General features: G+C 37.2%; 208 protein-coding genes, 2 tRNA genes, 5 pseudogenes and 1 riboswitch (1 of these 216 cut by a window edge). Of the genes and pseudogenes, 120 read left to right on the top strand and 95 right to left on the bottom strand.

The features are described from left to right. From mcrC to IPP61_10005, 7 genes are all read left to right on the top strand, one after another. A protein-coding gene (gene mcrC, locus IPP61_10035; protein ID MBL0325503.1) for a 5-methylcytosine-specific restriction endonuclease system specificity protein McrC crosses the window boundary here: on the top strand, positions 1-113 show its 3' end. 916 nt of this gene lie to the left of the window's left edge; the window shows 113 of its 1,029 coding nt (coding positions 917-1,029); its start codon lies off the left edge, out of view; the stop codon is at positions 111-113. A 112-nt stretch (positions 114-225) separates the two neighbouring features. Continuing rightward, a complete protein-coding gene (locus IPP61_10030; protein MBL0325502.1) occupies positions 226-3,003 on the top strand; it encodes a class I SAM-dependent DNA methyltransferase in 2,778 nt (925 codons plus the stop codon). Next, positions 3,000-3,932: a hypothetical protein gene (locus IPP61_10025; protein MBL0325501.1), complete on the top strand. Its 933-nt coding sequence runs from the start codon at positions 3,000-3,002 to the stop codon at positions 3,930-3,932. Before IPP61_10030 ends, IPP61_10025 begins: the two co-directional genes overlap by 4 nt. A gap of 5 nt (positions 3,933-3,937) precedes the next feature. Then, positions 3,938-5,062, top strand: coding sequence for a DNA-binding protein (locus IPP61_10020; protein MBL0325500.1), 1,125 nt, complete (start codon positions 3,938-3,940; stop codon positions 5,060-5,062). After that, the gene (locus tag IPP61_10015) at positions 5,059-5,490 is read left to right on the top strand and encodes a type II toxin-antitoxin system death-on-curing family toxin (protein MBL0325499.1); all 432 of its coding nucleotides are present in this window, start codon (positions 5,059-5,061) and stop codon (positions 5,488-5,490) included. The genes IPP61_10020 and IPP61_10015 overlap by 4 nt, the downstream gene beginning before the upstream one ends. An 8-nt stretch (positions 5,491-5,498) precedes the next feature. Continuing rightward, the gene (locus IPP61_10010; protein MBL0325498.1) at positions 5,499-7,625 is read left to right on the top strand and encodes a DEAD/DEAH box helicase family protein; all 2,127 of its coding nucleotides are present in this window, start codon (positions 5,499-5,501) and stop codon (positions 7,623-7,625) included. Continuing rightward, positions 7,618-8,820 carry a GIY-YIG nuclease family protein gene (locus IPP61_10005; GenBank protein ID MBL0325497.1) on the top strand — a complete coding sequence of 401 codons (1,203 nt, stop codon included), beginning with the start codon at positions 7,618-7,620 and terminating at the stop codon, positions 8,818-8,820. The genes IPP61_10010 and IPP61_10005 overlap by 8 nt, the downstream gene beginning before the upstream one ends. A 73-nt stretch (positions 8,821-8,893) precedes the next feature. Here the strand turns inward: IPP61_10005 and IPP61_10000 are convergent, their stop codons facing one another. From IPP61_10000 to IPP61_09990, 3 genes are all read right to left on the bottom strand, one after another. Beyond that, positions 8,894-9,229, bottom strand: a complete 336-nt coding sequence (locus IPP61_10000) for a hypothetical protein (protein MBL0325496.1) — start codon at positions 9,227-9,229, stop codon at positions 8,894-8,896. Positions 9,230-9,239: 10 nt separating this feature from the next. Further along, on the bottom strand, positions 9,240-9,983 hold the full coding sequence (locus IPP61_09995; protein MBL0325495.1) for a hypothetical protein: 744 nt from the start codon (positions 9,981-9,983) through the stop codon (positions 9,240-9,242). Between the two features lie 74 nt (positions 9,984-10,057). After that, complete coding sequence (locus IPP61_09990) at positions 10,058-10,867, bottom strand: hypothetical protein (GenBank protein ID MBL0325494.1); 810 nt, start codon at positions 10,865-10,867, stop codon at positions 10,058-10,060. 391 nt (positions 10,868-11,258) lie between these two features. On the opposite strand from IPP61_09990, the gene IPP61_09985 reads away from it, so the two are divergent. Together IPP61_09985 and IPP61_09980 are read left to right on the top strand one after the other, a co-directional pair. Then, on the top strand, positions 11,259-11,567 hold the full coding sequence (locus tag IPP61_09985) for a helix-turn-helix domain-containing protein (GenBank protein ID MBL0325493.1): 309 nt from the start codon (positions 11,259-11,261) through the stop codon (positions 11,565-11,567). A gap of 5 nt (positions 11,568-11,572) precedes the next feature. Continuing rightward, positions 11,573-12,468, top strand: a pseudogene (locus tag IPP61_09980) (DDE-type integrase/transposase/recombinase). Here IPP61_09980 and IPP61_09975 read toward each other — a convergent pair. Further along, positions 12,430-12,777 carry a hypothetical protein gene (locus IPP61_09975; GenBank protein MBL0325492.1) on the bottom strand — a complete coding sequence of 116 codons (348 nt, stop codon included), beginning with the start codon at positions 12,775-12,777 and terminating at the stop codon, positions 12,430-12,432. The pseudogene IPP61_09980 and the gene IPP61_09975 overlap by 39 nt on opposite strands. 347 nt (positions 12,778-13,124) lie before the next feature. On the opposite strand from IPP61_09975, the gene IPP61_09970 reads away from it, so the two are divergent. After that, a complete protein-coding gene (locus IPP61_09970) occupies positions 13,125-17,081 on the top strand; it encodes a T9SS type A sorting domain-containing protein (GenBank protein ID MBL0325491.1) in 3,957 nt (1,318 codons plus the stop codon). Positions 17,082-17,851: 770 nt separating this feature from the next. Here the strand turns inward: IPP61_09970 and IPP61_09965 are convergent. Together IPP61_09965 and IPP61_09960 are read right to left on the bottom strand one after the other, a co-directional pair. Further along, the gene (locus IPP61_09965) at positions 17,852-18,157 is read right to left on the bottom strand and encodes a hypothetical protein (protein ID MBL0325490.1); all 306 of its coding nucleotides are present in this window, start codon (positions 18,155-18,157) and stop codon (positions 17,852-17,854) included. After that, the gene (locus IPP61_09960; protein MBL0325489.1) at positions 18,158-18,448 is read right to left on the bottom strand and encodes a hypothetical protein; all 291 of its coding nucleotides are present in this window, start codon (positions 18,446-18,448) and stop codon (positions 18,158-18,160) included. Between the two features lie 593 nt (positions 18,449-19,041). Between IPP61_09960 and IPP61_09955 the strand changes: the two genes are divergently transcribed. Continuing rightward, positions 19,042-19,233 (top strand): hypothetical protein, encoded by a 192-nt coding sequence (locus IPP61_09955; GenBank protein ID MBL0325488.1) that lies wholly within the window; start codon positions 19,042-19,044, stop codon positions 19,231-19,233. A 118-nt stretch (positions 19,234-19,351) separates the two neighbouring features. Here IPP61_09955 and IPP61_09950 read toward each other — a convergent pair whose 3' ends face one another. Continuing rightward, on the bottom strand, positions 19,352-20,167 hold the full coding sequence (locus IPP61_09950) for a hypothetical protein (protein MBL0325487.1): 816 nt from the start codon (positions 20,165-20,167) through the stop codon (positions 19,352-19,354). Positions 20,168-20,878: 711 nt separating this feature from the next. Beyond that, on the bottom strand, positions 20,879-21,112 hold the full coding sequence (locus IPP61_09945; protein MBL0325486.1) for a hypothetical protein: 234 nt from the start codon (positions 21,110-21,112) through the stop codon (positions 20,879-20,881). A 386-nt stretch (positions 21,113-21,498) separates the two neighbouring features. Between IPP61_09945 and IPP61_09940 the strand changes: the two genes are divergently transcribed. From IPP61_09940 to IPP61_09920, 5 genes are all read left to right on the top strand, one after another. Continuing rightward, entirely contained in the window at positions 21,499-21,942 is a 444-nt protein-coding gene (locus tag IPP61_09940) for a peptidylprolyl isomerase (protein ID MBL0325485.1), read from the top strand. A 446-nt stretch (positions 21,943-22,388) separates the two neighbouring features. Continuing rightward, positions 22,389-23,207, top strand: a complete 819-nt coding sequence (locus IPP61_09935) for a 1-acyl-sn-glycerol-3-phosphate acyltransferase (protein ID MBL0325484.1) — start codon at positions 22,389-22,391, stop codon at positions 23,205-23,207. A 12-nt stretch (positions 23,208-23,219) separates the two neighbouring features. Beyond that, positions 23,220-24,179 (top strand): GNAT family N-acetyltransferase, encoded by a 960-nt coding sequence (locus IPP61_09930; protein ID MBL0325483.1) that lies wholly within the window; start codon positions 23,220-23,222, stop codon positions 24,177-24,179. Positions 24,180-24,571: 392 nt separating this feature from the next. Further along, positions 24,572-25,330 carry a hypothetical protein gene (locus tag IPP61_09925; protein MBL0325482.1) on the top strand — a complete coding sequence of 253 codons (759 nt, stop codon included), beginning with the start codon at positions 24,572-24,574 and terminating at the stop codon, positions 25,328-25,330. A gap of 13 nt (positions 25,331-25,343) precedes the next feature. Next, positions 25,344-28,181, top strand: a complete 2,838-nt coding sequence (locus tag IPP61_09920) for a hypothetical protein (GenBank protein ID MBL0325481.1) — start codon at positions 25,344-25,346, stop codon at positions 28,179-28,181. A gap of 61 nt (positions 28,182-28,242) precedes the next feature. Here the strand turns inward: IPP61_09920 and lpdA are convergent, their stop codons facing one another. Next, the gene (gene lpdA / locus IPP61_09915; GenBank protein ID MBL0325480.1) at positions 28,243-29,634 is read right to left on the bottom strand and encodes a dihydrolipoyl dehydrogenase; all 1,392 of its coding nucleotides are present in this window, start codon (positions 29,632-29,634) and stop codon (positions 28,243-28,245) included. 490 nt (positions 29,635-30,124) lie between these two features. Then, the gene (locus IPP61_09910) at positions 30,125-31,045 is read right to left on the bottom strand and encodes an RluA family pseudouridine synthase (protein MBL0325479.1); all 921 of its coding nucleotides are present in this window, start codon (positions 31,043-31,045) and stop codon (positions 30,125-30,127) included. Between the two features lie 378 nt (positions 31,046-31,423). Here IPP61_09910 and IPP61_09905 point away from each other — a divergent pair, with 378 nt between their 5' ends. Further along, the gene (locus IPP61_09905; GenBank protein ID MBL0325478.1) at positions 31,424-33,670 is read left to right on the top strand and encodes a glycoside hydrolase family 3 C-terminal domain-containing protein; all 2,247 of its coding nucleotides are present in this window, start codon (positions 31,424-31,426) and stop codon (positions 33,668-33,670) included. A 347-nt stretch (positions 33,671-34,017) separates the two neighbouring features. Beyond that, positions 34,018-34,488: a transcription elongation factor GreA gene (greA, locus tag IPP61_09900; protein MBL0325477.1), complete on the top strand. Its 471-nt coding sequence runs from the start codon at positions 34,018-34,020 to the stop codon at positions 34,486-34,488. An 80-nt stretch (positions 34,489-34,568) separates the two neighbouring features. Here the strand turns inward: greA and IPP61_09895 are convergent, their stop codons facing one another. Further along, positions 34,569-37,427 (bottom strand): gliding motility-associated C-terminal domain-containing protein, encoded by a 2,859-nt coding sequence (locus IPP61_09895; protein MBL0325476.1) that lies wholly within the window; start codon positions 37,425-37,427, stop codon positions 34,569-34,571. A gap of 357 nt (positions 37,428-37,784) precedes the next feature. Here IPP61_09895 and IPP61_09890 point away from each other — a divergent pair, with 357 nt between their 5' ends. After that, positions 37,785-38,984, top strand: coding sequence for a pyridoxal phosphate-dependent aminotransferase (locus IPP61_09890; GenBank protein MBL0325475.1), 1,200 nt, complete (start codon positions 37,785-37,787; stop codon positions 38,982-38,984). Between the two features lie 80 nt (positions 38,985-39,064). Here IPP61_09890 and IPP61_09885 read toward each other — a convergent pair whose 3' ends face one another. Together IPP61_09885 and IPP61_09880 are read right to left on the bottom strand one after the other, a co-directional pair. After that, on the bottom strand, positions 39,065-39,199 hold the full coding sequence (locus IPP61_09885; GenBank protein MBL0325474.1) for an AraC family transcriptional regulator: 135 nt from the start codon (positions 39,197-39,199) through the stop codon (positions 39,065-39,067). Continuing rightward, positions 39,181-39,579 carry a helix-turn-helix transcriptional regulator gene (locus IPP61_09880; protein MBL0325473.1) on the bottom strand — a complete coding sequence of 133 codons (399 nt, stop codon included), beginning with the start codon at positions 39,577-39,579 and terminating at the stop codon, positions 39,181-39,183. The genes IPP61_09885 and IPP61_09880 overlap by 19 nt, the downstream gene beginning before the upstream one ends. 155 nt (positions 39,580-39,734) lie before the next feature. Here IPP61_09880 and IPP61_09875 point away from each other — a divergent pair, with 155 nt between their 5' ends. From IPP61_09875 to IPP61_09865, 3 genes are read left to right on the top strand one after another with little or no spacing between them, the layout of a single operon-like run. Then, complete coding sequence (locus IPP61_09875) at positions 39,735-41,282, top strand: DUF1800 domain-containing protein (GenBank protein ID MBL0325472.1); 1,548 nt, start codon at positions 39,735-39,737, stop codon at positions 41,280-41,282. A 1-nt stretch (position 41,283) separates the two neighbouring features. Beyond that, a complete protein-coding gene (locus IPP61_09870) occupies positions 41,284-42,912 on the top strand; it encodes a DUF1501 domain-containing protein (GenBank protein ID MBL0325471.1) in 1,629 nt (542 codons plus the stop codon). Between the two features lie 42 nt (positions 42,913-42,954). Next, the gene (locus IPP61_09865; protein ID MBL0325470.1) at positions 42,955-43,629 is read left to right on the top strand and encodes a hypothetical protein; all 675 of its coding nucleotides are present in this window, start codon (positions 42,955-42,957) and stop codon (positions 43,627-43,629) included. Here the strand turns inward: IPP61_09865 and IPP61_09860 are convergent, their stop codons facing one another. Next, entirely contained in the window at positions 43,630-44,826 is a 1,197-nt protein-coding gene (locus tag IPP61_09860; GenBank protein MBL0325469.1) for an anhydro-N-acetylmuramic acid kinase, read from the bottom strand. It abuts the gene before it with no gap. Between the two features lie 57 nt (positions 44,827-44,883). Then, positions 44,884-46,206: a (Fe-S)-binding protein gene (locus tag IPP61_09855; GenBank protein ID MBL0325468.1), complete on the bottom strand. Its 1,323-nt coding sequence runs from the start codon at positions 46,204-46,206 to the stop codon at positions 44,884-44,886. A 172-nt stretch (positions 46,207-46,378) separates the two neighbouring features. Here IPP61_09855 and IPP61_09850 point away from each other — a divergent pair. Continuing rightward, a tRNA-Phe gene (locus tag IPP61_09850) sits at positions 46,379-46,451 on the top strand. Between the two features lie 218 nt (positions 46,452-46,669). On the opposite strand, the gene IPP61_09845 is transcribed toward IPP61_09850, so the two are convergent. The 3 genes from IPP61_09845 to IPP61_09835 form a co-directional block, all read right to left on the bottom strand. After that, positions 46,670-47,224 carry a DUF4468 domain-containing protein gene (locus IPP61_09845; protein ID MBL0325467.1) on the bottom strand — a complete coding sequence of 185 codons (555 nt, stop codon included), beginning with the start codon at positions 47,222-47,224 and terminating at the stop codon, positions 46,670-46,672. 295 nt (positions 47,225-47,519) lie between these two features. Then, entirely contained in the window at positions 47,520-49,559 is a 2,040-nt protein-coding gene (locus IPP61_09840; protein ID MBL0325466.1) for a glycoside hydrolase family 65 protein, read from the bottom strand. Between the two features lie 311 nt (positions 49,560-49,870). Next, positions 49,871-50,179, bottom strand: a complete 309-nt coding sequence (locus IPP61_09835) for a hypothetical protein (GenBank protein ID MBL0325465.1) — start codon at positions 50,177-50,179, stop codon at positions 49,871-49,873. A 960-nt stretch (positions 50,180-51,139) separates the two neighbouring features. Here IPP61_09835 and IPP61_09830 point away from each other — a divergent pair. Beyond that, positions 51,140-51,340 (top strand): hypothetical protein, encoded by a 201-nt coding sequence (locus IPP61_09830; protein ID MBL0325464.1) that lies wholly within the window; start codon positions 51,140-51,142, stop codon positions 51,338-51,340. Between the two features lie 374 nt (positions 51,341-51,714). Here IPP61_09830 and IPP61_09825 read toward each other — a convergent pair whose 3' ends face one another. Both IPP61_09825 and IPP61_09820 read right to left on the bottom strand, forming a co-directional pair. After that, positions 51,715-52,473, bottom strand: coding sequence for a DDE-type integrase/transposase/recombinase (locus tag IPP61_09825; GenBank protein ID MBL0325463.1), 759 nt, complete (start codon positions 52,471-52,473; stop codon positions 51,715-51,717). A gap of 144 nt (positions 52,474-52,617) precedes the next feature. After that, a complete protein-coding gene (locus IPP61_09820; GenBank protein MBL0325462.1) occupies positions 52,618-52,926 on the bottom strand; it encodes a helix-turn-helix domain-containing protein in 309 nt (102 codons plus the stop codon). A 353-nt stretch (positions 52,927-53,279) separates the two neighbouring features. Here IPP61_09820 and IPP61_09815 point away from each other — a divergent pair, with 353 nt between their 5' ends. Beyond that, the gene (locus tag IPP61_09815) at positions 53,280-53,492 is read left to right on the top strand and encodes a type II toxin-antitoxin system HicB family antitoxin (GenBank protein ID MBL0325461.1); all 213 of its coding nucleotides are present in this window, start codon (positions 53,280-53,282) and stop codon (positions 53,490-53,492) included. Continuing rightward, a complete protein-coding gene (locus tag IPP61_09810) occupies positions 53,485-53,697 on the top strand; it encodes a type II toxin-antitoxin system HicA family toxin (GenBank protein ID MBL0325460.1) in 213 nt (70 codons plus the stop codon). Before IPP61_09815 ends, IPP61_09810 begins: the two co-directional genes overlap by 8 nt. Before the next feature lie 162 nt (positions 53,698-53,859). On the opposite strand, the gene IPP61_09805 is transcribed toward IPP61_09810, so the two are convergent. Then, positions 53,860-54,849 (bottom strand): nucleotidyl transferase AbiEii/AbiGii toxin family protein, encoded by a 990-nt coding sequence (locus IPP61_09805; GenBank protein MBL0325459.1) that lies wholly within the window; start codon positions 54,847-54,849, stop codon positions 53,860-53,862. Continuing rightward, on the bottom strand, positions 54,846-55,571 hold the full coding sequence (locus IPP61_09800) for a hypothetical protein (protein MBL0325458.1): 726 nt from the start codon (positions 55,569-55,571) through the stop codon (positions 54,846-54,848). The genes IPP61_09805 and IPP61_09800 overlap by 4 nt, the downstream gene beginning before the upstream one ends. Before the next feature lie 551 nt (positions 55,572-56,122). Between IPP61_09800 and IPP61_09795 the strand changes: the two genes are divergently transcribed. The 9 genes from IPP61_09795 (at position 56,123) to IPP61_09755 (ending at position 63,798) form a co-directional block, all read left to right on the top strand. After that, entirely contained in the window at positions 56,123-56,296 is a 174-nt protein-coding gene (locus IPP61_09795) for a hypothetical protein (protein ID MBL0325457.1), read from the top strand. 369 nt (positions 56,297-56,665) lie between these two features. Further along, a complete protein-coding gene (locus tag IPP61_09790) occupies positions 56,666-56,998 on the top strand; it encodes a hypothetical protein (GenBank protein MBL0325456.1) in 333 nt (110 codons plus the stop codon). Between the two features lie 374 nt (positions 56,999-57,372). After that, positions 57,373-57,867, top strand: a complete 495-nt coding sequence (locus IPP61_09785; GenBank protein MBL0325455.1) for a hypothetical protein — start codon at positions 57,373-57,375, stop codon at positions 57,865-57,867. Positions 57,868-58,295: 428 nt separating this feature from the next. Further along, positions 58,296-58,898, top strand: a complete 603-nt coding sequence (locus IPP61_09780; GenBank protein MBL0325454.1) for a hypothetical protein — start codon at positions 58,296-58,298, stop codon at positions 58,896-58,898. A 342-nt stretch (positions 58,899-59,240) separates the two neighbouring features. Next, on the top strand, positions 59,241-59,960 hold the full coding sequence (locus IPP61_09775) for a hypothetical protein (GenBank protein ID MBL0325453.1): 720 nt from the start codon (positions 59,241-59,243) through the stop codon (positions 59,958-59,960). A gap of 426 nt (positions 59,961-60,386) precedes the next feature. Beyond that, positions 60,387-60,581, top strand: coding sequence for a hypothetical protein (locus tag IPP61_09770; protein ID MBL0325452.1), 195 nt, complete (start codon positions 60,387-60,389; stop codon positions 60,579-60,581). Positions 60,582-60,757: 176 nt separating this feature from the next. Further along, complete coding sequence (locus tag IPP61_09765; GenBank protein ID MBL0325451.1) at positions 60,758-61,609, top strand: hypothetical protein; 852 nt, start codon at positions 60,758-60,760, stop codon at positions 61,607-61,609. A gap of 85 nt (positions 61,610-61,694) precedes the next feature. Beyond that, positions 61,695-61,979 (top strand): hypothetical protein, encoded by a 285-nt coding sequence (locus IPP61_09760; protein ID MBL0325450.1) that lies wholly within the window; start codon positions 61,695-61,697, stop codon positions 61,977-61,979. A 634-nt stretch (positions 61,980-62,613) separates the two neighbouring features. After that, complete coding sequence (locus IPP61_09755; protein ID MBL0325449.1) at positions 62,614-63,798, top strand: MFS transporter; 1,185 nt, start codon at positions 62,614-62,616, stop codon at positions 63,796-63,798. Between the two features lie 10 nt (positions 63,799-63,808). On the opposite strand, the gene IPP61_09750 is transcribed toward IPP61_09755, so the two are convergent. The 3 genes from IPP61_09750 to IPP61_09740 all read right to left on the bottom strand — a co-directional run bounded on the left by IPP61_09750 (position 63,809) and on the right by IPP61_09740 (position 66,458). Next, positions 63,809-64,333, bottom strand: coding sequence for a hypothetical protein (locus IPP61_09750; protein MBL0325448.1), 525 nt, complete (start codon positions 64,331-64,333; stop codon positions 63,809-63,811). 337 nt (positions 64,334-64,670) lie between these two features. Then, the gene (locus tag IPP61_09745; protein MBL0325447.1) at positions 64,671-65,888 is read right to left on the bottom strand and encodes a hypothetical protein; all 1,218 of its coding nucleotides are present in this window, start codon (positions 65,886-65,888) and stop codon (positions 64,671-64,673) included. A 6-nt stretch (positions 65,889-65,894) separates the two neighbouring features. Next, positions 65,895-66,458 (bottom strand): sigma-70 family RNA polymerase sigma factor, encoded by a 564-nt coding sequence (locus IPP61_09740; protein ID MBL0325446.1) that lies wholly within the window; start codon positions 66,456-66,458, stop codon positions 65,895-65,897. A 157-nt stretch (positions 66,459-66,615) separates the two neighbouring features. Between IPP61_09740 and IPP61_09735 the strand changes: the two genes are divergently transcribed. From IPP61_09735 to IPP61_09715, 5 genes are all read left to right on the top strand, one after another. Continuing rightward, complete coding sequence (locus IPP61_09735; protein MBL0325445.1) at positions 66,616-67,032, top strand: Rieske 2Fe-2S domain-containing protein; 417 nt, start codon at positions 66,616-66,618, stop codon at positions 67,030-67,032. A 46-nt stretch (positions 67,033-67,078) separates the two neighbouring features. Beyond that, positions 67,079-67,987 carry a hypothetical protein gene (locus IPP61_09730; protein ID MBL0325444.1) on the top strand — a complete coding sequence of 303 codons (909 nt, stop codon included), beginning with the start codon at positions 67,079-67,081 and terminating at the stop codon, positions 67,985-67,987. Between the two features lie 27 nt (positions 67,988-68,014). Continuing rightward, the gene (locus IPP61_09725) at positions 68,015-68,560 is read left to right on the top strand and encodes a YceI family protein (protein ID MBL0325443.1); all 546 of its coding nucleotides are present in this window, start codon (positions 68,015-68,017) and stop codon (positions 68,558-68,560) included. A gap of 4 nt (positions 68,561-68,564) precedes the next feature. Beyond that, positions 68,565-69,284 (top strand): hypothetical protein, encoded by a 720-nt coding sequence (locus IPP61_09720; protein MBL0325442.1) that lies wholly within the window; start codon positions 68,565-68,567, stop codon positions 69,282-69,284. Positions 69,285-69,446: 162 nt separating this feature from the next. After that, positions 69,447-70,214 carry a hypothetical protein gene (locus tag IPP61_09715; GenBank protein ID MBL0325441.1) on the top strand — a complete coding sequence of 256 codons (768 nt, stop codon included), beginning with the start codon at positions 69,447-69,449 and terminating at the stop codon, positions 70,212-70,214. Positions 70,215-70,279: 65 nt separating this feature from the next. On the opposite strand, the gene IPP61_09710 is transcribed toward IPP61_09715, so the two are convergent. After that, on the bottom strand, positions 70,280-71,014 hold the full coding sequence (locus IPP61_09710) for a hypothetical protein (protein MBL0325440.1): 735 nt from the start codon (positions 71,012-71,014) through the stop codon (positions 70,280-70,282). A gap of 267 nt (positions 71,015-71,281) precedes the next feature. On the opposite strand from IPP61_09710, the gene IPP61_09705 reads away from it, so the two are divergent. The 3 genes from IPP61_09705 (at position 71,282) to IPP61_09695 (ending at position 74,958) form a co-directional block, all read left to right on the top strand. Beyond that, positions 71,282-71,791: a hypothetical protein gene (locus IPP61_09705; GenBank protein MBL0325439.1), complete on the top strand. Its 510-nt coding sequence runs from the start codon at positions 71,282-71,284 to the stop codon at positions 71,789-71,791. A 148-nt stretch (positions 71,792-71,939) separates the two neighbouring features. Then, positions 71,940-74,147: a carbohydrate binding family 9 domain-containing protein gene (locus IPP61_09700; GenBank protein MBL0325438.1), complete on the top strand. Its 2,208-nt coding sequence runs from the start codon at positions 71,940-71,942 to the stop codon at positions 74,145-74,147. Between the two features lie 31 nt (positions 74,148-74,178). Then, positions 74,179-74,958 (top strand): hypothetical protein, encoded by a 780-nt coding sequence (locus IPP61_09695; protein MBL0325437.1) that lies wholly within the window; start codon positions 74,179-74,181, stop codon positions 74,956-74,958. Positions 74,959-74,998: 40 nt separating this feature from the next. Here the strand turns inward: IPP61_09695 and IPP61_09690 are convergent, their stop codons facing one another. Continuing rightward, positions 74,999-75,538 (bottom strand): hypothetical protein, encoded by a 540-nt coding sequence (locus tag IPP61_09690; protein MBL0325436.1) that lies wholly within the window; start codon positions 75,536-75,538, stop codon positions 74,999-75,001. 176 nt (positions 75,539-75,714) lie between these two features. On the opposite strand from IPP61_09690, the gene IPP61_09685 reads away from it, so the two are divergent. Then, entirely contained in the window at positions 75,715-76,428 is a 714-nt protein-coding gene (locus IPP61_09685) for a hypothetical protein (GenBank protein ID MBL0325435.1), read from the top strand. Here IPP61_09685 and menD read toward each other — a convergent pair. Then, on the bottom strand, positions 76,418-78,133 hold the full coding sequence (gene menD, locus IPP61_09680; protein MBL0325434.1) for a 2-succinyl-5-enolpyruvyl-6-hydroxy-3-cyclohexene-1-carboxylic-acid synthase: 1,716 nt from the start codon (positions 78,131-78,133) through the stop codon (positions 76,418-76,420). The genes IPP61_09685 and menD overlap by 11 nt on opposite strands. A gap of 192 nt (positions 78,134-78,325) precedes the next feature. Here menD and IPP61_09675 point away from each other — a divergent pair, with 192 nt between their 5' ends. Next, positions 78,326-79,753: a peptidase S41 gene (locus IPP61_09675; protein MBL0325433.1), complete on the top strand. Its 1,428-nt coding sequence runs from the start codon at positions 78,326-78,328 to the stop codon at positions 79,751-79,753. 141 nt (positions 79,754-79,894) lie between these two features. Here the strand turns inward: IPP61_09675 and tnpA (IPP61_09670) are convergent. After that, a pseudogene (gene tnpA / locus IPP61_09670) lies at positions 79,895-80,328 on the bottom strand (IS200/IS605 family transposase). 180 nt (positions 80,329-80,508) lie between these two features. On the opposite strand from tnpA (IPP61_09670), the gene IPP61_09665 reads away from it, so the two are divergent. The 4 genes from IPP61_09665 (at position 80,509) to IPP61_09650 (ending at position 85,089) form a co-directional block, all read left to right on the top strand. Beyond that, complete coding sequence (locus tag IPP61_09665) at positions 80,509-81,576, top strand: branched-chain amino acid aminotransferase (GenBank protein MBL0325432.1); 1,068 nt, start codon at positions 80,509-80,511, stop codon at positions 81,574-81,576. Positions 81,577-81,764: 188 nt separating this feature from the next. Continuing rightward, positions 81,765-82,247 carry a thioredoxin family protein gene (locus IPP61_09660; protein MBL0325431.1) on the top strand — a complete coding sequence of 161 codons (483 nt, stop codon included), beginning with the start codon at positions 81,765-81,767 and terminating at the stop codon, positions 82,245-82,247. A 135-nt stretch (positions 82,248-82,382) separates the two neighbouring features. Beyond that, positions 82,383-83,402 carry a uroporphyrinogen decarboxylase gene (gene hemE / locus IPP61_09655; GenBank protein MBL0325430.1) on the top strand — a complete coding sequence of 340 codons (1,020 nt, stop codon included), beginning with the start codon at positions 82,383-82,385 and terminating at the stop codon, positions 83,400-83,402. A gap of 73 nt (positions 83,403-83,475) precedes the next feature. Continuing rightward, complete coding sequence (locus tag IPP61_09650) at positions 83,476-85,089, top strand: OmpA family protein (GenBank protein MBL0325429.1); 1,614 nt, start codon at positions 83,476-83,478, stop codon at positions 85,087-85,089. Between the two features lie 9 nt (positions 85,090-85,098). On the opposite strand, the gene IPP61_09645 is transcribed toward IPP61_09650, so the two are convergent. Then, positions 85,099-85,830, bottom strand: coding sequence for a hypothetical protein (locus tag IPP61_09645; protein ID MBL0325428.1), 732 nt, complete (start codon positions 85,828-85,830; stop codon positions 85,099-85,101). A gap of 488 nt (positions 85,831-86,318) precedes the next feature. Here IPP61_09645 and IPP61_09640 point away from each other — a divergent pair, with 488 nt between their 5' ends. The 4 genes from IPP61_09640 to IPP61_09625 are packed head-to-tail and all read left to right on the top strand — an operon-like array spanning position 86,319 to position 89,381. Beyond that, the gene (locus tag IPP61_09640) at positions 86,319-87,029 is read left to right on the top strand and encodes a hypothetical protein (GenBank protein ID MBL0325427.1); all 711 of its coding nucleotides are present in this window, start codon (positions 86,319-86,321) and stop codon (positions 87,027-87,029) included. Between the two features lie 24 nt (positions 87,030-87,053). Next, the gene (locus tag IPP61_09635) at positions 87,054-87,473 is read left to right on the top strand and encodes a hypothetical protein (GenBank protein ID MBL0325426.1); all 420 of its coding nucleotides are present in this window, start codon (positions 87,054-87,056) and stop codon (positions 87,471-87,473) included. Positions 87,474-87,524: 51 nt separating this feature from the next. Beyond that, positions 87,525-88,580, top strand: coding sequence for a histidine kinase (locus IPP61_09630; protein MBL0325425.1), 1,056 nt, complete (start codon positions 87,525-87,527; stop codon positions 88,578-88,580). A 54-nt stretch (positions 88,581-88,634) separates the two neighbouring features. Next, positions 88,635-89,381 carry a LytTR family transcriptional regulator DNA-binding domain-containing protein gene (locus IPP61_09625; protein MBL0325424.1) on the top strand — a complete coding sequence of 249 codons (747 nt, stop codon included), beginning with the start codon at positions 88,635-88,637 and terminating at the stop codon, positions 89,379-89,381. A 4-nt stretch (positions 89,382-89,385) separates the two neighbouring features. Here IPP61_09625 and IPP61_09620 read toward each other — a convergent pair whose 3' ends face one another. After that, a complete protein-coding gene (locus IPP61_09620; GenBank protein MBL0325423.1) occupies positions 89,386-91,602 on the bottom strand; it encodes an FUSC family protein in 2,217 nt (738 codons plus the stop codon). Positions 91,603-92,039: 437 nt separating this feature from the next. Between IPP61_09620 and IPP61_09615 the strand changes: the two genes are divergently transcribed. From IPP61_09615 to IPP61_09575, 9 genes are all read left to right on the top strand, one after another. Beyond that, positions 92,040-94,607 carry a TonB-dependent receptor gene (locus IPP61_09615; GenBank protein MBL0325422.1) on the top strand — a complete coding sequence of 856 codons (2,568 nt, stop codon included), beginning with the start codon at positions 92,040-92,042 and terminating at the stop codon, positions 94,605-94,607. Positions 94,608-94,734: 127 nt separating this feature from the next. Beyond that, complete coding sequence (locus tag IPP61_09610) at positions 94,735-95,190, top strand: isoprenylcysteine carboxylmethyltransferase family protein (protein MBL0325421.1); 456 nt, start codon at positions 94,735-94,737, stop codon at positions 95,188-95,190. Positions 95,191-95,193: 3 nt separating this feature from the next. Further along, positions 95,194-95,694, top strand: a complete 501-nt coding sequence (locus tag IPP61_09605) for a DinB family protein (GenBank protein MBL0325420.1) — start codon at positions 95,194-95,196, stop codon at positions 95,692-95,694. 70 nt (positions 95,695-95,764) lie between these two features. After that, positions 95,765-96,304: an alpha/beta hydrolase gene (locus IPP61_09600; GenBank protein ID MBL0325419.1), complete on the top strand. Its 540-nt coding sequence runs from the start codon at positions 95,765-95,767 to the stop codon at positions 96,302-96,304. A 12-nt stretch (positions 96,305-96,316) separates the two neighbouring features. Beyond that, positions 96,317-96,952: a peroxiredoxin gene (locus IPP61_09595; GenBank protein ID MBL0325418.1), complete on the top strand. Its 636-nt coding sequence runs from the start codon at positions 96,317-96,319 to the stop codon at positions 96,950-96,952. A gap of 6 nt (positions 96,953-96,958) precedes the next feature. After that, on the top strand, positions 96,959-97,594 hold the full coding sequence (locus IPP61_09590) for a redoxin domain-containing protein (protein ID MBL0325417.1): 636 nt from the start codon (positions 96,959-96,961) through the stop codon (positions 97,592-97,594). A 53-nt stretch (positions 97,595-97,647) separates the two neighbouring features. Next, the gene (locus IPP61_09585) at positions 97,648-98,511 is read left to right on the top strand and encodes an aldo/keto reductase (GenBank protein MBL0325416.1); all 864 of its coding nucleotides are present in this window, start codon (positions 97,648-97,650) and stop codon (positions 98,509-98,511) included. A 68-nt stretch (positions 98,512-98,579) separates the two neighbouring features. Next, positions 98,580-99,470, top strand: a complete 891-nt coding sequence (locus IPP61_09580) for a sulfite exporter TauE/SafE family protein (protein MBL0325415.1) — start codon at positions 98,580-98,582, stop codon at positions 99,468-99,470. 288 nt (positions 99,471-99,758) lie between these two features. Then, complete coding sequence (locus tag IPP61_09575; protein MBL0325414.1) at positions 99,759-100,844, top strand: LptF/LptG family permease; 1,086 nt, start codon at positions 99,759-99,761, stop codon at positions 100,842-100,844. 5 nt (positions 100,845-100,849) lie between these two features. Here the strand turns inward: IPP61_09575 and IPP61_09570 are convergent, their stop codons facing one another. Then, entirely contained in the window at positions 100,850-102,046 is a 1,197-nt protein-coding gene (locus IPP61_09570) for a glycosyltransferase (protein MBL0325413.1), read from the bottom strand. A gap of 249 nt (positions 102,047-102,295) precedes the next feature. On the opposite strand from IPP61_09570, the gene tgt reads away from it, so the two are divergent. The 4 genes from tgt to IPP61_09550 all read left to right on the top strand — a co-directional run bounded on the left by tgt (position 102,296) and on the right by IPP61_09550 (position 104,595). After that, entirely contained in the window at positions 102,296-103,426 is a 1,131-nt protein-coding gene (gene tgt / locus IPP61_09565) for a tRNA guanosine(34) transglycosylase Tgt (GenBank protein MBL0325412.1), read from the top strand. A gap of 64 nt (positions 103,427-103,490) precedes the next feature. Next, complete coding sequence (locus tag IPP61_09560) at positions 103,491-103,733, top strand: hypothetical protein (GenBank protein MBL0325411.1); 243 nt, start codon at positions 103,491-103,493, stop codon at positions 103,731-103,733. Further along, positions 103,715-104,026 (top strand): type II toxin-antitoxin system RelE/ParE family toxin, encoded by a 312-nt coding sequence (locus tag IPP61_09555; protein ID MBL0325410.1) that lies wholly within the window; start codon positions 103,715-103,717, stop codon positions 104,024-104,026. Before IPP61_09560 ends, IPP61_09555 begins: the two co-directional genes overlap by 19 nt. A 176-nt stretch (positions 104,027-104,202) precedes the next feature. Beyond that, entirely contained in the window at positions 104,203-104,595 is a 393-nt protein-coding gene (locus IPP61_09550) for a hypothetical protein (protein ID MBL0325409.1), read from the top strand. 107 nt (positions 104,596-104,702) lie between these two features. Here the strand turns inward: IPP61_09550 and IPP61_09545 are convergent, their stop codons facing one another. From IPP61_09545 to IPP61_09490, 12 genes and pseudogenes are all read right to left on the bottom strand, one after another. After that, positions 104,703-105,701, bottom strand: coding sequence for a T9SS type A sorting domain-containing protein (locus IPP61_09545; GenBank protein ID MBL0325408.1), 999 nt, complete (start codon positions 105,699-105,701; stop codon positions 104,703-104,705). A 203-nt stretch (positions 105,702-105,904) separates the two neighbouring features. Further along, a complete protein-coding gene (locus tag IPP61_09540; protein ID MBL0325407.1) occupies positions 105,905-107,098 on the bottom strand; it encodes an NAD(P)/FAD-dependent oxidoreductase in 1,194 nt (397 codons plus the stop codon). 236 nt (positions 107,099-107,334) lie between these two features. Then, entirely contained in the window at positions 107,335-108,225 is an 891-nt protein-coding gene (locus tag IPP61_09535; GenBank protein MBL0325406.1) for a helix-turn-helix domain-containing protein, read from the bottom strand. An 11-nt stretch (positions 108,226-108,236) separates the two neighbouring features. Further along, a complete protein-coding gene (locus IPP61_09530) occupies positions 108,237-108,656 on the bottom strand; it encodes a DsrE family protein (protein ID MBL0325405.1) in 420 nt (139 codons plus the stop codon). Between the two features lie 27 nt (positions 108,657-108,683). Beyond that, entirely contained in the window at positions 108,684-109,706 is a 1,023-nt protein-coding gene (locus tag IPP61_09525) for a c-type cytochrome (protein MBL0325404.1), read from the bottom strand. A 3-nt stretch (positions 109,707-109,709) separates the two neighbouring features. Next, a complete protein-coding gene (locus IPP61_09520) occupies positions 109,710-111,395 on the bottom strand; it encodes a bifunctional metallophosphatase/5'-nucleotidase (GenBank protein MBL0325403.1) in 1,686 nt (561 codons plus the stop codon). Between the two features lie 7 nt (positions 111,396-111,402). Next, positions 111,403-111,882, bottom strand: coding sequence for a YeeE/YedE family protein (locus IPP61_09515; GenBank protein MBL0325402.1), 480 nt, complete (start codon positions 111,880-111,882; stop codon positions 111,403-111,405). Between the two features lie 8 nt (positions 111,883-111,890). Beyond that, positions 111,891-112,460 (bottom strand): YeeE/YedE family protein, encoded by a 570-nt coding sequence (locus tag IPP61_09510; GenBank protein ID MBL0325401.1) that lies wholly within the window; start codon positions 112,458-112,460, stop codon positions 111,891-111,893. Positions 112,461-112,552: 92 nt separating this feature from the next. Continuing rightward, the gene (locus IPP61_09505; protein MBL0325400.1) at positions 112,553-113,974 is read right to left on the bottom strand and encodes an MBL fold metallo-hydrolase; all 1,422 of its coding nucleotides are present in this window, start codon (positions 113,972-113,974) and stop codon (positions 112,553-112,555) included. Positions 113,975-114,009: 35 nt separating this feature from the next. After that, positions 114,010-114,810 (bottom strand): sulfite exporter TauE/SafE family protein, encoded by an 801-nt coding sequence (locus tag IPP61_09500; GenBank protein MBL0325399.1) that lies wholly within the window; start codon positions 114,808-114,810, stop codon positions 114,010-114,012. 115 nt (positions 114,811-114,925) lie between these two features. After that, positions 114,926-115,198: a winged helix-turn-helix transcriptional regulator gene (locus IPP61_09495; protein ID MBL0325398.1), complete on the bottom strand. Its 273-nt coding sequence runs from the start codon at positions 115,196-115,198 to the stop codon at positions 114,926-114,928. A gap of 407 nt (positions 115,199-115,605) precedes the next feature. Further along, positions 115,606-116,723, bottom strand: a pseudogene (locus IPP61_09490) (PepSY domain-containing protein). Between the two features lie 37 nt (positions 116,724-116,760). On the opposite strand from IPP61_09490, the gene IPP61_09485 reads away from it, so the two are divergent. Both IPP61_09485 and IPP61_09480 read left to right on the top strand, forming a co-directional pair. Then, the gene (locus IPP61_09485) at positions 116,761-116,982 is read left to right on the top strand and encodes a hypothetical protein (protein MBL0325397.1); all 222 of its coding nucleotides are present in this window, start codon (positions 116,761-116,763) and stop codon (positions 116,980-116,982) included. Beyond that, the gene (locus IPP61_09480) at positions 116,972-117,391 is read left to right on the top strand and encodes a putative toxin-antitoxin system toxin component, PIN family (GenBank protein MBL0325396.1); all 420 of its coding nucleotides are present in this window, start codon (positions 116,972-116,974) and stop codon (positions 117,389-117,391) included. The genes IPP61_09485 and IPP61_09480 overlap by 11 nt, the downstream gene beginning before the upstream one ends. On the opposite strand, the gene IPP61_09475 is transcribed toward IPP61_09480, so the two are convergent. Both IPP61_09475 and IPP61_09470 read right to left on the bottom strand, forming a co-directional pair. Next, the gene (locus tag IPP61_09475; GenBank protein MBL0325395.1) at positions 117,379-119,715 is read right to left on the bottom strand and encodes a TonB-dependent receptor; all 2,337 of its coding nucleotides are present in this window, start codon (positions 119,713-119,715) and stop codon (positions 117,379-117,381) included. The two genes, IPP61_09480 and IPP61_09475, sit on opposite strands and share 13 nt — an antisense overlap. Positions 119,716-119,783: 68 nt before the next feature. After that, complete coding sequence (locus tag IPP61_09470) at positions 119,784-122,210, bottom strand: TonB-dependent receptor (protein MBL0325394.1); 2,427 nt, start codon at positions 122,208-122,210, stop codon at positions 119,784-119,786. A 507-nt stretch (positions 122,211-122,717) separates the two neighbouring features. Further along, a riboswitch (cobalamin riboswitch) is annotated at positions 122,718-122,924 on the top strand. A 50-nt stretch (positions 122,925-122,974) separates the two neighbouring features. Here IPP61_09470 and IPP61_09465 point away from each other — a divergent pair. The 6 genes from IPP61_09465 to IPP61_09440 all read left to right on the top strand — a co-directional run bounded on the left by IPP61_09465 (position 122,975) and on the right by IPP61_09440 (position 131,676). After that, complete coding sequence (locus IPP61_09465) at positions 122,975-124,918, top strand: TonB-dependent receptor (protein ID MBL0325393.1); 1,944 nt, start codon at positions 122,975-122,977, stop codon at positions 124,916-124,918. An 8-nt stretch (positions 124,919-124,926) separates the two neighbouring features. Beyond that, positions 124,927-126,024 carry a DUF5074 domain-containing protein gene (locus tag IPP61_09460; protein MBL0325392.1) on the top strand — a complete coding sequence of 366 codons (1,098 nt, stop codon included), beginning with the start codon at positions 124,927-124,929 and terminating at the stop codon, positions 126,022-126,024. A gap of 60 nt (positions 126,025-126,084) precedes the next feature. Next, positions 126,085-126,309: a cysteine-rich CWC family protein gene (locus IPP61_09455; protein MBL0325391.1), complete on the top strand. Its 225-nt coding sequence runs from the start codon at positions 126,085-126,087 to the stop codon at positions 126,307-126,309. Positions 126,310-126,999: 690 nt separating this feature from the next. Further along, a complete protein-coding gene (locus IPP61_09450) occupies positions 127,000-128,640 on the top strand; it encodes a TldD/PmbA family protein (GenBank protein MBL0325390.1) in 1,641 nt (546 codons plus the stop codon). A 179-nt stretch (positions 128,641-128,819) separates the two neighbouring features. Next, positions 128,820-130,157 (top strand): TldD/PmbA family protein, encoded by a 1,338-nt coding sequence (locus tag IPP61_09445; protein MBL0325389.1) that lies wholly within the window; start codon positions 128,820-128,822, stop codon positions 130,155-130,157. A gap of 154 nt (positions 130,158-130,311) precedes the next feature. Beyond that, the gene (locus IPP61_09440) at positions 130,312-131,676 is read left to right on the top strand and encodes a PDZ domain-containing protein (GenBank protein MBL0325388.1); all 1,365 of its coding nucleotides are present in this window, start codon (positions 130,312-130,314) and stop codon (positions 131,674-131,676) included. A gap of 3 nt (positions 131,677-131,679) precedes the next feature. Here the strand turns inward: IPP61_09440 and IPP61_09435 are convergent, their stop codons facing one another. Then, complete coding sequence (locus IPP61_09435; GenBank protein ID MBL0325387.1) at positions 131,680-132,474, bottom strand: SUMF1/EgtB/PvdO family nonheme iron enzyme; 795 nt, start codon at positions 132,472-132,474, stop codon at positions 131,680-131,682. Positions 132,475-132,588: 114 nt separating this feature from the next. Here IPP61_09435 and IPP61_09430 point away from each other — a divergent pair, with 114 nt between their 5' ends. From IPP61_09430 to IPP61_09420, 3 genes are all read left to right on the top strand, one after another. Next, positions 132,589-133,191, top strand: a complete 603-nt coding sequence (locus tag IPP61_09430) for an OmpH family outer membrane protein (GenBank protein MBL0325386.1) — start codon at positions 132,589-132,591, stop codon at positions 133,189-133,191. Between the two features lie 124 nt (positions 133,192-133,315). After that, a complete protein-coding gene (locus tag IPP61_09425) occupies positions 133,316-138,094 on the top strand; it encodes a translocation/assembly module TamB domain-containing protein (protein ID MBL0325385.1) in 4,779 nt (1,592 codons plus the stop codon). Further along, complete coding sequence (locus IPP61_09420) at positions 138,091-140,391, top strand: BamA/TamA family outer membrane protein (protein ID MBL0325384.1); 2,301 nt, start codon at positions 138,091-138,093, stop codon at positions 140,389-140,391. Before IPP61_09425 ends, IPP61_09420 begins: the two co-directional genes overlap by 4 nt. Here the strand turns inward: IPP61_09420 and IPP61_09415 are convergent. The 6 genes and pseudogenes from IPP61_09415 to IPP61_09390 all read right to left on the bottom strand — a co-directional run bounded on the left by IPP61_09415 (position 140,388) and on the right by IPP61_09390 (position 144,604). Continuing rightward, positions 140,388-140,732 (bottom strand): hypothetical protein, encoded by a 345-nt coding sequence (locus tag IPP61_09415; protein MBL0325383.1) that lies wholly within the window; start codon positions 140,730-140,732, stop codon positions 140,388-140,390. The two genes, IPP61_09420 and IPP61_09415, sit on opposite strands and share 4 nt — an antisense overlap. Positions 140,733-140,779: 47 nt before the next feature. Then, positions 140,780-141,136: a hypothetical protein gene (locus tag IPP61_09410; protein MBL0325382.1), complete on the bottom strand. Its 357-nt coding sequence runs from the start codon at positions 141,134-141,136 to the stop codon at positions 140,780-140,782. 51 nt (positions 141,137-141,187) lie between these two features. Then, entirely contained in the window at positions 141,188-141,868 is a 681-nt protein-coding gene (locus IPP61_09405) for a hypothetical protein (GenBank protein MBL0325381.1), read from the bottom strand. A gap of 2 nt (positions 141,869-141,870) precedes the next feature. Then, a pseudogene (gene rsmG / locus IPP61_09400) lies at positions 141,871-142,499 on the bottom strand (16S rRNA (guanine(527)-N(7))-methyltransferase RsmG). Between the two features lie 405 nt (positions 142,500-142,904). Beyond that, the gene (locus IPP61_09395) at positions 142,905-143,978 is read right to left on the bottom strand and encodes a hypothetical protein (protein ID MBL0325380.1); all 1,074 of its coding nucleotides are present in this window, start codon (positions 143,976-143,978) and stop codon (positions 142,905-142,907) included. Next, positions 143,975-144,604: an ABC transporter ATP-binding protein gene (locus tag IPP61_09390; GenBank protein MBL0325379.1), complete on the bottom strand. Its 630-nt coding sequence runs from the start codon at positions 144,602-144,604 to the stop codon at positions 143,975-143,977. Before IPP61_09390 ends, IPP61_09395 begins: the two co-directional genes overlap by 4 nt. 114 nt (positions 144,605-144,718) lie before the next feature. Between IPP61_09390 and IPP61_09385 the strand changes: the two genes are divergently transcribed. Beyond that, complete coding sequence (locus IPP61_09385; protein MBL0325378.1) at positions 144,719-145,000, top strand: DUF1255 family protein; 282 nt, start codon at positions 144,719-144,721, stop codon at positions 144,998-145,000. Positions 145,001-145,036: 36 nt separating this feature from the next. Here the strand turns inward: IPP61_09385 and IPP61_09380 are convergent, their stop codons facing one another. From IPP61_09380 to ilvD, 12 genes and pseudogenes are all read right to left on the bottom strand, one after another. After that, positions 145,037-145,591, bottom strand: coding sequence for a DUF4256 domain-containing protein (locus IPP61_09380; GenBank protein MBL0325377.1), 555 nt, complete (start codon positions 145,589-145,591; stop codon positions 145,037-145,039). Between the two features lie 20 nt (positions 145,592-145,611). Then, complete coding sequence (locus IPP61_09375; protein MBL0325376.1) at positions 145,612-146,190, bottom strand: YdeI/OmpD-associated family protein; 579 nt, start codon at positions 146,188-146,190, stop codon at positions 145,612-145,614. A gap of 52 nt (positions 146,191-146,242) precedes the next feature. Continuing rightward, positions 146,243-146,614, bottom strand: coding sequence for a DoxX family protein (locus IPP61_09370; GenBank protein MBL0325375.1), 372 nt, complete (start codon positions 146,612-146,614; stop codon positions 146,243-146,245). 231 nt (positions 146,615-146,845) lie between these two features. Further along, the gene (locus IPP61_09365) at positions 146,846-147,307 is read right to left on the bottom strand and encodes an SRPBCC domain-containing protein (protein ID MBL0325374.1); all 462 of its coding nucleotides are present in this window, start codon (positions 147,305-147,307) and stop codon (positions 146,846-146,848) included. 51 nt (positions 147,308-147,358) lie between these two features. Then, entirely contained in the window at positions 147,359-147,673 is a 315-nt protein-coding gene (locus IPP61_09360; protein ID MBL0325373.1) for a winged helix-turn-helix transcriptional regulator, read from the bottom strand. Between the two features lie 76 nt (positions 147,674-147,749). Next, positions 147,750-148,078, bottom strand: a pseudogene (locus IPP61_09355) (type II toxin-antitoxin system RelE/ParE family toxin). Further along, positions 148,068-148,277: a hypothetical protein gene (locus IPP61_09350; GenBank protein ID MBL0325372.1), complete on the bottom strand. Its 210-nt coding sequence runs from the start codon at positions 148,275-148,277 to the stop codon at positions 148,068-148,070. Before IPP61_09350 ends, IPP61_09355 begins: the two are co-directional and overlap by 11 nt. A 65-nt stretch (positions 148,278-148,342) precedes the next feature. Further along, the gene (locus IPP61_09345) at positions 148,343-149,740 is read right to left on the bottom strand and encodes an aldehyde dehydrogenase family protein (protein ID MBL0325371.1); all 1,398 of its coding nucleotides are present in this window, start codon (positions 149,738-149,740) and stop codon (positions 148,343-148,345) included. A 262-nt stretch (positions 149,741-150,002) separates the two neighbouring features. Beyond that, the gene (gene ilvC / locus IPP61_09340; GenBank protein MBL0325370.1) at positions 150,003-151,046 is read right to left on the bottom strand and encodes a ketol-acid reductoisomerase; all 1,044 of its coding nucleotides are present in this window, start codon (positions 151,044-151,046) and stop codon (positions 150,003-150,005) included. A gap of 97 nt (positions 151,047-151,143) precedes the next feature. Beyond that, the gene (ilvN, locus tag IPP61_09335; GenBank protein ID MBL0325369.1) at positions 151,144-151,680 is read right to left on the bottom strand and encodes an acetolactate synthase small subunit; all 537 of its coding nucleotides are present in this window, start codon (positions 151,678-151,680) and stop codon (positions 151,144-151,146) included. Between the two features lie 55 nt (positions 151,681-151,735). Then, positions 151,736-153,478, bottom strand: coding sequence for a biosynthetic-type acetolactate synthase large subunit (ilvB, locus tag IPP61_09330; protein MBL0325368.1), 1,743 nt, complete (start codon positions 153,476-153,478; stop codon positions 151,736-151,738). A 36-nt stretch (positions 153,479-153,514) separates the two neighbouring features. Further along, a complete protein-coding gene (gene ilvD, locus IPP61_09325) occupies positions 153,515-155,200 on the bottom strand; it encodes a dihydroxy-acid dehydratase (protein MBL0325367.1) in 1,686 nt (561 codons plus the stop codon). Between the two features lie 438 nt (positions 155,201-155,638). Between ilvD and IPP61_09320 the strand changes: the two genes are divergently transcribed. Continuing rightward, positions 155,639-157,261, top strand: a complete 1,623-nt coding sequence (locus tag IPP61_09320) for an FMN-binding glutamate synthase family protein (GenBank protein MBL0325366.1) — start codon at positions 155,639-155,641, stop codon at positions 157,259-157,261. A 316-nt stretch (positions 157,262-157,577) separates the two neighbouring features. Here the strand turns inward: IPP61_09320 and IPP61_09315 are convergent, their stop codons facing one another. From IPP61_09315 to IPP61_09275, 9 genes are all read right to left on the bottom strand, one after another. Next, positions 157,578-157,817 (bottom strand): hypothetical protein, encoded by a 240-nt coding sequence (locus IPP61_09315; GenBank protein MBL0325365.1) that lies wholly within the window; start codon positions 157,815-157,817, stop codon positions 157,578-157,580. A gap of 59 nt (positions 157,818-157,876) precedes the next feature. Continuing rightward, a complete protein-coding gene (locus tag IPP61_09310; GenBank protein ID MBL0325364.1) occupies positions 157,877-158,980 on the bottom strand; it encodes a WG repeat-containing protein in 1,104 nt (367 codons plus the stop codon). A gap of 66 nt (positions 158,981-159,046) precedes the next feature. Next, entirely contained in the window at positions 159,047-161,455 is a 2,409-nt protein-coding gene (locus IPP61_09305; GenBank protein MBL0325363.1) for an outer membrane beta-barrel protein, read from the bottom strand. Between the two features lie 108 nt (positions 161,456-161,563). Beyond that, positions 161,564-161,923 carry a type II toxin-antitoxin system PemK/MazF family toxin gene (locus IPP61_09300; GenBank protein ID MBL0325362.1) on the bottom strand — a complete coding sequence of 120 codons (360 nt, stop codon included), beginning with the start codon at positions 161,921-161,923 and terminating at the stop codon, positions 161,564-161,566. Continuing rightward, on the bottom strand, positions 161,916-162,134 hold the full coding sequence (locus IPP61_09295) for a hypothetical protein (GenBank protein MBL0325361.1): 219 nt from the start codon (positions 162,132-162,134) through the stop codon (positions 161,916-161,918). Before IPP61_09295 ends, IPP61_09300 begins: the two co-directional genes overlap by 8 nt. Positions 162,135-162,234: 100 nt before the next feature. Next, entirely contained in the window at positions 162,235-163,383 is a 1,149-nt protein-coding gene (locus tag IPP61_09290; GenBank protein MBL0325360.1) for an adenylyltransferase/cytidyltransferase family protein, read from the bottom strand. Positions 163,384-163,484: 101 nt separating this feature from the next. Then, a complete protein-coding gene (locus IPP61_09285) occupies positions 163,485-164,684 on the bottom strand; it encodes an argininosuccinate synthase (GenBank protein ID MBL0325359.1) in 1,200 nt (399 codons plus the stop codon). A 95-nt stretch (positions 164,685-164,779) separates the two neighbouring features. Next, positions 164,780-165,109, bottom strand: a complete 330-nt coding sequence (locus IPP61_09280) for a hypothetical protein (protein MBL0325358.1) — start codon at positions 165,107-165,109, stop codon at positions 164,780-164,782. A 149-nt stretch (positions 165,110-165,258) separates the two neighbouring features. Further along, positions 165,259-166,062 carry a M48 family metalloprotease gene (locus IPP61_09275; protein MBL0325357.1) on the bottom strand — a complete coding sequence of 268 codons (804 nt, stop codon included), beginning with the start codon at positions 166,060-166,062 and terminating at the stop codon, positions 165,259-165,261. A 178-nt stretch (positions 166,063-166,240) separates the two neighbouring features. Here IPP61_09275 and IPP61_09270 point away from each other — a divergent pair, with 178 nt between their 5' ends. Next, positions 166,241-167,227: a ribonucleotide-diphosphate reductase subunit beta gene (locus tag IPP61_09270; protein MBL0325356.1), complete on the top strand. Its 987-nt coding sequence runs from the start codon at positions 166,241-166,243 to the stop codon at positions 167,225-167,227. 58 nt (positions 167,228-167,285) lie between these two features. On the opposite strand, the gene udk is transcribed toward IPP61_09270, so the two are convergent. Beyond that, complete coding sequence (gene udk / locus IPP61_09265) at positions 167,286-167,906, bottom strand: uridine kinase (protein MBL0325355.1); 621 nt, start codon at positions 167,904-167,906, stop codon at positions 167,286-167,288. A gap of 194 nt (positions 167,907-168,100) precedes the next feature. Between udk and IPP61_09260 the strand changes: the two genes are divergently transcribed. The 8 genes from IPP61_09260 (at position 168,101) to fabD (ending at position 176,207) form a co-directional block, all read left to right on the top strand. Beyond that, entirely contained in the window at positions 168,101-168,901 is an 801-nt protein-coding gene (locus tag IPP61_09260; GenBank protein ID MBL0325354.1) for a hypothetical protein, read from the top strand. A 110-nt stretch (positions 168,902-169,011) separates the two neighbouring features. Beyond that, positions 169,012-169,082, top strand: a tRNA-Gln gene (locus tag IPP61_09255). Between the two features lie 120 nt (positions 169,083-169,202). After that, positions 169,203-170,684: a DUF4301 family protein gene (locus IPP61_09250; GenBank protein MBL0325353.1), complete on the top strand. Its 1,482-nt coding sequence runs from the start codon at positions 169,203-169,205 to the stop codon at positions 170,682-170,684. A 171-nt stretch (positions 170,685-170,855) separates the two neighbouring features. After that, entirely contained in the window at positions 170,856-173,306 is a 2,451-nt protein-coding gene (locus IPP61_09245) for a penicillin acylase family protein (GenBank protein MBL0325352.1), read from the top strand. A 1-nt stretch (position 173,307) separates the two neighbouring features. Continuing rightward, positions 173,308-173,670: a hypothetical protein gene (locus IPP61_09240; protein ID MBL0325351.1), complete on the top strand. Its 363-nt coding sequence runs from the start codon at positions 173,308-173,310 to the stop codon at positions 173,668-173,670. A 97-nt stretch (positions 173,671-173,767) separates the two neighbouring features. Next, entirely contained in the window at positions 173,768-174,532 is a 765-nt protein-coding gene (locus IPP61_09235) for a Fic family protein (protein MBL0325350.1), read from the top strand. Positions 174,533-174,610: 78 nt separating this feature from the next. Next, positions 174,611-175,207 (top strand): OmpH family outer membrane protein, encoded by a 597-nt coding sequence (locus IPP61_09230; GenBank protein ID MBL0325349.1) that lies wholly within the window; start codon positions 174,611-174,613, stop codon positions 175,205-175,207. A 115-nt stretch (positions 175,208-175,322) separates the two neighbouring features. After that, positions 175,323-176,207: an ACP S-malonyltransferase gene (fabD, locus tag IPP61_09225; protein ID MBL0325348.1), complete on the top strand. Its 885-nt coding sequence runs from the start codon at positions 175,323-175,325 to the stop codon at positions 176,205-176,207. A gap of 350 nt (positions 176,208-176,557) precedes the next feature. Here the strand turns inward: fabD and tnpA (IPP61_09220) are convergent, their stop codons facing one another. From tnpA (IPP61_09220) to IPP61_09205, 4 genes are all read right to left on the bottom strand, one after another. Further along, positions 176,558-177,001 carry an IS200/IS605 family transposase gene (gene tnpA, locus IPP61_09220; GenBank protein MBL0325347.1) on the bottom strand — a complete coding sequence of 148 codons (444 nt, stop codon included), beginning with the start codon at positions 176,999-177,001 and terminating at the stop codon, positions 176,558-176,560. Between the two features lie 610 nt (positions 177,002-177,611). Then, positions 177,612-179,105 carry an alpha-amylase gene (locus tag IPP61_09215; GenBank protein ID MBL0325346.1) on the bottom strand — a complete coding sequence of 498 codons (1,494 nt, stop codon included), beginning with the start codon at positions 179,103-179,105 and terminating at the stop codon, positions 177,612-177,614. Positions 179,106-179,154: 49 nt separating this feature from the next. Then, positions 179,155-180,369, bottom strand: coding sequence for a dipeptidase (locus IPP61_09210; GenBank protein MBL0325345.1), 1,215 nt, complete (start codon positions 180,367-180,369; stop codon positions 179,155-179,157). Between the two features lie 160 nt (positions 180,370-180,529). Next, positions 180,530-181,042, bottom strand: coding sequence for a hypothetical protein (locus IPP61_09205; protein ID MBL0325344.1), 513 nt, complete (start codon positions 181,040-181,042; stop codon positions 180,530-180,532). A 55-nt stretch (positions 181,043-181,097) separates the two neighbouring features. On the opposite strand from IPP61_09205, the gene IPP61_09200 reads away from it, so the two are divergent. From IPP61_09200 to IPP61_09185, 4 genes are all read left to right on the top strand, one after another. Then, positions 181,098-182,153 carry an acyl transferase gene (locus IPP61_09200; protein ID MBL0325343.1) on the top strand — a complete coding sequence of 352 codons (1,056 nt, stop codon included), beginning with the start codon at positions 181,098-181,100 and terminating at the stop codon, positions 182,151-182,153. A 205-nt stretch (positions 182,154-182,358) separates the two neighbouring features. Beyond that, positions 182,359-182,820: a peroxiredoxin gene (locus IPP61_09195; GenBank protein MBL0325342.1), complete on the top strand. Its 462-nt coding sequence runs from the start codon at positions 182,359-182,361 to the stop codon at positions 182,818-182,820. A gap of 56 nt (positions 182,821-182,876) precedes the next feature. Then, positions 182,877-184,121, top strand: coding sequence for a metallophosphoesterase (locus IPP61_09190; GenBank protein MBL0325341.1), 1,245 nt, complete (start codon positions 182,877-182,879; stop codon positions 184,119-184,121). Positions 184,122-184,157: 36 nt separating this feature from the next. Then, a complete protein-coding gene (locus tag IPP61_09185) occupies positions 184,158-185,525 on the top strand; it encodes an MATE family efflux transporter (protein ID MBL0325340.1) in 1,368 nt (455 codons plus the stop codon). On the opposite strand, the gene IPP61_09180 is transcribed toward IPP61_09185, so the two are convergent. The 3 genes from IPP61_09180 to ypdA all read right to left on the bottom strand — a co-directional run bounded on the left by IPP61_09180 (position 185,526) and on the right by ypdA (position 189,421). Beyond that, on the bottom strand, positions 185,526-186,344 hold the full coding sequence (locus tag IPP61_09180; protein ID MBL0325339.1) for a mechanosensitive ion channel family protein: 819 nt from the start codon (positions 186,342-186,344) through the stop codon (positions 185,526-185,528). 81 nt (positions 186,345-186,425) lie between these two features. Next, a complete protein-coding gene (typA, locus tag IPP61_09175) occupies positions 186,426-188,234 on the bottom strand; it encodes a translational GTPase TypA (protein ID MBL0325338.1) in 1,809 nt (602 codons plus the stop codon). Positions 188,235-188,452: 218 nt separating this feature from the next. Next, positions 188,453-189,421 carry a YpdA family putative bacillithiol disulfide reductase gene (ypdA, locus tag IPP61_09170; protein MBL0325337.1) on the bottom strand — a complete coding sequence of 323 codons (969 nt, stop codon included), beginning with the start codon at positions 189,419-189,421 and terminating at the stop codon, positions 188,453-188,455. A 101-nt stretch (positions 189,422-189,522) separates the two neighbouring features. Here ypdA and IPP61_09165 point away from each other — a divergent pair, with 101 nt between their 5' ends. From IPP61_09165 to IPP61_09130, 8 genes are all read left to right on the top strand, one after another. After that, a complete protein-coding gene (locus tag IPP61_09165) occupies positions 189,523-190,026 on the top strand; it encodes a GNAT family N-acetyltransferase (protein MBL0325336.1) in 504 nt (167 codons plus the stop codon). A 45-nt stretch (positions 190,027-190,071) separates the two neighbouring features. Next, the gene (locus IPP61_09160) at positions 190,072-190,296 is read left to right on the top strand and encodes a DUF433 domain-containing protein (GenBank protein MBL0325335.1); all 225 of its coding nucleotides are present in this window, start codon (positions 190,072-190,074) and stop codon (positions 190,294-190,296) included. After that, complete coding sequence (locus IPP61_09155; protein MBL0325334.1) at positions 190,293-190,646, top strand: DUF5615 family PIN-like protein; 354 nt, start codon at positions 190,293-190,295, stop codon at positions 190,644-190,646. The genes IPP61_09160 and IPP61_09155 overlap by 4 nt, the downstream gene beginning before the upstream one ends. A gap of 107 nt (positions 190,647-190,753) precedes the next feature. Next, positions 190,754-191,488, top strand: a complete 735-nt coding sequence (locus IPP61_09150) for an ABC transporter ATP-binding protein (protein ID MBL0325333.1) — start codon at positions 190,754-190,756, stop codon at positions 191,486-191,488. 60 nt (positions 191,489-191,548) lie between these two features. Further along, a complete protein-coding gene (locus tag IPP61_09145; protein MBL0325332.1) occupies positions 191,549-192,043 on the top strand; it encodes a DUF2911 domain-containing protein in 495 nt (164 codons plus the stop codon). 196 nt (positions 192,044-192,239) lie between these two features. Then, the gene (locus tag IPP61_09140; protein MBL0325331.1) at positions 192,240-192,815 is read left to right on the top strand and encodes an RNA polymerase sigma factor; all 576 of its coding nucleotides are present in this window, start codon (positions 192,240-192,242) and stop codon (positions 192,813-192,815) included. Next, positions 192,757-194,259, top strand: coding sequence for a hypothetical protein (locus tag IPP61_09135; protein MBL0325330.1), 1,503 nt, complete (start codon positions 192,757-192,759; stop codon positions 194,257-194,259). The genes IPP61_09140 and IPP61_09135 overlap by 59 nt, the downstream gene beginning before the upstream one ends. A gap of 202 nt (positions 194,260-194,461) precedes the next feature. Then, a complete protein-coding gene (locus tag IPP61_09130) occupies positions 194,462-195,736 on the top strand; it encodes a C1 family peptidase (protein MBL0325329.1) in 1,275 nt (424 codons plus the stop codon). 140 nt (positions 195,737-195,876) lie between these two features. Here IPP61_09130 and IPP61_09125 read toward each other — a convergent pair whose 3' ends face one another. Together IPP61_09125 and IPP61_09120 are read right to left on the bottom strand one after the other, a co-directional pair. Further along, positions 195,877-196,677, bottom strand: a complete 801-nt coding sequence (locus tag IPP61_09125) for a phytanoyl-CoA dioxygenase family protein (GenBank protein MBL0325328.1) — start codon at positions 196,675-196,677, stop codon at positions 195,877-195,879. Between the two features lie 66 nt (positions 196,678-196,743). Then, on the bottom strand, positions 196,744-197,991 hold the full coding sequence (locus IPP61_09120) for a cystathionine gamma-synthase family protein (protein MBL0325327.1): 1,248 nt from the start codon (positions 197,989-197,991) through the stop codon (positions 196,744-196,746). 232 nt (positions 197,992-198,223) lie between these two features. On the opposite strand from IPP61_09120, the gene IPP61_09115 reads away from it, so the two are divergent. Then, positions 198,224-198,904: a metal-dependent hydrolase gene (locus IPP61_09115; GenBank protein MBL0325326.1), complete on the top strand. Its 681-nt coding sequence runs from the start codon at positions 198,224-198,226 to the stop codon at positions 198,902-198,904. A gap of 72 nt (positions 198,905-198,976) precedes the next feature. On the opposite strand, the gene IPP61_09110 is transcribed toward IPP61_09115, so the two are convergent. Then, entirely contained in the window at positions 198,977-201,556 is a 2,580-nt protein-coding gene (locus tag IPP61_09110) for a zinc-dependent metalloprotease (protein ID MBL0325325.1), read from the bottom strand. A 350-nt stretch (positions 201,557-201,906) separates the two neighbouring features. Here IPP61_09110 and IPP61_09105 point away from each other — a divergent pair, with 350 nt between their 5' ends. Continuing rightward, positions 201,907-203,979, top strand: a complete 2,073-nt coding sequence (locus IPP61_09105) for a hypothetical protein (GenBank protein MBL0325324.1) — start codon at positions 201,907-201,909, stop codon at positions 203,977-203,979. A 67-nt stretch (positions 203,980-204,046) separates the two neighbouring features. Here the strand turns inward: IPP61_09105 and IPP61_09100 are convergent, their stop codons facing one another. The 4 genes from IPP61_09100 to IPP61_09085 all read right to left on the bottom strand — a co-directional run bounded on the left by IPP61_09100 (position 204,047) and on the right by IPP61_09085 (position 208,374). Beyond that, positions 204,047-204,523, bottom strand: coding sequence for a hydrogenase maturation protease (locus tag IPP61_09100; GenBank protein ID MBL0325323.1), 477 nt, complete (start codon positions 204,521-204,523; stop codon positions 204,047-204,049). A 121-nt stretch (positions 204,524-204,644) separates the two neighbouring features. Then, entirely contained in the window at positions 204,645-205,433 is a 789-nt protein-coding gene (cybH, locus tag IPP61_09095) for a Ni/Fe-hydrogenase, b-type cytochrome subunit (protein ID MBL0325322.1), read from the bottom strand. Positions 205,434-205,478: 45 nt separating this feature from the next. Continuing rightward, positions 205,479-207,203 carry a nickel-dependent hydrogenase large subunit gene (locus tag IPP61_09090; GenBank protein ID MBL0325321.1) on the bottom strand — a complete coding sequence of 575 codons (1,725 nt, stop codon included), beginning with the start codon at positions 207,201-207,203 and terminating at the stop codon, positions 205,479-205,481. A 49-nt stretch (positions 207,204-207,252) separates the two neighbouring features. Further along, positions 207,253-208,374: a hydrogenase small subunit gene (locus IPP61_09085; protein ID MBL0325320.1), complete on the bottom strand. Its 1,122-nt coding sequence runs from the start codon at positions 208,372-208,374 to the stop codon at positions 207,253-207,255. A gap of 175 nt (positions 208,375-208,549) precedes the next feature. Between IPP61_09085 and IPP61_09080 the strand changes: the two genes are divergently transcribed. The 8 genes from IPP61_09080 (at position 208,550) to IPP61_09045 (ending at position 215,566) form a co-directional block, all read left to right on the top strand. Next, entirely contained in the window at positions 208,550-208,756 is a 207-nt protein-coding gene (locus tag IPP61_09080) for a hypothetical protein (protein MBL0325319.1), read from the top strand. 1 nt (position 208,757) lies between these two features. Further along, positions 208,758-209,099, top strand: a complete 342-nt coding sequence (gene hypA, locus IPP61_09075; protein ID MBL0325318.1) for a hydrogenase maturation nickel metallochaperone HypA — start codon at positions 208,758-208,760, stop codon at positions 209,097-209,099. A 135-nt stretch (positions 209,100-209,234) separates the two neighbouring features. Continuing rightward, positions 209,235-209,969: a hydrogenase nickel incorporation protein HypB gene (gene hypB, locus IPP61_09070; protein ID MBL0325317.1), complete on the top strand. Its 735-nt coding sequence runs from the start codon at positions 209,235-209,237 to the stop codon at positions 209,967-209,969. Between the two features lie 8 nt (positions 209,970-209,977). Beyond that, on the top strand, positions 209,978-212,290 hold the full coding sequence (gene hypF, locus IPP61_09065; GenBank protein ID MBL0325316.1) for a carbamoyltransferase HypF: 2,313 nt from the start codon (positions 209,978-209,980) through the stop codon (positions 212,288-212,290). A 21-nt stretch (positions 212,291-212,311) separates the two neighbouring features. Then, a complete protein-coding gene (locus IPP61_09060; GenBank protein MBL0325315.1) occupies positions 212,312-212,560 on the top strand; it encodes a HypC/HybG/HupF family hydrogenase formation chaperone in 249 nt (82 codons plus the stop codon). Between the two features lie 105 nt (positions 212,561-212,665). Then, complete coding sequence (hypD, locus tag IPP61_09055; protein ID MBL0325314.1) at positions 212,666-213,754, top strand: hydrogenase formation protein HypD; 1,089 nt, start codon at positions 212,666-212,668, stop codon at positions 213,752-213,754. 60 nt (positions 213,755-213,814) lie between these two features. Further along, on the top strand, positions 213,815-214,831 hold the full coding sequence (gene hypE / locus IPP61_09050) for a hydrogenase expression/formation protein HypE (GenBank protein MBL0325313.1): 1,017 nt from the start codon (positions 213,815-213,817) through the stop codon (positions 214,829-214,831). Between the two features lie 15 nt (positions 214,832-214,846). Beyond that, the gene (locus IPP61_09045; protein MBL0325312.1) at positions 214,847-215,566 is read left to right on the top strand and encodes a PepSY domain-containing protein; all 720 of its coding nucleotides are present in this window, start codon (positions 214,847-214,849) and stop codon (positions 215,564-215,566) included. A 55-nt stretch (positions 215,567-215,621) separates the two neighbouring features. Here IPP61_09045 and IPP61_09040 read toward each other — a convergent pair whose 3' ends face one another. The 5 genes from IPP61_09040 to IPP61_09020 are packed head-to-tail and all read right to left on the bottom strand — an operon-like array spanning position 215,622 to position 220,848. Beyond that, positions 215,622-216,950: a DUF58 domain-containing protein gene (locus IPP61_09040; protein MBL0325311.1), complete on the bottom strand. Its 1,329-nt coding sequence runs from the start codon at positions 216,948-216,950 to the stop codon at positions 215,622-215,624. After that, positions 216,947-217,924, bottom strand: a complete 978-nt coding sequence (locus IPP61_09035) for a MoxR family ATPase (protein ID MBL0325310.1) — start codon at positions 217,922-217,924, stop codon at positions 216,947-216,949. The genes IPP61_09040 and IPP61_09035 overlap by 4 nt, the downstream gene beginning before the upstream one ends. Beyond that, the gene (locus IPP61_09030; protein MBL0325309.1) at positions 217,893-219,170 is read right to left on the bottom strand and encodes a hypothetical protein; all 1,278 of its coding nucleotides are present in this window, start codon (positions 219,168-219,170) and stop codon (positions 217,893-217,895) included. Before IPP61_09030 ends, IPP61_09035 begins: the two co-directional genes overlap by 32 nt. Further along, positions 219,167-219,856, bottom strand: coding sequence for a hypothetical protein (locus IPP61_09025; protein MBL0325308.1), 690 nt, complete (start codon positions 219,854-219,856; stop codon positions 219,167-219,169). Before IPP61_09025 ends, IPP61_09030 begins: the two co-directional genes overlap by 4 nt. Beyond that, a complete protein-coding gene (locus tag IPP61_09020) occupies positions 219,853-220,848 on the bottom strand; it encodes a stage II sporulation protein M (GenBank protein ID MBL0325307.1) in 996 nt (331 codons plus the stop codon). The genes IPP61_09025 and IPP61_09020 overlap by 4 nt, the downstream gene beginning before the upstream one ends. 104 nt (positions 220,849-220,952) lie before the next feature. Here IPP61_09020 and IPP61_09015 point away from each other — a divergent pair, with 104 nt between their 5' ends. The 3 genes from IPP61_09015 to IPP61_09005 all read left to right on the top strand — a co-directional run bounded on the left by IPP61_09015 (position 220,953) and on the right by IPP61_09005 (position 222,629). Next, positions 220,953-221,720: an RDD family protein gene (locus tag IPP61_09015; protein MBL0325306.1), complete on the top strand. Its 768-nt coding sequence runs from the start codon at positions 220,953-220,955 to the stop codon at positions 221,718-221,720. A gap of 18 nt (positions 221,721-221,738) precedes the next feature. Next, positions 221,739-222,137 (top strand): DUF805 domain-containing protein, encoded by a 399-nt coding sequence (locus IPP61_09010; protein MBL0325305.1) that lies wholly within the window; start codon positions 221,739-221,741, stop codon positions 222,135-222,137. Positions 222,138-222,218: 81 nt separating this feature from the next. Then, the gene (locus IPP61_09005; GenBank protein ID MBL0325304.1) at positions 222,219-222,629 is read left to right on the top strand and encodes a DUF805 domain-containing protein; all 411 of its coding nucleotides are present in this window, start codon (positions 222,219-222,221) and stop codon (positions 222,627-222,629) included. Between the two features lie 73 nt (positions 222,630-222,702). Here IPP61_09005 and IPP61_09000 read toward each other — a convergent pair whose 3' ends face one another. Then, on the bottom strand, positions 222,703-223,218 hold the full coding sequence (locus tag IPP61_09000) for a peptidylprolyl isomerase (GenBank protein MBL0325303.1): 516 nt from the start codon (positions 223,216-223,218) through the stop codon (positions 222,703-222,705). Positions 223,219-223,349: 131 nt separating this feature from the next. Here IPP61_09000 and IPP61_08995 point away from each other — a divergent pair, with 131 nt between their 5' ends. From IPP61_08995 to IPP61_08965, 7 genes are all read left to right on the top strand, one after another. Further along, positions 223,350-225,548: a carbohydrate binding family 9 domain-containing protein gene (locus tag IPP61_08995; GenBank protein MBL0325302.1), complete on the top strand. Its 2,199-nt coding sequence runs from the start codon at positions 223,350-223,352 to the stop codon at positions 225,546-225,548. A 39-nt stretch (positions 225,549-225,587) separates the two neighbouring features. Next, on the top strand, positions 225,588-226,853 hold the full coding sequence (locus IPP61_08990; protein MBL0325301.1) for an aminotransferase class V-fold PLP-dependent enzyme: 1,266 nt from the start codon (positions 225,588-225,590) through the stop codon (positions 226,851-226,853). 603 nt (positions 226,854-227,456) lie between these two features. After that, positions 227,457-227,930, top strand: coding sequence for a hypothetical protein (locus IPP61_08985; protein MBL0325300.1), 474 nt, complete (start codon positions 227,457-227,459; stop codon positions 227,928-227,930). Beyond that, positions 227,920-228,717: a polyphosphate polymerase domain-containing protein gene (locus IPP61_08980; protein MBL0325299.1), complete on the top strand. Its 798-nt coding sequence runs from the start codon at positions 227,920-227,922 to the stop codon at positions 228,715-228,717. The genes IPP61_08985 and IPP61_08980 overlap by 11 nt, the downstream gene beginning before the upstream one ends. After that, a complete protein-coding gene (locus IPP61_08975; protein ID MBL0325298.1) occupies positions 228,689-229,303 on the top strand; it encodes a DUF4956 domain-containing protein in 615 nt (204 codons plus the stop codon). The genes IPP61_08980 and IPP61_08975 overlap by 29 nt, the downstream gene beginning before the upstream one ends. 19 nt (positions 229,304-229,322) lie before the next feature. After that, positions 229,323-229,964 (top strand): DUF2490 domain-containing protein, encoded by a 642-nt coding sequence (locus tag IPP61_08970; GenBank protein MBL0325297.1) that lies wholly within the window; start codon positions 229,323-229,325, stop codon positions 229,962-229,964. A 387-nt stretch (positions 229,965-230,351) separates the two neighbouring features. Next, complete coding sequence (locus tag IPP61_08965; protein ID MBL0325296.1) at positions 230,352-230,666, top strand: LytTR family transcriptional regulator; 315 nt, start codon at positions 230,352-230,354, stop codon at positions 230,664-230,666. The last annotated feature ends 20 nt before the right edge of the window (positions 230,667-230,686 follow it).

Genomic DNA, 230,686 nt, shown 5'->3' with positions numbered 1-230,686 from the left:
ATTATCAAGATGCCGAAATGTGGTATCAGGAACATAAAATTAGAATCAGTTTTGTGAATTTGAATCAAGATTGGAGGTTAATAAAAGATAGTTTATTAAAATTACTAAAATAATGGTTTTCAAGATGTTTCATTTTCATATTATCATTCCTTAAAATAATATTTAAAATCAATATATTTGTTTATCAAATTGTTCAACTTCTAAAAAAATAGCCCTTTTCCCTCAATGAGCATTACACAAATACAAGAAAACATTCAAACCTTAATAGCCAACATCCAGGAAGAAACCTTCATCTATAATTTATTATTGGCCTACGATACTCCCAAGAGTACGATTAAACGCCTGCAAGCCGATGGAGGGTTAAATCTTTCCAAAAACTCGAATGAAATACTTTGGAAAAATAAATTGTGGTTTAAGCATTTAGAGAGTGAGTACCTTTATTCTGCTTTTGAACAAATCAAAACCAACGAGACCGGCCTCAAACACAAACCAAGGTTCGTAATTTGCACTGATTACAAAACTTTTATAGCACTCGATACCAAAACAACTGATACACTAAATATTCCTATCGAAGAACTTTCGAGGCATTTCGATTTCTTTCTGCCTTGGGCAGGCATGGAAAAAGCACAGGCAATTTACGAAAACCCTGCAGATGTAAAAGCGGCCGAACGCATGGCCAGGCTTTACGACGAAATCAAAAAAGACAATATTACTACCACCAAAGAGGAAGTACACAATCTCAACGTGTTTTTGAGCCGTTTGCTTTTTTGTTTTTTTGCTGAGGATACAGGCATTTTTGAAACCGCACAGTTTACCAATGCCATCAAAAACCACACGCAAACCGATGGCAGCGACCTAAACACCTATTTGGATACGCTCTTTGAGGTGATGAACACACCTTTAGAAAAACGCAGGTCAGTGAGCGGAGCCGAACTGCCGCAGTTCTTAAACAACTTCCCTTATGTAAACGGCGGATTATTCCGAAACCGACATTTTGCCCCCACATTTAACCGTAAAAGCCGTGAAGCAGTATTGGCCAATGGGGAATTGCAATGGAAAGACATAAACCCCGATATATTTGGCTCTATGATACAGGCGGTTATTACGCCTGAGCATCGTGGGGGTATGGGTATGCACTACACTTCGGTGCCTAATATTATGAAGGTCATAGAGCCGCTTTTTCTTACAGAGTTGTACGAAGTATTTGAATCAACTCTTTCATCCCACTCAGGGGCTGACAAAACCAAAAAGCTAAAAGAATTACTCAAACGTATAAGAAACATAAAGGTTTTTGACCCAGCTTGTGGGAGTGGTAATTTTCTAATAATTGCCTACAAAGAGCTACGAAAACTGGAAATGGCCATATTTAAAGAACTGGACAAGCTACAAGGCAAGCTAGGCTCTGGCACTTTTGACTTTGGTGAAAGTTCTTTTTCAGAAATAAGCCTCAAAAACTTTTATGGCATTGAGCTAGACGACTTTGCCCACGAAGTGGCCACGCTAAGCCTTTGGCTGGCCGAACACCAAATGAACCAGTTATTTTTTCAAGAATTTGGCCGTACACGCCCAGCTCTGCCACTTATGGAAACAGGAAATATTGTACATGGAAATGCATGTAGATTAGATTGGGAAAAAGTTTGTCCAAAGATTGAAGGCGATGAGATATATATATTGGGAAATCCACCGTTTCTAGGTACTAGAAACCAAAATTCAGTTCAAAAGGACGATTTAGTAATTGCTTTAAGTACAATAGAGAATTATAAGTCACTAGATTATATAGCATGTTGGTTTTTTAAAGCCTCAAACTATATTCTAAATTTTAATTCACAATTTGCTTTTGTTTCAACTAACTCTATTTCCCAAGGAGATCAAGTTTCAATTTTTTGGAAACCAATTTTATTTAAACTAAATCTAGAAATTTCATTTGCTTATCAGTCATTCGTTTGGTCAAATAGTGCAAAACAAAATGCTGGAGTTACAGTAATAATAACAGGAATTAGAAATATTAATTCGAAGCCTAAAATAATATTTAATAAAAACATTCGAAAATCAGTATTTAATATAAACCCATATCTTGTTGAAGGTCATAATTTATTTATTGGGAGAATAAGTTCCTCAATAAGTAAGCTACCCAAAATGATAAAAGGTAGTATTCCAGCTGATGGGGGATTTTTAATCTTAAGTGAAGAGGAAGCATTAATTTTAAAGAGTAAACTAGAAAGTGCCTCTTTAGATCCCTCAATTATAAAAAGATTTATCGGTGCTCAGGAAGTAATTGATAATTTACTAAGATACTGCATTTATATAGATGATTTAAATTTACCCGAATATTTAGAAATTGATTGGATCAAAAAAAGATTGGATGGGGTAAAAAAAATGCGTGCTGAAAGTACAAAAAAAGCAACTCAACTTTTATCTACATCACCGAATAGGTTTGCAGAAGATAGATATTTTAATCAAGAATGCTTGCTTGTACCAGTTGTTACATCGGAAAGAAGGACTTATGTACCTATAGTATTTATGGAAAAAGGTCCAGTTATTTATGCCTCGGCCCAAGCTATCTATCAGCCTCGACCCTATATTTTTTCCATAGTAACATCTCGCATTCATAATGTTTGGGTTAAAGCCTTAGCTGGAAGATTAAGGACTGACATTCGTTATTCGTCAGCTCTTTGCTACAATACCTTCCCCTTCCCATCCATCACTTTAGCCCAAAAGCAGGAATTAGAAAAAAATGTGTTTAGAATATTGGAAGAAAGAGAGGCCCACAGCGAGAAAACCCTTGCTCAGCTATACGACCCCGAAAAAATGCCTGAAGGCCTAAGAGAAGCTCACCTCCAAAACGACCTAGCGATAGAACGCTGCTATCGTGAAAAACCCTTTGAATCAGACGAAGAAAGGCTGGAATACCTTTTCAAACTTTATGAAAAGATGATAGAGGAAGAAAAGAATAAGGGGACGTTATTTGAAGGTGCAAAGAAAACTAAAAAGAAGAAGGGATGAAACACTGGAAAACAATCATAGGAATCTTTATTGGCTTAACCATTTTTGGTTTATTCCTGCCTTTTATTATTACTCAAATTTCTATAGGTTTAGATTTAGGTCGAGCTGATGCCAACGAGATTGGTGATACCATTGGCGGAATATTAGGACCTTACTTTAGTTTTATTGGGTCTGTTTTACTGGCCTATACTATTTATTTGCAGATTGAGTACAGAGTAGCGGATAAGAAAAAAGGTTTTGACAATCTGATTTTTGATGGATGTATGGATTCTCTAAGCAGAGTAGAAGAAAAAATTCATGAATTGAATTTCATACATCCTGAAGAGAAAAGTTCAATTTTAACTGGTGGCTTGCACCACAAAGAAATACTAGAAAGAAAAAAGAAAGAATCTTCAATTAAATGCGACGAAATATATAATGGCTTGACTAGCCATATGATATTGTTTAATGAAAATAACATTAGCGAAAAAGGCTATCATAGAATCCTAATAAACAAAATTGATAATCTAATATCAATATTTGGGAAGCACGAATTAGATATCTGGAATAATCCAAAGAGAGCCGACCAAAAAAGTCCTATGTTTTTCAGACTTGCATCGTTAACAAAGTTTGATTATGTTAAGAATATTATTCATGAGATTATTATTCTCAAATCAACTTATCAGACAATTCATGACTCTAATTTCCAAAAAGAAGAGGTGCAACAATTAAATGAAACCCTCACTTGGTTAAGTAGTTTTGAAGATGACTTAAGAAATTACTTCAAGCTAAAAGGCGAACTTCCATTTGTTCTAGATTTTGGTGATGGTCCAATTTTGAATGATGATAACAGAGAAACCTACAATTCTATAAAGGCTGAAATGAAAGTTATTGAGGATAAGTATGTTTTAAGTGATGAGATTGATGGTCTAGAAAGTACTAGTAATTAATAGAAATGAAAAAGGATTTAACAACATCGGCGATAGACCGCCAAAACATATTAAACAATCCTGTTGCTTTAGATACTATTCAGAAGCAACTAGGTATTACAGGCATGTTGTATGATAATGAATACAGGTTTACAACTGCACAAATTGCAGATTATTTTGAGGTAAGTACTAAAACAATTAAACGACAAGTAGATTCTTTTAATGATGAACTTACAGCTAATGGATATACAGTTCTTAAAGGACAGAAACTAAAGGAGTTTAAAAGTCTATTTAGTCATTTGTTATATAACGATATAGATGATGATGCTTCACAGAGGGACATTGATGTCCCTCTGTCAATAGAAGATACTGATAATAAGGACGTAACTAATGATAAAACTATTAATACTAATAAGAAAGCACTAAGTAGATTAAAAGCACTTGCAGTATTTAACTTTAGAGCATTGCTTAATATTGGTATGCTTCTAACAGAGAGTGAGAAAGCAAAAGCTATTAGAAGTAGGATGTTAGATATAGTAATAGATAGTTTAAATCAAAAACTTGGTGGTACAACTAAATATATAAACCAAAGAGATGAAGAGTTTTTGGTGGCTATAACTAGAGAACCTGAATACAGGAAGGAGTTTACGAGTGCATTAGGCAGGTACTTAAACATGGGCAATGAGAAGTACAAATATTTCACAGATGAGATATACAAATTAATATTTCATGAAAACGCATCAGAATATCGGACAATACTAAAATTAGAAGCTAATGAAAATGCCAGAAGTACCATGTATGCTGAGGTTCTTAAGTTAATAGCATCCTTCGAAATCGGTATTGCAGACGAACTTAAAGATAAATATAGTGATTTAGGTAGGCAGTTAGAGCCGTCTGAATTAAAAGAACTAATAATTAATTTTGCAAGTAAACGTCATTGGCGACCTCTTTTGGAGGATGCACGTGTAAAAATGGCAAGCAGAGATTATGGTCTTAGAGATGTGATCCATGAGCGGTTAACCCCATATATCAAAAGTTTAACGTCAGATGATTTTCAAAAATTCGTTGGTGAAAATAGCCAAGATTTAATAGAGCGAGTACTAGAAAACCCCGCATTATTAGAGGTATTTAAAAGATTAAAAGATAGATGAAAGACTTTTTTTATTTTGATACTGCACATGCAATAGAGGTTCATGATGAAATCATCAAAAACTCAGGAGGTAGCTTAGGTATTCTTAATGCTGGCCTATTGGATAGTACCTTGGACCATATTCAGAATGAATTATATTATCCTAATATTGAGGAAAAGGTAACTCATTTATTTTTTTCTATAAATAAAAATCATTGCTTCAGTGATGGCAACAAGCGTGCTTCAATAGTATTGTCAGCCTATTTTTTAGAATTAAACGGTTATTCCGAAAAGGTCGATAAGTTTATTCTAAGAATGGAGGACAATGCTGTGCATGTTGCAGATAATAGAATCGATAGAGAGCTTCTTTACGAAATAATAAAATCAATTATACATGAGGATGATTTTTCTGAAGAATTAAAATTAAGAATTTTCAATGTCTTATCATAAATAAAACTATGCCAGATATAGTCCATGTAACCTACGCCCAAACAGGCCAAAGCTCCAATACTAATCAGTATGGAATGCGAGAAATGCAACAAAAAGCCTATGAAGCTCGTGAGGCTCAATATTTACTCTTAAAAGCCCCACCAGCATCGGGCAAAAGCAGAGCATTGATGTATATAGCCTTAGATAAACTAACCAATCAAGACATAAAAAAAGTGATTGTGGCGGTGCCTGAAAGATCCATCGGCGGATCTTTTGGAAATACCAAACTTAAGGAAGCTGGTTTTTTTGCCGATTGGGAGTTAAATGATAATTTTAATTTATGTACTCCGGGAAGCGATGACTCGAAAAGCAAAAAGCAGTCTTTTAAGAATTTTCTGGATAATGACGAAAAAATTCTAGTATGCACCCATTCAACACTCAGATATGCAGTTGAAGAAATAGAGGAAGAAAAATTCAATAATGTTTTACTTGCCATTGACGAATTTCATCATGTTTCTGCCGATGTAGAGAGTCGCTTAGGAGAACAACTTCGTAATATCATTACAAAATCTTCTGCCCATATTGTGGCCATGACAGGCTCCTATTTCAGAGGCGATGCTGTGCCAATTCTTAGACCTGAAGATGAAGCCAAATTTGTAAAAGTAACATACAATTACTACGAACAACTAAATGGTTACAAATACCTCAAATCTTTGGGTATTGGTTATCATTTCTATCAAGGAAAATACACCTCTGCAATAATGGAAATTTTAGATACCAACAAAAAGACCATTCTGCATATCCCGAATGTAAATTCAGGCGAATCAACCAAAGATAAATATAAAGAAGTAGGGATCATTATTGATAGTATAGGCGACATTGAAAAAACAGATTCTGAAACAGGGGTCATTTATGTTAAAAGAAAAGGAGATGGGAAAATTTTAAAGGTTGCCGACCTGGTAAATGATAATGCCACTGACCGAAATAAAATCCAAAATTATCTCCGTGAAATGAAGTCTATTGACGATATGGATTTGATAATCGCCTTGGGTACGGCAAAAGAAGGATTTGATTGGCCTTATTGCGAGCATGCTCTTACAGTGGGATACAGAGGCTCATTAACAGAAATTATACAGATAATTGGTCGATGTACCAGAGACAGTGAAAATAAAACACATGCTCAATTTACCAATTTGATCGCCCAGCCCGATGCTGCCGACGATGAAGTTAAGACATCAGTAAACAACATGTTAAAAGCCATTACTGCATCTTTATTAATGGAACAGGTAATGGCACCCAACTTCAAGTTTAAAACTAAAGTTTCGGATGATGACAAGTCAAATCCAGGAGAAATAAAAGTTAGGGGTTTTAGAACTCCAACTTCTAAAAGGGTTAAGGATATAGTAGAATCTGATTTAAATGACCTCAAAGCAACAATTCTGCAAGACGCATCAATGCTAAGGGCATTACCCGGCACAATTGACCCCGAGGTGATAAACAAAGTATTGATACCCAAAATAATAAAAGAAAAATATCCTGAATTAGACGAAAATCAAGTTGAGGAAGTAAGGCAATATGTAGTGCTTGACTCGGTAGTAAAAAATAACCTTTTAATTGATGTCAATGAATTAAAATCGGCCATCCAAAAAGACGAAAGTATTCTTAAAGCCATCAGTGAGAATCTACCTAAAAATCAAATTGACAATCAACTTATTCCAAAGGTTATCAAAACAATATATCCTGATTTAACCGATGATGAAGCTAATTCTTTCAGCAAAATGGTGATTGCTTTACCCAAAAATACGGATGGAGTGCCACCTGCTGACAAGCGTTTTATCAGAATGGCTGGAAGTTTTATTGATATAGATGAACTGCATATTGACTTAATCGATAGTGTAAATCCATTCCAAAAAGCTTATGAGATCCTTTCTAAGGACGTTACTCCAAAAGTTTTAAAAGTGATACAGGATGCTATTGAAGTTACAAGAATTACTATGGATTTTGAGGAAGCAAGAATTTTGTGGCCCAAAATCATAGCTTTCCAATCACAGAATAACAGACCTCCAAATATCACTTCGCAAGACCCTTTGGAGCGTAGAATGGCCGAGTGTATCATTTATCTAAAAGAAGAGAAAAGAAAGCAAGCCAATGGATAAAAAGAGCATACTAGATGATATTTTCTCAAATGACCCTTTTGGTTTATTAGATATAAAGCCCAAAGTTTCTCAATCCAGAAATGAAGAGGAGCGACTGATTTCTTCTTTCGAAGAAATTAATTCCTTTTATGAAAAAGAACAAAGAGAGCCTCAGGAATCTCAAAATATGCAGGAGAGAACCTTATTTTCACGATTATCTGCATTACGGAAAAACCATTCCAAGACCTTAGCTTTAAAGCCTTATGATAGATTTGGCTTACTGAATATTTTACCTCAGAAAGAATACAATTCTTTGGATGATTTATTGCAAGATGATTTGTTAGGTTTATTAAGCGATGATTCAGAAGGGCTATTTGATTTAAAACATGTTAATTACAATGAAGATAGAGCGAGTGCCGAATTTGTAGCAAGGAGAAAGCCCTGTAAAGATTTTGAACAATTTGAGCCTATACTACAAGCAGTACAAAAAGACCTCTCATTGGGTAAAAGAAAACTGGTTAATTTCAATCAGGATAATCTTCGGGTAGGAGCATTTTATGTTCATAATGGTATTTTGTTTTATCTCAAAGAAATTAACATCACCCAGAAAGAACATTATAAACCCGATGGTACCAGAGTCAGAGAAGACGGTCGAACACGGTGTATTTTCGAAAACGGCACTGAATCAAACATGCTAAAGCGTTCTGTTGAGAAAATCTTATATGCAAATGGAAAAGTAGTAACCGAAAATTCTGATGATGTTGCGACCAGCTTATCGAATCAAGGAAATGAAATAAATGAAAATGACCAGGCTTTTGGGTACATATATGTTTTACGTTCAAAAAGTACGGACCCGGCAATAAAAAATTTAAAAGACCTCTATAAAATTGGTTATTCGAGTGTAGAAATATCTGATCGCCTAAAAAATGCATCAAAAGAACCAACCTACCTTATGGCAGAAGTAAAGCTAGTTATGAGTTTCAAATGCTATAACATGAATCCTCAAAAACTTGAGATGCTTTTACATAATTTCTTTGGTTCTGCATGCTTGGACATTGACATCTTCGACGAAAAAGGCCAGAGACACACCCCAAGAGAGTGGTTTATCGCACCTTTGAATATTATTGAGGAGGCGGTGGAGTTGGTGTTGAATGGAAAGATAATAAATTATAAATATGAGCCTTTAGATCGTAAAATTTCACAGAATTATTATTAAGTATAGAATTTTGATCTATTAATCAATTTTACTTATGTGGTTTCAAAATATACTTTAATAAATCATTTTTTTCTTAATTTTTATTTAACACAAAAATTTTTTCAAAATCGAGAGCATCAAACTTAAAAAATTCACCAATTTGTCGAATATTTAAATCAGTGCTTTTTTCAAAATTTTCTTTATTATAGTTATTATCTATTTTTGTCAAAGTAAGTTTAACCGTTTCATTATATTTTTTTAATACCGGAATAACCTCCGATTTATTAGAGTTTGCATTTAGCTTAATAATTTCTGTTTTAAAATTATCAAATTTATCAATTTCAAAAGGGTTCTCTTTCAAATAATTGTCATTCAATAAATCAACTTTTAATATTATAGATGTAATGTATTCGTAGATTTTTTTTTCCAATTTTTTACAATTAAAATGCTATTCCAAAATATTCTATATCATAAATTTCCCAATTACCCATTGAATTTTTCACCAGGTAATAATATTGGGGATAATAATTGGGTGTCATATAACCCCCTGCTGGTTCACTTCCATTATTTTTATACCATCTCAAATACCAATATTCTGATGTTTCTACTTTAATTGTATCATTCGTAATTTTTAAGACTTTGATATTATCAATATGATGTTTATTCAGTGCTTTTTCATATTTATTTAATGAAAGGCCATCTTTTTTATGTTGTTTTAAGGATGCAATAAGTCTTTTTCTAATTGGTGCATTTTTGGAAAAGCTTTTTTCAAACCAGGAAGTGTCAATTGAAGGTAAATTGTAATATGCTTGAATTTCATATTCTCCCTCATTTTTAATTAATTGCTGAATTTTAGCACCTTTAGTATCAATGAAAAAATATAAAGAACTAAAAAATATAAAAATAGCTGTAAGACTTCCAAAAATCCTTATCCCCCTATCCTTTGACCAAAAATCATTTAAAAAATCCTTAAATTTATTGGATCCTTGAGCTCTATTTAATTCCTTAATTGTACCTAAACTTACAAATCCCCAAATTACAACATCAGAATAATCCAAACCTTTTCTAGTTTTAGAGGTTTCATCATAATACTTCTCAATGATTATTTTTAATCTTTCAAAGGACTTAAGCTGACTTTCAAATCCAATGTAGGCCCAAAGATATAATAAAATGAATGGTGTCAAACAAATAAAAATTGAGGTTCCTACTATTATAAATTTACCCCCTGTAACATTAATTTCCCAATTGAAAGTTATTGCTAAAAAAAAAGATATAAAAAAAATGTTGAAATGATAATGAGCCCCTTTATTGGTGTAGGCCACCTTAAAATCTTTAAAATTTGCAATGTAATTATTTTATATAATCTTTCACCAATATATTTCCTTACGGTTAACAGTTTAGGGTGCTTTTGTAGTCTCTTCTTCGTCCTCGAATTTAATTTATATCTTTTTAAATTTCCTTTTTTCCCTCTATATCTTCTAAAGAACAATATAAAAATATAAGTTAAAGAAAATAAATTCAAGAAAATTAAACCCGTAAATACTAAGCTGTCAAAGTTTAATATTTTATCATGGCTATCGAGAAATGTGGTATATATACTACTGTTTTCATCATCGATTCCAGATAATAACAATACTATAAAAGTATACATAATAACAAATTCAAAAATTGGATGAAATTTTGCCTTTGTTACCTCTTCAATTAATTTATTATTGACAGTAATTTTTATTTGATTATTTTCTTTATCAGCTAAAGTAACATTTTGTTTTTTCAACAACAACGTATAGTAATTTACTTTATCAACAATTTTTTCAATTGCCTTGACAAATGGGGGATATTCTAAGTCGCTTTTAAAACCCTCATTGTTTTTTCCTTCAATATAGACATTGGAAATTACAATCGATATTTCATCGAGGATTTTTGTACCTAGTAATAAAGATATTATTCTTTTCCTGATAGGCCCAATAATATTCCTTAAAATTGTACTGAATACTATTAAAACACCAAATAGAATTTCGAATAATGAATTAAAGCTGTTTAATTGAAAACCATCAAATTGATTTAGCATTAATAATAAGTATTACACAGAAGTAGAGTTTTGGATTAAAAATTTAAACCGATCATTAAGGACTCTTGTCCTAACAGGGTCATTAAAATTTACTAACGCTTTATGGAGGTCTTCCTCAATTACCTCTCTATATCCAGTTCCATCGAATGTTGCAAAATATCGGATTAAACCTAAATTACTATTATCATTTAAATTAAAAACTTTTACGATTTCAGGGTTACTTTTAAGCATATTGATTAAATCATTTTCTTTTATTTCTCCATAAAAAATAATATTTAGCTTAACTTTCCTTTGTATAAATTCTGATAAATAACTTTCTAATTCAGAATATCCTAATAGGTCGATAAAAACTTGGACACAAAACTAAGTTAACAATTAATTAGATTTGTGTATGTCAAAACATCAAAAAACATGGTCATCAGATGAGAAGGAGAAAATAGTTCTTCATTCTATCCAGCATGGCGTTAGTAAAACATCAAGGGAGTTTGGGGTTTCTACAGTGAGTATTTACAGTTGGAAAGAGAAGTTTGAGCAACTGGGTAAAAATGGTTTGCAATCAGGAGCAATGACCGACTCTGAGCGAGAACTTAAATTATTGCGTCGTGAAAACGAAGCTCTGAAAAGGATTGTGGCCGAGAAAGAATTAGCCATTCAGATTAAAGATTCCCTTTTAAAAAAAAGCCAGTCAATAAAGAAATGAAGATCATGGTTGTTGATGAATTTCTGGAGCAAGGCAAACCCAAAAACATAGTATTAAAACATGTTGGACTGTCGAGAAGTAGCTATTATTACACTTCTACCGGCACAAAAGCCGGGAAAAAAGCATCTCGAGTTGTTTATGACATAGACGACAACCGACATGATTTAGACTATGTTTTACAAGAAGTTAAGACACTTTTAGAAGGTGAGTTTGTTGATTATGGCTATTATAAAACTTATCGCTATTTAAACCAGGAAAAGGGTTTAAAGATTGGTGCATATAGAACCTATAATCTTATGAAGGAGCATAATTTATTGAAGTTTCAACGTAATAAGACCAAAAGAACAAGCAGAAATTGGGTAAAAGAACTCGTGCCAAATGTACAAAGTGAATTTAGTTTCTTGGAATTTGATATTAAGTATGTTTATGTACAAGGAACTCATTCAAATGCACAAGTATTGACTATTTTAGATGTTTATTCAAGGTGGCAACTGGCTCAATATATCGCAAATTCTATTAAATCCGAAGACGTAATAAATCTCTTTGAACAGGTTTTTCAGACCTATCCTATGCCAAAACAATTCATCGTCAGAAATGATAATGGATCGCAATTTGAAGCAACAATCGTTCAGGAATATTTAAGAAAAAGGGTGTAAATCAGGAATTTACCAAGCCTGCTACCCCCGAGCAAAACGCACATATTGAGGCGTATCACTCTATAATGGAAAGTGCTGTATGTCAAAGACTTGAGTTTGAAAATTTAGAAGATTTCAAACAAATAATGACAAGGTGGAAGAAATTTTATAACTTCGAGAGAATTCATGGTGGATTAGGATACAAGTCACCTAAAAAATTCCTGGAATCAATAGGTGTCAAAATTGACCCAAAATGGGTAATGTAAATTAATTATCGTGTCCAAGTAATTGCGTTTAAGACAATATTCTGGATCAGATTTTAATAAGGCTTTTGTAAAAATATTAACTTCAGTATTTGCCAGAGCAAAAATATGTTTAAATATTATAATAGCTTTTTTTAGAAAATCATTACCGATGATAGCATAAAGCTTCTTTTGAGCATAATAATTTACAACATCCTCATATTTTTCTAAATCTAGATTTAAACTATTAGATACACTAGTTACATGTGATAGTATAGTTTTTGCGTCAACAGGTTTTTTTAATGTTAACAAATTTGATTTTATTTTGCCCATAGATTTTTTTATTACTATCTGATTCTTAATCAAATGACGTGCTAAATTATTACAAAATTTCAAAAAATAGTTATTTTTTGAAAAAAAATTGAATTGTTTTTTATTGTTAAATTAAAATTTTATTAAACGGTACCACATATTTTAAATATTTAAATCTATTAAATCATGATTTATTTATAAAAAGCAGTTTTATAAAACATAATTAATAAGTTACATCCCATTATTTAAATGAATTTGTTTAAAATTCAATGTAATTATAAAAAAACAACATAATTTTAACTAAATAATCTTTAGTTTAAACTTTTGAATCTCTTAATAATATTTCCCAAATTTTTATAATTAACTAAATGAAAAAAATAATAAAACTCCACAATCTTTACATAGGCCTAAAATTTGTAGTGATTGCAGTTCTTTTTTCTTCCTATTCAAATGGTTTCTCTCAATCCATTAATTGTGGTATAGACGATAGCATTATTTCTGATGACATTAAGCAATTAATGATTATTTCTTCAAAAGGTACTACAGAAAGTAAAGGAAAATTGAAAGCAGATGACCTTTTACTCTGTAATTTAGGTATTGAAATAGATTCTCATACTTACAAAGAGTTTGGCAATGACACGCTTGCTATAACTTTGGCTGTTCTCAAAATGGTTAATAATGCAAATGAGATTACTGAAAAAGAACTAAATATTAAGCTTCATGCCGCTTCAATTAATATTTGGAAAGATGAAAGCCTTGATCCTTTTCACGGAGTTTCAAATATTTTTATTTCTTTGTCTAAATTAAATAGTATATATCCAAATCGTGATTATAATATTAGAGGTTTTGATATCCTGGTTTATTTACCAACTAAGACTCTTGAAGGAGCAGGTGGTCTTGCAAGTGGTATTGGCAGTAAAGAGTGCGTTTCACCATTGGGTGACATAGGCACATTAGTTCATGAACTTGGCCATAATTTTGGCTCCGTTCATACTCAAAATTGTAATTGGCCTGGTGGTCCGCTAGATTATTGTTATCAGATGGAGGGGAATTGTTATGAAAATGCTTTAGAGGTTAAACAAGGAACCGTAATGAGTTATTGTCCAAAAGGCAATATTTTTACATTTCATCCATTATGCAAATCAGTAATAAACAATTACACATTAAAAGTTTTAAAAAAAATTACATCAATCCCGGAAAAAATATTTCTTCCAAATGAAGTAACAAATAATAAAAACAAATTCCTCTTCAGCTCAAGTACACTTGCTCAAAATTACATTTATGAAATATCTTCTGACAAGAATTTTCAGAATATCCTTGATAAAGATACAACCCTAATTAATTATATAAATCTTAATGCTACACAAAGAAACCAGGAATATTATATTAGAGTAAAGTCGATAAATTATCTGGGAGAATCTAGTTGGTCTAATATTTTGCTCTTGAAAAACTCCAATACATATTTGCAAGTTCCAAAAGTTTTCAAACCCCTGGATGGTGCGAAAGGAATTGATATTTCAAAGAGTATTCGATTTGAATTAGGCTATATTGAAGGAGTTTCTAGTTACGAAATTCAAATTACTAGCTATCAAGAATCAGAATTTTTAAATGCTCTCACATTTTCTTACAATAACGACAAACCAATAGAAATTAATTCTCAGAGCTTAAATCGCTTTAACGACGAAGTCTTGATTTGGAGAGCTCGATCCATAGGGGATAAAAGCATAAGTGATTGGTCTGAAATCAAAAAAATTATACCAAAATTTAGAAATTCACCGATTAAGGTATCTTTCTTTGATACCAATAACGCCCCAACAAACTTCCTTTTGTTTACATCAAAATATTCCAAGGAAGAGATTCGGCTCACAATTTCAGAAAATATCGATTTTTCAGCCCCAATCGTTTTAGTATCAAAAAGAAATTTAGATATTACAATAAATGGAGCTACTTCTTTTTTAATAGATAGTTTGAAAAGCAATACTTCCTATTTTCTTAAAGTTGACTTTATAAATTCTTTGCTATTTCCAAACAAAAATTTACCGAATGGTATAATTGCATCCTATTCATTTTCTTTTAAAACTACTAGCTCTGAAGATAAAACATTTAATACTTTGATTCATCAAGACAATTTTAAAGAACTTGGTGTAAACATAAAAGAACTAGTTTTAAGTAAAGGATTGCTTTATTTTATTTCAGAAAATAGCCTCATTAATTTAAATACACAAAACCTTTCATTGAAAAAAATTAATCGCCAAAATTCTAATGGAGATTTTGGCTCTACTCAATTCTTTAATTTTTTACGAGTTGATGATTATGGGAATATTTGTAAAATTGTTGAATTGGCAAAAATTTATCAATACTCAGGAATTTTCCCTAAACCTGTTTATACACTTAGAAAATATGAGCCTGGCTCTCTAAGTTTAATATCCTCTGAAGAATTTTTTCCTGACTTTCCGGCCTATACTATTAAAGATATTGAACCTAACAATAATCTACTTAATGATGGAAATAAAATCTATAAAATCACAAATGGTAATCTCTTACCCGTTACCAATATTCCCATTAAATCCAATATTTTATATTCGAAAGGTAAGATTGTATGGTTTTCATTTCCTATCCCAGAAAGCTCAATTACTGGATTAATAGAATATGATTTTAATAGTAACAGTTTTAAAACAATAATCTCACCTTCTACAAGTCCTGGTATATCAATTTCAAATTTTAAAATTGATTCAAAAGGTAATTATTGGGCAGTAGTATCAGGGAAAGGTTTAGGGAAGTTTGATGGTATAAGCTGGTCATTTTTTAACAATTTAAATTCTCCCTTAAGCCAAACAATTAAAGGATTTGAAATAAACAAGAATGATGATATTTTTGTGCTAGATTTATCTTCAAATAATTTCGAAAGGGTTCATAAATTCTCTAAGAATTCATGGTCCTTATTGTTAAATAACCTGCCTTTTTATTCATTTTTAAAAATTGATGAGCAAGACAACTTATGGTTTAATATAAATCTTTCAACACTTCTGAAAATTGATAAATGTTTTTTAATTACTCAACCCAATATTTCTACTAAATCAAATTTAGTAGAAATTGGACAAAATATTTTATTAAAGGCTGAAGGTTGCGAGAATGTATCCTGGAAATGGAAAAGCGAATTGGAAAGTGGGCAAAAAAATATTTTTGGGAGCAATTTATTTGATTTTACAATAAATAGTAGTACTTCTTTTTCTGCAAGTTGCATTTCTAATGGTTGTTTTGGCCCTGAATCATTAATTCAAATTGGCATATTGCCAAGTATAAAATTAGGTAATGCCTTGCCAAATAGTGTTTGTTTAAAAGATGAGCTCGTGTTATCACCAAAAATAGAAGGAAATTTCAATATGGAAAATCGCTTTTATGTCAAATTAAAATTAGACGATAAAACTCTTTTGTTCCCAATTGAAAAAAAGCCGAATGGATCCTGGGTTATGAAAATTGGGGCAGCTATATTAAACGGAAAATATTCTCTTTCAATCTTTAGTTCTTCCCCAACTATAAACTCAGAAGACTCAATAAGTGTCTACTTATCAAATGCTCCTATTTCCAAAATTATTGGCAATAACACAATATGCGGGAATAATTTTAACAATTTATCAGCTGTAGTTGAAAAAGGCACAAAACCATTTAAATTTCTTTGGTATAAAGATTCTATAATTTTTGAAAATTCAAATAATTCTACTTTAACAGTTAATTCAGCAGGAACTTATAAATTAAATGTAATCGACGCCCTTAATTGTAGTTCAATAAGTAATGAATTTAATATTACTCATTTTGATTACCCTCCCTTGCCATTTATTAAAAAAAGTATTGGATTTATACTTTTAAATACCCCCGATACATTACAAATATCTACAAATCCACAATATCAAATTGAATGGGAAAAAGATGGGGACGTTATTCTTGGTGAAAATTCGAATAAAATTATTGTTGATAAGCCTGGTTTTTATCAAGCAGTTATTAACAACAATGGCTGTAAAACATATAGCAGTAATATTTATATTGATGTAGTTTTAGGGGCTGAACTAGATAATTTTAACATTGAATTTTTCGTATTTCCAAATCCATCTAATGATTTTATTTTCGTTGAATTGACTTCTAAAGATAATATCAATGGAAATTTGTTTTTAGTTAGCTCGAATGGAAATATTTTAAAACATTTTATTATTAAAGACGAATCTTCCTTTTCAAAGAATGTCATTATTGAAAATTTATCTCCAGGAGTCTATTATCTCAACTTTTCAAATGATAAATTCTCTAAATCTTTTAGAATTGTAAAAAAATAAACTTTTAAAGACAAGAGACTAATTAAATCAAATATCTAATATTAACCTATTAGTTTATTATTTAAAAAAATGGTAGATTAAGCTTTTATGTCGCTTATGTCTTTCCTACCCCTCCCCAGCCCATCGTTGTTTTTTCTTGCATACTTTTTGCCCCCAGCCGCACACATAGCACATTGTTTTCTTCGTTCCTCAGAAAAACAAAGAGCTATTCCAGCCGCACAGCAAAAAGACATTCTGCTTAAATAGTTATATTCTGCCAAGAAGATATGCCAGAAAAAACAACCCAAAGCTACTTAAACATAATAGAGTATTATATAACCAGCCGTAGGTTCCGCTATCGCTCCAGGGTCGAGCCCCTGTTTATATAATTCTATTATGTTAAGTAGCCGCACGGCCAACGCACAAAACCTTGCTACGTAAAGAGTAGGCCACAATTCCCCACCACCCTTTTAGCGGTGCAGCCTATAAGTAAAGCATAAATTCTTTCCATCCATGTGTCTTAGGAAAGTTCATTCATTGCACGTCATAATATTTAGCAATAACAGGAATCAAGCCCACGTCAGCCATTCCGTTCCATTCATTTCACTATCCTAAGCCATCGCACAGCATCAGTAGCTCATGGATTTGGCTCTCCCACCCTTCCGCACATCCCGGAATAAATCCATGAGCCACACATGCTTTTTCCAGCCACACCTTTTTTATAGGTATGCTTTCCTTATAGTCTGGGTCTACCTTGCCCCCATTGCATTGTACCTGTTTCGATTTTAAATTTATGGATATCTGCCACTGGTTGAAAGAAGAAAATTATAAACATCATAATGTGGCTTTTGAAGAAAATGTTTCATAATCCATTCACACACATCAGTATTGCCTTCAGCAAACTTTGCTTCCATCGTGTCGGAATAAAAAACGATTCTACAGTCTGCCTTATAGCCTTCTTTAGTTTGTCCTATTACCTTGATCTCACTTAAAGCCGGATTTCGTTTATTGTTTTTTGAAAAAACTTCAACCGTTATTTTTCGATGCACAAGTTTTTCCTCAATAGCACTTTTTAGTTTAATTAATACTTTATCCATTTATTCTTTCACACCGAAATCGACAATTGTATCAAGTCTCTGGAATAAAAATTCAAGCAGCTTTTTTAGATGAATTTCACAGCCTTTTTTAGCTTCGCTTGTCGTTTTGTACTCACAATCAAAAGATTGAAAAATTGATATTGAGCTTTTAAAACTCGCAATAAATGGCTTTTCAGAATTATTCTGGTTGATCTTGTTATTCCAATTCGGCTGAATGGAATAAGTAATAAATGGTAAGCTCAATATGGCATAGTTATTCCCTTCCATCCATATCAATGATAAATCCTTCATTTTCATAGCCCGAAATTAGTCTTGTTTATTTCGCATCCCTTGCCAATAATTTAAGCAACTTGATAATTGCTAAAAAAGTAAGTATCGACTTTTGTTGGAGGAATAATTATTCTCAAAAAAAGAAATAGCAAAGGTAAAGCGTCAAAATAGTGCAGTAAAGGTCAAGCCCTACGGGTTTTGATAAAAAAATCTCCACTACGCCAATCCGTGGTAGTATTTTTTTCTCAAAAACCTTGACAGCCCCATTTTGCCACTTTTTGAGGAGCATGTCTTTTTTTTCTTTTCTGTTTTCGAAAAAAAATATTAAAAGGTTGGTTTTGTTTCAAAAAGCCAATCATTTGCTCATATCAACCGCCAGAGGCCTCCAAATCCCGACTTCAACCTTATCCTCCAAAAATCTGAAAATGATAAATCCTGTGCGTAAAAAATTCATATGCTAAGTTAGTTTGGCGGCCAAACGCACAAGCCAGCACAAAAAAAATAAAAAAGACTACGGCATAAACACACCCAGCCGCACAAGGCCATCATTTATTCCGTTTCCTTTTGTATTTTTTTATCCGCCAAACTCTGAGAGGCATATAAATTTTTTACTTATGTCACAGTTTTCATCATCTTCAGCTTCAGAGTTTTTACCGCTTTCACCCTATGCATTCCAGCGTTTTGTTTCCAGGGCTTTCTTTATCCAGTCTCCCCGGCGTGGCGTCAGGGTTTTCAGGTTACCGGGTGGCTCTTACCTTTGGGTCCATTCTACAGGTCAGCGTTTCCTTTCAGCATTGCCCTTTTAGGGGCAGTGCATTCATTTTAACAGATATTTGATAGATGAGTCCACTATAAAGGATAGATATAGTATAAAAAAAATAGACCCCCTCGAAACGAAGGAGTCTATCCAAATATATTTAATACTTACAATGTTGAATTATATGCAGCTACCAATTGAAGCGAATGGCCACTATTTAGTAAATAATACTCATTATTAACTTTTTGGTAAAACTCAATACCAATGGCATTTAAAACGGTTGAGGAATCACTTATACCAACAAGTCCAGGGATATTAGTATCCAAAGAAATATTTCCTGTAGGTTGTTTGATATCCAAATAATCACTGTAGGTAATTGCACCTTTTTCATTGTTAGCGGGGTCTACTGATTCATAATTTCCAGATTGTTGATTATAGGCAAAGTCCGAAACGATTGCCAGAGCATTAATAAGCCTGAAATGAGTAGTACCGGCAGGTGCATTAACCATATTAGCAGGAATAAAGTCTGCAAAAGCTAAATTTGAGCCACTTCTATCCGTTTCGGGAGTAAGTGTAAAGGGAGCTGAAAGAATCCTTACCAGAGACTTATTTTTGTTAAAATCTAGCCCTGTTAGATATTGAGATTGTTGTGAAATAAGAATGGCCCGCTGCCCTCTTGCTTCTGATCCATCTTCAAGGTTAATCTTTTTCATGATTCCCGTAAGACGGCCTGTAAGTTGCGGGTCAGACATTTGTTTCATTAATGCAGAAAAACCCACTCTAATGGACTTCCCTGCCATTGCACAAGCTGTAAATTCTGACATATTTTCTCTAGTCCTTGCGAACTCGGGTGCTGTGAGAACTTGATCGCCAGTTGGTCCACCTTTAAGACCTGCAAAATAGCCTGAATTTCCTTTAATTTTGAAATGTCGTATATCACCGATAGTTCCGACATATTTAACGTGACCTGATTGCCTTGCCATGATACTATATTGTTTTAGTTTAAAATTATATGTAAATATAGTATCAAAAATTGGAATAAAAAAATATAACTATTTGATATTCAATATTTTACGATTTGTCTTTTATGCTACTTTGTGTTGTTTTGAATTACTTAAATCTTAATTATTTATCATTTTATATTTCTTTTGAATTGATTTAGTTATTTTTGTTAGGCCTAAAAATATTTGAAAAAGTGAAAGTTTTTTTTAGATACCTATTAGGTGACCTCAGATTTAAAGGGTTTACAAGACATTAAAAATCAATAAGTTACTGAAATGGTTCGAGTCCCGTCCGGACCGCCAAAAAGCTCTCAGAAATGAGGGCTTTTTTTGTTTATATTCAATTGTAAATTTAGAAAATAAATCGCGGATGAGCCCCGCCGGGTTGCCGTACCACCGTCCCGCCAAAAAGCTCTCAGAAATGAGGGCTTTTTTTGTTTATATTCATATGTAAATTTTGAAAATAAATCGCGATTGAGCCCCGCCGGGTTGCCGTATCACAGTCCCGCCAAAAAGATCTCAGAAACGAGGGCTTTTTTTGTTTATATTCATTTGTAAATTTTGAAAATAAATCGCGGATAAGCCCCGCCGGGTTGCCGTATCACCGTCCCGCCAAAAATTACTTAGAAATAGGGGCTTTTTTGTATTATTTGAATTCCTATAATTTTTCGGTTTAAACATTTTTTAAAGTTTTTATCTTACTATTTCAAAAACCCCCGTTTTTTCCTTTAAACCATCTTTGTTGAAATAAATTTTATATAAATATACACCAGTTGCCAAACTACTTTCTTTTAAACTTATTTCCAAAGACTTTTTAGATGATAATACATTATTAACATCTGAAACCTTATGTGTTTTTATTAAAACATTCCACCAATCGTAAATTTTTATTTCCTTCCTAGTACCAATAATACAATCCAAAAACATTGTTTATATCCTCTACTTCATACCTTGTTGAAAGTAAGGGACATATTTCAATATTTGATACTTTCAAAGGCTTTGTTATATAATTATTGCCAATAAAAACTTCAAAATGAGCTGAAATTGAATCATTTGGACATCCTGTTGATTGAAATTTTGCATAATAATTGCCTGTATTTGTTACCGAAAATGTGGAGTCAACAAACATTAATGCATTTGTGAAGGTATTTTACCATTTTTCAATTGCAAAAGAAATATCCACATAGCCCACTATCACAATTTCCATATACTTTGAATTTATTCCATAGTTATAGCATAAGTGTTAAGGACAAAATTTATTTACTGAATTACCCGTCAGGAATATTATTTTTGCAAAAAATTAATATTAATACATGAGAAAAGCAGAAATGATAACCGATAAGGGTACGATGTTGATTGAGTTTTATGATACCGACGCCCCTATTGCAGTTCAAAATTTTATTGATCTATCCAATAAAGGGTTTTATGATGGGCTTACTTTCCACAGGGTTATTCCAAATTTTGTGGTGCAGGGTGGAGATCCTGATGGTACAGGTGGAGGTGGTCCCGGTTATACTATTCCTTGTGAGCTGACCGGCGAATTGCAGTATCACGACAGGGGCGTACTTTCTATGGCCCACAGAGGAAGGAATACAGGTGGTTCTCAGTTTTTTATCTGCCACAACCGCCAGGGCACACAACATCTGGACCGCAACCATACTTGTTTCGGAAAAGTTATTGAAGGGCAGGATGTAATCGACCAACTCCGTCAGGGTGATAAGATTCAAAAGATTACGGTGATTGAGGAGGTTGCCTGATTATTTAGATTTTTTCAACCAAGCTATCTCTTTTTTTGGGATAGCTTTTTTTATGTTCTAAAATATTTTATTAAAAACGATTGGGGTAAACTTTTATATTTCAAAAAATTTATAATCGGCTTTTTGAAATAATCCTATGTACCACAACAAAGCTTAATAAAAACATTCTTAATTTTGTGAATGAAACAATGGGACCCAAAGAAAATTTCTGTAATAGTGCAGATATTCAAAAAAACAAATTCTAATTCTCTTAAAAAAGTATTCTTTGAGAACTAACATTTATCAATTTTAGAAATCGTAATCTCTAAAATAATTTAGTTTTTACGAAAAAATTCGAAAAAATAATATTTGTAAATTTTGTTTCATTTTTAAAATCATGCACTCGTTGTAAAATTCATGACTCATTTTTCTCTAAAAATAACAATAAAGTGAATTAGTTTGACTTTATGGAAGACCAAAAATTTATTATTATACGTGATGTAATTGGCCGTAAAAACCCTAAGCTTTTAAAATGGATGCCGGGGTTTTTATTAAGATATATTGAGCGGATAGTACATGAAGATGACATCAACGCTGTGATGAAAAACATAGGTCATCTTGAAGGCCTGGACTTTGTTGATGCCCTAATCACACAGGAATTAAAAGTAAATGTAGAACTGAAAGGAGCTGAAAACATTCCTCTTACCGGTGGTATTGTTTTTGCTTCAAATCATCCATTAGGAGGATTAGACGGAGTGGCATTTATGCATGCCCTTGGTAAGTACCGTAAAGACCTAAAGTTTCTGGTGAATGATATCCTGATGAACATAAAAAACCTTTGGCCGCTATTTATTCCTATCAATAAACACGGAGGTCAGGCAAGAGAAGCAATGCGTGCGATAGACGAAACCTATGCCAGTGACCAGGCAATGCTGGTTTTTCCGGCAGGTCTTGTTTCACGAAAACGTAAAAACGGAGTTATAAAAGATCTGGAGTGGAAGAAAAGTTTTATATCCAAAGCCAAAAAACACAAAAAAGATATTATTCCTGTTTTCATAGAAGGGCGAAATTCAGACTTTTTTTATAATTTAGCGAGATTTCGTAAAAACATAGGAATCGGAGCCAACATTGAAATGTTTTATCTGGCAGATGAGATGTTTGCACAAAGAGGAAAAAAAGTAACCATTGTAATAGGAAAACCAATTCCCTATACTCATTTTGATAGTTCGAGGACGGAACAAGAGTGGGCCGAAAAAGTAAAAGAGATTGTTTATGCCATGGCATAATAAAAAATATTTATGCAGAAAATATTAGAACCGATAGAAAGAGACGTGCTTAAAAAGGAGATAAATGAAACCACGTTTCTGAGATATACAAATTATGGTAATATTGAAGTTCACCTGGTAAATCACCACAGACAGCCCAATACCATTCAGGAAATAGGACGTTTGCGTGAGCTTACCTTCAGAGCGGCGGGCGGTGGTACCGGTCTGGCCGTAGATATTGATGAAAATGACACTTGCGATGATGCTTATGACCAGCTTATAACCTGGGATCCTGAAGAAGAAGAAATAGTGGCCGGTTACAGGCTAATCAGAGGTGGCGATGTGAGTTTAAATGCTCACGGAGTGCATAATTTATCTACTTCTCACTATTTTCATTTCTCTGAAAAATTTAAAAACGAATACCTGCCCCTTACCATTGAATTAGGCAGATCATTTGTGCAGCCCAAATTTCAACCGGGTAAAGATAACCGCAAAGGTCTTTTTTCATTGGATAACCTCTGGGATGGTTTGGGGGCAATCGTGGTTTTGAATCCTGACATCAAATACTTGTTTGGAAAAGTAACCATGTATCCGCATTATAATAAAGAAGCCCGGGATCTTTTGCTGTATTTTATGAATCATTATTTCCCAGACACCGAAAAACTGGTGTGGCCCATAAAGCCCCTGGGTTATTTTGGAGATGTTTCAGCTTTAGATGGAATATTTGAAGGTCTTACTTACAAAGATGGATACAAAATTCTGAATTCCAGAGTAAGGGCTCTGGGCGAAAACATTCCTCCGCTCATTAACACATATATGGGATTGTCCTCAACCATGAAATCATTTGGGACGGCTCTCAATGATGAATTTGGAGAGGTAGAAGAGACTGGCATTTTGATTACTATTGACGATATATTCCAAAGTAAAAAGGACCGGCATATTACTTCATTTGAAAGAGACAGACATTACGGTAAAAGAAGACAAGCAGAGTAAGAAACTCTGCTTTTTTTTAATATTAAACTTATAAGAGCATAATATTTGCCGGGGAATATTATTTTCCCACATAAAATAAAACCATAATTCAAATAATTAAGCATTAACAAAACCAAAGTATATCAGATTTTGATAGACAAAAGCTTTCTCACCTTTGAGGAAGTTATCAGATTATCTAAAATTAGAAAACTATTTGTTTTATACACACGCAATTCAATCTTATTTTCGATAATAAAATAGATTTAATTCGATTGTATTGAGACCGAACTTGTTTAATTTAAAACATATTGAATTACTAAATTTTACAGTTAATTTTAGTTTTTATTACAACTAATTTTCGAAATTAATAATCAAGAATAAAGATAAAACTTTCCACGGTCAACCCTGTTTCTATGAGATACATTTGCTTATTTTTTATTTTTCTTGGCGATCCGGCATTTAGTCAGAAAATCTATGAAAACAATGAGCCGTTTTCCATTAGAATGTCCAATATTATTTCCACAGGAGACTTCGATTTTTTTGGAATAGTAACCAATCCCGTTACTTTAAAGAAAAATCAATTGGCTGCTGATTTTACCGCAAACTCAACGGGACATTTAAATCTTGCCTATGGTTTAAGAGATAATCTTGAATTAAATGCCGAAGGGGTGATTGATGGTGCTATATTCAAAACACAATTTGTGGGCTTTACCCTTACCAATCCATCTCCTAAAAGTTTGACAGCAGGTATTAGCGGGCATTTGGGTTACGATTGGAAAAAAGAGCAATGGGCTTCTTCTATGAATATCGGAATCCAATATTCCAGGGATAAATTCTTAATTGGTGGTACTGTCTTTGCCAACTTGGGGAAAAATAAAGTTCTGGACCAAGTCAAGGTAAATTCTTTTAACTTATTCCTGAGTTATAAACTACGAAAAAGAATTTATCTGAGCTATTGGGGTATTTTTCCTCCAAGGTCAAAGTTTTACGATTACCCATATTATTCTCCTATTTATTTTCCTAATTCTAATTCCTTTTTTGTTGATGTGTTATTTAAAAGGAGTAAACTATCCCCGGGTATTTTAATTCAATACAACCGAATAAATATTTTTTATAGTAAAAATGAATTCAGTCCATGCATCAGATACAGCTATTTAATCAAAAGAAAATAAAATCCCATTGATAATGAAATACTTATATTTGTTTTTTGCTGTTATATTTTTCCAAAAAAATGGTTTTTCACAAAAGCAATTGAGCCATTTTGTGTACCCTGTCGATACAATTACAAGTTTTAATAATTCCTATAGTTTTCCTGAGAATGAGGATGCCGTATTTCTTAACAATTATTCAGGAGCTTATATAATTGCTGAAGGACAGACAAGTTTTGAGCCTGTAAAAATAGCTGACGCTTTGATTGCCAAAGAGTTTGTTTTTTTTGAAAAAACTAAAAAAGGTCAGGGCTTCCTCGTTGTAAAGGATCCTTACGGCAACTACCATGTGGGGGGAGGAGATATCTTCAAACCGAGTTTTTTCTTTCAAATTTCTGGTCAGGTAAGTTATAAGCCTATTTTTAAGGTTGTTGAAGGAAATATTCTTTTTACCGATGAGAACAAACTTTATAGTGCTGATATTGAAGGAAATATAAAAACTTTGGCTGAAATGCCTTTGATAAAATCATTTGCCTTTGATGGTAAAAATCTGGCTCTTATTAACCTGACCAGTTTCCTGTATAATGACGCAAAAGTTGATTTGAATAAGGTTTGGCAGAATGATCATACTCAAATTGAATTGCTATTATATAAGAGTTATTTGTACGCTTATAACAACTACAATTTTTGGGTAATTGAAAAAAAGAATAGTAAAATTACAAATAAGAGTATTACGAGTGGCCTGACAATAGTAATTAATATTAGAAATGATAGTCTGATTGTAGGCTCTGCGGGTTATGTAGGAGGTTGGAGCTACCATGTTGAAGGGCCTAAATACACAAAGATTTCGGAACCCAGCTCAAAGCTGTCGGAAATTGTTAAAAATTGGGAGGGGGATTCGTTGAAAGTGAATAGTTTTTGCAAAAATGTTCTCTATGCAGGATGCGTAGATCAATACATTAAACTGGTTGATTTAAGAAAGAGTGATTCAACAATACTTAACATTAAATTGACTATTTATTCAGGTGGATCAGGAATCAAATCATTTATTTCTGGAATAAAATACTTGGGAAGCAAGGATAATCATTACTTGTTTTTATTCCAAAGTACATTTGGAGAAAAAAGATTAATAATTTATGATAGATTGAATTTTAAAATAACATCTCACAAGATTGCCAGGTTTTTGGATAATAAAATGTTGATTTATGAAACAAATGACTTTAATCTAAATCAATTAACTTTTCAAACTACGAAAACTCAACCTTTTTCTTCACTTCCATCAAAAGCAAAATCCTTTTTTACTCAGGAATCTATTTTGTTTAAAATCGGACAGAAAAACTTTGTATATAATTCTTCAAAAGGCAGCTTTAATTTATATGAAAATTTTGTAGATAATCCTTTATCTCAACAATTTATTCCTGGAAATTATGAGATGGGAGCAAATGTTTTTTTGAATGACACTGTTTATAATATCCCGACACAATATAAATATTCAACTAAATTTTATACATGTTATTTAGCGAAAACTAATACACCTTATTACATCAATTATCAAAGCGATTCGGTTAAATTTTTTGATTTAAAAACCCAGAATAGTTTTTTTATTTATTTAAAAGAAGTTTCCACTGGATATTTAAGTTTTATACACACCGATAGTGTTTTGTATGTATATTCTTTCGGAGGATTATATTATTTAAAAGATCAGAAATTAATCCTAATTAAGGAAGGTATAAACAATACCTCCCGTTTGGTTTTCAGGAATAAATTACTTGTAAATTATAAGCAAAATGAAAAGTACCATTTGGCTTTAGTGGATGGTGAAAATTTCACAGATTTAAAAATTTTCGAAGAACAAATCCAAGGATATCAAATATATAACAATACACTTTATATTATTCAAGTTAAAGGCAGGTACTGGAAATATGATGGAAAAGAAATTTCAATAATTCCTGGTTTCTCAAATGATTATTGGAATTATGAAATCAATTTTGCAAATAAAAATTTATATGTATTTGTTAGTAATAATATTTCGAATGGTGAAATTTACACCAATCTAAAACCTAATCAGTCTATAGCAAATGTACCTTCGCAAATTTTCAATCCTTCTTCAATTATTGAATTGGGTTCATCTTTGTACTTTCCGGCTTATGTAAAAAGCCTAATTCCTATCACCTCGGATAATTCGAATACTCCCAGGTTTTTAATAAAGTTTGATATTGAAAGTAAAAAGTTTTTCTATCTAAAATCAACATTACTATTTGATGTAAAAAGGCTTGAATTGCTGGATGAAAGGCTTAGGATTATTGGTGATAATTACCCATATAACCAAATATTAATCGACAAAGACGGTCCGTCTCATTTAACCGAAGGGTTTACCAAAATCTATGATTCACAGGTTAAGGATAATCGCATTTTTGTTTTCGGAAGTTATCAAAATCAGCCTCCTCAGTTGTATGAATTGAATTCATCAAAACCTTTTGATTATGAATGGGTAGAAATAAAAGATGAACCAATGGTTTCCAACCCCGAAGAACCAACGGACTTTGGGAAAGTAATCGTTTACCCCAATCCTGTCATCAATGACTTTGACATAAAATATCAAAATGTACCCGGGATATACCATATCGCCATATTTAACGAGGCAGGACAAGAGATGTATTTTCAACATGCCGGCGATATTATTGACCAATACGAAAAAACTTACTTTTCCTCAGCCTATTTGTTTTTAGAAAAGTCGCCAAGACAAAATATTACAGATATTATTAAAGCAGAGATTCTTAGTTATCCTCCCGGGATTTATTACCTGACATTATACTTTGATACCTATCAATGGAAAAAACATTCTACAGTGAGAATATTAAAAGTTGGAAAATAAACGCATAAAAAAACCCGAAAGCCTTCACTTTCGGGGTTTTTTCTTATAAATAATTACTCTCTTACAAATGTATTACCTCACCATAAGCAGCAGCGGCGGCTTCCATAATGGCTTCTGACATGGTTGGGTGTGGGTGTACCGACTTCACGATTTCCATACCGGTCGTTTCGAGGTTACGGGCTACTACAGCCTCGGCAATCATCTCGGTTACGTTGGTACCGATCATGTGGCAGCCCAGCCATTCGCCATATTTGGCATCAAAAATCACTTTCACAAAACCCTCAGGAGCTCCGGCAGCTTTGGCTTTACCCGATGCCGTAAACGGAAACTTACCCACTTTGATTTCGTATCCGGCCTCTTTGGCTGCTTTTTCGGTATAACCTACTGAAGCAATTTCAGGCGTGCAATAAGTACAACCCGGGATATTGTTGTAGTTTAATGGCTGAGGATGATGTCCTGCTATTTTCTCTACACAGATAATCCCCTCAGCTGAAGCCACGTGAGCCAAAGCCTGGCCGGGTACTACGTCACCAATGGCGAAATAACCTGGTACGTTGGTTTGGTAATATTTGTCCACCAAAATCTTGCCTCTGTCAGTAGCGATACCCACATCTTCCAAACCAATGTTCTCGATATTGGCGGTGATTCCGGCTGCAGAAAGTACTACATCAGACTCAATGGTAATCTCACCCGATGGAGTTTTTACAGTACTCACACATCCTTTTCCTGAAATATCAACCTTCTCAACACTAGAGTTTACATGGACCTCTACACCAAGTTTTTTATAATGTTTAGCCAGTTCTTTGGAGATATCCTCATCTTCAACCGGTACGATGTTAGGCATAAATTCCACAATGGTCACTTTGGTACCCATACTGGCATATACATAAGCAAACTCCACTCCGATGGCTCCCGAACCAATCACAACCATGCTTTTGGGCTGTGTAGCAAGACTCATCGCTTTGCGGTAATCAATCACTTTTTCGCCATCGATTGGCACATTGGGTAGCTGGCGAGCCCTTGCTCCGGTTGCAATAATTATATTTTTTCCTTCAACGGTGCTTTTGCTGCCGTCTTTGGCGGTTACTTCCACTTTTTTACCGGGAATTACTTTTCCGTAGCCGTCGATGATGTCGATTTTGTTTTTCTTCATCAAAAACTGAACGCCTTTGCTCATACCATCAGCTACACCTCTTGAGCGGGCGATAACTGCTGAGAAATCGGCAGAGGCCTCACCTACAGTGATACCGTAGTCTTTGGCATGTTGAATATATTGAAACACTTGTGCTGACTTAAGCAGAGCTTTGGTAGGAATACACCCCCAGTTGAGGCAGATCCCGCCTAGATTTTCTTTCTCTATCACGGCTACTTTCAAACCAAGCTGCGAGGCTCTGATAGCCGTTACATAGCCACCTGGGCCACTTCCGAGAATTACCACATCATACTGTGCCATAAGAAATTTGATTTTTTGAATAATTTGGCTGCAAATTTAGTGAATAAAATCGAAAGCAATATTGTGACTGATATTTTTGGATCTTTTATAAGCAAAAAGTAAAATTTTTAGGCGGGAAAGTACAAGTGAATTATGGCTTTTCCCTGAATATCCGAAATATACAGGGAAAAGTATCTTCTAAAATATTGATAAATCAAGAACCTATTTATTTACTAAACCTAGAAGATTGGAATAAAATCTTTCAATAATCTTTCCTGTTTTTCTTTTCAAGCTTTTCCTGCTTTTTCTCTTTTGCAGTTTTAGCCGGTTCTTTTTTGGCCTCTTTTTTGGTGTCTTTTGATTTTGCCATGATATTTTAAGTTTTAATGATACAGTTTTCTCTGGTTCTTTTACAAGAGTTTTCAGCCTTGTAAATCAACGAATGCAAGTTAAAAATATTTATGCAATTTCGGTAATTTCAAAAAAAATAGTGCTAAACGGCCGTTGCAATTCAAAACAACCCCAAAAACACTTTCGGTATCTCAGTTTCAAAACGCATGGCTTCTTTGGTTATAGGATGAGTGAATGATAGCACCCAAGCATGAAGACCCAGACGTTTTATGGGATTGGTGGTGGCTCCGTATTTGGCATCACCAATAACCGGATGACCCAGGTCCTGCATATGTACCCTAATCTGGTTCTTGCGGCCGGTTTCCAGGTTTACTTTTAGCAAACTATGACTTTTTGAAGCCTTGAAAGTTTCATAGTGCGTAACTGCCATTTGACCTTTTTCAGGATTTTTGGTCGAATACACTATCAAAGCTTTACTTTCTACCAAATAGGATATAATTGTCCCATTGGGTTCTTTTGGGTTTCCCTCAACCACCGCCAGATAGGTACGTTCCAGAATATTTTCATTCCAGTTTTCCTGCAGGACCTTTTGTATTTTTTCGCTTTTGGCATACATCATGATGCCCGAGGTGTCTTTGTCGAGGCGATGGACTATAAAAATGCGGTTGGCAGGGTCAGCTTTTTTCACATATTCGCTCAAAACACTATAGGCAGTGTTTTCTTTTTGTTTTTCGGTAGCCATAGAAAGCACCCCTGCTTCTTTTTCTATTACAATCAAATATTGGTCTTCAAATACTATTTTCAAACCTCTCAACCGCTGTTCTTCGGGTGGTTTTTCCCAACGTATCTCAACCTTTTGACCGGTTTTTATAGGCTGGTTAAACTGACTGATGACTTTATTTTCTACAAAAACATGCTTATCCCGTAGCAACACTTTTACATCGTTCCGACTTTTATGGGGCATTTTTTCCAGCAAAAAAATCAAAAGTTCGGCATCTTTTTCAACTTCGAGTTTGAGGTCGGCGGGTTTGCCTTTTTTCTTTTGTGAAAACTTCACTTTATAATCTTTCGTTTGCCTCATTAAAAACCTGGTTTCGTGCCAAAAGTCTGAATTGCCTCTTTTTTAAATTCAAGATTCAAACCTACAAATTTTTATTATCCCATTTTCCTGCTTTCGCTTTTTTTATCTTTTAATAATTTAAATGTTTTGTTGTAATTCCCTTAAAAATCCTTCAGATTCATAAATATTTTTTTGAATTCAAAAACTTAAAAGGCAGCAGTTTAAATGCCTCAATAAAATGCAATCTGAAATTTCCCAATTCCCATTATTGACCAATTTCATTCTGTATTATGAGTATTTGCTTTAAGTTTTTTCCATAAAAATCCTTACTTTGGTGTGAATTTGGGGTTATAGGTTACCAAATTTTGAAAATTCAATCTTTAAATATATTCTTAATTTATGAAAAAAATACTTCTGATAGTATCGGCAATGGCTGTTTCGGGACTAAGCTTTGGTCAAAAAGCCATTTATAAAGACGCCAGTGCACCGGTACAGCAAAGGATCCGGGATTTGATTTCGAAAATGACTCTCGACGAAAAAGTAGGTCAGCTCAACCAGGTTAACGGTGGCGTATTAACCGGTCCGGCAGTAGCCAATGACCCCGGGCAACAAGGCAAAGTGAAGCTTTTGAAAGAGGGCAAAGTAGGCTCATTTCTTAATGTAGTAGGGGCAGCTCAGACCAAAGAAGTGCAACGTATCGCTGTGGAAGAATCTCGTCTGGGTATTCCGGTGTTGTTTGGATTTGATATTATTCACGGTGCCAAAACCATTTTTCCTATACCATTGGCCGAAGCCAGTGCCTGGGATACTGAGGGGGCATTTAAAGCAGCCGAAATAGCCGCCAAAGAAGCCTCGAGCATGGGATTGCACTGGACTTTCGCTCCTATGATGGATGTGTCACGTGACCCGCGTTGGGGCCGTGTGATGGAGGGCTCGGGCGAAGACCCTTACCTACAGGCTCAATTGGCCGCTGCCAGAGTGAAAGGTTTTCAAGGCAACTTTGACGAAAATCATGTGCTGGCTACTATCAAGCACTTTGCGATATACGGTGCATCAGAAGCCGGCAGGGAATACAACACCGTTGACGTAAGCCGCTATGCCGCATGGAATTATTATTTACCACCGTATAAAGCAGCCGTAGAAGCAGGGGCAGCAACGGTGATGAACAGCTTCAACCTATTCGAAGGTGAGCCGGCATCGGGCAACAATTATCTGGTAAATGATGTGCTTCGTGGCAAGTGGGGTTTTAAGGGTATGATTGTGTCAGACTGGGCTTCTTTTGGTGAAATGATGGCCCATGGCTATGCAGCCAATGAAACCGAAGCCGCCATAATGGCCCTCAAAGCGGGCTCAGATATGGACATGGAATCAGGTGTAATGCGAAATACTTTGGCTCAGTCGGTTAAAGATGGCAAAGTGCCGGAAGCATTGCTTGATGCTGCCGTAGCCAGAGTTTTGGAACTGAAATTTAGGTTGGGACTATTTGATAATCCTTACAAATACCACGATGAAGTCAAAGAAAAAGCCAGTTTATTGACTGCAGAAAACCTTGCAGCAGCCAGAAAAGCCGCCGCAAACAGTATGACTTTGCTGAAAAACACAGATAATCTCCTTCCGCTTAAATCACCAAAAAGTATTTTGGTTTTAGGGCATTTGGCTGAAAGTCAAAACGATGTTCTGGATTTCTGGAAAGGTTTGGGAGATCATAAAAATACGGTAACCGTGCTGGAAGGATTGAAAGCCAAATATCCGGGAGCAACGATCACTTTTGTGAAAGGTGTAAATCGGGACGGAAAGCTGGAAACCGGTGCTGAGGCTCAAATAAAAGCAGCAGCAAAAAAAGCCGATGTGATAGTGGCAACTATAGGTCTTTATGGAGATTTGGCAGGGGAAGCCCGCTCATTGGGTAACCCTGAGCCATCAAAAGGTCAAATGGATATGCTGGCAGCTGCAAAACTCACCAATAAGCCTTTGGTGGTGCTGGTGCAGGCAGGTCGCCCGATGATTATCACCGAATTGATGGCCAAATACAATACCATTCTTTATACCTGGATTGGCGGCACACAGCATGGAAATGCCGTGGCTGACATTTTGAGTGGCGAAGTAAACCCGAGCTCTAAAACCGTTATGTCGTTCCCGGTGTCGGTGGGTCAGATTCCGGTTTATTATAACCATTACAACAGTGGTCGCCCTCATAAAGATGGCAACGAAGGCCCGGGTGATTTTTGGGTTTCAAGATATCGCGATACCCCTAACGAGCCTCTGATTCCGTTTGGGTATGGTTTGAGCTATTCAAAATTTGAATACAGCGACCTTAGCATTTCGAAACCTGAATTCAACCAAAACGAAAGTGTGACCGTAAGCGTAAAAGTAAAAAACAGCTCAAATGTTGATGGTACCGAGATTGTGCAGCTTTACATCAGAGACCTTGTGGCTCAGCCGGTTAGACCAGTAAAAGAACTGAAAGATTTCAAACGGGTAGCCATAAAAGCCGGAGAAACCGCTAGGGTTACTTTTGAGCTTCCTGCCACCAAACTCAGCTTTTATGATGCCGATGGCAACACTTTACTCCAAAAAGGCGACTTCAAAATCATGGTGGGTCCCAACTCCCGAGACCTGAGTGAAGTGAAGCTGGTGTTGAAGTGAGTTTGATTTTGCTTTTAATAATACTCTCCTGTTTCAATTCTTCTTTTAACAGGAGAGTTTTTTGTTCTAAATGCCAAAAAACATATCAATAAATTGAAATCTTTCTGAATGATAATTTCTTAGCTATCAAATTATTTCTTGACAAATTTCTAAAATCTATTATCTTTGTGCCTCATTTGAAAGGAATGCAAAAAAAGACTAATACATTTTCAAGCAAAACGTAACGTAGTTTCTGATATTTACAATAATCAGGAACGGTCGATTTTCGCCGTTCTTTTTTTTTCTACCCAGCCTGAGAGGGCGGGTGTTTTTTTTTAGTACTAAACATATTTAAACAAATACTAACCATGTCATTTCAATATTATACACAGGAAGGATATGATAATTTGAAAAACAAACTCCACGACCTCAAAACCAAAGGCCGTAGAGAAATATCACAAGCCATAGCCGAAGCTAAGGACAAAGGTGACTTGTCTGAAAACGCCGAATATGATGCAGCTAAAGATGCTCAGGGACTGATGGAAGGCGAGATATCGAAACTTGAAGTTTTGATGGCCAATGCCAGAATTCTCGATGAGTCAACCATTGATACTTCGAAGGTTTCGCTGATGAATAAAGTAAAAATCAAAAACGTGAAAAACGGTGCTTTGATGACTTACACCCTGGTGGCCGAAGAAGAAGCCGACCTGAAACAAGGAAAAATTTCAATCAATTCGCCGTTTGCCAAAGGTTTACTGGGAAAAGAAGTTGGCGATAAGGCTCAGATTCAGGCTCCTGCCGGAATGGTGGAGGTTGAAGTCGTTGAAATATCGATGTAAATAAATTTTGAGTACCGGGTTGCGAGTACCAGGTACCCTAAAAATATTAAAAAGAGGAGCTTTAGGGCTCCTCTTTTGATTTATCTTAGAAGAGATATATATCCTTTAAAGGTTTTGATGCTACCTTCCCGGCTTAATTTCTCAAATTTTACTGTAATCAGGTAATAATAAACACCTGTGGGTAAAAGCTTCCCGTTTGAATCCCGTCCGTCCCAGTCGAGACTTGATTCACTACCGGTGGCAACTTTTAAGCCCGTAGAAGCAAAAATATCATAAGAGATGGTATTGATAAATGCCGGGCAATTCATGGGGCTAAAAGTGTCATTCTTGCCATCGCCATTGGGTGAAAATACATTTGGAAAACTGATGTCCTCACAATTGTCAAAACAAATTTTATTACTCATGGTACTTTCACCACCCAGATTGCTTTTTGCTGAAATATAATAACAGCCGGCAAATCCATCTTTTGAATTACGTTTATGATTGAAAGTTGTACCCAATGCGGCGTCCTGAACAGCAATCAAGCGGGGTTCTTCGTCTTCATATCTCGAATAAAAAATACTGTATGAAATCACATCCTGCCGACATTCCCCGGTACCTGTTGAGGCCGGAGCATTCCAGGAGATTTTGTTGACAAATACATCATTGTTACAAAAATCCTCAGCGGTAAGTCCCTCACAACCTGAGCCTGAGCCATTTGGAGTTCCGACGAGGTCAGGCTTACATGGAGGAGTATTGTCAGCTGGGCTACCACAAGCAATCTGAGAGGCATTTTGGAGTAGTCCTAAAAGCGGAAGTTCTTCGTATAGGCCCCGGGTTATCACGTAGTAACAATAATTTTCTTTATTTTGAATTTCAACCGAAATATCCCCATCATCTGTTTCGGTATCTTTACCTTCATCGATATATGTGAAAGAAGAAATTCCTCCTACTTCCAGCTTTTTAATCAAATTAAAAGAACCAGCTTTTTGTTTATCTTCTCTATAAATCAAATGAACCTGATTGTCGTTTTTCCAGGGCACATTGGCTTCCCATTTAAGTTTGAGTTTTTTATCTTCCGGACTCACATCGAGTCTAACTGAAGTAGCCTGAGGCGATGTGCTGTATAGTTTTTCTGATTCTGTATAAAACTCTACTTTGTAGCGATAAATATTGTCTTTGGTATTTAGACCCTTGTCCACAAAAAGAGTATCAACGGAGCCATCAAATGCAGTCACCTGAGTGTGAACCAATTCAAAGCTTTCACCCCCTAATCCTATGGTTCTCAGAAGTTTATAAGCATAAGGCCCTTTGTCGATTTTTGAATCAAAATCAATAGGTTTGGTCCAGTTGATAGTAATTTCGCCTGTTTGAGGATCGGTTTTGTCAATAGAAACTTTGGTAATTACATTCATACCTTTTTTAATTTCGCTACCCACACAAAACTCTATCGATGGCGAGCTTTGCATTTTCACAAAACTATTAACCGGTATTTCTGTAACCAATCTGTAACTATAAATTGCACCTTTTTCGGTACTGAGATCGGTATAAGTTGTGTCTGAAGTATTTACCGAAGTCAACAAGGTGTATCCCCAATCAGCAGGCATACCTGCAATACATTCACCAGGGTTTAAACCGCTGCAACCATTTTTTCTATAAACCAAAATTTTTCCCTCTGTCTTACATCCTGTCACTGCTTTCCAGGTGAGTTTTACGCCTGTTTCCTGTTCAGTAGCAACCAGGTCTTTCGGAGTAGGTGGCAACACGGTGATTTTCATGGTTTTAATATCAACCAAAGACGTGCTAAAACGCCCTGGTGAATCTTCCACTTTAAATAGTACATCGTATGGTTGATCACGCACATGAAGACAGTTGGTATTCCAGGCAAAAGTACCTGTTACGAGTTTATTGGCAGGTGTTGATTTAAAAGTCGCAGCTTCGGGCTCTATAAACTTTATTGGCAATCCACTGGCATCAAGATTATAAACTCCGCCTGAACTGGTAAGCTTTAATGACTGGTCGTCCTGATCTTTACCTTTCACCTCAAATTCTGCTCTTTTCCCTGCTTCCACACATACTTCATCGGGTACTTCCAGAAGTGGTCTTTTGTTGGTAGATTCCACCACAATAATCTGCATATCTCTTACTATCTCCCCTATTTTCAAATAGTTACCACTTGGGGCTTTCCTCCATTCTTCGATGATAAAAGCCACATTGTATTGCCCTATTTCCCTTGGAGCATCCCATATTAAGTCACCTGTGCGGGGGTCAATCCTGAAAGTAGCCGGACCACTACCTGCCTCATTAAGAATCGGAGCCGGACCTACGGTACTTGGGTCAAGATAACCCTCAATAAATTCTCCGACACCGGTATCGGTGCCCTTGTCTCGTTTGGGAGTTGTAAGCCTGTAAGATAAGCTATCGCCATCAATGTCAAAGGCCCCCGGATTATGAATAAATTTGGAGCCTAATGAGGCGGAGTCTATAGGAATATTTAGTAAAACCGGAGTACTGTTAAGTCCAAAACTCGGGTTAATATTTATGGAGGTTTGTACAAAAAAACTGATGTTTTCAGACGGTTGAGGCAAGTTTATTGTCCGTTCGTTTCGGTTTACGATTCCACAACTGATCGTGTATTGCCCAGGTGCCGGAAAAGTAATTGTAGTATCATAAACATTGCACATTGTGGCAGGATTTATCAGGAATTTCTTTTTTCGGCTTACTTTATAAATCTCCGGTTTGGTAGTCGAAAAACCAAAATTGAAAGTAACGGTTTCCTGTCCATCGTTGGCGGGCTTACCATTGATTTGGTCAGTATAGGTGGTAAGGGTGATTTTGTAGGTGAGCTGGCTAGAAGAAACCCTCGTGGCGGTTATTTCTCCCGCACGCAGGTGTGTGGCCCAGGATACCAAAGGTGCCAAAATAGCCAAAACCAATATTAAGAGTAGTTTTTTGTTCATAAAATTTTCCTTCTGGTTTTCCATATACTTTAATACGTAGAAAACTTTCAAATAGTAAGATTTCAAAAATAGCCATTTGCTTTTATTTAACGACTCCTGAAGTGAATTATTCTTTTCTTTATTTCTAAATCCAATATCTTTTGTCTAAAAAAATAGTACTATTCAGTTAAAAAAATCAATTAATGAAAACCATTCTCTCCATTTTCAAAGAAAAAAAATGGATTTAGGAAAATTTAGAATCCGTAAAATCCAAATTTTTATAAGGCAATTCCCACAATAACACTTAATTTTGCACCCGAATTTGGAAAGATTGCCTTTCCGGTACGTTTTTGGGGAAACATTAAATATAACAAAATCATGAGTACAAATTTGCTTGCCGACAGAATCAATAATCTGGAAGAATCTGCAACTCTGGCAATGTCAAAAAAATCAAGAGAGCTGGCTGCTCTGGGACACAAAGTGATAAACCTTTCAATTGGTGAGCCTGATTTTAAAACACCAAAGCACATTTGCGATGCCGCAAAAGATGCCATTGATGCCGGTTTTCATGCTTATACACCAGTTGCGGGTATTCCTGAGCTGCGTAAAGTAATAGCCGAAAAATTTAAGAGAGACAATAATATAGATTGGAAACCTGAAAACATTATCGTTTCGACCGGAGCCAAACATTCTTTGGCCAATGCTCTGGCCGTGATGGTTAATCCCGGAGAGGAAGTTATCATTTTTGCTCCGTATTGGGTTTCATACAGTGAAATGGTGAAATTGGCTGAAGGAAAATCAGTGGTATTGGAAGGTGCTTTTGAAAATGATTTTAAAGTAACCGCCGACCAACTGGAAGCAGCCATCACTGACAAAACCAAGGTCGTAATGTATGCCTCGCCCAACAATCCAACGGGCTCAGTTTATAGCGAAGCTGAACTAAGAGCCATTGCGGCTGTGATAGAAAAACACCCAAATGTGTATGTTTTGGCTGACGAGATTTATGAATATATCAATTTCCGTGAAGAAGGCCACTTCTCAATAGGCTCTATCGAAGCCATCAAAGACAGGGTTATCACCGTAAACGGTATGGCCAAAGGTTTTGCCATGACCGGCTGGAGAATAGGGTATATTGGTGCTGCTAAATGGATTGTGGATGGAATAGACAAACTTCAGGGTCAGGTGACTTCAGGAACTAACCATATTGCTCAAAGAGCTTCGTTGGTAGCTTGGGATGACATGACAGCCGCTGAAACCATGAAAAGGGCTTATTTGTTAAGAAGGGATCTGGTAGTGGGCTTGTTGAAAGAGATTCCCGGATTTAAAGTGAATGTACCGGAAGGGGCATTTTATGCATTTCCTGACGTAAGTTATTATTTTGGAAAAACTGACGGAACAACCACCATAAATAACTCTGACGATCTATCGATGTGGTTGCTCGAGAAGTCATTTGTTGCCACTGTTGCCGGCTCCGGATTTGGTGCTCCAAATTGTATCCGTATTTCTACTGCGGCATCTGATGAAGCTCTCAAAGAAGCGGTCGGAAGAATCAAAACTGCGATTTTGACTTTGAAATAAGAACACATATAAAAAAACAAAGAGCCTTCGGAAGAGATTCTGAAGGCTTTTTTTATATCAATAAATATTTATAATAAATGTCAGTCAATATAATTCATCCTATATGCCAGTGGGGTGATTTTCTTGGTAGTTTTAAACTGACGGTAAAAGTTTGAAAGGTTGTAAAATCCACTGTCAAAAGCTATCTGCGAGATACTCAGTTTGTCATTTTGCAATAATTTACATGCAATTCGATTCTAATATCGGTCAAAAAACTTGAGAATGTTTTTCTGGTTCTTTTTTTGAAATATCTGCTAAATGCCGACTCACTCATATTGGCCAGTTGTGCTACGTCATCGAGTTTAATCGGATTTCGAAAGTTTTCACTTACATGTTCCAATACTTTTTTGATTCGATCGGAGTCCACCTCATTTCTGATTTGAATGGGGTCAGAAGACAAGAATTCAAGATTTTTGCTTTTTGCCAAATCGTCTAAGATTTCTAAAAACTTTACCAATCTTGGCATTCCTTCCAGGTCAAATACACTTAGCAACTTGGGATATATTAAGTCCGCGGTTTCTTTGCAAAACTGTATTCCACGTTTTGATCTTTCCAAAAATTAAAATTTTATTTGAGAATCAGAAAATTCTATTTTTCAAAAAACTATCTTTATTTAGTTATATTCAGATTTTTTATGGTTAAATTGCTCTAAATGATCTTTGAAAGTCTTGGAATTAATCGTTAATTTTAAGCCATTTTCAAATCTTAAATATGGGCAGTATATCGAGAAGAGACCTTTGGAGCTCCGTTTTTCAGGGCACCATCCACAGATCAAAAGTTAGTGGAAGTCTCGATGAATATACAATTCCCCTTACAAGGTTACAAGTACAGCATCTTCTCCGCCGGGCATCGTTCAATGTCACACACGACCTTATCAACAGATATGAGGGTAAACGTGCAGGGGAGATAGTGGAAGAATTGTTTTCCAACGGCGACCGAAATATCAGTCCGGTTCCTCCATTTTTTGTAAATGATCGACTCCGGGAACCCAATAATCTAAGTGGAAAAGCTAAAGAAGATGAAGAAAAGAAAGTAGCCTTACACCGTGGAGAGTACAATTATACACTTGGGGCGTGGTGGGTCAATCTGATGAAAAGAGATACGGCCAGTTTTCTGGAAAAAACTACTTTATTTTGGCATGACCATTTTGCAACACAATTTGCCATTTGCAACAATATTCCCGCCATTTCGATGTATCGTCAGAATGACATTTTCAGGAAAAATTACGCCGGGAATTTTCGTACTTTATTAGAAAAAATTTCGATTGATGGTGCCATGTTGCTCTATCTTAATGGCAATGAGAACATTAACGAAATTCCAAATGAAAATTATGCCCGGGAACTAATGGAGCTTTTTTCTTTAGGCGTTGGGAATTACACAGAACAAGATATAAGGGAGGCTGCAAAAATTCTCACTGGATGGAAAATTACCATGTTTTATGATGAACATGTTCCTTATGAAGCGTATCTCAATGCAGATCAGTTTGATAAAAACCCGAAACTTTTTATGGGGGAAGTTTTTAATGTAAATTATGAAATAAACGAAAAGAATGTTTTTGAATATTCAGTAAAAAAATTAATTGACGTTATTCTAACAAAAAAAGGTACTGAGGCATCCAAATTTATTTCGAAGAAGCTATATGAGTACTTTGTTTACGCTAACCCTGAAAAAACAGATGCTACGATTATTGATCAATTGGCTCAGATTCTGAAAAACAACAATTTTGAATTTAAACCAATGCTCAAAACACTATTTAAAAGTCAGCATTTTTTTGATGACCTCAATATTGGGGTTCAGCTTAAGTCACCTGCCGAGAGTATTGTAGGATTTACGCACCATTTTGATTACAGTGACTTGTACACCAGAAATGTAATGATGGCTTTGGGTTTAGAAATTTTGAACCCTCCAAATGTAGCAGGATGGAAAGGCTACCGCAACTGGGTTTCAACCAAAACCTTGCCCGCCACAATAAATTTTCAGAAAGAAATTCTTGGTGGGAGTTCTGATTCCACTCTTGGTGACTGGATAAAGAACTTTACCGGATATGATGATGTGAGCAAACTCGCCCCGGCAATTTTGGAGTTGTTTTTGGCCCGACCAGTCAACGCTACACGGCTAAAAAAATACCAGACTGTACTAACTGGGGGAGCCCCTGATTATGAATGGTATGAAATCGTAAAAAATCAGGAACAGGCAGGACAAAGAGTAAGGTCTTTGATAGAAGAAATAATTAAAGCCCCCGACTATTACCTTTATTAAAATGAAAAGAAGAGCCTTTATAAGAAATTCGACTATGGGCCTGGGGGTTGTTAGTAATCTCAGGATCGATAAAATGCATCTGAGTGCTTTTCAGCCAGCAATGGCTTATTCCGAAAATGACAATATACTTGTAATTGTCCAACTTTTTGGTGGAAATGACGGTATCAATACCATAACTCCCTATGAATGGGATCCGTATTATACTCTTTATCGTCCTAAATTACACATTCCTCAAAATTCGGTGATTCCAATAAGCAAGGAAAAAGGAATGGCTATGCATCCAAGCCTAAAATTGGGCCCCAATGGAGGAATGGTTGGCTTGTACAATGATGGCAAATTGTCAGTTATTCATGGAGTGGGTTATGAAAACCCAAATTACAGCCATTTCAGATCAACAGATATTTGGTTAAGCGGGCTTGTACCAAACAACGATTCTTCACCTCTTCATACAGGGTGGCTGGGAAGATATTTTGATAAATATACTGAAGCTGAAAAACCCGAAAGCCCGTTTTGTCTGCAAATAGGTCATAACCCCTCATTAATGTTTAGAGGTGAAAATGGCGAGAAGTCTATAGTGCTTGAAAATGCAGATGAAATGTACAGGCAAGCACAGTCGGTGGAATCTGATAAAATAAGTATCGGTGGGTCTTCTTATTTTCAAAACGAATTCAACTATGTAAATGATGTCGGAATTCAGGTCAATGAATATTCAAAAGTTATAAAAAAAGCTTTTGATAATGGCAAAAATATTGAAACTTACTCTGATAAGTCACTTTCAAATCAACTCAAACTCGTGGCCAGGCTTATTGACGGGGGGCTAAAATCTAAAGTTTACTTTGTAGAATTGGGAGGATTTGATACCCATTCCAATCAAGGTGGTCTCGACGGATTACATGGCAGGCTTCTTGCCGAAATGAGCGAGGCAATCAGTGCCTTTCAATCTGATATTGAAAAACTTGGACATGCCAAGAAAGTAATCGGAATCACAACATCTGAATTTGGGCGAAGGCCTTATGAAAACGGTAGTATGGGTACCGACCATGGCAGTTCTAATTTAATGTTTGCGTTTGGAACAGAAGTAAAAGGAGAAATTTTTGGCTGGCATTATATTTTTCTTCCCTTCCGAGACCACCAGAATCTCAGATTTAGTGTCGATTTCAGAAGTATATATTATGAAATAATGGTAAGTTGGTTTGGTCAAAGTAGCGATTTTGCAGAAAAAGTACTGGGTTCTAAGTTTGCTTATGTAGAGCAAAAGGGTTTTATTAAAGTTACAAAAGAAGACCCTACTCTTCCTCCCCCACCCGAGGTACCAAAACAAAATGCTGATCCAAACTCACCCGAAAATATCAATAACCCTTCAGTGATTGATCAGGGGGATACATTTGTATTATATCCCAATCCGGTACAAGGAAATGATGCCTTTATCAACATGACTCTCTATTTTCCTGCCACTGTTACAATTACCCAAAGTTTTTCAAATGGGCAAGTAATGGGTCAACTCCATAAGAAAAAATATCGTTCAGGTCTATTTAATTTGTATCTTGAGCTTTTAGGAGGTCCAGGCCTATACATTCTTACAATAAGGGTAGATAACCGCTTGCACTATCTCAAATGTTTGAAAATTTAAATTAAAATCTATTTTTTTCACCCTTCCATAAATCACCCAATAATGAAAAAAATATTTCTGACAATTTCTAAAGCACTAACTGTAAGTATTTTATTTTTAAAAATACATTTTGTTTTTGGCAATAATAACACAGATTCTTTGCCACAATTCACCATAAAAATTATCCCTCATACCATCTGGTTTGATTATGACCCACATTTTGAGATGGCTTATGAGCATTTTTTAGGCCCAAAGAAAAGTTTTCAGATAAATCTGGGATACTGGAATAATTCAAAAACAAAAGCCGCAAACACTTATGATATGAAATTAATCCGGCTCAATTACAGGAGTTTTTTTAGAAAATTTTCAGAAAAAAAACCGGGAAGAGGATATTTCAATACGGAATTAATGTACAAAAACGTAATTGAACCCAATAGTTTAATGGCCATGGATATTAACAATCCCATTCCGTATTATACAAAATTCAAAGTAAATGTTCTGGGGTTAAATTTTTTGGTTGGCAGAGAATATGTCCCAAAAGATTATTTCCCGGCATTTGATATATTTTTTGGTCTTGGAGTGCGGGCATCATATAATTATAACGAATACGAACCTCCGGGTTATTATTCGTCCTCCGGTGGCCTTGGCATAGGAATGCTAGCCCGAGGTCTCGGTTTTCATATTATGCCCTCCATTAATGCAGGTATTGGCCTGGGTATCGGTAAATGGAAAAAATAATCAACCCGGGAAACTCACCTTTCCCATACTCACGCTCGGCACTCCTTTTCGGATACCAAAGTCTGTTTTTCCACCAGCGAGGGCTTCGTTAGCTAAAGTTGCAAAAAGCACCGCTTCTTTTGCATCACCGCTGATTCCGATATCGTCAGTAGTGAAAAAACTCACACCCGGCAACAGAGCCTTCAAATGCCCTACTATCATCGGATTATGCATGCCTCCGCCACTCATAAAGAGGTCAAATTTTTGCCCTAAATCCGGTAAATTACCCAAACTTTCTGCAATCGTCTCAGCTGTAAATCTACAAAGTGTGGCCATCTGGTCCTCGGTACTGAGGTCGGTAGTCAAACTTTTTTGCATAGCATTATCCAAAAATTCAAGATTAAAGAGTTCAGGCCCTGTAGTTTTGGGCATAGGTCCTCTGAAAAAATCATTATCTTTCAGAGCCTCCAACAGATTCTTATTGATTTTTCCTTTTTTTGCTATCAACCCATCTTTATCATAAGGCAAATCAAAATGCCGCTGAGAAAGCCCATCAATCATCGTATTCCCCGGGCCGGTATCTGTGGCAAATACTTTTTCGGGATCCAAATCTCCCGAAAGAAAGGTAAAATTCGAAATTCCACCCATATTGAGTAATATACGGTCCTGGCCGGGTTTTGAAAAAATCAAATAGTCACCATAAACGGCCAATGGAGCCCCTTCACCGCCTGCAGCACAATGTTTTTGTCTGAAATCCGACAAAGTAATAATACCTGTGCTTATGGCCAAATGGTCGCCATCCCCTATTTGTAAGGTGCCATTGGGAAAGTCGGGGAGCTGGTGCAAAATCTTGGGAGCATGAAAGACAGTTTGCCCATGGCTGGCGATGCAATCCACCTCATTTTTATCGATTTCCCATTGGTCAAGACATTGGTTTACAATGCTCCCATGTAAATTCCCGATCCAGGGATTGAGTAAACAGAGTTGCTGAAAATCTATTTCTTTTTTGGCAAAAATCTTCCTGATTTCATGTTTGATGTGGTCGTCAAATGGTACAGTTTCAAATTTCAGCACCTGCACTTTAGTATCGAGCCCGCTACCTTCATATTGACAAAGTGCCACATCGAGACCATCCATCGATGTCCCCGACATCAGGCCGATGATTTTTTTGGTAGGTTTTTGGGCTATCTGATAAAGTTTTTCAATATTGGCGTTCATTCCAAATCCATATTTTACCCTAAATTAAGGCAGAATATTTGTAGAACACAGAAAAACTCAATCTTTCGCCCAATCCAACCGTTGGTCAGGTGAAAATTTCCATGGGGCCATGTTGGTTTCGAGGTTCTGAAACATCACGTTCCAGCTTTGAGGAGCCTGGCTTTCTTCCATCACTCTGTAACGACGAAGTTGCAAAATTATATCTAATGGGCTGATCATAACGGGGCATTCTTGCACACAGGCGTTACAGGTAGTACACGCCAAAAGTTCTTCATTGGTTATGTAATCACCCAAAAGGCTCTTTTCATCTCTATATTCCATACCATTTTTGACCCAGCCTTTTTTGATGTCTTCAAGTCTGTCACGGGTATCCATCATGATTTTTCTGGGCGAAAGGGCCTTACCGGTTTGATTGGCAGGGCATGCTGAGGTACAGCGTCCACATTCAGTACAGGTATAGGCATCCATGAGGTTTTTCCAACTGAGGTCGTCCACATCCTTTGCACCGAAGCGACCTATTTCGGCAGGAGTTTCCGGAGCTTGTTGCAGACCAAGCATGATTTTAACCTCAGTAGCTACGGCGGGCATATTTTTCATCTGGCCTTTAGGTAAAAGATCGGCAAAATATGCATTGGGAAATGCCAAAGCAATATGCAGGTGTTTGGAATAAGTAACATACACTGCAAAAGCCAAAATCCCAATTATATGAAACCACCAGGCTGCTCTTTCGACGATTATCAATAAACTATCTGAATAGTTTTGAAACAAAGGAACAAGAAATTGGCTAACCCAAAAACTACCGGTCTGGGCTTCTGCAAAATGCCCGATACCACGGGTTTGTAATACGTAATCAGCGGCATTCATCTTCAAAAATGCCCCCATGAGTATAATTTCCAAAAACAAAATAGTGTTAGCATCCTGAAACGGCCAGCCTTTCATTTCCCTGTGATTTTGGGGCTGAAATCGACCTACTTTCAAAATATTTCTTCTGACCAAAAAAATTAAACAAGCCACCAAAACACCCAAAGCCAGCAACTCAAAGAAGTTCATGACAACATTGTAAAATCCTCCCAAAGGTTTCAAAAATATCCGGTGAGTACCCAAAAGTCCGTCAAGCACTATCTCCAGCACTTCTATATTAATGAGTATAAATCCTACATAAACAAACAAATGCAAAACTGCCACTATTGGCTTTGCAAACATCTTTTTCTGACCAAAAGCAAGCAGAATCATGTTTTTCAATCGCACAGAGGGTTGATCGGTACGGTCTTCGGCTCTACCCAGTTTTATACTTTTGCTGATAAGCTGAACTCTTTTTGTGATCAGATAAGTGGCCAAAGCCAAAATTACCAGAAACCCGATTTGAGAAATGATGTTCATAATTTGAAAAAGGTTTTGGTATGCATGCATACTATTACAAATATCGAAATTTCAGAAAACAAAACAAGGTATGATGAAATTTTTTTAGTATTTTTTTAAAATGGATTTGTTTTAAAAAAGTTTTTGTCTAATTTTGCAGTCCCAAACGGGCAAAAGGTGGTGAAATCACAATGGTGATGTAGCTCAGTTGGTAGAGCAAAGGACTGAAAATCCTTGTGTCGGCGGTTCGATTCCGTCCATCACCACCTTCAAAAGGCTGACTTTAATGAGTCGGCCTTTTTGTTTTTATCTGGGGTGCTTTGGGGGACACTTTTTTGAATTTCAGGCATTTTTTTGACACTCAAACTCTTCTATCACGTGCGTATTGATGTCCAAAAAATCGGAAAATGGCCTTTATTTGAGGTTTTTTCTCGTGCGTGCGTGTGCGTACTGTTTGCTTAATTAGTTTCTTTAATAAATATTTCTAAAAATCAAACTCATCTTTTCCTATCCTTTTCTTGATATTTTCCACATCAGTTTTAATTTCTTTAATAAGTGCCTGTTTCATATTATTCCATTTATCTCTATTCATTATTACCATTGTTCCACAGTCTAAATTTTCAAATGATCCACAATTATAGGCGTACTTACTCATGCCTTTTTCATGAATAAAGTTTGTAAACTCATATTTGACTTTTTCATCTTTTATCCAAAATTTTACAGTTACCCAAAAATGGCCGTAGTCGGCTAATACACCTAAATACTTTTGAGGTTCTGCAATGATAATACCTTTATAAACCAATTTTCCATATTCCTTTTCGTCAATATCTAAGGGATATTTTGAATTTTTAAAATAATCAGCTGCCCAACTTTTGAGAATACCATGTAATTTGTCTTTGCCTATTCCTTTTGCTTCAATAATTCCAGAAATTGAAACTTTACCGGTTAATGAGTCAATAGGCCATTGGGAGTAAACCTTTGTATTAAAGAGAATAGAAATGGCAAAAAAGTAAACCGAAAATAAAAAATACTTTTTCATGTGGTCAATTATTAGTTTTCTGTAAATCTATTCAAAACAAATAAAAAACCCAACCCATCAAACCGATAATTATTAAGTCAATAATTCCCGATTCTAAAAACCATCTCCAGAAATTTCTAATTTTTGTTTTCATTTTTTATCCGCTCTGCGAAGCTTGTAGATTCGTAGGTGCGTAAAGCGTGTTTCACCCGCAGAAAAAGTAAAGCATTATATTTATTAAAAAAAACTAAACCCAGCACATAAAAAAACCACAGAGCCTCATCAGACCCTGTGGCAATTAGAAAACCTCAAACCATCACTTTACCACAAAGTCCTTTTTATCTGGTCCGGCACCTTTTATGGTCAATGACTTCCAGTGTTTTGGTAGCTTGGTTTTGAGCTGAATAATACCGGCATCGGTGATGTCTAAGCCTCCAAAACCGTTGACCAGCGTTTGTAAATATCCTCCCGCTCCTGTCGCAAAATAAGGATTTGTACCGCCTGCTGTTTCGGCCAAAACACCGAATGGCGGCACCTCGTTGGGTTTGTAGCTGTCCATATATTGGCTGTAAGCTTTGTCGGTATTGCCCAATCTGGCATTCAAAATACTGAATATCGCCTGTGCCATCGCCGGACTTTGCCCCTTCCTGCCCGGATTATTGTCGGCAAGAGCTTTCCAATAATAATCGAGGTCTTTCTCTATCGAGGCCTTATCGGTGATTTGTTTCAAAGGATACGAAAGTAAATTCACATCAGTTTGCTTGATCAATTGGCCGGCATATCCGGCATATTCCTGCGTGGTGCCGTCATTAAATTTCAGAATTACGATATCTTCCGACACCTTTTTCCATTCCGGATTTTCAGGATAACCCAATTCTTTTGCAGCCTGATTGGCGTACATCAACACTTCCTTCGCAATTCCGTTGGTGAAGGCGTTGTCGTCCACGTTTTCGGCCCACTCATCGGCACACACCACATTGATGATGTGATATTTACCATCCTTGCCCAGCTCGGCACGACTCACCCAAAAATCAGCCACTTCTTTTAGCATAGGATAACCCCGCGTGGCCAACCAGGACTTGTCTTTGGTCACCTGATAATATTTCCAGAAAGCAAAACCTACACAGCCCGTAACGTGATGTTGAAACGGCCCCGTAAGTGCCCACACCGGACAAGACTCCTGACCGTCGTTGTCAGACTCCCAGGGAAACATAGCTCCCTGATAACCATGATTTTTGGCGTTTTCTTTGGCTGCACCGAGTCTCTGAAAACGGTATTCGAGCAACGATTTGGCGATTTCGGGATGTAAAACTAACAATGGAGGATACATCCAAAGTTCGGTATCCCAGAAAACGTGTCCGTTATAACCCAAGCCCGACAAACCCATCGGAGAGAGACTGTAGGCCTGACCTTCCCTGCAAAAACTGTAGAGGTTGTACAAAGAAAAATGTGCCGCCCGCTGTGCTTCGGGGTCGCCTTCCACCTGGATGTCAGACGTCCAAAGCTTTGCCCAGGCGGCTTCATGTTTTTGTTTAAGTCTGGCGGTGCCTTCCAGAGCCGCAAAAATCGTCAGTCTCTCTGCCTCATTGTGGGCATCGGAGATATGAGCAGAGGAAATCACGGTGCCCACTACGGCAAATTTGTAAGTTTCACCAGCCGCCAGCTGCTTTGTAAATTTGAGTTTGTGCATGCCGTAGTCCCATTCTTCATGCACGAGCGAAGGCTCAAGACCACGTTTTTCATTAAAAATGATAGAATTAGAGGCTGAAACCGTGTATTTCCCTGTCGGACTTTTGGCCACAGAAGTAAGCAAAGGCGTAAGTGAATGCGGTCTGTCGATGAGATGATAGAAATTTTCAACGTCACGTAATACCTCAGGAGCCTGAATAAAACTCGTTGGGGTGATCTCACAGGCAGTTTTTGCCGTGATTTCGACTTCAATCAGAGCCGAATGTGGCAGATGCCGCAGGGCCATCATGTTGGTTTTTACTTTTATTTTTTCATGCTCAAAGGCAGTCAGCAATTCACCATTTTTCATGTCGATCACCTGTGTGTAATCTTTGATATTGCTTTTGTTGATACGTTGGCCGTTGACATCGATATCCAGATTGGCAAATTCAAAAACTTTCAGGATATTGGCCACTCTGCCCCTTCCATAGGTATCAAAGGCACCGTTGAGCACTATTTCTTTGACTTTCAAAGGCTCGGCTGAGGAGGTAATGCCAATCATGCCATTGGCCACGGTAACCCCGTAATAATGGTTGGGATCGATATTTTGGGCGGTAATTTTCCAGGGATCCTGAGCAAATGCAGCAATGCCGATGCACAGCATGGCAGCCAATAGTTTAAGTTTCATTTTTATCAAAGGTTTCAATATGGGGTACAAGTTAGCAAAAAAATTGAGAGGAAAATGAATTTGGATTTACTCAAAATTTAGAATTCAAAACCGGAGATAGGCAAAGCATTAATTTTTAAGGTGAAATGAAATTTAGAATGGTTAAAAATGCCTGGGTGACCTTTTAATTTTTATTGTTTTTCGGGAATAGAAATAGTTTTTATGAAAATCCCAAATGTAAAAAAGGCAGTACCATTCAGGCTATTAGCCGGAAGATACGTGCCCAAAACTGAATTATAAATTACTCAATTAGAAAAGAAAAAAACAGTAACTCAAAGCAAGAGAATCAACAAAAGTAAGATGATAATAATTGAACCTACTGAAATATAAACACCCCCATTGACATCTGCCAGGTTACTTTGCAGTGATCTTACTTCTTTTCTGAGCGTCCTTTTTTCTTTGAAACTAAGGCTTGATTTGTCTAATGCTTTGATTTCTTTTAGTCTTGAAATAATGGCATTGGCTTCGGGCGAATCAATTGTTTTGCTGGTTGGGGTGGGTTCGGCAATTGCTGCGGCTTTTAGATGTGAAGGAAGAATGCTCAACATCACAATCAGGGTCAGGAATATGTACTTTTTCATAAATTAATAATTTAACGTGAAGGAGTTTCCACCTGCAAAGGTTCAATTATTGCCCTTAAAATCTATTACATAATATTTCATTTAGATTACATCTTTCCCACATTTTGGATTTCCGTCGGTTCAGAGTCTCCGCCAGGGACTCTGAACAAATGGAGTATGATTCCCCCTCCTTCAAGCTTGTAAAACCACAAAAAAACCAGTCAATATTTCCAAATCATCACCGATTATATTTATCTTAGATTTTAATATTTCCTTTCTGTATCAAAAACGAATCCGGCAATATGGCTGAAAGAATACTCCGAAAATGTATTAACTCCTTCACAGTGGCGGCCACGGAGTTTCTGGCGGAGAGGCTACGGGGGTGAAAATAGAAAAGTAGAAAGCGAATAACTAAAAAACGAAATCATGTTCAAGGTAATAGATTTTATGTTTGTCACATTTAATAAGCTTTATGAAAAAGTGACGCTCTTTAGAAATACAACCAGAGGGGCAGGCTTTATTGGGTTCACTTTTTATCTGAACATAATAGCTCTACTGAAATATTTCAAAGTTAAAATACCTACTCTGGGCTTAATGCTTATACTATTTATTTTCCTTTTCCCCTTCCATGTTTTGTATTGCAATGAGGAAAGAAAAATTCGTTTGTATAAGTGGTATGAGTCTCTGCAATTTCAAAGAAAACTTGTCGGAATCACAGTAGTTCTATCGTACTTCATTTTGTCTTTTTTTATTTTCATTTATTCAATGAAGAATTGGAAATGAGGTAATGTGTGTTTCAAAACGCACCTATATTTTTCATTCATTCAAACTCTACGCCAGGAACTCAGATAGTACGCTTCCTCCCACTCTTTCTAGCTTCCAAAACCACAAAAAAACCAGTCAATATTTCCAAACTTTCGCCGATTGTATTTATCTTAGATTTTAGTATTTCCTTTCAATATCAAAAACTAATCCGGCAATATGGCTGAAAGAATATTACGAAAAAATATTTACTTCTTCACAGGGGCGGACACAGAGGCACTGGCGGAGACTCAGCGGGGACTAAAAAATAATGTTTATAATACCATGGCATTTTTAAATGCAAATGGTATAAAATACACAACTGAAGATTATTATGATGATGAAGGGAATTATTCAGGAACGAAGTTTATAATTGATTAAAATATGAAATTGTGGATAAAAGTAATTCTTGACTCATTTACTGTGCTCATTTTATGTCAAATAGCACTTGGCATTTATCAGTATAATTACATATCAAAAGGCGGCTATATTTCAGTAGAGACTAGTTACTTTTCAATGATATATTTTGTTAAAAATCTTATATATTACTTAACGATTTATTTTTTTACATATTAATTTTTTCATTTGCAATTAAAAAAAAGATTCTCGCTTGATTTATGTTTGTTTTTTATATTTTTTGTTTTAGGTCTAATTGCTTTTTACATAAACTCCTTGTCTATTTTAAATTCGAAATGGATTGTATTTACAGTATATCATTTTGTCTTAAACGCAATTACTTGGACACGATAATTAATTTACATTACCCATTTTGGGTCAATTTTGACACCTATTGATTCCAGGAATTTTTTAGGTGACTTGTATCCTAATCCACCATGAATTCTCTCGAAGTTATAAAATTTCTTCCACCTTGTCATTATTTGTTTGAAATCTTCTAAATTTTCAAACTCAAGTCTTTGACATACAGCACTTTCCATTATAGAGTGATACGCCTCAATATGTGCGTTTTGCTCGGGGCTAGCAGGCTTGGTAAATTCCTGATTTACACCCTTTTTTCTTAAATATTCCTGAACGATTGTTGCTTCAAATTGCGATCCATTATCATTTCTGACGATGAATTGTTTTGGCATAGGATAGGTCTGAAAAACCTGTTCAAAGAGATTTATTACGTCTTCGGATTTAATAGAATTTGCGATATATTGAGCCAGTTGCCACCTTGAATAAACATCTAAAATAGTCAATACTTGTGCATTTGAATGAGTTCCTTGTACATAAACATACTTAATATCAAATTCCAGGAAACTAAATTCACTTTGTACATTTGGCACGAGTTCTTTTACCCAATTTCTGCTTGTTCTTTTGGTCTTATTACGTTGAAACTTCAATAAATTATGCTCCTTCATAAGATTATAGGTTCTATATGCACCAATCTTTAAACCCTTTTCCTGGTTTAAATAGCGATAAGTTTTATAATAGCCATAATCAACAAACTCACCTTCTAAAAGTGTCTTAACTTCTTTTAAAACATAGTCTAAATCATGTCGGTTGTCGTCTATGTCATAAACAACTCGAGATGCTTTTTTCCCTGGCTTTTGTGCCGGTAGAAGTGTAATAATAGCTACTTCTCGACAGTCCAACATGTTTTAATACTATGTTTTTGGGTTTGCCTTGCTCCAGAAATTCATCAACAACCATGATCTTCATTTCTTTATTGACTGGCTTTTTTTTAAAAGGGAATCTTTAATCTGAATGGCTAATTCTTTCTCGGCCACAATCCTTTTCAGAGCTTCGTTTTCACGACGCAATAATTTAAGTTCTCGTTCAGAGTCGGTCATTGCTCCCGATTGCAAACCATTTTTGCCCAGTTGCTCAAGCTTCTCTTTCCAACTGTAAATACTCACTGTTGAAACCCCAAACTCCCTTGATGTTTTACTAACGCCATGCTGGATAGAATGAAGAACTATTTTCTCCTTCTCATCTGATGACCATGTTTTTTGATGTTTTGACATACACAAATCTAATTAATTGTTAACTTAGTTTTGTGTCCAAGTTTTTATCGACCTATTAGGATTTTCTAAAATTACAAAAAAGGAATAATGCCTGAAAAGAAATAATAGTGATTTAATTTAATCAGCTCTTCTAAGGCTGTGCCTTCGTGTTTGTGTAAAGTCCGCTCTGCGAAGCTTGTGCCTTCGTAGGTGTGTAAAGCGGGTTTTACCCGCAGTAAACAAAAAGTAAATTAAGCGGCCACAGAGTGTCTGGCGGAGACTCTGCGGGGACGAAGAATTTAAAAAAACGATAAGCCTGTAAAACATTAATATCTAAAGATTTTTTGTAAGTTTGTTTAAATAAATCGATGTCAATGATAAATCTGGAACATATCGTTTGGAAAGAAGGTGAACATTTTGTGGCTCAATGTTTAAATGTAGATGTATCAAGTTTTGGAAATACAAAAACGGAGGCATTGGCAAATCTTCAGGAAGCCTTAGAGCTTTATTTCGAAGACAATAGCTTGAATACCATTCCCGAAATTGAACAACCCGAAATTATTCACGCCACTTTTTCCCATGCCTAAATTATATTCTTCAGAATATATCGTAAAAGTTTTGCTTCGGTTAGGTTTTGTGCTTGTATCACAAAAAGGCAGTCATGCCAAGTTTAGAAAAGGTACCAATCCCGTTTTAACCGTAATAGTGCCAATGGCCAAAAAAGAGATTCCATTTGGTACTTTTCGTTCCATATTAAGGCAAGCAAACTTGACTTTAGAGGATTTTATCTGATTCTTTCGCCGATTGTATTTATCTTAGATTTCAAAATTTCCTTTCAATATCAAAAACTAATCCGGCAATATGGTTGTAAGAATATTCCTAAAATATATTTACTCCTTCACAGGAGTGTCCACAAAATCTATTCTGGAATACTCTGTGGGAACTCATTGAACTTCAAGATTCAGAAACAAGTTTTATGGTCCAAGTCACGGTTTTTAGCCTCTCTTTTATCTTTATCAATGTTTCAAATATTACCGTCTCTTTCGGAAGTTCACCATAAATCAGGTTTTTAAATTGACCATTATAAGTCGCTTTCAACTCAGGCCATATTCTATCTGTATTTCTGAATATCAATGCATCGGAAGGATGATTTTTAAGCCAGGCATTGTTGTTTTTAAAACTAACAATATCATCTTTTGCTACTTTTAGGAGCATTCTATCAAAATCTTCAGAGTCGAAAAATTGAGCAAATTCATCATGACTAAGTAATTGATTCAAATCATACAAATGCCTTATTTTATTTTTTAAATCTGCTGCAGGGTCATTTGAATAAGAAAAACGAACCAAGCTCATTATTTTCTCGCAAATCGTGCGAACTGGCTCCAATACCCTTACTTCAAATGGCATTAATCCGTTGGCTTCTGCAATGGTACTTTGCCCGGTGCTTAGCATCATATCACCAACAAATGAGTTTAACAATTTCTTGGTAAATGGCTCGTGATAACCTAATAAAGTAGCTTCCACAACCAGAAAATCCCGCACCTGACCAAGATTGCCTATAAACTCCCTGGTATAGCTGTGGGCTGTCTTACGGTTCATTCCCATTTTTTGTGTCAGACCAGATACATGTATTTCAGGAAGCACCTCAGATACCACTTTGCTTATTTTTTTGATTTTATTCGTTAGCTGAGTATTGGTTTCGCCTTCTCGCCTAAACATTACAAGATCTATATCTTCTGAAAATCTTTCTATCAAATTAAAGCATTTTGACAAGGCTGTTCCACCTTTAAACACCGTATCTGTGCCTATTTCGTTACTGAAAATAGTAAATAATGCGTAGCTTACCCAGTAGTCTTTTTCTACATAAACAGATGGAATTTTTAAAAGATCGGCTGTATATTGTATCGACTGCCGATATAGTGTTTTGTTTTCATGGAGCTTCATATTATATTCCATTTTTCTGCTGTGGGTAGTGCAACTTGAACACCACCGAGCTTATATTTTGTAATGGAGTTTAAAGATTTCATTAAGTCTTTGGCTAAATTCACTTCGGTGAGTTCATCAAACATAGCACCCAATAATGCCCTTGTAGCAGGTGGATATTTTAAGGCAAGTCGTACCAGCGTTTCCCTTTCTTTAGGCTTAAGAGCTTGCAAAATACCTAGAAATCTTCTGCAAGAAGCTTCAATTTTGGCATCGGGTATATTTTTGATATATCGAATAGCATCAAGTATCTGCAGTAAAGGAATATTTTCTTTGGTTATGGTATTTTTTTGTTTTACATACGAAATACTGTACCTCTCTCTTTTAAATGCTGACCTTATTTCATTTTTTCCGATTTGTATGGTATTACTCACCTGAGTAGTCAACCCCAGCTGATTGTAGATACTATATCCTGTAAGATACCCCAATATTTTGCCGTTTTCTTCTAATAAATCTTTTACGATTTGGGCCAGGCTGGGTTGAAGTTTACCAAAAGGGGTATTTTCGGGCTTATAATATTTCCCCTTTGACAGCTTTGCTATTTTACCCGAAGCTGCCATTCTGTTTAGTGCTTTGATGATGGCTTCTTTTTTATTCACCTCATCTATAAAATCTTCATAGGTGAACACATATCCTTTTGGAAGCCTGTCTATCTTAAATATAATATAATCAGATACTTTCATAAAAAAATTGTCATTCGCAAATATAGCACTTTGTCCAGTTTATTGTAAAAAAAACTGGACAATTTTTTGAATACTATTTTACAAAAAATGAAGGTTACCGGGAAATCCTGATAAGAAAAATATGATTTCATCCGTTCAGCGTCGCCACCAGGGACTCTGAACTCATGGAGAGTATGCTTACCCCTCCTGCAAGTTTGAAATCTGCAAAAAAACCAGTCAATATTTCCAAATCATCGCCGATTGTATTTATCTTAGATTTTAAAATTTCCAATCTATATCAAAAACTAATCCGGCAATATGGCTGTAAGAATACACCAAAAAAATATTTACTTCTGCACAGTTGCAACCACAGAGTCCCTGGCAGAGAATATGAGGGGATGAAAGTATGAAAAATTGGTTTTAAAAGCTATTTCCCAGAACTAACAGCTTTATTATATTTGTATAGACAGTTTTAAGTTTATTGATAATTTAAGCCTGGAATACTTTCGTTTGACTAAAAATATTTGTAGAAATTAAACATTATAAAAAATATGAAAACATTAAAATGCGATTTGTGCGATACTACTGCTGCTGGCGAAACATTTGAACAATGGATGCAAAATCTTATGCCTCATTACATGTCGGCTCATCCTGAAGTAATGACCGACCCATCTAAAACCAAAGAAGATCAACAAAAATGGATGGCAGATAATAAAGCACGATTTGAAGAAGCTGCAAACAGCTAATGTTTCGTAAGTTCAGAGTCTCCGCCAGGGACTCTGAACACATGGAGTATGCATCCTCCTCCTGCATGCTTTTAAAACCACAAAAAAAACAGTCAATATTTCCAAACTTTCGCCGATTGTAATTATCTTAGATTTTAATATTTCCTTTCAATACAAAAACTAATCCGGCAATATGGCTATCAAAAAATTCCAAAAATTTATTTTCTCGTGCACTTTGGCAGCCACAGGGTCCCTGGTGGAGAGGCTACAGGTACGAAAAGATTATATTAAAAGCATCTAAAAACGCTCAGAGTAAATTTAAAGTTAAAAGTTTTAAAACTGAAATAACGATAAATGAATTCATTACTTAGATAAACAAAAAATTGTAAAATGGAAACACTTATATATGACCTTTCAATAGAATCTAAAAATGCTAAATTACTTGTGGATATTTTAGGTGTTGGAAACGTTTTGAATAATATCAATTTTGAATATAAAATAATTTTAAATGATGACAATAATTTTTCTTTTTCGGATAAAAGTGTTTTAGATCATTATTTGGATTTATTGGAAATTAATTGGACAAAGATTTCTTCCTTGTGTGATAAAATTATTATTTGGGTTAATTATGATTTTGAGGAACAATGTAATATTGAACTAACCGCGAATGAAATGTGTAGAATGGGGGCTTTAAATATTACCTATTGTTTTTCAGCTTTTTAAAACTTCATGGTATTTTCCCGCTCTACCTTTCCTTTAGCAGATTTCCGTCCGTTCTAAAAAAACCTAAACCACAAAAAAACCAGTCAATATTTCCAAATCATCGCCGATTGTATTTATCTTAGATTTTAATATTTCCTTTCAATACCAAAAACTAATCCGGCAATATGGCAGTAAGAATATTACGAAAAAATATTTCCTCTTGCACAGAAAGAGCCACAGGATCCCTGGCGGAGACTCTTCGGGGACGAAAGGCTACGTTAATTTTTCAACTGACAAAAACGGAAATGGCTACATTTCAAGCATTAAAATGATGTGGCTTTGCCCATAATGCGTATTTATTTTAGAGGAAATATAATTTCAACAATGGAACAACAATGAAAAATAAAGCATCGATATATTTTTTAATATTTCTTCTTTTTGGATGTGATTCAAAAAAAGATAGTAATAGTAGTTTTGTAAATCAAAATTTGGATAGTCTTATAGTTTCCTCTTTTAATAAAGGGGATGATGAATCTTATGTAGAGTGTTCAATTTTGCTTGATTATTATAATGATAAAGAAAAGCTCTTTTTCTATTCAATGGTTTATGGAAATAAATTTAATAATCCTTATGCATATTTTAATTCATATCTTGGATTGAATAAAGATTCATTACAGGAAATTAAAAGTTCAATTATTAGTGATGATCCAGTTACAAAATCATTTTCATTGTATTTTTTGTTAAGGGCTCATGAAACTTTAACAAAAAGCGATTCTGTAGAAATTAAAGAATCCATCAAAAATGAGATAATCAAAAACTTCAATAGCACCGAAGGATTACCAAATTCAGAAGATTTTTTACTAATGGAATTAAAAAAATGGAAAAAATAATATAGTTAATTAATAGCACGTTTCAGCCGTTCTGCGAAGCTTGTACCTTCGTAGTTGCGTAAAGTGGCTGCCAGCTCTTCCGTCCGTTCAAACTCTCCGCCAGGGACTCTGAACTCATGGAGAGTATGCTTCCCCCACCTGCAAGCCTGTAAAACCACAAAAAACCAGTCAATATTTCCCAAATTCGCCGATTGTATTTATCTTAGATTTTAATATTTCCTTACAATATCAAAAACTAATCCGGCAATATGGCTGTAAGAATATTCCGAAAATTTATTAAATCTTGCACAGGGGCGGCCACAGAGTGTCTGGTGGAGAGGCAGCGGGGAGGAATATGGTGGCAAAACTGTAACTGTAAATCCAATTTCTGAAACGAAAAAGTTTTACTTAAATATAATGAATGATTTTTACAATAGAGTTATTAAAAAATGAAAAAATATATTTTATTATTATTATTTATTGGTCTTAACATATCTGTTGAGGCTCAGAAAAATGAGTTTGACAAAGCGTGTAGAATAATTTTTGAAATGCATGGAAGGTCATTTGGTATTCGAAAAATTAAAGAAATTCTTGTTAGTGATATAGTTAAAAAAGGTGATTTTGATGCAGGATTGCGTTTGCAATGTTCATTGTTAAAAATGGGTACTTCATATTTTAAATACTTTGAAAATACCGATTTACTTGAAGATTTTAAAAAAAATACTTTTAAAGATCCTATCCCTTTTAATCCAACTACAAGTATTTTTTATTCTGAAAAAAGATTGAAAAAAGTAAAAAAAAACTTGCACCTTTTTAAAGGCGGGTTAGTTAGTACCATATTTGAAGAAGAAAAAATAATAAAAGTCAAACCTAGTATGTTAATTGAATTTGTAAAATTTGATGGTAATTTACTAAGAGTTGATGTTCAATTCAATTATGTAAAAAAAACTGGTAGGAATGAATTTTTAACTAGCAAATACCCTTATAGTTATCAAGTTTTGTTTGTCAATGGAATGGTCGATTGTATAAATTGGGAGAAAGTATACTTTTAATAAAATTTATTACCCCCTTTTCGTCCGTTCAGAGTCTCCCCCAGGGACTCTGAACACATGGAGAAAGATTCCGCCACCTGCAAGCTTGTAAATCTGCAAAAAAACCAGTCAATATTTCCAAACTTTCGCCGATTGTATTTAACTTAGATTTTAAAATTTCCTTTCAATATCAAAAAACTAATCCGGCAATATGGCTGTAAGAATATTCCGAAAATATATTTTCTCCTGCACAGAAGCAACCACAGAGTCCCTGGCGGAGACTCTGCGGGGACGAAATAGATTGCGGTTCGAGGATTCTTAGTTCCTAAAGTAAACTTCTAAAATAAATTAATATTTTTTTAAATGAGCAAAATAAAGAAAATAAAAACAATAATTAATGGGCTTGATGATGGAAAAAAAATGGAAAAAACATCTGATAAATCAAAAAATGGTTATTTGGAATTTAAAAGAAGAGGCCAGTCAAAATCTAATAGATTAAAAGAAATTGAAGAAAAAAACAAAATAGCAGAAAAAAAGAAAATTGAAGAAATAAGAATAAATAATATAATTGAAAAGGCAGTGAAAAACATTTCAATTAAAATGGAATTCGAACATAAGCGAAAAATAGATAAAATAATAAGTAGCCATAATCAAGAAATTAAACGAATAAATGAAAGTCTAAATGGACAAGTTTTAAATGAAATATATAATGAAAATAAAATATTAAAATCTGAAACTGAAGAAAACAATCGATTGATTGAAAAGCTAATAACTTCAAACAAACTACTAAATATTGATAAAACTAAGTCTGAAAACGAAAAACAACAATTAGAAGAAAAAATAAAATCTTTAGAATTAAAACTCCAAAATTGTCAAAAGGTTCTAAAAAATACTCCGAATTTTAAGAACAAAATTATTGAATCAGAAAATGATTTAGAAGGAAAAACGTTAAAGAGTAATGATTTTGATGGTTCGAAAGGTTGGCATGAATTAGCTAGAGAAAATGGAAAATTTGGTTCTTTGCCCTCCTTCGACAATTACAGCGATGAATATCTTGACGACTCGAAGAATGGCTTTGAATAGCCTTTTTTTTAGATTAAAGGCAAGGCACATAAGTTTCACTTTGGAAATATGAGAATGCTCCTCCCACTCCTTCAAGCTTGAAAACCACAAAACCACAAAAAAACCAGTCAATATTTCCAAATCATCACTGATTATATTTATCTTATATTTTAATATTTCCTTTCAAAATCAAAAACTAATCCGGCAATATGGTTGTAAGAATACACCAAAAAAATATTAACTCTTGCACTGAAGCGGCCACAGAGTCCCTGGAGGAGAATATGAGGGTATGAAAGTAAGAAAATTTGGTTTTAAAAGCTATTTTCCAGATTTACACTAACAGCTTTATTATATTTGTATAGACAGTTTTAAGTTTATTGATAATTTAAGCCTGGAATACTTTCGTTTGACCAAAAATATTTGTAGAAATTAAACATTATAAAAAATATGAAAACATTAAAATGCGATTTGTGCGATACTACTGCTGCTGGCGAAACATTTGAACAATGGATGCAAAATCTTATGCCTCATTACATGTCGGCTCATCCTGAAGTAATGACCGACCCATCTAAAACCAAAGAAGATCAACAAAAATGGATGGCAGATAATAAAGCACGATTTGAGGAAGCTGCAAACAGCTAAAGTTTCGTAAGTTCAGAGTCTCCCCCAGGGACTTTGAACACATGAAGTACGCTTCCTCCCACTCTTTCTAGCTTGTAAAACCACAAAAAAAACCATCCAATATTTCTCAAATTCGCCGATTGTATTTATCTTAGATTTTAATATTTCCTTTCAATATCAAAAACTAATCCGGCAATATGGCTGTAAGAATTTTCAGAAAATATATTTACTCTTGCACAGGGGCGGTCACAGAGGCACTGGCGGAGACTCTGCGGGGACGAAAAAAGGTCACATCAGCAATAATAATTACTGCAATGAATAGGGTACTTTTTTTGCTATTTTTCTTTTTATCAATTAATTCTTTTTCACAAAAAAAAGTTGAAAATGTTATCCAGAAAAATTCACTGTTAAATAAACATGATAAAGAATTCCTAATTAAAGATAGCTTAGATTCAAAATATATTGAAATTTTGGAAAAAGTAAATTCGCAAATAAGCCTTGCTTCTAATCCTTTCAGTTATTTTATTACTGTAATTGGTTTGTTATTTGCAATTTTAACTATTATAGCCACTGGAATCATTTATTTTCAATCCCAAGATTTTAAAAAACAGCGAAAAAAGGTTTTTGATGAAGTCAATCAAAAATTTGAAAATGAAATTAAATTAATGAACAAGTCATTTAATGAAAAACAAAGGGATTTTGAAGATTTAAATTCTAATTTTCTTAACACTTTTAAAGTAAATTTTGAAAAAGTACTATCCCCCTCTCAACAAAATGACTTAACTAAATTATTTAATTCTTACGAGGAAGTAATAAAGAATATCAATGGTTTTAATAAAAATTCTGTGAAGGTAAGAGTTTCGAAAGAAGAGATTGTATCCATTCCAGGAGGAAGAAGAGTAGAGAAGCGGTTATGTAGATGTTGTAAAAAAAATTATTATATGGAATATTTGGATGTTGAAAAAGGACAATTTGATATAATTAAATCTGTTTGTCCAAATTGTTTTAATTATGAGGAAGTTGAAAAACAATACGGACATAGATTATAAATTTCAAATAAATTATCTACAACATTAAAAAACATCTTCTATTTTCGCATTCTTAGATAGAATATAAAATTATCTAAAAAGAAATATGATTGATAAAAAACAAGTAAAAGATTTTCAAAACGAATTAAATTGTACTGCATACGAAGCATATAAATTGCTTTTGGAAATAGAAAGAAATGATATTTTAAGAGTAGGTTTGGGTGTGAATTCTCAGAACAGTAATTCTTTTATTGAAGCTATTGCCTTAGCTTTAGGTTCTTCGCAATATGGGTTTGAAACCTCTTTAAATGAAAACATAAGTATTATTGCTGATAATGTTGAAAGCTTAGGAAGTCTTATTGAAAAACTAAATGAGAAGTATAAATTTTAATTCAAAGGTATTTGGTGAAAAATTCTGAAAATTGTATAGAAAAGTAAAATGTTTAAAAACATCACAAATATTGCGGGAATAATTGCAAACTACTGGGATGCGTTAGCAGCTCTCAACTGGATATTGATGATGCTTTTAGTCAAATTTAAAAAAAAAGCCTACAATTTAGAATGTTTCTAAATTTATTTTTAATCTTGAATTAATATAATTTATTAATGAAATAACCCCATTTTTAATATTAAATAATTTATTTTCTTATTATCCTTTTTTAAAAACTTCGTCCTTTTCCCCTGCTATCACACGATTATATCGTGTGGCAATGAGAAAGCCAAATTTGAACTTTTTTAAAAACAATATTTGATCAAAACAATAAAAGATCCCAGCTCTATGAAGCTTGTAACTCGGTAGATGTTCACAAAGCATCCCTAAAAATCTTAGGAATACAAACACAAAACCCCACTCTTCGCAATCATTTAAGTTTAAAACCAAAATAAAAATTCTCTACCAAAAAAATATATAACCATTCCCACAAACCTTTTCATAATTCCTAAAACTGCAAGAGCTGGTGTCTTTTCTACTGAGAATACATAATAAATCCTGTACTTTTGTGGTATTTCTCCGGGAATCGTAAACCATGAACATCAATAATCAACTTATAGACAAAGGCTTGGCCACCAATATCCAATCCACCCGAAAAAGGGTGCGGTGGGCGGTGTCGGCTTTTTATTTCTTTCAGGGGCTGTGTTTTGCTTCCTGGGCCAGCCGCATTCCCGACATAAAATCGGCCCTGCAACTCTCCGACGGTGCCATGGGCTCTGTCCTGTTTGCATTGCCTGCGGGTCAGTTGCTCACCATGCCGTTTTCGGGGTATCTGGCCGGCAAATACGGCAGCAAAAAGATCATGCACTTTGCCCCACCCATGTATTCCATCGCCATGGTCATGCTCTCGCTGGCCTCCAGCCCTATTTTGCTGGCTCTGTGCCTGTTTTTCTTTGGCGTGACGGGCAACATCAGCAATATTTCGATCAACACCCAGGCGGTGGTGGCCGAAAAAATGTACCGCAAGCCTATCATGGCCTCATTTCATGGTTCATGGAGTCTGGCGGGCTTTGTGGGGGCACTTATCGGGCTGTTGATGGGCATCTTAAAGCTCCCTCCTACCCATCATTTTCTGATTATCATGTCGCTTTCAATACTCTCCACTTTCATCAATTCCCGCTTTTTGCTCGATGAGATAGCCGTACCGCAGGAAAACAGGAAGTTTTTCCCTAAACCCGACGGCTTTTTGCTGTCATTGGGGGTGATTGGTTTCTTTGCCATGTCGTGCGAAGGGGCCATGTTTGACTGGAGCGGGGTGTATTTCAAGGATATTGTGGGTGCCACCGGCGGCTGGGTGAGCCTGGGCTATGCCTGCTTTATGGTGATGATGACCGGCGGGCGGTTTATCGGCAACAAGCTCACGGCTACTTTTGGCAAGAAAAAAATCATGCAGATCAACGGCGTTTTAATCGCCAGCGGCTTGATGATAGCCGTAATATTCCCCTACATTCCTACGGCGGCATTTGGATTCCTGATGGTAGGTCTGGGCGTTTCGACCAATATACCAAATGTATTCAGTCTGGCCGGAAACCACAAAACCATGTCAACCAGCACGGCTTTGGCCTCTATTTCGAGTATCAGTTATCTGGGATTTTTGTTGGGCCCACCTATTATTGGTTACATTTCGGAAGTTTTCAATCTCAGGATTTCCTATATTTTGATTGCGGTTTTCGGGTTGATGATTAGTTTTATGGTGACGCGATTGAAGGTGATCAGATAAAGGTTATTCTTCAAGGAAAAAACTTATTCATGAGCATATAGTCAATATTTCCTGATTGACTATGGCAACCCGTGCAGGAGCGACCTTTATTTGAGGCGGCATCAGCCACTGTTTGGTTGGCATTGATATATCCCCACACCCAGCCTTTGGCATCGGCATCAGGCGAAGAGGCATTTTTATAAAGTATTGCATAACGCTCTATGGCTGAAGCATTTTTGGAAAGTTCTTTGACTATCAGTGAGCCTTCTTTAAAGGTTTTTCCTTCAATTATTTTACCCTGATTATCCAGATTTTCAGCAGCAATTGCATTGTAACGAGTTCTTAAAAGCGGGTAGGAATGGGCAGAACCGCTACTCTTTTCAAGTTGCTGGTCTGAGTTTTTGTACCATTTAAAGCCATTGGTTGTTTTAGCCAAATCGTAGAGCATCTGATCTGTGCTGTTTTCAGCAATCGGGTCTGATTTCTTGCAACCATTCAACATTACAGCCAGGGCATAAACTGTTACAGAAAAAGTAAATTTTCCTTTTTTTATCATTTTATTAGAAATTTTAAAACAATCCAATCACTTAAAATCAAATACGAAGTGGATTACCGAAAGGTTGAAAAATAATCAAAACTAAAAATCAAATCCAGGGTTAGTCTCTTTGAACAATGATAATACCAGACCTTAACTTTCGGAAAATTCAAATTATAATTGAAAGAACTACTCTATTTTAGGAATATATTTTTTATACAATAACCTTATATTCAATTGTTTAATTTCATTTTTTTTAAAAGATAAAATAAAACAAATTAACATTTAGAATATAATAAAAAATATAAACCCCGACACAAAAATGCACCGGGGCTTTACTTTTTGGTATTACTCTTTTTTATTTAATTCTGTAATATAACTGCGTATTCAATCTAAATTTTCCTCCGGTTTTGAGATAATCTACCTCTTTGAAATTGTAAATGTAGGTTGGAGTAATCTGCAATGAGAACCGGTTTTTCTGATACTGAATACCTGTACCAAAAACCAGATTATGAAAACCACTTTTCTCCCGTTGGTTTTGAAAAACAGTATAGGTTTCTTCTTCGTCTTTGTAGGTTTCAACCTTTACAGACTGAAAAGTTTTTATGTCAAAATGACTTCCGTAGTACATCTTGAGTTTCAGGTTTTTGTGCAGTGGAAAATACAGATTCACGCCCACCGGAAGCTCAAAAAACGTAGTTTTGATCTTGATGTCGGAAATCTGATCATAAGTAGCAGGAAGGCCGCTGGCAAATAGCTCCTCGAAAACTTTACCGGTGGAAAGATTAAAATCCCGTGGGTTTTCGTACTCTACCTCTTTATATCGGGTTACGAGTCCGCCTACACCCACACTGAGGTTTTTAAACAGAAAGGTTTCAATCATGGCCCCAATACTCAAGCCACCCAAGAGGTCAGCCTCCTGTGCAATTCCAAATCGGGTATAAGGCCAATGAAACTGTTTTTTCTGATTAATGATACTGTCTGGTTTTGCTTTGGGTGGAGCATCAGGTAGTATCAGTTCCTTCAATTCTTCTTCTTTTGCAGGTTCTTTTGTTTTGTTTTCAGCCAAATTTTTATCTGAAATTCCTACTATTTCGGAGGCTAACTGAGGTTTTGGTTTCTCAGTTTCATTTTCCTGCGTTTTCCCAATAGTATTTGAATTTATTTGATTTTCAATACTTTGAAGTTTCTCATTTACAGCCAGATACAATTTTTTCCAATTGGCTGATTCATCACGATTTTGTTTTTTTTCTGAATTAAGATAAGTTATTTTTTCTATAAAAACAGTATCTTTTTTATAAATAAAAATAGAATCCGGAATTGTAGCTGAGGCAACTGATACTTGATTTTCAGCCACTTGTGCGGTATTTTTCGTGAAATAATTCTTTGAAAGCAAAAATATTATTGCTCCCGTAGAAAGCAGGGCATAAAGTGGTAAAGCATATTGGTGCCACCACGTCCAAAACACCGGCTTCGGAGTATTATTTTTGAGTTTATCCCAGACATCGTCCCGGACCGGGGGCGTATAGTCTTCGAATTTCTCCTTAATTTTTTTATTAAATAAATCTTCACTCATATTGATTCAGATTTTTTCCTGTTGCGAAATATATTCCTCTATCCAACCTTGTAATCTATGTTTGGCTTTGGAGAGATTTGACCTCACAGCACTTTCGGCTATATGCAGCATCTCACCAATTTCTTTAAAATTATAACCATCAATCACATGCAATGAAAACACCGCCCTGTACACCGGAGAGAGTTTTCTTACAAATTCGAGAATCTCGTCCACCGACATTAAATCAATTTTACTGTCGTCAAAAGCCGATGTTTCAGCCTCTTTGATTTCTACAAACTCCAATCTGGAATGATGTTTCCTGAAATAATCAATAGAGGCGTTGACCATTATACGATGAAACCACCCTCCAAAGTCATACTGATCATTGTATTGACCTATATTTCTGTAAACTTTTAAAAAACCATCCATCATCATCTCCTCAGCTTCATATTCTGAAGCGGCATATTTTGAACAAATTCCCATGGCTTTTCGGGAGAAAATCTCGAAAAGCTTACGCTGAGCCGACTGGGAATTGGCCTTGCACCCTGCAACTATTTCACTTATCTCTTTTTGGGGAGATTTTTTCTTCAAAAACACTATTTCAAATCAGGGATTAGATGATTTATTTCTATTCATTTACACTCTACGAAAATTGTTTCTTTTTGCTGCCTGAGTAAAAATATTTTTATTTTCTGGACGCAATACGCTGCCTTGTGCGTAGAACACAGTAGAACAAAAATTTAAAAATATGAAATTAGGAGAAAAAATTTCTAGAAACGACTTTTTGAAGAAATTAGGCTTTACAGGTGCTTCACTTTTTGCATTATACTCACTCGATAGCTGTGTAAATGAGGGCTCAGTTAACCCGGCAACTGTCACCGTTGACCTTTCAAGCAGCCAATACTCGGCTCTGACTAAAAGCGGCGGCTATGTGGTTGTCAACAATATGGTAGTGGCCAATAATGGAGGAACCTACGTAGCAGCGACAATCAGCTGCAGCCACGAAGGTAAAAAACAAATGACATTCAGAAACGGAGAATGGTACTGCACCGCACATGGAGCCAGATTTAACACCGCAGGCAAAGGCTTAAATTCAAACGGTAGTAAAGGGCTGACGATTTATACGACATCCTTAACTGGAAATACACTAACTATAACGACCTGATAATTAACTAAAAATGGTTAATTAAAAATCACTAATAAAAAATCAGATGAAATATCTTTTAATAATTCTGCTATCATTGCCCCGGTTAATCTTTGCCCAGGACCTGTTTGATGAGCTGGACAAAAACGTGAAGCCTACAAAAAACTTTGCACTGGCTACTTTCAAGTCAACACGTGTGATCAACGGGCATTCGGTAGAAACTATGGCAAAAAACCATCTGGACTTCAGAATTTCACACCGTTTCGGAAAAATCAATGACGGAGCCTATAATTTTTTCGGGTTGGATCAGGCCTCTATGAGGATTGGTTTGGAATATGGTATTACCGACAAACTCATGGCGGGCTTGGGAAGAAGCACTACCGACAAGACGTTTGATTATTTTCTGAAATACAAAGTTACGCGGCAATCATCTGGGAAAAACGCATTTCCGGTGAGCATTACAGCCCTGGCAGCGGCCGATGCGATTTCCCTGAGCACCAGTCCACAATTCAGATTTTATAACAATCTGGAACGTTGGTCTTATGTGGGCCAAATCCTGATAGCGAGAAAATTTGGAGAAAGACTGTCTCTCCAATTGAGCCCAACAGCTATTCACCGCAACAAAGTGGACAATCCCGATCTTACAAATGATACATTTCTGGCGGGCGTCGGAGGCAGAATAAAACTCACCAAAAGGACTTCGTTCAACGGGGATTATTTCTACAGGCTACCTATAAGCACCGAGCCGGGATATTCACCCACAGCAGCCAATTACAACTCATTTTCGGTAGGTTTTGATATTGAAACGGGAGGCCATGTGTTTCAGCTGCATGCTACCAACTCCCTGGGCATGACCGAAAGGATGTTTCTGACTCAAACTGCCGGCCAATGGCTGAAAGGCGACATACATTATGGATTCAATATATCGAGGACATTCAGTTTTGAAAAAGAGAAGAAACGTCCTGCAAAAAACTAACTATCAATACATTAAATTTTTTATAAAATGAAAAAAATGCTTTTGGCACTACTTCTGACAGCCTTATTGAATAATTCTTTTGCCCAAAAAATGTGGCTCTGCAAAGCCGGTGAAACGAGCTTTTTCTCTGAAACACCCATGGAGAACATTTCGGCTGTAAACAAAAAAGTAGCCGCCATTATTGATGAATCCAAGAACGAAATTGCTGTCAAAATGGTAATGGCAGATTTTAAATTCAAGAATCACCTCATGGAAGAGCACTTCAACGAAAACTATATGGAATCAGAGAAATTTCCCAATGGCACTTTCAAAGGCAAAATCAACGAAAAAATTGATTTCTCTAAAAACGGTACTTATAATGTTACCTCACACGGCACCCTCATGATGCATGGTGTAGCCAAAGAAAGAGATTTGACAGGAAAAATGGTAATAGAGAATGGAAAGATCACGCTTACTGCGGCTTTTAATGTTCCTTTGAAAGATCATAAAATTGATATCCCGACCATTGTAATGGCAAAAATTGCCGAAGAAATTGCAATAAAATGTAACTGGACTTTCACACCAAAAAACTGATTTTATGTTAAAAAAGCTCATTTTATTTTTGTCGGTACTGGTTCTTACAGCCAGTTGTTTGTATGAAAAAAACACCGACCCCAATCCTGCAAACGGGACTACAGACACCACCACCACTTCTATTACCTGCGATGGTAGTGGAAATACTACGCCGACTAATGGGGATATTTGTTTCAATACTCAAATTTTGCCCTTTTTGCAGACCAACTGCGGGCAATCAGGCTGTCATGATTCCAAGTCGAGAAAAGAAGGCTATGACCTGACCAGCTATGCGAGCATTATCAAAAAAGGGATTTCGACTTCAAGCCCAACTTCAAGTAAACTTTATAAAGTTTTGTTTGAAAGTGGTGAAGACCGTATGCCACCACCTCCAGCGGCAGCTATTTCAAAAGCACAAGCCGACATACTTTTGGCATGGATTAAACAAGGAGCCAAAAACACCACTTGCAGCGTAAATATCGATGCCCAAAATCCAACTTATTCGGGGGTAATCAAGCCGGTGATTGACATGCAATGCATCGGCTGCCATCAAACCGGCAATGCTTCAGGAAATATTACACTCGATACTTATGCCAAAGTAAAAGCTTTGGTTGACAATGGTAAACTGCTGGGTTCTGTCACTTACGCATCAGGATATTCAGCTATGCCGCCCTCACAAAAGCTCTCAGACTGTGAAATCACGGCCTTCCAAAACTGGAAAAATAAGGGAGCTCCGAATAACTAGAAGTTTAAGATAAATAATACTAATCTCACAACTTTTTTTCACAAAACTTTAAAATAATACCCTGATAATTACGTTACTTAGCATAGATAATCTCGGATTTAATACTTTATATTTCCTGGCTATTTTTCGTAACCAAATAAAATCACCTAAAAATCTTTAACAATGAAAAAGTATCTACTTTCAATTACTTTAAGTGCCTTAATTTTTTCAGCTTGCAAAGAAAACACCACCACGCCAACAGTGGCCGAAGATGCCATCTTAAAAGAAGTAAAAGCCTTGCCGGAAATTACACAGCCTCTAATTAATCAGGTTCCCTTCAAAAAAATCGACATGGAGCTATTGCTTCCAAATAACCCGCAGACGGTAAAATACAGCTATAGTCTGGATTATTATTCCGATGGCAAAATCAAGTCCATCAGTGAGGGTGGGAAAGATATGTATAGGTTTGATTATCAAAAAAATAACCTTACGATTCAGGAAACAGACATGGCCTATAATTTAAAACTTACGGATAATGGCCTTGCTGAGTACAATCAGGGAACAAATAGCACCGACAGGTATTATTTCAAAAATAATTTCCTGATCAAAAGAAGAGATAGAATGACCGAAGATTTTAACTATTCCGCAAATGGGAATCTTTTAAATTACAAAGGTGCCTTTCCGGCTGAATATGAATATACTAATTATCCAAATACCATCAGGCAGGAAGTTTTGGCACCAACGGCTGTTCATTGGACATTCAGAGACAGTTATTTGGGCAATTTCAGCACCAATCTCATCAAAAAGGCGGTTTTCAGTAAAGGGACAGCCAACGAAACCACCCTTGACTTCAGCTATGATTTTGACGGTGAGAATAGAATCAGCAAGGTAAATATAGACCGCAAAGACCCGATTGGAACTGGGAAAATTGTTTATTTGTACACTTATTGAGATAAGTCAATAATAGATTTTTTATTGTGACATTTTAACTTCGAACTAATTCGGGAAGAAAAAGTTTACTTGAACCTATCAAAGAAACTATTTATCAAACTTATTAAACTTTCATTTTTCTGCTTTTCTACCCAGCCGGAGTCCATCTTGATTAGGCGGTTTTTCTTAAGATTTTCTCTCAAAATCCAGAGGATATGTTTGTTTTTGCTAGTTATAAGTTTCTCAAAAAGGGTTTTCCCTTCTATGGGAAGTGCAACCATAGCCACACTTAGGCCATAACCAAGAGCTTTTCTAAGTGACTCTACATCCGGAGTGAGTTTTTCAGGTATTTTATTGAATGTTAGTATTATCTGTTCCAAAATTTCCAGCACTTTTTGAGCATTTTCGGGCTTTTTCAACAATTTTGGTTCACAAAGGCCTGCTACCACTGCCCGCAATTCTAATTGATTTCCCATCATCCAGTTTTCCAAAACACCAACAGTTTTTTCAAAATCTGTAACACCCAGTTCCTGTATGCCCATGGCCACTGATTCCCTCACTCTCCAGCTGGCATGTGAAACGTATTTTCTGATTTCTGAAAGCGTGTTTTCAATTTTGGATTGATGCAAATAGCAATAACCCAGAATCCCGCACATGACCACAAACTCCTCCGGTGAGTTTTTCAGATCATCAGAATAATACTTAAAACACTCATTTATTTCGGTTTCGGTGGCGGTTTTTGAAAATTTATAAAGCAGCTCCAGATTTCCTCTTGGACCCGGAAGGTTGGAGTTTTTAAGTAGAAAATCTATACTTTCCATAATATTTTTGGAAATTTCCTTAAATCTTAAAAAGCCTCAATTTCCGCTTTTTAATCGAAAAATAATATGATAAATGATTGGAAAGCCGTAAGAATTTTATTCCGAACCATATAGAATATTTAGAAAAACCCAATTATTGGAAAGACGAATCTATCGAGTAAAAACTAAGGTTAGTAGAGTTTAAACTGCCATCAGTCTATTATTACTAAAATTGACTAAACCTGTTCCTATTTTTGAAGTCAAAACACTATAATAAATACTTATAAAATGTCAAAAATTAGTCCGATTACCATGCGTGTACTTCACCGCTATCTGGGGTTTTTCCTTGCCGGAATCATGTTTATCTATTCTGTGAGCGGTATTGTACTCATTTTCAGAACCACTGATTTCCTTAAAAAAGAAATTCAAAACCATAAAGAACTTGTTCCTGGCCTCGATGGCGAAAAATTAGGAAAAGAACTCAAAATGAGAGAATTCAAGTCTGACAAAGTTGAAGGCGACATTGTTTACTTTAAGAATGGCACTTACAATAAAGCCACAGGTGTTGCTGACTACACCACAAAAGAATTGCCATTTTTTCTGGATAAAATGACCAAATTGCACAAAGCCAACACCAACTCACCTTTATATTTTCTGAATATTTTCTTTGGTTTGTCGCTATTGTTTTTTGTGATTTCGACCTTTTGGATGTACAGACCAAGCACCAAAATATTTAAAAACGGCATCGCATTTACTATAGCCGGCATTATCCTGACCTTGGTTTTACTATTTGTATAGAAACAATTCTTATCAAATATTTAGCCGACCATTCGTTTGGCCGGCTTTTTTGCTTTTAATTAAATCATTACTATGCATATTCAAATCTAATTTTAAGTGAATATGGATTAGGTTTATTATTTTTGAAAAAATTACTATTACCCTATAAATGAGAAAACTGGCATTTCTGATCATTATGCTCAGCAAATTTGCTATGGCACAAGATGCCAGCGTTTTTAGACCCGATTCTGTAAAAAAAGAAATTAAAGCAATCGGTATTAAAAACAAACTTAAAGTCGATGGCTTACTCAATGATGCTGAGTGGGCACTTTCGCCTGCTTCTCCCCAATTTACACAAGTTGAACCTTATCAGGGACAAAAGCCTAACCATCAGACTCAGGTTAAAGTACTTTACAACAAAAAATTCCTGTATCTGGGGATATTTTCTTATGATTCTTTAGGCAAAAAAGCCATCAGAGCGGTGGATTTTAAGCGGGATTTCAGAGATACCCAGCATGATATGGTGATGGTGTCATTTGATGGATTCAATGACCAGCGAAATTCCATCACATTTGGAAGCAATGCATACGGGGTGCAGAGAGAGCTTCTTTCCTTTGATGACAACTATTATGATCTCGACTGGGATGGGCTTTGGAGGGTTAGAACCAGTAGAACTGATAGCGGCTGGGTGGCAGAGATGGCCATTCCATGGCAAACTTTGCGGTATCCCAAACTGACAGATTCTGTCCAAAACTGGGGTCTCAATATCATGAGAAACCGAAGACTCACCAATGAGATCTCGGCACTTTCGGGATATCCCAGGTCATTTACCTCCATGCGTATGGCTTATGCAGGTAAACTCACTGGTTTAAAACCGCCTCCACCTACTACTAACATTAGGATCCAGCCTTATTTTTTGAGCTCATTTGACAAATACAAAGGTTACGGTGAAGAAACAAAACCCACTGATACCAACTATAAGCTAGGCGGAGAAATGAAATGGGCCATCAACTCCAATACCATTTTGGATTTGACCGCCAATACCGACTTCGCCCAGGCCGATGCAGACTGGCAGGTCAACAATGTGACCCGTTTTAATGTATTTTTCCCTGAAAGGCGACAGTTTTTCCTTGAAAATGCCTCACTTTTTGGGTTAGGAATAAGCCGAAACCCTGACGAATCGGGTGGAAATATGAGGATTCAACCTTTTTTTAGCAGAAAAATAGGTCTCGACGATGCTGGTAACCCTATTCCAATTTCGGCAGGTGGCAGACTGGTTTACCGGTCAGATAAACGAAATTTTGGAGCCATTCTTATGCGTCAAAGGGAGATAGAGGAATCGCCGGGCACCAATTTTTTTGTAGGCAGATATTCAGAAAATATTGGCAAACAGCATCGGATTGGGGGATTGTTGACCGTAAAAAATCAACCGGGCGGGAGCAATGTTGTGAGCTCGATTGATGGTTTTTTCAGGTTTTCTGACTCACACTCGCTCAATACCCTGGTTTCGCAATCTACTTCCGGAATCACCGGAAAAAACGGCCTTTCGGCATATGCCCAGTATTTTTATGTGAGTAACCAGTTCAAAATTTGGTGGACACAATCTTTAGTAACCAAAGACTATGACCCAGGACTTGGGTTTGTTTCCAGAAACGACGTAGTAGCTACAACCCCAGGAATATTCTGGTGGTACAGGGGTAAAAAATTGCCGTTTAAGAATTGGTTGAGAGCCTACGAGCCCAGCGTTTTTCCGGAATATTACCACCAGGCCTCTACCGGTAAGTTGATAGAAAAAGTATGGACTTTCTACCCTGTCTGGCTCAACCTTCAAAGTGGAGCGTTTTTCGGATACAGCATCAATCCTACATATCAATACCTTACAGATGCATTTGAGCCTTTAGGCGTAAAAATAAATCAGGGAAAATACAATTATACCCGCCACCAGATTTATGCCAGCACTGATCCTTCAAAAATGCTGAACCTCCTCGTGATGTATGGAGGTGGTACTTATTTTAACGGAAATCTTTCATCTGGTGATTTTATCTTACAGTTTGCTCCGCTTCCTCATGTGTCGATTTCAGGAAGATTAAACCGCAATCACTTTACGAAAGTGGGCGAAACGATGACTACCACCAATGTTGATTTATATTCTATCGAGGGTAGATTTGCTCTCAATCCCAGATTACAGTTGATAGGATTTTTTCAGAAAAATTCCGAGAACAATTCGCAAAATTATAACATCAGATTTTCATGGGAATACCAGCCACTGTCATATATCTATTTGGTATTCAACAAACAAGCCTTCAACCCCAATCTTACAATATCGAAATCTGAGAATCATTCCATTGCAAAAATCAGCTATTTAAAACAGTTTTAATTCCAATAATATATTTTTAAACCCAAAAAATTTGAATACACTCCTGATCAAAATTATTCTGATGCCCACGGTAATTGCCCTGGTGACTTTTGCCAGCAAAAAATGGGGCAACAGTATCGGAGGCATGTTGGCGAGCATGCCCTGGGTGGCAGGACCAATCATCCTTTTTATAGCTTTGGAGCAGGGCAAAACATTTGCTGTAAACTCCATTCCCGGTGTGATGGTGGGCATAATTGGCTGGCTGGCTTTTTGTATTTCTTATATTTTGGTGGGGAAAAAATACAATGCCATAATCAGCCTGTTTGCAGGTTATTTGGTTTATTTTCTTACAGGAATCATGCTAAATCCTGTAATTTCAAAATTCAATATTTTTCAATGGCTTTTCATTTGTTTTTTTCTCTTGTTTTTGGGCTTAAGATTTTTTCCAAAAGTTGAAAATAAAAACGAAGGATTTAAAAGGACCCTGAGATTTGAAATACTTTTAAGGATGTTGGTCATCACTTCTTTCGTAATCCTTATCACTTATTTTGCAAAGATTTTAGGCCCTAACTGGAGCGGAATCCTCACTCCATTCCCGATTATGACTGCCGTTTTAGCCATTTTTATCCATTATACCCAGGGGATTTTTCAGGTCAGAAAAACTTTCATGGGTTTGTTTTCAGGTATTATCGGCTTTACCTTGTTTCTGTTTTTACAAGCTATTCTGATGCCTGTTACCAGCTTGTTAGTATCATTTAGTCTAGGCTTGCTGGTCAATGTGGCAGTGACTTTATCAATGAAGCAAATTTTCGAAAAATTAGGTTTATTGTAAAAAAAAAGCCGGCTATTGCCGGCTAAAGTTTTCTTTAATCTTATTTTCTTCGCAGCCACCAACCCAGCCAAACACCAACTACTCCCCATCCAACTATTACGTCAATAAGGTCGGCGAGAGTTTTGGTATCAAACCATATCGATTTGGTATAAACATCGGTCAGATAACCGATAAAACCTACAGCTAAAGTTGTAATCACAATAGTTTGCATACTGGCATTGCCCATTTTCATCAACATCCATGATAAAAGCAAGACTGCCAAAATATCAACAACGAGTCCCCTGGCCATATTTACTCCCATATTGGCGTCCATAGACTTATGATAGTAAACCTGAGCCCATGGCTTACCCATACTGTTTTCCATAAACTTTGAACTCTCCTCCATTGAAGTACCTTCTGGGACTGTTGGCAAATAATAAAAGCCTTCTTCCAGGTTATCACCCAGATATTTGAGGATTTCATCTTGCTTGGGAGAATATTTTTGCATTCCGTTATGAAGACCGCTAATCGACCAGGAAACAAACTGCCACATAAACAGGATAATTCCGCCAACAACGGCGGCAATGATGATTTTTTTCATGGTAAGGTATAGTTTTTAAGAGGTTTAACATCCGAATTTACTAATCATTTTTCAAAATCAAACTATTTCAAATCAATTTTTTGGTTAATACTTCGTTAAAGTTCAAAGTTTGTTACGGTTTACGAATCTGATTTTGTTTTTTTACAAAAAATTAATCTGAAAAGATATTTACAACAATGAAAAAGAAAATATTGTCGCTTATAAGTTTACTTTTTGCTACATCAGCTTTTGCTCAATCTCCTCAGGAAATTGTCAACAACTACCTAGATGCCACAGGAGGTAAAGAAAAATACAATTTTGAAACCTACCAATACAAAAGGTCATATACTGCTAATGCAGCCACAGACTTCTCAGAATTGGTTACAGTTGGAGGGTCTGAAAAATTTTCAAAGGTAAAATCAATAATGGACCGTGATTTTTATTATGTCCTAAATGAGTCTGCAGGTTGGATAAAAATCCCTATGGGTAGCCGCGACAAAGCACCAAATTACTCGGTTAAAGACCTCAATACCAAGGAAAAAGATGACTTAAAACAAGAAGGTATTGATGGCTTATGGCCCTTTGTTGATTTCGAGAAGAAAGGATACAAGGTCACAGGAAACGTTAACACCAGTACGATTGATGGTACAGCTTGCTCGGGTATTGTTTTGGAAAAGGGTTCAAAAAAGCGGGAGTATTATTTTGACAAATCCACCGGTTTGCTCAAAAGAGAAATTCTGACCGAAGCCGGAATAACACATACTTATGATATTCAGAAATATGGTGTGGTTTCGGGATTAAAATACCCTTCAGAAGCAAGCTATATCAACACCAAAGACAAAAAGAAAACACAGGTAATGACTACGCTAAAGCTTGAAAATCCATTGCAGGGTGTTTCTTTTATAAAATAAAATCTGATTTAAAAGCTTTAAAAACTTCGGCGTCGGTCTTACCATCGGTAAACACTTCGAGTAGTTTTGGCGAATTACTTTCTTCAAAAAATACTTTGAGTGCTTCTGATAGCTCAAGTTGATTGGATGCTTTGAAATATTCTACGCCGGCTTCTTCACATAAAGAGCCGGCATTTCTTTTTTGATGGGTTACAAAAAAATCCTCCAGTTCGGCTTGTTTTGAAGGTCCGTCTATTAACCTGAAAATGTTTCCACCGGCATTGTTGATTATTACACAACGGAAATTTTCTGGTAAATCATTTATAAACAGAGCATTGCTATCATAGAAAAAAGATACGTCTCCTACTATGCATGTATAAATACCGGCAAATGCGGAAGCCTGCCCCAGGGCAGTACTCACAATGCCATCAATACCACTGGTACCACGGTTACAGCTTACTTTTTGATTTTTATCCAGTAAAACCGATAAATAATTGGCATAACGTACCGGCATGCTGTTACCTAAATGTAAACCGGAATTATCAGGAAGTGCATCAAATATCATGGCAGTAGCCTGTATTTCGGCAAAATCCTCCACAAAAATACTCCTGTGGATATACTTTCTGGAGGCTTCGGCGGCATCTTGCCAATTGAGTTTGAAATCACTCTCTTCGGCTTCATCATCGCCTTCTTTAAATTTTGCAAAATCAAGCGTTTCAACCAATTCTTTTAAAAAATACGACTCATGCACTTCAATCTTATGCGTTATGCTTTGCATGGGGTCAATCAAATCAGGATTTTCCTGTATATGCCAGTGGTATTTGGGTTTATTTTTTCTTAAAAATTGCTTTAAAGATTTAGAAATAAACGACTTACCAAAAGTAAGAAGTAACTCAGGAGCGTAGGTGGAATGGGATTCGCTTATTTTAGGCAAAAATAGGTCATGGCTTTTTATCGCGTCAGTTACATTTACATTAGCAATCACATCGGCCACAATTACGACATTAGGTTCTTCGGACAATTCCGAAAGAACTTCATCAATATCTTCCCGATTTTGCCCCACTGCAATCATTATCGATTCTGAACTATTCCAGATATCCATCAGATCGGCCCATTCTGAATGAGCCAATGAAGCATGGGTATCCACTTTTTTAATATGCCTGATATTTACTCCAAACTCATATTCTTCATAATCTTCAGGATAAAATGGTTCCCTGATTGGGACATTGATATGTACCGGGCCTTTTGGAGAAGACTGCGAAAGGTCGATGGCCTCGTTAATAATCCTTTCAACTTGCCATTGGGCATCCGGATGTCTATAATCAACGGGCAACTCAAATGCCTTTTTTACATGTTTTCCATAAATATCTTTCTGAAAAATCGTCTGGCCGTCGTATTGATGAATCCACTCAGGTGGGCGGTCGGCGGTGAGAATTAACAAGGGTATTTCCTGAAAATATGCTTCTGATACAGCCGGAGCATAATTGAGTGCAGCGGAGCCGGAAGTGCATACCAATGCCACAGTTTTGGAAGTTTCGAGTGCCTTGCCCAGTCCAAAAAAAGCGGCAGAACGCTCATCGGCAATAACTTTGGTCCTGATTGCCGGGTTACGGTTAAATGCCAGTGCCAAAGCCGCACTTCTTGAGCCTGGACTAACTATCACATCTTCAATTCCTTTGAGCGAACAAATTTCAGCAATACGAAAAACTGGCTCTAATATTGGCATTAATCTTTCCGGATATTTTTACAAAATTAATCATTTTAAAAAGTCAAAATTGAGCAATTGCTAATTTTTAAAAGCAAGCATTTAATAGAAATCCTGCCTTAAAATCAGTTTTTGACAACCAGGAAACAATATTCACAACTTTTTTGCATTAATTTACGTATTGAATTATAAAAACCAATTATTTTGAAATATATGATTTTAAAAAAATGGGCGGCTCTAAGTTTGATTGCCCTTGCTGTTTTGGGTGTTTCTTGTAAAAAACTTACTGAAGTTAACCCTGCTGCCACTGAAAACACATCAACAACAGTCAATCCCAACGCCAATGCTAACAGTTGGATATATGACGAAATGAAGACCTATTATTTGTGGGAAAGTCAGATGAAAACCAAAGCTACCACTGACAATAAACTCGATCCGATGGACTATTTCGAGTCGATTTTAGTAAAACCAGGCGAATTGGATAGGTTTTCATGGATTGAGGAAGATGTGGATGCTCTTACCGCCTCACTGCAAGGTGTTAATAAAGTTTTGGGAATAAGATATGTACCCATTTTTGCCGACAAAGCTGAAAGCAAAGTTGCTTTTTCAGTTTCTTACACTTTGAAAGGTTCACCTGCGGATAAAGCTGGAATCAAAAGGGGAGATTTCATCACTCAGGTTGATGGAAAAACCATGACACCGGATAACTATTCCACGGCTTTGACCAATGAAACGCTTAGCCTTACTCTTGGTGAAATGGTAAATAGTGAAGTAGTAAGTACTTCAAAAACTGTAAAGGTAACCAAGGCGGAAGTACAAACTGACCCGATTCACTATAGCACAGTACTCGAATATGGCAATAAGAAAATTGGATATTTGGTTTATCTACAGTTTCTTACATCATTTGATGATGCCATGCGTAAAGTATTTGCCGACTTCAAAGCAAAGGGTGTAAATGAGCTGGTGCTCGATCTAAGATACAACGGAGGTGGTTATATTTCTTCATCCGAAATATTGAGCTCATTAATCGTAAAAAATCTCAAGCCAAATACGCTTATGAGCCGTCAGGAATGGAATGCCGCATTGACAACTGCTTTTAAAAATCAATATGGTGCCAATGTTTTTGATGCTAATTGGCTCAATGAGGCAAACAATCTTGGAACACTTAACCGGGTATATATTTTAACTTCTCAGGGTACTGCTTCTGCCAGCGAACTCGTAATCAACAATCTAAAACCTTTTATGGATGTGATTTTGATAGGAGACCATACTTATGGTAAAAATGTGGGTTCAATCACGCTTTCAGATGACAAAAAGAGATGGAAATACGGTATGCAGCCCATAGTTTTGAGAACTGTAAATGCAATAGGAAAGTCTGATTATGGCACAAAAGAAGGTTTTATACCTGATTTTAAAGTGGAAGACAAAACCATGCCTTTCAAATCTTTTGGTGACCCTACCGAAACTTTACTGAAAGTTGCCATTGAAAATATTACAGGACAGCCTGTTACATTAGGAACGTCAAAAGCAAGAGTTTCGGCCACTAAAGATTTCAATGTATTAGACAAATCGCCAAGACTGGATACCAGAAAATATGAATTAAAGGATATGTTTGTGGATAGATTCCCGGGACAGAAATAGGAAGATAATGACACATTTAAAAAAAATGCCTGTAAATTTTTTGCGGGCATTTTTTTTATATTTCAGAAAATGTGACAGTTAAACTTAAATAAACCACTATGGACTAAAAGTCCATAGTTTTCTTACAGACTGAAAGTCTGCCTACTCAACTATGAAATTTGTATTGTCATTAGAATCAGGATTTCTATGATGTTCCAAATATTCATTTACCATCTCATCTGTAATATTCCCTGTACTCCAACAACCAAATCCTATGGCCCAAAAGTGACGCCCCAATATCTTTTCTTTAACTCCGGAAATTCCATTTGCAATTTCCTAGATGAACGCCCCTTTAATAACTTTACCAGTGTACTCAAATCTTGCGATGGCCTATATTCTATATGCATATGAATATGATTCTTTGATACAACTCCCTTCAAAATCTGTACTCCTTCTGCCTCACAGATTTGTATCAAAATTGTTCGACAACGTATCTTAATATCTCCTTCCAAAACTGAATATCTATACTTTGTTGACCATACAATATGTGCAGTCAATCGGGATACTGTATGTCCGCCTATTCTTTGAAATTCCATAACTTAAAGTTACAAAATTTTTAGAAACTAAAGTGAGATGCAATAAATTGCATAGTTTTAACTTTATTTGTGACCAATAAATTTCGTTTTAATGTCCTTTTATTTGAAATTTAATTGTCTTAACAACTATTTTTTTTCAAAAAAAATAAATAAATTGCAATCCAAAATAATTTTATAGATATGGCAACAGATACAATTAACATCAATGTAAGACTTACTGAAAAAAGTAGAATCGACCAGTTAGACCCTGAAAACATCGTCTTTGGTACAGTTTTTACCGATCATATGCTGGTGGCTGATTGTGTCAATGGCGAGTGGCAAACTCCCGAAATCGTGCCATTTGGCGATATGGCATTTAACCCTGCCTTGTCATCTTTACATTATGGTCAGTCGATTTTTGAAGGAATGAAAGCTTTCAAAAACGAGCAGGATGAAGTTTTGATGTTCAGACCTTTGGAAAACTTCAAACGTTTCAACATTTCAGCTGAACGTATGTGTATGACCACTGTACCGGAGGAAATATTTATAGGGGGCCTTGAAGAATTGCTTAGAATTGACGCAGCCTGGGTACCAAAAGGTGAAGACAACTCACTGTATTTGAGACCGTTCATGTTTTCAAGTGATGAGTATCTTGGGGTAAGACCTTCGCTCAATTACAGGTTTATGATTATCTTGAGTCCTGCAGGAAAATACTACAGTACTCCTCCAAAAGTAAAAGTTGAAACTGAGTTTATAAGGGCTGCACCGGGTGGTGTGGGTTATGCCAAATGTGCCGGAAACTATGCGGCATCATTGTATCCAGCCAAACTTGCGGCTCAGCAAGGTTACACCCAGTTACTGTGGACCGACGCTATCGAACACAAATATTTCGAGGAGTCAGGTACTATGAATGTGATGTTTGTGAAAAATGGAAAAATAATTACTCCTGCCGTAAGCACTACAATTTTGAAAGGCATTACCCGTGATACTTTGATTCAACTTGCCAAAAATATGGGCATTGAAGTTGAAGAAAGACGCGTATCGGTGGAAGAAATCATTGAAGGAATCAAAAACGGTGAAGTGACTGAGGTTTTTGGAGCTGGTACAGCAGTAGTGGTATCTCCTTTTGCGGCCATTGGCTTTGAAGGTGTAGATTTTGATTTGCCGGCTATCACTGAGAATTCTCTTTCCAGTAAGCTGAAAAATAAACTCAATTCAATCAGAACTGGTCAGGAACCTGACACTTTTGGTTGGGTTTGGAAAGTATAATAATCATATTTCAATAATCGGGATATCCGGATTTTTCATAGAAAGTCCGGATATTTTTTTTTGATATATATCATAAAATCAACAATTTATACGTTATTAGATTTGCGATATTCAAATTTTGCTTAATTTTGAAAAAAATACTGGCAAGGTATTTGAAACACACCTTAAAAAGCATTAAATATTTCCTAATGAAAACGATCGTAGCTTTCTTAATTTCAACTTTACTGGTAACGGGCATATCCTCGTTTAAATCAGATAAAGTTAAGTCAAACGGAGGAACAGAGTTTTACTCCGGATCTTATGACAATCTCATCAGAGAGGCCAAAAAACAGAAAAAAATGGTTATCCTTGATTTCTGGGCTCAATGGTGCGGTCCCTGTCAAAAACTCGACCGCGAAACTTTCTCCGATAAGTCTCTGGGAAATTATATCGCTCAAAATTACATCATTTACAAAGTTGACATTGATACCTTTGATGGTATGGAAATCGTTGACCGGTTTGCTGTAGATGTATTCCCTACTATTATGGTATTTGATCCAAAAGAAGGGGCTGTAGGAAAATATAAGGGTTTTTATCCTCCTAATTATCTGCAGAAAGAATTGGAAAAAATTCAGAGTAAATACAATTATTATCCGGTTTCGACCAAAGAAAGTTTGGCTGCAAACAAATAATTCTTAAAAAGATTTTCGTTCTTAATTGACGATAAACACTGTCGTCAGATATGTTTTTAAAGATTTTCACTAAAAATATTCATATTTAGTCCCGGTCATGGTTTTGGCCGGGACTTTCGTTTGTAATTTTGCCTTATGAATTTACAAAATGATCTTATTTTAAGGGCAGCCAAAGGCCAGCATGTGGAAAGAGTGCCCGTATGGATGATGCGTCAGGCCGGGAGAATCTTGCCCGAATACCGAAAAGTACGTGAAACCGCCGGAAGTTTTATTAAACTGGCCACAACTCCCGAAATGGCCGCGGAAGTCACCATCCAACCCGTAGATATACTGGGAGTAGATGCCGCAATAATATTTTCTGATATTTTGGTAGTACCCGAAGCCATGGGGCTGCCTTATGAAATGATTGAGGCAAAAGGGCCAAATTTCCCGAAAACAATCCAATCGCTGGATGATCTTCAAGGGCTTAATACTACGTCGGCCATTGATAATCTGGGGTATGTGTTTGATGCATTGGATATTGTAAAAAAAGAACTCAACGGACGGGTGCCATTGATTGGTTTTGCAGGTGCTCCTTTTACTATTTTCTGTTATATGGTGGAAGGAAAAGGCTCCAAGACTTTTTCCAAGGCAAAAAAAATGATGTTTACCGACCCTGAACTTTCTCACTCTTTGCTCCAAAAAATAACCGATACCACCATCATGTATCTGAAAACACAGATCCTCCACGGGGCTGACCTGGTACAGCTCTTTGACAGTTGGGCGGGAATTTTATCGCCAAAACAATACCGTGAGTTTTCTTTGCCATACATAAGTCAGATTTGTGATGCCATTACCGAAGCACCCTTGACTGTTTTTGCAAAGGGTGCATTTTTTGCAAGAGAAGAAATAGGGAAAACCAGTTGTAATACCGTAGGTCTGGACTGGAATATGGACATAGAAGAGTCAAGAAGATTGATTCCAGAGAAAACATTGCAGGGAAATCTTGACCCTTGTGTGCTTTATGCATCATTTGGGGAAATAGAAAAACAAACTCGTGAGATGATTAATGCATTTGGTACGCAAAAATATATCGCGAATCTCGGACATGGAGTTTATCCTGACACCGACCCCGAAAAGGTAAAATGTTTTATTGAAACCGTGAAAAGTTATTGATTCAATTTTTCTGAAGAAAATCCGTTAGATAATCATATTTTTACTTTTGGAAAGAAAAAATTAACCATCCGACATGAAGCACTTTTTTGTATTTGGCCTTTTGTTTTTTGTTTTGAAACAGGGAATCTCTCAAAGAGCAGAAACCCTGGGCTCGGCATTTAACACCGAATACAGCGAGCTGCACCCCATGGTGGCACCGGATGGAAAAACACTATATTTTGAGCGTATTTCGCACCCTTCCAACAATTACGGTAAAGAGGGCTCTACCGATGTGTGGTTTTCGGATTTCACAAAAGACAACCGTTGGGCAGTTGCCAGAAAAATGAATAATTCCATCAATAAGGACCGATACAATTCCCTTTTCAGCATCACCCCTGACGGTAATACTGCTTTAATAAGAGGAGTTTATAAAAATGGAAGAAAAGAAAACGAAGTTGGGATATCGGTCTGCAAAAAGAAAGGTGCCAATTGGGGACAGCCCGAAAAACTGGATATACCAAAACTCGATGGTATGTGTAAAGGACAATATCTGATGGCCTTTTTGAGCAACAGTGGAAAAGTGCTTTTGCTTTCATTTTCAGAGAAAAAAAACAGCGAAGAAGATGACTTGTATTTTTGTTTGCTTGATAAATCAGGTAAGTGGTCGAAACCTGAAAGTCTTGGGCCCGACATCAATACTTCTGCCAGTGAAACTACCCCATTTTTGGCTGCTGACAACAACACCTTGTATTTTGCTTCCAACCGCAAAAGTGGAGAAGGCGGCTTTGATATTTGGTACACCAAAAGACGTGGCAAAGGCTGGGAAAGCTGGACCAAACCGGTGAATTTGGGGCCTACCACCAATTCAAAAGAAGATGAACTCTATTATTCGATTGATGCATCAGGTGAATATGCCTATTTTTCGAGCAAAAACAAAGCTATCGGTAAATCTGACCTTTTTAGAATAAAACTCAGAGAAGAAGTAGCCAGCACCAGCCAGGATGCAGCATTGGCATCGTCGACCAATAATGCCAACAATACAAAAACGGAAAAAACGGAAAATGCCCTAAATACACCTACCCCAATAGTGATGCTTTCAGGAGTGGTTAAAGACCAAAAATCGGGAAGGCCGGTGGAAGCAAAAATCGTATATGAAAATCTGGAAGATGGCGAAGAACTGGGAGTGGCTTATTCCAATCCGGCAACAGGAGAATACAAAATCGTGCTGCCGTATGGCAACCGCTATGCTATCAGAGCGGAAGCTAAAGATTTTATACCGGTTTCAAAAAATATCGACCTGACTGTTCAGGGTACTTTTAAAGAAATCAAAAATGAGGATTTGGTGGTAGCACCAATACAAACCGGCGTAAAAGTGCAGATGAACAATATTTTCTTTGAATTTGGCCGGGCAACTTTACAGGCAGAATCATTTTTTGAGCTGGATAGAATGGCTGAAATGATGCAAAGTAACCAAAACATGATTATTGAGATTCAGGGACATACCGACAACGTAGGCTCTGATGAAGCCAACCTCAAACTTTCGCAACAGCGTGCCGATGCCGTGAGAGATTACTTCCTGAAGAAGAAATTACCGATGGAAAGGGTGAGAAGTGTAGGATTTGGAGAAGCCCGCCCGATAGCCTCAAACGCCACCACAGAAGGACAGGCTAAAAACCGCCGGGTGGAATTTGAGATTATCAGGAAGTAAAATCTATGTTTATTTACTACAAGAATCGTTGTAGATATAAACGTACTTGTTGAGATCGAGCCATTTTGCTTCACCTTCAATTGACTTTAATACTGCAGGACAATCACCAAACAACTTGGGAAAATCTTCTTTAAAATCAGCTCTTTTGAGTTTGTAAGCTTTTTGATCGTCTTTTTTGATATAATAAGATTTCGAATCGCCACCTGCCAAAGTCAGCCCTCCGAAACCTACCGAAGCAGATTCCTGTGCCATGGGATCATCGAAAACCCTGATTCTGCCTGTAAAAGTAGGATTGAGTAATTGCAAAATCACATAATCTTCTTTTTTCTTGATTTGAGTTAAGGAAGATTCAAAATAAACATAGCCTTTATCAACCAGATCTTTATTGACATCATATTTTGAGACTTTTTGAATCCTACCCAATTCACTGTTGATGGTGGCCATTTTGCTTAAAGCACTAGGAGTCAAATATGCATCTTGTAGCTGAACCGGGTCGATGGTCATTTTCTTTTTTGCACCTGTTGGTTTGATTTCGATTTCTTCAATCAAGCCTTTTTTTCTATCCAGATCATCAATTTCCCCTTCGATTTTTGTACCATCTTTCAGGGTAACATAAGATATCTTTTTGTGTGAAAAGCTGTTAAAAGAAGGAATAAATGCAGGGTATTTTTCTTTTTTTTGTGCTACTGTTGCCGTAGCAATAATCAAAAAAAGAAAAAGAATGGAGGTTGATTTTTTCATAATACAGAGGTTTTTTTATAGTGTTTAGTAATTGTTTTTCTCAAAATTAAACTTCTTTTTTGAAAAATTACACACTGAAATTTTAAGAAATTGCTAATTTCAATAAGACCATAAGAAATAATTGAATGAAATTTTAAAACCAGCTGCTCTAATTCTACTTTGCACCCAAAAAATTTCAGGGTGTTTCCTCTATAATATTATTAGAAGTGATTTTATGGGCCTGTTCTTAATAATTTCAACCGTGATGTCTTATAAAATCGTTGATTCTTTTTGTGAAAAAGTATTCTGATTGATAGTTTTTTTTTAGAAATGTAAACGTAAAAAATCTATTCATTAGAGTTTTGAATCAAATACTTAAAACCACAATCCACTGCAAAATCCATTCATCGGCAAAAATCCATAGCTTATCGGTTTTTTGATTTCAATTCAACGAATATGCATTTATTTCACCATATTTATCCTCGTAAATTTGAAGAAAAAAACAAATTATGAATACAAGCAATAAAAACTCGGTTTTCTTTTGGTCTATCCTACTGGTTACTTTAGGTGGGCTGTTTCTTCTCAGAAATTTTGGATTACTTAATTTCCACTTTCCTGTCAAAATATGGAGCTGGAGACTCATTCCACTGATCATTGGTATCAATGCGTTTTTGAAAGGTAAAAACATGGAAGGAGTCATTGCCATCACCATTGCAGTGGCATTTTATATCCCCGATTTCCTCACTCAGGAGCAAGTAAGGGTTTATTTCAAACTTTGGCCTTTACTTTTGGTAGCTGTTGGAGGGCTTATCATGTACCGTTATTTTAACCCGAAATTTGATGCTCCGTCAAGAATGCTTAAAGCTGACGGAAGTGATTTTGATTATCTGAGTGAGACCAACATCATGGGCGGTTCAAACAAAAAAGTATTTTCGAAAAAATTTGAAGGTGGCCAGATCAATTGTGTGATGGGTGGAGCTCAAATCGACCTCACGGAGGCCAATCTGGCGGAGAAATCTGCTCTGAATATCTTCATACTCATGGGCGGACTGGAGTTAAGAATTCCGAAAGATTGGAATGTACACCTTGATGCACTTCCTATCATGGGTGGTATTGAAGACCAGATCACCAAGTTTCCCGAGTCTGTGGTTAATCCCGACAAGAAATTCTATATCACCGGAAATATCGTCATGGGTGGCGTAGAAATCAAAAGATATTAATTTAAAATCTTAATAATCAATATTATGGAAAATAGAAAATTGTTTATCAAAAACCTGGTAATTGTCCTTGTAGTAGTGGGTGTGATTGGAGCGATTGGCAGTATAACTGAAAAAAATAAAAAATCAGAAATAAGCAGCGAGGGTATCGAAGAAGGTAAGAATTATTTCGATTATGCATATTTCATGAGCGGTGCGAAAAAAGTTTTAAACTATCATCCATTAAAAGGTGGTGATTTGAGCTGTGTAATGGGTGGAGGCGAAATTGACCTAACGGGTAGTACACTTAATGGTCCGGCCAGAATAGACGTTTTTTGTCTCATGGGAGGGGCTCAATTTACTATTCCTTCAGATTGGACAGTTCAAAATGATGCCGTTGCTGTGATGGGCGGAATTCATGATGAAAACGATGATAAAGGTCTGGAAACCGATCCCATAAAGTTTTGATTCTGGATGGCTCAGCTGTAATGGGAGGCATAGAAATCAAACGCAGATAATATGCAGAACCCACTCATTACAGGTCGTTGGCGGCTATTGCGTTATTTTGGAGTATGGATAATCATGGCACTGGCTTTTTTTCTGGTGCTGATTGGTTTCCTCAATGCCAACAGGATGTATTTGGGTGTAGATATTTTGGTTCAAAACCTGCTCATGGCCGGTTTGATGATAGGCATGTGGTATCCTGTAAATTACATGACATGGGAAAGTCAAAAACCTACCTGGCTAATATTCAACCACTTACTCTTGTTTCTTTTATTTTCTTTTGTCTGGATTAATCTCAGTCATTTTGCATTGAGAATCATCTTTCACGATGCAGGCATCAAAGAGTACATAAGAGATGCAACAGCTTTCAAAATTCCATTTTGTTTTTTCGCTTATATCGTATTTGTGGTGACCAACTATTTGCTTAAATATTACAATTCTTATAATGAGAAAAAGGAAATCGAAAGACGGCTGAGTGAGTCAATACGTGAAGCCGAACTTACGCTATTGAGAAATCAAATGAACCCGCATTTTATCTTTAATAGTCTCAATAGTATAAGCTCACTTACCATTATTGACCCTGAAAAAGCCCATGAAATGGTCATCAAACTGTCTGATTTTCTGAGATATACAGTTGGATATGGTAAATTGCAAAAAGTGCCATTAAAAAAGGAGCTTGAAATGTGCGAAGCTTATCTGGAGATTGAAAAGATTAGATTTGGCAACAAAATTAAGGTGGAAATGGAAGTGGAAGAAGATGCCAAACTGGTGGAAGTGCCCAGTATGCTTTTACAGACACTTTTTGAAAATGCAATCAAACATGGTATTTACAATTCCTTAAATCCGGAGTCTATTAAATTTGTGGCGAATGTTTCGGAAAAACGGTTGGTTATGGTAATGGAAAACACTTTTGATCAAACCGGAGAAAAGAAAATTGGTACAAAAACCGGACTAAAAAATATTAAAGAGAGGTTGAGATTAATCTATAAAAACATTGCGATTTTTGAAACCGAAACCCGTGAAAACCATTTTAAAGTAAATATTAGTGTTCCTGTAGAGCATATTGATTGAGGACAACAGAAAAAAACACCGCAAAGTTTTTTTTATTCTTTCAAATTTAAAAAAATGAAAATAAAAACCTTACTCATTGACGACGAAGCACTTGCAAGGTCGTTGGTGCAAAATTTTATAAAAAATGACCCTGACTTTGAGGTAGTAGGTGAGGCAGAAAATGGCTTTGAGGCCATGAAACTTATCAATGAACTTAAACCCGATCTCATTTTTCTGGATATCCAGATGCCCAAGCTGACCGGTCTTGAATTACTCGAGCTTCTACCCCAGCCTCCACTGGTGGTATTTTCTACAGCTTATGACCAATATGCCATCGAGGCTTTTGAAAAAAATGCCATTGATTATTTATTGAAACCATTTTCAAAAGACCGCTTCCTGAAAGCCCTGGAAAAAGTAAAAGAAAAAATCGCAAGCAAAGTTGACCCTGCCGAGGAAATCAAACCATTGTTAAACTCAAGTTTTCTTTCTGACAAGCAATTGGATCGTGTAGTAATCAAAGACGGACATAAGATTGAGGTCATTCCTTTTGACGACATCACGTATCTGGAAACTTATGGCGACTATGTGTGGATTCATACCCAAAAAGGGAAGTTTTTGAAGCAAAAAACCATGAAAGAGTTTGAAAATATGCTTCCGGCTACTTTTTTGAGGGTTCACCGTTCTTTTCTTGTCAATGGTTCATTTATCCAAAAACTCGAACTTTACGAGAAAAATACTTATCAGCTATTGTTGAAAAACGGCGTGAAAATAGGAGTAAGTAAAAGTGGTTATAAAGAATTGAAAGAGACCCTGGGGTGGTAAAAAGCTATAAAATCGCAACAGCTTCCAGCATGCTTTCCGATATATTTTTGAGCCATTTGATTTGCTCCAGAATCACTTTCCCTTCCTGAAGTTTGTTACGCATTTCGGTGCTCATTATTAATTTGCCTGATGCCAGTTCTTCATTTCTTTGGGCATTGAGTTCAGCATATTTTTTGTCTAAAGATTCAATAGCCTTACTCACTTTTTCCTCATTTTCAACTGAAATTTCCTGATTTTTCCCTTCTGTTTTGGCAATAGTCAAAAGCAGATTTTGTTCGATATACTCCGAAACTGTTTCAAATTCCTCTGAGACCTGAGTGGTGGTATGTCCTTGAATATAAGCAGAAAAACTTGCTACCGCTGACAAAAATGTATGATTGAGCAGAACCACTGCATATATATTATTGGCCTGATCTTTCTTTGATTTCGGCTCTTCCTGCATTCTTTGAAAAGCCGCGTTGAGGTTGCCATTATTGATAAATGCCTTTTTCCTGATCAGGCGGTATTCGGTCCCAATATTTTTTTTGGTTTGATAAACCTCATTTACAGCCATAAAATACAGTCTGTTTGACTCCAAAGCTTGCAAAATTTCCTCCTTAATATTTCGTTTTTCCCAAACCGGCCACAGAAAATATATTGAAAACCAGGAAATCAAAACACCAAAAACTGTAAAAAGGCTTCGGCTCAACACAATATCAAAAGGCTCCTGATGATTTAAAATATACAAAGCCAAAATACTAAAAGTAATATAGGCAGAGGCTACCCGGTAGTTTCGTTGGACAAATGAAAAACCCAGCAACAAGGAAACCGATGCCAGTGATCCTATAATCAGGCGGTTTTGTGTGAAATAAACCAGAACCAAAATCAGTATTCCCCCAAAGAGAGTTCCCAGCATACGACTGAAAGCCCGGCTTTTTGTCAGACCGTAATTAGGTCGCAAAATCACGAGACAGGTCACAATAATCCAGTTGGTGAATGTGGGATTGGTGAGTGATCCTACCCAAAAACTAAGTGAAATAGCGACCGAAAGTCTCAACGAATGTCTGAAAATAGCCGATTGTGTATTTAGATTGGAACGAAGCGTTTTCCAGGAATAATCCTGTGTAGTGATAAATCTCAGGTCTTTTTTCTGGTTAAAGCCCTCCACTTCAACAAGATTATAATAAAATCTGAAAAGCAAAGCCAGTTTTTGGTTGAGTTTGTTCAGAATATCAATTTTGTTTCGTAGAAAAAGTGCTCCGTCCCGTGCCGCAGGAATCTCTTTAATTGCAATCCATTCCGAAATATTATGCTCGATTTTTTCGATTGAAGTCTTTATATCAGACTTGATTTCATAAGTTTTATTGTATCTGAGGCATTCCGAAAAATTATACAATTCCCTGATAATCATCTCATTTCCCTCAAAAAAAGGATCTGCCAGATATTTATAATCACCAAAAGTATCTTCTATATCTTCATGGTCAGAATGCGTGGCCAGACTCATTTCATAAATATCAATCATCTCTCTGAAAATCAGATAATAACGGCGTGACTGATTGGAGCCTACCTTTATTTTTGATTCCCGCATCAGGATTGACCTCAGCAATTCATGATTTTCATTGATTTGATTTTGGATTTTTAGCAATTGAAATTGATTGTTGGGTATTTTTCCCAATTTCATTTGTTCACTTTTCTCCAAATATTCAGCGGTAAGCTCTATACATTCAGCCAGTAATAGTTGGCTGTGTCGTTTTTGAAAAAATAAATGAAACAATCCTCCAACCACCAGATAAGTCATTCCTCCCAACAGACTCAATAGGAGAATTTGAGAAACCGGCACCTCAAAACTCTGTACTGCAAATCCCATCACGACTGCAAACATGCCCCCAAATGACACCATGGCACCGCGTTGGTTATATACAGAAAGCATGGAAGAAATAAAAACCAGGATCAACATAATCGGAAGTCGCACCCACCAGTTTTGACCATTGAGTGATAGTTGTAAAGCGAACACCAACATGGACCAAAATAAACCTACCGCCATGCCATAAATGCGGTGCCTTTGGTTGCCCTCGATGTTGGGAAAATAAGCAAACATCACCCCAATCAACACCGAAAAACCCATCTGATATTGATGGGTTTGATAGGCCCAAACCATAGGACTCACCAGCATCAAACTGACTATCAATGCCTTAAAAAAATCGAAGGAGTCTATATGTAATACTACTTTTTTGAAAAGCATTATTTAAAAAGAAATATTTCTGTAAAAAAATCATGAACAGTACCTTTAATAATAATCACAAAAACTCATGAATAATTCCCGAATTTTTCATGAATCAAATACAGATAAAAGAATCATTTGAAATTGTTTAAATGTATAGAACTATTGTGCAATTTCGATAATTATTCTTTCTATTTTTTCTTTTTCAAAAACAAAGTTCAATCTATCTGATTATATTTTTTGTATATTTTTTTGTATTTTTTCAATGAAAATTAAAATTATTTAAAATTAATACTCTACCATTCTTATAGACTAAATAGAATTACTTAAGATTGCATAAAAAAACCAGTCCGGCGGCAACCAGACTGGCGGCGTTTAACAAAAAACATTTTCACCGTCAAGTGTACCAGGCAAAAAATGCCAGGCAGGATATTTTATAATTAAACTTTTACAAATTAATGAAAAAAATTTTAAAAACAACATTTAGCATTTGGGCTATTTTGATTTCAGTTAGTGCTTTTTCACAAAATAACCCTCAAATCAATGCCAATATCAAAGGAAAAGTAATCGATGCCATCACCAACGAACCCCTGATAGGTGCAACCGTTAGCATCAAAGGAACCACCAATGGAGGTCAAACTGATGTAAATGGCGAATTTAAACTCACCACTGGCCAAAAACTCCCTTTTACTTTGATTATTACTTATGTTGGGTACCAAACCAAAGAAGAAACCATCAATTCAAGTGACATCACCTTAAAACTTGAGCCCCTTTCCAATATTCTTTCTGACGTAATCATCACCTCAAGGAGGCGGCAGGAATCGGCTCAGGAAGTTCCGATTCCAATATCAATCATTAGAGGTTCTTCGGCTGAAGACGCTGGGGCATTCAATGTAAACCGACTGAAAGAATTGGTGCCTACGGTGCAGCTTTACGCTTCCAATCCAAGAAATACCACCCTCAATATCAGAGGATTAGGCTCAACTTATGGCCTTACCAACGACGGTATTGACCCGGGTGTAGGTTTTTATCTGGATGGTGTCTATCTGGCAAGACCAGCTGCCACAGCCCTTGATTTTATTGATATAGAGCAATTGGAAGTGTTAAGAGGGCCACAGGGTACACTTTATGGAAAAAACACAACTTCAGGTGCTTTTAACATCACCAGCCGCCTGCCTGAATTTAAGCCAGGAGGTAGCTTTGAAGTAAGTTATGGAAACTATGGATATATCCAGGCAAAGGCTTCTGTGACAGGGCCGCTTTCAAAAACATTGGCTGCCAGGATATCATTTTCAGGTACCCAGAGAGATGGCACCCTTTTCAATGTTCATACCAATCGGAATATCAACGATATCAATAACCAGGGTATAAGAGGCCAATTGTTGTTTACCCCTTCCGACAAGATTAAAATATCTCTTACGGGAGACGCCACTTCTCAAAAACCCGATGGTTACGGCTGGGCTGTAGCCGGAGTAGTTACCACCAAGAGAGCTGCTTATCGTCAGTTTAATGCAATCATAGCTGATTTGGGATATACTATTCCATATAAAAGTGCTTTTGAGAGAAAAGTAGATTTAGATACTCAGTCAAAAGCTGATAATGGATTGGGAGGGGTTTCGTTAAATGCCGATTTTAAAATTGGTGGCGGTACACTGACATCCACTACCGCCTACAGATATTGGAAGTGGATTCCTTTAAATGACCGTGATTATATTGGTTTACCCGTATTTACAGTTTCCGCCGGAACCTCTAAACACAGCCAATGGTCGCAGGAGGTTAGATATTCGGGTAAAATCAATGAAAAAATCAGTGGTGTAGTAGGTGTATATGGACTGTGGCAAGATTTGAGCACCGACCCGGTTCATACTGAAGAAGCGGGATCTGCTCAATGGAGATTTGCTCAAAACTCAACCAGTGCCCTTTGGAAAACTCCGGGCTTGTTTGACAATTTCGGTATAAAAACCACCTATGGCATCAAATCGACCAGTTTGGCGGCCTTTTCTCAGGTGGACTGGGCGATTACCGAAAAACTGCACGTTTTGCCAGGCTTAAGATATAATTATGACAAAAAAGTAGCTGATTACTCAAGGGTAACTTATGGTGGACTACAAACTACTGATGCGGCACTTTTGGCTCTAAAAAATGGTGTATATACCAACCAGGCATTTAACATAGATGCTGATGCAGGAAACTTCTCAGGGCAATTGTCGCTCCAATATAAACTTAACAAACAAGTAAATACATTTGCCACGTATTCAGTAAGTTATAAACCCATTGGAATCAACGTTGGTGGTTTACCTACCGCCAGTGGAAAAATATTGACCGAGCTGGCAGAAGTAAAACCTGAACTGGTGAATCACAAAGAATTTGGAATAAAAACTAAACCAACCAAAAACTCAATTTTAAACCTAACATTATTCCAAACCGATATCAAAGATTATCAAACTCAGGTACAAACTCCTGAGCCTGGTGTAAACCGCGGGTATCTGGCCAATGCCGAAAAAGTAAGAGTGCAGGGTATAGAATTAGACGGTAGTTTAAGAGCTGGCAGTCATTTGACACTGATCGCAGCATTTGCTTACACCGATGGCAAATATGTGAAGTTTACCAATGCACCCGTTCCGCTTGAAGAAGTAGGTGGTGCTCAGGCATTTAAAGATGTATCAGGAGGTGAGTTACCGGGTATTTCAAAATATGCAGGTTCAATTGGTGCTGAATATTCATATAAAGGTCAACTGATAGGTTTAGGTGGTAACTACTTTGTAGGTGCCGATCTATTTTACCGTTCCAAATTCTCATCAAGCCCATCACCTTCTCAGTATCTGAATATAGATGGGTATAGTCTGTTGAATGCACGTGCCGGTTTCAGAGCATCCAATGGTATCTCGATATATGCCTGGGGCAGAAACATTGCCAATAAAAACTATTATGAGCAGCTGCTTGCAGCTCCGGGTAGTGCGGGCCAATACGCAGGCATTGTGGGTGACCCACGTACTTACGGTGTAACCTTAAGGTTTGTTTTTTAATAAAAAACTTCAAAAACTAAAAACTTGCTTAACAAATTATTTCCACACAACATTTAAATTCCAGAACTAAAAACTAACACGAAATTTACTTTAGATTTGCTATTATTAAATATTAGCCGTAGATTCAATGCACCCTCAAAAAAAAGATTATTGGTTGGTAAGTATGCAGTTTTTACTGTTTGGAATTTTCTTTTTGCCCATATCAGCCAAATATTCATCGCCAGAAATTTTGAAATATTCCGGGCTGGCACTTTTCATTTTGGGCTTATTCGTAGTCTTTGCCTCTCTTTTCAACCTTGACAAAAGCTTAACGGCCTATCCCACTCCCAAAATAGATGGCAAGCTAATTTCCACTGGCTTTTACCGGCTGGTGAGGCATCCCATTTATTCCGGTTTAATCTTTACTTTTCTTGGATATGCATTGTATAGAGAGTCATGGTATAAAATAATTATTACTGTGATCCTAACTGTTTTGTTTCATTTCAAAACCCAATACGAGGAAAAAAAATTGATTGAAAAATATCCTGACTATCCCGATTACAAGAATAAAACCGGGAAGTTTCTACCTAAATTTTTAAAATAAAAAATGAGTGCCTTACCCGAAATTTGGCTGACTTGCCCGGTTCCTGAAGTTCCTGCCCTACTACAACCTGTCGCTCACGCTTTGCTACAGGTTCAACGGGAATTAAAGGAAATCTTGGTAGATTTTCCTGAACAAAAACTTTGGGAAAAACCAAAAGGTATGGCCTCGGTGGGTTTTCATTTACAGCACCTGAGTGGAGTCCTCGACCGGCTTTTTACTTATGCCAAAAGTGAAGTTTTGACCGAAACACAGCTCCTTTTCCTGAAAAATGAAGGCATGGAAAACGCTGCCCTAACCATTGAGAAACTTATACAACAATTTGATTTACAAGTAGCAAAATCAATTTCCCAACTTAAAAACACACAACCGGAAACCTTAACTGAGGTAAGATTTGTTGGCAGAAAGCAAATACCTTCAACCCATATTGGCTTACTTTTTCATGCTACCGAGCACAGCACCCGGCACCTGGGTCAATTGTTGGTTACAGTAAATTTTTCGAAATAAATTTTTGAATTGAAACTTAGTTTTATACTTTTGTGTTACTAATCTATTAATTCGATAGACTTTATAGTTAATGTATAAATATTTAATCATTCCTGGGTTTCAGGGTTCCAACGAAAACCATTGGCAGAGTCATTGGGAAAAAAAATATGCTTTAAAGACTGATAGGGTAACACTTCAGGATTTCACCAATACAGAAAAGAGGTACTGGACAACCAGTATTTTTGAACAAATAAAAAAATCTGACAATCAATATATAATAATTGCCCACAGTCTCGGTGCTTTATCATTTGTACATACCTATTCAAGATATGTAATTAACAATGTAAAAGCGGCCTTGTTGGTTGCACCGCCTGATGTGGAGGAGAATGAAAATGCCAGTTTTCTGAATGAGTTTTCTCCTGTACCGAAATTCAGGTTTGAAATCCCTGTCTATTTGGTAGCAAGCAGCAATGACCATTATTGCACACTGGAAAGAGCCAAAGAAATGGCCCAAAGTTGGGGTGCCGAGCTCATAAACATTGGGGCAAAAGGTCATATTAATTCCGAATCAGGAATTGGCGACTGGCCGGAGGGTCAGCAATTATTGAATAAACTAATTAATCAAAATTAAACGAATAATATTATGTCACTAAGATTAGGCGATATCGCACCCGATTTCACTGCTCAGACTACTCAGGGTACTATTAATTTTCACGAATGGATCGGTGACTCATGGGCCCTGTTGTTTTCCCATCCGGCTGATTTTACCCCGGTTTGTACAACAGAATTGGGTAAAACGGCCCTTTTGAAAGGAGAATTTGAAAAGAAAAACGTAAAAGTGATTGCAGTATCGGTCGATGATCTGGATTCTCATAACCGTTGGATTCCGGATATCGAGGAAGTAAATAATGTAAAATTCAATTTCCCGATCATTGCCGACGAAGGCCGAAAAGTGGCAGAATTGTATGATATGATTCATCCCAATGCTTCAGAAAAAGCAACTGTGAGGTCAGTATTCATCATCGGACCAGACAAAAAAGTAAAACTCATGCTTACCTATCCGGCATCAACAGGTCGCAATTTCAACGAGATTTTAAGGGTAATTGACTCCTTACAATTGACAGCCAATTATTCCGTAGCCACGCCTGCCGACTGGAAAAACGGTGAAGACGTGATTATCGTTCCGGCCGTAAGCAATGAGCAAGCCGACCAGAAATTTCCGAAAGGATATAAAATAATCAAACCCTATTTGAGAGTAACACCTCAGCCAAATCTTTAATAATCAATGAGAGAGCAAGTATTCGATCCTGCATTTTGGGACACAGAAATTAAGATTCAGAAAAACAATTCAAGAATTTTCCCTCTACAAAAAGGGGCGAAAGTCCAGAACTTTGAAATGGAGATTATTAAATCTTCCAATCTGAAATCTGTGGAAAAACGAATGTCAGAACAATACTTTAAGTCAGGGATAAAAGTACTCAGCTTTTTACCCAACTGCTGGAACGAATACGCTCGCACTCATTTGGCAAGGCTCAACGAATCTTCCCGTGAAATCAAAGCATTGGGAGGAGAAATATGTCTGGTGGTCAATGCCGCTCAGGAACAAATTTTTGAATTTATTGACGATCAAAAACCTGAATTCTCGGTTATCAGAGACAATAATTTCAGAATTGCTGGAAAATTTGGTGTATTTAGTGAGCATCATCAACCCTGGCAATTTATCCCCGGAATTCAGGAGGATGGGCCTTTTCCGGGAATTTTTGTAATCAATAAAAAATCTGAGATAGGATTTTCCTATGTAGACCAGACTTTTGAAAGGCCATTCTCTTTTCTTGAAGTGGCTGTGGCGGTATATGCTGAAAATCAAAAACAAAATTGGCAGCATTTTGAATTTAGCAAAAAATCCAGGGCTTATAATTGAATGTCTGTAAGTCTTTTACATAAAAATAACAATAAAAAAATCGAGAAAAATCAATGGAAAAAATATATTTGAGCGATAGTGGTCCGAAAGTTTCGAAGGCAATTTACAGTTTTTGGAGATGGGAAAAAGAAAATGATTTAAATGAAGAAACTGCTAAAAATGTAATCAAACATTGCATTGATCTGGGTATCAATACCTTTGACTTAGGTAATCAGGAAACCAGCTCAGAATTTCAAAAACTGTTTTTTAGCGAAATTGCTCATTTGGGTATTAAACGGGAAGAGGTAGTGCTATTTGCAAAATTTGGACAACAAATCACTGACGGTATTCCCCATTACAACAATACAAAGTCTTATTTGCTCCAAAGTCTCGACAAATTTCTTTCGGCACAAAAACTGGAATATATTGACATTTTCTTACTCGATGGCCTCGATTATATAGCTGATATAGAAGAGATTGCGTCAACTTTAGAATACATTGTCCATACCGGAAAGGCCAAACATATAGGTATCGCCAACCTTAACAACAGCCAACATCAATTGCTTTCAAGCTTTTTACATATTCCCATTGTAACGAGCCACATTGAGCTGAGTTTACTGAAACCCGAAGCGATATTTGATGGCAGACTTGATTTTATCAAAGAAAAATATTCCAAACCTTTGGTATGGGCACCGCTGGCAGGAGGTGAAATCCTGAAAGGTGAAGGTGAAAAAGCTGTCAAAATCAGAAAAGTATTGACAGAAATTGGCCAGAGAGAAAATCTTAACGTTGAAAAACTGGCCGTTGCCTGGTTGATACAATTAGGGGCATTACCAATTATTGGCTCTTTGAACCTCGAAAGGATAAAAAATGCTGCCGAAGCCACCGAACTAAAACTAAAACGCAGTGATTGGTACAGAATTTTTAATGTGATTTAAAATATAACTCTACTATTTTTATAGGGTAAATTTATTATTCTATATTTGGGGGATATTTTTAACAAAATATGAAAAGCAAGATACAGAGTGTTTCAAAATCAGTTAATTCTCACTATGCCTGGTATATAATCCCGGGAGTAGTTTTATTGGTGCTGTTTTCGATTTTGATGTACAATTATTCAGAAAAATTTTCTTTAAGTAATATTTCAAATGGTCTCAATTCCGATTTTTTGATTTTTCTTATTATCGGAGTTTTTGCTCAGCTTGTAGATGGTACGTTAGGAATGGGCTATGGAGCCACTTCCACTTCATTTTTACTGTCATTTGGTGTACATCCTGCTGTAAGTAGTATGGGTGTCCATGTGGCTGAAATGTTTACTACCGGTGTATCGGCGATTTCTCATCACAGATTTGGCAATATCAATAAAAAACTGGCCAAAATGCTAATAATTCCTGGAGTAATAGGAGCCATAATTGGTAGTTATTTGCTTTCCGATATCATAGATGGCAACAAAATCAAGCCTTTCATAGCTCTATATATGATTGTTTTGGCCACCATCATTATTATCAAAGCTTTAAGAAAAAAAACACCCAAAAAACCAACCAAACAACTCAGTCTTTTGGCCATATTTGGCGGATTCATGGACTCAGTGGGTGGCGGCGGCTGGGGTCCGATTGTTACCTCAACTCTGATTGGTCGTGGTCGCGACCCACGTTATACTATCGGCTCAGTTAATGCTGCTGAGTTTGCGGTTTCCTTTGCAAGTGGAATCACTTTTCTTCTTTTTGGTGGAATAAATGGCTGGCAGGTTATCGCTGGATTGATAGTTGGCGGGGTTATTTCTGCTCCAATTGGTGCCTATTTGGTCAATAAAATCCCAAGAAAACCAGCGATGGTGGCTGTAGGATTATTGATTATCTATCTTAGCTTAAGGACTTTGTCGAAGGTTTTGTTCTAATTACATTTGGTTTAATTCATAGAAATATTAAAATTTTTTCCAGAACAATTTCAATTCTTAAACAAGAATTTTATACAAAGTTTAAAAAATTTAAAAGAATATCATCTATAAAGGTCTATAAGCTTTTGATACAATTCCTCGGAATTAAATATTATTCCCATCCCATATTTAAGTTTTTTTAAATCCTATCTAATGCTATTTTGAATAGCTTTGCATCTTGAAATTTAGTTTCGGCCAATTTCTGGCTATTTTCAATTAATTTTGTGCAAAAAAAATTTCATATACTTAATGAAAACCATTGACAAGTACCTGATCAAGAAATTTCTGACTACTTATGTATTTGCAGTTTTCATTATTGTACTGGTAATTATAGTAATTGATTTTGTCGAAAAAAACGATGATTTCATTGAGCATCAGGCACCTACCAGAGCTATTTTACTCCAGTATTACCTCAATCTTGCACCCTACTGGGCCAATTACATCAGCCCTTTGATGATTTTTATTTCAACGGTTTTTTTTACTGCAAAATTGGCGAGTCATACCGAGATTATCGCCATTTTGAGTACCGGTACAAGTTTTAGAAGATTAATGTTACCCTATTTTACAGGAGCATCTATAGTGGCAATATTCTCGTTTATAATGGTAGGTTGGGTGTTGCCAAAAGCCAATAAAACCAGGATTGCCTTTGAAAATAAATATATCGAAGACAAATATTATTTTTCTGATCGTGATATCCATATGGCAGTCGAAAAAAACGTTTATGCTTATTTGTCTTCCTATGATAACACCAGCAAAACTGCTTATGATTTTACTTTGGAGAAAATTGAAAACCGGGCACTGGTTGAAAAACTTTCTGCAAGAAGGGCAATTTATGTTGATTCCATAAACAAATGGCAGCTTTACGATTACCGAATCCGAAAAATCGGAATCATGAAAGACCACCTTACTTTCAGTCAGGGAAGTACGCCACTTGACACCACAATAAATATGTATCCGGCGGATTTTGAAAATACCAACAATCTGCATGAGACCATGACAATTCCTCAACTCCGAAAACAAATTGCACTAGTGAATTCCCGTGGAGCTGAAGGGGTGGAAATATTTGAAATAGAGTACTTTCAGCGATTTGCCACGCCGTTTGCCGTAATTATTTTGTCAATGATGGGGCTTATTGTATCCGCCAGAAAAAGTCGCGGAGGAGTAGGACTACAGATTGCGATTGGTTTTGTACTTGCTTTTGTATATATCCTGTTTTACATTATGAGCAAGGGAATCGCCGAGTCAGGCAATATGCCACCATTGCTGGCTGTTTGGCTGCCCAATTTAGTTTTCAGTGCCATCGCCACCGTAATGTATTTTACGGTTCCCAGATAGCAGTCTTATTTCCAGCGTATTTTTTTTGGATTAGAAAAAATCGTAACTATACCGAAAATCAGGAGGTAGATGGCATAAAGAAAATCATAATAAGGTATTTTCCAGCTTTTTATGGTATTTCCCATACGATTATTGGCTTTTGCCAGTACAATCCATTTGATGATCAACCAAAAGGCCCACACACCTATTACCAGACGCATCCAGTCGTTAAAAGGATACCAGTGAGCCAGACCAAATTCTTTAAGCCAATCTGCCGAAATCCTGGACCAATCCGGAGCATAGTACCAGTCTGGATTTATGAAAAACACAGGTATCCACGAAAACCATACTGTCAACCCTGAAAGCCATAACAATCCAATATTTAACTTATCACGAAACTTGTATTTTTTTCCAACAGAGAGGTGCCTTCTTTTCTGTACAAACCATTCCGACCAGGTTTTCTTGGGTTCAGATTCGGTATAACCATCTTCCGAAATACTAACAGCCACATTTTTTCCAGTGGCGGTTTCGTTAATAAAAAGATCATCATCACCACTTAACAAACCAAAATGACTCGTAAAACCATTATTTTTCCAAAATAAAGACTTCTTGTAGAGTAGATTTCGGCCAACACCCATAAATGGTACGCCTGCCAATGCAAATGAAAGATATTGCAGAGCGGTTTGAAAAGTTTCGTATCTAATCAGAGAATTTAGTTTACCAGGGAAAAACTGATATTTTGAAAACCCCAATACAATTTCCTTACCTTCAGTCATTTGCGATACCATGGTTTTGATCCACTGGTCTCCCATTGGCCGACAATCGGCATCGGTAAAAAGCAAAATTTCATGTTTGGCTTTTTTAACCGCCATGGTTACGGCATATTTTTTTGCAGTAAAATGAAATGGCAAATCCAAAACCCTCAAAAAGCTGAGATGCTTAAGTTTATCTTCATTGAGTAAAAGATAATCATACGTGCCGTCAGATGATCTGTCGTCTGCAATTAGAATCTCAAAATCGGGGTAGTCTTGTTTATCAAGAATTGGAAGAAGTTCTCTCAGGTTTTCGAGTTCATTTGAAGCAGCAATAATAATACTCACCGGTGGAAGTTTTTCATCGGCTTCAAAATCCTGATGACCAACGACTTTCGTAAAAATAAAAAGTATATATATCAGCTGAATAACTATCGCCAATAGAAGTATTACAGGTAGTATAATTTCCAAATTTTAAGGGAATTAAGTATTTTTTCGGTACAAAAATAAGAATGCTTTTTGAGATTAAATAAAAACTAACTGTTTTTCGGAAAATCAAATCGAATTAGGCTTTGAAAAATACAAAGTTTCAAAATTTACAGTCACGTAATTTCTTTTTTATGAAAAAGGAATCATTTCTTTATGAAGGAAAACATATTGGTAATGTATCTCTAAAAAAATCTATTGAGAATTTCGGTTTAAAATTCGGAACTTTGCAATATGAAATTTGAAATCAACAAAAAGGACGATAAAACCAAAGCCCGTGCAGGCAAAATCACTACTGACCATGGAGAAATTCTGACACCGATTTTTATGCCGGTGGGTACTGCAGGTACTGTGAAAGGTGTACACACCCGCGAACTGCTCGATGATGTTGAGGCCCAGATTATTTTGGGAAATACCTATCATTTGTATCTCAGACCGGGTCTGGATATCATGGAAAAAGCCGGTGGTTTACATAAATTTAATGGCTGGCCAAAACCAATTCTTACCGATTCTGGTGGTTATCAGGTATTTAGCCTGAAAGAAATTAGAAAAATAACTGAAGAAGGCGTGCAGTTTAATTCGCATATTGATGGTTCAAAACACTTATTTACTCCAGAATATGTGATGGACATCCAGCGGATAATCGGAGCCGATATAATCATGGCCTTTGATGAGTGCCCACCCTACCCTTGTGACTATTCTTATGCCAAAAAATCGATGCACCTGACCCATCGATGGCTCACAAGATGTATCAATCGCCTGGAAGTAACTGAACCAAAATACGGTCATCAGCAATCATTATTCCCGATTGTTCAAGGAAGTGTTTTCAAAGATTTAAGAAAAGAATCGGCCAAGTTTATAGCAGATCAAAATCAGGACGGAAATGCCATTGGAGGCCTTTCTGTGGGTGAACCGGCCCCGGATATGTATGAAATGCTGGAAATCGTCAACGACATTTTGCCTGAAGAAAAACCTCGGTATTTGATGGGTGTGGGTACGCCTGAAAACATCCTTGAGGGAATAGCACTAGGCACCGATATGTTTGACTGTGTGATGCCTACCCGCAACGCCCGCAACGGTTGGCTGTTTACGACACAGGGTATCATTAACATCAGAAACAAAAAGTGGGAAGACGATTTCAGCCCAATAGATGAAAACTTAGGTGGATATGCGAGCACCTTCTATTCCAAAGCATATTTGAAACATCTGCTCAAATGCCAGGAACTACTTGGTGCCCAGATCGCCAGTATTCATAACCTGCGTTTTTATCTTTGGTTGGTGGAAGAAGCCCGAAAACATATTCTGGAAGGAGACTTTGCAGAATGGAAAAAACACCAGATTGAAGTGCTGATGAGGAGGTTGTGAGGAAATGAGAATTATTTTGAAAAATTATTTTTTTAACACATATTTGCTTAAATATTAAATAAATATGACCAAGGTAGATCATTTAAGAAATGATATTATTGATAAGCTTCTGGCAATTTCGAATAAAGAATATTTGACCAGACTTTACGAATTGGTCGAAAAAAGTGCTCCTAAAAATGAGGTTATAAAATTATCTGATTCTCAACTCCTTATGCTTGAAATGAGTGAAAAAGACATAGTTGAAGGTAAAGTGGTTCCACAAGATGACTTGGACAAATTAGATCTGAAATGGCTAAAAAGTCTGTAGTATGGACAAACACTGCAGTAAAGCAGAGGAGGGAAATTTTAGAATATTGGGTCAAAAGAAATGGGAATACTAAATATTCAGAGAAATTAATATCAATAATTAAAGAAAGGATTAAAATTATAGTATTTAATCCATTTTCAGGAAAGAAGACTAATCATATCGAAACAAGAGTTTCTGCCTTAAACAATTACAGCATTTTTTATAAAATTACTGGAGAAAATATCGTAATAACTGCTTTTTGGGATAACAGACAAAATCCTGACAAATTATTAGAAATCATTTCTAAAAAATAAAATAATGTAATATTTCTCCATAAAATTATGCTTTCATAATTCATTACAATTTTCTACAATACGATTATTCTTTGCTTTTCATTTTAACATTAAGACAAAAATCACTTTTACATCTGACTCGCTACCAATATTTTAAATATTATATGGTCTATTTTTGTTAGCTAAACATTAATACCATGAAAAATATTACCAGAAAAATTACAATTGCATTATTATTATTAACAGCGGTAAACGCTCTCATTGCCGGTTTTTTGTTCATTATGGACCCTAGCGGTCAAAAAATGGGTATGACTACCGATTTCCTAAAATTCTCACCTTTTGTAACATATTTAATTCCAGGAATAGTGCTTTTTGTAGTCAACGGAATATTCAATCTTGTAGCAACCTATTTTTTAATAAAAAACAAGCCCACAGCATTGGCAATGGTTATCTTTCAGGGGGTTATACTTTGCGGTTGGATTTTTGCCCAGGTTCTCATGGTCAAAGAGATTAATCCGCTGCATGTTATAATGTTTTTGGTGGGTGTAATTTTGATAGTAAGTGGTTATTTGTTAAAGAATAATAAATAAAAACTTTTAGGATTTTAGTTTAGAATTTTTTATTTCAGATACAACCTCCTAAATATTTAAGATATTTAATTTCAATACTTTAAAAAATATTTCTACAATTTTAAAAATCAATTCTTCAAAAATTTCTTACTTGTACTTCTTCCTGATTCATCGGTTAAAACTACCAAATAAACTCCTGAACTTAGCTCTTTCAGATTTAGTCTATTGCTTGCTTTTGCATTTAAAACTTGAATCCCATTTAAATTAAAAATCTTAATATCCTTGGCAGAAAACTTGTTGTCATTCCATTTAATATGAAGTGCATCTTCCGTAGGATTAGGAAAAACTTCACAAGTAATCATATTTTCAAAATTATTTATCGCAATTACTTTCGAATACTTTTGAGATCCATCCAAATCTTTCAACAACAACCTATAATAAGAATTCTCCCTACTAATATTAGCCTTCTCTTTCCATGAAAAATTATCAGAACCGGCCGGTTTTATAGGTTCACTTACCGTTTCAAAAGATTTAGCGTCGAAACTCCTTTGTACTTGAAAATAATCAAAATTTATTTGCTCTGAGATTATCCAACTCAAAAGATTATAGCCATCCATATTTTTCCCAGAGAAGGAAACCAGATTTACAGGAAGTTTAAAACTGGTGATTGTACAAGGAATATTTGCCGAAAGGTTTGGCCCCTGAATTTCATACACAAATGAACTACAATTATAAGTTTGAGGTGTAGCAGTTGCACAATCGGTCAAGTTTGAATAAGGACTCGAAGTAGAAATCACCGAAGTACTGGAATTGCCATTCTCTAAATCTATAAAGACGTTCTGATTCCCATCGGTCCCATTATTACAGGTCAATACACCTTGCGAAGTATAAAGTCCTGAGGTAATTGGAGAAGGTGGATTGCTGCCCGTTATACTGATATCATATCCAACCTCAACATTATAGGTAAAACCAAAAGGGCAAGTACCAGATGATGGAACTATACGCGTAGGAAATAAATTAAGAGTAACAGTATAATCTCCGTTAGAAGCAGTAGCAACACATTGAGCAGAGGTCTTTTTTAAATTTAAACCTGAAAAAATAAAAAGAATTAATAATGCTTTTTTCATAGTTAAGATTTCAAAATATAGGAATTTTATAGATTTTCTAAACAAAATAATAGTGGTAAAAATAAGGAAATTTTGGACTTTTTCAAAATTTTAAACGAAATTCGAAATAAATTGATTAAAACGGTTAAACAATTCATCAAACAATAAGGTAAAAAAAATGCCTGTTGAATTTACAACAGGCACTGGGCTGAAAAAAGTTTAGGTTAGGCTTTTCCTTTTAATATCTGACTCCAATACATTCTTGGCAACACTTGTTTTTTGAGCTGATACATACTCCATCGCTCTTTACTTTGGTCAAATGGGAAGGTCTCCATTGGGGTGTTGTTGTAATCAAATTCGGCCAAAACCAATTTGCCATAACCAGTCACCAAAGGACAAGAAGTATAACCCTGGTATGAGTTGTCCATAGTCTGATTTTCCATTAAGGAAAGCAGATTACCTACCACCACCGGAGCTTGTTTCCTGATGGCCGCTCCCGTTTTCGAAATTGGCAAACCGGCGGCATCACCCAACGAGAAAATATTATTGAATTTATTGTGCTGTAAAGTATTGATGTTTACATCTACCCAGCCGAGTTCGTTGGCCAATGGGCTGCTTTTTACAAAATCTGGAGCTGATTGAGGGGGTGAAATATGAATCATGTCATAATCAACCCAGGTCTCCTGGCCCATATTGCTTTCAGCCATACCCACAAATCTGGCACGCTTATTTGGACCATCAATTTCTTCCATTCTTTGCATCAGATTGAGCTTAATATTGGCTTTTTCACAAACTTCCAAAAGCGTTTTTTCATATTTATCTACTGCAAAAAGCCTGGCTGCACCACTCCAATACTGAATATCTGCTTTTTCAAGCAAACCATTTTTTCTAAAATAATCAGCCGCCAGATACATGATTTTATGGGGAGCTCCTCCACATTTTACCGGAGTATGAGGATTGTGAAAAATGGCTTTCCCTCCTTTGAAATTCTTCAATACTTCAAAAGTATAGGGCACGGTCTGGAAGCTGTAGTTGCTGCAAACATCATTTTTGCTGATGGTCTCCGGCAATCCTTTTATCGCCCCCCAGTTGAGTTGAATCCCAGGTGCAACTATCAGATAATCATAAGTATACGTACCGCCACTGGTAGTCACCTCATTCTTTTCAGGCTGAAAAGACATACAAGCTTCTTTGATCCATTTTGCTTGTTTTGGCATTACATCAGCCTCATTTCTTACGGTTTTTTGTAGATCAAAAGCTCCTCCACCTACTAAAGTCCATGCAGGTTGATAGTAATGTTTATCGGCAGGATCAATGATAGCTATATCAAGTTTACTGTTTTTCCTGAATAACTGGGCTGCCACTGAAATTCCTGCATTTCCTCCACCCACAATAATTATCTGATGATGACTCATAATTTAAAGCGATTTCAAACTTCTTGATTAAATATTATTTTTTATAAAAATATTTACAAAGATAATTTCAAATACAGGTAAATCTCATAAGATGTTTTACTAATAGTATAGTACTTTTTACCTATTTTTGTTTTTGGGTTTATTAATAAAAAAATAAAATTATCTTTTTTAAATTCTTTATAATTAGTGATTTTGAAAAAAACTAAATATGTATCTGGAATTGTATAAAAACCTAATTTCTAATTGTTCCGCTCCAGAACTGACTTCCTGAATTGTTCGGGAGTAAACCCTACCGCTTTTTTGAAAATTCGGATAAAATAAGAGCAATCATCGAAACCTAATTTGTAGGACATTTCACAAATTGAGAGCGAAGAGTGAGCCAGCAATCGTTTAGTTTCCAAAATTATACGGTCACGAATCATTTCACCTGCAGACTTACCAATACAAGCCGAACTGATTGCATTCAGGTAGTTGGGAGAAAGATTCATGATTTTTGCGTAATCTTTTACCGATTTTGTACGCATAAAATTTTGTTCAATCAAACTTTCGAATAAATGTAGTTTACTGAGATTATGCAAAGAGCCGTTTCTTTCAAACTGTGGCTGATAAATACGCAGGGACCTGATGAGGATGATCTTCAACATGGTTTTCACTATAGCCTCACAGTGTTTTTGATTATTGGAAAACTCAATGAGCATGTCTTCGAAAAGGTGCTCCACAATAGAGGCTTCTTCGGGCTCAAAGACCACCATTTGTGCCTCATTTACGCTATTATGAAAAAATGGAAGATTAGGTAAGGAATATATGGGCTCGGCTACATTATAGAATTCTTTCTTGAAAAACATGGTAAATCCTGTAACATCGGGCGAAAGATTCCACTCGTGCACATGGCTGTCGTTCATAAAAAAAAGCTGATGAGGCACTACAGTAAATCGCTTAAAATCAACATCATGCGTTCCTGAACCTCGGGTTATATAAATTAGATTGTAAAAGTCATGCCGATGGGGAAAACGAACATCTGAAGACCTCTGTAGGTGATCCTCCAGTCTGCGGATGTCAATATTCATTCTAACACCGTGGTCACACTGATTGAGTTGCTCAATGGTATATTTGGGTATGACCTTTTCCATCAATTAATTAATTACAATCCGGCTTTTATGTAGCTCCAGCCTTCCTCTTGTTTTATAATGATTTCACCAATACCCATTGGAACCACACTTACAAATGGCAACAATTGTTCTTTGGTAATCTTCTTTTGTTTCATGGTATTTCCGCAAACCACCATTTTCACATCTTTGTTTTGGGCGAAATCCATGAGTTCTTTCATGTAAGTGGTCTTTTCCGAAGTGACCATAAATATGCCATTGCCATGAAAAACTACTTCAACCTGGGCTTTAGGCCAACCTTCTCTGAAATTTTTCAAATTATTAATCAGAGATTTTTGAGAAAGACTATCCCCCGAAACAAATTGAAACACCACTTTGTGCTTACTCCCATCGTCAGTTTTTTGAGCAAAAAGGCTACTGGAAACCAGAAGAAATAAAAATATCAGATTTTTCATTTTTTATATTTTTTCAGAAAATTACAATTATTTTTTTGACTTTTTGAAATCGTCAATAGGTTTAAAAGGACCTAATTTATGCTGAATTTCAGGAAAAGGATCAGAATAAGGACCAAAGGGGTGGTCAACAGGCTTTTTTGAAATATCTGGCCAGTCTTTACTTAGGTCTTTAGCGGGTCTGGGACGGGTATTAATGTAGGCTGCCACATCCCAGCATTCTTCGTCAGAAAGCTGAGGTTTTTGGTAAGTAGTGCCAAAAGGCATATTGGTTTTGATATAACCCGCCAATCTCGACAAGCGAAACAAACCGGCTCCCTGATTATAACTTTGCGGACCCCACAATGGAGGGTAGGTAAACGCAGTTCCCTCAGCATTTTTGATCCCCAGTCCATTTCCTCCATGGCAGCTGGCACATTTTTCTGCATAAATTGGTTCTCCTTTCTCTGGACTGGCCGCACGGCTCATGTATTTCAGCTTCCAAATACCCGTTCCGGACGGAATACTATCTTTTTCCACATATTTCCCGATAAATTTGATGTAGCTAACGATGGCTTTTAATTCTTTACTTGAAGAATCAAGTGCTTTACCGTTAAGACTACGCTCAAAGCAATCGTTCACTCGCTTTTCGATACTTTCTACCGAACCAGACCTTGCCCGCATTTTCGGATAAGTTGAAAGAACCGCTCCATAATTATTACCCCAGGGGCGTGTACCGGCATCCAGATGACAATTCTGACAATTCATGCCATTAGAAATAGGCGAAAGGGTTCCATTAGGTCCCAAATATTGGGCAGTATTTGCCACTAATTCCCTTCCATATTTTATCATTTCGGGGTCTTTCTCATGTACTACGGCCTCCATGGTCATGGGTTTCCACATTGGAACCTCATAAGGTTTTTTGACTAAAGTATCTAGAGCCGGTTCTTCGTTTGTAAGCAAATTCATATTATCAGCCAACAAATACAAGAGTAAAAATGGCACCAGAACAATCAAATAAAGCAAACCTTGCAATAGTCTTATAAGTCCGGAATTTGAAGATTTTGATTTCATATTTTACATAAATTCATAATCATAACCTCTCAATTGTGTCAAAAGCGTATCAGGTGCATCTGTTGCCGTAGCTCTTTTTTCTAGTTTGGGAGAAATTGGAGAATGCACTTTGAGATATTCTTTAATGATGTCATGCATCATTAGTGTATGTTTTACCGGATTTTTGACATGTTCGATTCGGCAGAGTGTATCGTTGGGATCTCCTTCCCGCTCACATGCTACTATAGTATATTCCTGATCATCAAGCACTTCCTTTCCACCTATTTTTACCCAATTAACTCTTTTTCCTGTCTCGTTGGCTATGGTAAAATTTACTTCCATACCCGCATACCTTACAAACCAACCTCCAAATCTTTTTGCAGGATTAGGTGCAAAGGCATTTTGAAGCTCTTGTTCCAACCATTTTTTGACCTGCAAGCCCGTAATAACGCCTGTTTTGGCTTCAGAATCAAGTGGGAGCATATTCCAAAGGAATTCCTCAGTGATATTAATCAAACCCGTTTTTGGATCTTTAGAAGAAAGTGGTTGACAAAACCTAAAACCGTTAGAAAGGGCTATATCTGGCTTTAACTTCCACTTAATGGCATCAGTGATAAGGTTATCCATGGGAGTTTCCATCACATAATATCTCATTAAAGGAACTGTTGAAGTGCCTATCACCTTGTTAAAATCATTTTTAAAAGGAGCCAACGCTTTGTTAACAAGAGCTTGAACCTGAGTATCAGGTTTATATTTTACCGGATCTACATCAAGCAATTTATAATCATACCCGGCCATGCGTCCGTTTTCGATTTTTAGGTCGAGTTTACCCACAAATGAGCCAAAAGCACCACATTCTACCACATCAGTGAATTTGCCTTTGATGGGTTTTCTGAGTCTTTCATGGGTATCGGCCCCGATGATAATGTCAACCCCTTGTGTGGCAGGATTATTTGCCAAACCTACCTGCTGTGCCAATCCGATATGAGTTACGACCACAATAACCCCACAATTTTCCACTTCTTTCAGATATTTTACATATTTGGGAAGGTTTTTTTCAGGATGGTCAAAACGTAAACCTACGCTGAAAGCCGGAGATTGTCTTTTGGGTACCAGATGATCAGTATAGCCTATTACACCAATTTTGGTACCTCCCATATTTTTTATCCAAAAAGGAGGATATACTAACTCCCCATTAAACTCATCTGTGGTATCGTGCCACATATTTGCACATACTTTTGCTGCATTGGCATGCCCCATATCATAGAGCATTTTTTTCTTTTTATAAACCACTTCCCAGTTGCCAGGAAGAATCAAATCGTAACCTAACTGATTGAAAATAGGAATCAAAGCCTCCCCTTCTGTAAAAGTGGCAAGAGCATGACCATGGAAAAAGTCCCCTCCATCATACACAATGGTTTGGTTGGGATTACTTTTTTTCAATGAATCAATCATGGTTTTCAAAACCGCCAGCCCACCTCTTTTCTTGAAAACGTGCTTACCATTTTCAACAAAAAACTCATCATGCGTATTGACCTGTGCATGTATATCAGAAGTAATAAGAAAGGTGACCTTATTATTAATACTACTCTCAGAAGTCTGAATTTCTTTACTTTCAGCTTGGGCAATTATCGGAGTTGAGGCTAATCCAACCCCCGCTAACAAAGATTTCTTTAAAAAATCTCGCCTTGGATTAAGGTTTTTTTCCATAAAAAAATTAATGGGGAAGTTTATCTTTAAAAACTCCGTATGTAAAAGTACCGAATATAGCACTAAACAAAGTGACAAGAATCACACTAAAACCACTTCCAATCTGAGCAAATAATGGCCCTGGACAGGCACCAGTTATAGCCCAGCCCATACCAAAAATCAATCCTCCGTAAATCACTCCCTTATTCATTGGCTTTTTAATGATCTTAATTTCTTCCCCGTTAAGAGTTTTGATTTCAAATTTTTTAATCAAAAAAACTGAAATCAAACCTACGACTACTGCTGTACCAATTACACCATACATATGGAAGCTTTGAAACCTAAACATTTCCTGAATCCTGAACCAGGATACGATTTCGGCTTTGGTAAAAACCACCCCAAAAGCAATTCCTACCAATAAATATTTAAAATTTGCTGCAAAAGATAGTTCATTGTTCTCTTTTACCGGCACTTCGCAAGATTCGTCCTTATTTATTTTATTTTCCATTTTTATTTTCAATTAAAGAGTTTGAAGATGACAGGAAGTCCATAATGGGTCATCAAAATACCACCAATCATAAAAAATATAGTGGCTATCAAAGAAGGTAATTGAAGACTTGATAAGCCCATAATTGAGTGTCCGGAGGTACATCCTCCTGCCCATCGGGTACCAAAACCCACTAAAAACCCACCAAAAACAAAAAATACAAGTCCTTTTAATGTAAAAAGGTTTTCCCAACTGAAAATATCAGCCGGCATAAAACCAGAAAAATCAGTAACCCCAAGAGCCTGAAGGTCTTTTACTGTTTCGGAAGATATCTTGATACCGGATTCTGATGATAAAAAATAGGTGCCTGCAAAACCCCCTATCAGCACGCCTGCCACAAAGAACAAATTCCATATCTCACTTTTCCAATCGTAATTAAAAAAAGGAAGCTTTATAGGAATACATGCAGCACAAATATGCCTTAGAGAGGATGAAATGCCAAAATTTTTATTTCCAATAATTAATAATACGGGTACGGTCAATCCTATCAGGATTCCTGCCACTGACCAATGCCAGGGCGAAGTGATGATTTCCAGCATTTTAGATTTTAATTTAAGGTACGATTCCAAAAGTATAAGAATAGGATTCAATTACGAATCCTATTCATGTTTTTTTTCCTAAAAACTTAGCCTTACTTCATTTTTGTCTGACAAACATAGTCAGTACAGGGAACATCAGTATCAGCAGAAATGGCTTTAAAACCACCGGCAACGTCAATTACATTGTCAAAACCTCTTGATTTCAGAATTGATGCTGCCACCATAGATCTGTAGCCACTTGCACAGTGAATGTAATTATCTGCATCTTTTGAGAATTCAACCATATTTTTGCTCAAATTGGCCAAAGGTATATTCATGGCTTCTTCTACGTGCTCGGCCATATATTCTGTTGGTTTTCTTACGTCTTTTACTACAAGGGTGCCTTCTGCTTTCTTGAATCTATCGGCAAATTCTGTAGCTGAAATCGAAACAATGGTATCCATTTCTTTTCCTGAATTTTTCCAGGCTTCAAATCCACCCTTCAAATATCCGATGATATTGTCATATCCCACTCTTGAAAGACGAGTGATTATCTCTTCAATCAAATCTTCATCGCCCACTAAAAGAATAGGTTGCTCAATATCGGTAATCAAAGTACCCACCCATGGAGCAAAATCTCCTTTGATTCCAATGAAGATGGAATTTGGAATAAATCCATCTTTGAAGATTTGCTGGTTTCTGGTATCGATAATCAATGCACCAGTCTCATTGGCCGCGGCTTCGAAAGCTTCAACTGAAAGGGCCTGAGCTTGTGATTTTACCTGATCCAGATCCTGAGCACCTGCTTTGTTGAGCATTACGTTTTTAGGGAAATAATATGGTGGAGGGACCAATTCAAGACCATCTGTTACTTCTTTCACAAACTCTTCTTTGGTCATATTGGCTCTCAATGCGTAATTAAACATCTTCTGATTACCCAAAGTATCATAAGTCTCTTTGCTCATATTTTTTCCACATGCCGATCCCGCACCATGGGCAGGATATACCAGAAGATCATCAGGAAGTGTCATGATTTTATTTCTGAGAGAATCAAAAAGATGACCTGCAAGATCCTGAATAGTAAGATCTGATTTTTGGGCAAGGTCAGGACGACCAACATCACCGATAAACAATGTATCACCTGAGAAAATGCAATACTCTTTACCATTCTCGTCAAAAAGAAGGAAAGTAGAGGATTCCATGGTATGACCAGGGGTATGCAACACTTTTATTTTCAACTTACCTAATTCAAAAATCTGCCCGTCAGTTGCCACAGTAGCTTTAAAGCCAGGTACTGCCGTTGGTCCAAATACGATCTCTGCACCGGTTTTTTTAGAAAGTTCCAAATGACCACTTACAAAATCGGCATGAAAGTGGGTTTCGAAAATATATTTGATTGTAGCACCATTTGCCTGTGCTTTTTCGATGTAAGGTGTAACCTCACGAAGGGGGTCAATAATGGCACACTCGCCTTCTGACTCCAGATAGTAGGCTCCCTGAGCAAGACAGCCTGTATAAATTTGTTCCAGTACCATAGTTTTATTTTTTATTTAATGATTCCAAAAAAAGGTTAAAAAAATAATTCTTTTATAATAATGTAAATACCCATTATCAATACAAAATATCCAAAAGCCGGCTTGAGTTTTTCATTAGGTACTTTTTTGGACAAATTGCTGCCAATAAAAATCCCAACTACTGCTATAGCCGTAAAAACCAACAAAAATTTCCAGTCGATTGCAGTGTCGCCATGAAGGTCACCGGTAAAGCCAATCAACGATTTCAAACCAATGATAACCAATGACGTACCCACTGCTTTTTTCATGGGTAGTTTGGCCAAAAGTACCAATGCCGGAATAATCAAAAAACCGCCACCCGCACCCACGAAGCCCGTGATTCCTCCTACTACTGCACCCTCAAGTAGAATCAATGGATAGTCATAATCTATTTCGTCATCGCCTCCATTTTCCTTATCTTTTGAAGGCTTTTTTATCATAGAATATGAAGCCACCACCATCAGTAAGGCAAATACCAGAAGCATAAAAATTGGCTTGGTAACTACAAAATCTCCGAAAGTAACTATTTCCTGGGGGATTAGTGGCACCAAAAATTTTCGGGTAAGATAAACCGAAAGTATGGATGGAATACCAAAGACAATGGCAGTACGCCAATGAATATTACCCTGCCTGAGATGGCTTGAAGATCCAAAAATACTGGTTACGCCAACAATAAAAAGTGAATAGGCTGTAGCAACAACAGCATCAACCGAAAAAAGATAAACCAATATAGGCACCGTGAGAATCGACCCACCTCCCCCGATTAATCCGAGGGACATACCCATTAAAATAGCTCCTATGTAACCTAAATATTCCATAAATTATTTAATTCCAATCTGTTATATTTTTTAATTTAAATCATGTGAAAACAACTATTTTTAGTTCAAAATATGAATATATGTTGTTTTTGTCATTTATTAATCACGCAAAAAATTACATTTTGCAAGTACAATTCTCAATACAATCCATGAGATGAGTAATCTCTTTAATTTTCAAAGAATAAAACATAAACTGACCTTCTCTGGTTGACTTTAAAACTCCTTTGAGTTTCATATTTATTAAATGATGCGAAATCAGTGATTGCTCTCCGCCCAACAAATCACATATTTCATTAACAGACAGGCTTTCCCGCTCAGTTAAAAGCTCAACGATCGCCAACCTGATAGGATGTGCAACGGTCTTCAAAACCAAAGCCGCTTTTTCCAGTTTTTCGAGGTCTAATTTATACGCAACTTCCAAAATAAACGTGAGTTTTAAATTTTTGATTCAAAGAAATGTATATATTTTCATATTTCAATATTATTTTGCAAATTTTAAAGAAATTCTAATCTCTTACAAAGCTGAAAATATTGAAACTAAAACATTTTAACAACTTAAAATTAAACAAAATTGTATCAATTAACAATGAGAAAACTACTAAAATAAATTAATTGCAAAGATTGGAAATAAGGAATTTTATTTTTGTAACAAATGTCATCTTTTCAATTTCAACAAGCTTTTTAAACAAATTGCTTAAATATTTGGCTTATAAATTATTTTGTACAATACAAAGAGACCTTTAAAGGAATCCAAAAAAATACATCAGTATTAAAATTTACTATACTAGTACGTAATTAAAGAATGTTTTTCCTCCTCCTTCCCCACCAAACCATAAAACCCGTTACGGGTAAACTGGCGGCAACAAGCGATAATAAAAATGCCAGAACTTTGCCTGAAAAGCCTAAAATGCCGCCGGTATGGATATCATATGTCATCCTGATGAGTTTATCGGCGGTGTTGGCGTCTTTAAGTCTGCCATAAACATGATTTACCTTAATTTCTTTGAGTGTATATTGATCAAAATAACGATAGTCGATACTCCAATACATATCTTGCCGGGTATTGACATTGGCTCCGATAGCCGACGAATCTGACTCAATCGCATGAACTTCCAGTGAAATTGCTTCCGGGTGTTCTGTTTTCATTTTTTCCCAAACCAAATCCGTAACAGGTCTCTTAAAACCAATACTTTTGATTTTTTGCGAAACCGGCTCTGTAAAAAGAAGTTCTTTTTCGCCGCCAGTACCCTTGTATATAAGATACGTAAACCACTGAATACCAAAGAAAATGCCTGTAATTGAAATGATAAGCAATAAAATTGAGCTATAAAACCCAGAATATTGTGAAGGTCGTAATTTTTTCGCTTCCATTGAGTAGTATTTTTCCATCTAAACCAACACCTTTGTTTGGCTGCCGCCTTGTTTTTGGGCCACCAAAGTACAAGGCCGGTGAAAATCATAAACACAAAAATCAAAGTTGCATAAGAAGTAATTGGCTGCCCGATTTTGGGTGGGAGCCACAAATAATAATGCCCGTCCAGCACCCAATGAAAGAAGGTTTCCTCCATATTTTGCACATGAATAACCTCCGCCGTATAAGGATTATGATAAATAATAAAATAGTGTTCAGGATTCAATCCATAGAAAATTGCCTCAACGCTTCGTCCTTTTCCGGGGTAATTGATAGCGTGTAGATGAGCATCCGGCAGTTGTTTACGAGCTATTTTTTCAAATGTTGAAGGAGGCAACATTTCCCTGTTTTCCACTTTTGAAAACCTGAATGGCTGTAAGGCGTCCTGTATTTCTTTTTGAAAAGCATACAAGCAACCGGTAATACTTACAACAAACACCACCAGCCCGGTGCTAAGACCCAGCCAGAGGTGTATTTTTCCTATGATTTTCTTGAAAGTCAATATTTTATTGTTTTAATTTAGTAAAATTCTTTTTGAGATGGAAAAAATCACAATTGAAGTTAATGACGATATAGCCAGCAAGTGGCTTAAAACGCCTGTTCGACTCAGAAAAAGACTTGAAAATCAATTTATTGCAGGAATAAATAACTCTGAAAAATTCAATGATGATTTTTGGAATTTTCTCGAAAGTGAAAGAAAAAAAGCTGACCAAAAAGGCTTTAATAATGAAATTCTGAATGAAATCATAAATGAAAGTTAAGTCTTTTATTTTCGACACTAATGCCTTGGTTAGTGCTTTTCTTTCACCAAATTCCACCAATACTACCGCACTTAAACTGGCCGAGGATATCGGAGAGGTAATATTTTCGAAAGAGACTTTCAAAGAATTTTGTAATGTTTTGCTTATAGAAAAATTTGAAAAATATTTTTCACGGGAAATCAGGCTAAAAATAATTGAACGGGTATTTTTAAGATATCCACAAAAAGAACCAAATATTATAATTACAGAATGTCGTGATCCAAAAGACAATATGTTTTTGAGTCTTGCGGTTTCTGAAAGTGTTGATGCTGTCATAACCGGTGATTCTGATCTTTTAATACTTAATCCTATTCGTGAAATCCCAATCTTAAATGCCAAAGCGTTTTTAGAAATTTATCAAAACTTATAATTGATACTTAACCTGAAGTTTCTATATGCTTCAGTTTGGTAATAATAAAATTTACTCCAGGAATAATAAGCTCCTGAAAACACATCGGCATTAAACAGGTTATTGACATTCAAAGCCACCCCAAATTTTCCTAACTGATAAGAAGTTGCTGCATCAAATCGGGTATAGGCGGGCATACTCGGGTCAATACTCTTGTCGTATTCAGCGTACCATGCCGAGCGGCCTGCCGCATGCGATGCACCCAACGAAAATCCAAGCCCACGTGCCTTTCCTTCTGGAATACGATAATTTAGCCAGGCATTGGCAATATGTTTGTCAGTGCCGGGAATCTGGCGATTAACTTGCTGATTATCGGTGTCTTTGATCACTTTCCCGTCTGAATACGCATAATTCATGGTTACATCAAGACCATTAAAAAGCTGCCCTCTTATATCGAATTCGATACCAGAGGTTTTGGTTTGCCCCAATTGTATTGAGAAAAACTGATGGTTTGGGTCTGCGGTCAAAACATTATTTTTGGTAATCTGATATGCAGCAACTGTGGCTGTCCATCTACCATCCAACCACTCCTTTTTCAGCCCAAGCTCTTTATTGTCACCGGTAATAGGGTCAAAGCTTTTTCCATCAAAGCTTGCTCCAGCCTGAGGAATAAAAGACTGATCGATAACACCATATACGCTGGTATTTTTATCAATAGAATAACTAAGACCGATTCTCGGCGTAAACTTTCCGGCATCCACAGCACCTGACCACGGATCAGCATCGCCTGTGGTGGTGTATCGGCCGGCCAGAGTTAACCTTAGTTTTTCTTTTAGGAGTCTGATTTCATCCTGAGCATATAAGGCAGTATAAACATTGGTATAATGAACTCCCCTTTCTTTTACACTTAGGCTTCTGTTAAAAACCGGATATGCTGTACCGGCAACCTGACCATAAACCGGATTGGAAACTATAAAAGGCGAGCTACCCACAATTGCTCCTGCCTGATTCCAGTCATGAAAAAAATCTTTGTCTCCCATGTCAATTCCTGCCAAAATTCTGTGTTTGAGTTTTCCGGTATTAAAATCCCCGTTTACAAAAAATTGCCCAACTCTGATCTGACCCAGAATATCCCAAACAGACGTGGCTCTTTTAAGAGTATCACCGCTGATAGCACTTGGCCAAAGGCTGCTTCCGACCTGATTAAATTGTAAATAGGCCAATTGACCGGTGAATTTCCAGTTGTCATTAATGGCATGAGAAAGTGTGGCAATAAAAGAATGATCGTTGATTTTGGTTGGTGCCATATTTGACTCCAAAGTTGAAAACTGAACCGGAAGTGTACCCAATCCATCAGAAGTATAGGCATAAGCTGAGCCCAAAGGCGACATGTTTACATACTGATAATTATACTCGGTAGTAAGCGAAGTACGGGGATTAATTTGGAATTTTAGAACCGGAGCAATAGAGATTCGGTTGTTATATTCAAATTTTCGGTGGGTACCTTTGGTTTGCCCCATCAGATTGAGCCTGTATTGAATTTTTCCATCTTTACTCAATAAACCATCAAAATCGAGGGTATTACGATATGTTCCAAACGACCCAATGGTCATTCCTACTTCTGATTTCGTAATTCCGGTAGGTTTTTTGGTCACTACGTTGTAAAATCCGCTGGGCTCTCCGCTTGCCAGCATAAATCCGGCAGGACCTTTCACAAATTCAATTCGCTCAACCATACTCATATCTTCGGTCAATGGGCCCCAGGTTTCGGTCACATTCATGCCGTTTCTAAAAGCCGCCACTCTTGAGCCCCGCATCACAATTCTGGCGTAGTTTTCCCAGTGTTCAGACCGTGTTGCTCCGCTAACATTTCTGATTACACCTTCCTGCATGTCAAATATTTGCTGGTCTTGCAACACCTGCCGATTGATAACCTGTATGTTTTGAGGAATTTCAAGCAAGGGGGTTTTTAATCTCAGTGAAACCGAAGGATAATCCGTTACATATTTGCTGGGGTTTGCGGTCACCATCACTTCCTGCAATTGATTAGCGTCTTCTTCCAGCTCAAAATCAAGCACCATTGTCTGATTTTCCTTGATTTCAATTTTCTTACTTTGGGTTTTCAGACCCACAAAACTGGCTATAACCGTGTAGTTTCCTGATTTTATATTTTGAATTGCATAATTTCCTTGCTCATCTGCCGAGGCACCTTTGCTTGTACCTTTCAAAATAATATTTACAAAAGAGGCCACTTTATGATCTGAAGTACTGACTTTCCCTTTTAAAATGGCATTTTGAGCCAAAACTGCATTTGAAAGCAAAAATAAAATTAATATTTTTTTCATTTTATTTAGACTAATTATAAATATATATACAAAAAAGAAGGGGAATACTTTTGATTCACTTATTGTTTTTAAAATTTAATACCGGCTGAAACATAAAATGTGCGGCCATCTGCCGGCAAAATTCCGGGACCAGGATAGCCACCGGCACGACGGGTAAAATACCTTTCATCTGTCAGATTATTTATTCCGCCTTTTATGTTGTAATGTTTTGCAAATTTCAGACTTGCAGATAAATCCTGAACCGTATATGCAGGAATAACACCAGTAGTTGCGGCTGCATTGGCTACTTCAGTATTTGTGGCATCGGAATATGCTTTTCCAATATCACTAAGTTGCCAGGTTACAGAAAAACCTTTTTTATGGTAAGTTGCACCGAAACGATTTATTTTCCCGGGAGCATTTTCCACTTTTTTTCCTGACAAATTACTCTCAACAATCTGTCCGTTAAGCACAGAAGTGGTCATAAAGTCCTTGTAAGTAGCATCAATATAAGCAATAGAAGCAAAAAGACTTATGTAACCCAATTTTGATTTCTTAAAAAATGCTGTGATTGGGTCAAATTCTATATATCCTTCAAAACCCTTACTAACTGAGCGACCCAAATTTGTCCGAAATTGGTATCGTTGGTTAGCTGAATTAGTTTGGGTGATGGTACCGATACGATTATTGTAATTAACGAAGAAATAATCCACGTCAAAATTTAGATAATTTCCTGCTTTTCCTCTGTATCCAAAATCAAAATTATAACCCCTTGCATCCTGAAGATTTTCATCAATAATATCAGTAGTAGCAGGTGGGGTCAGATCAGAAATCATAACGGGTCTGTAAGCCTGTGAAATATTGGAATAGAACTCCGTTTGAGAAGTCAAGTGGTATTCAACACCACCTCCAAATAACAAAAATGTGCGGTTACGATCAATAGGAGAAAGATTGTTTGGCTGCCCATTTGTCATGCTAAAACGCCCCTTCATGGTTGAGCTTATGTTTTCAACTCTTGCTCCGGCGGTAATTAAAAACTTATTGGAAAACCTGAAAATGTTTTCGAAAAATGCTGCTTTGTTGATATTGTTAAAATCTAAATCACGGGGAAAATCGCCTTCAATTTCGAAGTTCATATCTTTTCCTGTACTACCTTTTCCCTGCTGCTGGCGATCAATATTTCCGTTATAATACCGCAACCCACTTGCAAGGGAATTGTTTTTCCCAAAAAAATTATAATCAGTAATAAATCTAAGTTCTGAGCCAATATTATTATAAAAATCCCTGTCAACTTGGCGATTAGAAGTTAAATTGTCAACCGTAGTAATAGCTGAGACCATTCCTACACTACTTCTTTCTGCAATTACACCGAAGGATTTCCAGCTCAATTTTGTTTTGTCACTAAAAATATACTCAGCCGAAATCGAAGGAACCAGCCATGGCGTACTGAACCAGTTTCGGCTTCGCACACTCTGACGGGCATTCTGGGAAAACTGTGCATCTGTCAGACCACCCGCCTGCTGACTTTTGTAGGTCATGTAGGTAATTTCAGCCCCAATTTTTAACTTATTTGTGACTGCAAAACTCACTTCTCCATGGGCATGGTCAGTGTTAAAATAATTATTTTCTCGCCATCCATCTCCAAAACGCTTCTGATAGTAAGCAGTGTAGCTAAGGCGACCTTCGGTTCCACCTATATAATTAAATGTACTGAACAGTCCATTGCTTCCGACTGTGTTTTGAGATTCCAATGTAATTCGGGTAGAAATATCAGGTTTACGAAGTACGAAATTCATAAGTCCCCCAAATTGCGGACCATATTGCAAAGAAGACGCTCCACGCACTATTTCAATTCTATCAACTACCTCCATTGGTGGAGTATAATACGCCTCAGGATATCCCATAGGGTCAGGGGTGATGTCAAAGCCATTCATCCTGACGTTAAATTCCCATGATCGGTTGGGACTTAAGCCACGTGAGGCCACGCCCAATTGAATACCTGATCCATCGTTTTCCCAAACCGAAATACCCGGTGTACGACTAAAAATCTGCCGGCTATTATTCATCGCCAGATTGGCATTAATATTTTCAAGCTTGATTACCTCATTTTTTTTGGTAGCATTGATAGAATAACCTTCTATTTCGGCCAAATGCTCATTTCCTCTTACTCCCCTGCTCGCTACGATTTGAACATCTTTTAATGTATATGTGTCATTTTCAAGTACAAAATCAAGAGTTTTAAGCTCTGCTTCCTTAATTGAAAGTGACAATTCTTTAGTTTTAAGGCCAACAAGTGAAACCACAATGGTATATTCTCCTGCGTTTAATCCCTTAATTACATATTCACCATCGGTATTGGTCTGAACTCCCCTTACAGTTCCTTTTAGCTTAACATTAGCCCCTATAAGAAGCTCGCCTGTTTTATCAGTCACCTTACCAACCAATGCAGCTTTCTGTCCATAAACTGTAATGCTAAATAGGAATAATATTGAAATAGTAAAAATCCTTGAAATCATTCGAAAATCTTAATTTAGGTTTAGACTTATTATAAATAAAGCCCAAAATTAAGCTCTCTTTAGAATCATTCCAAATAATAATAACTTTTATTTAGAATTATTTTAAATAAAAAAACTTTTCAATGCTTTTTAAATTTACAGATTCTCTGCAATAAATACTTTAATGTATTTTGAATGAATATTTTAAGAGCAGTTTTTCTTATTTATTAGTACCATAAAAAATATTAGTTCAAAAAATGTTTCTATTTAACTTGGATACCATTGAGAAAAAAAGGCAGGCTAATTCTCAAGAGATAAAATATAGAAATCCTGAATTTTTGGCCTTTGATCAACCTGAATGATTTTCAATCCCAAAAATAAGTAGGCTCTCCCAAATTTTACTTTTGCAGGTTTGTCGGAATGTTTAATGTCTGATAATCAGTTTTTTAATATATTTTCTGATAAAAATCAGTTAATTATTCTACAAAAAATGATAATGAATATTTGTATTTTTGAAACACTCACCTACCTTTGAGCCAAGTTTGTGGTGCATACGGATAGCTCATTTATCTGCTTGCTTAATAGGGAATCCCGTTGAAATCGGGAACTGTCCCCGCAACTGTAAGTTTCATTTGTTTGTTTTCAATCTGCTTTACCACTGTCATCAAAAATATGGCGGGAAGGTGTGAAAACAAGAAACGAGTCAGGAGACCTACCATAAACAATTTTATGCTGATTTCTTACGGAGGATGAGACCGGCGGACATTTTCAATTTTTTTTTATTGATGGATAGGCGTGAATTTTTTGCACGCATTGTAATGCTGACAGGGGTATTTTTTGCTACCTTAAGCTATACTTTTGCCCAAAAAGAACAGACTTTATGTGAAGTTACGATCACGGCCATAAGACCCGAAAGGTTTATGACGGGTCAGAAAGTACGTACTGTGGATTCAGCACAATTTGCTCAAAACCAATTCACCAATCTTTCCAATTTCCTGCAATTTCAATCACCAATTGCCTTTAAAAGCTATGGAGCAGGTCAGTTAGCAACTATTTCTTTTAGAGGTACCTCTCCAAGTCACACCGCAGTAATTTGGAATGGGGTCAATGTAAACTCTCCATCTGTGGGTCTTTCCGATTTTTCCACCTTACCTATGACCGGATTTGATGAAATGAGCATTCAGTATGGCTCTGCTGCCAGTTGCGTAGGTACCGATGCCGTGGGCGGGAGTATTTTGCTCCGATCTGTACCAAAATTTAATCAAAAAGGTATTCAGGCCATAACCGGAGTGAGTGCTGAAAGCTCAGAAAACTTTGCTGCACAAACAGGACTGAGATTTTTTAAGGAAAATCCAAATTGGAAATTTTCAGGTAAAACCCTGTTTTATGGTTCAAACAATAAGAACAATTTCGGGACAGGGCCCATCAGTGACCGAAGAGGCCGGCAGTATCAGGTTGAACCAACCACTACCCATCAAATAGGTTTTGTTCAGGATTTTTTTGCGATGAAAAATAACGGAAACATGTTGAGCCTAAATCTCTGGCTTTCTGACAATAATGTGACCATTCAACCGGGAAATATCCCCTTGAGAGAAATTACCGATAGCAGATCTGACAAAGTGGTTTTGGCTTATAATCTGGGAAAAACGCTTTTTCGAGCGGCCTATATCAGCGATGTGATGGACTATGGAAAGGCAGAAAATCAAAATCCCAGCCACACTGACATTGACAGGTACATTTTCAGAACAGAACACGATTTTTCCTGGATAAAAAGCTGTGACAGAGGCACCAATCTAAAAATTGGAGGAGAATTTGTGCATTATGCAGCAAAAGTAGATGGCTATGGCGGAAATCAAATTTCTGAAAACCGGGCTGATTTTTATGCCTTGCTCCGTTATCAGTATAGTCAGCGGTTAACGACCTCCTTAAACATGCGGCAGGCTTTGGTACAAGGCTTTAATCCACCATTTACCCCTTCTCTCGGTATCGACTACAGGATTTTTGATGGAAAAACTGACCGGATTAACCTCAGTGGCAATCTGGCATACAGCTACCGGGTGCCCACTTTAAACGAAAGATATTGGGTCAATCTGGGCAACCCCGATTTGAAACCTGAGGTGGGTTTTAACAAAGAAATCGGATTGATCTGGAAAAGAAGGACTTCTGAAATCTTCCATCAGCAATATGGAGTTTCTGTTTTTCATAACCTGATTGACAACTGGACATACTGGAATCCTGGCAAAAACTATAGGGTCGAAAACCTGCAACAGGTACTCGCAAAAGGGATTGAAATTGAAACCAGTACAAAACTGATTTTGCAAAAAACTGAAATAAATTGCCAATTCCAATATGCCCTCACACACTCTTCTCAACAAAAAGCTTATGGTCCATATACAGAAGATATTCTGGGTAAACAATTGATTTACGTGCCCAGGCATAGCATGAGCAATACGCTTTCGCTCACAAAAAGTGCTTGGTCTGTTACTGCCCAGCAGATGTTTAATTCCAGTCGTTTCATCACATTTGACCACAGTGGTAAGCCATTCCCGCCTTATTACCTGTTGAATGGTTGGATTTCTTATAAATTAAAAATCAGACAAAATAGTATTCATACACAGTTGCAAGGCAATAACCTGAGTAACACTTTGTATCCCAATATGAAAAAAAATGCGATGCCGATGAGATCGGTTTCGCTTAATGTCATTTTCATTTTTAATCAGAAAAAATAACTAAATATATGAAAATCAATACCTTACTATTTTCTTTGCTTTCAGTGAGCATTTTAATTTCATGTGAAAAAACTGATCCTGAAACACCACAACCTTATGACAGCGGAGTGATTGTGATTAACGCCGGAAATTTTACCGACAACAATGGCACCCTGAGTCATTTACAAAGAACCGGACAATCTGTTATGACAGATATTTTCCAAAAAGAAAACCTGAGAGCTTTAACGGGAGGAATTAGTGGTTATACCGAAGTAAACGATAAAGGAATAATATTGGTGGATAATTCTACGGCTGGAAAAGATTTGTTGGAAATTGTAAATGCTCATACTTTAAAAAGTTTAGCCACTATTCCTTCCACTGAGATTGAAAACCCAAGAAATGTGCTCAAGGTTTCAGAAACTAAAGCCTATATCAGTGCGTGGGATGCCACAGGTGATTATTCTAATTTTTTCAAAAATCCTGGATATGTAGCGGTTTTGGATTTAGTTACTAATAAAATTACAAAAAAAATAGCGGTAGAAAATGGAGCCGAATCCATGCAGATCGTAGGAAATGAAGTATTTGTTGGGAATAGCGGATCAGTAAAAAATACCATTTCGGTTATCGATGTAAACACTGATGCTGTGAAACAGATCATTCCTGTTGGCCTTAACCCTGAAATCATCGGTGCTGATGCCGGTGGACAACTTTGGGTTTTTGCAGGGAATGAACTTCAAAAAATCAACACCAGCAGTAAATCTGTAGATGGTAAAATTAAAATTACGTCTTCCAATTCGGCAAAATCACCGGGTTCATTTGTGATGAGTGCCGATAAAAATACCATTTATTTTACTCATTCCTTTTATGATGCTGCCGATGGCTGGAAACAAAAAGGAGAAACGTATGCATTTAAAACTTCTGCCACTGCTGTCGAAGCAAAGACACCGTTTATTAACCGGCTTTTTGGTGGTGGCATGGCCGTTGACCCACAAACCGGCAATATTTACGCAGGTTTGGTGCCATCTTTTAAACAAGCCGGCTATGTATTTCGCTTTAAATCCGACGGCTCTCTCATCGATTCAGTAAAGGCAGAGATAGCACCCGGTAAGTTTTTCTTCAAAAAATAAAAATATAACATCCGGGAATGTCAAAAATGGCATTTTCGGATTTTTTAAAAAATAAAAGGAATGGAAAAACATGCGGCAGAAACATGCCCTTTATGTGGCGAGTCTTTTGTTTGTAAGGTAAACAGTATTCAAAAGTGCGACTGCATGAAAGTCAATCTCAACGAGGAGACGCTTTTATTCATAAAAAACACTTTAAATACTCAAATAGGAGGTTATGAGTGTATTTGTATTAATTGCTTAAAAATACTAAAAAAACAATACGAAGATTCAGTTTTACCTCTTTGAGGCAATTTCAGAAATCCCATTTCCTTTTTTTTTAAAAACTAAAAAATACAACTCTTAATAGCTTCATGGTCAATGTGACAAAAGTCATTAAATTTTGTCTTTTTACCTTATAGCTTTATGTTTTAAAAACAAATAAGTAATGATTAAAAGTTTTATTCCTCTGGTTTCTTACGGTAACGGAATTTTCATGTTGGCAGTTTTTGGCCTGGTATGTATTGGTCTTGTAGCCGCTGTATTGATATTTATGTTTGGAGGCAAGAAAAAGGAAAGCTGAGAAAAGCCTGAAATTTTCCATTTTAACCCATTTACGAGCGGAAATTTCCACCCGAAGGGTTTATTTTGTTTTTTAAATAAATTTTCATCATTGCACTTATTTCAAGGTATAGCAATTGTAGTTGATATAGTTTTTTAGAATAAATTTAAAAAATAAGTCAATTCAAAATCATAAAATTTCTTAATTCTCTGCCATCCACCCCTCCAAATTATCCATTTGTCATTTTACAACCTCCAGAGGTATTGTATCATCTTTCTGTTTAAATATATTTACTTTCAGGAATCAAAGACGTATTATCCTTTTACCCGGTTATTTCAAAGAAATTTTAAATTCCTGGTTTCTTAAGAAATGATAAATCGTATCTGATATCCCGGAGCTATTTACTTTTTTAACACTAATCTTAAAAACTATTTACCTTGAGAAGAAGAGATTTTCTACAATTATCAGGGATGGGATTGGGAGCCGCTATGTTGCCCAATATCCCGGTCTTTGGCCGAAATGTAAGCCAGGAAGCCCTGCTCAATGGAGGAGTGGATATAGCAGTAAAAAAACGACTCGCTGACGCCGCCCTCAATGCCGCCAAAGCCAAAGGTGCCTCTTACACCGACGTGCGAATTGGCCGATACCTCAACCAGTATGTGGTAACCCGTGAAGACAAAGTGCAGAACATCGTCAACACCGAGTCGTATGGCGTAGGGGTACGAGTAATCGCCGACGGTTGCTGGGGCTTTGCTGCCGTGGTGGATGCCAAATCTGAGACCGACACTGCAAAAGCAGCCGAAGAAGCCGTAGCCATTGCGAAAGCCAATGCAAAACTACTTAAAAACCCGGTGGTGCTAGCTCCTCAAAAAGGTTACGGCGAAGTAAGTTGGAAAGCCCCGATTAGCAGGAATGCCTTTGAAGTGCCGATTCAGGAAAAAGTGGATTTATTGCTGGGGGTTAATGACGCTGCCATGAAAAACGGAGCCAATTATGTAAACTCCTTCTTGTTTATGGTCAACGAGCAGAAATATTTCGCAAGTTCCGACGGATCGTATATCGACCAGGACGTTCACCGAATCTGGCCGGTATTTAATGTTACTTGTATCGACCCAAAAAGCGGAAAGTTTGAGACACGTCAGTCGCTGAGTGCCCCTATGGGTATGGGATATGAGTATTTGAGCATCGATCCTTCGGATAAAATTACCGGTATCACCACCCGATACAACAAAGGTTATGATATGCTCGAAGACGTGATTGCAGCATCACATCAAACCAAAGAAAAGCTTTCAGCCAAGTCAGTAGAGGCCGGAAAATACGACCTCGTGTTGGATCCTTCTCACCTTTGGCTCACGATTCATGAGTCAGTGGGGCATCCATTAGAGCTTGACCGTGTGTTGGGTTATGAAGCCAATTTTGCAGGTACTTCTTTTGCAACATTAGATAAATGGCAGTCGAAAAATTTCCAGTATGGTTCTAAAGAAGTGACGCTTTTCGCTGATAAACTTCAGGAAGGTTCACTCGGAGCTGTAGGCTGGGACGACGAAGGTGTGAAAACCAAACGTTGGGATCTGGTAAAAGACGGAACACTGGTCAACTATCAGGCCATCAGAGATCAGGTGCATATTTTGGGAGAAACCGAGTCGCATGGTTGCTGCTATGCCGATAACTGGACCAACGTGCAGTTTCAACGTATGCCAAATGTATCATTGGCACCCGGCATGTCTCCCTTAAGTGTGGATGAAATGATTAAAAACGTTGAAAAAGGCATTTACATCATAGGTGATGGTTCGTTTTCGATTGATCAGCAACGATATAATTTTCAGTTTGGCGGTCAGCTTTTCTATGAAATTAAAGAGGGAAAAATAGCCGGAATGCTGAAAGATGTGGCATATCAGTCTAATACACAGGAGTTTTGGAACAGCTGTAGTAAAATCTGTGATGAAAAGGATTTTCGTCTGGGAGGCTCATTTTTCGATGGAAAAGGTCAGCCCCAACAGGTAAGTGCGGTGTCGCATGGAAGTAGTACTGCCAGGTTTAACGGGGTAAATGTGATTAATACAGCAAGGAAGATTTAAAAAGAGTTGGAAAGGTGGTATTTAGAAACTTGGTAAGATAGAAAATGATAGGTCAGCACCGAAGGTCAGACCGGTCCAAAATTAACTGCTGCCTGTTGCCATATTTCTGTTGCCTTTTTAATTACACCTGTTGCCATTAAAAATTCCCAAAATTAAAAACTCAAAAAACTGAACAAAAAATGAATGTAATACTCAATGAAGCAGAGGCCAAAGCTCTATGTCAGAAAATTCTGAGCTACTCCAGGGCCGACGAATGCGAAATAAATATATCGGGCGAATACCGCGGCAATATCAGATATGCACGTAACGAGGTTTCGACCAGCGGTGCTCTCACCAACAAAAACATAGTGGTGAGCTCTGCCTACGGAAAAAAAGTGGGCGTGGCCACCATTGACGAGTTTGATGAAGCCTCACTCGAAAAAGTGGTCCGTCGCTCTGAAGAATTGGCAAAACTTGCACCCGAAAACCCGGAATACATGGGAGTACTTGGGCCCCAAACTTATCTGAAAACCAAAGCCCTTTATGAATCAACAGCAAATATTAACCCGGCTAAAAGAGCAGAAAAAGTAGCTCAGAGCCTAAATTTATGTCAAAATGAAAAAGTAGTGGCCGCAGGTTTTCTCAATGACCAGCATGGCTACAGTGCTCTTATGAACAGCAAAGGACTTTTTGCATATTTTCCGGCATCCAATGTCAATTTCTCACTGACGGTTCGCACCGAAGACGGGAAAGGCTCAGGTTATGTATCGAAAGGTTATAATGACTTTGATAAACTGGATACCGTTAAAGCCACCAAAATTGCCTTACAAAAAGCCAAAGCTTCTGTTGATGCCAAAGCCATTGAACCGGGAAAATACACAGTGATTCTGGAACCCACGGCTGCATCAGTTTTACTTGAAAACATATTTTTCGGGATGGACGCCCGCAGTGCAGATGAAGGTCGCTCGTTTTTTAGCAAGCCGGGAGGCAAGACCAAATTAGGTGAAAAAATTGTGGATGAAAGGGTGACTTTTTATTCTGACCCAACAAATCCTGAGCTGCCTTCTTCTCCTTTTGCTGGTGACGGCGAGGCAGTAGGCAAAATGAAGTGGATTGACAAAGGTGTGGTTAAAAATCTTAATTATTCGAGATTCTGGGCAAAAGAAAAAGGTGTGAATTCGATTCCTGGCCCTACCAATATGATTATGGAAGGCGGTACAACCAGCCTGGAAGAAATGATAAAAAGTACCAAAAAAGGGATTTTGGTCACAAAATTATGGTACATCAGGCCGGTGGATCCTCAAACCTTGCTTCTGACAGGGTTGACCCGCGACGGAACTTTCTATATCGAAAACGGAAAAATCAAACATCCCATCAAAAACCTGAGATTTAACGAAAGCCCGATTATCATGCTCAATAACCTCGAAACGCTGGGCATACCCGAGCGAGTAGTGAGCACCGAATCAGATCAAAACTATCTGATACCTCCGATGAAAATCCGGGAATTTACATTCTCAAGTTTGAGTGATGCGGTGTAAATAGGTAAATATTTATAAATAAAACACATAGCAAGTTGTAAAAGGCTTGCTATTTTTGTTATTCAGCAAAAAAAGGATTAAAATTTGTATGTATTTTTAATAATTGATCAGATTTTCTGAAATTGCGGATTTGTACCTGTAAACCAAAAATAAATTGAGATTTGCTATTATTTCCATGTTTTGCTGGATGATGTGGTCATGCACTAAAAATGAACCTCAGCCTATTCCGATACAAAAAAAAGACAGCACTTCGACCATTCTAACCTCCAAAGAATATGAGGATGACAATACCTGGATATACCAGCAAATGAAAATCAACTATCGCTGGGAAGACAAAATGCCGGAAGAATCAAAAACCAACAAACTTTTGCCCCCGGCCGAATATTTCAAAACATTAGTGTACAAAGAAAAAGATTGGTTTTCATATTTTCATCATGATCGAAATGAAGTGCTAAATTTCTGGAATGGCACTCCTGTGGCATTTGGTTTTCGATACAGAGAAGTTCTGAAAGATGAATTTGAAAAGAAAGAGCAATTGGTGATATCATTGGTTGATAAGAATAGTCCAGCAGAAAAATCGGGATTGAAAAGAGGAGATATAATTACTAAAATAAACGGTCTGCCTTTAAGTATTAAAACCAATATTATTGAAATTCTAGCTCAAAACTCCATAAAATTAGAAGGCACTCACACCGACAACCAACCATTTACAATTTCCATTTCAAAAAACAAATACCAGGTTGACCCCATTCTCGATTATAGAATAATCAATGAAAATGGCAGAAAAATAGGTTATTTTGCTTTTGGGCAGTTTTTGAGTTTTATTGATGATGATCTCCTGAGTGTATTTAAATATTTCAAAGAAAATCAAATAGATGACCTCATTGTTGACCTGAGGTTTAATCCGGGGGGATTTACCCCAAACTCTGAAGTTGTGGCATCGTTTATTGTCCAGAATCTCAATCCTTCAGAAACCATGTTTGGAGCTATTACAAATTCAAATCAAACCGAACAATATTTTAAAAGATTCGGAACCAAAGAAGCTCTCAGAGGTTGGGTTCCGGAAACCTATAACCTGGGATATTTACCACGTGTTTTCATGATTACTTCCCGCTCAAGCAGTTCATCTTCTGAATTGATAATCAGTGCACTAAAGGCTAAAATGAATGTAATCACAGTGGGCAACAATACCTTTGGAAAAAGTGTAATTTCCACTATCATTACTGACGAGACCGACAAGTTTCCTTATGTAATAATGCCTGCATTTTCAAGCTATTATAATGCTAAAGGTCAAACTGAAAACGCCAGACCCGATGGCTTTATCCCAGATTACAAAACTGATGACAATATTTTGCCATTTATCCCAATAGGAAACACCAATGAAACATTGCTCAGAAAAACGCTGGACATCATCTCTGGAACAATCGAAGAAAATCAACTAAGCTCTGGGTACCATAAAGTTCATTTTAAAGATGAGCTTCATCATTATGATAATCACAATCCCTTTTTGACTAAATAACCCTCATTCCGCATCCTTTATGCACCTAAATCCCAAATGCATAAGGGAGGTTTCTTTGGTTGAAGATGAAGTACCCCCAATTTTGAAGCCATGACAAACTTTAGGATCACACAAAAACGAACCGCCTCGCTGATTCCATTCGCCGGGGCGTTTTCGGCTTTCATCAGAGCACCATTGCCATACATTTCCGCCCATATCGTTGAGACCTAGCTGATTTGAACCGAAGTATCCCACGGGTGAAGTGGTCAAAAAACCATCATCGGCCGTATTGCTTATTGGAAAAACTCCCTGCCAGAAATTGGCCTTATATTTATTATTTTCATAGAAATCATCACCCCAGGTATAAGTTTTTTCATAATCTTGTTGAGCATTTTTTTCTGAAAAAACAAACTCAATACTCGTCGGGAGCCGTTTTTTAGCCCATTTGCAATAAGCCATGGCATCATTATAACTTACCTGAGTTACAGGATGATTTAACGGTGCTGCAGTTGTATCTTTTCCAAGTGGGTATTTCCAGTATGCTCCTTTTTTTAAACCCCATTCGCCGGTTTGAAAGTCAAAAAAGCCTGCATCTCCAAACTTTTCGGCTTCGGTTACATAACCTGTTGCTTTTACAAACCTTGAGAACTCTGCCACTGTTACTGGATTCTTATCCATCCAAAAACTCTTGATTTCTTTATTGCCTTCAATAAAAATCATTCCATTCCGTTCGATGATTTCCTGGTCTTTTTGACAAGAAAATACCAAAAACGAAATGAGGCTAAAGCCCAACATTACACCTAATCTGGATGTTTTCACGTTTAATTTGAGAAAAGACAAATTTATCAGGTTTTTTCTCCAAAAAATAAAAACCATTTCGTTTTGTCGGCTTTTATGGGTTATTTTGGTAAAAATTATTTCATACTTTTTTAAATGAAAAACTACATCTTAGGTCTTTTAATTGTTTTGGTAAGTATTACCGCATTTTCACAAACCAAAAAACCGGCACAAAGTAATCAACCCAAGGCCAAAGTTGCCAATGGTTTCAAATGGGCATATATATATGAGGACTATATATTTGAAAAATATAATCTGGTGAAAACACTTGACGCTGAAGTAAAGAAAAAGCAGGAGGCATACCAGGAAACCTTTAACAAAATGGCTTTGGAGTATCAGACTAAAAATCTTGAATATCAAAGCAGTATGAAAAATCTGGATTCTATGACCACCGAAAAACTCACTGCCAAATTAAAAAGCGTACAGGAAATAAAAGAAGCCTCAGAAAACTTCCAACGTGAAGCTGAAAAAGAAATCCAGATGATGATAGGTGATGGGATTGTCAAAATCAAAGAAAACATCAAGAAAACCGCTGAAATTGTAGCTAACCAAAAAGGCTATAAATTTGTCATTTTGAGAAATAAAAATGAAAATCTGATGACAGGGAAAACGGTTCTTTATGCAGGAGATGGCGGTCGCGACAATATTTCTGATGCTGTACTGGCGGCCTTAGGTAGTCCTGTTGGTACAAAGAAATAATTCTACAAGTTTTTCGTTGGAATTAAAGTCCGTTATTTATTCGGACTTAAGCCTTTTTCCTGTTTAGCGAAGTCAATTCGGGGCTTTTTTTCTATTTTTGTAAAGGAAATCTCTCCATAACCTGATGACAGGAAACAAAAAAAGTGCAATTCTCAAGATTATCGCATCGCTGATTTTAGTATTGGCATTGGGTTTATTGGGATTCTTGTATTTTTTGAATTCGGGTTCGGGACAAAATTGGGTATGCCGGAGAGCAACTCAGTACCTATCCCAAAAATTAAAAACAACAGTAAAGTCAAATTTCACTTACAGCTTCCCCGACTGGATTCAATCTGACAGTCTTCTTATCACCGACAAACAGTCAGACACGTTATTGGCTGCAAAAAAGATAAAAATTGACCTGGATATCCTTGCTCTTCTAAACAATAAGATTCTGATTAATAAGGCTTTATTAAAAGATAGCTACTTAAATATCTATGAAAAAAATAATATTCCAAATTATCAATTTATTCTTGACGCTTTTGCCTCAAATCCTACTGAAAAAACAACCACCAATACGCCTTTCCAATATTTTCTGAATGAAATTATTTTAGAAAAATCAAGAATTAAATTTCAATCAGGCGGAAATACAATTTCACTTAAAATCAATAAATTAAATACCGGTTTTGAGGTTTTTGATTTGGTCAAAAGCAAGTTTTTTCTTAAAAAAACTGAGTTAGAAGGGCTGACAATGAAAGCAATAATTTCATCATCTTCTTCAGATACCACCAACAAAAAATCTGAGTTAAAAATAAAATTCCCCGGGATTATTGGCAAAAATCTTAACCTTGATATTCAGAGCGGCACCAGAAATTTGACCACAAAGAATACGAACCTTAATCTTTCTGAAGGAAATATTTCTCTGGCGACAAATCTTTATGAACTAACTGAAATCGAACTAAATTCAGGAAATTTAAGCTATTTTGACACAAAGGTTCCAAAAAAACAAAACGGAGAGTTTGATCCCAATCATCTGGAAATTACTAAATCTAATTTTAAAGTTAAAAAGTTAAAAATCAACAACTTCAATGATATTTATGGTGAGATTTCCAATTTATCTTTTAAAGAAAAAAGTGGTTTTGAATTAAAAAAATTAGCCACTATCATCAATCTTAAAAAAGATAATTTAAGCTTACCAAAAATAGAAATCATAACCGGAAGCAGCAATCTGAACTCAACCTTAAATGCAAAACTAGATACCAATCACATTGAAAAATCAAGTTTTTTCTTAACAGAAATCAAAGGAAATTTGGCTCCGGGTGAAGCTCTGTATTTTTCAAAAAATCTGGCCAAAAATGAAAACTTTAAAAAAGTAGCCAATACCACGATTTTGATAAAGGGTGACCTTCAAGGCAATACCAATTTCCTAAAAACCGAAAATTTCAAAGCTTCATTGCCAGAAAATACCGAGCTCTCAATTGCCGGCAATATTAAAAATTTCAGTAGCCCGACTTTCGATTTTAACATAAAAAATCTGAAATCAACTAAAAAAGACATCGATAGATATGTGCCAGAAAATCAAATCCCAAAGGACATCTCAATCCCCAATTATTTTACGGCCACAGGTCATATTTCAGGTAGTACAGAGAGTATAACGACCAATATTATCCTCACTTCGGATCAAGGTACCGGAAAACTCACCGCATCACTCTCCGACATTTCCAAAAATCCGACATATAAGGGGCAGCTAATGGTGGCTGGTTTTGAGGTCGGAAAACTGGTAAAAAATGCGACACTTGGTAAGGTGAGTGGTTACATTGACTTTGATGGCAGGGGTTTTGACAAACCGGAGGTAAACCTGAAAGGCCGGATTAAAGACGCATTCTATGACGGCAAAAAATACCAGAATATTGATTTTGCAGCAAATATGGTCAATCAGAAGGTTCAAACGACCCTAAACATTGACGATGAAAATGCAAAACTGGGTTGGAAGGGTGTAATTGATCTCACCAAACCAACAATTAGTCTTACCGGGAAAACTAGCATAGAGTCTGCTAACCTCAAGGCTTTGGGTCTGACCGACGAAAACATTGAATTGAAAGGTGATTTTATTATAAACGACCTTTTGGCCGATAGTAAAAACCCAAGAATAGACCTTGCAGGGAAAAATGTCAGAGTGTATAAAGACGATAAATTGTATCCGGTAGGCAATCTGATGATTTTAACTCAAAATACCAATAAAGAAAAAATGCTGGTTCTCAATACCGACTTCATGCGTTTGAATCTGAGCGGTAATTTTGACTATGATCAGTTGGGCGATATTGTTCTGAGTGAAGTAAATAAATATTTCAAAATACCTGATTACAAGCCCATTGACCCAAAAATCACCTATTCGGTAAATGTATCGGGCAAAGTAAATTATGATCCTGTTTTTACAGCATTTCTTCCGGGATTGAAGGCATTTGAGCCTATTACTGTTGTAGCCAAAATTTCATCAGAAAATCCGCTTTTGCCTATTTCCGGAAACATAAACCTTCAGTCTATAAAATATGACTCACTGAATATCAAGGATTTAAATTTTGATTTTTCAGGTAACGGCACCGCCCTTACTTTCAAAGCCAATACAGCAGAGATTCTCCAAAATGACTTCCGTATCAGAAATGCCTCCTTGTCAGGTTCACTGGAAAATAACGTGGCTGACTTTGCCTTGTCAGTGAAAGATTCTCTTGAAAAGGAGATTCACGCCCTTCATGGATTTGTAAAAAGTGAGAACAACGCCCTGAGGGTATCATTTGATGAAGAAGGCACCCGGCTGTTTTACGAGCCATGGGCCGGTAATCCCTACGGTTATTTTGAATATTCCAAAGCCGGTATTAAGTTTTCAGATGTGATATTTACCAATGCCGGTAGCCAGATTGTCAGGGTATCTACCCTAAATGACCAATCTAACGGTCCGTTGCATGTTTTTGCCCAAAATCTTGATCTTAATTTCTTTTCTAGAGCCATTTACAGAGATTCTACTTTGTTAAGCGGAACTCTGGATACTGACATTGAGCTGGTCAATTATATGTCTGATAATCTATCGTTTACAGGTGATTATACCATTAAAAACCTAATCTATCAAAAGAATTCTTTGGGAGATTTGAATGGTGTCGCCAAAAGCATTTCTAAAAATGAAATTTACCTTTCAACAGAGCTATCCGGACCCAACAATGAAGTCAAAATAGTAGGTAGTTTTTTCCCAAATGACGGTCAGAAAATAGATATCGATCTCAAGCTCAAAAAACTGGATATGGCTGTAGTTGAGCCATTTATGAAAGATATTTTTAATAATCTGAAAGGGGAAATGGAAGGAGATTTTAAAGTAAAGGGTAGTCTGGACAATCCTGCAATATCAGGTGTGGCCAATATCAAAACCTTGGAAGGCCGAATGGTTCAAACCGGGGCATTACTTAAAATCAGCGATCAAAAATTTAATTTGGCAGAACGACATTTGCAACTTAAAGGCTTGATTATAAGCGATGAAAACAACCAAAAACTTATTGTCAATGGTGACATCAATCTGGAGAACTTGCCTGATTTTGAATATAATCTTTCACTTGCGGGAAAAGACTTTAAACTCATTGATAGCAAAAAAGGTAAAAACGACTTGTTTTATGGCACGGGCTATTTCGACTCCGACCTGACCATCAAAGGCAAAAATAATACTTTCCGGTTGGAAGGTGATGTAGTTTTAGGAAAGAAAACCAACCTCACGCTCCTGATGGAAGATGAGTCAGAAATAGGCTCAGAAATGCTGGAAATAGTGGAGTTTGTGAGTTCAAAAAAGGAAAAAAATACAGAAAAGAAACCGGAAAAAACTGAAAGTAAAATCAACTTTTCCAATGCCGTAAACATAAATGTGGAAGTACCTAATGAGGCTACGCTCAACATTTTGATGGATCCGCTCACCGGCGACCTGCTCACCGCCAACGGCAACGGGAAATTTAATATAGGTTTTGATAACAAAGGCGACCTTTACATGCTGGGTCAATACGACATCGTCAAAGGTAAGTATGCCCTTACTTATCAGGTATTTAAAAAAGAATTTGACATCAATGCCGCAAGTAAAAGCAATATTATATGGACAGGTGACCCCATGGCCGGCCAGATGGATATAACTGCTTTTTATAATGTTCCCGGAAAAAAATCGCCACCTTTTATAAATGAAGATCTGCGGAGCAAAAAACTCAACATCCCTGTGAGAGTAGATCTCACTCTGAAAGGCCCGGTCGCCGGACCTGAGGTTAATTTTGAGGTGGTATTAAGGGAGAATGATTTGGGTGAATATGCAAAAACAGCAGAAGAAGAAGGCTACAAATTAATCAATGACAAAGGCGAAAAAATAACCGCAGCCAGTACTTCCAAAAAGGTTGAAATGAATGACAGGGCTGTATTTTTATTGGTTGCCGGGGCTTTTAATTCTGAATCTCTGACCAAAAATGCTGAATCATTAGAAAACTATGAAGATATAGCCCGTAGGAAAGTAAGTGAAATAATCAGCAGCAGCCTCAATAATTTTGCTTCGGGCCTGATCAAAGGTTTCGACCTTAATCTGGGACTGGAATCAGGGGTAAACACTACCAATTATTCCAAAAACACCAATCTTAGCCTGGGCGTAAGTAAAAAACTAGCCAATGAAAGACTAATACTATCGGTAGGAAAAAACTTTGAACTAGAAAATAAAGATATGCGGTCTGACGAAATCTTTGACAATCTACAGGTAAACTGGCTTATTTCAAAAGATGGTCGCTATCGTTTTAATATTTTCAGAAAAACCCAAAACGATATGGTGATTGAGGGTTCTGTAATCGAAACCGGCGTGGGTTTCATTGTGGCGATAGATTACGAAACCTGGAAAGAGTTATTTAAAAGAGCCAAATGAAAGAATATTTCAAAATATTAGCATTCATTGCACTGTCGGCTATGATTTTTTCTTGTAGCATAGAAAAAAATCTACCCGAAGGTCAAAAAGTATATGGAGGTGGCACCATTAAACTCACCGAAGCTGATACTCTGAAAGATGCAAAAATTGTAGGTCTGGAGGAAACGTTAGATGAAATGTTGCTGCCAGTCGAAAACAGCAAAATCGGTATTCCACTTTCAAAATACAGGGTGCCCTACAAAGTGGGTTTTTATTATTTTATAAAAAAAGAAAAAAGAAGAAAATGGCCAATCATCAGGAATTTTGTGGAAGAACCAGTTTTTTTCAATAATACTTTACTCGCAAAAAATGCCGTGCGACTCACCGAATACCTGAAATCCAGAGGTTATTTTGATGCCAAAGTCCTGAGCAATATGGAAACCAAACGATATCAGGCATATGCACAATATACGGCTTTTACAGGCATGAGATATGCCATTGATACCGTAATAATCCATAACGGCGACGGCACATTGGCCTCTGATTTTCATGCGGCAGCATCAAAAGTAAGTTGGGGTAAGTTTTTTGATCTTGAAAAATTAAAAGCTGAAAGGCTGGAAATCGAAAAAAACCTCAGAGGAAAAGGTTACTATTATTTTAAGCCCGACAATATTTCAATAAAAGCCGATACAACCCTCAAAAAACATAGCATAAGATTGGAAATCGGGCTGAAGGAGCCTGTTCTGGCCACTGTTCAAAGACAATACCAGATCAACGATATTTTTGTTTATGTAGATTCCAAACCTGAAATAGTCCCTTCTGAAGGTTTTGATTTTTTCAGAGGTTTGATATTGGATGATCCTCAAAAAAAATACAAAGAACGGATCTTCTCTGATGCCATAGCCTTCAGACCGGGTACGCTTTACAACTTTGAACTGCAAACCATTACCAATAACCGACTGATAGGTTTAAGTAATTTTAAATTTATCAACAGCCGCTTTGAAGTGGTCAACCGCCTTGACAGCACCTTGATAGATGTCCATTATTTCCTTCAAACACAGAAAAGAAAATCTCTGAGAATGGAAGCCAATGCCATAACCCGATCGAGTGGTTTGGCGGGTTCACAACTCAGCCTTAACTGGCTCAATAACAATACTTTCAAGGGTGCCGAAATCCTAAAACTTTCAGCAAAAGCCGGACTTGAACTCCAGGTGGGCGGCAACAAAGACAATCAATATAAAGATAACTACCGTATTGGGCTGGATGCTCAATACACTATTCCGAGATTTTGGGCACCTTTCGTAAAAATAGACCCCGAAATCAGTAAAGTTTTACCCAAAACCCTTATCACAGTAGGCTGGGAAAGTTTCAGAAAGACCGGCCTGTATAACCTGAACTCAGCAAAAGCAACCCTTGGTTATGCATGGACAAAAGGCCGGGGCATTGAACACTCTTTACGACCAATAACTTTGAATCTGGTAAAATCAACTAATATCAGCACCGAGTTTATTGATGAGATTTTTGCTGACCCCCGCCTTTTGGTAATTCTTGAAAATCAGTTTATTGCAGGTGGCTCTTATGAAATAAATGTAAGACAAAGAAAAATGGGCGTTGGCTGGTTTTCATATTCCGGAAATCTTGATTTGGCGGGAAATCTTTTTGGCCTTTATGATAAAATAAGAAATGATCCGGAGAAAAAGGGGAAGGTTTTTGGAGACTATTTCTCACAATTTGTAAGACTTGAACAAGATCTGAGATACAAAATTGACTTCTCAAGAAAGACTTCCTGGGCCAACCGGGCAATTGTAGGTGTGGGTGTTCCTTATGGTAATTCCTTGCAGCTTCCTTTTGTAAACCAGTTTTATGTAGGTGGAAATAACTCCTTACGGGCTTTTAGGGCAAGAGGGGTTGGACCAGGCACTTATGCACGAACAGGTACATTAGCGGAGCAATTTCTTGGGAATAATACCGGAGATATAAAACTCGAACTCAACACAGAACTAAGATATAAAGTCAATAATTTTATAGGCACCGCTCTTTTTGTCGATGCCGGAAACGTGTGGATGGCCAAAGACGAATATATTTATGGGCCGGGAGTTTTGTTTTCAAAATCTTTCCTGAATGAAATGGCCATTGGTGGTGGTATAGGCTTCCGGTTTGACTTTTCTTTTGTGATTTTCAGGTTGGATATTGCCACTCCTTTCCGTAAACCATGGCTTGAAGGCAAAGAACGCTGGGTTATTGATGATTTTAGTCTTAAAAAAGCCTACAGAAAAGAAAATCTCATCTGGAATATCGCGGTAGGTTTGCCGTTTTAGAACTTCACAAACTCCTTCAAAAACTTATCAAATTGCGGCGAAGAAAGCACGGCTTTCATCTCAGCAATATATTTATCTTTTACTGATGCTATTTTATCTGACTCTGAAGGCTTAAGCTTTTGTAATACTTTATAATTTACCAAGTTGAGCATCATAACTTTTTCTGTCTGAGTCCCGTCCAGTCCCAGAGCTTTTACCATTTGATCAGTAGTTAGTTTTGCCAAACTCTCAGGGTTTGAAATTGCTTCTACTCCGGATTTAATGGCATTTTTGTTATTTTTACAGCTGATATTTTGCACAAAAATCAAGGCAATAATCAGGAAAGCGAGGATTTTCTTCATTATAAATTATTCTTTTTTATTTGAAAATAACCGGATTTAATTTAAAATTATATTTCAGAAAATTCAGTCAAAAACTTGGTAAACTGTTGCTCATTAAGCACTTCTTTCATCTCATTTTGATACTTTTCTTTCGTTGTTGGCAGTTTTCCGGTGTCATTGGTTTCTCTGAGGCGTTTTACAATCTTAAAATTCACGACATTGATCATCATGACTTTATCAGTCTGGTCGGTACTCAATCCAAGAACCTGGGTCATTTTGTCGGTAACCGCCTTGGCTTTTGCTTCCGGGCTTCCGGTGTCAGCAACTGTAGCTGCAGGTTTACTACTGGTAGGCATACTACCGGGTGCACATGACGAAAGTGATGCAATCAGGATTATAAACAGAAAACTGATGTTTTTTTTCATTTTATTTATTTGAATATTAATTCTTTGACTCATTTTTTTTAAAATAGTTTATCATGAAATCGATAAAGCGGCAGGTTGACCAATTTCGTCATATAAATGTGGGCTGAGTTTACCGATAGTAAACGAATCAGTAGTGCCTAAAATTTTATCCTTTACCACATTCAAGACCTCATAAGCCCTAACCCGTCTGTGGATAGGCCGCATGGTACCGCCTGTCATACCGGGCTCAGCCAGAGGATTCCACTGAAAGTCTGCATCCACAATTGTGCCTCTGGGAGCCATGATAGGAGGATTCCCGCTGTTTCTGAAATCGAGTTCATCGGGATGTGGAAGGCCCAAGGCATGGCCAAACTCGTGTGCCGCTGTGGTGCTGTCGCCCAGTTGGTCAGTAATAAGCCAATGACCGGAGTTTTCACCTAGCCCAAAGCCCATCATGGAGCGTTCTGCTACGTTTTTTTCTTCAATTCTGATAAAATTCACCCGGTGACTGTTGTTCTCTGAAAACATTTTCAGAGTATCATTTTGTGAATAAACACCAAAATCAATATGAAATACGATGTCGAAAAGAGTACCGTCCACTTCAATTGCAGCTTTGGGCTGGTTCCACATGCGGTTGATTTCAGAAACTATCCTCTCTCCTACTTCTTGCGAGGCTAAAGAACCATAAAGAGCCAGATGGGCTTCGATTACCAAAGATTTTTTTCCTAAATCAAACCTTGCAATGGCTGCCATAATCAGAAAGGTACGTACACCACCTTTTTGGTATCAAAAATTCCTCTTCAAAAAAATCGGGAAGGTTGTACAACTTGTACTTTCTTTTGATTTCGGAGAGTTCTTCTTCCAGGTCGCCTCCTTTGAGGTATAAAACACCATTGTCCAAAGGATTATAGTGATTACGGTTGATTTTATTTTGAATCCAGCCCATAAACGGGGCCATACGGGTAACCGCACGACTTACAACAAAATCATAGGTTCCCTGAATTTTTTCAGCCCTTTCATGCTCTGCTTTTACATTTTTGAGCCCCAAAGCAGCCGCTACTTCATTAACCACTTTTATTTTTTTTCCGATAGAATCTACCAGATGAAACTGCACATTAGGAAACATGATAGCCAGTGGAATCCCCGGAAAACCTCCTCCCGTGCCCACGTCCAGAATCTCGGTATCATCAACAAAACTACAAACCTTAGCGATGCCCAATGAATGCAAAACATGTTTCTCGTAAAGATGTTCCATGTCTTTGCGGGAAATGACGTTTATCTGAGAGTTCCAAAGTTCGTAAAGCTCTCTCAGGCGACCAAATTGCTCAATTTGCTCGCTGGTCAATTCAGGAAAATATTTTTGAATTAGTGTTACGCTGTCCAATTTTCAGTCAAAATTATTGGTAAAGATAATGCATTATTGAGGAATTTCGGAATTTGGTTATAACCCAAGCATATTTAATTATCTATGAAAATAGGATGATTTGGTATAAATTAGATTATTATTTTGCAAAATAATGTCCGAATTAAAATTGGGCTAAAGCCCCTATTTACTTTATTTTCATTTTAGTAAATGGGCTTAAAGCCCATTCCAATTTTCTCCAAAACAAAAAATCAATTACCACTGGCTTCTGAGGATGGATAAAACAAATAAAATATTGGGCTAAAGCCCATTTCTAATTTATAACTGTATTGAATAATAAAAATCAATTACCACTAGCTTTAGCTAATGGATAAAAATAGGCTTGTACAAACCAAAGGGCTTTAGCCCAAAGTTTCCACACGAAAACTAAAAACTCTCTGAATTTTGATATCGACTTTTATAAATAAAACAACCCCAAATCAGAAAAACCGCCCCTATTAAGGCCAGGTTAACTTTGAACATGATTAAAAAGAAAATCAAACCCAGAGCCGTAAATACTCTCAAATCAGTTTTATCTTCAGTATGGGTGACTTTGAATTGAAAAATAATCCAGAATGTCTGCAAGGAAAGAAAATATAAATAAGCAGAAAGCCAGTCAGAAATTGAAATCAATTGCCACCAGTTGGCGGAAATCAAATAAAACTCAGGAATACTTAAAATCAAGGATAAAAGAAGCAGGTAACTTAACCTTTTGTTCATTGAAATTGGTAGATTTTTCTCAAAAAAAACGTTTCTTATAAAATATCTGTAATATTCTTGTCCCAAAACAAACTGTCCTAAGCTCAAAATCCAGATTCCAAGATTTAAAAGTCTAAAATCATATTCATCGGTTGGAAAAAGCTGGGCTGTACCATAAATAATACACCAGGAAAAGAACTTAAGACTTAAGATTAATAATGGTTGTTTTCTGAAAAGATAAGAAATAAACCAAATATGCTGGGGTAAACTGGGAAGCCATTTCAAGGAAAAAATACTTGTTTGGGGTTCGTCAGTTCTTTTGATTTCAAAATACAGATGCAATGCCGGAATCAAAACCAAGGCGATTTGAATAAAAATAATGAGTATTGCGGGTAAAATCAAATTGCTCACAAAACCCAAAATAACCATGGCCAGTGCATATAATAAAAAGGGCAGATCCAAGGCAAATTGTGCTGACAAAAGTTCGGATATCACATAAGAAGGTTTCGCCAAAATCATATCTTTTAGAAAACGATTTCGGCTGTCGGTAAGGTTTTGTCTGAAAAAGAAATTGGTCTTTAATACATGCAAAACCCAAACAATTGACACATAAACTAACATATATGGAGCCTGCAAAATACTCAAAATCAGATGCTTGTGATCCGGACCTTTCATAAAACCAAAAGCCAGCATAAAAATGAGCAGATAAAATCCCACATTTTGTTTATAGTAGTTTCTGACGATGGTTTTGGTCAAAATCATAGTTGCGTGATGGTTTGATTTTGCACTCTAAAATACTGATTTACAGGCAAAACATTTTGATCAATCTCATGATGCGAGGCAATAAAAACACTTACACCATCTGCTACTTTATGCTTTAATATTTCCAGAAAAATATGTTGACTTTCCACATCAATTGTGGTCAGAAGCTCGTCCAATGCGAGGATTTTTGGATCTCCACAAAGGGCGGCGATCAGCGAAATCTTTTTGAGCATGCCTGAGCTATAGCTGCCTATTGGGTTCTTGTAAAAGCTATTGACATGCAACTGTTTCACATATTCTTCAATTTCAGACTTCTTCCCACCCTTAACTTTAAGGTAAAAGTCGATAATCTCCTTTCCGGAAATAAAATCGGGGTATTGTGGCTCGGCAGCACTATAGTTGACCCATTTCCTGAATATGACGGGGTCTTTCGAAAGGAAATATTCATTATCCAAAACCACTTCTCCTTCAAACGGAATCATACCCGAAATGGCCTTCAGAAATGTGGATTTTCCGGAGCCATTATGCCCCTGAAAGATAATTACACCCTTACCTATAACCAGGTCGGGTACATCAAGAATTACATTTTCATGATACGATTTCCGAAATCCCTTGATTTGAAGCATCCTGCGAAATTTTTACAAAAAAAACATATCATGGATATTGTTTTAACAATAATTATTTAAGCGGTAAAGAAACTGTTTTTTTGAATATTTTTGCAAAAAAAATATAAAAAAAATATGATTTCAGTAAACGAGTATTTTGGGGGAAATGTAAAATCGTTGGGTTATAAAACCGAAAATGGCAAGTCAACAGTGGGCGTTATGAATGAAGGAGAATATGAATTCAGCACGGGTTCAGCCGAAACTATGACCGTAATTCAGGGAAAAATGGAAGTAAAAATTGAGGGTGAGGCTGATATAAATGTTTTTTCTGACGGTGAGGCTTTCGAGGTGCCTGCCAACTCAAAGTTTTGGGTAAATGTACCTTTCCAAACGAGTTATTTATGTGAATATGAATAAAATTTGAAAAGCCGGAAAAAAAAATTCCGGCTTTTTTTAAATTTTCAACGCACTTCTAAATCCTCTGGCAGCATAATATGAATCGGCACCATTGTGATAAGTAAAAACATGGTCATATCGGCGGTCACCAAAAAGTGCACCTCCCCGCTTCCTGATCTCAAAAGGTGTGATAATCCAACTGGAAGTTTTGAGGTCAAAATTGCCCAATGATTGTAAAAAATGATATTGCTCTTCTGTAAGCACTTCCACGCCCATTTCAGCAGCCATATCCATAATGCTGTTGGTAGGCTTATACTCCTTTCTGGCATCCAGAGCGGCTCTGTCATAGCACAAACTACGCCTGCCTTTGGGGCTCTCAGGTGAGCAATCATAAAAAATATATTCCCCACTTTTCTCGTCAAAACCAACTACATCCGGCTCGCCTTCGGTGAGTTCCATTTGGTCAAGCGACCAAAGTTTTTCAGGATTATTCTCTAGTTTGGTTTGCACATCTTCCCATTTTATACCGGGATGCCTACCCATATTTTTTTCAAAACGGGTTTTAAGGATTTTTATTAGTGAATCTTTTTCTTCGGTTGATAATTTTCTCATACCTATTCAATTTTAAAATTTCAATCTTCCAATCCCTTTCCTTCAAGGATTTTGGGAATAAATTTTTCAATTCTATCCTCACGTGTTTTAGACTGCTTTGCTTGTCCAAAATGGAATAAATAAGCCCTCTGCCGACCCGGAGTCAGTGCTTCAAATGCCGTCTTGATTTCTGAGTTTTCATCCAATACCGCCTGAAACTCCTGAGGTACTTCAAAATCTTTAGTTTTCTTGAGTTCAACTTTTAGTCCGGCTTTTTCTACCTCAATAGCCTCAAAAATTTTGGTTTTTATAATTGCTTCTCTTTCTGTAACTTCCTGAAAATTAACAAACCGCATCTGTCTGGCCGACTGCACATTTTCGGTTTGTTGTATCAGCCGCCCATCTTCATTTTGCAATAATGCCCCTTTAAAAAACAAAAGAGCACAATATTCCTTGAAATCATGAATCAACACCACATTGGCTTTACCAAGTGTATAACACGGGCAACCCCACTTCAAATCTTCTGTGAGGCCTGTCTCCAACACCAGGTTTCGGAGTTTCTCTAGTTCAGCTTTCCACTTTCCGGCTTTTTCGAAATAAAAATTTACTTTTGGATTCAATGCTATTAGCTATTTATAAGTTTTCAAGAAAAAAGAAATTGATTTTAGGAATTTATGCTAATTTCCTTCCATCCGGACGAAAATACCACGAAATCATCGTTAATACTATCAATAAAGTGGGTCCGAAAAATTCCTTTGCTCCATCGCCCACCGCCACATGCGACACCAATGCACCCGACATGGCAATGAAAAATCCTGCATAAGCCCATTCTTTTACCACGGGGAATTTGGGAGCCAAAATGGCTACTACTCCCAGTATTTTCCAAACACCCAAAATAGGCATAAAATAGTCAGGATAGCCCAAATGTCTCATCATTTCGGCTTCTTCTTTGAGTTTGATGATCTGAACGATTCCGGTGGAAGTCATTCCCAATGATAACCACAATGTGGCTACCCAGTAGATAATTTTGTTACGTTTTGACATGTTTTTAAAGGGTTTAATATGAAAGTTTTTCTTTTCTAATTTGATTTTGATTCGTGCCCTGTGCGGGCGGCAATTACTTTTTTGTTTAGGCAAAAAAGTAATCAAAAAAACCTACTTTATTCAATGCCTACATAAAATTTCGGAAAAATATCAGTTTGTAATAAGCATTTTTAGTCCCGAAATTTTCAGTAGCCTGAATAAAGATTCAAGGAAATATATTTTTATTAGTTTCTATTTTTTAACAAAAAAATCTTCGAGTCGATTATGAGCCATGTTGAGGCCGAAAGCAAATGGCATTTGCATAAGCTTGTCCCGAAACTCCACCGACCTGAAAACCATGTGCATCGTGAGCTTGCTTGTTGCATCTGTAACTGGCTCAAAGTCAAGATACTCTATCTGAACCTCAAAGCCGGTGTTTTCCATCTGGAAGGTCCGGACGATCTTTTTATCAGGTATGATTTCATGAAAAGCCCCTGAGAAAACATGTACATTTCCCATAGGGTCAGTGGTTTCAAACCGATAGCTTCCAAAAGATTGACATTCCAATTTGGCTACCTTTGTGCCCATCCACTGGGCTAAAATTTCGGGCTCAGTGTATGCCTTGAAAACAAGGGCAACCGGTAAATCAAAATCACGGGTTACTATGATTTCTTGTTTACCTGGCTCAGCGTGTATTTTTGTTTTTTGTTCCATAACCTTGCTCCGCCTCATATAACTGCGGGATAGAAAGCGTAATTTTTAAGTTTATAAATAGTTCTTCATGATGTCTTCCAGGGCGTTAAAACGGGAGTCCCAAAGCTGGCGGTATTGCTCAGCCCATTCAGCTATCTCTTTCATTTTCTGAGGATTAATATGATACACAATCTCTCTCCCTTTATTTTCATGTCGCACCAACTCACATTCGGTCAGTATCTGAATATGCTTTGAAATGGTTTGTCGGGCGGCATCAAAGTTTTCCGCAATAGCACCCGGTGTTAATGCTTGCACTGCCAGCAAAGCGATAATCGCCCTTCGGGTAGGATCGGCTATGGCCTGGAATACATCTCTTCTTGACTTCACAATATGCAGTTATTTGACTGCAAATATAATTTTATTTTTTCCAAAACAAAAAGAAATTAGAAAAATTTATAAATAATTACAAATCAAGACTTTCAATCATTCCTTTTATTTCAGAAGGTTTAATATTTTCCTTTTCTGATTTATCATAAATAAACATCAAATAAACAATATCTTTTTCAAAATAAACATAGGTGATAATCCTGGCACCACCACTTTTACCTTTACCTTTTGATGCAATTGAGAGCCTGATTTTGTAACAGTTTTTACCAATAGATATACCTGAAGCAGGATTTTTTCGAGCAATTCAATTAATCGAGTAAATTCTTCTTTAATTGAAGGATACCTTTTTTGAAGCCTTTTAATTTCAGTGGAAAATCTTTGTGTGGATATTACTTTAAAGTTCATTTAACAATTCTCTTGCAGATTTTAAATTTATTTTCCCTTCCTGATGAAGTTTAATCTCTTGAGCGGCTTGTTTCAAGTCGGACCAAAGCCTTGCTTTTTCTTTTGAGATTTGTTGTGTTTTCTTCACAAATGAAAGACTTTTTAGCACTTCAAGGCCAAATTCTGCATTTTTATCGGAAATCTCCACTAATACTTTCATTTACTTGAATTTAATTTCACAAATTTAAAAAGATTTTCTGCAATATTATTAATCAAATCTACTTTTCAAAACAACTTAACTACCCACTCTATCAACCTATTTTTCAGATTATTGTAGGGTGGCATCAGCATTTCAAGAGCGGGAGGAAGGTGCTGACGATACACACCGCGGGCATTGGAAAATTCCTGAAAACCGAAGAATCCGTGGGCTTTCCCTATTCCGGAATTATTAGAACCCCCAAAAGGCAGGTCGGCATTGTAATAGTGTAAATCATTTTGATTGATGCAACTATTGCCAGCTCTGGTGTTTTTCATAAGGAATTCTATATTTCGGTCACTATTACTGTAAATGTACAAAGCCAGAGGTTTTTCATCCTGACTCAGCCTATTGACTACTTCATCAAGGGTTTTGAAAGTTAAAATCGGCAAAACCGGCCCAAAAATTTCGTTTTGCATCAAAGGAGCATCTTCCGGCACGTCGGTTACAAGAGTGGGTTCTATGAAACTTCCAGTCAGGTTACTTTTACCGCCATGAACGATTTTTGCACCTTTTTCCACTGAATCCTTAATATATTCACTAACCCTCTCGGTGTGCTTTTGATTAACGATATGCCCATAAGAATCTGACTTTGAGGGGTCTTCTCCATAGAAATTTTTAAGCGTAACTTTCATTTTGGCAATAAGCTCATCTACTTTACTCTCGTGCACGAGCACATAGTCAGGTGCGATACAGATCTGGCCGCTGTTATGAAATTTACCCCAAACAATCCTCTTTGCTGCAATGCTTACATTGGCGGTTTCATCGACAATGGTGGGTGATTTTCCACCCAGCTCTAGGGTGACCGAGGATAAATTTTTGGCAGCCGCAGCCATCACGATTTTCCCAACTGCAGGTGAGCCGGTAAAGAAAATATGGTTAAATGGCAACTGGAGCAGCATCTGAGATGTTTCAACCGCACCCTGCACCACAGCCACTTCGCTCTCCTCAAATATAGATTTGATAATCTTTTCAATCACCAGGGAGGTATGGGGGGTTAATTCCGAGGGTTTCAAAATGGCGGTATTTCCCGCAGCTATAGCCGACACCAGCGGACTTAATAGCAGATTTACCGGAAAATTCCAGGGTGCGATAATCAGACACACACCTTTGGGCTCATATCGGATATAAGAAGTAGAACCCAGAAATGCCATAGGTGTGTTTACGGGCTGCCTGGCAGTCCAGTGGTTAATATGTGAAAGGGTATGTTTGATTTCACTAGTAACCGGAAAAATCTCTGAAAGATCAACATCAGCAGCCGGTTTCTTAAAGTCGGCATACATGGCCTCCCTCAACTCTTGTCTGAAAGTGACGGTCAAAGCTTTTAGTAAAGCCTTAAGTTTAGCTTTCCTGACTTTTAAGGGTGCATTGGCCACTTCATATTGGCTGATTTTTTGTAGTTCAAACAGTTCCTGTATCCTATTCATTTTTATAACATCTCATTTTGACCAATTTTGTTAATCAGAAATTGCTGGATAAAAATAAACTAATTCTTTTCCAATTTTCATAAAATTGTTTTTTTTATTAAATCTATTAAAAGAAATTTTATTGACGATTAAATTTCAAAAAGAAGAGCGGAAAGAATAAAAAAATAGAAAATGGGTTTATAATAAAATATTGTAAGTGAAAAAAGGTACAAAAAAAATCCCCGGGAAACCCGAGGATTTTTTTGGTAAAACCATTTAAAAATTAGTTATTTTCGGGTCTAAGACTTCTAACTGTTTTACCGGCTCTCCACATTTCTGAGTCGCGAAGTTCGGCTAATTCTACCTCCAATTTCTCACGATAGTCAGGCTGAGAGTTACGCTCGATTGAAATTGCTGCTTCATTTTGAGTAACAACAGAGTTATACAATTTCTCAAAAACAGGCTTAGTGGCATCACGGAAAGGCTTCCACCAGTCCAGAGCTCCACGTTGAGCAGTTGTTGAGCAGTTGGCATACATCCAGTCCATTCCATTTTCAGCTACTAATGGCATCAATGATTGTGTCAATTCTTCCACAGTTTCGTTGAAGGCTTCAGATGGAGAGTGTCCGTTGGCTCTCAATACTTCGTACTGAGCAGCAAAAATACCCTGAATAGCACCCATCAAAGTACCTCTTTCGCCGGTAAGGTCAGAAGATACTTCTTTGTAGAAATCGGTTTCGAACAAATATCCTGAACCTACTCCAATAGCCATAGCGATACATTTTTCGCGGGCTTTTCCGGTTGCATCCTGATAAACGGCAAACGATGAGTTAAGACCTTTTCCTTCTACAAACAGACGACGAAGTGAAGTACCTGAGCCTTTTGGAGCAGCAAGGAACACGTCCACATCAGCTGGAGGAACGATACCGGTTTTTTCTTTATATGTGATTCCGAATCCATGTGAGAAATACAGGGATTTACCCGGAGTAAGATATTTTTTAACTGTAGGCCAAAGTTCGATCTGAGCGGCGTCAGAAAGAAGATAGCATATGATGGTTCCTTTTTCTAGAGCTTCTTCGATTTCGAAAAGTGTCTCTCCAGGTACCCATCCATCGGCAACAGCTTTGTCGTAAGTTTTACCTTTACGCTGTCCAACGATTACGGGTAGCCCATTGTCACGCATATTCATAGCCTGACCGGGGCCTTGTACGCCATAACCGATTACAGCTATAACTTCTTTACCCAATACTTCTCTTGCTTTTTCAAGAGGAAATTCTTCGCGGGTTACCACTTCTTCTTCTACCCCACCAAAGTTTAATTTTGCCATTTTTTATAAATTAGATTTAAAAACAAACTTAGAATCAATTAACGTTCATTCTGAAATTCTCGCAAATTTCCGAATTTATTTTGTCATTTTCAACATTTTACAAATAATACTCCCATTCCTGATCTTCTGGTAAGAACTCTACCAGTCCGCGGTGCGTTTTACCAACTGCCACCCTACCTGACCGCACAAACTCGATGATTCCGTGTGGTTTGAGATACTTGAAAAACTCGAAAATTTCCTCCTCGGTACCGGTTTTTTGAATTACTACATAATCAAGCTCCCAATACACTACCCATGCTTTATAGATGGAGTTGATAGCATCAATGTCTATAGGTTTTCCACCAAGAGGAGTGGCTATTTTGAACAGAGCGATTTCGTTGTAAACAATATCCTGGTTGAGGTATCCAAAAACAGAAAGCACTTCTACGATTTTTCTGATTTGTCTAACCAGTTTCTCAACTTCCTCTCTCTTGGGATGCTTAATAACAATCGTAAACCTCGAAACTCCCTTTCTTTCGGTTTCAGATACAGTCAAAGACTCAATATTAATCCTTCTACGGGTAAATATGATGGTGATTTTATTGAGAAGACCTATGCTGTTTTCGGTAAAAACGCATAATGTGTATGTTGTCATAACAATATTATATTTTTAGAAAATACTAAAAAAAGCATTTTTGTAAGTTAAATTATTAATGAAGTCTAATTTCTGATACACTTTTTCCTGCCGGAACCATCGGGAAAACGTTCTCTTCTTTTTCGACCACCACTTCCAACACATAAGAGCCTTTATGATTTAGCATCTCGTCAATGGCATCATTTAAATTTGACCTTTCTGACACCTTTTTCCCTTCAATCCCGAAACCTTTGGCAACCATAATGAAATCAGGATTATGAAGTTCTACAAATGAATATCTTTTTTCGAAAAACAATTGTTGCCATTGTCTCACCATTCCTAAATAATTATTATTCAGAATGATAAGTTTAACTTCCTGGCCGGTTTGAGATATAGTACCCAATTCCTGAATGGTCATTTGGAAGCAACCGTCACCGATAAATGCAATTACCTGACGGTCAGGAGCACCCATTTTGGCACCAAGCGAGGCCGGAATAGCATAACCCATTGTTCCGAGGCCACCAGAGGCAATATAAGAGTGGCATTTTTTGAATTCATAATATCTGGCCGAAACCATCTGGTGCTGACCCACATCTACTACGATACAAGCCTCTCCTTTTGTTTTATCAGAAACCATCCTGACTACTTCGGCCATTTTTATTTTGCCTTCAAATTTCAAATCGCGGTCAGTTACAAATTCTTTTTCTCTGGGTTCAAGTTTACGGAATTCGTTTTTCCAGGCAGTGAAGTCACCTTTTTTCACCAAAGGAAGCATCAATTTCAAAGCTTCTTTAACGTCACCTACTACAGGAGCTTCTGCTTTTTTGATTTTGTCGATTTCGGCTGGGTCAATTTCGATGTGAACAATTTTGGCTTGTTTAGCAAAAAGCGAAGCATCGCCGGTCACCCTGTCATCAAAACGCATACCGATTGCGATAAGGACGTCACATTGATCCGTCATTACATTTGGAGCATACATTCCGTGCATTCCCAGCCAACCCATATAATTGGGGTGGTCAATCGGAATGGCAGAAATACCCAATAAGGTACTAGCACATGGAATATCAGTTTTTTCAATGAATTCTTTGAATTCCTGCATTGCCTGAGAAATCAAAACACCATGGCCAAACAGCACATAAGGTCTTTTTGCATTATTGATCAACTCAACCGCCCTTTCTATCTGATCATGTTTCGGAGTTACTCTTGGATGATAACCCGGCAAATAGGTAGTTTTTTTGTATTCAAAAGGCTTTGTCATCAATCCTTGCTGGGCATCTTTTGTGATATCCACCAATACCGGTCCTGGTTTTCCGGCTTTTGCAATAAAAAAGGCTTTGGAAAGTATCTCTGGAATCTCATCGGCATTGGTTACCTGATAGTTCCATTTACAAATGGGAGTTGTAATACCTATAACGTCAGTTTCCTGGAAGGCGTCGGTGCCCAACAAATGTGAGGCTACCTGGCCAGTAATGGCAACGATAGGAGTACAATCAATGATGGCATCGGCAAGACCAGTTACAAGATTAGTTGCACCCGGACCCGAAGTGGCCATACATACTCCTACCCTACCGGAAGCCCTTGCAAAGCCTTCAGCTGCATGAACAGCACCTTGTTCGTGTCTTACCAAAACATGGTTAAGGCGGTCGGTATAATCATAAAGTCCATCATAAATAGGCATTATGGCACCTCCCGGATAACCAAAAATAGTTTCCACGCCTTCGGCCAAAAAGCATTCCATCAAAGCCTGACCACCTGTCAATGCTTTTTTTATTGAAGTGCCTTCTTTTTCCTGATCCATGACTTCCAGTTCTTTACTCATGGTATTTAAGTTTTTATTTGTTTTTGAAATAATTGATTATTTGTCTGTTACGCAGCCTTCTTCAGCACCGGCAACGTTTTTGAAATATTTTCTGAGTACTCCTTGTTCAATAAATGGAGGTGTCAATGGCTTCCACGATTTTCTTCTTTCAGCCAGTTCCTCATCAGAAACATGAAGAATCAATTCTTTGGTTTCGGCATCAATTGTGATTTTGTCTCCATCCTTAACCAAAGCGATAGTTCCTCCATCATAAGCTTCGGGTGAAATATGACCCACTACGAATCCATGTGTACCGCCCGAAAAACGACCATCGGTAATTAAGGCCACCTTATCACCCAAACCTGCTCCCATTACTGCCGAGGTAGGTTTAAGCATCTCTGGCATTCCCGGTCCACCTTTCGGACCTTCGTAACGAATAACTATTACCTGGCCGGGTTGAATTTCACCTTTGGCGATGGCATCGAGCATTTCTTCCTCTTTATCACAAACTTTTGCAACGCCTTCAAACTTCAAGCCTTCTTTTCCTGTGATTTTTGCTACGCCACCATTTTCTGCAAGATTGCCGTATAGAATCTGAATATGGCCGGTTTTCTTGATTGGGGTAGAAAGTGGAAATACAATTTTCTGATTTTCAAAATTCAAGTCTGGAATACTTTTGAGGTTTTCGGCAACAGTTTTTCCCGTGATAGTCAAACAATCACCGTGAATCATTCCTTCTTTCAACAGATATTTCATTACTGCCGGTACGCCACCAATTGCAAGCATATCTTCCATGTAATATTTACCGGAAGGCTTAAGATCAGCAATAAATGGTGTACGATCGGATATTGCCTGAATATCTTTATAGCTTAGTTCTATACCTGCCGAATGGGCTATTGCAAGGTAATGCAAAACAGCATTGGTAGAGCCTCCCAGAGCCATAACGATTGTCAAAGCATTTTCAAGCGATTTTTTGGTGATGATATCTCTCGGAAGAATTTGTTTTTCCAGCAAATTTTTCATCGCCGCACCAATTGCTACACATTCAGCGGTTTTTCCTTCATGAGTAGCCGGATATGATGCCGAGTTAGGCAAACTTAATCCCAATGCCTCAATAGAAGAAGCCATAGTATTGGCGGTGTACATACCTCCGCATGCCCCTTGCCCTGGAATAGAATTTTGAATAACTCCTTTATAATCTTCTTCTGAAATTGCATTATTGATTTTCTTCCCATAGGCTTCGAAAGCTGAAACAATATCGAGTTTCTGGCCTTTCCAACTACCTGAACGCACAGTGCCTCCGTAAACCATTATAGATGGGCGGTTGACTCTGGCCATGGCCATAATAGCCCCAGGCATATTTTTATCACATCCTACTACTGCGATTACACCATCATACCATTGAGCCGAAACCACATTTTCTATAGAGTCGGCGATGATATCACGGCTGGGAAGCGAAAAACTCATGCCGTCGTTGCCGTTGGTCATACCGTCAGAAACTCCGATAGTATTGAAAATCAAACCAACCATATCGTTGGCCTGAATGCCTTTTTTCACATGTACTGAAAGTCCGTTGAGGTGGATATTACAAGGATTACCTTCATATCCCGTACTGGCGATTCCGATTTGTGGCTTAGCCATATCTTCTTCTTTCAGACCAATGGCATAGAGCATGGCCTGAGCAGCGGGATTTGAAACTTCCTGAGTTAGCGTTTTAGAAAATTTATTGAGGTTTTGCGACATTCTTGAAAACTTTATTTTAGCGAATTTTCGCTATAATTTAAAAATTTACTTTACAAATGAAAAGATTTTAGAAATACACTCCAAACATATTCTAGGTAAAATCCTAAAGAAGAACATTTTCAAGGAAAAAGTCTATGTTTTTTCGGGAAAATACAATTGAATGTTGCGGATTTTCGCCAGGACAATCAATTCAATCTTATTTTCAGGTTAAATATTTTAAAGAAAATAGACAAAAAATTAAGTATTATTTGTCAAAATATGAAAATTGAAATTTGATTAGTATATAATTTTGTGAATTGATTCTCTTTTTTATATATAATTTTGTGATTTTAAACGCAATATTTTAATAAAGAAAATACGACTGACTCATCAAACCTAACATTTAAGACTTTTTTTATTCCCCAAAACCCATTAGTTTTCGAAAAAAACCGGAATCGTATGCGTCGTCTATTTATTTACATATCATCAGCATTGATTATCACCACATTACTTCTGGCCATTTTTATGGATCGCAACTGGTATGTAATTTTTGTGATTGTGCTGTTCCTCACTGCATTGGGATATTTCGATATGATCCAAACCAAACACTCAATCATGCGGATATACCCGGTGGTAGGAAGGTTACGGTTTTTTATGGAGGAAATGCGACCCAAAATCTATCAATATTTCATAGAATCAGACATAGATGGCCGCCCGATTAATCGCATTGATCGCTCCACTGTATATCAAAGAGCAAAAAAAGAGAATGACACCATGCCATTCGGCACCCAACTCGACGTTTATTCCGAGGGATATGAATGGCTGGCACATTCTATGGCTCCGAAGAATTTTCATAAAATGGGGCATAATCTGAGGGTAATGATGGGTAACAAAGATTGCAAACAACCGTATTCTTCGAGTATTCTCAATATTTCAGCGATGAGTTTTGGTTCTTTGAGCCGAAATGCCGTTGAGGCCATGAATGCGGGTGCAAAACTTGGTGATTTTGCCCACAATACTGGAGAAGGAGGATTAAGCGAATACCATCTAAAACATGGAGGAGATGTGATTTGGCAAATTGGAACCGGCTATTTCGGTTGCAGAGCCGCTGATGGAGGATTTGACCCTGTGCAATTTGAAGAAAGGGCAACACTTCCCAATGTAAAAATGATTGAAATAAAAATATCTCAGGGTGCCAAACCGGGTCACGGAGGCATACTTCCGGCTTCAAAAAACACCCCAGAGATTGCCGCAGCAAGAAATATCCAACCCTATACGCTGGTTGAGTCACCCCCTTCACACAGTGCTTTCAGCACGCCGCTCGAGTTGATTGAATTTATAAAAAAGCTTAGAGAACTTTCCGGGGGAAAACCGGTAGGTTTTAAACTCTGTATTGGTCACAAAAGTGAGTTTATCGGCATTTGCAAGGCCATGATTGAGACCAACACTTACCCTGATTTTATCACTGTAGATGGTGCTGAAGGCGGTACCGGTGCAGCACCTCAGGAATTTTCAAATTATGTAGGAGCACCATTACTTGACGGGCTGGCATTTGTGGTCAATATTCTCAATGGCATGGATATCAAAAAACATATCAAAGTATTTGCATCTGGAAAAGTAACGTCGGGTTTTCATATTATTAGGGCCCTGGCTATCGGAGCGGATGCCTGCTATTCGGCCAGAGCCATGATGATGGCGGTGGGGTGTATTCAGGCATTGCAATGCAATACCAATAAATGTCCGGTTGGGGTTGCCACTCAGGATCCTCAACTTACTGTGGGATTGGTGGTTGAAGATAAAAAGACCCGTATCGCTAATTTTCATAACAATACCGTAAAAAGTGTAGTAGAGCTGTTGGGAGCCACAGGCTTGGATGAAGTTCACAATCTTAACCGTTCGCATATATATCGCAGGATTTCATTTAGCTCGATGCAGACTTACGAAGAAATATTTCCATCTGTTGAAGTGGGGGCATTTTTAGACGAAGCCAATCTTCCTGAAAAATATAAGCCCGACTTTAAACATGCTAGTGCCGAACAATGGGGTTTTGTAAATATCAGTAAATGGGGAAGTAAGCACTAAAGAATTTCATTCAATCTGGACAAAATTTCAAAATCGCATAGGGTGCTTTGTGTGGATTTGTCATTAATTGCTAAAAGATTAACGGTATCGCCTTCGACATAGACGTGAGTAATAATTCTCGCACCACCACTTTTACCTGAATTTTTTGAGGAAATTTTCAATCGAATTTTATAACAGTTTTTACCAAGTGGAATACCCATGAGTGGATTTCGTTTTAATTCACCAATTAGAATTACCACTTCTGAGGCTAGGGAGCGTTATTATTTGTATAGATTTTTCGACTCTCTCTCAATATGTTTGGAAAGAATTACCTTCGTCATAAATAACCTTCATTTTTCAATTCTTTAATGTACTCATCAGCATCCTGAAGTTCTATTTCACCTCGTTTATACTGGTTTAATTCTTTAACTGCTTCCGAAATCCCATCAAGTATATTAGTATCTTCCAGGCTGCGGGCAGACCTTTTCTTTCTGATTTTTACATAATCAAATTCCCTTTGCAACTTCATAATTAACTTGCTCTTAGATTCTTCTACAGTTACGATGAATTCGGTCATATTGTTTAATTGAAAATCAAATTTATCAAATTGTTTGCACAAAAATTAATATTCAAAAATTACTTTTTAAAATATTCAACCCCATTTTCACCAACATAGCCTTTGAATTCTCCGATTTTCACTTCCATCAATGCAAAGCTCCAGGTATCGGTAACGGTAATATTTCTGGATTTTACTATTGCATCATATTTTGGCTTAATTGTAGGATAATGAGTAAAAAATATTTTTATTCCATATTTGCCGTCTTTTTTTAAGATAGCATAATCTCCTGAATTTGAAAATTTAATTTCATCATATTGAAACGGCAAAATTTCGCTGGCTTTTTCATTCACTACACCATATTTTCCATTTTTAGTTTTGGTTATCAGGGATTTAAATTCATAATTTTGGTTTTTATACGAGGTTCTGAAATTATGCACATTTCCTCGGTTATATTCATCACCTATAGTTACTTCCATGGCTTCGTATGGTGGTGGAATATTATCAGCTGAAATACTTACCAGCTCTTCTTCTTTCTTTTTTAACATGGCCAAATATTCATCGGTATAGATTTTTACACCATATTTGGTAATCGCCCCTTTTTGTTTTTTAGTATTTTCAAAAACAAAGTGTTCATAATTATATTCATAATTATAATTCAGCTTTTCATACTCCGTTTTTATGATTTTTCCATCGGAAAATTCCGAAAAAGTGGCATCTTTTGCATTTTTGAAAAACACCATTTTCTGGTCTCCAATATATTTAAATATCAATTCATCATATTTTGTAGGTACAAGAATTTTGTGGTTTTTTATTGAATATAAACCATACTTGGTTTTATTTTTTATTACAATAAAGTCCAGTGAGTTGTTATGCCAGTAAAATTCTGAAAAAGTGTATTTCTGAGGAAAAAGAAATTCCCCATTTGTCTTAATAAATCTCATTTGGTTAGATTCATCTTTCATCACAGAAAGGTATTCTCCTTTTGAATATTCATCAAAAAAATCAGCTCTAGCATATTTTGGCTTTATTTTAATATTTCCAAGGGTATCAGACCATCCCCATTTGCCATTTTGATTATAGGGAATCAGTAATTTGGGATTATATTGGGCATGAGTATTGGTCCAAAGTATTGTAGATATAAATTGGATTAATAGTATAGAAATTATTTTCTTTGGATTCATACAATTATTTTTTTTCAAAGATAAAAAGAAATCAAACACATAAAAAAAATCAGAATTGAGGATTAGTTATTTCTGCTCCCCGCTTCCCATGTCCAGGAAATCCATACCATCAGAAGATTTCTTTTTCTGACCAAATGAATATCTGAGATTAACACCAAACCTGCGGGTGTCTGACAGCCGGCGACCATTGCCTGAAATATTCCCCTGATTCAAGCTAAAATCATAGCGGTTGGTGAGGAAAACATCCGAAATATTGGCACTTACTGATAGTTTCCGATTAAAAAACTGACGGTCAATGTAGAAATTTAATGCTCCAAAATTACTGAGCTCATAGAATTGCATCTGACCTTTGAAACGGGCAAAACCGTGCATTGAAATGTTGGTCAATTTATTGATTTTTAGCTGATGATACGTAAAAAGCGACCAGGAACCCCTGCTAAAAGATATGGGTTTATTGTCAAGCAAGCCACTGTAATCGTTATAGTTGTACTGCGTACCCAACACAAAAAAGTACTTCGCTCCCGGTGGCAAAGCACCCATAGCTCTGAAATAAGTCTCGCGGTTTTTACCCAGATTGTCATAAGTTCGATAGCTCAACAATGGATTGGTTTTGTCCTGATAAACCACCGAAGTGAAAATGTCATTGATATAGTTGCGGCCTATGGCAAAAATCGGGCGGTTTTCGAAACTGATGTTTGCCTCATAATTATTGGAAAACTGCGGTTTCAGCCCAGGATTACCAGCCTCATAATTATACTGATCTACAAATCTTGCGAAAGGATTAAGCTGCTCATACACAGGCCGTGTAATGGTGCGGCGGGCAATCAAATACCCCCGAAGCTCGTAAGTGGCAATGGTAAAGAGTTTTCTGCTGAAATATATGTAAGGGAAAAAATCAGTGCGGTCTATCTTAAATGTAGTGTCAGCAGGCACCAATTGATGACCGTTCATGCGTGTATTTTCGAGTCTCCCACCCATCTTAAGCAGAAATTTACCAAATGATTTAGATGCCTGAAGATAAGCGGCATTGATGTTTTCTTTATACAAAAATTGGTTGGTGCGGAAATTATCCGTCTGAATTGTACCATCTTTTATGATTGAGAATTGTGTATCTCCGTCAAAATTGAGTAAAGTATTCTTGACACCGGCTTCTAATGTGATTTTATGGGGGAAATAGTATTTAAAGTCCAACATGGACGTAAAAAGCATCCTTTTGTTGAGCAAATCACCGTGGCCAGAAACTAAGAATATGCTGGGAGAAGTAAAATTTGTAGAATAGTTTTGACCACCGTTGGTCTCAAAATAATCCATCGATATATCGGCTTTCAACATTGATCCCAGACTGTCAAATTTGTATTTCCCATTAATCCCCTGATTGATATTGTATGTAAAATTATCGTTTTGCAAAGCATTGGTATTGCCGGAGAGAACCGATTCATTGCTCATCAAAACTACTTTGCTGATATTATCAATTTTTGATTCGGATTTATTGATATTTAACCTGCCATCATAACCTAGCTCCAATTTTTTAGATATATCAAAATTTGCCCCCAATCCTGTGAAAAATCCATACGCCGGAAAAACAGAATAAGAAGAAGAATTCAGTTTTTTGGGTTTATCATCAGTAGAAATTAAACGTTCAAACTGGGTGTCATCAAAGCTATTTCTTTTGTTAAGGTTAAATTGCAAATAAGAACTTCGTTTATCCTGACTACGGTTTAGGTTTATTCCTATAAATTGATTCCCAAAAGTTCCCTGATTAAAACCAGCACTCACTGTGCCCGTCCGGCCTAATTTTACCCCTTTCTTCAATATGACATTCACTACTCCGCCAGAACTGGAAGCATCCATACTTGCGGAAGGCGTGGCAATTAATTCAATTTTATCAATCGCCCCGGGGGGAAGGCTTTTTAAAATAGCGGCGATATCAGAGGGCCCCAGTTTTTGCTCCCGGCCATTGATATAAACTTTGGCAGGGGTAGTGGTGTTAAGGTAAATATTTCCATCCTGGTCCAAAAAAATACCGGGAATTTTTTCCAGAATTTCATAACTATTGGTGCTGGTGTTGGCTATAGGTTCAGGATCAACAATGGTCTTATCCTCTTCCTGAGTCATCAGTGGTTTTTTGGCAGTAACAACCACACTTTGAAGTGATTTAGCATCTTCTTCAATCGTAAATTCGATACTTTCTGTTTCTCCCGAAATTTGAATTTCTTTCTCAATTGACTTATACCCTACACTTGTTATTTTCAATTTGTAATTTCCTTTTTCATTCAAAAGAAAAAAAGCTTTGCCTTCCAGATCAGAAACAGCATTGAGTTGTTTTTTGGAGTTGATTTTCTGAAGGTTCACGTTTGCTCCAAAATGTGGTAATCCACCGGGTTCATTTAGCTTAATGGTAATTTTTTGTGCAAAAGTGCTTGCATGGAAAATGATAAAAAGGAAAATTATCGAAAGGTTTTTTTGAACTTTCATCAGGTCAATTATAATTATCGAATATAGATTTTAACGGAAATTTGTGAAAATTACTTCAGGAAAATGTGAAAATTTACAGGAATGGCATCATTAACAATCTGTTATGAATTACGACAACTCTAATCCCATTTGGAATACCAAGGCATCATTCACTTCAGATTTAATGTTTTCATTTTCAATGTGACCATATTTTTTTGTTAAGCGGACTTTGTCAATTGTCCTGATTTGATGACATAAAACGATTGATTCATTTTCTAACCCGGCGGTATTTTGAGGCAAAAGAGCTTCGTTGGGATATATAATTCGACCTGTTTTTCTAGTGGTTATTGGTAGAACATTTACTGTATTCAGGAGATTATTGATTCTATTTTCACTTATAATCACAACTGGTCTTGATTTCCCTTGTTCTGAACCAACCACAGGATCTAAACTTGCCCGAAAAACAGACCATTTTTCGTATTTACTCATTATCAATTGAATTGAAATCTTCTGCTATTTCATTTAAATCTTGAATAAATAAAGGATCTGAGATAGCTTTTTCCATTAAAGCAAACTTCTCTTCATCAGTAGATTTCACATCTTCAATAGTGACATTCACTTTTGTTTTCCCCCGAAAATCTTTGGGTAAATCAATAACTACCTGGTTATTAGAAACTATATATGTTTTAGTTACTGTCATTTGAAAAATCATTTTAAGTTCAAAATAAACCCTAAATCAAGAATTCGTGAATAATTTTACAAAAACAATATTAATCAATCAATAAAAGAACTGCATATTTTCAAAAATCCCTTCTTCTGATTTTTATTTTTATAGCATTTTCGATGGGTTTTTCACTCACAAAAATCAAATATCCGCCACCGCCAGCACCTGAAAGTTTGTGTCCCAGTGTAATCGGGCGATATTTTTCAATTGTTTGAATGGTCTCTTCATCTACCATATTGGGGAACATCGTAATCTGTGCCTCAAATGATTCCCTAAAACTCTTTCCAAAGGCCTGAATATCTTTATCCAAAATGGCCTTCCAGCAAGCTTCCGCCGCCACTGAAAGTGCTTTGGCACCTGATTCGTCAATATGCGTGTTGGAAAGCACACTGTAACCTTGCTGCCTTGGCCCTAAAGCAACCAAAAAAAGGTGTTCTTCAAGCCATTTCAAAACCTCTTCATCATAATTACTTTCAATTGAGGCTGGCCAATAATGTCCTCCGGCATAGTGGAGTCGGTTGAGCCCCGGAAAAACTATTCCAATAGAATCCTGAGAGCCCGAAACCTCTGACGTACCTGGAGGGTTTTCAAAGCTAAAAAGCACTTTGGCATTTTGTTCGTAATTTCCTGATGGCAAGGCCGTTCTCCACAATTCTATCGCCTTGTTTCGGGTACTACTCGACATGCCACTTCTGTGATTAAACTCTATCGTGGGCTCGATAGATACCGTCAAAACTGATCCCGGGAAATATTTTGAAACAAACGGCTGATCTAGCCACCCTCCTGCAAGGTCAATCCTGAAAGGAATGGTGGAACGGGTTCTCAATGAGGTGGTGGAGCGAGCAGGCAAATCGGCAAACGGAATGCGTTGCAAAACTTTATATTCAATGTTTTTTTCCCTACACAATGCCTCTTTTTGAGGAGTGTGGCCGTCTTCATTTACAACAAAAATATCTGGTTTGATGTCTTCAAGTTCATCTACAAAATCTAGTAAACCTTCACCTTTACTAACCCGGCATTCATGTACACATTTCAAGGCATTGAGCATATATTGGCGTTCGTCCTGAGTGATCACCGGATACCTGTTTTTTAAATCAAAAACGGTAGAATCAGAACCAATACAAACATATAAATCACCAAACGATGCAGCTTCAGCCAGGAAAGCGATATGTCCACTGTGCAACAGGTCAAAACACCCGCTTACAAATACTTTTTTTGGAGCCATTAAGAAGGATTACTTTGATACAAATATACCAAAAAAGGGTAATCGAACCCAATTCTTAGATTCTCCTACCCTTTTTTAAGTTAAAAATATTACAAACAAAATTACTTCTTTGCCGCCAATTCCTGAATCTTCTGATGAATCATAACTTGATTGGAGGCAATTTTTGAGAATCCACGCACGTCGTCACCCGACCATGCATTGTTCATTTCACCATAGCTTCCAAATACAGGCGACATCAAATCAAAGTCTGATTTAATTCCCAAAACCTGAAAATTGTAAGGAGAAAGTTTTACATGTACCAGACCCGTAACAGTTGATTGCGAGCTTTCTAAAAACTGCTCTATATCCCGTAAAACCGGCTCGTTGAATTGTCCTTCGTGCAAAAGCATGCCATACCACTCCGACAAGCTCTGTTTCCAATATTGCTGCCATTTGGTGAGCGTGTGCTTTTCTAACAAATGATGTGATTTAATGATAATCAAAGGTGCTGCAGCCTCAAAACCAACCCGGCCTTTGATGCCTATAATGGTGTCTCCCACGTGAGTGTCGCGACCAATGGCATAGGGTGAAGCCAGATCATGAACCCTGCGAATGGCATCTACAGGATTTTTAAATCTTCGGTTGTTAACGGCTTTAAGTTCTCCGTTCTTAAATTCCAGTGTGATTTCAGAAGGTTTTTTCTTAGTCAACTGTGTAGGATATGCTTCTTCAGGCAGATAATCCCACGAATTGAGGGTTTCTTTTCCTCCAACTGATGTGCCCCAAAGTCCCTGATTGATAGAATAGGTCGATTTGTGCCACTCTCTCTTTACGCCTTTCGAAATCAGATACTCGATTTCTTCTTCTCTTGATAGTTTCAAGTCTCTGATTGGGGTAATGATTTCGGCATCCGGAACAATCGTTCTGAAAGCCATATCAAATCGAACCTGGTCATTTCCAGCCCCTGTAGAACCATGGGCTATGGCATTGGCACCCAGTTGTTTGGCATATTCTGCTACCGCAACCGCCTGAAATATACGCTCAGCACTCACTGAAAGTGGATAAGTATTGTTTTTCAGTACATTGCCAAAAACGAGATATTTGATACACTCCTGATAATATTTGTCGGCAACTCTGGCGGTAAAGTGCGATTTTACACCCAGATCTATAGCTTTTTTTTCGATATCGGCGATTTCTTCTTCGGAAAAGCCTCCGGTGTCAACCAGCACAGAATGCACTTCCATACCTTTTTCTTCTCCCAAGAACTTTACACAGAAAGAGGTGTCGAGGCCACCACTAAACGCCAATACTACTTTTTTCATTTCGATTTTATGCTAGGTAAATATTCCGCAAAATTAAAATTAAATAAGGGAATAGTGAAAGAATAATTGAAATATTAGGGGCTAAAACAGGATTTTCAATCAGACTTTTTAATATTCTTCACAAACAAAGATATTTGACCATTTGTATTGAGTTCCAAACTATCTTTTCTGATTTTCAAGATTTTGGAAGAAGAAATATAATCTTCGTAAAAAATGAAAAATGAATCTTTTTTTATCTTGTATTTATATTCAGCATGTTCTTCATGGTCCGGATATAAAATCGTATTTTTATTAATTTCAAAACTTGCAATTGGGGCATTTTTTTCATTAGCATCCCACCATAAACCAATTATTTCATCTGACACAGAATCTATTTTAATTGATGTTTTTTTATGGTCATAAGTCTTCAATTCGGATCTTTTCAACTGACAAGAACTAATAAAACAAATACTAATGAAAATCAGACCAAATTTGAGAAAACTTCCATTTCTTATATTTTTACAAAATACTTTCAATTGTAATAAGTGTTTTCTTAAATACTTGAATCTTAACCTATTCTGATAGTAGAGTAACCTCAGTTGTCTTCTTTCGAATACTTCTCAATATGCTCTCTGATTTTCTGAATTCTGTTGGCTGGGCTGGGGTGTGTGCTCATAAACTCATCTCTTTCGGCACCGCCACCCGCAGCTGCGAGAATCTCCATCACTTCTATCATGGCGTTGGGGTCGTAACCTGATTTTATCATAAATCTTACTCCAAATTCATCAGATTCCAGCTCATCATCACGCCCAAACTTCATCAGTTTGACCTGGGCAACATAGTTCGCAATTTGTGAAGCACTCATATCTCCAGCGGCGGCAGTTGCGGCACCTGCCAGCCCCTGATAAAACTCGGTTTTGGCCATCTGTTCACTTGAATGCCTGTAAACTACATGCCCAATTTCGTGACCCAAGACTGCTGCCAACTGGTCTTCAGATTTTAGTTTTGACAATAAACCAAGTGTAATAAACACCTGACCGCCAGGTAGTGCAAACGCATTGATTGTCTGTGGATCACGCAAAACATGAAAATTGAACCTATAAGGGTTAGCATGGCCGTTTTCGATCACATGCTTGTTAAAAGCTTCCAAAACCTTATTCCCAACTGAGTTTGCCTGCAATTGGACTTCATCGTTGGGGTAAAGTCCCCCGTATTCTTCCGCCATTTGTGGTGCTGTCTGCAATCCCATGGCGACTTCTTCAGGAGGCGAAAGGCTAACTTGCTGTTTTTCACCTGTCAGAGGATTTTCCTGAGTTTTACTATAATAGCTCAACATTGCCATCAAAGCCATCACTACCCCAATTATCAATCTAAGTTTAAATCCTCCACTGTTGTTCATTTGGTATTATTTTCGGTACAAAATCGTAATTTTCTTGAAGAAACTCTCAATACGAAAGGTAAAATTAGGATTTTTAAAAAACAAAAAAAAAGTTTTTGGCTTAAAGAAATTTGAAGTAATTTTGATTGATTCTAAAGAAAATCGAGAAACTATACATTTACTTAAACTAAGCTAATAAATGACCGACGCTGATTTGAAAAAATCGGAGCCTCTTCTTATTGAGGATCCATCCAGATTTGTGGTTTTTCCTATAAAACATCATGATATTTGGGACTATTACAAAAACCACGAAGCTTCATTCTGGACAGCAGAAGAACTTGACCTTTCGCAAGACACCAAAGACTGGGACGGACTGAATGATGGCGAGCGTCATTTTATTTCACATGTACTGGCGTTTTTTGCTGCCTCTGATGGAATCGTAAACGAAAACCTGGCTATTGGATTTCTTTCCAACGTACAATACCCCGAAGCAAAATGTTTTTATGGTTTCCAGATTATGATGGAAAACATCCATTCAGAAACCTACTCTCTGCTGATTGACACCTATATAAAGGATTCCAAAGAAAGAGACCGCCTGCTCAATGCCATCGATACAATTCCATGTGTCACCAAAAAAGCAGAATGGGCCATGAGGTGGATTGAAAACGGTAATTTTATTGAAAGACTAATCGCTTTTGCTGCAGTAGAAGGTATTTTCTTCTCAGGTTCATTCTGTTCGATTTTTTGGTTAAAAAAACGTGGTTTGATGCCAGGTCTGACTTTTTCCAATGAATTGATTTCTAGAGACGAAGGCTTGCACCGCGACTTTGCGTGCTTACTTTACACTGAGCACATCAAAAACAAAATGCCGGAAGATCAGATATACAAAATCATAACTGATGCCGTAGAAATAGAAAAAGAATTTGTGACAGACGCCCTTCCGGTTTCACTTATCGGGATGAATGCTGCTCAAATGTGTCTTTATATTGAATTTGTAGCCGACCACTTATTGGAATCTTTAGGCTTGAAAAAAGTTTACAATGCTGCCAATCCGTTTGATTTCATGGAGTTGATTTCGCTACAAGGCAAAACCAATTTCTTTGAGAAACGAGTAGGAGAATATCAAAAAGCCGGGGTTACTTCTGACAGAGAAAAAATGTCATTCTCGCTCGACGAAGATTTTTAAACATAATCTTACCTTAAACTACTAATAAACGCTCACCTCCAAAGGGTGGGCTTTATTTTTATTTTCCCAAGGTTAAATTCAAGTAGGTAGTAAGAATTTTCAGGCCGTTTTCGAAATGATGGTTATTGTTGATAATGAGGTCGGCGTCATGCTTGGTAGGTTCGATAAACTTCTCATAAGTGGGTGCAACGTGGTTTTCCCAGCGATAAAGCACATCCTGAAGGTCATAACCCCGCTCATTGTTATCTCTGATTATCCTTCGCCTGATTTTGATATGCTCTTTGGCATCAATAAAAACCTTGAGGTTGAGCATCTGAGAAATATATGGATCATGAAAAACAAAAATACCCTCCACAACTATAATTGGAGCAGGTTTAAAAACCAAATCCTTTGGTTTAATGGTAGAGTTATTGAAAGTATATTCCATTTTATGTACCTCTTTACCGGCTCTAAGGTCATTGATATGTTTTGCAAAAAGCTCAAAATCAATAGATTCCGGCACATCAAAATTCTCCACCCCGTTCCGGTCTCTGGGAACAAACTCTATCTCTTTATAATAATTGTCTTGTGAAATGAGGCAAATTTCGTCGTCGGTAAAATGGCTCAGCAGGCTATGTAAAAAAAAGGTCTTGCCTGATGCACTGCCGCCGGTAATTCCAATTATCAATGGAGACTTCATGATTGGTTAATTTTGTTTTGTGAAGTGGTAAGAATAAGAATTGAAGGCAACAGGCTAAAACATAAAGATGCAATGGTAGCCGAACCGAAAAGCCTACCTGCCAAAAGTCTCATTATAATTGGTTATTATTTTTGCACAAATTTAATAAAAACATAACAAACCTATTCGCATCTTTGCACAGAATGTTTTCAAAAATGAATCAAATCACGTCAGTTTCGGTATTGGGAGGAGGTTGGCTAGGTTTACCGCTGGCTTTGTCTTTGAAAAAAAAATCTTTGTTGGTTAAAATCAGCACTACAACCGACAGCAAACTCGAAATTTTCAGTCAGCAGGGTCTGGAACCTCATAAAATTATTTTAGATCAAAATTCGCAGGGCATGGGTACTTTTCTCAAAACCGATGTCCTGATAATTTGTTTCCCACCGAAAATAAAATCCCAATCACCGGAATATTTTTATAATCAGATTGAAATTTTATGCCAGGCCATTGCAAAAGAAAAAAGCATACAGAAGATCATATTTGTCTCTTCAACAAGTATTTACACATCAAATAAAGGTTTAAAAACCGAGAATGACGCTGATCCAAAACATTATTTATTCAAAGCAGAAAAGCTTTTGAAAGAAAATCTTCCCGACAAAACTATATTGATTGTCAGAATGGCGGGGCTTATGGGATACGACAGAAATCCATGTAAATATTTCGGAATACGTGATTTTAACCCACAAAGCAGAGTCAATTATATTCACCGTGACGATGCCGTGGAAGTTTTAGACTGGCTCGCTTTAAATTTTGCAGAGAATATTACTGTTAACCTCTGTGCACCGCTCCATCCAACCAGAGGGCAGATTGCTGAAGTGGTATGCAAACAAAATTATGGCAATTTTAATGAAGATTTAGCTGAGGGCGAAGGCAAAATAGTTGATAGTACACATTTTGAAAGTATTTTTCAAAAAAAACTCAAATACCCCGATCCTCTGAATTTCAAATATTTATAGCCTTTTTGCTGCAATTTAAAACTCTTAACTAAAAAAATCTTTTGTTTTTTTTTCGAAACTACTTGTGTAGATACGCTCCAAGTTATATTTTTGCACCCACATTACAGGATTGGCTTATGGTGTAATGGTAACACAGCGGTTTTTGGTGCCGTTATTCAAGGTTCGAGTCCTTGTAAGCCAACAAAAGAGTCGCTTTCGGGCGACTTTTTTTGTGCCCATACCTCAAGATTTCTCCAATTTAACTTGTAATTAAACAATCTTTTTCTCTATTTCGGATTTTGAAATTATTTAAAATTCTAACATGAGTTTTTCTGAAAAAGACCTCCGGCAAATTGCCCAGCGTGGCAGCGATTTAAGTGTTATAAATGAGCAGATTGAAAACTTCAAAAGCGGATTTCCGTATATGAAGGTGAAGCGTGCCGCCACTCTTAGCGATGGTATGATAAGACTTGAAAAAGATGAAATTAATAAACTTACTGAGTTTTTTGAAAAAGAATCGCTTAAGAAAAAACTCCTGAAATTTGTTCCGGCATCAGGTGCAGCCAGCAGGATGTTTAAATCTTTATATTCGGCCAAAGATGAAGGAAAGTCAGACAAATCAGTAGAGCAATTTTTTGAAAAACTAAAAGATTTTGCTTTTTACAAAAGCCTGAGTCAATTTATTTCCGAAAATGACAATCAGCAAACCCTGGAGGCACTTTTGACTGAAAAAGGACTTGATTACGGAAGTCTGCCCAAAGGACTACTCGAGTTCCACCAATATGGAGGCTTTACCCGCACCGCCATAGAGGAGCATCTTGTAGAAGGAGCTCTTTATGCCAATAACAAAGGAAAAGTAAGACTTCATTTTACGGTTTCGCCAGAACATAAAAAGAAATTCAAAACACTCATAAACAGCATATTAAAAAAATACGAAGAGCAGTATTCTGTAAAATATGACATCAGTTTTTCTGAGCAAAAAGCATCAACAGATACCATTGCCGTTGGCCTTGACAACGAGCCTTTCCGTGATAATGCCGGTAATCTGCTGTTCAGACCAGCCGGTCATGGGGCTTTACTCGAAAACCTGAATGATCAGAATGCCGATGTGATTTTTATTAAAAATATTGATAACGTTGTGCCTGACCATTTGAAATCAGAGACTATCACTTACAAAAAAGCTTTGGCGGGACTATTACTTGACTATCAAAAACAGATATTCTATTTTATTAAAAGGCTCGAGAAACCTGTGGTTAGCAGTTATTTTATCAATAAATCTGTCAGATTTTTGCGAAACAATTTAAATGTAGAACCTCCAAAGGGTTTCAGGAACTGGTCGCAGGAAGAAAAACTGGCATTTGCCAAAGCCAAACTCAACCGCCCGCTTCGTATCTGTGGAATGGTAAAAAATGTAGGCGAACCGGGAGGCGGGCCTTTCTGGGCATTGAACGAAGACGGCTCGGTATCACTTCAGGTGGTGGAATCGGCCCAGTTTGATATGAAAAACAAAAAGCAAAAAGAGATTTTCGAAACTGCCACCCATTTTAATCCGGTGGATTTGCTGTGTGCTGTAAAAGACTACAAAAAAGAAAAGTTTGATTTATTGAAATTCCGGGATCCTAAAACAGGGTTTATCACCGAAAAATCACAATCTGGCAAAGTATTAAAAGCACAGGAGCTTCCGGGACTTTGGAATGGCTCCATGGCCAACTGGAATACACTTTTTGTCGAAGTGCCATTGATTACATTTAACCCAGTAAAAACAGTCAATGATTTGTTGAGAAAAGAACATCAGCCAGCCTGAAAATTCTATCACTCAAAATTTAAATTTTGCCCTGAATCCAAAAAATTCAGGGCTTTTGTGTGTTTAATATCTTCCCAAATAAAATTTTGGCTTTTTTCTAAAAATAACACAATTAAAACCAATAATTATTAAACTATTTTTATAAATTTCGAAAAAACTCTAAAACAAACTATGAAATTTATCAAACATTTCAGTGGATTCCTTTTGATGGTTTTACTGATTTATTTACTTTCCAATCCAATTGGGCAAGTGCCACCATTGGGCCGACTATTTAGTCCGTTTGAAGGTTTTTTACAAAATGCTGAACCAAAAATGAATTCCTCAGATCAGGAAATGAACCTGGAGGGAGTCAAAGAAGAGGTTAAGGTTGAATATGATGCAAATCGGGTACCTCATATTTTTGCTCAAAATGAAGACGATCTGTATTTTACACAAGGTTACATTATGGCCAAAGACCGAATCTGGCAAATGGAGTTTTATACTTTGGTGGCTTCGGGAAGACTAACAGAAGTGGTAGGAGAAAGAGCACTGGAATATGACAGGTACAACCGCCGGTTAGGAATGGCACGCACTGCAAGAGAAATTGCAAAAAAACTAGAGAAAGATCCGGTTTCCAACAGAGTTTTGAAGTCTTTTACTGATGGTGTTAATTCTTACATAAAACATCTGGATTATAAAAACTATCCACTGGAATATAAAATTTTGGGTTATGGACCCAAAGAATGGTCTCCCTATAAAACCATTCTGATGCTCATGAATATGAGAAATACGCTCAACGGCGGAACAGATGATTTTAGAATTACCAATGTGGCAGATCAATATGGAATGGAAACTGTGAAGGATCTCTTCCCCAACTATCCGGTTGTGGAGTCCCCTACCATCCCTGTTGGCACTCCCTGGAACTTTGATTCAAAAAAAGTTCTTCCTCCCTCCAGTATTATGGTGGGAAATAAAGAAAATAGATTCATGGCAAACATTCCTGCTCCGGCACCGGAAATTGGCTCAAATAACTGGGCAGTAGGAGGTGGAAAATCGGCCACGGGACTACCCATTTTGGCCAACGACCCACATCTTGGGCTTACATTGCCTTCAATCTGGTACCAAATGCAGCTGACTACTCCTGATATGAATGTTTATGGGGTTGCACTTCCGGGTTGTCCAGGCATTGTGATTGGATTCAACAAAGACGTGGCCTGGGGGGTAACCAATGTGGGAAGCGACGTGATGGATTTTTATCAGTTAGAGTTTAACAATGCTGAAAAAACACATTATTTTCATAACGACAAATGGCTTCCGGTAACTAAGTACATAGAAGAGTTTAAATTAAAATCGGGAAAAATAATAAGGGATACTCTAATGTACACACATCATGGTCCGATAGTTTACAATACTTCAAAAGAAACAAATTATAGCAAAAATGCACCTGCAGGTCATGCAATGCGGTGGGTCGGGAATATTTCTGATGGCTCTGATCTAATGGTATTTTATTATCTGAATCGTGCAAAAAATTATGATGACTATCGTAAAGCTCTGACTTACTATTCGGCACCTGCCCAGAATTTTATATTTGCTTCTAATCAAAATGATATCTCGATTACTCCAAATGGAAAGCTCCCTCTCAAATGGCAGCAACAAGGAAAATTCCTGATGGATGGCTCTAAACCAGAAAACGACTGGCAGGGCTATATTCCGGTTGAACAAAATCCTACCGTTAAAAACCCACCAAGAGGATTTGTAAGTTCGGCCAACCAATTTCCGGCTGACCCTACCTATCCCTATTACCTGGGTTGGAAATTTGCTCCTTCAAATCGTGCGGTAAGAATCAATGAACGACTCACTGCCATGAAAAATGCCACGGCTGATAGCCTGAGAGAGTTACAAAATGACAATTTCAATGTGGCTGCCAGAAGAATTTTACCCAACTTATTGCCTATACTCCAGGCATCAAATGACCCCAATATTGCGGTTGCCAGAGAGATTTTACAAAAGTGGAATCTAAGAAACGAAGCTGATGCCGTGGGGGCGACTATTTATGAAAGATGGATGCGGGAATTAGGTGACTGGATCTGGGAAGATGAGTTTCCGGTTAAAAGCTATATGATGCACCCAACCGAGGACCGAACTTTTGAAATGATTGCAAAAGAACCAAAATCAAAATGGTTTGACAATAAAAATACCCGTGAAAAAGAAGAAACCATCAATGATATAATTGTGGGTAGTTTTGCTGCGACACTTGACAGTTTAACAATTAAAAATGGTCCAATATCTGCTGAAACCTGGGCATGGAGTAAAGTGAAAAATACTACTATCAAGCATCTGGTGCCGGCTTTTGCAAGTTTTTCACGTACAGGCGTGATGAATGGTGGTGGCAAAGGGGAAGTAAATGCCACTTCAGAGACCCACGGGCCGTCATGGAGAATGGTGGTAGAATTGGATAAAAACTGGCCCAAAGCATATGGATTGTATCCAGGTGGGCAATCGGGAAATCCCGGAAGCAAATATTATGATAACATGATAGACAAATGGGCGGCAGGAAAACTAGATACCCTGGTTTACCTAAAAAATGCCAATGAAAAGCACCCCAAATTAGTCAAAACCTTAACCATTAAACCAAAAAAATAAGATGTTATATATATTGATAATCGTAATAGGCGGTCTCTTGTCTTTATTCCTTCCGTGGTGGATAATTGCCCCTGTGGCTCTGGGATTGAGTTGGTGGAAAGCAAGAAACATAAAAGAAGCAGCTTCAATTTCGGCAGCAGCGGTGGTGACGCTTTGGGTAGGCTATGCTACTTATTTAAACATCGTTTCAGAAGTAAATCTTACCGAAAAAATCGCCGATTTGTTTACTGGCGGAGTCGGTTTCCTTTCAAAAATACCAAAAACGGCTTTTGTTTTTTCAGTAATGACCCTGATTGCAGCTACAATCGGTGCAGTTTCTGGAACTGCCGGGGTGCAGTTGAGAAGATATTTCAGGATACATTGATCTAATATTTATCGTAAAAAAGCCTCTGAATACATATTTTTAGAGGCTTTTTTATTAATAGCCCGTATAAAATTCGTATTTTTGAAAATAGAAATTTATGAATATTTTAGAAAAAACATATTTCAAAGCTTATTTGGAGGCCGTTGGAAGTCAAATTGAAAGCCTTATTTTAAATTATGATTTTTCGAAAAATAAATCGGATTTTGAATTCCTAACTAAATCTTCTGCCGTATTTTCTTCAAATATTGAAGGAAATACCATCGACTTGAACTCATTTATGAATTATGAATTAAATAAAGACAAATTCAAACCAGGAAAAGAAATTGAAGAAATTGAAAATTTGATAAATGCTTATTCATTTGCACAACAAAATCCTTTAACAGAAAAAAATCTTTTGCAATCTCATAAAATTTTCTCTGAAACTTTACTGATAAAAAGCAAAAGAGGAAAATATCGAAATGAACCCGTTGGTGTTTTTGGAAAGACCGGTCTAATTTATTTGGCACTGGAACCTGAAAACGTTGAATCAGAGATGGGGAGGTTATTTAGAGATATTGAAATGATATTAAAATCCAGAATTACCGTTTTAGAAGCTTTCTATTTCGCTTCAATGATTCATCTGAGGTTTGCACATATTCATCCATTTAGAGACGGGAATGGAAGGGCTGCAAGATTACTTGAAAAATGGTTTTTGGCTGAAAAATTAGGTAGAGAGTATTGGAAACTAGAATCTGAGCGATATTATAAAGAACACTTATCAGATTATTATTCAAATATAAATCTGGGAGTAAACTTCTATGAACTTGATTATACTAAGAGTATAGGTTTTTTAAAATTATTAATTGAAAGTATGAAGGATTGATTTCATTAATAATTCTACTCAAACATTTTGAAAGATAATTACTTATATTTGCACCTTCAATCGGAAAAATAAACATAAATGAAAAAAATTATCGCTTTAGTATTAGGTGTTTCTATGGCTTTTGTAGCTTGTAAAGACAACGCCGGAGCCGGAAAAACCACCGGACAACCTTCAGGAAGAATTGTATATGTAAATACCGACACCCTTCTGAATAACTACGAATATTACAAAGATGTAATCAAAGAATTTGAAAACAAAAGCTTTGCATTGGAGAACGATTTGGCCAAAAGAAGCCAGTCTTTCCAGAATGAAGTGGCACTTTTTCAAAGAAGAGTACAAGCGGGTGGGGTATCAGAAGAGCAAGCACGCTCAACTCAGTTGGCTTTACAGAAAAAAGAGCAGGATATCATGCTGTTCAGAGACAACGCAGCCGGAAATTTACAGCAAGAGCAAGCCAAAAAAACTGATGAGCTTTTGAGTAAAATTCATGATTATCTTAAAAAATACAATGCCGGAGACAAATATGACATGGTAATCGGTTACTCTAAAGGTGGCGGAGTTTTGTACGCCAAAGAAGACCTTAACATCACTCAGGAAGTATTAAAAGGGCTAAACGAAGAGTACAAAAAATCCGGAGATAAGCCGGCGGCAACTGATACTACTTCAAAAAAATAATTTCGAAAGAAAATCTATTGTAAAAAGACGCATTCTTAAAAGATGCGTCTTTTTTGTTGGCATACATTTTAAACCCAAACCTATTTCTTAATTTTGTAAAAAAAATAACCAATATATGACAGCATACGTTTTTCCGGGACAGGGTGCCCAGTTCAGTGGAATGGGAAAGGATCTTTACGAAACCAACCCAAAAGCCAAAGAATTATTTGACAAAGCGAATGAAATTTTAGGATTTGATATTACCAAAATAATGTTTGAAGGCACCGATGAGGAGCTCAAACAAACCAACGTTACGCAGCCTGCGATATTTTTGCATTCAGTGATATTGGCTTCCACTATCGAAGGTTTCAAACCCGATATGGTGGCTGGTCACTCGTTGGGTGAGTTTTCGGCTTTGGTGGCGGCAGGAGCTCTTTCATTTGAAGATGGATTGAAATTGGTGGCCAAACGTGCCGCAGCCATGCAAAAAGCTTGCGAAATTGCACCTTCAACCATGGCCGCTGTTTTGAATCTTTCTGATGAAAAAGTAGAGGAAGTGTGCCATCAGGTACATAAAGATACCCATGAAGTAGTGGTGCCTGCCAATTATAATTGCCCTGGCCAGCTGGTAATTTCCGGAAGTGTGGAAGGGATAAATGTTGCTTGTGAAAAAATGAAAGAAGCGGGTGCAAAAAGGGCGTTGGTACTACAAGTGGGAGGAGCATTTCACTCGCCATTTATGGAACCTGCACGTGAAGAACTCGCCGAGGCAATTGAAAATACTACTTTCAGTACTCCTTCCTGCCCGATTTACCAAAATGTAAATGGAAAGCCTTCTTCTGATGTTCAACATATCAAACTCAATCTTATACACCAGTTGACAGCCCCTGTAAAATGGACTCAAAGCGTACAACACATGGCGGCTGATGGAGCCACAAAATTCGTGGAATGTGGTCCAGGCAAAGTTTTACAGGGTTTGGTGAAAAAAATCGCCCCGGAAGTGGAAACCGCCGGAGTTTGATTTATAAAGAATTTAGAAAAAATTAATCGGGAATTGAGATTATATATGAATTTCATTTTCCGGTTTTTTTATAAAATATCGGACGAAAGGCCATTCAAGTTATATTCAAAAAAATTCCCTCCAGCTTTAGCCGGAGATTAAGTAATGGACAAAAAACAATTGGCTTTAGCCAAATCTTTCACATTTAATTATTCTAAAAAATATTTGGGCTAAAGCCCTTATATTCATACTTTTATATACTTTTCAAATGGGCTAAAGCCCATTTCAATTGAAATTTTAAAATCAACCAATTCTCTCCAGCCTTAGCTGGAGAGAGATTAAAGATACAAAACAATTGGCTTTAGCCAAATTCATTTATCTGTGAATCTTTCAAATCCATATTTGCTTATAAATTCTTCATATTCTTCTTGAAATGTCTTCTTTCTGTGATGTTCTTCCTGATTTTTGATATAATTTCGAACTATTCCAATCTTAGACTCTGAAACTGAAACAGCAAAATACTCTTCTTGCCACTCAAATTTTGTATCTCCAATAATTTTCTCTTTGTTTACCCAAAAGGACGATTCCCCTTTGATAAGCTGCATGATTTTTTGGATGTTTTGATTGGCACCCAATGAAATAAGGCAATGGCAGTGGTCAGAGTATCCATTTACAGAATCCACAAATATTCCTTTATTTCGTGCATTATGGAAAATATGGTTCCAGATCAGACTTCTAATCTTTTTAGTTTTTAAATATGGAATCCTGTTTTTTGTACTCCAAACAAAATGTATGTAAACTTTTATGTATGGCATAAATGGCTGTGTTTATTTATCGAATATAATAATGGAAATTAAAAAAACAAAAGAAATATTTGGCTAAAGCCCTGATTTCCTGGGTCTCAAATTAAGTAAATGGGCTAAAGCCCATTTCTATTGAAATTTTAAAATCAAAAATAACCCTAAGCTTGAAATGAATAAAAGATAGAATCAAGAAATTAATTGGCAAAAGGTAATTTTAAATTCACATTTTTTCCAAATAATATTAGATTATAGCCCATTTCTATTGAAAAAAAAGCACATATAAATAGCCTCCAGCTTTAGCTGGAGATAGAAGAAAGAAAAAGAACAAAATTATTGGCTTTAGCCAAATCTTTCACATTAAATTATTCCAAACAAAATTTGGGCTAAAGCCCTTATATTCATGCTGATATTTATTTTTCAAATAGGCTAATGGCCATTTCTATTGAAAAAATAATAATTGCTTTCAGTTTTGGCTTTAAAAAATTAAAATTCCCTTATTTCTGATTGATTTTTTTAAGAATATGCTAATGCAAATCTCAATTGAATATAAAAAAAATAATTGCCTCCAGCATTAGCTGGAGATAGAGAAAAGACAAAACAATTGGCTTTAGCCAAATATCCATCACAACAAATAAATCCCTAATCCATAGGCAGGAAGGTGAAGTTTTTGGGATTTTATTTCAGGATTTTTATTCGAAAATATTTCTTGTTTTATCTGAAATTTAAAATCCAAAACAACATTTTTTTCACTTACATTTTGGATAACTAGCACATCTCCGGCAGCACTAGGCCGGATAAATGAGATTACGTGAGGATGTTTGATAGCTGAATGCTTCAGGTTTGGTGGGCTAATCTGTGAAAGTGCTGGAATCTCTTTTCTTATTTGTATCAATTTTTTGTAAAAATTAAACAACGATTGAGAATCCTCCCGCTGAAAACGCAAAGGCGTGGTTTTTGAATCAGAATTAAATTTTGGTTTCCTCCAATTGGTGCGTTCATGATCCTCAAACCTGCTGTTCCATTGAAAAGCCTCCCTGATATTCTCATCGGGCTTGGTTCCTTTCATCCCAAGTTCTTCTCCATAATACAGATATGAATTACCTGGTAAGGACAGGAGTAAACTTGCCGCCACCTTCAATTTGTCAATATTGCCCTCAGCGATGCTTCCTATACGGTTTTGATCATGATTGCTGAGCATAGTGGCGTCAATGAAATCCGGGTTTTCTTTTGAAAATATTTCATAATTTTCCAAAAGCATTTTCACAATATCTTTCTCAACTTTGCCCGTTTTTACAATATCCTGAATGGCAAAGGCCAGATCAAAATTAAAGTTGGCTTTTAATCCCCTGAAAAAAGGGGCAATTTTTTCTGCTGAGGTCCAGACCTCTCCTACTATATAAACTTCGGGTTTTATGGTTTCCATCTTTTGGCGGAACTCCACCCAAAAATCGTGGGCTTTGTTTACTTCCCAATCTGGATAAATGTGCTTTGCGGCATCCATCCTGAAGCCGTCGATTCCTTTTTCCAACCAAAACCTCCCTATTTCATAAATTTCTTTTCTTACCGCTGGGTTATCCATATTAAGGTCAGGCATTTCGCTCCAAAACAATCCATAGTATTTTTCCTCCTCACCCTTTTGAGCCCAATGCCAGGGTTGGGTTTCCTGACTATCAGCAGTTTCCCGTCGTTTCTCTATGCCCCGTTTTTTGATTTCTTCTGGGGTCATCCAATAATAATAATTTCTAAAAGGGTTGTCTTTACCTTTTTTAGCTTCCTGGAACCATCTGTGACTGCTACTGGTGTGGTTAATGACGAAGTCAAACAAAACCTTAATTCCCCTTGCATGAGATTCATGAATCAGTCTTTCGAGATCTTCCATGCTCCCATATTCGGGATCAACTGATTTATAATCAATTACATCGTACTTATGATAGGAGTTTGACTTGCAAAATGGGGTAAGCCAGATTCCTTCCACGCCCAATTCTACCAGGTAGTCAAGTTTGGAAGTAATACCATTGAGGTCACCGATTCCGTCACGATTGGAATCACAAAATGAACGGACAAAGATTTCGTAAAAAATCCGGGGGATGTTGTTGCTATTTAAGATTTTGGGCAATAGGCAATAGCTATGATTTTGGGAATATTTGAGTTTTAAATTGATAAGCTTAGTGTTTTTCGGCATAAGCCAAAACCTTATTCCAAACCCTGAAAACATTGCCCGAACAGATTTTCTGAATGTCTTTGTCAGAATATCCCCGATTTAGGAGCTCAGCAATAAGGTTGGGATAATCAGCTACATCTTTGAGGCCGGTTGGCAGACTATTTCCAACTCCATCAAAATCAGAACCTAAGCCAATATGGTCTATTCCCGCCAATGAACGAACATGATCAATATGATCTGCAACCTTTTTGACATCGGTAAAAGCTAGTGGATGTTTTGCAAAAAACTCATCCATGATAGCTTCTGCTTCATCTGACCTGGGTTTTACACCTTTTTCGTCTAATATCTTTTTGATTTCGGATTGCAGGCTTTTCCTGTATTCTGTCACTTCATTGGATAGAAAAGTAGAGCCAAAATTTATCATTATTACACCACCATTTTTTGCCAATTTTTTAACCATATCATCTGACATATTTCTCTGAAAATCAGGCGTATAAAACCTGGAAGAAGAATGAGAGGCAATAACCGGGACAGGTGCCATTTCTACAACCTGATAAAAGGAATTGTCGGAGATGTGTGACACATCAATCATAATGCCTTCATTGGCCATAGCAACAACTACCTCTTTTCCGAATGGACTCAAACCTTTCCAGGTGCCGGTAGTATCATAGCTGGAATCACAAATCCGATTGTCTTTACCGTGGCACAGCGTAATATAACTTATGCCTTTTGCTCTGTATGCGGCCACATCGGCTAGGGTAATAATTGGAGAGCCATTTTCCATTCCCATTGGAAGGGCAATTTTTCCCTTTTTCGTTATTTTTGAAATTTCTTTCGGTGTTTTGGCAACCTGAAAATAATCCGGATTTTCAGCAGAAATATACTCAACCATACTAATCAGCGAATCAGCAAGCTTTTGAGCATCAGCTGGTTCATAACTTGCGGGAATATAAATCGACATGATTGGAGCATCTAATCCTCCTTTTTTAGCACGCTTAAAATCAAAATCACCACTTTCACTTGCGATTGGAATTCCAACAAATTCTTTTTCCATCCTAAAGTTTTTAACTTTCAGACGATAAGGTAAATCTACATGACCATCAACAATTATATAGTTTTTAGCCAGATTTTTAGCTTTTTCAAGGTTATTTTGAGAGAATAATTGCGATGAATTGGCAAAAAATACAAATAAAATAAGGGCAGTTAAACGATTTTTCATGTTACTGGTAAGGGTAATGTTTTCTTTACCAAATATAAGCTTTGGTTTTTTCAATGCTGCATATTCTGATAAAAAATAGGAAAAGAAGGCGATCAGGCTAGAGAATTAATCTATTTTGAATAAAAATAATCCTAAAAATGAATGGATAATGAAGGGGAAATTAAAGATTATTGAGAATTATGGTATCTGTCTCCACCTGGTTGCTTTCATTTCCTGCTCTGTCTTTTATGGTAATGAGGAACTTAACTTTATCTTTTTTTATCCAAAAATCATGAAAAAATGCAGGCATCCGGTAGCTGAGTTTGCCTTCTAATGGACCCGGCTTATCGGTACTCAGAACCGGAAAAAATCCTGAAAGAGATACTTCATTGACCACTTCCTCAAATTTGCCATTTTTTTCACGCATCATTTTTACGTTGAAATTATAGCCATATTTCTTTTGATATTCGGTAGTTTCTTCGGTATTAACACCCAGATCACCATCACCATCCTGAAACTTAATAGTCACAACCACAGAGTCTTTAACCCCTCCAGTGGCCTGGTCAAGCCTCACTTCTGAATTTATAGTGTAAAACTCAATAACCGGAGATATCGAAAAGTCGGGCTCCTTATAACAAGAACTCAAAGCCACCGCAGCCAAAATAATTAAACCGAATAAATACTGCTTACTCATACCTAAATCTTAATTTTGTAAAATTAATATATTTTTTCGTTTAGAAAACCAAAAAATGACACTTAGAGACGAACTCAAATCAGCCATAATTTCGCTTGGAAACCATCCATTGGCATTTGAGAAACTCGCATTGGATATTTTTAAATATCAATATGACCAAAACCTGGTTTATAAACTATACGTTGATTCTCTCAAAAAGGATATCAAAAAAGTCGACCGCATTGAGAAAATCCCATTTTTGCCCATAGAAATATTCAAAACACATAAAGTACTCAATCAAAACGCTGAAAGTCAGCTGGTATTTGAAAGCAGCGGTACAACCTCCCAAAATACCAGCCAGCATCATATTGCAGACCTTCCACTTTATGAGTTACTCAGCAGAAAGACCTTCGAGCAATTTTACGGGCCTTTGACAGATTACCATATTTTTGCTCTATTACCATCATATCTTGAACGAAACAACTCTTCTCTGGTATATATGGTTCAGAATTTTGTTTATTATTCCTATAGCACTTTAAGTGGTTTTTATCTTGACAATATCGCCGAGATGATCTTTCAAATGAAACAAGCGGCGAAAACTAACCGCAAAATTCTCTTATTGGGAGTAAGTTTCGCTTTGTTGGACCTGGCTGAAAATGAAACCTACTCGAAGGTGATTAGGGAAATCAGCCTCAAGCTCACCATCATGGAAACCGGTGGTATGAAAGGAAGAAGAAAAGAATTGATCAGGGAAGAACTTCATGGTATCCTTAAAGGTGCATTTGGGGTAAATGAAATTCATTCGGAATATGGTATGACTGAGTTGCTTTCACAGGGGTATTCGAAAGGCAAAGGGGTTTTTGAATTGGCAAATACAATGAAAATACTACTCCGGGAAGTAAATGACCCTTTTTCATATTTGCCAAGCTTTGCTATTGGCAACACTGAACAGGCTGTAAAATACAGAGGAAAAACAGGCGGAATCAATGTCATAGATTTGGCAAATATTGATTCCTGCAGTTTCATTGAGACCAAAGATCTGGGGAGTTTTACCGAAGATTATAGCAAATTTACTGTGATGGGCCGGTTTGACAATTCCGATGTAAGAGGGTGCAATTTGTTGGTAAGTTGATAATAAGGATCAGAAAACAGGGAACAGGCAGCAGATAATAGTTTTAGATAAGCTGGATAAATTTAATACTTCTTTCATTTTGCATAAAAAAATCAAACTCTTTTAACCCAAAAACCACCGCTCAACCATTTTTTTCTTCTAAATCAAACCTTTCAGCTCAAAAAAAGGTTTTTCTTTTCAGTAACACTTATAAAAAATCAATATCATGGCATTACAGATTGGCGATATCGCACCAGATTTTAAACTTTATTCTACTGAAAAACAAGAAGTTAGCCTTTCAAACCTCAAGGGCAAAAAAGTAGTAGTTTTGTTTTTCCCTATGGCCTTTACAGGCGTATGTACTACTGAGCTTTGCTCTCTTCGTGACGACATAGCTTCATACCAAAACCTTGACGCTGAAATCCTGGCAATTTCGGTTGATTCTCCTTTTACTTTAGGTAAATTTAAAGAAGATCAAAAATTACCCTTCCCATTGCTTTCAGATTTCAACAAAGAAGTATCTGCTGCCTATGGCTCACAATACGAAGAGTTTGTTTTAGGATTAAAAGGTGTAGCAAAACGCTCAGCTTTTGTAGTAGATGAAGATGGAAAAATAGCCTACGCTGAAGTATTGGAAAGTGCGGGTGACATTCCGAATTTTGAAAATGTAAAGGCTGCATTGGCTTAATAATAAATAATTTATGGGAGAAAAGTAACATCACTTTTCTCCTTTTTTAATAAAACATGAACAGAATATTCGGACTCATTTTAGTCGTGATATTTTTTCTTATCATTGACTTTTACTTTTTTCAGGCCATAAAAACCCTGACACGTGGCTTAACAGAAAACTCCCGTAGAGTCATACATTTCATTTATTGGAGCATTCCGGTGATTTCACTGGCCATGACGCTTGCAGCTTTTACTCTTTTCCCTGAATATATCAGTGCAAAAGCCCGAAACCTGATGGCAGCAGGTGTTTTTCTGATTTATCTTTCAAAAATTCTGGGTTCTGTATTCTTATTGATTGGTGATATTGTTAACCTTATCAGGTATCTGGGACAAAAAGCCATCGAAAAACCCGACACTCCACAGCCGGCTACGCTTACAAGATCAGAGTTTCTGGCCACAGGAGCCCTTGCCGTAGGAGGTTTGAATCTTGGAACTATGGTTTTCGGAATCATTTCCGGAGCACATGATTATAGAGTGAGAAAGGTGCCTCTTTTCATCAAAAATCTTCCGAAAAAATTTGAAGGTATGACCATAGCACAGCTATCAGACATTCATTCGGGAAGTTTTTACAATAAAACCGCTGTAAACGGAGGAGTGGATATGCTTTTGGCCGAAAAACCGGATGTAGTGTTTTTTACGGGTGATCTGGTAAACAACGAAGCCAAAGAATTGAATGATTATTTTGACACTTTTAAAAGAGTTAAAGCACCTTTAGGCGTATTTTCTACTCTTGGAAACCACGATTATGGTGATTATATGCCATGGGAAAGTGAGGCCACCAAGCGTAAAAATCTGGAAACGCTGATTGAAGGACATAAATTGATGGGTTGGGATATTCTTATGGACGAAAACAGGAGCTTGAAAGTAGAAGGAGAAAGTATCGGAATTATTGGAATTCAAAACTGGGGGATGGGTGGTTTTATCAAAAAAGGTGATCTAAAAAAAGCCTTGCAAAACACCGAAGACCAGCCTGTAAAACTGCTACTTTCTCATGACCCGAGCCATTGGAGAGCACAGGTTGCCGGACACCAACCCGATATAAATGTGGCCTTTGCCGGTCACACCCACGGCATGCAGTATGGCGTTGAAATCGGAGACTTTAAATGGAGTCCGGTGCAATACAGATACAAAGAATGGGCAGGATTATACAAAGAAGCCGACCAACAACTCTATGTAAACAGGGGCTTTGGATTTATTGGATATCCTGGAAGAGTAGGTATTTTACCCGAAATTAGTATTTTTACCCTCAAAAGTGTGTAATTAATACTTCTTATCCGGAATTGATATACCTTAAATATGCTTCATTTTAAACTAGTTAACGAACTAAAAACTACCCTGAGACTTTCAATTCCTATAATTGTTGGGCAATTGGGAGTAGTTCTTATGGCAGTTGCTGACAACGTGATGGTAGGACAGTTATTGGGAAAAACGGCATTGGGAGCCGCTGGTGTATCTAACTCCATTGCATTTCTAATTGGCTCTTTTGCAGTGGGTGGACTTGCCGTTATAGCACCTATGGTATCAAAAAGTTTTGCCGAAAACAATACAAAATACCTGAAAAAACTCTTTGTCAACGCCAATTGGGTAGCCATCACCTATGGAATCGTACTTAGCTCAATTGGGCTTGCAATTTATTATAATTTTGGAATTTTAGATCAACCTACAGAAGTCAGCAGACTTTCACCCTCCTTTTTGCTAATCATTCTTGCCTCCAATTTCTTTTTATACCTTTATATAGCGTTAAAGCAATTTGTTGATGGTTTTTCAAGACCTCAGGTATCGATGATTATCACTATTATCGGACTAGCATTCAACGTTTTCGGAAATTATGTACTGATAAAAGGAAGCTTGTTTTTCCCTGAAATTGGCCTCAACGGTGCGGCTGTATCCACGCTGGTTACACGATCTATAATGTTTTTGAGTCTTGCTGCATATCTATATTTCAACAATAAACACGCATCAATTTTCAGAAACAATCGTTGGGTTCCGGATTTTAGGATTGTAAAAGAAATTTTAAGAAGAAGTATTCCGGGCGGTTTTCAGTTTTTTTTCGAAATCGGTGCATTTTCTACGGCAGTTATCATGATGGGCTGGATTTCAGAAACTGCTTTGGCTGCTCACCACATTGCGATTAACATTGCCTCATCTACTTATATGATGGCCACTGGCATTTCGTTTGCGGCAGGAATCAGGGTGGGTGACGCCTGGGGTCGAAGAGATGCAGCAGCTATAAAAATTGCGGGAAATGCCGGTTATATTATGGTTTTTGCTTTTATGACATTGAGTATGCTTATTATATTTTTCTTCAAATTGCCTATATTGCACTTTTATATCAGCGACGTTGATGTGATCCAAATTGCCACACCATTGCTAACTATTGCTGCAATATTTCAGCTTTCTGATGGCCTTCAGGTAGTAGGATTGGGTGTTTTAAGAGGTTTGGCTGATATCAAAATCCCTACTGCGATTACATTTGTAGCATACTGGGTGATCGCCCTTCCGGCCGGATATTTTTTGGGATTCAAAACCGGAATGGGTGCCAATGGAATCTGGACCGGCTTATTATTAGGACTTACCGCTTCAGCAATTTTTCTTTATTTCAGATATAGGTTTTTGGTTAATCCAAAAATAATCAATGAGAGATTTTTAACAAAAAAACATTGATTATTCCCCAAAACTACCCGATCTCACACTGTCAGGGTAAGTTACCGAAATGTTATTTTCGTGAAATGACTTTTTTAATACGGCGTTGATTTCGTAAAACAAATCCCAATATTTATCGGGATGAACATAGGGTTTAACGCCTATTTTAACAAAAAAAGCTTCAAAAGATTCGATTCCTACCAAACCGGTGGGACCCTCACTTAATCCTTTTATTTTTTTCAAATCCCTCTCAATGATTTCTTTTACCCTGGGAAAACTCTCTTCATAGGGTATTCCAATCATGATTTCGAGTCTGATTTTGCCTTTTTTTGAATAATTAACAACTGTATGAGAAGTAACCTGGGCATTGGGAATTATCAAAGTTTTGAGACCGGGTGTAACCAGAAGTGTATTAAAAATCTGTATTTCTTCTACTTTTCCAAACTTGCCTTCGACTTCAATCCAGTCACCTACTTTGTAAGGTTTAAAAATTAATATCAATATACCGGAGGCAAAATTTCCCAGGCCTCCCTGCAACGCCAGACCTACAGCAAATCCTGCTGCAGCCAACATTCCCACTAATGCCGAGGTGTCAAAACCGGCCATTCCGGCTGCCATTAATAATACGGCAACTTTCAGGGTTATGCCTAAAAGTGAACCTAAGAATGAAGTTATTTCAGGAGAAAAACTTGACCTTTTGAGTCGCCCAACAACTAACTTTTCAATTCTGTTTGCCAGCCAAAAACCAAAAATTAATACGATAAGAGCCCCCATTAATTTCGGAGAATATGCAATCACTTTATCTAGAATAAGTTGCAGCAAGCTATTTAAATCTTTCAAAATCGTTAAGTTTTTTACAAATATAAAACAAAAAGCCCCCGGGGCAATCACTCCGGAGGCTTTCCAAATTGTGTACTCAAATTAGTTTGATTGACGCTCCATGCGTTTACGCTCGTTTTCGTCAAGGTATATTTTCCTCATTCTCAATGACTTAGGTGTCACTTCCAGATATTCGTCTTTTTGAATATATTCCATACATTCTTCCAGAGAGAAATTGATTTTTGGTGCAATCTTCACGTTGTCATCAGATCCTGACGCACGCATGTTGGTAAGTTTTTTCGAGGTTTGTACATTGACCACAATATCATTCTGACGATTGTGCTCACCTATTACCATCCCCATGTACACATCCTCACCTGGATCAACGAAAAACACTCCCCTATCCTGTAGTTTATCGATAGCATAAGGAACCGCCGGGCCATTAGCCATTGAGATCATCGAACCATTGATACGGTCAGGAATTGCTCCTTTATATTCTTCATAAACTTTGAAACGGTGGTTCATGATGGCCTCACCCTGAGTGGCAGTAAGTACATTGGAACGCAAACCTATCAAGCCACGTGAAGGAATATTAAATTCCAGATGCTGCAAATCACCTTTTGGTTCCATGATCAAAAGTTCGCCTTTACGTTGCGTTGCCAATTCGATTACCTTACCTGCGGTTTCTTCCGGCACATCTACTACCAAAGTCTCAATTGGCTCAAGCTTTTCACCGTTTGGACCTTCTTTGTATAATACCTGTGGCTGACCTACCTGCAATTCGTAACCTTCACGACGCATGGTTTCGATCAAAACCGAAAGGTGAAGAATACCACGACCAAACACAACAAATTTATCTTCTGAGTCACCTTGTTCTACTCTCAATGCAAGGTTTTTCTCAATTTCTTTCATTAAACGATCACGCAAGTGACGAGAAGTAACAAACTTTCCTTCTTTTCCGAAAAACGGAGAATTGTTAATGGTGAAAAGCATGTTCATAGTAGGCTCATCAATAGAAATCCTTGCCAATGCTTCCGGATTTTCGGCATCCGCAACAGTATCGCCAATTTCAAAATCTTCCAGACCTGTGATGGCACATATTTCACCTGATTCTACTTCCTGAACCTTCACACGACCCAAGCCTTCAAATATATGCAACTCTTTGATTTTCATCTTTTTGATAGTACCATCTGACTTACATAAAGATACCTGAATACCTTCTTTCAGAACTCCTCTGGCTAATCTACCGATAGCAATACGTCCTACAAAAGAGGAGTAGTCTAATGAGGTAATCTGCATTTGTGGAGTACCTTCTACACTTGGCGAAGCGGGGATTTTTGCTATGATCTCATCCAACAAAGGAGTAATATTGTCGGTTGGCTCTTTCCAGTCATGACCCATCCAACCTTGTTTTGAAGAACCATACAAACATGGAAAATCTAACTGGTCTTCAGTGGCCCCAAGGTTAAACATCAAATCAAAAACCGCCTCATGCACTTCGTCAGGGCGACAGTTTTCTTTATCTACTTTATTAACTACTACCAGCGGTTTCAAGCCCAAATCTATGGCTTTGCTCAATACAAAACGCGTTTGTGGCATAGGCCCTTCAAAGGCATCTACCAACAGGATAACCCCGTCGGCCATTTTCAATACCCTTTCTACTTCACCGCCAAAGTCGGCGTGACCCGGAGTATCTATAATATTGATTTTTACACCCTGGTATCTTACCGATACGTTTTTCGAAACTATGGTGATACCACGCTCACGCTCCAGATCATTGTTGTCAAGAATCAGATCTCCAAATTCCTGGTTATCTCTGAAGATTTTTGAAGCATGAATAATTTTGTCAACCAAAGTAGTTTTACCGTGGTCAACGTGAGCGATGATGGCGATGTTTCTTATTTCTTGCATTATTTCCTTATTTTAAAGGATGATTTGATGAAATTTTTCAAGAACTGTTAAATACGATTCCTCAAAAAGTCCGCAAAGGTAGGAATTATTATTCAGAAAAAAGAATAAAGGTAGATTATTTTAAAGTAAAATATTGATATTCAAATGTTTAATCAGATAAAAAGTATTGAGTGTTTTGTTTTAAAAATTTTCCAAAAAAGCCTTCTGAGCTTACTGTTTCAACGATTTTTTTCCAAAATACTCTTTACTATCAATTCGGCATGCTCACGGGAATTCTCAATAAAAAGCCGTCGGGTATCCATACCTCCACAAATAACCCCAGCCAGGTACACATTGGGCACGTTGGTTTCCATAGTATTTTCATCATATTGTGGTTTTCTAATTTCATCTTCGGCAAGTTTAATTCCTATTTTTTCTAAAAAAGAAAGATTTGGCTGATAACCTGTCATGGCCAGCACCCAATCGTTAGATATAACTGTTTGCCCTTCAGGTGTCTCAATTGTGACATCCTTTTCGGATATTTTAGCAATTTTTGAATTAAAATATGCTCTAATCGAGCCTTCCTCAATACGATTGATAATATCAGGTCTTACCCAGTATTTTACACTTGGGCCAATCTCCGGTTCGCGAATTACCATCGTTACTCTTGCACCTTTTCTCCAGGTTTCGAGTGCCACATCCACCGCAGAATTATTTGCTCCTACCACCAACACGTCCTGAAAAGCATAAAAATGCGGGTCTTTGTAGTAATGGGTAACTTTGGGAAGATTTTCTCCCTCCACATTCATTATATTTGGAATATCATAATAGCCCGTAGCTAAAATGAGGCTTTTACCTGTGTATTCATCTTTTGATGTCTTTATTTTTACATCATTTCCGGTAGTTTGTACATCCAATACCTCCTCAAAAAGCTTGATATTTAATTTCTTTGCAATAACCACCCGTCTATAATATTCCAGTGCCTCGGCCCTGGTGGGTTTAGCAGAAATACTCACAAATGGGACATCCCCTATTTCAAGCAGATTTGAGGTGCTGAAAAAAGTCATTGTAGTGGGATAATTATACAGGGAGTTTACCAGACAACCTTTTTCAAGTATCACATAAGAAAGCCTGGCCTTTTGGCAAGCTATTCCACTAGCTAGACCAATGGGCCCGCCTCCGATAATAATGACATCAAAGTTTTTCATACAACAAACTTACGAAATCATACTTTAATTGATGTTTTGGGTTAATTTTTTTGAAAAAATGGTCTATATTTCAAAATGTTTTGTTCAAGAAAATATTAAAAATGCACATTTTAACGACCGAAAGGCTCAAGCTCAGAAGATTTACTTTAGAAGACGCTCCTTTTATGGTGGAACTTCTCAACACCCCACTTTGGCTCAAATTTATTGGAGACAGGAACGTAAAAACGTTGGAAGATGCCGAAGAATATTTGCAAAAAGGAATTTTGAAAAACTATGAGACGCTCGGTTATGGTTTTTATCTGGTTGAAGAAAAAGCATCAAATCAAAAGATAGGAATGTGTGGTTTTGTAAACCGGGAAGAACTGCCTGCTCCTGATTTGGGATTTGCATTTTTGCCGGACTATATCAGTCGGGGTTTTGGGTCAGAAATTGCGGCAGCTACTTTGAATTTTGGCAAAAATGATCTTCAATTAGAAAAAATATCCGCAATTGTAAACCCTGAAAATCAAGCATCTAATGCATTATTAAAAAAACTGGGTTTTATTTTCCAAAACAAAATCTGGTTTGGAGAAAAAAAGGAATTGCTGAATTATTATGAGATTTGAAAAGGCGGTTAAATTTGTATATTTGAAAAAACTTTTTTTATAAAAATGAAAAATTACCAAAATTTCATAGAAATAAATCATCAGATTTTACTTGGTAAACCAATTGTTAAGGGGAGCAGAATAGCTGTTGAGCTCATTCTTAGAAAAATGTCACAAGGAGCAAAAAAAGAAGACATTTTGGAAATGTATCCCAATTTAAAGAATGAGGAAATTGAGGCATGTTTTGAATATGCTGCTGATATTTTGGCCAATGAGGAAGTACTTGCATGATGGTTCTGGCAGATGAAAATATTGACCGGAATATTATAAAATTCCTTAGAGACAATGGCATCCCGGCGATTTCAGTTTATGAAAATCATAGAGGAGTTACCGATGAGGAAATCATTTCGATCTCCAAAAATCCATCCAAAATTATTCTTACTGAAGACAAAGATTTCGGAGAATTGGTGTTCTCGCATAATCAAAAAGACATTAGTGTAATCTTATTTAGGTATCATTTTTCAGAAACCCAAAAAATAAAGCAGATATTACTGGAAATTATAAAATCAAAATTTAATCTTTTACAAGATTCGTTTACAACTATAACCCCAAATAAAATCAGAATCAGACCTTATGATTAACTAAGCCTCCAAATTCCTACCACCCATCCGCCAAATATTTCGTTGATAGAAATTTTATCTTCCTTAAAACTTAATCCATTACTTTTGTTTTGGACAATAAAATAGAAATGGTCATAATCAAAACTGAAAATATCGCCAAAAGGTACATCATGGGTACCGAAATAATTGATGCCCTCAAGACAGTTTCAATCACCATCGAAAAAGGTGAATATGTGGCTTTTATGGGTCCTTCAGGCTCAGGAAAATCCACATTGATGAACATCATCGGTTGTTTGGATAGCCCTACAGGTGGTTCTTATGTGCTCAATGGAAAAGATGTAAGTCACATGTCGGAAAACGAGCTGGCTGAGGTCAGAAACAAAGAGATTGGTTTCGTGTTTCAGACTTTCAACTTATTACCCCGGCAGTCATCACTCGAAAATGTGGCCCTACCGCTTATTTATGCAGGGTACAACAAAGCCGATCGCACCGAGATTGCCCAGAATGTATTGGCTAGCGTAGGACTTGGCGAAAGATCAATGCATAAACCGAATGAACTCTCTGGGGGGCAAAGGCAACGTGTTGCTGTAGCCAGGGCACTGGTAAATAATCCATCTATATTATTGGCCGATGAGCCCACTGGTAACCTCGACACCAGAACTTCCTATGAAATCATGCAGTTATTTAGTGAAATTCATGCCAAAGGAAACACTATTATAATGGTTACTCACGAAGAAGACATTGCCAAATACGCCCATCGGGTAGTTAGGCTAAGAGATGGTCTTATAGAGTCTGATGAGATTAACCCACATCCTACTAATCCTGAAGAAATGGCAAAAAAATTGATGGAAAAAACTAAATGACCCACTTAATCGTTATTGCAATAAATGTTATATTTTTCAATTCATAACTATTAATAAAAAATGAAAAAAACCTTATTCTTATTTTTATTCGCTGTAATATTAGGTAGTGTGGCTTTGGCTCAAAAAGCTCCTCAAAGCCCTGCAGTTACCACTGAAAGTTCCAATGTAAAAGTTACTTATGGTCAACCTTCAAAACGTGATCGTGAGATTTTTGGCAAATTGGTTCCTTATGGTCAGGTTTGGCGTACAGGAGCTAATGCAGCAACCGAAGTAACTTTCAAAAACGATGTATCATTTGCCGGAAAAAGTGTAAAAGCCGGAACTTATACCCTGTTTACGATTCCTAATGCCACAGAATGGACGGTAATTCTTAATTCTCAGCTAAAACAATGGGGCTCTTATGAATATGATAAAATCAAAGACAAAAATGTTGTTGAAGTAAGCGTAAAATCAATGCCTACAGATAGTGTTTGGGAAAAATTAACCATCACTGCCGAAGATAAGCAAATCACTATTGGATGGGATAATACCATGATTCATATTCCGTTGAAATAATGATTTTCTAAAAATAATCAATGAAAGCTGCTCATTTGGGCAGCTTTTTTGTTTTATAAAGTTTTAATAGTAAACTAAAACTGTCGGTAATAAATATTCGCAAAAAACATTCGGCATTCCAACTATTTTTTCGTTTTTTGAGTCATAATAATACCCTTAAATTCCGGATTAACATTCCGGTCGGCCTTTTTTAAATATGTCAAACGACCAGCAAATAGTAGAAGCCTGTATCCGTCAGGATCGGGTTGCTCAGAGAAAACTGTACGAGCAGTTTTCGGGGAAGCTGTTTGGCGTGGCTATGCGATATATGAAAGACAGGGAAGAAGCTCAGGATGTGCTGCAGGATGCATTTGTGAAGATTTTCAGGAAGATTGACACATTCAGGTTTGATTGCCCTCTGGAAGCCTGGATGCGAAAAATAGTGGTGAATACCGCACTCAAAGTGCTGCAAAAAAATGCTCAGATGAAATGGGTAGATATAGCCGGTCAGTATGATCTGGAAGATCGAAATCAACAGAATTTGGGGCTGGAAAACATGAAAATGGAAACACTTCTGGGCATGGTCAATGAGCTGCCTGAGGGGTCAAGAATGATTTTTAACCTATATGCCATTGAAGGCTACAAGCATCAGGAAATAGCAGAAATGCTGGATATAAATGAGGGTACATCTAAGTCTCAATATGCCCGGGCCAAAACCCTCTTGAGCGAAAAAATTGAAAAAGAGAATAACAGACTGGCCAAAAGCCGGAGTGAATATGAAAGAGGATTTTGAAAAACAATGGAGCGATGCTCTAGGTAACTATTCGGTGCCCCCGCCGGAAAATACCTGGGAGAATATCGAAGCCCAACTCGATAAAAAATCGAAGAAAAGAGGGCTTATATTGTGGTGGATTAACCCCCGGCTGGTTTCGGGCATAGCTGCTGCTTTGGTGCTCACACTTGGATATATATTTTATACCAGATTGCCTGAAAACAAACAGGGAAATGCTGTTTTGACGGTGCAAGATGATAAAGGTTCGGCAAAACAACCTGCATTGAAAAATGCTGGAGAAGTGCCAAAATCTACTAAAAATCAACAAACTGCGGGGGCAACAAATAATACTAATCTGGCAATGGCCGGAAATGGAATTTTACAAAATAAAAAGTCAATTGTTACAAATATTTTAAAAAATGAAGTTTTAAAAAATAATGAGCCTGAAATTTTTGCCGGAAAATCAACTGAAAGTGTTGCAATGGTTTCAACGCAATTGCCCGTGGAAATTTCGAATGAGGGTCCTGAAAATTACAACATAGCTGTCAACAAACTGGATTCAAAAAAGGCCAGGATCTATGCCAACAGGTTTGTCACAAAAAGAAACTTATTGGCTTATGAAATGCCTGAAGAAGAAACTATAGCAAATAAAACAGATAAAACCGGGAAAATGTGGCTTGGGCTCAACTCCGGAGCGGCACCTTTTAACCCAAATTATTCTTATTCCGGTTTCACAGGCGAGGCACTTTCCAGTGCTAAAAACGATGAGGCATATCAGTCTATCAAAGATGGAAATGTACAAACTTCTTTTTTACCTTCTGGAACCGGAAATACTGGTAAGTATAGTCAAAACAACGTAATGCCGGAAAATAGTTTTAAGAATGGTCAATCCTTAAATTTTGGGCTTAATATTGGAAAATCTTTCTCAAAAAACTTGGGAATTGAAAGTGGTTTAAGATATATGCTGGCCAATACATCTATGAACTCCAATGTTTTTGCAATAAATCCTAAAAATGGAGAAGTGAGCTCTTACTTTCAGGCAAATTATCTTTCGGCCAACAATGCTGACTATCAGACAGTATTGTCGCTATCGGAAACCAGCCGGCAATATTACAATTACCTCGCAGTTCCGGTGGTTTTAAATTATTCAATTCCACTCATCAAAAATCTAAAAGCGGAGGCATTGGGAGGAGTAAGCAACGATTTATTTCTGAAAAGCAGATTTGAAAGTGACGCTACAGGCTCACAGCGACTTAATGCCTCTAATTCTAATTACAAATTTTATAATCTAAGTGCTCTGGGTGGAGCTCGCCTAAACTATCAGGTAATGAATAATTGGGCATTGACACTCGGTGGCATGTACCAGCATGCTTTGTTTTCAGGAGTAGGCGAAAGTACAAATCTAAACTTCAGACCACGAAGCTTTGGTGTCAATTATGGTTTGAGATATCAGTTTAAGAAATAAAAAGTTTCAGACAAATAAAAATCCGAATATCCTGCCGGGCTCCGGTAGGATATTTTTTTAAAAAAATCTGATAAAAAAATAGTTTCTCATTATTTCACCAATATTTTTTAAAATTATTATAATTGCGGCAGAATTTCCAGAGAATAAAATCTACGGGGATTTATTGAACTAACCATTTAAATATCAGATTTTTTAAAAAGCTATGGAAAACCGTTATGGTGGGTATCTGGCCGGAAAAGGACCGGGAGATGCTCCTAAAAAAACTCTTCAAAACAAAACAAATCTTCCTCAGAAAATTGATCTTAGAAAATTCCTGACCTCTATTGAACTACAAGTAGGCAATAGCTGCGTAGCCAATGCTTTAGCAGGAGCTTATGAATATATGGCCAAAAGAGAACTTGGCAACTCAGAAGATGTAAGCCGTTTATATATTTATTATAATGCCCGCTATCTCGACGATATGCATGATAAAGACGGAGGCTCGTATATCCAGACCGCGATTGATGGCCTGATAGAATATGGAGCTTGTAAAGAACCCCTTTGGCCCAATGTGTATGACTCTATCAACGAAGAGCCAGCTGGTGAGGCATATGACCAGGGTTCTCAATTTAAGGTGGTCGAAAAGGAATTTATTGATACCGATCTGGACCTTTGGAGGGAGACTCTTGCGGAGGGCTATCCCATTACTTTTGCTATCAACACTTTCAAATCATTTGATGACGCCAACAAAAACAAAGGCCGGGTACCTATGCCAAAGGCCTCTGATAATGTTCGTGAAACTCATGGTTGGCATGCAATGCTATGTGTGGGATATTCTGACATAGATAAGGTGTTTATTGTTAGAAATTCCTGGGGTGACAAGTGGGGCGATGGTGGTTACTGCTATATTCCATACGATTATGTAATGACCAGGGAATTCAATTCTAACGATAGTTGGATCATTAAATCAATTGAAAATTTGGATTACAGTTCCGACATTGAGGTTGAAGATGAGGATTCATATTTCTATGACGATGAGTATTTGGTATTTACTGATTTCTATGTTTACACTGAAAACTCCGAGGATTTCATTGCTGATTTGGAGGCATTAGTGCTGGAATATGTCGAAAACGAAGAAGATTTTTTCTTTGATTATGAAGAAGGTGAGGATGAAAATGGGGTATTTGTGCAGCTCAACGAATTCTATCTTTATACAGAAGACGAGGAAGGATTCATTGAAGGCCTTGATGAACTCTCAACTGAATATGGCGATGAAGACGGTTACGATTATACCGTAAACCGTGATCTGGAAGGCGAGGAAGAAACTGAGGAAGAAGAAGAGGAATCTGAAGAAGAAGAGGAATCCGAAGAAGAAGAAGAATCCGAAGAAGAAGAAACGGAAGAAGAGGAAGATGAAGAAGAGGAATTCGAGGAAGAAGAAACTGAAGAAGAGGAAGAAGATACCGAAGACGAAGAAACCTCAAAAAGAAAAAGATAGATAAATGGAAAGAGATGCAAAAAGCGTCTCTTTTTTTTGTTTAGAAATCTAGGGATAACAGTTTGTTTATTTCCTGAGCTGACGATTCCATAGGTTAGTTTTTGGAGTAATTTTTAACAAATATATCTAAAATGGGTAGTTTAAATACTGTAAACCATCGGATTGATTTCTGTATGGATGACCTCCCCGATTTTTGCTCCTGGGCACCAAACCTCCCAATCTTTCTGCTGATTTTCGTTTTCAGGTTTTTTGAGAATCATTTCACTATCCATATAAATGATGGTCATCACTTTCCGCATTTGGTCTGTTCTATTGGCTCCGGCTCTATGAAAAACCCAACCAGAGTGAAAGCTTACTTCCCCCAAATCAAATGGCTCAATCACGTGTTCGAAATCTGTCACACGGAGTCTTTCAGCAATTTTTGTTTCAGAGTCATCACTTATCGCAAGATCACGTCCTTCTACTATCACGTGGCTACCTGCACTAAACTCCAGTGGCCCCATCTCAAGGGGAATTGCCTGTAGCGGAATCCAGGCTGTGACGGTTTTGTCGGTTGCCAGTGGCCAATAATACTGGTCGGCATGCCAGGGCGTAATGCCACCCCTACCCTCTTTAAACAGTGCCTGATCGTGATAAATACGGGCTCCATTGGCCTGCATTAATTCTGAGGCGATCCTCCCAAGTCTTTTTGAAAAAACAAAATCTTTGATTTCGGGATCCTCTCTCCAAAGATTAAAAATCTGCAAAAATGCTTTCCCATAAGTATCCCGCTGATCCAAAGGATCTTTATTGGTATTGAGTTCCTGCACTTTTTGAGAGATTTTTTCACCATAAAAAGCCAGCGTTTCTGCATCAAAAACATTCTTAAGTTTAATGAAACGATTTTTCTGGTAAAACTCAATCTGCCCAGGGCTAAGCTTGTAATATTGATTCAATAACATTTTTAAGGCTGAAATTTGAATAAATTTAGAAAAATTATCTCATCAAAATTAAATTTCAAAATATTTCTATTCCAGTGCCTGCGAAATATCCCAAATCAAATCTTCGAAATTCTCTACACCGATAGACAAGCGTATCAGCTTAGGTGTAATATTCATTCTAATTTTATGAGCCTCCTCTACTCCGGCATGGGTCATGGTATCCGGATGCTCAGCCAGAGATTCCGTGGAGCCTAAACTTACGGCAAGTTTTATGAGTTTAAGTTTATTTAAAAACAAAAATGCTTCTTTTTCTCCTCCTTTTACATCAAAAGCTATCATTGCACCGGCTGAAGAATATTGCTTTTTATAAATCTGAAATTGCTCGCCATCACTTTCATCAAGTAAGGCCAGACTATATATATTTTCAATTTTGGGATGATTTTTCAGAAAATCGACCACTTTTAGGGAATTGGATGCCTGTTGTTCCATTCTGACTTTGAGGGTCTCGAGACTACGCAGAAGCAGCCAACCTGTCCATGGTCCAGCCATGTTTCCTAGAAAAGTTCTGAGAACTTTTAATCGACCAATCGTCTCCTTATTACCGCAAATTGCACCGGCAATGACGTCAGAATGACCTCCAATGTATTTTGTTGCAGAATAAATTGAAAGATCAGCACCCCAATTTAGAGGTTTCTGCCAAAGGGGACCCATGTAGGTATTATCTACCGCAACTGTTACTTTTATATTGTTTTTTTTCTGAAAATAGTCGGCCACACGACGGCACATTTCCAAATCGATAAGGGTATTGGTGGGATTTGCAGGTGTTTCAATATAAATCATTGCCAATCGGGTAGAAAAACCACTTTTTGCTACTTTATCAATAATTGCACTTTCTGAATCATACGGGGTAAACTCAACCACATTAACACCCCATTGTGGCAAAAAATGATAAATAAAATGATCTGTTCCTCCATAAAGAGGACCGCTTGCCAGAAGCAAATCACCAGGTCGAAGAAATTCTAAAAAAGCTGTACTTATTGCCGACATGCCACTTTCAAATACCGCACAATCTTCGGCCCTTTCCCAAAGACTCAGTCGGTTTTCCAAAATTTCAAGATCCGGATTATTGATACGGCTATAAATCAGACCCAGCTCTTCAGTTTCTTGCTTATCACGGAGTCCATAAGCAAGTTCAAAATATGCTTTTCCTTCCTCGGCATTTTTGAAAACGAAAGTGGAAGTTTGAAAAATCGGACACTTTATTGCTCCCTCAGAAAAATGAGGATTATAGCCATAAGACATCATCAGGCTTTCGGGATGAAGGTTGTTTTTCATTTTATTTTAGGTTTGATATTTTCCATAAAAATTAAAAATATAAATTATTTTTCCAAGCATTTTAATTATTATATTGTTTTTTTCTATTTTTTATATTTTTATTAGTGTATTATTCTTTTTTCTTTTATTAAAAAAATCCAAGCTTTAATTATTTCTCAAAATCGAAAAAATCATATTTTATGTAATATGTTTTTTAATTTGCTCTATATTTATGTGAGAAAATATTGTCATCATGAAAATAAAATATTTCGGTCATTCCTGTTTTTTAGTAGAATTTGCAGGCAAAAAACTTCTTTTCGATCCGTTTATCAGTGGCAATCCTCTGGCCACAGCAATCAAACCTGAGACTATTGAGGCTGACTATATTCTGATTTCACATGGGCATGGGGATCATGTGGCTGATGCAGTAGAAATAGCTAAAAGAACCGGTGCGAAAATCATCAGTAATTTTGAAATCATGTCATGGTACGAAGCCAAAGGGCTTTCTGGTTATGGAATGAACATAGGCGGTAAAGTAACATTGGATGGATTTACAGTAAAAAATGTAGTGGCTATACATTCCAGTGTCCTACCTGATGGCACTTACGGAGGAAACCCAATGGGATTTGTAATTTGGGATAAAAGTCATTGTTTTTACTACTCAGGAGATACTGCACTTACAATTGACATGCAGTTAATACCCAGAATCTGCCCTCCACTGGATTTTGCCATCATGGCTGTAGGCGATTATTTTACAATGGGCTTTGAGGATGCAATCCTGGCGGCCGATTTTGCTCAGGTCAACAAAGTTATCGGATGTCATTTTGATTCGTTTCCACCTATAAAAATCGACCATCATGCTGCTAAGGCTGCTTTTTCAGCTGCGGATAAGGAGCTGATTTTGCCGGGAGTTGGTGATATAATTGAAGTTTAATCAATTTTTTGGATAAAAAACATAAAGGCCACTCTATTCGAATGGCCTTTATGTTTTAAGCATAATTTGAAATTATTTCGGATCCAGAGCCTTGGTTATTCTGGCAACTAAATCCTGAACATGATATTTGCTGATTTTATCTGTAATTCTCGCTGACGAACCAGCAAGTTCTGCTTTCAAAGCAACTAAATGTCCACGGGCTATAGAAGGAAGATCCGTTTCATTCAAATCAACCGTACGCATGCTAAAGCCATAAGTAACACCTACCGGAATAGCCCTCACTGTAGTTTTGCCAGGATTCAACAAAGTAATCACCTTGTCAACGTATAATTTCTGCAAATTCCGACGATACATATCAATGCTGGTTTTTGATTTCAATTCACTGAATATACCTCCCTTCAAATCATTCATCATTTCATCTACTGAATAGTTGGCAGCACTGACTGCACTTCCCTCCATCAACCTAACGGCTCTATCACCGGCAAAAAGGTTAGATAGTGTAGCATCCTGAATTGATTTTATGGCTTCTACACCGTTTTCTGGTTTGGTTTTGGCCAAAATACTCTGATCCATCAACCAGGTTGGGGTTTCAAACAATTGTTTGTTTAGGAAGCTCACTGCATCTTTTTGAATGGCTCTTGGCACGATTTCAAACTGGTTACCTTCCATGTCATAGGTTTTTGGGTTGTCGTAAATACCGCCAACATTTTTGGTTACATGCCCCATATACCTGCGATATTGACCTACCAACTGACCATATACTTCATCCAGTTCCAGGTAACTTTCACCGTTTTCTTTGAACCATTCAGGTAGTTTAGGTAATATCCTCTGAAGGTTTTTAATACCATATTCTGAGGCCCTCATGGCGTTGTCACCAATATCTTCGGTCTGATAACGAGGATCATAAGGACTGATTTCAGTACCAAACCTCAACCTTGGATTTTTGTAGGCTTCTTTGGTCATCTCATTCAAAATAGCCTTGTCAGTGTCTTCGGTTTTTGAGTCATCAAAATAGCTGTAACCCCATTTGATAGCCCATTTGTCATAATCACCAATGCGAGGGAAGAAATGCTTCACTCCGTCGCCGGGCTGTGCTACGTAGTTAAAACGGGCGTAGTCCATAATCGAAGAAGTATGACCGTTTTTCTCCTGAAATGCCGGATCACGAAGTTTTTCCACTGGGGTTGCCGATGATGCACCCATGTTATGACGTAATCCAAGCGTATGACCAACTTCGTGTGATGATACAAACCTGATCAACTCTCCCATAAGGTGATCGTCAAATTTTTTCTTTCCAGCTGCAGGATCTGTGGCACCGGTTTGAATCAAATACCAGTTACGGAGCAAACTCATAATATTGTGATACCAACCAATGTGACTTTCGATGATTTCACCAGAGCGAGGGTCATGAACATTTGGACCGTAAGCATTCTGTATATCTGCAGCAAAATAACGAACAACTGAATAACGGGCATCTTCAAGACTCATCGTTGAATCGTTTTCAGGCCAGAATTCACCTCTGATTGCATCCTTCCATCCTGCAGCTTCGAATGCAGGTTTCCAGTCATTTATCCCTTCTTTGATATAATTCTTCCATTTTTCTGGAGTAGCAGGGTCGATATAATAAACTATTGGTTTTTTAGGCTCAATTAACTCACCTTTTTTCTGTTTTTCAGCATCTTCTTTTGATTTGGGTTCCAGTCTCCATCTCACAGCAAACACATCTTTATCTGATTTTTGAGACTCTTCCTCAAAAACGCTGTATTGATTGGCAAAATAACCTACACGTGCATCAAAAAGCCTTTTACGCATGGGAGTTTTGGGCAATAATATCAACGAGGTATTAAACTCCATAGTCAAAACACCTGCATCTAAAGCAGCTGGCAAATTGGTTCCAATTTGAGGCATTGGAGTTAGTGAGATTCTCGGTGGCGTGGTACTGAAAGTCTTAACCATCCTAATTTCAATATTAATTGGATAGGCATTTATCTTTTCTATGTATGATTTATCCTTCTGAAAAGCAACAATGTTCAATACCTGTTTATCAATAGAACCTAAAGAAAATGTCTGGATATCGGCATCAAAAAGGGAAGTTACGTCAATCACATAGCTGGTTTTTCTTTTATCGGAAGAGTCTTTTTTAATAGCTTTTATTTCAAAATTACCAATAATCGGGTCGGCACTTGAATTTTTCACTGCCTGAGCCATAGGTTTGGTACTGTCAGGCGACATGATTACATAAGTGATTGATCTCAGAAAGATATTATTGGAAGGGCCTTTTTCCCATTTTACTACCTGGCGATTCACTTCTTCTCCACCAAATATTCCACCTCCGGCCGGAGTTTTTGAATATCTTGTAATGGCCATAATTTCTCTTCCAAAAAGCGAGTCAGCCAATTCGAAATAATATTTATCGTCGGCTTTGTGGACAGTCATTAAACCTTTCTTACTAACAACCGTGCTATCGATCACCTCTTTATAGGGTTTAGGGCCTTTTTTAGGTGTTTCTGGTTTTTTGGGAGCCTCTGGTTTCTTAGGTTGTTCGGCTACCGCCGGTGTCTGATCTGATTTTTTATCTTTTTTTTGAGCAATGGCAATTCCCTGAATCAGCACAAAGGCCGCCATTAATAATACCCGGTAGTGTTTGAGCATAGTTTGTTTAAGTTATTTTAGAAAATAGAAACAAAGATTTTAGAATAGTTGCATAGTAAATTCAAAAGTAAATTATTTCAACTAATGTATTAAAAAAAAATGACCAAAGGTTAAAATATAACTACCAAATTAAAAATCCGCTCGAATTATAGTCGATTTTATGACTTTTGTCACCGGAAACTATGACTTCCAACTTTGCAAAATATGAATTTAGATTTAAACTTTATTTCAGAAAATACCGCCCGGTTTTGCAATGAGGACTATTTTTTCTTTATCAAATCTCAAACTCTTCTGGTTACTAACTATTCCGTCAACTTATTTTTATAGCAAATGATGTAAATTTTATTAAGATGAAAACCATAATTAAAAAGATCTCGGTTTTGGCAGTTATGATGTTGCTGTTTCAAAGTTGCGGCTTGTTCAACAAAGATGAAATAAAACCTGCCAGCAATGAATACAAGATTAATTTGGGGACTTTTACTCAGGTGGCCAGTTCGTCCGTACCTAATTCCGGAGGGATAGTAAATGTAAGCACTGGAGATTTAAAAGGAATGACCATAACTGTACCTAAGGGGGCTTTTTCCGGTTCCCGGCAATTTACTATTTCCACAACTGATGCCACCTCATCAGAGTTTGGTCAATATATTAAACCACTTTCTCCAATTATTAAGATTGAAAATGGTGGTGGTTATTCAAACGGAATAATGTTTTTGAAAATACCTGCTAAACTACCTCAGGGACATTTTCCGATGGCTTATTTTGTAGATGCTACCAATGGTAAAATTGAACCTATTCCGGTTGAGTATTATGATGATAATTCGGTGACTATAACTACCAGGCATTTTTCATCATCTACACTTATGAATTCTCAAGGTTTGAAAAAAGCAAAGGCCGGCGAAGGCTTTGCAAATATTATGATTTCATCAATAGCTGAATCGGTGTTTAAAGATATCCCTGTAGTAAATTCCGGATTTAAACTGGGAATTGATGATTGGGAATTTGTAAATTATGGCTCATACATTGCTCCTGGCGGTCATTGTGCCGGACAAAATTTCGCTGCGATGTATTACTATTTCGAAAAAAAGAAAACCGAAGGAAACCTATTCAATAAATACAATACACTAAGCAATATTCAGGAAGAAAACGCTCTTGGTTACAGGCTTTGTTCAGTCATTCAGAATGACCTGGATTGGGAGGGGACATTAAATAATTTTTATTGGAAAAACATTGACTTGAACAGGAAAGTGGATAAACTCAAAATGTATAGTATTGCTGGGGCAATTCTAACCACAGGTGAGCCACAAGCAATCGGAATTTACAGAGTAAAAGGCATTGTTAATGGGTTTTCAGATATGGGAGGCCATGCTCTTATATGTTACAAAGTCGATATTTCAGCAGGAAAACTGTTCATTTCGGACCCCAATACACCAAATACCGCCCAAAATATTACTTTGGCAGGCGAGAATTTTAATCCTTACGTTGCAAAAGCTAATGGTCAAGATTCGGATCACTCCTATCCTTACATTACTCATCATGCAAAAACTGCACATATTGAATGGAGTAAAATTGGACAGAGATGGTCAGAGGTTACGAGCAAAAAAATAGGCACTGTAGCACCTAATACTTTCCCTGAATATCAGCTTTGGGTCAACGATGGCTCAGGATATGAAATTGGAGATAGTCTGAATACCGATCTTGACACGCTAAGATTGCTGGCTATTTGTCCATCAGCTGAAAATTGGAATAATTATAAAGGAAAAAAAAGTATTGGGGTTGAATTATATGATGAAAAAGGGACTCCTTTAAAAACTGAAGGAACGGGCATAAACAGGTATATTCTTTTAAAACCTGGTTTAAATAAAATAGGAGTTTACATTTATGGATGGAGAAATGGTAATATTGATAAAAACAATAAGCTTTTACCGAAATACATTGATTTTAAATGGATTAAGGTAGTGTATGAAAAAACTGTCTCTTTTGAGTATTGGTTAAAAGGAAAAGAGGCAAATGGTCATGTGGTACATTTTGGTGCCTTAAAAGAAGAAGATGTCGAAGAAGGCGTAGATCTCAAATACACAGGTACCTGGAGCGGAAATACCTTTAAAGTCGATAAAAAACTAGTGTACGATGAAGGTACCATTGTTATGAAAATCACCGCCGTTGCCAACGCCAATAAGACAGTATTAAATACCTTTAATGTAGAATCCTGGATTGAAGGTGGTGGCCAAAAATGGGTAATGACATCATTGGATGGCAAAAATCTTCCTCTAAAAAGCTCTGATAATGATTATCTGATTTTTGGAGCTGAGGGAACGGCCACCTGTCAATATTTCACCAGAGTTGATTTTGAGTTTTGGGGTGGTGTAACCGAATGGTCATGCGACGAAACCTCATTTGTTAAATTTAAAATTCCGAAACCTTAGAAATTAAAAAGCCCTCTGAAGAATTTTCAACAGAGGGCTTTTTGAATAAATAATATTTCAAAATAGTCTAAACTACCTCGTACGCTTTCAACAATTGATTGGCCAAATCCAAAACTCTGGATTTTACTTCCGGAAAAACTGATTCTATCTCCGGAGTAAGCTCAATTCCTTGTTGCTGAATAGTCTCAATACTAACCACAAATAAATGTACATCTGGCATTTTGTCTAATAACTGCAAAGCACTTACCAGGTCTTTGAGTCCTATATCATGGGTACTCATTGCATGTGGGAAATCTGCGGCAAACCTGGGCCTTATCAACCTGATTGTTCCCGTAGGGTTGGAGTCAAGGGTAGCATCTACCAAAATGATATGAGGATATTGCTCAAATAATTCTAAGAGATGAAATCCTCCGGTACCACCATCTATGACATCGATATCCTCAGAAACTAATTCACTTTCCAATGCTCTGGCAATATGTACTCCCACACCCTCATCTCCCATGAGATAATTTCCAATTCCTAAAATCAATACAGGTTTTACCATATTATTTCTATTAAAAAAGAAGCCATATATAAAATTCTGCGGACCATATCTAATTGTTTATTTCAAACCTTCCAATGGCTTCCGAAATTCAAATATATAGCTTCTTGCTTGTCTAAATTAATTATTTCTTGTTCTGACTTGGTCGGCTTAATGCTTTAAGACCTTTAACTACTTTACTCAAAAATTTAGATTTTTCCCTTTGTCTTTCCTCTTTGTGCTCTTTAAAAATATCTTCCTCGATAAACTTCCAGCCCCCGCCCATAGACGAAATTTCACCACGACCTTCAACATAATCATGATAAAAAACCAGATAAACGTGCACAACAGTGAAAAGAATAAAAAACCACATGGCCCAATGGTGAATAGCCCTTAGCTCAATATCACCTCCAAAAAGAGGTTTCACCCAGGAAAACATCTGAGGCAACCACCAATCGCTGGTATTGGCATAAAGGCCAAAACCCGTGATAATCTGGATTATAAAAGCTATGAAAGTAAGAAAGTAAATAAAACCGGCCAAAGCATTATGTCCGATACCAACATGCTCTTTCCCTCTCAATTGCAAAATATCGATTTTTAATATTTGCCATATTTCATTCAAAAATTTCTTGTCTCTTGGTATAAACTGGTGCCATTGAGAATATTTATTCCCCACAAAACCCCAATATAGCCTGAACAAAAAATTAAAAAGAAAAATGTAAGCTGCAGCAAAATGTAAAAACCTTACCCAGCCCATCAGAAATTGAAAAGTTGCCTCTTTGGAACTCATTATAGCCAAAGGATCACCAATTAAAAAACCGGTAGCTATCAAAACCAATATACATCCGGCATTAAGCCAGTGATATATCCTTACCGGCAACTCCCACACATACACCCTACGCATTTGGTGTATTTTTATATATTTATCTGTCATTTTTTTACAATATTAAATTTATAAAAACAGGATTTTACGCCGGTATTATTCTCCAACTACATTTATTCTGCTCAAATGCTTTCCATCTTCATCATATAAGTGAACGCTACAAGCCATGCAAGGGTCAAAACTATGGATGGTTCTAAGCAATTCCAGAGGCTGATTTGGATCTGCAACCGGAGTATCCAATAATGCGGCTTCATAAGCACTTCGCTGACCTTTGGCATCACGTGGTGAGGCATTCCAGGTGGTTGGTACTACCAATTGATAGTTGGCAATTTTCTGATCTTCAATATTAATCCAGTGTGCCAATGCACCTCTAGGAGCTTCGCCATAACCTACACCTATAGATTTTTTCTCCCATGTTGATGGGTCAAACTTACTTTGCTCTGCCATACGGGTATCTCCATTTTTAATATTGGTGATAAGTTGGTCATAGAATTCCAAACCCCACTGAGCTACCAAAACACTTTCCAAGCCACGAGCAGCTGTACGACCGAGGGTACTGAAGAGAGCTGTAACAGGTACTCCAAGATCTTTTAGAGCTTTATCGACTACTTCTTTAAATTCTGGTCTTCCAGAAGCATATCCCACCAACATCCTTGACAGAGGTCCTACTTCCATAGCATGACCTTTCCATCTTGGAGTTTTCAGATAACTATAAGGTTCTTCTGTATTCAGATTTTTGAATGGTGGTTTTGGTCCTGTATAGTTTATTTTGGTTTCACCTTTCCATGGATGCAAGCCTACATCTTTTCCTCCCTCATAACTGTACCAGGAGTTGGTTACAAATTCCTGAACTTCCTCGTCTTTTCTGAGATCTACCTCATGAATTTTACTGATATCTTTATTCAAAATTGCTCCTGCCGGGAATTTAAATCCTTTAGGATCACCAAATCCGTTAGTTGGCAAATCGCCGTAAACCAAGTAATTTCCTAATCCACCACCAATTGCACCCCAGTCTTTATAGAAACTGGCAACTGCCATTAGGTCAGGAATATAAACTTGCTCAATAAATCGTTTTCCTTCATCAAGAAGTTGTTTTACATAGCTAAGTCTTTCTGCATTGATTCCGCTCATCTCGTCTAAACCTACTGAACAAGCCATACCACCTACCAGATAGTTAGGATGAGGGTTTTTACCTCCAAAAATCGCCTGAATTTTCACTATTTCTTTTTGCCATTCCAAAGCTTCCAGATAATGAGCCAGACCAATCAGATTGACTTCAGCTGGAAGTTTATATGCGGGGTGTCCCCAATAACCATTGGCAAAAATCCCTAATTGGCCACTATCAACAAACTTTTTGATTCTTTTTTGCAAATCAGAAAAATATCCCGGTGAACTTTTTGGCCAGGGCGAAATACTTTGAGCAAGCTCTGAAGTTTTCTTTGGATCTGCCTTCAAGGCATTTACAACATCCACCCAGTCCATAGCATGTAAGTGATAAAAATGCACCACATGATCATGCATATATAATGTGGCAAACATAATATTTCTTACCAGTTCGGCATTGGGTGGAACAACTATGCCCAGTGCATCTTCAACTGCTCTAACACTTACCAAAGAGTGAGTACTGGTACATACACCACATACCCTGCCTACAAATGCCCATGCATCACGGGGATCACGACCTTTAAGGATTTCTTCAAGCAACCTTACCATGGTACCGCTGCTATAGGCATCTTTAATTTTTCCGTTTTCTATATCGGCTTCAACACGAAGGTGGCCCTCAATTCGGGTTATTGGATCCACCACTATTCGCTGACTCATATTATTACTATTTTTGAATTATTCTATTATTTTTAAAATTTCTACAGGTTTAAAGCTCTTTTTCAGATGCTTTCCCTTCTTCTTCAATGGCATGAATGATATTATTCTTCCTGATGTTAGTCATCACTGCATGAGCTGCAGCCCCGGCAACAGTCACTCCAAGTGCCACTTTACCGATGGTGTCAGCATTGGCCTCAATACCAAATCCAGGGAAGATCGAAGCTCTTTCATAAATCCTGCCGCTGTCCCAGTAGTTGGCTTCGCTGCAACCTATACATCCATGACCGCTCTGTATTGGGAAACTCGTACCGTTGTTCCATTTCATAGTACCGCAGGCGTTATAAGTAACCGGCCCTTTACAACCCATTTTATATAAACAATAGCCTTTTTTAGCGTTTTCATCGTCAAAAGTTTCAACAAACAGACCAGCGTCATAATATGCTCTTCTGTAACAGGTATCATGAACTCTTTTGCCATAAAATGCTTTTGGACGACCACTGCTGTCTAATTCCGGAATAGTACCGAATGTAACCACATGGACAATCACACCTGCCATAACTTCTCCAATTGGTGGACAACCGGGTACTTTAATAATTGGTTTTCCTTTTATCAATTTATGAATCGGTGTTGCCGAAGTAGGATTAGGTTTAGCGGCCTGCACACAGCCATTGGAAGCACAACTACCCCATGCAATGATGGCCTTGGCGTTTTCAGCCGCTTCTTCAAGAATCTGCATTGAAGTTTTTCCACCTATCATACAATACACACCGTCAGCACCAGTTGGAACACTTCCTTCAACACATAATATATATTCTCCTTTGTATTTTTCCATTGTATTGAGCATAGCCTGCTCAGCCTGAAAGCCACTCGCAGCCATAAGAGTTTCAGTGTAGTCCAATGAAATTTTATCCAAAAGAACATCAGCTACAATAGGGTGAGAGGATCGGATAAAACTTTCGCTACAACAGGTACATTCCTGAAAATGCAACCAAATTACCGGAAGTCTTGGTTTTTCACTCATAGCTTTCGTAACCTGTGCGATACCTGATTGATTCAGACCCATATAGGCTGCCATCATGGTGCAAAACGAAAGAAAATCTCTGCGGGAATACCCTTTCCTTATGACCTCGTCATAGTAAGTAGGGCTTTTTTGTTCTTGCTCGTCAAACATGTTTTTCTAAGGTAAAAATAAATATCTTTGTTAATAGGCCATCTGGCATAAAATTAAAATAATGCAAAACTTTATTACATGATTTATATTATTAATTTTGATGACAAATATCATCTTTTAGAAAAAATCATATTTTTATTTTTGTAAAATCTAGCATTGTATTTAATAAAATTCTATGAAAAAGATAATTTCAGTATTTTCTTTGGCATTACCAACATTAGCGTTGGCACATCCGGGTCATGGTGATCATGGTGGCTCAGGTTTTACTATTACCCATTATCTTACCGAGCCAGATCATGCATTGGGTGCTTTATTGGGCTTGGCCATTTTGGGATTTGGGATTTATAAATTGGTAAGCAAAAAAGATACACAGAAATCTTAAAATGCATGAGCTCTCCATTGTGATGAGTATCGTGGATATCGCCACGAAGCAAACTCAGCAAGCCAATGCTCAGGAAGTTGAAGAAATTGAGCTTGTGATAGGAGAGTTAAGCGGAGTGGAAATGTCATCTTTTGATTTTGCCTGGACCCAGGGAATAAGGAATTCGGTTTTAGAAAATGCCCGACGGGAGATAATCAGACCTGAAGGAATGGCCAGGTGTATCGACTGTGATGCGGAGTTTAAAATCCACCAGTTTTTTGACCCTTGTCCTAAATGTAACAGTCATTTTGTGAGTATTTTACAAGGTAAAGAAATGAGGGTAAAATCATTGGTGGTAAAATAATATAAAGTTTTTTGTACTCTGAAAGATTGGAATACCTGATAACATTTAAAAAGACAGATTCGAAATATTTCTGATTCGTTCTGTGTGATTCCTTCCTTTTGGTTTTTCTTTTTGAAATTTAAATAATTTAAAAATATGTGTGTCACTTGTGGATGTGGAACAGATAATCACCACGATCATGACCATTCGCACGGTCATAGTCACGGTGGAGAAAAAAAAGTGATTGATCTCGAGCAGGATATTTTACACGAAAACAACCTCCTGGCCCAAAGAAACCGCGGATATTTTGAAGGTAGAAATATTTTTGCAATCAATATGGTGAGTTCACCAGGCTCAGGCAAGACTTCTCTTTTGGAAAAAACCCTGACTGACCTGAAAAATGATCTGAAATTTGCAGTGATTGAAGGTGATCAGCAAACTAATAACGATGCCGACAGAATCCATGCCACTGGTACAAAAGTGACCCAAATCAATACCGGAAAAGGCTGTCATCTCGATGCCCACATGGTGCTGCATGCACTTCAGGGAATGAAACCGCCCGCAGACTCAATCCTTTTTATTGAGAATGTTGGTAATTTGGTTTGCCCGGCCATGTTTGACCTCGGCGAAAACGAACGGGTAGTAGTTATTAGCGTTACTGAGGGGGAAGACAAGCCCATAAAATACCCGGATATGTTTCATACTTCAGGTATTTGTGTTATAAATAAAATTGATTTGCTGCCCTATGTCCCTTTTGATTTAGAGAAATGCAAAGAGTATGCATTGAAAGTAAACCCAAATCTGAAATTTTTCGAGGTGAGCTGTACCAGTGGAGAAGGATTGACAGAGTGGTATAACTGGCTGAAAGAGCGTGTACTGACCGAAGCATAAGAAGTGTTATGCCTGCCTTCCAACTACATATTCAAGGTCTCGTACAGGGGGTTGGATTCAGACCATTTGTACATAGGTTGGCCATAAAATACCATATAAATGGTTGGGTAAGCAACGGTACCGATGGAGTGAGAATTTTAGCTGATCATGGCAATAATACTACTCTTGAAGCATTTTTTTATGAAATATTAAATTCACCACCAAAAAATGCTGTTATCATTTCAAATAAAATTTCTGAGATTATAGAAGAGTCTTCACCGGGATTCAGGATTGTAGAAAGTACAAACAATGCTGAAGCAAATCTGATGATTCCTCCAGACATTTCAATGTGTGAGGACTGTCGGAAAGAGCTTAACACCGGCAATAACCGAAGGTTTGGCTATCCATTTATTACCTGTGTAAATTGTGGGCCCCGGTATTCGATTCAAACCAAATTACCATATGACAGGCAACATACTACCATGGGGCATCTGACCCAATGTAACGAATGCCAAAAAGAATACGATGACCCGGAAAATATACGTCATTACAGTCAGACCAATTCATGTCCCGATTGTGCCATTAAACTTCATTTCTATGATTATAAAGGCTCGGAGATTAATCTTAATCAGGTAAATATAATTTTAGAAACCGTCAAACAGCTCAGTTATGGTAAAATAATAGCCCTAAAAGGTACCGGAGGATATTTGCTCTTGTGCGATGCCATAAATCACGTAACTGTTTCTGAATTACGAAAAAGAAAAAACCGTCCGGGAAAGCCATTTGCTTTGCTTTTTTCTGATATAAAATCTTTGAAAAAAGAAGTAAGAATAAGGGATATTGAGGCAAAAAGCCTGCAATCTGAGGCCGCACCGATAGTTTTGTGCAAAATACAAAATCCAAATTCCCATTTGGCCACAGAACAGATCGCCCCTGGTTTGGCTAAACTTGGGGTAATGTTACCTAACTCCCCACTATTACAATTGATTTCTGAAAATTTTGGTAAGCCTTTGGTTGCCACAAGTGCCAATTTGAGCGGCTCTCCAATCGTATATCTTGATGAAGAGGCTTTGAAATATCTGGGAGAATTTGCAGATTTTATTATCACTTATGACCGGGAAATTGTGGCTCCCCAAGACGACAGTGTGGAGCAAATTACAGAGTCAGGTCAGAGAATAATTTTGAGAAGAAGTCGAGGATTAGCTCCCAATTATTATCCTTTAACCTTCTCATTGCCCAAAACACCTACTTTAGCAATGGGTGCCGACATGAAGGCGGCTTTTGGAGTAAACACCGGAAAAAACCTTTTTATCAGTCAGTATTTGGGGGATCAATCGAGTTTTGATTCTCAGCAAAGTTATGATACCACTCTGAATCATATCAGCAATTTGATGGATTTTGTACCCAAAACTATCATTTCCGACTTACATCCCGGGTATTTTACGAGCCAAAAAGCTGAAGAATTAAAAATAAAATACAATTCAGAACTTATTCAGATTCAGCACCATAAAGCACACTTTTTATCGGTTTTGGCCGAAAATAATTTATTGGATTTAAAAGATAAAACCCTTGGAGTTATCTGGGATGGGGTGGGTTATGGTGAAGACGGTAAAATATGGGGAGGAGAGTTTTTTACTTTCCAAAACAAAAAAATAGAAAGAGTTGCTCATTGGGAATATTTTCATCAACTATTGGGCGACAAAATGAGCAAAGAGCCCAGAATTAGTGCTTTGAGCCTTTTGAAAAAAAGCAAACATAAAGAAATTTTGAGGCCTTATTTTTCAGAAAAAGAATGGGTTTTCTATGAAAATCTAGTAGAAACTTCGCCCGAAATACAAACCAGTAGTATGGGTCGAATGATGGATGGATTGGCCTGTATTCTGGGCTTAAAAGCGATTAATACATACGAAAGTGAGGCAGCCATGCTTCTGGAAAATCTGGCTGCGAAGAATCCCAACAAAACAAGTGATTTTTATACATTTGAGCTTAAAGGAGCTATAATAAACAATGTAAGTATTTTCGAAAATATTATAGAAGACATTCAAAACAAAATGCCAATTGCAGAAATAGCTGAAAAGTTTTTTAATACTTTGGTAAAAAGCATAGAAAGAATATCAGTGGAAAACCAAACCAGGAGGATTGCTTTCAGTGGAGGCGTAATGCAAAATGCTTTTTTTGTGGACAAAATTATTGAAAATCTTGGTAAACAGTTTGATTTATATTTCCACCAACAATTAAGCCCAAATGATGAAAACATAGCCTTGGGGCAGCTGGCATTTCACTATTTAGAAGAGGAAATATTAGGTGTAGGAAATTTAGAAAAAAACATAAAAATTGGTTAGATTTAAACAAAATATAAGATTATGTGCCTGGCGATACCCGGAAAAATAGTTTCGATAGAAGGACTGGATGACACTTTCCGCACAGGCAAAGTTTCATTTGGTGGAATAATAAAAAATGTGAATTTATGTATGCTTCCTGAAGCCAAAATAGATGACTATGTGCTCGTGCATGTAGGTGTGGCCATCAGTATAGTGGATGAAGAAGAAGCAAAACTTACATTTTATTATCTCAATCAAATGGGGGAAGTGGAAGGGGAACTGAATGAGTGAATCGAGAATAAAGGATAGATTAGTCTTTCCTTTAAAATGAAAATAATTTCACTTTCAGAAGTTAAAAATTCTCTCATCCCATTTTTAATACTTTAATCATTTAATATGAAATTTCTTTCAGAATACAGAGACCCGGAGCTTGTACAGCAATATATTGAAGAATTGCACAAAATCACCACTCGTCCCTGGACAATCATGGAGATTTGCGGTGGTCAAACTCACAGTCTGGTAAAAAATGGCATTCTTGAACTTTTGCCTAAACACATCACAATGGTCCATGGGCCAGGCTGCCCCGTTTGTGTTACTCCCATCGGGATAATCGACGAAGCCATTACACTTAGCCAAATGCCCAATGTAATCCTGTGCTCTTATGGAGATATGCTGCGGGTTCCTGGCACTAAAATTAGCCTGCTCGAAACCAAAGCCGAAGGTGCTGATGTAAGAATTTTGTATTCGCCTCTGGAAGCCGTTTCAATAGCTCAGCAAAATCCCGAAAAAGAAGTGGTGTTTTTTGCAGTGGGATTTGAAACCACAGCCCCTGCCAATGCCCTGAGCGTAGTAAATGCCGAGAAAATGGGAGTCAAAAACTATTCCATTCTGGCCTCGCACGTGTTGGTTCCGCCAGCTATGGAAGCCATTTTGAGCGACCCGGAAAACCTGATAGATGCCTTTTTAGCAGCAGGACATGTGTGTACCATCATGGGTACCGAAGAGTATTATCCAATTGCAGAAAAATACAAAATTCCGATCGTGATTACGGGATTTGAACCGGTAGATTTACTTCAGGGAATTTATATGGCGGTATCACAATTGGAAAAAGGACAATACTTGGTTGAAAATCAATATTCAAGAAGCGTACAGGCAGCAGGAAACCCAAATGCAATGGCTACAATCAATTCAGTATTTGAGGTAAGTGATCGCAGCTGGCGGGGAATAGGACATATACCAAAAAGCGGATACGATGTCAACCAAAAATATAAAGCCTACAATGCCCGTTTGAAGTTTGGTTTGGGAAATACTGCCATCGAAACCGACAATGAATGTATAAGTGGCCAGATCATGAAAGGATTAAAAAAGCCGCATGATTGTCCGCATTTTGGCAAAAAATGCAAGCCAGAACATCCCCTCGGTGCTCCTATGGTGAGCAGTGAAGGAGCCTGTGCGGCTTATTATCATTATCAACCGGTAGTTTAAGAAAAAACTAACGAATTAAAATTATTTAAAAAAATCAATATGCTCAATTTAGATTGCCCAATGCCAAAATTCGATTTTGAGGTCATCACACTAGGGCATGGAAGCGGTGGATTGCTTACCCAAAGGCTCCTGCAATCAGGGGTGTTTGATATTTTAAAAAACGATAAACTGGACCAGCAGCATGATGGAGCCATTTTGGATATTTCAGGAAAAATAGCCATCAGCACTGATAGTTACGTGATATCTCCTCTGTTTTTTGAAGGGGGAAATATTGGCGACCTGGCTATAAACGGTACGGTTAATGACCTGGCCATGTGCGGGGCCATGGCAAAATACCTCACGCTGTCGTTTATAATAGAAGAAGGCCTGAGCATGGAGGATTTTTGGGCTATTTTGGTTTCCATAAAAAACGCTGCAGACCACGCCGGGGTTGAAATTGTGACCGGAGATACCAAAGTTGTTGAAAAAGGAAAAGGCGATAAGATTTTTATCAATACGAGCGGAGTAGGAATAGTGCACCCAGAAGCCAAAATCCATCATAACCGTATCGGGTTGGGCGATAAAATCATTCTGAGCGGACCTATTGCTGCTCATGGCATTGCCATCATGAGTCACAGAAAAGGGCTGGAATTTGAAACCACCATAGCGAGTGACACCCGCAACCTGAATTTTGTAGTTGCCGATCTGTTGGACAATTTTGGAGAAAAAATTCATTTTTTACGAGATGCCACCCGAGGAGGAGTAGCTTCGGTGCTCAATGAAGTGGCCGGAATTACAAAATTGGGATATTTACTTGAGCAAAAAAGCATTAAGATTGATGAGCAAGTGGAAGGAGCCTGCGAAATGCTGGGACTCGACCCCCTCTATGTGGCCAACGAAGGTGTATTTCTGGCCATTGTTTCAGAATCAATTGCAGATGATTTTGTAAAAAAACTCCATCAAAACGGTTTCGAAGATGCGGCCATCGTCGGTGAAGTAAACGAGGAGCACCCTTCCAAAGTAATTATGAAAAGTAAAATCGGAGGGCGAAGGGTTGTTAATTATCTTACAGGAGAACAGCTACCGAGGATTTGTTAAGAAAAAAGGCGGTATTTGTGGCTACCGCCCAAAATCGGTCAGCCAATTACCTCTTATGCAACTTTGATATTTGTTTTTATGATCCTCACAGGCCTTGTACTTTGGTGGCCTAAAAACAAGGCGGCAGCCAAACAAAGGTTTTGGTTTAGATGGAAAAATACTACTCAATGGAAGCGAAAAAATTATGATCTTCACAACATCCTGGGTTTTTATAGCTCAGTTTTATTGCTTATCATTTCAATTACAGGCATTTTCTTTGGTATTCAATGGTTTACGTATCTTATATACAAGGGTACTGGCGGCGAAAAAGAACTACTTTTTACAGAGCCGGTTTCGCAAAAAACCAAAAGTATTGGTTTTAAGAGACCTGTTACGGATTTGGTTTGGGAAAAAATGAAAGCTGAACACCCGAAAGCAATTTCACTGGAAGTTCATGCGATTGAGTCAGATTCGTCGGCTATCGGAGCCAATGTCAATACCCGGGAAGATATGTATTGGAGTATCGACTATCGTTATTTTGATCAATATACTCTCAAAGAAATCCCGGTAAATCATGTTTATGGCAGACTTAAAGACGCCAACACTGCCGATAAACTCATCAGGATGACATATGATATCCATACCGGAGGGATTTTAGGCTTTTCAGGCAAAGTTCTGGCATTTTTATTATCGCTTGTTGCCGCCAGTTTACCCGTAACGGGTTTTATGGTTTGGTGGGGAAGAAGAAAGAAGTGAAAATATAGATTTAATTAGAATGATAAATAGTTTCAATATTCTGCAAATCAACACCTTAAATCATATTTCTTTTCTTTATTGCCAGGTATTTGTTGATTACTTCGGCACTAAGATTTTCAGGACGGGTAAGCAATGATTGTATGCCGTTTTTGGAGAGCTCCCTAACCATCATTTTGTTTTGGAGAAGTATACTTTTTCCTATGGTTTTGGTATAAATGTCTTTGAGGTTGGAGGCCTGATGTTCTACGTTTTCTGAAATTTCCGAATTTTCGAAAAAGACGATTAAAAGCAGGTGAAAACGCGAAAGTGCTTTGATATAAGGAAGCTGCCGATGCAGAGCAACAGTAGAATCAAAATTGGTAAAAATAACCAAAAGGCTACGGTGTTTGATATTTTTCCTTACAAACTGATATAGATATTCAAAATCAGATTCACTGAAATCGGTATCGAGATTGTAAAGCATCTCATTTATTTTCCCAAATTGCTTCAGATCCTTTTTTGAGGGTAAAAATTCAGACTTTTTAAATGAAAATCCCAGCAATCCCGCCCGGTCAGACATCGAAATTATAGTTTTGGATAGTGCTAAAGACCCATTAATTGCATAGTCTAAAAGTGTTTGTCCATAAAATGGCATTTTCATGGTACGACCCAAATCAATGATACTGTAGATATCCTGGCTGCGTTCGTCCTGATATTGATTGACCATTAACTGGCCTTTTTTGGCACTGGCTTTCCAGTTGATATGCCTGTAATCATCCTCTGGCGAGTAGTCTTTAATTTGCTCAAATTCAAGACTTTGCCCAATTTTCCTAACCAGTTTTTCATTTTGAGTTTGCTGGTTTGTGAGGGTGTCAATCTGTAGCTTGTTGAATTGTAAAAATGATGGGTAACAAGCCACCTGGTCTTCCATTTGAAAAACGAGCCGCCGTTCCACAAAACTAATTTTTCTTAATCTCACAAACACATTACAGTTTTGCCAAAGATATTCGCCTCGCATAATTGGGCGTACTTTATACTCTAAAACTGTGCTTTTTTGAGGACCTAATTCCAGTGATTTCTCCCAGATTCTGACTTGAAGCAACTCAGGAAGATCTTCAATTACACGTACATAAAAAGTGTTCTTGCTTAAATTTTCAAATGTAAGTTTTATATTATTTGGATCACCATTGCTTAGCTTTTCGGGCACTTTTCTTTTCGTTTTAAGGATTTCATTTTTTTGAAAAAGTATTATGGTTTCATAAAAAATCATAGCCCAAAGAATAAAAAAAGCGATTTTGCCTAATAGAAAAAGCCATGGCTGCAGTAATCCAAAGCTAAAAATCGCCACGCATGCAGCCAAAAAAGCAAAAGTATAATTGGTTAAATAAAATGATTTCAGAATCATCTTGGAATTTCGATGGAATTAAATATTTCGTTCAGGATTTCGTCTTCGGTTGATCCTTCCATTTCGGCATCGGCGGTCAGGATAATTCGGTGCCTGAGTACCGGGATTCCTACGGTTTTAATATCCTCTGGTATAACAAAGTCGCGTGCGGCCATAGCGGCCCATACTTTTGCAGCCAGCATCAATGCCAAAGCTGCTCTTGGCGATGCCCCTAACTCAATCTGTTTGTGATTTCTTGTGGCAAGTACAATGCTCGATATAAATTTCAGCAATTCCTCGTCAACCACAATTTCTCTAATTGTTTTTCTCAGTTTGAGCAATCGGCTTTTTTTCAAAATAGGTTTCACTGAACCCGAAAGATCCACATGCGAAGTATAGTTAAATTTCCTGAGTAAATCAATCTCATCAGCCGGGCTGGGGTAATCAACCAATATTTTCATAAAAAACCGGTCTAACTGACCTTCCGGAAGCCTGTATGTGCCTTCCTGCTCTATGGGATTCTGAGTGGCAATAACCAGAAAAGGCTCTTCCATGAGGTAGGTTTGCCCATCAATTGTCACCTGTTTTTCTTCCATTAATTCAAATAATGCCGCCTGCGTTTTTGCAGGCGAACGGTTGATTTCGTCAATCAAAATCAAGTTGGCGAAAACTGGGCCGCGTTTATATTCAAATTCCAGCGTTTTGGGATTAAACACCGAAGTACCCAATACGTCAGAAGGCATAAGGTCAGGTGTAAACTGGATTCTTTTAAAACTGGCATCAAGTGACTGCGACAATAACTTAGCTGTCAGTGTTTTGGCTACACCCGGTACTCCTTCGAGCAATACATGCCCGCCACAAAGAATACTGGCAATCATGAGCTCAATGGTATCTTCCTGCCCCACTATTACTTTGCCAAGCTCAGCTTTGATTTTCTGTACCGACTCAGAAAGCTCGGTGAGGTCAATCCGGTTTTTGAATATTTCTTCTTCCATGTGATATGTATTTAAATACGTCTTTGTAAAAATTCATCAATTCGTTTTTAGAAATTTCTGTCGATGCATTGATAATATTGATTTGAGAGATAATCTCCTCTAAATCTTCTAATTTTCCATTTATTTTCTGAGCAATTTTCCCTGCATTTTCACGATTCAGATCTTTGGCAAAAATCCTGTATTGACTGTGTAAATACTCGTGAAATTGAACCACAATCTTATCGGCTATTAGCTTGTGGTCCTGCTGTTTCCAATACAAACTTGACAAGGCCTCTACAAAACCAAATGAGGTATTTTTGTTTTCGGGTATGATTCTAATGGGCACCTGTAATCTTCTGAAATGTATCAAAATATACAAACCTATGCCCAACAGGAAGGTCAAAATGGCCCATTTGAGAGGCGGATGTTTGCTTATTACCTGCCAAAAATAACTTTCTCCCGGTTTTTCAAATTCCGCATTGGGTCTTTGGATAGTGTGCCGCAGATAGAACTCATCCCATATTACCTTGCGTTTATCGCCTTCCAACTGTTCCCAGAGACGGTTAAAGTACCGATAGTTTTGTTTATGCAAAAGAAAATAATTGGTGAGTGTGATGGGCTTTTCCAAAAAATAAATATAACCATCGCCATAATTTACTCTACCCAATGCCAGTTCTCCCGTATTGCTTTTTGAAAGCCATTCGACCATTTCACTTTTGTCTAAAACATAAGAAGAATAACTGTTAAAATCATGGCCAGGATAGGTAAAAATTGCTTGTGATGAGTCGTTTTTTGATTTATTCCAAATGATAGAAAGGGAATCAGTGTCATAAGGAGTGGGAGGATAATTATTGTAAAACGAGGAAGCTTGCTCGGGCACCAACAATGAATCAAGAAATACCGGTGAGATATTTAAACTACTTATAAACACCAGATTACCTGCATCGACAAAATCCAGGATTCGCCAGGTTTCTTCGTCGTTGGGCAAAAAATGTGGCGAGCTTATGATCATCAATTTTTCCGAATCATCCAGTTTCTTATTGTAATCGTCAGGCTTTTCGGTGTTTATTTCATATCCTTTTTTGGCATTTTTCCTCACCTGTTCCGCAAAAAACCTGATGTCATAGGGTCGGTAAGTATTGGTAGAAAACCTCATTTTCCGGTCAAATTCTCTATTGATTACGGGTTGAGTCTTTCTGGTTAGAATGTAGGCCAATCCGGCCAAAAGCAATAGAAAAAGACTTATCAACACAATTTTAGTTTTCATAAAATTTTATTTAAAAGTGTGCTGAAATCATTTTTAAGACTTTGATACTGCAGGGAATCAAGATCAAATTCTCCAAACCATACAAAATTGTACAATCGGGTGCAATGTGAAAACTCACCGGAATATTTGGTGTTTCTAAGTTCTTTTACATAATCATGGTTGGTTTTATTGACATGAAATTTCACAAATTTTCTCTGGGCCAATTTATGAATCAGCCACAAATAGTATAGCCTTACTGCCAGCCTGTAGTTTTGAGCGTTTTCAGCCTTATTAATTTGATCTTCAAAGCCAATGCGGTCAAGTTGTTCGGTAGAATCAATTCTGGTTTCTTCTGTAATAATTTCTTCGAGTTCATCATTTTTTTTCCTGAAAAAACTAAAATCGAAATTACTTTTTATGATTATATAGATTATTCCCAAAACAAAAACTCCCAAAAACAGCCATAAAATTACTGTCAAAAAATCATCTAAATATGCAGGGATTTGTCTGGCTTCCTCCCTATCAAAGCTCTCAGGCTCTTTTTTGGTGGAGTCTATGGTAGTTTTGACTTTTGGTGGTGGCAGATTAACATACCATAATTCAGGTTCTTTTCTGATCAGATTATTAACGGTAGTGTCTCGCACAGGATTGGCAAAGACCACCTCTGAGGCAAGAAACAAAAATATTATCAATCCGAAAATTTTCATAAATCCGGTGTAGATTTCAGGTATTCTTCCAACGGGACTTTTTGACTAAGTTTTTTACTGTATATAAAAAAATAATATATGATAAAAACCCAACTAGCAATTAAAATCATAATAAGTAAGACACTGATATACAGAGGAATATTTTGAAAACCGGTATTACCTAGCCTGGTGATAAAGCTCTCAATAAAGGCCGCCAGCAAGGTAATGGGAAACACACCGATAAAGATTTTTCCACTCTCGATGAGCCCTTTTTTAAAGGCTTGCCACCGGGTAAGTGTATGAGGAAACAAAAAACTTAAACCCAGAATGAGGCCGGCCATAGTTTCCAAAACCAAACCCATAAGCTCCAATGTACCATGAAGCATGATTACAGCAAAAGCCTGATAACCCAGATTGTGCTCAAAAAACATGGTTAGAAATGTACCGACCATGAGTCCGTTTTTGAAAGTATGATAAAAAGTGCCAATACCCACCAGAGCACCGGAAATATAGATAATGAGGCCCACAAAAAAATTGTTGGAGAAAATAGTCAGGAACATTTTTAAAGGTTGCTCGCTGGCATAAATATCGAAGGGTTTTCCACGTCGAATGTTGTTTTCTGTGATTTCGACATAACCCGAGCCCAGCACAGAATCTATAAAATCAACTTCCAGTACAGAGCAAATGGCCCCTAAAATCACAAAAAGAATAAAAAATACAGAGCTGGCTATCAATACTTTACGATTATGACCGATGATGAGCGGAAAGTCGGTTTTCCAGAATGTTTTGAAGAGTGATTTTGATTTGGTTTCAAATATAGATTTGTAAATTTTTGAAGCAAGAAAATTGAGATAACTTGTGATTTTGGAATGCGGATAGTGAGATTGGGCATAAGATAAATCGCTGGTGAGGTCAATGAAATCAGAGGCCATCTCATCGGGCTGGTTTTTTTCCTCACTCTCTATCGAAAGCCATTTGGTGCGGTTGCGGTCAATAAATGTGGTTTCACGCATTTTGAATCTTAATGATTTAGCCTATTTTGTATGGTTTGGCATTGATTTTGAAAAAATTAAAAAATATGTTTGCAAGAATAAGTTTTTCCTGATAAACTTACAAAATGAATACAATAAATATTCCAACTTTTTTAAATATTGACCTGAATTTTAATCTCGCAGGTTTTGGAAGTCGTGTAGCAGCTTATGTAATTGACTGGGGTTTTAAAATCGGTTACTTTTTTCTTATCACCCAAACCTTCCGGTTTGACATTTTTTCTTCCAACTACATTTTGAGTTTTTTGGCTTTTATCCCTTTATATTTTTATACATTATTATCTGAGTGGCTTCTAAAAGGCCAGACTTTAGGCAAAATGGCCATGAAAATCAAAGTAATCGGTAACGACGGAAGTGTGCCCTCATTCAGCCAATGTGCGGTAAGATGGATGTTTCTGCTGGCCGATGGTTACATTTTTATGATTCTGATTTTAGTTTCTCCTCTTTTTGCAGGCCTTTCAGTTTTCAGTCCAGCCGTGGGGATTATAGCCATCACAAATACTAAAAATCAACAACGCCTCGGTGATCTTGCCGCCGGAACTTATATTGTAAGTACAAGAGAAAATCACTTTAGTATAGAAGATACGATTTATGCTTATGCCAACAAACGCCAAAATTATCAGATCAAATATCCGCAGGTAATAAAACTCTCTGATAAAGACATGACGATCATTCAGAATCTGATGGAAAAATCTGAGAAAAACATTGATTATCAGTTGGCATCAAAATTGTCAAAACGAGTAAAGGAAATTTTGAATATAGAAACACAGGACAATGACATTCAATTTTTGAAAGACTTACTGAGTGATTACAACCGGGTATCCATAGAAGAGTAACTAATTTTTTTAAATCACATGAATATAAAATACTATTTTGGGGGCTTTGCCCGATACGCAACCTTTGACGGCCGGGCCAGTCGTGCCGAATTCTGGAATTTTTTCTTTTTTCACCTGTTTGTTTCGTTACTGACCCCATATATAGACCAAATGTTCGAAACGTATTCTCCTGATGGCAATTATGGCATTTTCAATATTGGCTATAGGTTAATCGCATTTTTGCCCTCCCTGGCCGTTGGTTTCAGACGCATGCATGACAGTGGGAAAAGTGGAGTTAATTACATTGTTCCTATCTGGAATATAATACTTGCAGTAAGAGAAAGTGAAATCGGAGAAAACGAATATGGTCCAAATCCATACGGAATCAATGGCGAAACTGAAGACGATCTGATAAGTCAGATTGGTAATGAATCTTGATTTTAATTTGTATTGTTTATAAATCAAAATGGCGGAACCGAAAAGCCTTACAAATAGGAAAACCTCTAAAATAAAACAATTATGGCATTTAATTATTATCTCAACGCATTTAGATTTCACTACGCCGATTTTGAAGGGAGAGCCCGCAGAAGTGAATATTGGTATTTTACTTTATTTAATATTATTATTTCATATGGATTGATGGGAATGATGTTCCATGGGGAAGGAATGTATTTTATGTATTTTGTATCCGTATTATATAGCCTTGCTTCTCTGATTCCTAGTTTAGCAGTTGCTGTTCGAAGATTGCACGATATTGGCAAAAGTGGCTGGTATTTTTTGGTATTTTTGATTCCTGTGGCTGGTATTATTTGGTTACTGGTATTATTAGTTACCAACAGTCAAGACGGCGAAAATGAATATGGCCCTAATCCAAAAGGAATTGGCAACAACAACAATGACGATTCTATGATTCAGAATATAGGACAATAAGTTTTTGGAGTATTATTTACCAAAAGAGACCAAACAGATTTTTATCTTTTGGTCTCTTTTTTTATCTTTTCAATCAATGTTGATGCCCACCTTCGCCATGCACGTGGCCATGGTCGATTTCTTCAGGTGTGGCTTCTCTTATACTCAATACTTTACCTTCAAATTTGAGCGTTTTTCCGGCCAATGGGTGATTAAAATCAACCCTAACGGTCTGTTCATCAACGGAATGTACCCTACCCGTAATTTTACTGCCGTCTTCGTTGGTAAACGGAATAAAGTTGCCCAAATCCAACATATTGGCAGGCACTTCACCATCTTCTATTTTAAACATGTCCAAAGGAAAATCGGCGATGTCTTCCTCGTTAAGTTCCCCGAAACCTGCCTGTGGCTCCAACACAAAATCAAACTCATCACCTTCTGATTTACCTGAAAGCTGGTTTTCAAAATCGCCGGGTAAACCGCTGTGTCCGAAAAGGAAAACCATAGGAGCATCTTCACCGGCTACTTCTACTATTTCAAACTCATTTTCAGGACTTTCGATGTACAATTCATACGAAATGGTAACTACTTTTTTATCAGATATTTGCATAATATTAAATAATTTTAAAAAAGTAGATAAAATCCGGGATTCAAAAGATAAGGTGTGTCCTTGATTAAGAATAATAAGCTACTTTTGTATTTTTGAAATTTTCGACAAAACTACTAATAATTACCCTATAAATGTTCAAAAAAATCACTTTATCGTTCTGGCTCTTGCTGTCAGTTTTTCTTGCCTTTTCTCAAAAAAAGAACAACGATTTTAACTATTATATCAAAAAAACCAATCAATCCATAAAAATTGACGGAAAAGCCGATGAAGCTATCTGGAAACAGTGCCAGATTGCCACCGACTTTTTCCAGGTGCTGCCAATGGATACCTCAAAAGCTTTTGTCAAGACCGACGTGATGTTTACCTACGACGATAAAAACCTCTATCTGCTGTTTATCAATTACAACCATTTCAAAGGCTCCAATATGGTGGAATCGATGAAACGAGACTGGAATTTTGGACGAAATGACAACGACTTATTGTTTTTTGACACTTTTAATGACCTCACTACCGGCTTCTCTTTTGGCTCCAATGCCCGGGGTGGACAGTGGGATGGACTCATGTCAAACGGCAGTGCAATCAATCTCAGCTGGGACAATAAATGGCAGTCAGAAGTTGGTTTTGATGATGGAAAATGGGTTTGGGAAGCGGCTATTCCTTTCAAAACACTGAGATATAAAGAAGGCGAAAAAAGCTGGGGGCTGAATTTCAGCCGACTGGACCTTAAAACCACCGAAAAATCAAGCTGGACGCCCATTCCCCGACAATTTCCTACGGCCTCTCTGGCGTTTACCGGAAACCTGGTTTGGGACACTCCTCCCCCATCACCCGGAGCCAATATCAGTCTGATACCCTTTGTATATTCCGGAACCAGCAAAGATTTTTCGACCGGAAAGGATACAAAATTTGACCCGGGTGTGGGTTTTGATGCCAAAGTGGGGCTTACCTCCTCGCTCAATCTTGACCTCACGGTGATGCCTGATTTTTCGCAGGTGGAAGTGGATGTACAGCAAACCAACCTCGACCGTTTTGAGTTATTTTTCCCCGAAAGAAGGCAGTTTTTTATCGAAAACGGAGATATTTTTAACAATTTCGGTTCATCAAACTTACGACCTTTCTTTTCGAGAAGAGTGGGTCTCGATGCCCCCATTTATTATGGCTCAAAAATCAGCGGAAAGATCAATTCCAACTGGCGGGTGGGTGCCATGAACATGCTCACAGGCAAAAACACCGAAGGAGAAACCGGCTCCATGTACAGCGTGATTTCTTTGCAAAGAAAGGTTTTTAAACGGTCTTATGTCGGTGGCATTTATGTGGACAGGGAGTCTTCCTCACAAAAAGAAACCCCTGATAATCTGCAGATTGCTCCCTACAATCGCACCACCGGCCTGGAGTATTATCTGGCATCAGCCGACAACCGCTGGCAGGGAAAGGCCTTCTGGCTGAAGACTTTTTCGCCCGATATTAACCAAAACAACAATGTGAGCTCGGTCAATATCGCCTATTTGCGTAAAGAATACACGCTGGGTATGACTTATGAAAATGTGGACAGAAAAGTGGCCGGCGATGAAGTGGGATTTATACGAAGGAAAAATTATGTTTACTTTTTACCTACTGCCGAGTATTTGTTTTTCCCGAAAGGCTCCAGGATTCTTTCTCATGGCCCCAATGCCATGGTTTCGTTATATCTCAACAAAGGCTTGTTTGATACCCAGGAAAACACCAATGTGATAGGTTATAAGCTCAATTTGAGGTCACAGGCTACGTTTTCGATCTGGACTGCTACTGACTACGTGAAGCTCAACAACGACTTTGACCCGACCGGCTACAAAGGCTTTATTCTCGACTCAGGGCAGGTGCATCGCTGGAAATCCTGGGGTACGGTCTTTGCCTCCAAGCCGCAGGCTCTGTTTACATATTCGTTCCAGACCCGGTACGGTGGGTATTATGCCGATGGCAAAAGACTCCGGCTGGAGGGCGAACTGGCTTACAGGTTTCAGCCTTATGTAGCGGTGGCGTTCAGAAGTTCGCTCAACAGATTGACATTTTTTGAAGACCAGCGACTGTCAGAAAAACTGCTCAACAGCAAGCATAATCTATGGTTGATAGGCCCCAGAATTGATGTGACGTTTACCAATAAGCTGTTTTTTACCAATTTTATGCAGTACAACAGCCAAACCAACAATTTCAATGTAAACGCCCGCTTCCAGTGGCGATATAGCCCGGCCTCTGACCTGTATCTGGTTTATACCGATAACTACTACGCAGACAGCTTTATAGCTAAAAACCGTGCGATTGTACTGAAATTTACCTATTGGTGGAATGTGTAGGGTTTTTTCTTAAATTGCCCTAAAAACCTGCCCTTTTATATGAACAAACGCCAATTTCTGAAAACTATGGGCCTAAGTGCCATTTCAGCTCCGGTATTTAGCCGCGAATTTGAAAATGCTATCACTCAGCACAAAGAAACTGAGCCGCTAAAATTGGCAAAGAATGAGGATTTCTGGGCAAAAATCAGAAAGGACTATAAACTCAATCCCGATTTTATTAATCTCGAAAACGGGTACTATTGCATCACGCCAGTCCCCATCAAAGAGGCTTTTTTCAAAAATGTGGAAGAGTGCAACCTCCTGGGCTCGTATTACATGCGAAACAGCCGCTTTCCTGACAACGAGCGGGTAAGAAAGGCCCTGGCCGAGGTCGTAGGTTGCGATTTTGAAGAGCTGGTAATCACCCGCAATGCGACCGAATCACTGGATACTGTTATCTCTGGTTACGACTGGAAACCCGGCGATGAGGCCATTATGGCTGAGCAGGACTACCCTTCTATGTTGCAGCATTTTGAGTTGATGGCCCGCCGATATGGTATAAAAAACGTGGTGCTTTCGGTGCCCAATCATCCCGAAAACGACGAGGAAATCGTGAAAATGTATGAGGCAGCCATCACTCCCAAAACCCGCCTTTTGATGGTTTGTCACATCATCAATATCACGGGGCAGATTCTCCCCATCAAAAAAATCACCGAAATGGCTCACCTCCACGGTGTAGATGTGCTAGTGGACGGAGCCCATGCAGTGGGGCATTTTGAATACGAAATCAGTGAATTGGGCTGCGATTACTATGGCTCCAGCCTGCACAAGTGGCTGAGTGCTCCGCTGGGTGTGGGGCTTTTGTATGTCAAAAAAGACAAAATAAAAAACTTGTGGCCTATCTATGGTGATACAGGTTTTGCAGATACCGACATCAGAAAACTCAATCATACCGGCACTCCGGCCGTACACACCGACCTCAGCTTGCTCAACGCCATCGATTATCTGAAAATGATAAGGATTCAGCGAAAAGAAGCCCGCCTGAGATATCTGAGAGAATACTGGAGCGACAGACTCAAAGATGTGCCCAATGTTGTGATAAACACGCCGTATTCCGGTAAAACGGCCTGTGGAATCGGGAATGTTGGCCTTAAAAACATGAAGCCCGGGATTTTGGCCGAGCGACTTTTGAATGAGCATAAAATCTGGACAGTTGGAATTGATGGTCAGGGCGTACACGGCTGCCGGATCACACCTAATATTTATACTTCGACAGCCGAGCTGGATATTTTTGTAAATGCCATAAAAAAGCTGGGTAATTCCTGATTAAAAGCCTTATTTTTGAATTACCGATATACGGATAAATAAAAATAATGTGACCTTATAACAGCCTGCACTGTTTGAACACAATCAAAATTCTCAATAGGCGAAATTTTAAATTTATAAACAAATGATTTTGAGAATTTTTAGTGTGTGAGTTTGCAGGCGGTCGGCCGTTGCCGTGCAGTTTTTTTTGGAGGTACGCCTCTCCGATTCGTTTTTTTCGACTGGGCTGGCATACCAGCGGTGCCACGGTTGGCAAAAATGAAGACCCAGCCTCGCTTCAGCGTGGCGACACAAAGATTGTAATTAGGTTGTTTTTCTATTTTTAATAAAATATCATCATTAGGTAGATTAAAAGCCTAATTTAATAATTATAAATATTTGACCGTTTGACAGTATTTTTGGATTTTTTTATTTTCAAAAAAAACAATATTTGCATTAAAAGCAACGAATTCTATCATCGGAAACGTAATCATCTTAAAAACCAAAAATTACCATTTTGAATTAAACCTTTTACTGACCGACCAAGCCCGGAAATCATTCTTCTTTATTTAAGTTTTTGAAAAATAACAGAAGATTTTACCAACATGAAATTTAATAATTATTATGGTGTACAAAATTCTCATTTCATTGCTATTGATAGCCTCATTGACAAGTGGACAATCCAAAAAAGAGCTAAAGAAATTGGGGGTAAAATCGGAGACAATACTCATTAAAAAAGCGGATGGCTCGTTAGTCAAAGATAGTTTTGAACGCTATGATAAAAATGGTAACTTGCTTGAAATGACAGAATATAGTCAGGACGGAAAGGTAAAAGAAAGAAAGGTGGCAAAATACAATGCCGACAAACAAAAAACCGAAGAAGTCGTATATGACCAAAACCAGAAAGTTCTGAGTAAGGAAGTAATAAAATACAATAATTTGGGAGAAAAAACCGAAGAATGGTTATATGGGAAAGACAATTTACTAAAAACAAAAGCGGTCTTTAAATACGATTCCAGGGGTTTGAAAAAAGAAAAGAAAGTGTTTGATCCTGCGGGTAAACTGCTCCAACACAAAGTGTACCAATATGAATTTTGAAGAGATACTGTCTGAAATAAAAATCAAGGTGAGCGGGTTTGACCGTATTACGCTTCCCGAAATGGATAGTGTTAAGCTCATGGACCGTATAGACACCAAATATGTGGCACCCTTTCATCTTTTACCCGAAATCCTAACCGAAGCACAGGAATACTATAAAATACTGGAAGTCAACGGTGAACGCATCAATACCTACGACACGCTGTACTACGATACTGACAACCTTAACCTGTATTATAACCATCATTCCGGTCGCCGAAACCGCTACAAGGTTCGTTTTCGGAATTATGTAAGCTCGGGGGTGTCGTTTTTTGAAATTAAACATAAAACCAATAAAGGCCGCACTTTTAAAACCAGAATCAAGCAGCCCAATGAGTTTGAAGAAACGATAGCAGGCGAAAAAGCCGATTTTCTGGAAAATACCACACCTCTTACCGCCGAACATTTGAAAGGCAACCTTTGGGTACATTATAAAAGAATGACGCTTGTCAACAAAAATACCCCGGAGCGAATCACGATTGATATTGAGCTCAGTTTCAAAAACGAAGATCATGTGAGCCATTTCGAAAAGCTGGTGGTGGTTGAGGTAAAACAACCCAAAGCGGGGGCATCTTCCATAAAAAATATACTCAAAAAACATGAGCTCAGACCCGGGGCATTGAGCAAATACTGCCTGGGCGTAATGACCACCTACCCTGAGGTTCGTTTTAACCGGTTTAAAAGAAAATTTTTACATCTAAAAAAAATAATTTCTCAATATGACTCTTTTGCAACAGCTGGCCTCTGAAACCGCCACTTTTCAATGGTTTGACAAGGTTTCCATTAAGTTTTTATCGCGTTTCCTGGTCGATATCGTAGCGGTATTTATCCTGATCAGGTTTATTTATTACCGAAATTACCGCCGTACCGACCTGTTTTTGACCTATTTCGGGTTCAACATCATTATATTTCTTATCACCTATCTGCTCAACAAAGTTGAAATGAGTATGGGAGCTGCTTTCGGGCTTTTTGCGGTATTTTCTATGCTCCGCTATCGTACCGAAAACATCTCGGCCAAAGACATGACCTATCTGTTTCTGGTGATTGCCCTGGGCTTGATCACAGCCATCAGTAAAGGAAGCTGGGATGACCTCAGCATTATGAGTGCCATCCTTTTGGCACTGACTGCCCTTTTAGAAAGTAATGTTTTGATCAAAAAACAACACGCCAAACTTGTTACTTACGACAATATCGCTTTGATAACACCCGATAAAAATGAGGAACTTTTGGCAGACCTTCGTGCCCGCACCGGACTTAATATTCATCGGGTTGATATCCAGGAATACGATTTTTTGAAGGATTCCGTTGAAATGATGGTTTTTTATAACGATTAAAATCAAATATTTACTTTTAATGAAAAAAATAATAGTTGCATTTTTTATCTTCTCAGCTTTTCAGTCAGTGGCACAGGACGGCGTAGGTTTGAGGTCGGGAATAACGGTAGAAAAGAAAATAACTAAGAAATTTAGTGTTGGGGTTACGGCTCAGGCAAGGTTCAATGGTGATATCAGCTATTTGCAAACCTACCTATTCGAGGCTGGTGCAGGTTACAAACTGCCCCTAGGTTTTGATATTTCGGCTTATTATCGCAATGCCAACCGCCGTAAAGATGAAACCAAAGAATATAAAATGCGACACAGGTTTTATGTAGATTTGGGTTATGGCAAAAAGTTAGGGTTTGTAAAGCTAGAAAACAGGCTTCGCTACCAGCATCAATACAAAGACAACGACGGGGTTACGGAATTTGACGCCAGCTATTTCAGAGACAAAATAGAGGTGTCGTTTCCCAATAAATCTAAATTCACGCCTTACATTTCCAATGACTTTTTCATTAATACCAGCACTGGTTTTGATCAGATTAGACCTAAAGTGGGTGTAGGATATAAGTTTAACAAAAAGCATGCTCTTGATTTGGGTGCTTTCAAAGACTTTGATGTGGTTGGAACCGAAAAGTACAGTCCGGTTCTGGTAGTCAATTATAAGTTTAAGTTCTGATTTATAAAGCTTTAGCAAAAAAGCATATTTCGAAGTCTAAATAATATTGTTAAAAACAGTGTTAATGGCCCCGAAATATGCTTTTTGTCATTTTAAATCTGATTACTAATACTTACATTTTGAAATAAAATCAAAAAATCATGTAAATCTGATTTTTAACCCAAAAAGCTCAATATACATTCTGGCGAAATAATACCGAAAGGTCGGCTCCGTTTGAAAATAGCTATGACGAGCATCGAAAAACCTATCGAGATAGGTTTACAGATGTTCGGAAATAGGTATGAAGCCAAATTTTATTGCAGCCGATTTTCTAATGAGTTTTTTGGGTTTTACCCAAAAGTACATCAAAAGATAAACTATTTTTTTTCCACCTAAAATAAATATAAGATGAAAACGCCAAAAATATTAAGGCAAATAAAGGCCGAAAACCCAATAATGTATTTACAGTCAGATGTCAATTACACTATTTTCTATTTAAAAAATGGTAAAAAATTGATTTCGGGATATACCTTAAAGCACTTTGAGCATCTGGAAGAATTTGAAAATCTGATAAGAATAAACCGCCATGTAATACTCAACTCCGACTTTGTAGTGCAGGTTTCTCAAAAAAACAAAACGCATTTTCTCGAACTCGAAAACGGCCAGATTTTTCAACTTTCAAGACGACAGGACCGAAAGGTTTTTAAAGAAAACTTTGGATAGAATTACTTATTTAAATACTG

The organism is Cytophagaceae bacterium (assembly GCA_016722655.1).
Taxonomy (GTDB): domain Bacteria; phylum Bacteroidota; class Bacteroidia; order Cytophagales; family Spirosomataceae; genus Leadbetterella.
This window is presented reverse-complemented; position numbering and strand designations above follow the sequence as displayed.

Coding starts and splice junctions, on each gene's coding strand:
- IPP61_10030 (MBL0325502.1), top strand. CDS start 226: ATGAGCATTACACAAATACAAGAAAACATTCAAACCTTAATAGCCAAC.
- IPP61_10025 (MBL0325501.1), top strand. CDS start 3,000: ATGAAACACTGGAAAACAATCATAGGAATCTTTATTGGCTTAACCATT.
- IPP61_10020 (MBL0325500.1), top strand. CDS start 3,938: ATGAAAAAGGATTTAACAACATCGGCGATAGACCGCCAAAACATATTA.
- IPP61_10015 (MBL0325499.1), top strand. CDS start 5,059: ATGAAAGACTTTTTTTATTTTGATACTGCACATGCAATAGAGGTTCAT.
- IPP61_10010 (MBL0325498.1), top strand. CDS start 5,499: ATGCCAGATATAGTCCATGTAACCTACGCCCAAACAGGCCAAAGCTCC.
- IPP61_10005 (MBL0325497.1), top strand. CDS start 7,618: ATGGATAAAAAGAGCATACTAGATGATATTTTCTCAAATGACCCTTTT.
- IPP61_09990 (MBL0325494.1), bottom strand. CDS start 10,867: ATGCTAAATCAATTTGATGGTTTTCAATTAAACAGCTTTAATTCATTA.
- IPP61_09985 (MBL0325493.1), top strand. CDS start 11,259: ATGTCAAAACATCAAAAAACATGGTCATCAGATGAGAAGGAGAAAATA.
- IPP61_09975 (MBL0325492.1), bottom strand. CDS start 12,777: ATGGGCAAAATAAAATCAAATTTGTTAACATTAAAAAAACCTGTTGAC.
- IPP61_09970 (MBL0325491.1), top strand. CDS start 13,125: ATGAAAAAAATAATAAAACTCCACAATCTTTACATAGGCCTAAAATTT.
- IPP61_09965 (MBL0325490.1), bottom strand. CDS start 18,157: ATGGATAAAGTATTAATTAAACTAAAAAGTGCTATTGAGGAAAAACTT.
- IPP61_09960 (MBL0325489.1), bottom strand. CDS start 18,448: ATGAAGGATTTATCATTGATATGGATGGAAGGGAATAACTATGCCATA.
- IPP61_09955 (MBL0325488.1), top strand. CDS start 19,042: ATGTCACAGTTTTCATCATCTTCAGCTTCAGAGTTTTTACCGCTTTCA.
- IPP61_09950 (MBL0325487.1), bottom strand. CDS start 20,167: ATGGCAAGGCAATCAGGTCACGTTAAATATGTCGGAACTATCGGTGAT.
- IPP61_09945 (MBL0325486.1), bottom strand. CDS start 21,112: ATGTTTTTGGATTGTATTATTGGTACTAGGAAGGAAATAAAAATTTAC.
- IPP61_09940 (MBL0325485.1), top strand. CDS start 21,499: ATGAGAAAAGCAGAAATGATAACCGATAAGGGTACGATGTTGATTGAG.
- IPP61_09935 (MBL0325484.1), top strand. CDS start 22,389: ATGGAAGACCAAAAATTTATTATTATACGTGATGTAATTGGCCGTAAA.
- IPP61_09930 (MBL0325483.1), top strand. CDS start 23,220: ATGCAGAAAATATTAGAACCGATAGAAAGAGACGTGCTTAAAAAGGAG.
- IPP61_09925 (MBL0325482.1), top strand. CDS start 24,572: ATGAGATACATTTGCTTATTTTTTATTTTTCTTGGCGATCCGGCATTT.
- IPP61_09920 (MBL0325481.1), top strand. CDS start 25,344: ATGAAATACTTATATTTGTTTTTTGCTGTTATATTTTTCCAAAAAAAT.
- lpdA (MBL0325480.1), bottom strand. CDS start 29,634: ATGGCACAGTATGATGTGGTAATTCTCGGAAGTGGCCCAGGTGGCTAT.
- IPP61_09910 (MBL0325479.1), bottom strand. CDS start 31,045: ATGAGGCAAACGAAAGATTATAAAGTGAAGTTTTCACAAAAGAAAAAA.
- IPP61_09905 (MBL0325478.1), top strand. CDS start 31,424: ATGAAAAAAATACTTCTGATAGTATCGGCAATGGCTGTTTCGGGACTA.
- greA (MBL0325477.1), top strand. CDS start 34,018: ATGTCATTTCAATATTATACACAGGAAGGATATGATAATTTGAAAAAC.
- IPP61_09895 (MBL0325476.1), bottom strand. CDS start 37,427: ATGAACAAAAAACTACTCTTAATATTGGTTTTGGCTATTTTGGCACCT.
- IPP61_09890 (MBL0325475.1), top strand. CDS start 37,785: ATGAGTACAAATTTGCTTGCCGACAGAATCAATAATCTGGAAGAATCT.
- IPP61_09875 (MBL0325472.1), top strand. CDS start 39,735: ATGGGCAGTATATCGAGAAGAGACCTTTGGAGCTCCGTTTTTCAGGGC.
- IPP61_09870 (MBL0325471.1), top strand. CDS start 41,284: ATGAAAAGAAGAGCCTTTATAAGAAATTCGACTATGGGCCTGGGGGTT.
- IPP61_09865 (MBL0325470.1), top strand. CDS start 42,955: ATGAAAAAAATATTTCTGACAATTTCTAAAGCACTAACTGTAAGTATT.
- IPP61_09860 (MBL0325469.1), bottom strand. CDS start 44,826: ATGAACGCCAATATTGAAAAACTTTATCAGATAGCCCAAAAACCTACC.
- IPP61_09855 (MBL0325468.1), bottom strand. CDS start 46,206: ATGAACATCATTTCTCAAATCGGGTTTCTGGTAATTTTGGCTTTGGCC.
- IPP61_09845 (MBL0325467.1), bottom strand. CDS start 47,224: ATGAAAAAGTATTTTTTATTTTCGGTTTACTTTTTTGCCATTTCTATT.
- IPP61_09840 (MBL0325466.1), bottom strand. CDS start 49,559: ATGAAACTTAAACTATTGGCTGCCATGCTGTGCATCGGCATTGCTGCA.
- IPP61_09835 (MBL0325465.1), bottom strand. CDS start 50,179: ATGAAAAAGTACATATTCCTGACCCTGATTGTGATGTTGAGCATTCTT.
- IPP61_09830 (MBL0325464.1), top strand. CDS start 51,140: ATGGCTGAAAGAATATTACGAAAAAATATTTACTTCTTCACAGGGGCG.
- IPP61_09820 (MBL0325462.1), bottom strand. CDS start 52,926: ATGTCAAAACATCAAAAAACATGGTCATCAGATGAGAAGGAGAAAATA.
- IPP61_09815 (MBL0325461.1), top strand. CDS start 53,280: ATGATAAATCTGGAACATATCGTTTGGAAAGAAGGTGAACATTTTGTG.
- IPP61_09810 (MBL0325460.1), top strand. CDS start 53,485: ATGCCTAAATTATATTCTTCAGAATATATCGTAAAAGTTTTGCTTCGG.
- IPP61_09805 (MBL0325459.1), bottom strand. CDS start 54,849: ATGAAGCTCCATGAAAACAAAACACTATATCGGCAGTCGATACAATAT.
- IPP61_09800 (MBL0325458.1), bottom strand. CDS start 55,571: ATGAAAGTATCTGATTATATTATATTTAAGATAGACAGGCTTCCAAAA.
- IPP61_09790 (MBL0325456.1), top strand. CDS start 56,666: ATGGAAACACTTATATATGACCTTTCAATAGAATCTAAAAATGCTAAA.
- IPP61_09785 (MBL0325455.1), top strand. CDS start 57,373: ATGAAAAATAAAGCATCGATATATTTTTTAATATTTCTTCTTTTTGGA.
- IPP61_09780 (MBL0325454.1), top strand. CDS start 58,296: ATGAAAAAATATATTTTATTATTATTATTTATTGGTCTTAACATATCT.
- IPP61_09775 (MBL0325453.1), top strand. CDS start 59,241: ATGAGCAAAATAAAGAAAATAAAAACAATAATTAATGGGCTTGATGAT.
- IPP61_09770 (MBL0325452.1), top strand. CDS start 60,387: ATGAAAACATTAAAATGCGATTTGTGCGATACTACTGCTGCTGGCGAA.
- IPP61_09765 (MBL0325451.1), top strand. CDS start 60,758: ATGGCTGTAAGAATTTTCAGAAAATATATTTACTCTTGCACAGGGGCG.
- IPP61_09760 (MBL0325450.1), top strand. CDS start 61,695: ATGATTGATAAAAAACAAGTAAAAGATTTTCAAAACGAATTAAATTGT.
- IPP61_09755 (MBL0325449.1), top strand. CDS start 62,614: ATGAACATCAATAATCAACTTATAGACAAAGGCTTGGCCACCAATATC.
- IPP61_09750 (MBL0325448.1), bottom strand. CDS start 64,333: ATGATAAAAAAAGGAAAATTTACTTTTTCTGTAACAGTTTATGCCCTG.
- IPP61_09745 (MBL0325447.1), bottom strand. CDS start 65,888: ATGAGTGAAGATTTATTTAATAAAAAAATTAAGGAGAAATTCGAAGAC.
- IPP61_09735 (MBL0325445.1), top strand. CDS start 66,616: ATGAAATTAGGAGAAAAAATTTCTAGAAACGACTTTTTGAAGAAATTA.
- IPP61_09730 (MBL0325444.1), top strand. CDS start 67,079: ATGAAATATCTTTTAATAATTCTGCTATCATTGCCCCGGTTAATCTTT.
- IPP61_09725 (MBL0325443.1), top strand. CDS start 68,015: ATGAAAAAAATGCTTTTGGCACTACTTCTGACAGCCTTATTGAATAAT.
- IPP61_09720 (MBL0325442.1), top strand. CDS start 68,565: ATGTTAAAAAAGCTCATTTTATTTTTGTCGGTACTGGTTCTTACAGCC.
- IPP61_09715 (MBL0325441.1), top strand. CDS start 69,447: ATGAAAAAGTATCTACTTTCAATTACTTTAAGTGCCTTAATTTTTTCA.
- IPP61_09710 (MBL0325440.1), bottom strand. CDS start 71,014: ATGGAAAGTATAGATTTTCTACTTAAAAACTCCAACCTTCCGGGTCCA.
- IPP61_09705 (MBL0325439.1), top strand. CDS start 71,282: ATGTCAAAAATTAGTCCGATTACCATGCGTGTACTTCACCGCTATCTG.
- IPP61_09700 (MBL0325438.1), top strand. CDS start 71,940: ATGAGAAAACTGGCATTTCTGATCATTATGCTCAGCAAATTTGCTATG.
- IPP61_09690 (MBL0325436.1), bottom strand. CDS start 75,538: ATGAAAAAAATCATCATTGCCGCCGTTGTTGGCGGAATTATCCTGTTT.
- IPP61_09685 (MBL0325435.1), top strand. CDS start 75,715: ATGAAAAAGAAAATATTGTCGCTTATAAGTTTACTTTTTGCTACATCA.
- menD (MBL0325434.1), bottom strand. CDS start 78,133: ATGCCAATATTAGAGCCAGTTTTTCGTATTGCTGAAATTTGTTCGCTC.
- IPP61_09675 (MBL0325433.1), top strand. CDS start 78,326: ATGATTTTAAAAAAATGGGCGGCTCTAAGTTTGATTGCCCTTGCTGTT.
- IPP61_09665 (MBL0325432.1), top strand. CDS start 80,509: ATGGCAACAGATACAATTAACATCAATGTAAGACTTACTGAAAAAAGT.
- IPP61_09660 (MBL0325431.1), top strand. CDS start 81,765: ATGAAAACGATCGTAGCTTTCTTAATTTCAACTTTACTGGTAACGGGC.
- hemE (MBL0325430.1), top strand. CDS start 82,383: ATGAATTTACAAAATGATCTTATTTTAAGGGCAGCCAAAGGCCAGCAT.
- IPP61_09650 (MBL0325429.1), top strand. CDS start 83,476: ATGAAGCACTTTTTTGTATTTGGCCTTTTGTTTTTTGTTTTGAAACAG.
- IPP61_09645 (MBL0325428.1), bottom strand. CDS start 85,830: ATGAAAAAATCAACCTCCATTCTTTTTCTTTTTTTGATTATTGCTACG.
- IPP61_09640 (MBL0325427.1), top strand. CDS start 86,319: ATGAATACAAGCAATAAAAACTCGGTTTTCTTTTGGTCTATCCTACTG.
- IPP61_09635 (MBL0325426.1), top strand. CDS start 87,054: ATGGAAAATAGAAAATTGTTTATCAAAAACCTGGTAATTGTCCTTGTA.
- IPP61_09630 (MBL0325425.1), top strand. CDS start 87,525: ATGCAGAACCCACTCATTACAGGTCGTTGGCGGCTATTGCGTTATTTT.
- IPP61_09625 (MBL0325424.1), top strand. CDS start 88,635: ATGAAAATAAAAACCTTACTCATTGACGACGAAGCACTTGCAAGGTCG.
- IPP61_09620 (MBL0325423.1), bottom strand. CDS start 91,602: ATGCTTTTCAAAAAAGTAGTATTACATATAGACTCCTTCGATTTTTTT.
- IPP61_09615 (MBL0325422.1), top strand. CDS start 92,040: ATGAAAAAAATTTTAAAAACAACATTTAGCATTTGGGCTATTTTGATT.
- IPP61_09610 (MBL0325421.1), top strand. CDS start 94,735: ATGCACCCTCAAAAAAAAGATTATTGGTTGGTAAGTATGCAGTTTTTA.
- IPP61_09605 (MBL0325420.1), top strand. CDS start 95,194: ATGAGTGCCTTACCCGAAATTTGGCTGACTTGCCCGGTTCCTGAAGTT.
- IPP61_09600 (MBL0325419.1), top strand. CDS start 95,765: ATGTATAAATATTTAATCATTCCTGGGTTTCAGGGTTCCAACGAAAAC.
- IPP61_09595 (MBL0325418.1), top strand. CDS start 96,317: ATGTCACTAAGATTAGGCGATATCGCACCCGATTTCACTGCTCAGACT.
- IPP61_09590 (MBL0325417.1), top strand. CDS start 96,959: ATGAGAGAGCAAGTATTCGATCCTGCATTTTGGGACACAGAAATTAAG.
- IPP61_09585 (MBL0325416.1), top strand. CDS start 97,648: ATGGAAAAAATATATTTGAGCGATAGTGGTCCGAAAGTTTCGAAGGCA.
- IPP61_09580 (MBL0325415.1), top strand. CDS start 98,580: ATGAAAAGCAAGATACAGAGTGTTTCAAAATCAGTTAATTCTCACTAT.
- IPP61_09575 (MBL0325414.1), top strand. CDS start 99,759: ATGAAAACCATTGACAAGTACCTGATCAAGAAATTTCTGACTACTTAT.
- tgt (MBL0325412.1), top strand. CDS start 102,296: ATGAAATTTGAAATCAACAAAAAGGACGATAAAACCAAAGCCCGTGCA.
- IPP61_09560 (MBL0325411.1), top strand. CDS start 103,491: ATGACCAAGGTAGATCATTTAAGAAATGATATTATTGATAAGCTTCTG.
- IPP61_09555 (MBL0325410.1), top strand. CDS start 103,715: ATGGCTAAAAAGTCTGTAGTATGGACAAACACTGCAGTAAAGCAGAGG.
- IPP61_09550 (MBL0325409.1), top strand. CDS start 104,203: ATGAAAAATATTACCAGAAAAATTACAATTGCATTATTATTATTAACA.
- IPP61_09545 (MBL0325408.1), bottom strand. CDS start 105,701: ATGAAAAAAGCATTATTAATTCTTTTTATTTTTTCAGGTTTAAATTTA.
- IPP61_09535 (MBL0325406.1), bottom strand. CDS start 108,225: ATGGAAAAGGTCATACCCAAATATACCATTGAGCAACTCAATCAGTGT.
- IPP61_09530 (MBL0325405.1), bottom strand. CDS start 108,656: ATGAAAAATCTGATATTTTTATTTCTTCTGGTTTCCAGTAGCCTTTTT.
- IPP61_09525 (MBL0325404.1), bottom strand. CDS start 109,706: ATGAAATCAAAATCTTCAAATTCCGGACTTATAAGACTATTGCAAGGT.
- IPP61_09520 (MBL0325403.1), bottom strand. CDS start 111,395: ATGGAAAAAAACCTTAATCCAAGGCGAGATTTTTTAAAGAAATCTTTG.
- IPP61_09515 (MBL0325402.1), bottom strand. CDS start 111,882: ATGGAAAATAAAATAAATAAGGACGAATCTTGCGAAGTGCCGGTAAAA.
- IPP61_09510 (MBL0325401.1), bottom strand. CDS start 112,460: ATGCTGGAAATCATCACTTCGCCCTGGCATTGGTCAGTGGCAGGAATC.
- IPP61_09505 (MBL0325400.1), bottom strand. CDS start 113,974: ATGGTACTGGAACAAATTTATACAGGCTGTCTTGCTCAGGGAGCCTAC.
- IPP61_09500 (MBL0325399.1), bottom strand. CDS start 114,810: ATGGAATATTTAGGTTACATAGGAGCTATTTTAATGGGTATGTCCCTC.
- IPP61_09485 (MBL0325397.1), top strand. CDS start 116,761: ATGGAAAAAATCACAATTGAAGTTAATGACGATATAGCCAGCAAGTGG.
- IPP61_09480 (MBL0325396.1), top strand. CDS start 116,972: ATGAAAGTTAAGTCTTTTATTTTCGACACTAATGCCTTGGTTAGTGCT.
- IPP61_09475 (MBL0325395.1), bottom strand. CDS start 119,715: ATGAAAAAAATATTAATTTTATTTTTGCTTTCAAATGCAGTTTTGGCT.
- IPP61_09470 (MBL0325394.1), bottom strand. CDS start 122,210: ATGATTTCAAGGATTTTTACTATTTCAATATTATTCCTATTTAGCATT.
- IPP61_09465 (MBL0325393.1), top strand. CDS start 122,975: ATGGATAGGCGTGAATTTTTTGCACGCATTGTAATGCTGACAGGGGTA.
- IPP61_09460 (MBL0325392.1), top strand. CDS start 124,927: ATGAAAATCAATACCTTACTATTTTCTTTGCTTTCAGTGAGCATTTTA.
- IPP61_09455 (MBL0325391.1), top strand. CDS start 126,085: ATGGAAAAACATGCGGCAGAAACATGCCCTTTATGTGGCGAGTCTTTT.
- IPP61_09445 (MBL0325389.1), top strand. CDS start 128,820: ATGAATGTAATACTCAATGAAGCAGAGGCCAAAGCTCTATGTCAGAAA.
- IPP61_09430 (MBL0325386.1), top strand. CDS start 132,589: ATGAAAAACTACATCTTAGGTCTTTTAATTGTTTTGGTAAGTATTACC.
- IPP61_09425 (MBL0325385.1), top strand. CDS start 133,316: ATGACAGGAAACAAAAAAAGTGCAATTCTCAAGATTATCGCATCGCTG.
- IPP61_09420 (MBL0325384.1), top strand. CDS start 138,091: ATGAAAGAATATTTCAAAATATTAGCATTCATTGCACTGTCGGCTATG.
- IPP61_09415 (MBL0325383.1), bottom strand. CDS start 140,732: ATGAAGAAAATCCTCGCTTTCCTGATTATTGCCTTGATTTTTGTGCAA.
- IPP61_09410 (MBL0325382.1), bottom strand. CDS start 141,136: ATGAAAAAAAACATCAGTTTTCTGTTTATAATCCTGATTGCATCACTT.
- IPP61_09405 (MBL0325381.1), bottom strand. CDS start 141,868: ATGGCAGCCATTGCAAGGTTTGATTTAGGAAAAAAATCTTTGGTAATC.
- IPP61_09395 (MBL0325380.1), bottom strand. CDS start 143,978: ATGATTTTGACCAAAACCATCGTCAGAAACTACTATAAACAAAATGTG.
- IPP61_09390 (MBL0325379.1), bottom strand. CDS start 144,604: ATGCTTCAAATCAAGGGATTTCGGAAATCGTATCATGAAAATGTAATT.
- IPP61_09385 (MBL0325378.1), top strand. CDS start 144,719: ATGATTTCAGTAAACGAGTATTTTGGGGGAAATGTAAAATCGTTGGGT.
- IPP61_09380 (MBL0325377.1), bottom strand. CDS start 145,591: ATGAGAAAATTATCAACCGAAGAAAAAGATTCACTAATAAAAATCCTT.
- IPP61_09370 (MBL0325375.1), bottom strand. CDS start 146,614: ATGTCAAAACGTAACAAAATTATCTACTGGGTAGCCACATTGTGGTTA.
- IPP61_09365 (MBL0325374.1), bottom strand. CDS start 147,307: ATGGAACAAAAAACAAAAATACACGCTGAGCCAGGTAAACAAGAAATC.
- IPP61_09350 (MBL0325372.1), bottom strand. CDS start 148,277: ATGAAAGTATTAGTGGAGATTTCCGATAAAAATGCAGAATTTGGCCTT.
- IPP61_09345 (MBL0325371.1), bottom strand. CDS start 149,740: ATGAATAGGATACAGGAACTGTTTGAACTACAAAAAATCAGCCAATAT.
- ilvC (MBL0325370.1), bottom strand. CDS start 151,046: ATGGCAAAATTAAACTTTGGTGGGGTAGAAGAAGAAGTGGTAACCCGC.
- ilvN (MBL0325369.1), bottom strand. CDS start 151,680: ATGACAACATACACATTATGCGTTTTTACCGAAAACAGCATAGGTCTT.
- ilvB (MBL0325368.1), bottom strand. CDS start 153,478: ATGAGTAAAGAACTGGAAGTCATGGATCAGGAAAAAGAAGGCACTTCA.
- ilvD (MBL0325367.1), bottom strand. CDS start 155,200: ATGTCGCAAAACCTCAATAAATTTTCTAAAACGCTAACTCAGGAAGTT.
- IPP61_09320 (MBL0325366.1), top strand. CDS start 155,639: ATGCGTCGTCTATTTATTTACATATCATCAGCATTGATTATCACCACA.
- IPP61_09315 (MBL0325365.1), bottom strand. CDS start 157,817: ATGACCGAATTCATCGTAACTGTAGAAGAATCTAAGAGCAAGTTAATT.
- IPP61_09310 (MBL0325364.1), bottom strand. CDS start 158,980: ATGAATCCAAAGAAAATAATTTCTATACTATTAATCCAATTTATATCT.
- IPP61_09305 (MBL0325363.1), bottom strand. CDS start 161,455: ATGAAAGTTCAAAAAAACCTTTCGATAATTTTCCTTTTTATCATTTTC.
- IPP61_09300 (MBL0325362.1), bottom strand. CDS start 161,923: ATGAGTAAATACGAAAAATGGTCTGTTTTTCGGGCAAGTTTAGATCCT.
- IPP61_09295 (MBL0325361.1), bottom strand. CDS start 162,134: ATGACAGTAACTAAAACATATATAGTTTCTAATAACCAGGTAGTTATT.
- IPP61_09290 (MBL0325360.1), bottom strand. CDS start 163,383: ATGGCTCCAAAAAAAGTATTTGTAAGCGGGTGTTTTGACCTGTTGCAC.
- IPP61_09285 (MBL0325359.1), bottom strand. CDS start 164,684: ATGAAAAAAGTAGTATTGGCGTTTAGTGGTGGCCTCGACACCTCTTTC.
- IPP61_09275 (MBL0325357.1), bottom strand. CDS start 166,062: ATGAACAACAGTGGAGGATTTAAACTTAGATTGATAATTGGGGTAGTG.
- IPP61_09270 (MBL0325356.1), top strand. CDS start 166,241: ATGACCGACGCTGATTTGAAAAAATCGGAGCCTCTTCTTATTGAGGAT.
- udk (MBL0325355.1), bottom strand. CDS start 167,906: ATGAAGTCTCCATTGATAATTGGAATTACCGGCGGCAGTGCATCAGGC.
- IPP61_09260 (MBL0325354.1), top strand. CDS start 168,101: ATGAATCAAATCACGTCAGTTTCGGTATTGGGAGGAGGTTGGCTAGGT.
- IPP61_09250 (MBL0325353.1), top strand. CDS start 169,203: ATGAGTTTTTCTGAAAAAGACCTCCGGCAAATTGCCCAGCGTGGCAGC.
- IPP61_09245 (MBL0325352.1), top strand. CDS start 170,856: ATGAAATTTATCAAACATTTCAGTGGATTCCTTTTGATGGTTTTACTG.
- IPP61_09240 (MBL0325351.1), top strand. CDS start 173,308: ATGTTATATATATTGATAATCGTAATAGGCGGTCTCTTGTCTTTATTC.
- IPP61_09235 (MBL0325350.1), top strand. CDS start 173,768: ATGAATATTTTAGAAAAAACATATTTCAAAGCTTATTTGGAGGCCGTT.
- IPP61_09230 (MBL0325349.1), top strand. CDS start 174,611: ATGAAAAAAATTATCGCTTTAGTATTAGGTGTTTCTATGGCTTTTGTA.
- fabD (MBL0325348.1), top strand. CDS start 175,323: ATGACAGCATACGTTTTTCCGGGACAGGGTGCCCAGTTCAGTGGAATG.
- tnpA (MBL0325347.1), bottom strand. CDS start 177,001: ATGCCATACATAAAAGTTTACATACATTTTGTTTGGAGTACAAAAAAC.
- IPP61_09210 (MBL0325345.1), bottom strand. CDS start 180,369: ATGAAAAATCGTTTAACTGCCCTTATTTTATTTGTATTTTTTGCCAAT.
- IPP61_09205 (MBL0325344.1), bottom strand. CDS start 181,042: ATGAGTAAGCAGTATTTATTCGGTTTAATTATTTTGGCTGCGGTGGCT.
- IPP61_09200 (MBL0325343.1), top strand. CDS start 181,098: ATGACACTTAGAGACGAACTCAAATCAGCCATAATTTCGCTTGGAAAC.
- IPP61_09195 (MBL0325342.1), top strand. CDS start 182,359: ATGGCATTACAGATTGGCGATATCGCACCAGATTTTAAACTTTATTCT.
- IPP61_09190 (MBL0325341.1), top strand. CDS start 182,877: ATGAACAGAATATTCGGACTCATTTTAGTCGTGATATTTTTTCTTATC.
- IPP61_09185 (MBL0325340.1), top strand. CDS start 184,158: ATGCTTCATTTTAAACTAGTTAACGAACTAAAAACTACCCTGAGACTT.
- typA (MBL0325338.1), bottom strand. CDS start 188,234: ATGCAAGAAATAAGAAACATCGCCATCATCGCTCACGTTGACCACGGT.
- ypdA (MBL0325337.1), bottom strand. CDS start 189,421: ATGAAAAACTTTGATGTCATTATTATCGGAGGCGGGCCCATTGGTCTA.
- IPP61_09165 (MBL0325336.1), top strand. CDS start 189,523: ATGCACATTTTAACGACCGAAAGGCTCAAGCTCAGAAGATTTACTTTA.
- IPP61_09160 (MBL0325335.1), top strand. CDS start 190,072: ATGAAAAATTACCAAAATTTCATAGAAATAAATCATCAGATTTTACTT.
- IPP61_09155 (MBL0325334.1), top strand. CDS start 190,293: ATGATGGTTCTGGCAGATGAAAATATTGACCGGAATATTATAAAATTC.
- IPP61_09150 (MBL0325333.1), top strand. CDS start 190,754: ATGGTCATAATCAAAACTGAAAATATCGCCAAAAGGTACATCATGGGT.
- IPP61_09145 (MBL0325332.1), top strand. CDS start 191,549: ATGAAAAAAACCTTATTCTTATTTTTATTCGCTGTAATATTAGGTAGT.
- IPP61_09140 (MBL0325331.1), top strand. CDS start 192,240: ATGTCAAACGACCAGCAAATAGTAGAAGCCTGTATCCGTCAGGATCGG.
- IPP61_09130 (MBL0325329.1), top strand. CDS start 194,462: ATGGAAAACCGTTATGGTGGGTATCTGGCCGGAAAAGGACCGGGAGAT.
- IPP61_09125 (MBL0325328.1), bottom strand. CDS start 196,677: ATGTTATTGAATCAATATTACAAGCTTAGCCCTGGGCAGATTGAGTTT.
- IPP61_09120 (MBL0325327.1), bottom strand. CDS start 197,991: ATGAAAAACAACCTTCATCCCGAAAGCCTGATGATGTCTTATGGCTAT.
- IPP61_09115 (MBL0325326.1), top strand. CDS start 198,224: ATGAAAATAAAATATTTCGGTCATTCCTGTTTTTTAGTAGAATTTGCA.
- IPP61_09110 (MBL0325325.1), bottom strand. CDS start 201,556: ATGCTCAAACACTACCGGGTATTATTAATGGCGGCCTTTGTGCTGATT.
- IPP61_09105 (MBL0325324.1), top strand. CDS start 201,907: ATGAAAACCATAATTAAAAAGATCTCGGTTTTGGCAGTTATGATGTTG.
- IPP61_09100 (MBL0325323.1), bottom strand. CDS start 204,523: ATGGTAAAACCTGTATTGATTTTAGGAATTGGAAATTATCTCATGGGA.
- cybH (MBL0325322.1), bottom strand. CDS start 205,433: ATGACAGATAAATATATAAAAATACACCAAATGCGTAGGGTGTATGTG.
- IPP61_09090 (MBL0325321.1), bottom strand. CDS start 207,203: ATGAGTCAGCGAATAGTGGTGGATCCAATAACCCGAATTGAGGGCCAC.
- IPP61_09085 (MBL0325320.1), bottom strand. CDS start 208,374: ATGTTTGACGAGCAAGAACAAAAAAGCCCTACTTACTATGACGAGGTC.
- IPP61_09080 (MBL0325319.1), top strand. CDS start 208,550: ATGAAAAAGATAATTTCAGTATTTTCTTTGGCATTACCAACATTAGCG.
- hypA (MBL0325318.1), top strand. CDS start 208,758: ATGCATGAGCTCTCCATTGTGATGAGTATCGTGGATATCGCCACGAAG.
- hypB (MBL0325317.1), top strand. CDS start 209,235: ATGTGTGTCACTTGTGGATGTGGAACAGATAATCACCACGATCATGAC.
- hypF (MBL0325316.1), top strand. CDS start 209,978: ATGCCTGCCTTCCAACTACATATTCAAGGTCTCGTACAGGGGGTTGGA.
- IPP61_09060 (MBL0325315.1), top strand. CDS start 212,312: ATGTGCCTGGCGATACCCGGAAAAATAGTTTCGATAGAAGGACTGGAT.
- hypD (MBL0325314.1), top strand. CDS start 212,666: ATGAAATTTCTTTCAGAATACAGAGACCCGGAGCTTGTACAGCAATAT.
- hypE (MBL0325313.1), top strand. CDS start 213,815: ATGCCAAAATTCGATTTTGAGGTCATCACACTAGGGCATGGAAGCGGT.
- IPP61_09040 (MBL0325311.1), bottom strand. CDS start 216,950: ATGATTCTGAAATCATTTTATTTAACCAATTATACTTTTGCTTTTTTG.
- IPP61_09035 (MBL0325310.1), bottom strand. CDS start 217,924: ATGGAAGAAGAAATATTCAAAAACCGGATTGACCTCACCGAGCTTTCT.
- IPP61_09030 (MBL0325309.1), bottom strand. CDS start 219,170: ATGAAAACTAAAATTGTGTTGATAAGTCTTTTTCTATTGCTTTTGGCC.
- IPP61_09025 (MBL0325308.1), bottom strand. CDS start 219,856: ATGAAAATTTTCGGATTGATAATATTTTTGTTTCTTGCCTCAGAGGTG.
- IPP61_09020 (MBL0325307.1), bottom strand. CDS start 220,848: ATGCGTGAAACCACATTTATTGACCGCAACCGCACCAAATGGCTTTCG.
- IPP61_09015 (MBL0325306.1), top strand. CDS start 220,953: ATGAATACAATAAATATTCCAACTTTTTTAAATATTGACCTGAATTTT.
- IPP61_09010 (MBL0325305.1), top strand. CDS start 221,739: ATGAATATAAAATACTATTTTGGGGGCTTTGCCCGATACGCAACCTTT.
- IPP61_09005 (MBL0325304.1), top strand. CDS start 222,219: ATGGCATTTAATTATTATCTCAACGCATTTAGATTTCACTACGCCGAT.
- IPP61_09000 (MBL0325303.1), bottom strand. CDS start 223,218: ATGCAAATATCTGATAAAAAAGTAGTTACCATTTCGTATGAATTGTAC.
- IPP61_08995 (MBL0325302.1), top strand. CDS start 223,350: ATGTTCAAAAAAATCACTTTATCGTTCTGGCTCTTGCTGTCAGTTTTT.
- IPP61_08990 (MBL0325301.1), top strand. CDS start 225,588: ATGAACAAACGCCAATTTCTGAAAACTATGGGCCTAAGTGCCATTTCA.
- IPP61_08985 (MBL0325300.1), top strand. CDS start 227,457: ATGGTGTACAAAATTCTCATTTCATTGCTATTGATAGCCTCATTGACA.
- IPP61_08980 (MBL0325299.1), top strand. CDS start 227,920: ATGAATTTTGAAGAGATACTGTCTGAAATAAAAATCAAGGTGAGCGGG.
- IPP61_08975 (MBL0325298.1), top strand. CDS start 228,689: ATGACTCTTTTGCAACAGCTGGCCTCTGAAACCGCCACTTTTCAATGG.
- IPP61_08970 (MBL0325297.1), top strand. CDS start 229,323: ATGAAAAAAATAATAGTTGCATTTTTTATCTTCTCAGCTTTTCAGTCA.
- IPP61_08965 (MBL0325296.1), top strand. CDS start 230,352: ATGAAAACGCCAAAAATATTAAGGCAAATAAAGGCCGAAAACCCAATA.